This window comes from Humibacter albus DSM 18994 (assembly GCF_000421825.1).
GTDB classification, from domain to species: domain Bacteria; phylum Actinomycetota; class Actinomycetes; order Actinomycetales; family Microbacteriaceae; genus Humibacter; species Humibacter albus.
The window spans coordinates 115,344-344,803 of record NZ_ATXT01000013.1 but is presented as its reverse complement, the minus strand read 5'-3'; the positions used below and the strand labels follow the sequence as shown (position 1 = coordinate 344,803).

The 229,460-nt window shown below is 67.8% G+C and carries 206 protein-coding genes and 3 tRNA genes (1 of these 209 only partly in view); 95 read left to right on the top strand and 114 right to left on the bottom strand.

The window, feature by feature from the left end; translation table 11 throughout:
- The 5 genes from lgt to pdxS all read right to left on the bottom strand — a co-directional run.
- A protein-coding gene (lgt, locus tag H623_RS18230; protein WP_022900098.1) for a prolipoprotein diacylglyceryl transferase crosses the window boundary here: on the bottom strand, positions 1-199 show its 5' end (the start). Its footprint begins 725 nt before the window's first position; only the first 199 of its 924 coding nucleotides appear in the window; the start codon lies at positions 197-199; the stop codon falls past the left edge of the window.
- Positions 200-247: 48 nt separating this feature from the next.
- The gene (locus tag H623_RS0106300; RefSeq protein WP_022900097.1) at positions 248-898 is read right to left on the bottom strand and encodes a TlpA family protein disulfide reductase; all 651 of its coding nucleotides are present in this window, start codon (positions 896-898) and stop codon (positions 248-250) included.
- A gap of 2 nt (positions 899-900) precedes the next feature.
- Entirely contained in the window at positions 901-1,563 is a 663-nt protein-coding gene (locus H623_RS18225) for a M23 family metallopeptidase (RefSeq protein WP_169514896.1), read from the bottom strand.
- Between the two features lie 916 nt (positions 1,564-2,479).
- Positions 2,480-3,169: a pyridoxal 5'-phosphate synthase glutaminase subunit PdxT gene (pdxT, locus tag H623_RS18220; RefSeq protein WP_022900095.1), complete on the bottom strand. Its 690-nt coding sequence runs from the start codon at positions 3,167-3,169 to the stop codon at positions 2,480-2,482.
- Positions 3,166-4,068, bottom strand: coding sequence for a pyridoxal 5'-phosphate synthase lyase subunit PdxS (gene pdxS / locus H623_RS0106285; protein WP_022900094.1), 903 nt, complete (start codon positions 4,066-4,068; stop codon positions 3,166-3,168). Before pdxS ends, pdxT begins: the two co-directional genes overlap by 4 nt.
- 412 nt (positions 4,069-4,480) lie before the next feature.
- On the opposite strand from pdxS, the gene H623_RS0106280 reads away from it, so the two are divergent.
- Together H623_RS0106280 and H623_RS21670 are read left to right on the top strand one after the other, a co-directional pair.
- Positions 4,481-7,162, top strand: coding sequence for an AAA family ATPase (locus H623_RS0106280; RefSeq protein WP_245558919.1), 2,682 nt, complete (start codon positions 4,481-4,483; stop codon positions 7,160-7,162).
- A gap of 92 nt (positions 7,163-7,254) precedes the next feature.
- The gene (locus tag H623_RS21670) at positions 7,255-7,521 is read left to right on the top strand and encodes a hypothetical protein (RefSeq protein ID WP_157560893.1); all 267 of its coding nucleotides are present in this window, start codon (positions 7,255-7,257) and stop codon (positions 7,519-7,521) included.
- Positions 7,522-7,757: 236 nt separating this feature from the next.
- Here H623_RS21670 and H623_RS20915 read toward each other — a convergent pair whose 3' ends face one another.
- From H623_RS20915 to H623_RS0106245, 6 genes are all read right to left on the bottom strand, one after another.
- Positions 7,758-8,180 (bottom strand): PIN-like domain-containing protein, encoded by a 423-nt coding sequence (locus H623_RS20915; protein WP_022900091.1) that lies wholly within the window; start codon positions 8,178-8,180, stop codon positions 7,758-7,760.
- Positions 8,180-9,031 (bottom strand): DUF433 domain-containing protein, encoded by an 852-nt coding sequence (locus H623_RS0106265; RefSeq protein WP_084485684.1) that lies wholly within the window; start codon positions 9,029-9,031, stop codon positions 8,180-8,182. The genes H623_RS20915 and H623_RS0106265 overlap by 1 nt, the downstream gene beginning before the upstream one ends.
- A 217-nt stretch (positions 9,032-9,248) precedes the next feature.
- A complete protein-coding gene (locus H623_RS0106260; protein ID WP_146321943.1) occupies positions 9,249-10,445 on the bottom strand; it encodes a tyrosine-type recombinase/integrase in 1,197 nt (398 codons plus the stop codon).
- A gap of 133 nt (positions 10,446-10,578) precedes the next feature.
- Positions 10,579-10,654: transfer RNA gene (locus H623_RS0106255), tRNA-Arg, on the bottom strand.
- A 228-nt stretch (positions 10,655-10,882) separates the two neighbouring features.
- Positions 10,883-11,335, bottom strand: coding sequence for an HIT family protein (locus H623_RS0106250; protein ID WP_022900088.1), 453 nt, complete (start codon positions 11,333-11,335; stop codon positions 10,883-10,885).
- Between the two features lie 68 nt (positions 11,336-11,403).
- Positions 11,404-12,162 (bottom strand): dienelactone hydrolase family protein, encoded by a 759-nt coding sequence (locus H623_RS0106245; RefSeq protein WP_022900087.1) that lies wholly within the window; start codon positions 12,160-12,162, stop codon positions 11,404-11,406.
- A 206-nt stretch (positions 12,163-12,368) separates the two neighbouring features.
- On the opposite strand from H623_RS0106245, the gene H623_RS0106240 reads away from it, so the two are divergent.
- Together H623_RS0106240 and H623_RS0106235 are read left to right on the top strand one after the other, a co-directional pair.
- A complete protein-coding gene (locus H623_RS0106240; RefSeq protein ID WP_022900086.1) occupies positions 12,369-12,662 on the top strand; it encodes a GNAT family N-acetyltransferase in 294 nt (97 codons plus the stop codon).
- 9 nt (positions 12,663-12,671) lie between these two features.
- The gene (locus H623_RS0106235) at positions 12,672-13,061 is read left to right on the top strand and encodes a VOC family protein (RefSeq protein WP_022900085.1); all 390 of its coding nucleotides are present in this window, start codon (positions 12,672-12,674) and stop codon (positions 13,059-13,061) included.
- 415 nt (positions 13,062-13,476) lie between these two features.
- Here the strand turns inward: H623_RS0106235 and H623_RS0106230 are convergent, their stop codons facing one another.
- Positions 13,477-14,148 (bottom strand): class-II aminoacyl-tRNA synthetase family protein, encoded by a 672-nt coding sequence (locus H623_RS0106230; RefSeq protein WP_033371375.1) that lies wholly within the window; start codon positions 14,146-14,148, stop codon positions 13,477-13,479.
- Positions 14,149-14,396: 248 nt separating this feature from the next.
- Here H623_RS0106230 and H623_RS0106225 point away from each other — a divergent pair, with 248 nt between their 5' ends.
- A complete protein-coding gene (locus tag H623_RS0106225; RefSeq protein ID WP_022900083.1) occupies positions 14,397-15,707 on the top strand; it encodes an acetyl-CoA C-acyltransferase in 1,311 nt (436 codons plus the stop codon).
- 3 nt (positions 15,708-15,710) lie between these two features.
- On the opposite strand, the gene H623_RS0106220 is transcribed toward H623_RS0106225, so the two are convergent.
- Positions 15,711-16,754, bottom strand: coding sequence for a serine hydrolase domain-containing protein (locus H623_RS0106220; RefSeq protein WP_022900082.1), 1,044 nt, complete (start codon positions 16,752-16,754; stop codon positions 15,711-15,713).
- Positions 16,755-16,942: 188 nt separating this feature from the next.
- Between H623_RS0106220 and H623_RS0106215 the strand changes: the two genes are divergently transcribed.
- From H623_RS0106215 to H623_RS22155, 3 genes are read left to right on the top strand one after another with little or no spacing between them, the layout of a single operon-like run.
- Positions 16,943-18,103: a type III polyketide synthase gene (locus H623_RS0106215; protein WP_026939986.1), complete on the top strand. Its 1,161-nt coding sequence runs from the start codon at positions 16,943-16,945 to the stop codon at positions 18,101-18,103.
- The gene (locus tag H623_RS20910; protein WP_211217974.1) at positions 18,100-19,227 is read left to right on the top strand and encodes a methyltransferase domain-containing protein; all 1,128 of its coding nucleotides are present in this window, start codon (positions 18,100-18,102) and stop codon (positions 19,225-19,227) included. The genes H623_RS0106215 and H623_RS20910 overlap by 4 nt, the downstream gene beginning before the upstream one ends.
- A complete protein-coding gene (locus H623_RS22155) occupies positions 19,220-20,698 on the top strand; it encodes an FAD-dependent oxidoreductase (protein WP_022900079.1) in 1,479 nt (492 codons plus the stop codon). The genes H623_RS20910 and H623_RS22155 overlap by 8 nt, the downstream gene beginning before the upstream one ends.
- A 230-nt stretch (positions 20,699-20,928) precedes the next feature.
- Here H623_RS22155 and H623_RS18195 read toward each other — a convergent pair whose 3' ends face one another.
- On the bottom strand, positions 20,929-22,365 hold the full coding sequence (locus tag H623_RS18195) for an NAD(P)/FAD-dependent oxidoreductase (protein WP_022900078.1): 1,437 nt from the start codon (positions 22,363-22,365) through the stop codon (positions 20,929-20,931).
- Between the two features lie 346 nt (positions 22,366-22,711).
- Here H623_RS18195 and H623_RS0106195 point away from each other — a divergent pair, with 346 nt between their 5' ends.
- A complete protein-coding gene (locus H623_RS0106195; protein WP_022900077.1) occupies positions 22,712-23,239 on the top strand; it encodes a methylated-DNA--[protein]-cysteine S-methyltransferase in 528 nt (175 codons plus the stop codon).
- 126 nt (positions 23,240-23,365) lie between these two features.
- On the opposite strand, the gene H623_RS0106190 is transcribed toward H623_RS0106195, so the two are convergent.
- Complete coding sequence (locus H623_RS0106190; RefSeq protein WP_022900076.1) at positions 23,366-23,965, bottom strand: TetR/AcrR family transcriptional regulator; 600 nt, start codon at positions 23,963-23,965, stop codon at positions 23,366-23,368.
- A 112-nt stretch (positions 23,966-24,077) separates the two neighbouring features.
- Between H623_RS0106190 and H623_RS0106185 the strand changes: the two genes are divergently transcribed.
- The gene (locus tag H623_RS0106185; protein ID WP_022900075.1) at positions 24,078-25,097 is read left to right on the top strand and encodes an aldo/keto reductase; all 1,020 of its coding nucleotides are present in this window, start codon (positions 24,078-24,080) and stop codon (positions 25,095-25,097) included.
- A 192-nt stretch (positions 25,098-25,289) separates the two neighbouring features.
- Here the strand turns inward: H623_RS0106185 and H623_RS0106180 are convergent, their stop codons facing one another.
- The 4 genes from H623_RS0106180 to H623_RS0106165 form a co-directional block, all read right to left on the bottom strand.
- On the bottom strand, positions 25,290-26,621 hold the full coding sequence (locus H623_RS0106180) for an LCP family protein (RefSeq protein ID WP_022900074.1): 1,332 nt from the start codon (positions 26,619-26,621) through the stop codon (positions 25,290-25,292).
- Between the two features lie 169 nt (positions 26,622-26,790).
- The gene (locus tag H623_RS0106175; RefSeq protein WP_022900073.1) at positions 26,791-27,216 is read right to left on the bottom strand and encodes a hypothetical protein; all 426 of its coding nucleotides are present in this window, start codon (positions 27,214-27,216) and stop codon (positions 26,791-26,793) included.
- 94 nt (positions 27,217-27,310) lie between these two features.
- Complete coding sequence (locus H623_RS0106170) at positions 27,311-28,402, bottom strand: LacI family DNA-binding transcriptional regulator (protein ID WP_022900072.1); 1,092 nt, start codon at positions 28,400-28,402, stop codon at positions 27,311-27,313.
- Positions 28,403-28,454: 52 nt separating this feature from the next.
- Entirely contained in the window at positions 28,455-29,648 is a 1,194-nt protein-coding gene (locus H623_RS0106165) for a hydroxyacid dehydrogenase (RefSeq protein WP_022900071.1), read from the bottom strand.
- 247 nt (positions 29,649-29,895) lie between these two features.
- Between H623_RS0106165 and H623_RS18190 the strand changes: the two genes are divergently transcribed.
- The 5 genes from H623_RS18190 (at position 29,896) to H623_RS22150 (ending at position 37,329) form a co-directional block, all read left to right on the top strand.
- On the top strand, positions 29,896-31,929 hold the full coding sequence (locus tag H623_RS18190; protein ID WP_022900070.1) for a DUF2264 domain-containing protein: 2,034 nt from the start codon (positions 29,896-29,898) through the stop codon (positions 31,927-31,929).
- Complete coding sequence (locus H623_RS18185) at positions 31,929-33,293, top strand: alpha-L-fucosidase (protein WP_022900069.1); 1,365 nt, start codon at positions 31,929-31,931, stop codon at positions 33,291-33,293. The genes H623_RS18190 and H623_RS18185 overlap by 1 nt, the downstream gene beginning before the upstream one ends.
- Before the next feature lie 76 nt (positions 33,294-33,369).
- Positions 33,370-35,856 (top strand): hypothetical protein, encoded by a 2,487-nt coding sequence (locus tag H623_RS0106150; RefSeq protein ID WP_157560891.1) that lies wholly within the window; start codon positions 33,370-33,372, stop codon positions 35,854-35,856.
- Between the two features lie 81 nt (positions 35,857-35,937).
- A complete protein-coding gene (locus H623_RS20710) occupies positions 35,938-36,864 on the top strand; it encodes a substrate-binding domain-containing protein (RefSeq protein WP_245558917.1) in 927 nt (308 codons plus the stop codon).
- A 93-nt stretch (positions 36,865-36,957) separates the two neighbouring features.
- Entirely contained in the window at positions 36,958-37,329 is a 372-nt protein-coding gene (locus H623_RS22150) for a hypothetical protein (protein ID WP_245558915.1), read from the top strand.
- A 138-nt stretch (positions 37,330-37,467) separates the two neighbouring features.
- On the opposite strand, the gene H623_RS0106140 is transcribed toward H623_RS22150, so the two are convergent.
- The 6 genes from H623_RS0106140 to H623_RS0106115 form a co-directional block, all read right to left on the bottom strand.
- Positions 37,468-38,862, bottom strand: coding sequence for an alpha-L-fucosidase (locus H623_RS0106140; RefSeq protein ID WP_022900067.1), 1,395 nt, complete (start codon positions 38,860-38,862; stop codon positions 37,468-37,470).
- A 74-nt stretch (positions 38,863-38,936) separates the two neighbouring features.
- Positions 38,937-39,971, bottom strand: coding sequence for a Gfo/Idh/MocA family protein (locus tag H623_RS0106135; protein ID WP_022900066.1), 1,035 nt, complete (start codon positions 39,969-39,971; stop codon positions 38,937-38,939).
- Positions 39,968-40,957, bottom strand: a complete 990-nt coding sequence (locus H623_RS0106130) for a Gfo/Idh/MocA family protein (RefSeq protein ID WP_022900065.1) — start codon at positions 40,955-40,957, stop codon at positions 39,968-39,970. The genes H623_RS0106135 and H623_RS0106130 overlap by 4 nt, the downstream gene beginning before the upstream one ends.
- A gap of 43 nt (positions 40,958-41,000) precedes the next feature.
- Entirely contained in the window at positions 41,001-41,897 is an 897-nt protein-coding gene (locus H623_RS0106125; RefSeq protein ID WP_022900064.1) for a carbohydrate ABC transporter permease, read from the bottom strand.
- 1 nt (position 41,898) lies between these two features.
- Positions 41,899-42,909, bottom strand: coding sequence for a carbohydrate ABC transporter permease (locus tag H623_RS18175; RefSeq protein ID WP_022900063.1), 1,011 nt, complete (start codon positions 42,907-42,909; stop codon positions 41,899-41,901).
- Between the two features lie 6 nt (positions 42,910-42,915).
- A complete protein-coding gene (locus H623_RS0106115; protein WP_022900062.1) occupies positions 42,916-44,238 on the bottom strand; it encodes an ABC transporter substrate-binding protein in 1,323 nt (440 codons plus the stop codon).
- Positions 44,239-44,356: 118 nt separating this feature from the next.
- Between H623_RS0106115 and H623_RS0106110 the strand changes: the two genes are divergently transcribed.
- Positions 44,357-45,565, top strand: coding sequence for an ROK family protein (locus H623_RS0106110; RefSeq protein WP_022900061.1), 1,209 nt, complete (start codon positions 44,357-44,359; stop codon positions 45,563-45,565).
- A gap of 123 nt (positions 45,566-45,688) precedes the next feature.
- Here the strand turns inward: H623_RS0106110 and H623_RS20900 are convergent, their stop codons facing one another.
- From H623_RS20900 to H623_RS0106040, 14 genes are all read right to left on the bottom strand, one after another.
- Positions 45,689-49,174, bottom strand: coding sequence for a carbohydrate-binding protein (locus H623_RS20900; protein WP_022900060.1), 3,486 nt, complete (start codon positions 49,172-49,174; stop codon positions 45,689-45,691).
- 152 nt (positions 49,175-49,326) lie between these two features.
- The gene (locus tag H623_RS18165) at positions 49,327-51,258 is read right to left on the bottom strand and encodes an ATP-binding cassette domain-containing protein (RefSeq protein WP_169514895.1); all 1,932 of its coding nucleotides are present in this window, start codon (positions 51,256-51,258) and stop codon (positions 49,327-49,329) included.
- Between the two features lie 21 nt (positions 51,259-51,279).
- Positions 51,280-52,200, bottom strand: coding sequence for an extracellular solute-binding protein (locus H623_RS0106095; protein WP_022900058.1), 921 nt, complete (start codon positions 52,198-52,200; stop codon positions 51,280-51,282).
- Positions 52,201-52,249: 49 nt separating this feature from the next.
- Positions 52,250-52,657, bottom strand: a complete 408-nt coding sequence (locus tag H623_RS0106090) for a TOBE domain-containing protein (RefSeq protein WP_022900057.1) — start codon at positions 52,655-52,657, stop codon at positions 52,250-52,252.
- A gap of 162 nt (positions 52,658-52,819) precedes the next feature.
- Positions 52,820-53,503 carry a sensor domain-containing protein gene (locus H623_RS0106085; RefSeq protein WP_022900056.1) on the bottom strand — a complete coding sequence of 228 codons (684 nt, stop codon included), beginning with the start codon at positions 53,501-53,503 and terminating at the stop codon, positions 52,820-52,822.
- 29 nt (positions 53,504-53,532) lie between these two features.
- Positions 53,533-54,363 (bottom strand): CPBP family intramembrane glutamic endopeptidase, encoded by an 831-nt coding sequence (locus H623_RS0106080; protein WP_022900055.1) that lies wholly within the window; start codon positions 54,361-54,363, stop codon positions 53,533-53,535.
- 91 nt (positions 54,364-54,454) lie between these two features.
- Positions 54,455-55,144: a response regulator gene (locus tag H623_RS0106075; protein ID WP_022900054.1), complete on the bottom strand. Its 690-nt coding sequence runs from the start codon at positions 55,142-55,144 to the stop codon at positions 54,455-54,457.
- Positions 55,137-56,297 carry a sensor histidine kinase gene (locus H623_RS22145; RefSeq protein WP_022900053.1) on the bottom strand — a complete coding sequence of 387 codons (1,161 nt, stop codon included), beginning with the start codon at positions 56,295-56,297 and terminating at the stop codon, positions 55,137-55,139. Before H623_RS22145 ends, H623_RS0106075 begins: the two co-directional genes overlap by 8 nt.
- A 222-nt stretch (positions 56,298-56,519) precedes the next feature.
- Positions 56,520-56,741: a tautomerase family protein gene (locus H623_RS0106065; protein WP_022900052.1), complete on the bottom strand. Its 222-nt coding sequence runs from the start codon at positions 56,739-56,741 to the stop codon at positions 56,520-56,522.
- 50 nt (positions 56,742-56,791) lie between these two features.
- The gene (locus H623_RS0106060) at positions 56,792-57,187 is read right to left on the bottom strand and encodes an SRPBCC family protein (RefSeq protein ID WP_022900051.1); all 396 of its coding nucleotides are present in this window, start codon (positions 57,185-57,187) and stop codon (positions 56,792-56,794) included.
- 77 nt (positions 57,188-57,264) lie between these two features.
- A complete protein-coding gene (gene arfA, locus H623_RS0106055; protein ID WP_026939979.1) occupies positions 57,265-58,764 on the bottom strand; it encodes an arabinosylfuranosidase ArfA in 1,500 nt (499 codons plus the stop codon).
- 132 nt (positions 58,765-58,896) lie between these two features.
- Positions 58,897-59,784: a carbohydrate ABC transporter permease gene (locus H623_RS0106050; RefSeq protein ID WP_022900049.1), complete on the bottom strand. Its 888-nt coding sequence runs from the start codon at positions 59,782-59,784 to the stop codon at positions 58,897-58,899.
- Complete coding sequence (locus H623_RS0106045; RefSeq protein WP_022900048.1) at positions 59,784-60,806, bottom strand: carbohydrate ABC transporter permease; 1,023 nt, start codon at positions 60,804-60,806, stop codon at positions 59,784-59,786. Before H623_RS0106045 ends, H623_RS0106050 begins: the two co-directional genes overlap by 1 nt.
- A gap of 10 nt (positions 60,807-60,816) precedes the next feature.
- The gene (locus tag H623_RS0106040) at positions 60,817-62,106 is read right to left on the bottom strand and encodes an ABC transporter substrate-binding protein (RefSeq protein ID WP_026939978.1); all 1,290 of its coding nucleotides are present in this window, start codon (positions 62,104-62,106) and stop codon (positions 60,817-60,819) included.
- A 157-nt stretch (positions 62,107-62,263) separates the two neighbouring features.
- Between H623_RS0106040 and H623_RS0106035 the strand changes: the two genes are divergently transcribed.
- The gene (locus tag H623_RS0106035) at positions 62,264-63,310 is read left to right on the top strand and encodes a LacI family DNA-binding transcriptional regulator (RefSeq protein WP_026939977.1); all 1,047 of its coding nucleotides are present in this window, start codon (positions 62,264-62,266) and stop codon (positions 63,308-63,310) included.
- Between the two features lie 67 nt (positions 63,311-63,377).
- Here H623_RS0106035 and H623_RS18160 read toward each other — a convergent pair whose 3' ends face one another.
- The 8 genes from H623_RS18160 to H623_RS0105990 all read right to left on the bottom strand — a co-directional run bounded on the left by H623_RS18160 (position 63,378) and on the right by H623_RS0105990 (position 73,631).
- Positions 63,378-65,168, bottom strand: a complete 1,791-nt coding sequence (locus tag H623_RS18160; RefSeq protein ID WP_051143093.1) for an ABC1 kinase family protein — start codon at positions 65,166-65,168, stop codon at positions 63,378-63,380.
- A gap of 3 nt (positions 65,169-65,171) precedes the next feature.
- Entirely contained in the window at positions 65,172-65,738 is a 567-nt protein-coding gene (locus H623_RS0106025) for a PadR family transcriptional regulator (RefSeq protein ID WP_022900044.1), read from the bottom strand.
- Positions 65,739-65,904: 166 nt separating this feature from the next.
- Positions 65,905-67,167, bottom strand: coding sequence for an NAD(P)-binding domain-containing protein (locus H623_RS0106020; protein ID WP_022900043.1), 1,263 nt, complete (start codon positions 67,165-67,167; stop codon positions 65,905-65,907).
- Between the two features lie 17 nt (positions 67,168-67,184).
- On the bottom strand, positions 67,185-67,754 hold the full coding sequence (locus H623_RS0106015) for an OsmC family protein (RefSeq protein ID WP_022900042.1): 570 nt from the start codon (positions 67,752-67,754) through the stop codon (positions 67,185-67,187).
- A 251-nt stretch (positions 67,755-68,005) separates the two neighbouring features.
- Positions 68,006-68,521, bottom strand: coding sequence for a MarR family winged helix-turn-helix transcriptional regulator (locus H623_RS20895; protein ID WP_022900041.1), 516 nt, complete (start codon positions 68,519-68,521; stop codon positions 68,006-68,008).
- A gap of 8 nt (positions 68,522-68,529) precedes the next feature.
- Positions 68,530-71,481: a glycosyl hydrolase gene (locus H623_RS0106000; protein ID WP_022900040.1), complete on the bottom strand. Its 2,952-nt coding sequence runs from the start codon at positions 71,479-71,481 to the stop codon at positions 68,530-68,532.
- A gap of 258 nt (positions 71,482-71,739) precedes the next feature.
- Positions 71,740-72,894 carry a sensor histidine kinase gene (locus H623_RS0105995; protein ID WP_022900039.1) on the bottom strand — a complete coding sequence of 385 codons (1,155 nt, stop codon included), beginning with the start codon at positions 72,892-72,894 and terminating at the stop codon, positions 71,740-71,742.
- Positions 72,891-73,631, bottom strand: a complete 741-nt coding sequence (locus H623_RS0105990) for a response regulator transcription factor (protein ID WP_022900038.1) — start codon at positions 73,629-73,631, stop codon at positions 72,891-72,893. The genes H623_RS0105995 and H623_RS0105990 overlap by 4 nt, the downstream gene beginning before the upstream one ends.
- A gap of 113 nt (positions 73,632-73,744) precedes the next feature.
- Here H623_RS0105990 and H623_RS18150 point away from each other — a divergent pair, with 113 nt between their 5' ends.
- From H623_RS18150 to H623_RS0105975, 3 genes are read left to right on the top strand one after another with little or no spacing between them, the layout of a single operon-like run.
- The gene (locus H623_RS18150; protein WP_022900037.1) at positions 73,745-74,410 is read left to right on the top strand and encodes a glycosyltransferase family 2 protein; all 666 of its coding nucleotides are present in this window, start codon (positions 73,745-73,747) and stop codon (positions 74,408-74,410) included.
- Complete coding sequence (locus H623_RS0105980) at positions 74,407-75,057, top strand: TIGR04282 family arsenosugar biosynthesis glycosyltransferase (protein WP_022900036.1); 651 nt, start codon at positions 74,407-74,409, stop codon at positions 75,055-75,057. Before H623_RS18150 ends, H623_RS0105980 begins: the two co-directional genes overlap by 4 nt.
- Positions 75,054-75,767 carry a class I SAM-dependent methyltransferase gene (locus tag H623_RS0105975; protein WP_084485671.1) on the top strand — a complete coding sequence of 238 codons (714 nt, stop codon included), beginning with the start codon at positions 75,054-75,056 and terminating at the stop codon, positions 75,765-75,767. The genes H623_RS0105980 and H623_RS0105975 overlap by 4 nt, the downstream gene beginning before the upstream one ends.
- On the opposite strand, the gene H623_RS18145 is transcribed toward H623_RS0105975, so the two are convergent.
- The 3 genes from H623_RS18145 to H623_RS22135 are packed head-to-tail and all read right to left on the bottom strand — an operon-like array spanning position 75,706 to position 77,344.
- Positions 75,706-76,170, bottom strand: a complete 465-nt coding sequence (locus H623_RS18145) for a hypothetical protein (protein WP_051143092.1) — start codon at positions 76,168-76,170, stop codon at positions 75,706-75,708. The genes H623_RS0105975 and H623_RS18145 overlap by 62 nt on opposite strands.
- Positions 76,167-76,778, bottom strand: a complete 612-nt coding sequence (locus H623_RS22140) for a molybdopterin-dependent oxidoreductase (protein WP_245558912.1) — start codon at positions 76,776-76,778, stop codon at positions 76,167-76,169. The genes H623_RS18145 and H623_RS22140 overlap by 4 nt, the downstream gene beginning before the upstream one ends.
- Positions 76,775-77,344 (bottom strand): hypothetical protein, encoded by a 570-nt coding sequence (locus H623_RS22135; RefSeq protein ID WP_245558910.1) that lies wholly within the window; start codon positions 77,342-77,344, stop codon positions 76,775-76,777. Before H623_RS22135 ends, H623_RS22140 begins: the two co-directional genes overlap by 4 nt.
- A 163-nt stretch (positions 77,345-77,507) precedes the next feature.
- On the opposite strand from H623_RS22135, the gene H623_RS0105960 reads away from it, so the two are divergent.
- The 3 genes from H623_RS0105960 to H623_RS0105950 are packed head-to-tail and all read left to right on the top strand — an operon-like array spanning position 77,508 to position 80,835.
- Positions 77,508-78,350 (top strand): S-methyl-5'-thioinosine phosphorylase, encoded by an 843-nt coding sequence (locus tag H623_RS0105960; RefSeq protein WP_022900033.1) that lies wholly within the window; start codon positions 77,508-77,510, stop codon positions 78,348-78,350.
- Positions 78,350-79,441 carry an NAD-dependent epimerase/dehydratase family protein gene (locus tag H623_RS0105955; RefSeq protein WP_022900032.1) on the top strand — a complete coding sequence of 364 codons (1,092 nt, stop codon included), beginning with the start codon at positions 78,350-78,352 and terminating at the stop codon, positions 79,439-79,441. Before H623_RS0105960 ends, H623_RS0105955 begins: the two co-directional genes overlap by 1 nt.
- Entirely contained in the window at positions 79,438-80,835 is a 1,398-nt protein-coding gene (locus H623_RS0105950; protein WP_022900031.1) for a hypothetical protein, read from the top strand. The genes H623_RS0105955 and H623_RS0105950 overlap by 4 nt, the downstream gene beginning before the upstream one ends.
- Positions 80,836-80,851: 16 nt before the next feature.
- Here H623_RS0105950 and H623_RS0105945 read toward each other — a convergent pair whose 3' ends face one another.
- A complete protein-coding gene (locus H623_RS0105945; protein WP_026939974.1) occupies positions 80,852-81,487 on the bottom strand; it encodes a TetR/AcrR family transcriptional regulator in 636 nt (211 codons plus the stop codon).
- A gap of 142 nt (positions 81,488-81,629) precedes the next feature.
- On the opposite strand from H623_RS0105945, the gene H623_RS0105940 reads away from it, so the two are divergent.
- Both H623_RS0105940 and H623_RS0105935 read left to right on the top strand, forming a co-directional pair.
- Positions 81,630-82,271 carry a peroxiredoxin-like family protein gene (locus H623_RS0105940; RefSeq protein ID WP_022900029.1) on the top strand — a complete coding sequence of 214 codons (642 nt, stop codon included), beginning with the start codon at positions 81,630-81,632 and terminating at the stop codon, positions 82,269-82,271.
- A gap of 14 nt (positions 82,272-82,285) precedes the next feature.
- Positions 82,286-83,065 (top strand): SDR family NAD(P)-dependent oxidoreductase, encoded by a 780-nt coding sequence (locus H623_RS0105935; RefSeq protein WP_022900028.1) that lies wholly within the window; start codon positions 82,286-82,288, stop codon positions 83,063-83,065.
- A gap of 97 nt (positions 83,066-83,162) precedes the next feature.
- Here the strand turns inward: H623_RS0105935 and H623_RS0105930 are convergent, their stop codons facing one another.
- The 4 genes from H623_RS0105930 to H623_RS0105915 all read right to left on the bottom strand — a co-directional run bounded on the left by H623_RS0105930 (position 83,163) and on the right by H623_RS0105915 (position 85,842).
- Positions 83,163-83,456 (bottom strand): ScoMcrA-related endonuclease, encoded by a 294-nt coding sequence (locus tag H623_RS0105930; RefSeq protein ID WP_022900027.1) that lies wholly within the window; start codon positions 83,454-83,456, stop codon positions 83,163-83,165.
- 64 nt (positions 83,457-83,520) lie between these two features.
- Entirely contained in the window at positions 83,521-84,153 is a 633-nt protein-coding gene (locus H623_RS18135; RefSeq protein ID WP_022900026.1) for a TMEM175 family protein, read from the bottom strand.
- Between the two features lie 163 nt (positions 84,154-84,316).
- Positions 84,317-84,405: transfer RNA gene (locus tag H623_RS0105920), tRNA-Ser, on the bottom strand.
- Positions 84,406-84,543: 138 nt separating this feature from the next.
- Positions 84,544-85,842 (bottom strand): LCP family protein, encoded by a 1,299-nt coding sequence (locus H623_RS0105915; protein WP_022900025.1) that lies wholly within the window; start codon positions 85,840-85,842, stop codon positions 84,544-84,546.
- A 244-nt stretch (positions 85,843-86,086) separates the two neighbouring features.
- Here H623_RS0105915 and H623_RS0105910 point away from each other — a divergent pair, with 244 nt between their 5' ends.
- On the top strand, positions 86,087-86,686 hold the full coding sequence (locus H623_RS0105910; RefSeq protein WP_022900024.1) for a hypothetical protein: 600 nt from the start codon (positions 86,087-86,089) through the stop codon (positions 86,684-86,686).
- 78 nt (positions 86,687-86,764) lie between these two features.
- Here the strand turns inward: H623_RS0105910 and H623_RS18130 are convergent, their stop codons facing one another.
- Positions 86,765-87,436 (bottom strand): TetR/AcrR family transcriptional regulator, encoded by a 672-nt coding sequence (locus tag H623_RS18130; protein WP_022900023.1) that lies wholly within the window; start codon positions 87,434-87,436, stop codon positions 86,765-86,767.
- A gap of 111 nt (positions 87,437-87,547) precedes the next feature.
- Between H623_RS18130 and H623_RS18125 the strand changes: the two genes are divergently transcribed.
- From H623_RS18125 to H623_RS0105855, 9 genes are all read left to right on the top strand, one after another.
- On the top strand, positions 87,548-88,480 hold the full coding sequence (locus tag H623_RS18125; protein WP_051143091.1) for an aldo/keto reductase: 933 nt from the start codon (positions 87,548-87,550) through the stop codon (positions 88,478-88,480).
- A gap of 76 nt (positions 88,481-88,556) precedes the next feature.
- Complete coding sequence (locus tag H623_RS21665; protein ID WP_022900021.1) at positions 88,557-88,715, top strand: hypothetical protein; 159 nt, start codon at positions 88,557-88,559, stop codon at positions 88,713-88,715.
- Positions 88,716-88,870: 155 nt separating this feature from the next.
- Entirely contained in the window at positions 88,871-90,019 is a 1,149-nt protein-coding gene (locus H623_RS18120; RefSeq protein ID WP_022900020.1) for an ABC transporter substrate-binding protein, read from the top strand.
- Positions 90,020-90,062: 43 nt separating this feature from the next.
- On the top strand, positions 90,063-90,923 hold the full coding sequence (locus tag H623_RS18115; RefSeq protein ID WP_022900019.1) for an ABC transporter permease: 861 nt from the start codon (positions 90,063-90,065) through the stop codon (positions 90,921-90,923).
- Complete coding sequence (locus H623_RS0105880) at positions 90,920-91,942, top strand: ABC transporter permease (protein ID WP_022900018.1); 1,023 nt, start codon at positions 90,920-90,922, stop codon at positions 91,940-91,942. Before H623_RS18115 ends, H623_RS0105880 begins: the two co-directional genes overlap by 4 nt.
- A gap of 59 nt (positions 91,943-92,001) precedes the next feature.
- The gene (locus H623_RS0105875) at positions 92,002-93,114 is read left to right on the top strand and encodes an aminotransferase class V-fold PLP-dependent enzyme (RefSeq protein ID WP_022900017.1); all 1,113 of its coding nucleotides are present in this window, start codon (positions 92,002-92,004) and stop codon (positions 93,112-93,114) included.
- A 325-nt stretch (positions 93,115-93,439) separates the two neighbouring features.
- Entirely contained in the window at positions 93,440-94,771 is a 1,332-nt protein-coding gene (locus H623_RS0105865) for an ABC transporter substrate-binding protein (RefSeq protein WP_022900015.1), read from the top strand.
- Between the two features lie 76 nt (positions 94,772-94,847).
- Positions 94,848-95,783 (top strand): carbohydrate ABC transporter permease, encoded by a 936-nt coding sequence (locus H623_RS0105860; RefSeq protein ID WP_022900014.1) that lies wholly within the window; start codon positions 94,848-94,850, stop codon positions 95,781-95,783.
- Positions 95,780-96,688 (top strand): carbohydrate ABC transporter permease, encoded by a 909-nt coding sequence (locus H623_RS0105855; RefSeq protein WP_022900013.1) that lies wholly within the window; start codon positions 95,780-95,782, stop codon positions 96,686-96,688. Before H623_RS0105860 ends, H623_RS0105855 begins: the two co-directional genes overlap by 4 nt.
- 145 nt (positions 96,689-96,833) lie before the next feature.
- Here H623_RS0105855 and H623_RS0105850 read toward each other — a convergent pair whose 3' ends face one another.
- Positions 96,834-97,838 carry a LacI family DNA-binding transcriptional regulator gene (locus H623_RS0105850; protein ID WP_022900012.1) on the bottom strand — a complete coding sequence of 335 codons (1,005 nt, stop codon included), beginning with the start codon at positions 97,836-97,838 and terminating at the stop codon, positions 96,834-96,836.
- Between the two features lie 490 nt (positions 97,839-98,328).
- Between H623_RS0105850 and rhaI the strand changes: the two genes are divergently transcribed.
- The 7 genes from rhaI to H623_RS0105815 all read left to right on the top strand — a co-directional run bounded on the left by rhaI (position 98,329) and on the right by H623_RS0105815 (position 108,256).
- Positions 98,329-99,492, top strand: a complete 1,164-nt coding sequence (gene rhaI / locus H623_RS0105845; protein WP_022900011.1) for an L-rhamnose isomerase — start codon at positions 98,329-98,331, stop codon at positions 99,490-99,492.
- Complete coding sequence (locus H623_RS18110; RefSeq protein WP_022900010.1) at positions 99,489-99,854, top strand: L-rhamnose mutarotase; 366 nt, start codon at positions 99,489-99,491, stop codon at positions 99,852-99,854. The genes rhaI and H623_RS18110 overlap by 4 nt, the downstream gene beginning before the upstream one ends.
- Positions 99,851-101,899, top strand: a complete 2,049-nt coding sequence (locus tag H623_RS0105835) for a bifunctional rhamnulose-1-phosphate aldolase/short-chain dehydrogenase (protein ID WP_022900009.1) — start codon at positions 99,851-99,853, stop codon at positions 101,897-101,899. The genes H623_RS18110 and H623_RS0105835 overlap by 4 nt, the downstream gene beginning before the upstream one ends.
- A 10-nt stretch (positions 101,900-101,909) precedes the next feature.
- Positions 101,910-103,328 carry a rhamnulokinase gene (locus H623_RS0105830; protein ID WP_022900008.1) on the top strand — a complete coding sequence of 473 codons (1,419 nt, stop codon included), beginning with the start codon at positions 101,910-101,912 and terminating at the stop codon, positions 103,326-103,328.
- Positions 103,325-104,110, top strand: coding sequence for a nucleotidyltransferase domain-containing protein (locus H623_RS18105; protein WP_022900007.1), 786 nt, complete (start codon positions 103,325-103,327; stop codon positions 104,108-104,110). Before H623_RS0105830 ends, H623_RS18105 begins: the two co-directional genes overlap by 4 nt.
- A 46-nt stretch (positions 104,111-104,156) precedes the next feature.
- Positions 104,157-106,955: an alpha-L-rhamnosidase gene (locus tag H623_RS0105820; RefSeq protein ID WP_022900006.1), complete on the top strand. Its 2,799-nt coding sequence runs from the start codon at positions 104,157-104,159 to the stop codon at positions 106,953-106,955.
- 77 nt (positions 106,956-107,032) lie between these two features.
- On the top strand, positions 107,033-108,256 hold the full coding sequence (locus tag H623_RS0105815; RefSeq protein WP_022900005.1) for an alpha/beta hydrolase family protein: 1,224 nt from the start codon (positions 107,033-107,035) through the stop codon (positions 108,254-108,256).
- A gap of 10 nt (positions 108,257-108,266) precedes the next feature.
- On the opposite strand, the gene H623_RS18100 is transcribed toward H623_RS0105815, so the two are convergent.
- From H623_RS18100 to H623_RS18095, 5 genes are all read right to left on the bottom strand, one after another.
- A complete protein-coding gene (locus H623_RS18100; protein ID WP_022900004.1) occupies positions 108,267-111,524 on the bottom strand; it encodes a discoidin domain-containing protein in 3,258 nt (1,085 codons plus the stop codon).
- 167 nt (positions 111,525-111,691) lie between these two features.
- Positions 111,692-113,995: an FAD-dependent oxidoreductase gene (locus tag H623_RS0105805; RefSeq protein WP_245558908.1), complete on the bottom strand. Its 2,304-nt coding sequence runs from the start codon at positions 113,993-113,995 to the stop codon at positions 111,692-111,694.
- A 96-nt stretch (positions 113,996-114,091) separates the two neighbouring features.
- The gene (locus tag H623_RS0105800; protein WP_022900002.1) at positions 114,092-115,390 is read right to left on the bottom strand and encodes an extracellular solute-binding protein; all 1,299 of its coding nucleotides are present in this window, start codon (positions 115,388-115,390) and stop codon (positions 114,092-114,094) included.
- A 145-nt stretch (positions 115,391-115,535) separates the two neighbouring features.
- Positions 115,536-116,432, bottom strand: coding sequence for a carbohydrate ABC transporter permease (locus H623_RS0105795; RefSeq protein ID WP_022900001.1), 897 nt, complete (start codon positions 116,430-116,432; stop codon positions 115,536-115,538).
- Positions 116,429-117,430 (bottom strand): carbohydrate ABC transporter permease, encoded by a 1,002-nt coding sequence (locus tag H623_RS18095; protein WP_022900000.1) that lies wholly within the window; start codon positions 117,428-117,430, stop codon positions 116,429-116,431. Before H623_RS18095 ends, H623_RS0105795 begins: the two co-directional genes overlap by 4 nt.
- A 197-nt stretch (positions 117,431-117,627) precedes the next feature.
- Here H623_RS18095 and H623_RS0105785 point away from each other — a divergent pair, with 197 nt between their 5' ends.
- Positions 117,628-118,404: an IclR family transcriptional regulator gene (locus H623_RS0105785; protein ID WP_022899999.1), complete on the top strand. Its 777-nt coding sequence runs from the start codon at positions 117,628-117,630 to the stop codon at positions 118,402-118,404.
- A gap of 140 nt (positions 118,405-118,544) precedes the next feature.
- On the opposite strand, the gene msrA is transcribed toward H623_RS0105785, so the two are convergent.
- Positions 118,545-119,060 (bottom strand): peptide-methionine (S)-S-oxide reductase MsrA, encoded by a 516-nt coding sequence (gene msrA / locus H623_RS0105780; protein WP_022899998.1) that lies wholly within the window; start codon positions 119,058-119,060, stop codon positions 118,545-118,547.
- Between the two features lie 180 nt (positions 119,061-119,240).
- Between msrA and H623_RS18090 the strand changes: the two genes are divergently transcribed.
- The gene (locus tag H623_RS18090) at positions 119,241-119,849 is read left to right on the top strand and encodes a DoxX family protein (protein WP_022899997.1); all 609 of its coding nucleotides are present in this window, start codon (positions 119,241-119,243) and stop codon (positions 119,847-119,849) included.
- Positions 119,850-119,942: 93 nt separating this feature from the next.
- Here H623_RS18090 and H623_RS0105770 read toward each other — a convergent pair whose 3' ends face one another.
- On the bottom strand, positions 119,943-120,404 hold the full coding sequence (locus tag H623_RS0105770; protein WP_022899996.1) for a MarR family winged helix-turn-helix transcriptional regulator: 462 nt from the start codon (positions 120,402-120,404) through the stop codon (positions 119,943-119,945).
- Between the two features lie 61 nt (positions 120,405-120,465).
- On the opposite strand from H623_RS0105770, the gene H623_RS18085 reads away from it, so the two are divergent.
- Entirely contained in the window at positions 120,466-122,034 is a 1,569-nt protein-coding gene (locus H623_RS18085; protein WP_245558906.1) for an MFS transporter, read from the top strand.
- 130 nt (positions 122,035-122,164) lie between these two features.
- On the opposite strand, the gene H623_RS0105760 is transcribed toward H623_RS18085, so the two are convergent.
- Positions 122,165-123,367 (bottom strand): MFS transporter, encoded by a 1,203-nt coding sequence (locus H623_RS0105760; protein ID WP_022899994.1) that lies wholly within the window; start codon positions 123,365-123,367, stop codon positions 122,165-122,167.
- A 282-nt stretch (positions 123,368-123,649) separates the two neighbouring features.
- Here H623_RS0105760 and H623_RS18080 point away from each other — a divergent pair, with 282 nt between their 5' ends.
- The 3 genes from H623_RS18080 to H623_RS18075 all read left to right on the top strand — a co-directional run bounded on the left by H623_RS18080 (position 123,650) and on the right by H623_RS18075 (position 125,766).
- Positions 123,650-124,201 carry a MarR family winged helix-turn-helix transcriptional regulator gene (locus H623_RS18080; protein WP_022899993.1) on the top strand — a complete coding sequence of 184 codons (552 nt, stop codon included), beginning with the start codon at positions 123,650-123,652 and terminating at the stop codon, positions 124,199-124,201.
- 4 nt (positions 124,202-124,205) lie between these two features.
- Entirely contained in the window at positions 124,206-125,006 is an 801-nt protein-coding gene (locus H623_RS0105750) for an SDR family oxidoreductase (protein ID WP_022899992.1), read from the top strand.
- A gap of 67 nt (positions 125,007-125,073) precedes the next feature.
- Positions 125,074-125,766 carry a phosphatase PAP2 family protein gene (locus tag H623_RS18075; RefSeq protein ID WP_022899991.1) on the top strand — a complete coding sequence of 231 codons (693 nt, stop codon included), beginning with the start codon at positions 125,074-125,076 and terminating at the stop codon, positions 125,764-125,766.
- A 20-nt stretch (positions 125,767-125,786) separates the two neighbouring features.
- Here H623_RS18075 and H623_RS0105740 read toward each other — a convergent pair whose 3' ends face one another.
- Complete coding sequence (locus tag H623_RS0105740) at positions 125,787-125,990, bottom strand: hypothetical protein (protein WP_022899990.1); 204 nt, start codon at positions 125,988-125,990, stop codon at positions 125,787-125,789.
- A 443-nt stretch (positions 125,991-126,433) separates the two neighbouring features.
- Here H623_RS0105740 and H623_RS0105735 point away from each other — a divergent pair, with 443 nt between their 5' ends.
- On the top strand, positions 126,434-128,224 hold the full coding sequence (locus tag H623_RS0105735) for a molybdopterin-dependent oxidoreductase (RefSeq protein WP_022899989.1): 1,791 nt from the start codon (positions 126,434-126,436) through the stop codon (positions 128,222-128,224).
- A gap of 218 nt (positions 128,225-128,442) precedes the next feature.
- On the top strand, positions 128,443-128,808 hold the full coding sequence (locus H623_RS0105730; protein WP_022899988.1) for a DUF7882 family protein: 366 nt from the start codon (positions 128,443-128,445) through the stop codon (positions 128,806-128,808).
- Between the two features lie 163 nt (positions 128,809-128,971).
- Here H623_RS0105730 and H623_RS18070 read toward each other — a convergent pair whose 3' ends face one another.
- The 9 genes from H623_RS18070 to H623_RS18055 form a co-directional block, all read right to left on the bottom strand.
- The gene (locus tag H623_RS18070; protein WP_022899987.1) at positions 128,972-130,138 is read right to left on the bottom strand and encodes an enolase C-terminal domain-like protein; all 1,167 of its coding nucleotides are present in this window, start codon (positions 130,136-130,138) and stop codon (positions 128,972-128,974) included.
- A complete protein-coding gene (locus H623_RS0105720; RefSeq protein ID WP_022899986.1) occupies positions 130,131-131,966 on the bottom strand; it encodes a thiamine pyrophosphate-requiring protein in 1,836 nt (611 codons plus the stop codon). The genes H623_RS18070 and H623_RS0105720 overlap by 8 nt, the downstream gene beginning before the upstream one ends.
- 163 nt (positions 131,967-132,129) lie before the next feature.
- Entirely contained in the window at positions 132,130-133,764 is a 1,635-nt protein-coding gene (locus H623_RS18065) for a GMC family oxidoreductase (RefSeq protein WP_022899985.1), read from the bottom strand.
- On the bottom strand, positions 133,761-134,510 hold the full coding sequence (locus H623_RS18060) for a gluconate 2-dehydrogenase subunit 3 family protein (RefSeq protein ID WP_022899984.1): 750 nt from the start codon (positions 134,508-134,510) through the stop codon (positions 133,761-133,763). Before H623_RS18060 ends, H623_RS18065 begins: the two co-directional genes overlap by 4 nt.
- Entirely contained in the window at positions 134,507-134,947 is a 441-nt protein-coding gene (locus tag H623_RS0105705; RefSeq protein ID WP_022899983.1) for a hypothetical protein, read from the bottom strand. The genes H623_RS18060 and H623_RS0105705 overlap by 4 nt, the downstream gene beginning before the upstream one ends.
- Positions 134,948-135,135: 188 nt before the next feature.
- Entirely contained in the window at positions 135,136-135,438 is a 303-nt protein-coding gene (locus H623_RS0105700; protein WP_022899982.1) for a hypothetical protein, read from the bottom strand.
- 123 nt (positions 135,439-135,561) lie between these two features.
- The gene (locus tag H623_RS0105695) at positions 135,562-136,572 is read right to left on the bottom strand and encodes an SDR family oxidoreductase (protein ID WP_022899981.1); all 1,011 of its coding nucleotides are present in this window, start codon (positions 136,570-136,572) and stop codon (positions 135,562-135,564) included.
- Between the two features lie 29 nt (positions 136,573-136,601).
- Positions 136,602-137,051, bottom strand: a complete 450-nt coding sequence (locus H623_RS0105690; RefSeq protein ID WP_022899980.1) for a PPC domain-containing DNA-binding protein — start codon at positions 137,049-137,051, stop codon at positions 136,602-136,604.
- The gene (locus tag H623_RS18055; protein ID WP_022899979.1) at positions 137,051-140,029 is read right to left on the bottom strand and encodes an FAD-binding and (Fe-S)-binding domain-containing protein; all 2,979 of its coding nucleotides are present in this window, start codon (positions 140,027-140,029) and stop codon (positions 137,051-137,053) included. The genes H623_RS0105690 and H623_RS18055 overlap by 1 nt, the downstream gene beginning before the upstream one ends.
- 180 nt (positions 140,030-140,209) lie before the next feature.
- Between H623_RS18055 and H623_RS0105680 the strand changes: the two genes are divergently transcribed.
- Positions 140,210-140,668, top strand: a complete 459-nt coding sequence (locus H623_RS0105680; protein ID WP_022899978.1) for a Dps family protein — start codon at positions 140,210-140,212, stop codon at positions 140,666-140,668.
- Positions 140,669-140,725: 57 nt separating this feature from the next.
- Positions 140,726-141,937 (top strand): NAD(P)/FAD-dependent oxidoreductase, encoded by a 1,212-nt coding sequence (locus tag H623_RS0105675; protein ID WP_022899977.1) that lies wholly within the window; start codon positions 140,726-140,728, stop codon positions 141,935-141,937.
- A 15-nt stretch (positions 141,938-141,952) separates the two neighbouring features.
- Here H623_RS0105675 and H623_RS0105670 read toward each other — a convergent pair whose 3' ends face one another.
- The 6 genes from H623_RS0105670 to H623_RS0105645 form a co-directional block, all read right to left on the bottom strand.
- Positions 141,953-142,912 (bottom strand): carbohydrate ABC transporter permease, encoded by a 960-nt coding sequence (locus H623_RS0105670; RefSeq protein ID WP_022899976.1) that lies wholly within the window; start codon positions 142,910-142,912, stop codon positions 141,953-141,955.
- A complete protein-coding gene (locus H623_RS18050; RefSeq protein WP_022899975.1) occupies positions 142,912-143,916 on the bottom strand; it encodes a carbohydrate ABC transporter permease in 1,005 nt (334 codons plus the stop codon). The genes H623_RS0105670 and H623_RS18050 overlap by 1 nt, the downstream gene beginning before the upstream one ends.
- Positions 143,916-145,295, bottom strand: coding sequence for an ABC transporter substrate-binding protein (locus H623_RS0105660; RefSeq protein ID WP_022899974.1), 1,380 nt, complete (start codon positions 145,293-145,295; stop codon positions 143,916-143,918). The genes H623_RS18050 and H623_RS0105660 overlap by 1 nt, the downstream gene beginning before the upstream one ends.
- Before the next feature lie 231 nt (positions 145,296-145,526).
- The gene (locus tag H623_RS0105655) at positions 145,527-146,009 is read right to left on the bottom strand and encodes a YciE/YciF ferroxidase family protein (RefSeq protein WP_022899973.1); all 483 of its coding nucleotides are present in this window, start codon (positions 146,007-146,009) and stop codon (positions 145,527-145,529) included.
- A 129-nt stretch (positions 146,010-146,138) separates the two neighbouring features.
- On the bottom strand, positions 146,139-146,399 hold the full coding sequence (locus H623_RS0105650) for a hypothetical protein (protein ID WP_022899972.1): 261 nt from the start codon (positions 146,397-146,399) through the stop codon (positions 146,139-146,141).
- 126 nt (positions 146,400-146,525) lie between these two features.
- Entirely contained in the window at positions 146,526-147,149 is a 624-nt protein-coding gene (locus tag H623_RS0105645; RefSeq protein WP_022899971.1) for a flavodoxin family protein, read from the bottom strand.
- Positions 147,150-147,375: 226 nt separating this feature from the next.
- Here H623_RS0105645 and H623_RS18045 point away from each other — a divergent pair, with 226 nt between their 5' ends.
- Complete coding sequence (locus tag H623_RS18045; protein WP_022899970.1) at positions 147,376-148,230, top strand: SDR family oxidoreductase; 855 nt, start codon at positions 147,376-147,378, stop codon at positions 148,228-148,230.
- Positions 148,231-148,640: 410 nt separating this feature from the next.
- Here H623_RS18045 and H623_RS18040 read toward each other — a convergent pair whose 3' ends face one another.
- Complete coding sequence (locus H623_RS18040; RefSeq protein WP_022899969.1) at positions 148,641-150,005, bottom strand: NRAMP family divalent metal transporter; 1,365 nt, start codon at positions 150,003-150,005, stop codon at positions 148,641-148,643.
- A gap of 409 nt (positions 150,006-150,414) precedes the next feature.
- Between H623_RS18040 and H623_RS0105630 the strand changes: the two genes are divergently transcribed.
- From H623_RS0105630 to H623_RS0105620, 3 genes are all read left to right on the top strand, one after another.
- The gene (locus tag H623_RS0105630) at positions 150,415-150,744 is read left to right on the top strand and encodes a hypothetical protein (protein WP_022899968.1); all 330 of its coding nucleotides are present in this window, start codon (positions 150,415-150,417) and stop codon (positions 150,742-150,744) included.
- 79 nt (positions 150,745-150,823) lie between these two features.
- A complete protein-coding gene (ctaD, locus tag H623_RS18035; RefSeq protein ID WP_084485751.1) occupies positions 150,824-152,458 on the top strand; it encodes an aa3-type cytochrome oxidase subunit I in 1,635 nt (544 codons plus the stop codon).
- Between the two features lie 9 nt (positions 152,459-152,467).
- A complete protein-coding gene (locus H623_RS0105620) occupies positions 152,468-152,881 on the top strand; it encodes a cytochrome c oxidase subunit 4 (protein ID WP_022899966.1) in 414 nt (137 codons plus the stop codon).
- 113 nt (positions 152,882-152,994) lie between these two features.
- On the opposite strand, the gene H623_RS0105615 is transcribed toward H623_RS0105620, so the two are convergent.
- Positions 152,995-153,801, bottom strand: coding sequence for a hypothetical protein (locus H623_RS0105615; RefSeq protein WP_157560886.1), 807 nt, complete (start codon positions 153,799-153,801; stop codon positions 152,995-152,997).
- Positions 153,802-153,811: 10 nt separating this feature from the next.
- Complete coding sequence (locus tag H623_RS0105610; RefSeq protein WP_022899964.1) at positions 153,812-154,708, bottom strand: glucose 1-dehydrogenase; 897 nt, start codon at positions 154,706-154,708, stop codon at positions 153,812-153,814.
- A 161-nt stretch (positions 154,709-154,869) separates the two neighbouring features.
- On the opposite strand from H623_RS0105610, the gene H623_RS0105605 reads away from it, so the two are divergent.
- Entirely contained in the window at positions 154,870-155,667 is a 798-nt protein-coding gene (locus tag H623_RS0105605; protein ID WP_022899963.1) for an SDR family NAD(P)-dependent oxidoreductase, read from the top strand.
- A gap of 116 nt (positions 155,668-155,783) precedes the next feature.
- Positions 155,784-155,972, top strand: a complete 189-nt coding sequence (locus tag H623_RS0105600; protein WP_169514894.1) for a DUF2795 domain-containing protein — start codon at positions 155,784-155,786, stop codon at positions 155,970-155,972.
- Here H623_RS0105600 and H623_RS0105595 read toward each other — a convergent pair.
- Together H623_RS0105595 and H623_RS0105590 are read right to left on the bottom strand one after the other, a co-directional pair.
- The gene (locus H623_RS0105595) at positions 155,953-156,240 is read right to left on the bottom strand and encodes a hypothetical protein (RefSeq protein ID WP_033371362.1); all 288 of its coding nucleotides are present in this window, start codon (positions 156,238-156,240) and stop codon (positions 155,953-155,955) included. The genes H623_RS0105600 and H623_RS0105595 overlap by 20 nt on opposite strands.
- Positions 156,241-156,277: 37 nt before the next feature.
- The gene (locus H623_RS0105590) at positions 156,278-156,691 is read right to left on the bottom strand and encodes a CBS domain-containing protein (RefSeq protein ID WP_022899960.1); all 414 of its coding nucleotides are present in this window, start codon (positions 156,689-156,691) and stop codon (positions 156,278-156,280) included.
- Positions 156,692-156,996: 305 nt separating this feature from the next.
- On the opposite strand from H623_RS0105590, the gene H623_RS18030 reads away from it, so the two are divergent.
- The gene (locus H623_RS18030) at positions 156,997-157,812 is read left to right on the top strand and encodes a SigB/SigF/SigG family RNA polymerase sigma factor (protein ID WP_022899959.1); all 816 of its coding nucleotides are present in this window, start codon (positions 156,997-156,999) and stop codon (positions 157,810-157,812) included.
- Here the strand turns inward: H623_RS18030 and H623_RS18025 are convergent, their stop codons facing one another.
- Positions 157,813-158,817 (bottom strand): glycosyltransferase family 9 protein, encoded by a 1,005-nt coding sequence (locus H623_RS18025; RefSeq protein WP_033371359.1) that lies wholly within the window; start codon positions 158,815-158,817, stop codon positions 157,813-157,815.
- Positions 158,818-158,988: 171 nt separating this feature from the next.
- On the opposite strand from H623_RS18025, the gene H623_RS18020 reads away from it, so the two are divergent.
- From H623_RS18020 to H623_RS0105545, 7 genes are read left to right on the top strand one after another with little or no spacing between them, the layout of a single operon-like run.
- A complete protein-coding gene (locus H623_RS18020; RefSeq protein ID WP_211217973.1) occupies positions 158,989-159,594 on the top strand; it encodes an HAD-IIIA family hydrolase in 606 nt (201 codons plus the stop codon).
- Positions 159,591-160,676: a glycosyltransferase family 9 protein gene (locus H623_RS0105570; RefSeq protein ID WP_026939961.1), complete on the top strand. Its 1,086-nt coding sequence runs from the start codon at positions 159,591-159,593 to the stop codon at positions 160,674-160,676. The genes H623_RS18020 and H623_RS0105570 overlap by 4 nt, the downstream gene beginning before the upstream one ends.
- Positions 160,673-161,701: a glycosyltransferase gene (locus H623_RS20700; protein WP_022899957.1), complete on the top strand. Its 1,029-nt coding sequence runs from the start codon at positions 160,673-160,675 to the stop codon at positions 161,699-161,701. Before H623_RS0105570 ends, H623_RS20700 begins: the two co-directional genes overlap by 4 nt.
- 21 nt (positions 161,702-161,722) lie before the next feature.
- Entirely contained in the window at positions 161,723-162,991 is a 1,269-nt protein-coding gene (locus tag H623_RS0105560; RefSeq protein ID WP_026939960.1) for a glycosyltransferase, read from the top strand.
- Entirely contained in the window at positions 162,988-163,599 is a 612-nt protein-coding gene (locus tag H623_RS0105555; RefSeq protein WP_051143088.1) for a D-sedoheptulose-7-phosphate isomerase, read from the top strand. The genes H623_RS0105560 and H623_RS0105555 overlap by 4 nt, the downstream gene beginning before the upstream one ends.
- Positions 163,596-164,585 carry a bifunctional heptose 7-phosphate kinase/heptose 1-phosphate adenyltransferase gene (locus H623_RS18010; RefSeq protein WP_022899956.1) on the top strand — a complete coding sequence of 330 codons (990 nt, stop codon included), beginning with the start codon at positions 163,596-163,598 and terminating at the stop codon, positions 164,583-164,585. The genes H623_RS0105555 and H623_RS18010 overlap by 4 nt, the downstream gene beginning before the upstream one ends.
- Positions 164,582-165,277 (top strand): SDR family oxidoreductase, encoded by a 696-nt coding sequence (locus H623_RS0105545; protein WP_022899955.1) that lies wholly within the window; start codon positions 164,582-164,584, stop codon positions 165,275-165,277. The genes H623_RS18010 and H623_RS0105545 overlap by 4 nt, the downstream gene beginning before the upstream one ends.
- 76 nt (positions 165,278-165,353) lie before the next feature.
- Here the strand turns inward: H623_RS0105545 and H623_RS0105540 are convergent, their stop codons facing one another.
- Positions 165,354-166,478: a glycosyltransferase family 9 protein gene (locus tag H623_RS0105540; protein ID WP_022899954.1), complete on the bottom strand. Its 1,125-nt coding sequence runs from the start codon at positions 166,476-166,478 to the stop codon at positions 165,354-165,356.
- 243 nt (positions 166,479-166,721) lie between these two features.
- Here H623_RS0105540 and H623_RS0105535 point away from each other — a divergent pair, with 243 nt between their 5' ends.
- Genes H623_RS0105535 through H623_RS0105515 form a run of 5 tightly spaced genes read left to right on the top strand, consistent with a single transcriptional unit; the run spans position 166,722 to position 170,964 of the window.
- Positions 166,722-168,134 (top strand): aldehyde dehydrogenase family protein, encoded by a 1,413-nt coding sequence (locus tag H623_RS0105535; protein WP_022899953.1) that lies wholly within the window; start codon positions 166,722-166,724, stop codon positions 168,132-168,134.
- A complete protein-coding gene (gene rfaE2, locus H623_RS0105530) occupies positions 168,131-169,591 on the top strand; it encodes a D-glycero-beta-D-manno-heptose 1-phosphate adenylyltransferase (protein ID WP_022899952.1) in 1,461 nt (486 codons plus the stop codon). Before H623_RS0105535 ends, rfaE2 begins: the two co-directional genes overlap by 4 nt.
- Before the next feature lie 5 nt (positions 169,592-169,596).
- A complete protein-coding gene (locus tag H623_RS18005) occupies positions 169,597-170,616 on the top strand; it encodes a glycosyltransferase family 2 protein (protein ID WP_084485749.1) in 1,020 nt (339 codons plus the stop codon).
- A complete protein-coding gene (locus H623_RS21905; protein ID WP_245558940.1) occupies positions 170,546-170,698 on the top strand; it encodes a DUF2795 domain-containing protein in 153 nt (50 codons plus the stop codon). Before H623_RS18005 ends, H623_RS21905 begins: the two co-directional genes overlap by 71 nt.
- Complete coding sequence (locus H623_RS0105515) at positions 170,695-170,964, top strand: hypothetical protein (protein WP_022899949.1); 270 nt, start codon at positions 170,695-170,697, stop codon at positions 170,962-170,964. The genes H623_RS21905 and H623_RS0105515 overlap by 4 nt, the downstream gene beginning before the upstream one ends.
- Positions 170,965-170,977: 13 nt before the next feature.
- Here the strand turns inward: H623_RS0105515 and H623_RS0105510 are convergent, their stop codons facing one another.
- Both H623_RS0105510 and H623_RS0105505 read right to left on the bottom strand, forming a co-directional pair.
- Positions 170,978-172,225 carry a cytochrome P450 gene (locus tag H623_RS0105510; protein WP_026939957.1) on the bottom strand — a complete coding sequence of 416 codons (1,248 nt, stop codon included), beginning with the start codon at positions 172,223-172,225 and terminating at the stop codon, positions 170,978-170,980.
- Entirely contained in the window at positions 172,222-172,914 is a 693-nt protein-coding gene (locus tag H623_RS0105505; RefSeq protein WP_022899948.1) for a DUF1345 domain-containing protein, read from the bottom strand. Before H623_RS0105505 ends, H623_RS0105510 begins: the two co-directional genes overlap by 4 nt.
- A gap of 180 nt (positions 172,915-173,094) precedes the next feature.
- Here H623_RS0105505 and H623_RS18000 point away from each other — a divergent pair, with 180 nt between their 5' ends.
- On the top strand, positions 173,095-174,480 hold the full coding sequence (locus H623_RS18000) for a sugar porter family MFS transporter (protein WP_022899947.1): 1,386 nt from the start codon (positions 173,095-173,097) through the stop codon (positions 174,478-174,480).
- Positions 174,481-174,493: 13 nt separating this feature from the next.
- On the opposite strand, the gene H623_RS17995 is transcribed toward H623_RS18000, so the two are convergent.
- Entirely contained in the window at positions 174,494-174,901 is a 408-nt protein-coding gene (locus H623_RS17995; protein WP_022899946.1) for a DUF7882 family protein, read from the bottom strand.
- 48 nt (positions 174,902-174,949) lie between these two features.
- The gene (locus H623_RS0105490; RefSeq protein ID WP_022899945.1) at positions 174,950-175,696 is read right to left on the bottom strand and encodes a FadR/GntR family transcriptional regulator; all 747 of its coding nucleotides are present in this window, start codon (positions 175,694-175,696) and stop codon (positions 174,950-174,952) included.
- A 103-nt stretch (positions 175,697-175,799) separates the two neighbouring features.
- On the opposite strand from H623_RS0105490, the gene H623_RS0105485 reads away from it, so the two are divergent.
- From H623_RS0105485 to H623_RS0105450, 8 genes are read left to right on the top strand one after another with little or no spacing between them, the layout of a single operon-like run.
- On the top strand, positions 175,800-177,584 hold the full coding sequence (locus tag H623_RS0105485; protein ID WP_022899944.1) for a dihydroxyacetone kinase family protein: 1,785 nt from the start codon (positions 175,800-175,802) through the stop codon (positions 177,582-177,584).
- Entirely contained in the window at positions 177,577-178,047 is a 471-nt protein-coding gene (locus tag H623_RS0105480; protein ID WP_022899943.1) for a ribose-5-phosphate isomerase, read from the top strand. The genes H623_RS0105485 and H623_RS0105480 overlap by 8 nt, the downstream gene beginning before the upstream one ends.
- Complete coding sequence (locus tag H623_RS0105475) at positions 178,041-178,823, top strand: triose-phosphate isomerase (protein ID WP_022899942.1); 783 nt, start codon at positions 178,041-178,043, stop codon at positions 178,821-178,823. The genes H623_RS0105480 and H623_RS0105475 overlap by 7 nt, the downstream gene beginning before the upstream one ends.
- Positions 178,820-179,614, top strand: a complete 795-nt coding sequence (locus H623_RS0105470) for a sugar phosphate isomerase/epimerase family protein (protein ID WP_022899941.1) — start codon at positions 178,820-178,822, stop codon at positions 179,612-179,614. Before H623_RS0105475 ends, H623_RS0105470 begins: the two co-directional genes overlap by 4 nt.
- Entirely contained in the window at positions 179,611-180,474 is an 864-nt protein-coding gene (locus H623_RS0105465) for a phosphogluconate dehydrogenase C-terminal domain-containing protein (RefSeq protein ID WP_022899940.1), read from the top strand. Before H623_RS0105470 ends, H623_RS0105465 begins: the two co-directional genes overlap by 4 nt.
- Positions 180,475-180,482: 8 nt before the next feature.
- A complete protein-coding gene (locus H623_RS0105460) occupies positions 180,483-181,241 on the top strand; it encodes an SDR family NAD(P)-dependent oxidoreductase (protein WP_022899939.1) in 759 nt (252 codons plus the stop codon).
- Position 181,242: 1 nt separating this feature from the next.
- Positions 181,243-183,069 (top strand): D-apionate lactonase family protein, encoded by a 1,827-nt coding sequence (locus H623_RS17990; protein ID WP_022899938.1) that lies wholly within the window; start codon positions 181,243-181,245, stop codon positions 183,067-183,069.
- Between the two features lie 41 nt (positions 183,070-183,110).
- Positions 183,111-184,901 (top strand): DUF5605 domain-containing protein, encoded by a 1,791-nt coding sequence (locus tag H623_RS0105450; protein ID WP_022899937.1) that lies wholly within the window; start codon positions 183,111-183,113, stop codon positions 184,899-184,901.
- A gap of 39 nt (positions 184,902-184,940) precedes the next feature.
- Here H623_RS0105450 and H623_RS0105445 read toward each other — a convergent pair whose 3' ends face one another.
- Positions 184,941-185,777 carry an NAD-dependent epimerase/dehydratase family protein gene (locus H623_RS0105445; RefSeq protein ID WP_022899936.1) on the bottom strand — a complete coding sequence of 279 codons (837 nt, stop codon included), beginning with the start codon at positions 185,775-185,777 and terminating at the stop codon, positions 184,941-184,943.
- Between the two features lie 53 nt (positions 185,778-185,830).
- On the opposite strand from H623_RS0105445, the gene H623_RS0105440 reads away from it, so the two are divergent.
- Together H623_RS0105440 and H623_RS0105435 are read left to right on the top strand one after the other, a co-directional pair.
- Positions 185,831-188,446: a glycoside hydrolase family 78 protein gene (locus tag H623_RS0105440; protein WP_022899935.1), complete on the top strand. Its 2,616-nt coding sequence runs from the start codon at positions 185,831-185,833 to the stop codon at positions 188,444-188,446.
- Between the two features lie 91 nt (positions 188,447-188,537).
- On the top strand, positions 188,538-189,515 hold the full coding sequence (locus H623_RS0105435) for a sugar-binding transcriptional regulator (protein WP_022899934.1): 978 nt from the start codon (positions 188,538-188,540) through the stop codon (positions 189,513-189,515).
- A 74-nt stretch (positions 189,516-189,589) separates the two neighbouring features.
- Here the strand turns inward: H623_RS0105435 and H623_RS17985 are convergent, their stop codons facing one another.
- The 4 genes from H623_RS17985 to H623_RS0105415 all read right to left on the bottom strand — a co-directional run bounded on the left by H623_RS17985 (position 189,590) and on the right by H623_RS0105415 (position 193,267).
- Positions 189,590-190,240 (bottom strand): aspartate/glutamate racemase family protein, encoded by a 651-nt coding sequence (locus H623_RS17985; RefSeq protein ID WP_022899933.1) that lies wholly within the window; start codon positions 190,238-190,240, stop codon positions 189,590-189,592.
- A gap of 5 nt (positions 190,241-190,245) precedes the next feature.
- Complete coding sequence (locus H623_RS0105425) at positions 190,246-191,130, bottom strand: carbohydrate ABC transporter permease (RefSeq protein WP_022899932.1); 885 nt, start codon at positions 191,128-191,130, stop codon at positions 190,246-190,248.
- 19 nt (positions 191,131-191,149) lie between these two features.
- Entirely contained in the window at positions 191,150-192,031 is an 882-nt protein-coding gene (locus H623_RS0105420) for a carbohydrate ABC transporter permease (RefSeq protein ID WP_022899931.1), read from the bottom strand.
- Between the two features lie 78 nt (positions 192,032-192,109).
- A complete protein-coding gene (locus H623_RS0105415) occupies positions 192,110-193,267 on the bottom strand; it encodes an ABC transporter substrate-binding protein (RefSeq protein ID WP_245558903.1) in 1,158 nt (385 codons plus the stop codon).
- A gap of 473 nt (positions 193,268-193,740) precedes the next feature.
- Between H623_RS0105415 and H623_RS0105410 the strand changes: the two genes are divergently transcribed.
- From H623_RS0105410 to H623_RS17980, 3 genes are read left to right on the top strand one after another with little or no spacing between them, the layout of a single operon-like run.
- Positions 193,741-195,726, top strand: coding sequence for a glycoside hydrolase family 127 protein (locus H623_RS0105410; protein ID WP_022899929.1), 1,986 nt, complete (start codon positions 193,741-193,743; stop codon positions 195,724-195,726).
- A gap of 5 nt (positions 195,727-195,731) precedes the next feature.
- Positions 195,732-196,988 (top strand): RuBisCO large subunit C-terminal-like domain-containing protein, encoded by a 1,257-nt coding sequence (locus H623_RS0105405; protein WP_033371441.1) that lies wholly within the window; start codon positions 195,732-195,734, stop codon positions 196,986-196,988.
- 52 nt (positions 196,989-197,040) lie between these two features.
- Positions 197,041-198,435 (top strand): four-carbon acid sugar kinase family protein, encoded by a 1,395-nt coding sequence (locus tag H623_RS17980; protein ID WP_022899927.1) that lies wholly within the window; start codon positions 197,041-197,043, stop codon positions 198,433-198,435.
- 97 nt (positions 198,436-198,532) lie between these two features.
- On the opposite strand, the gene H623_RS17975 is transcribed toward H623_RS17980, so the two are convergent.
- Positions 198,533-201,553, bottom strand: a complete 3,021-nt coding sequence (locus H623_RS17975) for a glycoside hydrolase family 2 TIM barrel-domain containing protein (protein WP_022899926.1) — start codon at positions 201,551-201,553, stop codon at positions 198,533-198,535.
- Positions 201,550-202,461, bottom strand: coding sequence for an aldo/keto reductase (locus H623_RS0105390; RefSeq protein ID WP_022899925.1), 912 nt, complete (start codon positions 202,459-202,461; stop codon positions 201,550-201,552). Before H623_RS0105390 ends, H623_RS17975 begins: the two co-directional genes overlap by 4 nt.
- Positions 202,462-202,666: 205 nt before the next feature.
- Here H623_RS0105390 and H623_RS0105385 point away from each other — a divergent pair, with 205 nt between their 5' ends.
- Positions 202,667-205,486, top strand: a complete 2,820-nt coding sequence (locus H623_RS0105385) for an FAD-binding and (Fe-S)-binding domain-containing protein (protein WP_022899924.1) — start codon at positions 202,667-202,669, stop codon at positions 205,484-205,486.
- Positions 205,487-205,598: 112 nt separating this feature from the next.
- On the opposite strand, the gene H623_RS0105380 is transcribed toward H623_RS0105385, so the two are convergent.
- Both H623_RS0105380 and H623_RS0105375 read right to left on the bottom strand, forming a co-directional pair.
- On the bottom strand, positions 205,599-206,492 hold the full coding sequence (locus tag H623_RS0105380) for an amidohydrolase family protein (RefSeq protein WP_211217972.1): 894 nt from the start codon (positions 206,490-206,492) through the stop codon (positions 205,599-205,601).
- A 71-nt stretch (positions 206,493-206,563) separates the two neighbouring features.
- A complete protein-coding gene (locus H623_RS0105375; RefSeq protein WP_022899922.1) occupies positions 206,564-207,181 on the bottom strand; it encodes an NAD(P)-dependent oxidoreductase in 618 nt (205 codons plus the stop codon).
- 130 nt (positions 207,182-207,311) lie between these two features.
- Here H623_RS0105375 and H623_RS17970 point away from each other — a divergent pair, with 130 nt between their 5' ends.
- Positions 207,312-207,986, top strand: a complete 675-nt coding sequence (locus tag H623_RS17970) for a TetR/AcrR family transcriptional regulator (RefSeq protein WP_084485655.1) — start codon at positions 207,312-207,314, stop codon at positions 207,984-207,986.
- A 75-nt stretch (positions 207,987-208,061) separates the two neighbouring features.
- On the opposite strand, the gene H623_RS0105365 is transcribed toward H623_RS17970, so the two are convergent.
- Complete coding sequence (locus H623_RS0105365) at positions 208,062-209,036, bottom strand: SDR family NAD(P)-dependent oxidoreductase (RefSeq protein ID WP_022899921.1); 975 nt, start codon at positions 209,034-209,036, stop codon at positions 208,062-208,064.
- Between the two features lie 64 nt (positions 209,037-209,100).
- On the opposite strand from H623_RS0105365, the gene H623_RS0105360 reads away from it, so the two are divergent.
- Complete coding sequence (locus tag H623_RS0105360) at positions 209,101-209,676, top strand: TetR/AcrR family transcriptional regulator (protein ID WP_022899920.1); 576 nt, start codon at positions 209,101-209,103, stop codon at positions 209,674-209,676.
- Positions 209,677-209,792: 116 nt separating this feature from the next.
- Here H623_RS0105360 and H623_RS0105355 read toward each other — a convergent pair whose 3' ends face one another.
- The 5 genes from H623_RS0105355 to H623_RS0105335 all read right to left on the bottom strand — a co-directional run bounded on the left by H623_RS0105355 (position 209,793) and on the right by H623_RS0105335 (position 214,118).
- A complete protein-coding gene (locus H623_RS0105355; RefSeq protein ID WP_022899919.1) occupies positions 209,793-210,668 on the bottom strand; it encodes a glycoside hydrolase family 113 protein in 876 nt (291 codons plus the stop codon).
- A 250-nt stretch (positions 210,669-210,918) separates the two neighbouring features.
- Positions 210,919-211,890: a quinone oxidoreductase family protein gene (locus H623_RS0105350; RefSeq protein WP_026939948.1), complete on the bottom strand. Its 972-nt coding sequence runs from the start codon at positions 211,888-211,890 to the stop codon at positions 210,919-210,921.
- A gap of 127 nt (positions 211,891-212,017) precedes the next feature.
- The gene (locus H623_RS0105345; protein WP_022899918.1) at positions 212,018-213,022 is read right to left on the bottom strand and encodes an amidohydrolase family protein; all 1,005 of its coding nucleotides are present in this window, start codon (positions 213,020-213,022) and stop codon (positions 212,018-212,020) included.
- A 29-nt stretch (positions 213,023-213,051) separates the two neighbouring features.
- A complete protein-coding gene (locus H623_RS0105340) occupies positions 213,052-213,804 on the bottom strand; it encodes an SDR family NAD(P)-dependent oxidoreductase (protein ID WP_022899917.1) in 753 nt (250 codons plus the stop codon).
- Positions 213,801-214,118, bottom strand: a complete 318-nt coding sequence (locus H623_RS0105335; protein WP_022899916.1) for a hypothetical protein — start codon at positions 214,116-214,118, stop codon at positions 213,801-213,803. The genes H623_RS0105340 and H623_RS0105335 overlap by 4 nt, the downstream gene beginning before the upstream one ends.
- A 70-nt stretch (positions 214,119-214,188) precedes the next feature.
- On the opposite strand from H623_RS0105335, the gene H623_RS0105330 reads away from it, so the two are divergent.
- From H623_RS0105330 to H623_RS0105320, 3 genes are all read left to right on the top strand, one after another.
- Complete coding sequence (locus tag H623_RS0105330; RefSeq protein ID WP_022899915.1) at positions 214,189-215,028, top strand: LysR family transcriptional regulator; 840 nt, start codon at positions 214,189-214,191, stop codon at positions 215,026-215,028.
- Positions 215,029-215,034: 6 nt separating this feature from the next.
- Positions 215,035-216,108: a Gfo/Idh/MocA family oxidoreductase gene (locus tag H623_RS0105325; protein WP_026939947.1), complete on the top strand. Its 1,074-nt coding sequence runs from the start codon at positions 215,035-215,037 to the stop codon at positions 216,106-216,108.
- Positions 216,109-216,344: 236 nt separating this feature from the next.
- On the top strand, positions 216,345-217,655 hold the full coding sequence (locus H623_RS0105320) for an MFS transporter (RefSeq protein WP_022899913.1): 1,311 nt from the start codon (positions 216,345-216,347) through the stop codon (positions 217,653-217,655).
- A gap of 256 nt (positions 217,656-217,911) precedes the next feature.
- Here the strand turns inward: H623_RS0105320 and H623_RS0105315 are convergent, their stop codons facing one another.
- The gene (locus tag H623_RS0105315) at positions 217,912-218,481 is read right to left on the bottom strand and encodes a TetR/AcrR family transcriptional regulator (RefSeq protein ID WP_022899912.1); all 570 of its coding nucleotides are present in this window, start codon (positions 218,479-218,481) and stop codon (positions 217,912-217,914) included.
- A gap of 117 nt (positions 218,482-218,598) precedes the next feature.
- Here H623_RS0105315 and H623_RS0105310 point away from each other — a divergent pair, with 117 nt between their 5' ends.
- Positions 218,599-220,017 carry an MFS transporter gene (locus H623_RS0105310; RefSeq protein WP_211217971.1) on the top strand — a complete coding sequence of 473 codons (1,419 nt, stop codon included), beginning with the start codon at positions 218,599-218,601 and terminating at the stop codon, positions 220,015-220,017.
- Between the two features lie 214 nt (positions 220,018-220,231).
- On the opposite strand, the gene H623_RS0105305 is transcribed toward H623_RS0105310, so the two are convergent.
- The 4 genes from H623_RS0105305 to serS all read right to left on the bottom strand — a co-directional run bounded on the left by H623_RS0105305 (position 220,232) and on the right by serS (position 223,630).
- A tRNA-Ser gene (locus tag H623_RS0105305) sits at positions 220,232-220,316 on the bottom strand.
- Positions 220,317-220,421: 105 nt separating this feature from the next.
- On the bottom strand, positions 220,422-221,375 hold the full coding sequence (locus H623_RS20890) for a hypothetical protein (protein ID WP_022899910.1): 954 nt from the start codon (positions 221,373-221,375) through the stop codon (positions 220,422-220,424).
- Positions 221,376-221,531: 156 nt separating this feature from the next.
- Positions 221,532-222,365, bottom strand: a complete 834-nt coding sequence (locus H623_RS0105295; RefSeq protein ID WP_245558900.1) for an HAD family hydrolase — start codon at positions 222,363-222,365, stop codon at positions 221,532-221,534.
- Positions 222,362-223,630, bottom strand: a complete 1,269-nt coding sequence (gene serS / locus H623_RS0105290) for a serine--tRNA ligase (protein WP_022899908.1) — start codon at positions 223,628-223,630, stop codon at positions 222,362-222,364. The genes H623_RS0105295 and serS overlap by 4 nt, the downstream gene beginning before the upstream one ends.
- 465 nt (positions 223,631-224,095) lie before the next feature.
- Here serS and H623_RS0105285 point away from each other — a divergent pair, with 465 nt between their 5' ends.
- Positions 224,096-225,250 (top strand): diacylglycerol/lipid kinase family protein, encoded by a 1,155-nt coding sequence (locus H623_RS0105285; RefSeq protein WP_022899907.1) that lies wholly within the window; start codon positions 224,096-224,098, stop codon positions 225,248-225,250.
- Between the two features lie 7 nt (positions 225,251-225,257).
- On the opposite strand, the gene H623_RS0105280 is transcribed toward H623_RS0105285, so the two are convergent.
- Both H623_RS0105280 and pheA read right to left on the bottom strand, forming a co-directional pair.
- Positions 225,258-225,677 carry a GNAT family N-acetyltransferase gene (locus H623_RS0105280; protein ID WP_022899906.1) on the bottom strand — a complete coding sequence of 140 codons (420 nt, stop codon included), beginning with the start codon at positions 225,675-225,677 and terminating at the stop codon, positions 225,258-225,260.
- Positions 225,678-225,909: 232 nt separating this feature from the next.
- Positions 225,910-226,884 carry a prephenate dehydratase gene (pheA, locus tag H623_RS0105275; protein ID WP_022899905.1) on the bottom strand — a complete coding sequence of 325 codons (975 nt, stop codon included), beginning with the start codon at positions 226,882-226,884 and terminating at the stop codon, positions 225,910-225,912.
- A gap of 230 nt (positions 226,885-227,114) precedes the next feature.
- Here pheA and pgm point away from each other — a divergent pair, with 230 nt between their 5' ends.
- Both pgm and H623_RS17960 read left to right on the top strand, forming a co-directional pair.
- The gene (pgm, locus tag H623_RS0105270) at positions 227,115-228,734 is read left to right on the top strand and encodes a phosphoglucomutase (alpha-D-glucose-1,6-bisphosphate-dependent) (RefSeq protein WP_022899904.1); all 1,620 of its coding nucleotides are present in this window, start codon (positions 227,115-227,117) and stop codon (positions 228,732-228,734) included.
- A 260-nt stretch (positions 228,735-228,994) separates the two neighbouring features.
- Positions 228,995-229,327, top strand: coding sequence for a GIY-YIG nuclease family protein (locus tag H623_RS17960; RefSeq protein WP_051143120.1), 333 nt, complete (start codon positions 228,995-228,997; stop codon positions 229,325-229,327).
- The last annotated feature ends 133 nt before the right edge of the window (positions 229,328-229,460 follow it).

The window sequence follows — 229,460 nt, the reverse complement described above, 5'->3', positions numbered from 1 at the left end:
CCAGCGGCACCGCCCAGATCAGGATGTCGATCACCACACCGCGAGGCGCACCACGGCGATGCAGCCGGGAGGACGTGATCAGCACGGCAGCGATGATCCCCGCCAGAATGCACAATGCATACGTGTGGATCGTCAACGGACCCAGCTGGAACTTCGCCCACGCCGGATCAGGGCTCGGGATGCTGAACGGATGAAACATGAGTCGTCTTTCGTGATGTAGGTGGCAGAAGGAACTGCCGGTGTGTCGCTATTGGCTGGGCTCTTTCAGAACGGTTGTGATCAGAGCCTCGAGTACGGATGCGTCCGGAATCTTGCCGAGCACTCGCGCCGCGACCCGACCATTTCTGTCCAGCACGATCGTCGTGGGGACCGCGTTCGGCGCCACCACCCCACTGAACGCCAATTGCATGGTGCCTCTGTCGACATCGAGCACTGACGGGTAGGTGATGCCGAACTCGGAGGCGAAGGAACGCGCGGTCGCAGCCTGGTCGCGCACATTGACGCCGAGGAAGCGCACACCTTGCGACGAGAACGCGGTGTAGGTCTTCTCGAGGTCGGGTGCTTCGGCGCGGCAGGGCGGGCATCCGGCATACCAGAAGTTCACGACGACGACGCGACCGGTATAGGCGCTCGATGTGATCGGTGTTCCGTCTTCGAGGTCCGCGGAGAAGCGAATCGGCTTGCCCCGATTCTTCACCGTGATCTCGGTGATGGAACCATCGCCTGCGACGTAGTTCTTACTGCTGCCGTCACGGTATTGCTGTGCCAGCGCGTCATTGGTGCACCCGGCGAGTCCAAGGCTCAGCAACAACGCCGTGCTGACGGCGAGAACCACACGAGCCCGGACGCGCGCGCGCAGGCGACCTGCCTGCGCGTCGCGGTCGTTTCGAGCGAACACTCTCAGCCCACCCTTTGCGTGAGCCAGGCGTAGGGGTCGACGAAGGCGCCTTCGACCATGATGCCCAAGTGCAGATGAGGACCGGTGCTGGCGCCGGTGCTCCCGACAAGACCGACCAGCTGGCCGACGGTGACGCTTTCACCGGCTCGCAACGCGAGTGAGCCGAGCTGCATGTGCGCGTACAGACTGCTCACCATCTCTCCACCGATCCGGTGGTCGATGATCGCGCACACGCCCAGAGCACCGGATGGATTGCCCACTTCTCGCACCACACCGTCGGCGATGGCGTAGATCGGAGTACCGGCCCCCGGATTGATGTCGATGCCCTCGTGATATGAGGAACAACCGGCGCATGGGGCAGTCCGGTACCCGAATCCATCGCTGATCGGCGCCGCGACATCCAGCGGCCAGCGGATCGAACCACCGGCGACTTTCGAAACGATGATCCCGCTGCTGCGGTCGGATGCGGAGGGTTTAGGTGCAGCGGCGGACGCGTAGGTGTCGCGCGCGACAGGAGCGGACTCGCCGGAGGCGACTTGAAGGGTTTGTCTCTCGTGAGTTGCGGATGCCACACGATTGACCAAAGGTGCGGTGGAGGACGGCACGGTCGCGTAAGCAGGCAGAGCATACGTGCCGGTCAGCAAGGCGGCAATAAGCAGACTCATCGCCGATGCGGCTTGCCGCCGTCTCACGGCCGACCGATTGTGTGGACGTTTCCGGCTCCCGCGACCGTTGCGACCGCCGAGGCGCTCCGCATCCCGGCGTTCACGCCTCGACGAGTAGTTGTCTGACGGACCCTCCCGGTGAGAACCGTGGGCCCTATGAATAGTCATGTTGGTGTTGGAGCTCCGAACCTTTCGCAGGCATGTCAACAACGACATGTCTGCGGTGCTGTGATCTGTGGTCGATGGTTACGGTGAATCCGTCGACCGACGTGCGAGGAGAGTGCCGTCGGAGGCGTTCGACACGAAATGTCGAGCTACGCGGATCCGCCACCCAAACGGGCACGGCAGCGCCATACAAAGGGACGCGAAGACGCGTTCCCGAGGCGCTGGTCTATGACCAGGAGATCAGGTTCGGCTAATCGAAAGGGATACCAGAGAAGGCGGGCTGAGTGACCGTAACGTGCCCACCGCGCAAAGCATCGCTCGCAGCCGGGACATCATGCCAAGGAGAGGCCCACCACCGAAGGCGAGCAGCGCAAACCCGAAGAGAACGACTACCAGAGCGCAATCTGCGGCCGTGAAAGCGGTGTGTGAATCACAGGCGGAGTCACATTGAGGTGACGGGCTGGTACGGCTGCTTTCGACGCTGCCCATGCTCGGGGAGGCCGAACCTGCATCATGCGCGGACCTGCTGACAGAGACGGGCTGCTGAGCCGCCGCGGCCACCGGATGAGACGAGGCCGACGGCTGATGCTCGCTCACCGTCGACATGGCGAACATGCAGAGGGCAAGGGCGAACATAGCGAAAAGGCTCACGATCGCCAGACGGGCGCGCTTCGACGTGAGCACGATTCGGTGTGCGCGTCGAGTCAGATGCATGTGTCCGGATCCCTGAAGTCGTCGAGGTACGCCAGCATCATACCGGCGGATCTTGTGCCGCTCTCTCCAAGGTCCCGGCTACTCCCGTTCGAACCGTGCGACTCATGCCGGCGCGCACCTTGGCGAGGAAGTACTCGTGGAACCGGTGCTCGCCGGTGAGCTCGGGGTGGAAGCTCGTGGCGATGAGGGCACCCTGCTCGACGGCGACCACACGTCCGTCCTCCAGCGTCGCCAGCGGCGTCACCCGTTCGCAGACCGACTCGACCACCGGGCCTCTGATGAAGGCGGCGTGCACCGGCTCGTTTCCGAGCGCTGGGATCTGCAGATCGGTCTCGAACGACTGGTTCTGCGAGCCGAACGCGTTCCGCCGCACGGTGATGTCGAGCCCGCCGAGCGTCTGCTGGCCGACGATGCCATCGAGGATGCGATCGGCCAGCATGATCAGGCCGGCACACGTGCCGAACACGGGCATCCCCTCCGCGATCCCCTGCCGAAGCGGCTCGAAGAGCCCGAACTCGCGAGCCAGCTTGTCCATCACGCTCGACTCGCCGCCGGGGATCACCAGGCCGTCGATGCGCTCGAGGTCCTCCGGCCTGCGCACCAGGGCGACGCCGGCGCCGAGGGATGCCAGCACGCGGGCATGCTCCCTGAAGTCGCCCTGGAGGGCGAGCACGCCGACGCGGACGGCAGACGCCGACGTGAACGCCGAGTCCTCGCGAAGCGTCACCAGCCGCGCTCGGCGAGCCGGTGCGGTGCTGGGAGGTCGCCGACGTTGATCCCGACCATCGCCTCGCCCAGGCCACGCGATGCGTCGGCGATGATCGACGGATCATCGTAGAACGTGGTTGCCTTGACGATGGCGGCCGCGCGCTTCGCCGGGTCACCTGACTTGAAGATGCCGGAGCCGACGAAGACGCCGTCGGCGCCCAGCTGCATCATCATCGCAGCATCCGCCGGGGTGGCGACGCCGCCCGCGGTGAACAGCACCACCGGGAGCTTGCCGGTCTCGGCGATCTCCGCGACCAGGTCGTACGGGGCCTGGAGCTCCTTCGCCGCCACGTACAGCTCGTCCTTCGTCATCGACTTGAGGGCGTTGATCTCGCCAGTGATCTTGCGGATGTGCTTGGTCGCCTCCGAGACGTCGCCCGTGCCCGCCTCGCCCTTGGACCGGATCATCGCCGCGCCCTCGTTGATGCGTCGAAGGGCCTCGCCCAGGTTCGTGGCTCCGCAGACGAACGGAACCGTGAAGCCCCACTTGTCGATGTGATTCACGTAATCAGCGGGCGAGAGGACCTCGGACTCGTCGATGTAGTCGACGTCCAGCGCCTGGAGCACCTGAGCCTCGACGAAGTGCCCTATGCGGGCCTTGGCCATCACAGGGATCGACACCTCGGCGATGATCGCCTCGATCAGGTCCGGATTGCTCATGCGTGCCACGCCGCCCTGGGCGCGGATATCTGCGGGCACGCGCTCGAGAGCCATCACGGCGACAGCGCCCGCGTCCTCGGCGATGCGCGCCTGCTCCGGCGTGACGACGTCCATGATGACGCCGCCCTTGAGCATCTCCGCCAGTCCGCGCTTGACGCGGGTGGACCCAAACTCACCAGAGACAGAAGCGTTGGTCATGAGGGCAATCGTAGAACGGGAAGTTGAACCGGCGGACATCAGCAGGGGCGAAACCACGCGCACGTACATCACTCACTTCAAGCGCTGGCGGGGGCTACTAGGCACACCCGCATGCGACCCAGCTGTCACAGCCAGCGAGTCGAGCGTGGCCACATGAAGCCTTCGCCGGGACGAAGACAGTTGGGAACGGCAGCAAGCTGGAGACGGCGAGGGACAGCTGAAGGACGGAAAGGGTAGACGGCCTGATGCAATGAATCAGTTCCGAGAGCCAGATGGTCGCAAATCGTAGGTTGAAATCGTTGATGCACGCAGGCACTTTCTGTGAGGTGCGCGCCAAAATCGCCGGTCTCGGCGAAGAGTAGGTGTGAGGGGTGGAATTGCACGGTGGAAGCGGGGCGAGGCTTCGCAGGGGGTGAAGCAGGCGGTCGCGTACGCCTTTGGCGGTGTCTGCGACGCGACCCTAACCGCTAAGGATGCTGACGGGGTGATCGCTGCTGCGGACTATGCGGACGCGGTGATGACCCGGTACATCTGCGAAGACAACGTTATCCGGGACGACCTCCTTACCCGGAAGCAGTTGCGCGCGTGGGTGGACGGGATCGACCCCCTCACTGGGGAACGGCGCGGCCGTGACCTCGAGTCCCCGGTTGCTGACTTGGTCCTTGATGCGACGGTGAATGCGCCGAAGTCGTTCTCCATTGCGGCGCTCCTGGATCCGGAGCTCAATGCAGCGTATGAGGATCTGCAGGACCGGTTACGGGACCGGATCATCCACCTCTGGCAGACCGAACTCAACGCACGAAGGGGTGCCGGCGGCCTGATCCGGGAGGGCCTGGCTCGGGTTGAGGTGGTGGAGCTGAAGCATGAACGGTCCAGGTCGTTGGATCCGCACAAGCACCGCCACCTCTGGCTGAACGTGAAAGTCCAAGGCCGAGACGGTCGGTGGTCGAACCTGGACACCAGGGTGGCGCTGCGGTTCCAGAACGTAGTGAACGCGGAAGGCGACCTCGCCGCCCGCACCGACCCGGCCTGGATCCACGCCCTCGCCGTCAAGGGGTTCACGCTCAACGCGGACGGGGAGATCCAGCAGCTGGCGCATTTGGTGCGGCCGTTGTCGAAGCGGTCCGCGCAGATCGAGACCAACCGGGCAAAGCGGCTGGAGTGGTGGCGGGGTCAGCATCCCGGTGAGGAACCGTCCCGGGATGTACTGAACCAGATCGACCGGTGGGCCTGGGCCGCTGGGCGCCCGAACAAGCCCCGCGACCTCGATGAGGGCAACTGGGCAGGCATCGTTCGGAACGAGATCCACGCGGCCGACCCGAGCGTGACCGCGCGACCAGCGGTGGCCGTCACCCCGGTCACCCTTGCGGACATTGGCCTGGACTTGGTGGCCGCTCGGGCGGTGGTGGATGCGGATGGCCGCTCCACGGGCACGGGTGGCCGGTTCTCCGTGTTTGATGTCCGCGCCGGTATCCTCCGTGCCCTCTCCGCCACCGGACTGGTCACCGAGCGCGACGACCTGACGTCGCTGGTCGACGAGCTGGTGGTCAAGGCTGTGGCCGCGCATACGGTCCGTCTCCTCGAGAAGGATGTCGTGCCTGATCACCTGAAGCATCTCGTGGCCACCGAGACCGTCGTGGCGAAGTACTCGCTGGCCAACAAACTTGAACTCCTCCCGGAGGGAGGTGTTCGCGTGCCGGATGCGGCGATCGTAAAGATCGCCGCGGCAGTTGATCCAGGCCGCAGGTTGGACAACGGGCAGGTGATGGGTGCAGGCGTGATTGCGGGGACGGCGAGGCTTGTGACGGTCATCGGTGCGGCCGGTACGGGGAAGACGACGATGCTGAAGATGGCCGCGGCAGCACTGAAGATGCAGAACCATCGAATGATCGTCGTCGCGCCGACGAAGAAGGCCGCCACCGTCGCCGGCCGCGAGATCGGCAGCGATTCGTCCTCCCTCCACCAGCTTCTGCACGCATACGGGTGGAGGTGGAGTGAAGATGCAAGCGGGCGCATCGTGTGGTCACGTCTCCACATCGGCGAGGTCGATCCCACAACGCAGCGACCGTTCGAGGGAGTTGACGGTGAGCCGTTGCAGTCGGGCGACCGGATCGTGGTCGACGAGGCCGGCATGCTCGATCTCGACGCCGCTAACGCGCTCGTTCAACTCGCCCTCGAAACCGGAGCGGGACTCGCCGCCGTCGGTGATCCCAACCAGGCGCTCCCCGTTGGGCACTCCGGAGCTTTGGATCTTATTCGAGGCAGCAGTTCAGAAATTGTCGAGCTGGCGGATGTCCATCGGTTCAAGGATCCGGAGTGGGGTCGGTTCACGCTCGAGCTGAGGCGTGCTGAGACGGTCGAGGATCGACACAGCCTGGCAACGCGACTCATCGAGACCGGACACGTCCAGCTGGCCAACAACACGACCGCGGTCGAATCGGCGATGACTGATGCGTGGTTCGATGCGACGAACCGGCGAGAAACGATCTCCCTCATCACCGCGACCCACAGCGAGGCCCAGGCCGTCAGCGAGTCGATCCAAGCCCGACGAATCCAAACCGGCGCCCTCTCCACCCAGCGGGTTGCTCTCGGGCAGGCCGGCCAGACACTGCTGGAAGGCGACATCGTTCAGACCCGTCGCAACAACGGCCGCTCAGGAGTCGAGAACCGGCAGAACTGGATCCTCCACCAGATCACCGGCGACGGTCTCGTGTTGACCAGCGTGAACGATTCGACGCAGTTCCGGAAAGTCAGCCACGATTACGCCGCCCACCACATGCACCTGGGATACGCCAGCACCGTCTACGGGGCACAAGGCGAAACCACAGACCGGTCACTCGTTGGCCCCCGCGTCGACGCCGCCGGCCTCTACGTCGGATTGACCCGCGGACGGCTCAGCAACAACATCATCCTCACCGCACCAACGCTGCGCGCCGCTGCAGCCGAGCTGACAGAGATGATGCAACGCGGCAATGTCGAACCCACCATCCAAGCCTCCCGCGACGCCGCCCGCGAAGAACTGAACCGTGCGGCCGCCGCGGCTGCGACCAGGCAACCAGGACCCGTCATAGCTTCGGCAGGGCTGGGCCGCTAAGGCAGGCGATAAGAACGGCAGATCGGCACCGCCACCCGATTCCGCGGCTCAATGTCGCCGGCCCGAGCAACGTACGCAATCAAGGGAATCCCGTGAGCGTTGGCGAGTTCTCCAGCGTCAGGGAAACACCCCCCGGAGTGGAATACGAGGCTGTGCCGACCATCCGACGCCGAGAGCATAACCGCTCGCTGTACAAGCGGAACTTCGATGTTCCCGATCCGGTTCTCGACCAACGCGACGTATCGGGAGCTGTAGAGATCGCAGATTTCCGCTGTTGCACCCTCAGCGACCACCGTGTCCTCCTCCCCGAGATAGACCATCCACTCGCGACAGAACTCAACCGCCGCCGACTGGGATGAACCAACAGGACGTGGCCTTGGGCGCTGTGAAAGATCGGACACACCTCGAGAATCCTCCTGCGCCCAGACAAATCGCTACATCTCCGCCTGATTGGCTGGAGCTGACTCTGACGCACAAGCCGTGGGGCTACCGTTCGCGTTCTCCTAAGTCAGCATCCACGGGTGTTGGCCCGGGCAGGACAGGATGGACGCCTGACTCGAGCAAGCTCGCAGCGGTAGGTCTGCTCCGTCATTAGCTAGAGGCCAGACCGGAGACGCAACGGGCGCACACCGGTGCCGGATAGCGCGAGCGCCCAAGGACCCCGGCCCAACTTGATGACCTCGCGCCGCAACCGTGCTTCGTGGGCGAGGAACAGCTCGAGCTGTTCTCGGGGTCCCAGGTCCCGCTTCGCGCCTATCCACACGGAACAGATTCCGTATTCGACGTACGCCGCGAATTCGGCCGGACGGGTGCGGATGTGCTTGTCACGCGTGATCACGATGAGGCGACGAGCACCAACGATCGGCATCCAGTCCAGATCCGCGGTTCCGAGGGGAACCTCGGGAAGGTCCTCATGCCCGGGGTAGAGCACATCGTCACGGCCACTACGACGAAGGAGCTTGCCAAGGCCCAGGGTGTTCTCGTCGGTGAAGTACACCGGCTCGAACAGGCGAGCCATCAGGCGGCGCGCCCGCTTCCGGCGATCAGCTCGAACCGGATCGCCTCGTCCACCTGATCAACACTGAGGTCATAGAGGTCGGCAAGCTCTTCGCGTGAGGTCCCCGCACGGTAATCCTCGGCCAACGCATCAGTGCGCACGTTCCTGATCGCCGGCTGGCCGAAGGCGTGCGCAGGATCCATCACCACTTCCCGAGTCCGGATACTGGGGATGAGGCGCGCAACGACACCGCCGTCGTACTCGACAGCATCTTTGAACCGCTGTGCCGCGGCGGAGAGCATCACTTGACCATTGCGAACAACCACGAACCGCAGCGGACGGTCGAGACCGGCCTCATCCTGCAGCGCACGCACCAACTCGCGCCCCTCAACATCCAGGAAAGGGCGCGCATGCGCAAGCGGATAACGACCGAACTCGTCACGAAGCCGAACAATCGCAGGACGAAGACGCTGCACCGGTACCAGCTTGTCGCGATACTCGGCAAGAAGCCGCGCCTCGACCATCTCGCCCCACGTCACCGATTCCGTACCGGACGACTCCTCACGCAACACCGGTTCGTAGTAACGGCCCGCACGTTCGTACCCCTCAAGCCACCGCCTCGCGGTACCCGCATGCAGACCAACAAGGCGATCCACATCGGAGTACGAGTAGATCGCTCGATCGAGCAGGGAGACGGCCACATTCGTAATGATCCCACGCTGCACCGACGTCGCCACACGCCACCAGGCGCGTCGCTCCTCGTCAAGCTTCAGCTCTAAGGGGTACCGGCCCCGCTCCACCACGCAAATGCGACGGCCGCACCGGCGGCCGATCATAGCTGCGGCGTCGACTGCGTTCGCTTCGATCACCATTTGCAGACTCCGGCCGTGCCGGCCTCCGCTTAGCAACCGAGACCTCCGCTTACTCCGCCTCCCCCGTGCGCTCTTGATCGCAACCACCGGGACGGCCGCGAAAGCGACCTGGGCGAAGTGATCTCACCAAGCTCGGCGACGCGGAGCACCAACGCGAGACTGAAGGGTGGGTGCGGGCTTCTGACGTGCTCCTGCGAACCGCGCTAGACCGGGCGTGTTAGCCCTGCAGATAGTCGTTCAGTCGGTTCACGCCTTCTGCCGCCTGTTGCGCGAGTTGGTGTGTGTACCGCCGGGAGACATCCTCCGAGGCGTGACCGGAGATGTTCGCGTAGACCACCCACTCGAGCCCGGCATGCTCGGCCATGGTGGTGTACGTATGGCGAAGCCAGTGCATGGTGGCGGGCCGGTCGATTCCCGCTGCGGTGAGCGCACCGCGCAGCGCTCCGTTCATATCAGCATTTGTCAGTGGGCTCCCATCTGGCCGGTGCCATACCAGAGCATGTGGATTGCGGCCCTCGCCCGCGGTGATCCGCCTGCGCAGAATGGCGACGAGTTCGTCTGTGAGTGGGGCGATGCGCGGCTTGTAAGCCTTCGGCCGGACGAGCACCCAGCGTCCCTGCAGCGGGGCTACTTCCAAGTTCGAGGCGATATCGAGCTCCCGCTGTGGGCAGCGGCCGGCGGTCCTTCTGCCGCACGAGGGTTCGCATCCGTGCCGGAACGTGGCTTCAACGAGGGTCCAGGAGACGTGTGCCTTCTTTCCGTCCAGATCGAGGTCCTGGACCCGTAGTCCTCGCAGTTCGCCGTCGCGCGCACCGGAGAGCAATGCCAAAGTCCATCGCGCGTCACCGAGCCTCAGTAGCGCCTGAGCTTCGGCACGCGTGAGCGAGTCGCGATCGACCGGCGCCTGCTTGGGGATGTCGACCGATTCCGCAATGTTGCGGGAGATGAGGCCCTCGTCGACGGCGAAACCGAGCATCGCGGAGAGGGTGCGGTGGGCCGCGGCGACGGTGGCGGGTCCGATTCCGCGCGCGAAGATGGCGGTGTGTAGGCGTCGCACGTCCGATGGCTTCAGGTCTGCGACAACTCGTTTGCCGAGGACCGGCACGATGTTCGTGGACACTTGGGAGCGGTAACCCTGCATGGTCTTCGGCTTCAGCCGCCCTGCCGCGTCGGCAAGCCAGGACTCGGCAAGGTCGGCGACCCGGGTGTGGTGATCGAGCGGGCTGCCGTTCTGCTCGACCTCGTGCATCAGCCGGCGCAGCTTCTGGACGCATTCCTCACGCGTCTTGGCATGCACGTAGACCTGCCGGCGGCGCCCGTCAGACGTGTAGCCGTTGTCGACGACTCCGCGCCACAATCCGCGGCCTTTTAGCTCGTAGAGGCCGCCTTGGCCGTGGTCGCGTCGCTTCGGCACGAGATCAGGCTAAACCTAAGCTCGCGGTAGGTGCACACATTGGTGCACACATGGGCGTGTTATCCCGTGTCGCGCCGTGTCATCCGCGAAGACGAAAAGACCCCGAAATTCCGGGGCTTTTCGCTGTTTTCGTTGGTGCGCCATGAGGGATTCGAACCCCCAACCTTCTGATCCGTAGTCAGATGCTCTATCCGTTGAGCTAATGGCGCATGCTGATCGCCGGGCTGGGCTCGCTGATCAACCTGACGACTATATCAGGCGTGCCGGGTCGTCTCGAAATCGGGCGATGCCGCGTCGCGGCCAGAGGTCACCACCCGTCAGTGTGCGTCGAAAACAGCAGACGGCACCGGAAACAGCAGGATGTCTGCTGCTTCCGGCCCGAGAGCGCGATCCCTGCTGTTCTCGCACACGCAATTCAGACCGCGCAGGTCGGCACGTCAGGCGAGCGCGGCGCGGATGCGGGAGGCGACGGCATCCGCGTCCTCGTCCGACGCATAAGGATGCCGTGGGCCGAGCCAGAAGCGCAGTCCGTCGCCCTTCGACCGCGGGATCACGTGCAGGTGCAGGTGCGGGACCGACTGCGAGACCACGTTGTTGACGATGAGAAGTGAGCCGTCGGCATCCGTCGCGCTCTCGACCGCGCGCACCAGCGCCTGCGACAGCCGGACCCATTCGGCGGCGAGGTCCAAAGGGAGTTCGTCGTAGGTCTGCACGTGCACGACGGGCACCATGAGCACGTGGCCGGGGAACACCGGGTGCGCGTCGAGGAACGCGACGAAATCGTCGTCGCGGTAGACCTCTCGAGCGGATGCCTCGCCCGCCACGATCGCGCAGAACGCGCACTTCTTCGTCGACCCGCGTTCGGTGAACGCCGCCCTGGACTCCGGCATGGGTGTGCTCCGTCCTCACGCGGGGCCTCGCGGGCATGTCCCGCAGACGCCGCCGCTCCGCTGCCCGGTTACGCGAAAATCTCGTCGAAGAAGTCGAGCTGCGCGCGCCAGCTGCGGGCATCCGCCACCGCCCGAAACCGGTCGCCGGGCACGGTGAACGCGTGCGGGGCGCCGCTGTACGTCACGACCTGCCAGTCGACGTTCGGGGCGCCGCGCAACTCGTCCTGGAACGCGTGGATGTCGTCGTCGGTGACCGCGGGATCCGCACCGCCGGTGAGGATGAGCAGCTTGGCGCGAATGGCATCCGCATCGCTCGGCTCGTGCGTGAGCAGCCGGCCGTGGAACGACACGACGCCGCGCACATCCGCCCCGGTGCGGGCGAACTCGAGCGCGGCCGAGCCGCCGAAGCAGTAGCCGATGACCGCGATGCGCGTCTCGTCCACCTGCGGCAGCTCGACCAGCGTGTCGTAGGCGGCCTTCACGCGCGCCCGCAGCAACGGCAGATCGCCGTAATACTGGCCGGCGAGCGCGGAAGCCTGCTCGGGTGACGGGCGCACATCGGCGCCGTAGACATCCGCAGCGAAAGCGACGTAACCAAGCCGGGCCAGCATCTGTGCGCGCAGCTCGACGTTCGGACCAACGCCCAGCCAGTCGTGCACGATGAGGATGCCCGGGCGCGGCTCGGGCGCGGCCGCGTCGTGCGCCACGTATCCCTCGAGTTCGGTGCCGTCGTGGCCGTACGCGATCGGCGCACCCTCGATCCGGGCACCGTCAGGCACCGGGATGCTCGCAAGCAGTTCCTCGTGCGTGGCTGGCAGATCGGTCATCGCTCACTCCTTCGGGTCGAACGAGGATCACGTTACGCGCCGGGCCCTTCGAGTGAGCGAAGCACCACATGCTCCCCGAGCGAGCGGGGCACAGGCGGGAGCGACCCTTCGACTCGCTCCGCTCGCTCAAGGAACACAGCTCGCTCAAGGAGCACAGCTCGCTCAGAGGGCATCGACGGCCGGGGCATCCTGCCTACGCTGGACTCATGGCCGAAGAACTCGCGCACGAGCCGGATGCCCACCGTTACGTGCTGCGCATCGACGACCGCATCGCAAGCGTCGTCGACTACACCGTGCTCGGCGACGCCCTCTCGATGACGCGCACGTTCACGAACCCGACGCTGCGCGGGCGAGGTCTCGCGTCGAAGGTCGTCGAGTTCGCCGTGGACGACGTGGAACAGAACACGAAGTACCAGGTGGTGCCGATGTGCTGGTACGTGGCGCAGTGGTTCGACGAGCACCCCGAGCGGGCGAACCTACTGTCGGCGCGCTCGGCGTAGCCTCGCGGCATGGCCGTCACCAGCATCCTGCTGCTCTCCGTTCCCGTCTCCGATCCCGACCGCGCCCGCGACTTCTACGTCGACACCCTCGGGTTCACCCTCGTGTCGGACACGATGATGGACGGCGATCAGCGCTGGATGCAGGTGGTGCCGCCCGGCGCCGACACCTCGATCACGCTCGTCACCTGGTTCGACACCATGCCGCCCGGCTCGCTGCGCGGCCTCGTGCTCGAGACGGATGATCTCGAAGACGACGTGCATCGCCTCACCAAGGCGGGCGTCGCGTTCGACTCCGGCATCGAACGCGCACCGTGGGGACAGTACGCGCAGTTCAGCGACCCGGACGGCAACGGGCTCATCTTGCAGCAGACAGCGGGGCGGGGCGCGCCGGCCCAGTAGCACCGGATCGAGCCGGAGCACCGAGCAGGGTGGACCCCATCGCGCCGGCTGCGGAACCAACTCAGGCCATGTGCCGCTTCGTGACGCATATATCGATGCGGTGCCACTTTTTCCTGAAATAGTGACAGGTTCAGGCCCTCGATGCCGGACTCGGACCACGGGGTCCGGCTCAGGCGTCCCCAACACTCGCCCAGCCACGCGCTGCCGACCACTCGCCGCCGCTCGCCGACGGCGGGTTGCCGCCAGCCAATCGCCACCACTCGCCGCCGATCGGTTGCCGCCCACTCGCCGCCGATCGGTTGCCGCCACTCGCCGCCGGCCACTCGCCGCCGCTCGCCGCTGGCGGGTTGCCGCTATGCAATCCGCCACCACTCGCCGCCGGCCAATCGCCGCCACGCGACGCCGGCGGGTCCGACTATGTCCGGGCCGCAGTCGCCTGCCGCGACAGCCGCGGAACACCGAACGCGAAGCCGAGCGCCAGGCCGAGCAGCATCGCGACGCCGTGCGCATCACCGGCCACCACGAGCACAACGGCCACCAGTACACCGATGCCGGCGCACACGCGCACGACGAGAGTGTGACCGCGGGACGGGTGGAGGGCATCCCTCGTCCCGATCAGGAGCGCCAGCGCGAAGACGCTGAAGATCAGCCCGTCGTTCGCGAACGAGCTGCCGCCACCGGGCTGCCGCCACGCGAGGGCGAGCAGGTTGAGCACGATCGACGGGACCAGGTAGAGCACGACCGCGCGCCACGGCCCCCAGATCCAGGCGCCGGCGACGAGCGCGAGCAGCACGACGATCAGGTTGAAGATCGCGGCGACGAGGCCGCCGTCCTGCGCCAGCAACGCGGTGAGGATGCGCCACCACTGTCCACCGAGCTCGGCCTGCGGATCGCGGGCGAGGGCATGCGTGATCTGCGGGAACGCCGACTGCAGCAGCGACGGCACTCCGATCACGATGGCGAACACCAGTGCGGGCCACGGGAAGGGTCGGCGCGCGGGGATCATACGCATGCCGACGTTCACGAGCAGCGCCAGCACGATCAGGTGCCCGACGATGCTGATGACGCTCTCGCCGCTGGTGTCCACGCTTTCGAGGATGCCCGTGCCGACGTCCCGCAAGCAAGGTCGCCGCGCGCTCCGCCGCCTCGGTGGTACGGCGTTCGTGGCCGCTCTGCGGGTGGGGTGGCTATTCTCGATGACGACCGTGTGCGTGCTGAGTTACGCGCACGCAACCCTCGGTTCGCGCATCCGTGCTTCGGTTCACGAGACCGTCACCGGGCCGGACCGCACCAGGCGGCGCACAACGCAGCTGCACAACGAAGTGGAGTTCACCGATGTCCAACACACCGCAGCCCAGCCCCCCGCAGCCCAGCACCCCGGGGGCAAGCACACCGGGGGCCGGCGCACCAAGGGCAAGCACCCCGGGGGCCGGCACAGCAGGGGCGGGCACGCCAGGAGCAGGCACGCCCGGCCGTTCCGCGCTCATCGTCGGGTACGCCCGTACCCCGTTCGTGCGTTTCAACGGCAGTTTCGCCACCATCCCCGCGCCTCAGCTCGGGGCGCACGCCATCACCGCGGCACTGCGCAGGGCCGGCATCAGCCCGGACCGCGTCGACATGGTGCAGGGCGGGCAGGTGGTGCAGGCCGGAGCGGGACAGAACCCGGCGCGGCAGGCGGCGGTGGGCGCGGGCATCCCGATGACGGTCCCCGCGATCACGCTGAACGCCGTGTGTCTCTCCGGCACGCTCGCGGTGGCGGCTGCGGCGAAGCTCATCGAAGACGGGGACGCCGACATCGTGGTGGCCGTTGGCCAGGAGTCCATGTCGCTCACGCCGCACGCCTGGGTCGGGTCGCGGGCCGGGCAGAAGTACGGGGCCGTCGAGCTCATCGACACGCTCGACCACGACGGGCTCACGGATGCCTTCGAGCACGTCTCGATGGGAGCATCCACCGAGGAGTACAACGGCAGGCTCGGCATCACGCGCGAGGAGCAGGATGCCTTTGCCGCCACCTCGCACCAGCGCCTCGCCGCCTCGATCGACTTTCTCGCCGGCGAGATCGAGCCGTTCGACGTGCGCGCGCGCAAGGGATCGACGACCTACTCGGTCGACGACGGCCTTCGCGCGGACACCACGGCGGAGTCACTCGCCGGCTTGCGCCCCGCGTTCGCCGGGAGCGGCACGATCACGGCAGGCAACTCCTCGCAGATCACCGATGGCGCCGCGGCCGTCGTGCTCGTAGGCGACGACGTCGACCTCACGGTCGCACCCCTCGCGAAGGTGATATCGACGGCATTCGTGGCCGGACCGGACAACTCGCTGCACGCCCAGCCGTCGAACGCGATCGCGGCAGCGCTGCGCAAGGCGGAGCTGCAGGCATCCGATCTCGCCGCGGTGGAGATCAACGAGGCGTTCGCGGCGGTCGCCGTGCACTCGACCCGGCAGCTCGGCATCGATCCGTCGATCGTGAACGCGCACGGCGGGGCGATCGCGCTCGGGCACCCGATCGGAGCATCGGGCGCCCGCATCGTGGGGCACCTCGCGCGACGGCTGCAGGAGCTGGGAGCGGGCGCGGGGAGCTACGGCGCCGTCGGCATCTGCGGCGGTGGCGGCCAGGGCGCGTCGGTGGTGCTGCAGGCGCTGTAGGAGCTAGGCGGCGAGCGCGTCGCCGACGAGGCGTCGCAGCTCGATGACGCCGCTGTCGGACCAGCGGGTCGGGTGCACCCGGTTGGTGAGCAGCGTCCACGCGCGGCCGGCGTCGAAGTCGATCCAGAGTCCGGTGCCGGTGAAGCCGGTGTGTCCGATGGTGGCCGGGCTGCAGGCATCCCCGCCCGACCAGCCCTCGTACGGGTGCTCCCAGCCGTAGGTGCGCCGCGGCCCGACGGCGGTGCGCATGAGCGCGAGCGCGTCGGGCGATGCGCCCGTGCCGTCGAGCAGCCCGCGTGCGTATCCGAGCACGGATGCCGCGGTGCCGAACAGTCCGGCATGCCCGGCCCCCTGCAGCGCCGCCGCGTTCTCGTCGTGCACGGTGCCCACGAGCATCCGTCGCCGCCACGGGCAGAACTCGGTGGCGGCGGCCTCGTCGGGATCGGCGGACCAGGCGAAGCCCTCGCCGGGATCCAGCTCGCGAATGCGGAGGCCCGACATCCGTTCCAGCACGAACCCGAGCAGCATGTAGTTGAGGTCGGAGTAGACGGGCTCTCCGTGGGGCCAGTCGCGCTGGATCACGAACGCGCGCAGCTGGTCCGGATCGGTGCCGTACGTATACACCGGGAACGTCGCCGGCAGCCCGCTGGCGTGCGTGAGGCAGTCGCGGGGCGTGATACGGCGCTGCCAGGCATGTGGGTCGAACTGCCGCAACTCGGTGAGCACGCTCGTGATCGGTGCGTCGAGGTCGAGGATGCCGCAGCTGGCGGCGTCGAGAATGCGCGGCGTGGTGAAGATCACCTTGGTCAGCGAGGCCAGATCGAACCACGTGTCGGTCGTCATCGAGCGTTCGGCAGGTTCGCGCTGGGCGAGGCCGGTGGCGCGGACGCGCACTCCGGAGGACGCGTCGGACGTCGCGCCGGATGCCGGCGCGGACGGCGTCACGGGGTCAAGCGTCCCGAAGTCGAGCGTGCCGAGCACGGCGCCGGGTATGCGGCCCGAATCGACCCAGTCCTGCACGATCGCGAATGCCCCGTCGAATCCCATGCCGGAAGCCTACGGCCGACCACGACGGCCGGTTCGGAGTTGGAGCCCTGCTCGCAGAACAGCAGTGATCCCGCTCTCGCATCGGGAACAGCAGGTTTTCTGCTGTTCCCGGCGACATCCGCTGTTTTCGCCGCGGCCCGAGCGCGAGTCGCCCCACAGCGTCGTACCCGATGCGTAGGGTGGCCGTCATGGTCGCGCGCATACAGGCGCTGGCGACGGCGGTGCCGCCGACAGTCCTCGAACAGGATTCGGTACGCGACGTGTTCGCGTCACAGCAGGGTCTGAGCCGGCTGGCGCAGAGACTCGTGCCCGCGGCGTTCAACGAGTCGGGCATCCGCACTCGAAGAACCGTGATCGAGGAACTGCGGCTCGACCGCAACAGCGACGACCCGGTGTTCTTCGACGGGTCCACCTGCACGTTGCTCACGCCCGGGACGAAGGTGCGCAACGACCTCTACATCGACGAGGCGACGAGGCTCGTGCTGCAAGCGGCGAAAGACGCTCTGGATGCCTGCGACATCTCCCCCGCGGATGTCACGCACATCGTCACCGTCTCGTGCACCGGCTTCTACGCCCCCGGACCCGACTTCATGCTGGTGCGCGACCTCGGCGTGAGCCCCTCGGCGCAGCGATTCCACCTCGGGTTCATGGGCTGCTACGCGAGCATGCCGGCGCTGAAGCTCGCCAAGACGTTCTGCGACGCCGATCCCGACGCGATCGTGCTCGTCGTCAGCGTGGAGCTGTGCACGCTGCACGTGCGCAGCTCCAGCGACCCGGACCAGATCGTCGCCTCGTCGCTCTTCGCCGACGGCGCCGGAGCCGCGGTGGTGTCGGCGCGCGATGTGGCGCACGGTCCGGCCCTGCAGCTGGATGCCTTCGAAACCATGATCACGCCCGTCGGTGAGCGCGACATGGCGTGGACGATCGGCGACGAGGGGTTCGAGATGATCCTCTCCACCTACGTGCCGCACATCATCGACGAGCACATCACGGGCGCGCTCGAGCCGCTCTTCGCACACGAGCCGGGCGTTCACGAGGAGCCGGAGCGGAGCATCCGGAACTGGGCGATCCACCCGGGCGGACGCAGCATTCTCGACAAGGTCGAGTCGCGCATGCGGCTTCAGCCCGCGCAGCTGCGGGCCTCGCGCGAAGTGCTGCGCGACTACGGGAACATGAGCAGCGCGACGATCCTGTTCGTGCTGCGGAGCATTGTGGACGAGGCGGTCGGGCGCGCCGGCTCCGAGGAGGGCCGCGCTGAAGCAGGGGCGCCGGAGCGGGTATGTGCGATGGCGTTCGGCCCGGGGCTCACCGTGGAGACGGCGCTGATGACGGTGCTGCCGAACGGATGAGCGTACTGCGGGCCATGGACCGGCGCGCGGCCGACCTCGTCGAGGCGATGGATGATCCGGCCTGCGATCCCACGCTGCTCGCCAACACGTACCGCCACTTTCGCACCGTGAACGCCGTCGTCTCCGGATGGCGCGGCACATACCGCCGCGTGCTGCGGCCGGTGCTGCGCGAGTTGCAGAACCGTGAACGCCCCGGCGAGCCGAGGAGCGTCGACGCGGGCCGCGTCCCTGGCGGCGGCAACCTCGACGACATGGCCGTCGGCGAGGCTGGCCGGGAGCGGCCTCTCACACTCCTCGACATCGGCAGCGGCGGCGGGGATCTCGCGATCGCGCTCGCGGGCTGGGCGCTGCGCGACGGCATCCGCCTCGAGGTCACCGGCACCGACCCGGACGAACGGGCGTTCCAGGCTGCGACGGCGCGAATGGCCGCGGCTGCGGCGGCGGCGGCCGCTGCCGAGACGGCGGGTCGCGGCGACCGCGGAGGTCGCGACGACCGCGCGGGTCGCGACGACCGCGCGGGCGACGGCGGCCGCGTGGAGCACAGCGATCACGCGAGGAACGGCGACCGCGCGGCGAACGCAGTGAAGTTCGTCAAGGCATCCACGTCGGAACTTCTGGATTCCGGCGCGCGATACGACGTCGTGGTCTCGAACCACGTGCTGCACCATCTGCGGCACGACACCGGTTCGTCGTCCGCGAGCGCGGCGGCCGTCGTCGGCGACTCAGCCCCGTCGCAGGACGAGCTGCTCGCGCTGCTCGACGACAGCGCCCGACTAGCGCGCCGCCTCGCCGTGCACTCGGACATCACGCGCAACCGCCTGGGCTACGTCGCGTTCTCGATCGGGATGGCTCCGTTCTTCCGCGACTCCTTCATCAGGGCCGACGGACTCATCTCCATCCGCCGCAGCTTCCGCCCCGACGAACTGCGGGAGTTCCTGCCGGAGGGCTGGCGGGTGGAAGAACCGTCGCCGTTCCGGTATCTGCTGGTGCGCGATGTCGACACCGACGATCCGGGTTCGGATGCCGGCGCGAACGGCGCGCAGACTGGCAAGCCGCGGCCGCAGGCGCAAGATCCGCAACCGCACGATCCGCAACCGCACAACGGCGAGACCGCCCGTGCATGACGTCGCGATCGTCGGCGGCGGGCCCGTGGGCGTCGCCACTGCGATCGCGCTGGCGCAGCACGACGTGGACGTGGTGGTGCTGGAGCGACGGACGCGCCCGCTCGAGCATTCCCGAGCCATCGGCATTCATCCGCCGGCTCTGGAGCTCTTCGAGCGCTGGGGATGTCTGCAGCCACTCCTCGAGGCCGGCCTACCGATCCGAATGGGCGAGGTGCGCTGTGGCGGCGCGGTCCTCGGGAGTCTCGTGTTCGAGACGACGGGGGGACGGCATCCGTTCATCCTGTCCGTGCCTCAGCAGATCACGGAGCGGGTGCTGCGGTGTCGGCTCGCAGAGCTGGCGCCGCAAGCGCTCGTCGTGGGGGCCGAGGCGACGGGACTCGAGGCGATCAGGGACGGCAGCGGCATCCTGGTGCGCACGACTCGTGGCGCTGTGAACGCGAGATGGGTGATCGGCGCCGACGGACCTCACGGCCTCACGCGTTCGTGCTTCAGCACGCGCCGCCGTATATACCCCGACCGGTATGTGATGGCGGATGCGCCGGACCACACCGCGCTCAACGGTGCCGTGCTGTTCTTCGAAGCGAACGGAGTGGTCGAGTCGTTCCCGTTGCCCGGTGGCATGCGGCGCTGGGTCATCCACCTGGGTTACGAGTCGGCGGCAGGCAGCACCGACGCGGGCAGCGTCAGTGGCGGCAGCAACGCAGGCGGTGCCAGCGGAGGTGCCAGCGTCGGCGAGGCCGCGGCGAAAACAGCAGAGATCGCACTCTCGCGCTCAGAACAGCAGGAATCTCGCTGTTCTGAGCGACAGTTGCTGTTTTCGGAGCACGCCGACGACGGCGAAGCGCTCGTGGGGCGTGCCACCGACGCGGATGCCTTCGCCCGCCTCGTCGGCGATCGCACCGGGATCGAGCTCGATCCGCGTGAGCTCACGACGCCCAGCCCGTTCGGAGTTCGGCACGCCCGGGCGGGGCCGTGGGACCCGAACGTGCTGAACGGATGCCTCGCCCTCGTCGGCGACGCTGCTCACGAGATCAGCCCGATCGGCGGCCAGGGCATGACACTCGGCTGGCTGAACGCGGCCGATCTGGCCGACGTGCTGGCGGACATCGTGGGCGATTCCGAGGGTGGCGGCGCCGATGGCCCAGGCCGCAGCGCCCAAGGTCCGGGCCGCAGCGGCGGAGGCCCGGGCCGCAGCGCCGACGACCCGAGCCGAGGCGCCAAAGGCCCGGGCCGAGGCGAAGGGGGACGCGGCACTCCCGACGACGCCCTCCGCGCCTGGGCGATCACCGCGGAACGGCGGCAGCGGATCGCGGCGAGGCAGGCATCCTTCAACACGGCCATGGGACGTCCCCGCGGGCCGGTCGCACTGGCGCTGCGCAACCTTCTCGTGCGCGGCATCGCCCTGCCGCCGCTGGAGAAGCGGCTGGCTCGCATCTTCACGATGGCCGCCCCCGCGCGGCTGGGCCGCTAGCTCACCGACTGGCCCGCGCATCCGCTCGCCCCACCGACCGTTCCACCGAGTGCACCCAAATGCTGCGCGCAAGGCGGGTGGACAGAGCCGTTTGGGTGCGCTGGTGAGCGCCGCCCCCGCTGAGTGCACGCAAATGCGGGCCAGCGCGCCCTGTAGAAGGGTCATCCCGGTGCACTCGGAGCCGACCGGGCCGCGGCGCCGGGACACGAGGCGGTGCCAGGGGCACCGCGCTACTTGTGCCCCGAGACCCAGTCGGCGATGCGGGCGATCGCTGACGTGGAGGTGCGGCCGCGGTCCTCGGCCCGATCCGCCATGCCGTACGCCTTGTACAGGCCGTTCACGGCGATGTACCGCAGCGGCTCGATCTCCCAATTGCGCACCCGATGCCCCACCCACGGCAGCGTGGTCAGCTCGGAGTAGCGCTCGAGCACCAGGTCGGCGAGCGTTCGCCCTGCCAGGTTCGTGGCCGTCACCCCGGTGCCGACGTACCCACCGGCCCATGCCAGGCCGGATGCCCGGGCCAGCCCCACCGTCGCCGCCCAGTCCCGCGGCACCCCGAGCACCCCGGACCAGGCATCCGCCACTCGCACGCCGGAGAGCACGGGGAAGAAGCGCACCAGCAGGTCGCGCAGCGAGCGCACCGTCACCCTCGGCGTGCCACCGTCCGGATCGAACCGCGACCCGAAGTGGTATGGCACGCCGCGGCCGCCGAACGCGATGCGGCCGTCCGCCGTGCGCTGCGCGTACATGTAGACGTGGGCGAGATCGCCGAGGGTGTCGCGATTCGCCCAGCCGATGGCATCCCACTGCGCATCGCTCAGCGGCTCGGTCACGATCAGCGACGAGTTCAACGGCACCCACGCGCGGTGCGCCCCGGGCAGTCGCGCCGTGAAGCCCTCGGTCGCGCGCACCACGACGTCGGCGTCCACGTTCCCACGTGCGGTGACGGCACGTGCCGGACGACCGACAGCACGTGGCTCGATCGCGGCGACCGTCGTGTTCTCGTGCAGTTCCACGCCCAGACGCTCGACGACCGAGGCGAGCCCCCGCACGAGCTTCGCCGGCTGGATGCGCGCGCAGTGCGGCTGCCACAGCCCTCCGAGCGTGCCGTCGACGGCGATGCGAGCGGATGCCTGACCCGCATCGAGAAGCTCGGCGTCGACATCCGTCCACCCGGCCTCGCCCTCGGCCCAGTCGTGCAACCGCGCCAGCTGTGCCGGATTGCGTGCCACGTTCAGCTCGCCGCCGAGCGCGATGTCGGCGTCGATGCCCTCGGCTTCGGCGACGCGGATCACCTCGTGCACGCTCGCCGTCATCGCCGACTGCATGGCTTGAGCACCGGCGCGGCCGTGCGAGGCGACGTACTGCTCGCGGCCACCGGTGACGGAGTTCGTCAGCCAGCCGCCGTTGCGTCCTGACGCCCCGTACCCCGCAAAGCGCTGCTCCAGCACCGTGACGCCCAGCGACGGCTGCGCCTTCTTCAGGTAGTACGCGGTCCAGAGGCCGGTGAACCCAGCGCCGACGATGCAGACGTCCGCGGTCGCGTCGCCATCGAGGGACGGCCGCGATGCAGAACCGGCTTCTGCGCCGGCGCCCGGAGAAGCGGGTGCCCCGGCCCCGGGCCCGAGTACCTGCGACAACCAGAACGAGACGGATGCGTGCGCCACAGTCGCCGACTCTAGTCACCGCTCGGCGCGCGAGGCCGTCCGCCCTGTTCAGGTCGCGCAAACTGGTGTTTCGGCCGCGATTTACCAACACTTTTCGCGACTTGAATCGGGCCGGAGGGGCTGGACCGGGTGGCTGAACGGGTGGGTGTCCGAACCGGTGGGAAGGGCTGAACCCGGCGGGCGGGTCCTGAACCGGTGGAGGGGCTGAACCGGCCGGAGGGCCGTGAACCGGCAGAGGGGCTGAACCGCGGATGTCTGAACCATCCGGGCGCGTCGGCGTCGACGACCTCACACCTCGGCCTCGTCGGACGTCTGCAGAATGTAAGACGAGAATGAGGAGCCGCACATGGACATCCGGCATGCCAAGGTCACATCGCCGCGGATCGCCGAGGGCATCGGCGAAGTCACGATCGTCGCCGACGGCGACTTGGTCACCGGCATCTATTTTCCGGGTCACTGGACGAAGCCGGACGCAGCGGCGTTCGGTCCGGAGACCGATGCGGCGTCGGATCCCGTGATCGCCGGCGCAGTAGACCAACTGCGCGACTACCTGCGAGGCGAGCGCGACACACTCGACTTCGCGACGCGCGCCGATGGGAACGACTTCGAGAAGCGGGTGTGGGCGATGCTGCGCGGCATCCCGCGCGGCGAGACGATGACGTACGGTCAGATCGCGGAGCAGCTCGGCGACCGCTCGCTCGCCCGCGTCGTGGGGCGGGCAGTCGGCCATAATCCGCTCTCGATCATCGTGCCGTGCCACCGCGTGGTCGGTGCCGACGGCAGCCTCACCGGCTACGCAGGCGGACTGGAGCGCAAGCGGTTCCTGCTCGAGCTCGAGGGCGCGCTGCAGGATGCCGGCCCCACGCTCTTCTGACGCACGCGCCCGCCTGCACCGCACTGGCAACCCGGTACCCGGCACCCGCGAGACATACCGATTCGGCCGAAACAGACCTCGAGGAAGCATGTCTCGGCCGAATCGGTATGTCTCAGTGCCGTGCGGTCACTCCTCGTTGCGCTGGGATGACACGGTGAGTCCGTCGAGCAAGACATCGGTCATTCGCGGACCCGTTCCGCCTGCGCTTTCCGCTTGATCATCGGCGAGACGACTGAGCGCATGAATGAGGTCCTCAGCGCTCACTCCGCCGCGAATCGTGCCCTCGCGCACGCCGGCATCGAGGATGCGCTGCACTCTCGGTGCAAGCATGCCGAGAAACTGGGTGGGCAGTTGCTGATAAGCAGGATCGCCGGAGTGCAGTGCGCTCGCGAAGCCGCGTTTCGTCGCCACGAACCGTGCGAGGCTCTCCGCCCACCGGCGCAACGCCTCCGGCGGCGCACACTCGGCGGCGAGACGGTCGGCTTCTGCCGCCGTGGCCTCGAGCTCTCGACGGAAGACGGCGATGATCAGGTCGGATCGCTGCGGGTAGTTGCGGTAGATCGTGCCCACCCCCACGCCTGCCCGCGCCGCGATGTCGCGCATCGGCGCGTCGACGCCCGATCGGGCGAACTCCTCCTTCGCAGCTTCGAGGACAGCCTCGGTGTTGCGTACCGCATCGGCACGCTTTCGGCGGGGGGCGCCCCCGGACGCGTCTGCAGCGCTCACGACAATTCCTCCGTGACAAACCGGAAGCACGTTCCGTATACTTGCGGACGAACGTTCCGTTTACGCTCAGCCTACCGCCCGGCACGGGACGAATCGCAATCAAGGGAGAACCATGCTCTATCGCCCGCTCGGCCGCACCGGAATCCAGGTGTCGCCGTTCGCGCTCGGCGCGATGATGTTCAGCTCGTTCGGCAACGGCGACCAGAAGGAGGTGAACGCGATGGTGAGCCGTGCTCTCGAGGCAGGCATCAACTTCATCGACACCGCCGACGCGTACGGCGACTCCGAGGAGATGCTCGGCCGCGCACTCGAGGGACGCCGCGATGATGTGGTGCTCGCCTCCAAGTTCGCACGCCCCATCGGCGACGATCCGAACCATCAGGGCGGATCTCGTCGCTGGATCATGACGGCAGTCGAGAACACGCTCCGCCGGCTTCGGACAGACCATCTCGACCTCTACCAGATGCACCGCCCCGACCCGCAGACAGACATCGAAGAGACGCTCTCCGCGCTCACCGACCTCGTGCGCAGCGGCAAGGTTCGGGCCATCGGCTCATCCGACATGCCCGCCTCGGAGATGGTCGAGGCGCAATGGGCTGCTGAGCGGCGTGGACTCGAACGCTTCCGCACCGAGCAGCCTCACTACTCGCTGCTCGATCGCACGATCGAGCGTGAGGTGCTTCCCGTCGCACAGCGATACGGCATGGGCACCCTGATCTGGAGCCCTCTGGCGAGCGGCATGCTCACCGGACGTATTCGCCGTGGCCAGGAGACCGACCTGCGCCGCACGCGCATGTTCGCTGCCCTTCGCGACAAGCGTCGCGTCGACGCGGTCGAGGAGTTCATCGTTCTCGCCGACGAGGCCGGAATACCGCTCACGCACATGGCGCTCGCCTTCGTCGTCGCGCACCCCGGTGTGACCGCCGCGCTCATCGGCCCACGCACCATGGAGCAACTCGATGATCTGCTCGCGGCTGCGGACGTGCGACTCACCGACGAACTGCTCGACCGGATCGACGCGATCACCGCTCCCGGCACCGGAATCGGCCGGATGGACCAGGAGTACGACACTCCGCCGATCGCATCCGCGACGCTGCGTCGCCGGCCTCTGCTCGAGCGTTCCGCCGCCTGACCGGGAGCCCGAGGCCCGCCGGCCACAGGCCACGTGAGACATACCGTATCGGCCGAGACGTGCCTCCTCGAGGGGTGTTTCGGCCGAAACGGTATGTCTCAGCGCTGCTCTTCCGAGGTGCCCTTCGGCGCTGCTCTTCCCGGGGGTGCCCTTCAGGGCTGCACTAGAGCAGGTTCGCCCTGTGCTCGCCGGTCAGTTGTTCCCCTTCGAGCAGGTCTGCGTGGCCGCCGTCTGGCCCTTGACGTCCTCGGGGAGCGCCACCGCGGTCGACGTAGCGGCAGGCGTCGACCCGCTCGAGGACGTGCCGTCCGTCGAACCGGTGCCGGTCGAATCGGTGCCCGTCGAATTGGTGCTGGAGGCATCCGTCGAGGCGTCGGCTGTGCCGGCCGCGCCCGACGCCTCTGATGCGTCCTCGGCACCGACGCCGGTGCCTCCGGTCAGCTGAATGGGCTGGTCGTTCTGGATGGCATTCATCAGAACGTCCGCAGAGTCGTGGTCGGCGACGACCTTGCCCGGGTAGTCCGAGTCGTCGCCCACGGGGTACTGCACGAACGTGATGTTGCTGTACTTGAGGTCCTTCGCGGCCATCGCGATCTGGTAGAGCGTGGTGACGTTGCTCAGCGAGTCGGACCACTGGATGTGCTGCTGCGCCGCCTTGACGATGCCCCACATCTTCACCGGATTGGTGAGCGTCTGCTTCGTCATCACCGTGCGCACCAGCGCCGAGAGGAAGACCTGCGTGTTACTGATGCGGCCGAGGTCGGACCCGTCGCCCACGCCGTAGCGGGTGCGCAGGAACTCGGCCGCTTGCATGCCCTGCAGCGTGGCCGTGCCGTCGGGCAGATCGAGGTTCGTGTGCTCGTCATGGATGCCGCCCCCGGTGATGCAGACCGGCACGCCTCCGATCGCATTCGACATCGCGACGACACCCTCGAAGTCCACGACGCCGGCGAACGGGATTTTCACCCCCGTCAGCTTCTCGATCGTGAGAACCGTGCACGCCACTCCGCCGTCGGACAGCGTCGTGTTCAACGGCTGGAACGACATCGCACTGTTCCACCCGCCGTCTCCGTCGGGGCACGACGGAATGGGGAGCATCAGGTCACGCGGAAAGCTCACGACCGTGGCGTGCGTGTGATCCTTCGAGAGGTGCACCAGCATGGTGACGTCGTTGAGGCCGGCCCCGGAGCTGTCGTCCGTGGTGCCCCACGCGCCGCCTTGCCCGGTACGAGTGTCGGAGGCGGTGAGCAGGATGTTCACCCCACCTTCCAGCGCTCCGATGTCGGGGACGGTGCCGAGCTTCTCCTCGCCGACGAGGTGCACGGTCGGTTTGACGTCGGAGACGAGGTTCGCGGCAGCGACACCGGCGATGCCCAGCACGCTCACGAGGCCGACGCTGGCGATGGAGGCCACGATCTTGCCGAACGTCTGCCAGGGATGCCGTTGCAGCTTGCCGTGTCGGGCAATCGTGCGCGGACGACGAGAATCGGACGCCTCCCGGCGTGCTCTCCTCGATGCGGTCACCGCACCAACCTACGGGCACCCCGGTGCAGCGACCAAGTCCGGCCGGTGCGCGAGTCGACGTGACCGCGTCATTCGGCGGGACGCAACCCCGGCCCCGCTCAGGCACTCGAAGCGACCGAGGCACTCGAAGCGACGGAGGCATTCGAAGCCACCGAGGCGTTCGAAGCGATCAGCGGTTGCCGCTCTCGGTGACATCCACTGCCACGAGACCGCCGAATCGATAGTGCACCGTCGCGCCGGGGCCCGGCTCCCCCTCGCTCAGCCTGTAGAGCGAGTGCAGCGGGTGCGGCGCCTCCTCCTCGACCGCCGCGCAGATCACGTCGGCGTCGTAGTCCTCGGGGTCGAGCTCCATCACCTGCCCATCGAACTGCCCGCCGTGCAGCACGGCGTGGAATGTCGGCCCGGAGTCCAGGATGTCCGTGAGCTCGCCGCGGAACTCGTCCACCGACAGCGATCGGTTGGCGCCCACCAGCAGCGCGACGCGCTCGATAAGGTCGGTGCACTGCCCGTCGGTCAGCGCGCGGACGGACTCGGCGAGCTCGCTGGCATCCAGCGCCGCGAGCAGCTGCTGGGGTGTCGGCTCGATGTCATCCATGCGCTCACGGTAAGTCGGTATGCCGCTTCGCGTGGATGCCGCGCGGCGGGTCGCGCAGACAGATCGCGTCGCCAGGGGGCCCGGGCCCACAGGCTCAGGCGCGGGGAACCAGGGCCGGCGGCGCGACGGAGTCGCGGATGACGACGTGCGTTCCCACGACCGTCTCGTCTCCGTCGCGCCGGCCGAAGCCGTCGTCGTCGGCGAGCGCGATCCGCACCGCCTCGCGCCCCATCTCTTCCAAAGGCACATGCACCGTCGTCAGCTTCGGCTTCAGCTCGAACGACTGCGGAATGTCGTCGTAGCCGACGAGCGAGACGTCTTCGGGGACGTGCAGGCCGGCATCCGTCATGGCCTGCAACGCTCCCGCCGCCACCAGGTCGTTCGCCGCGAACACAGCCGTGTAGTCGAGATCGAGCGCCAGCACGTCTTTCATGGCGCGATGGCCATAGCTTCGCCCGAACGCTCCTTCGCGGATGAGTTCCTCGTCGGGCTCGATGCCGCGGGACTTCAACGCCCTGCGATAGCCGTCGAGTCGAGAGACCGTGGTGGAGAGCCCGTGCGGCCCGCCCAGATAAAGGATGCGGCGGTGTCCCTGCGCCAGCAGGTGTTCGGTGAGGGCGAAGGCACCGCCCTCGTTGTCGTAGCCGACCATCTTGGTCGGCACATCCGCGCCGAGGGAAGGCCGGCCGCACAGCACCAGCACCGAGCCGATGGTGGCCAGAGCCCGTGCCCGCTCGGCCATCTTGCGGCGGGCGGCGGGCTCGTCATGGGCGCCGCCGACCACGATCACCGCGTCGGCCCTCTGCTCGCGCAACTGATCGATGAGATCGAGCTCCCGCGCCGCATCCCCGTGCGCGGTCGCGACGATGCAGAGCCGCCCGGCAGCCGCAGCCTCCATCTCCACACCACGCGCGACGTAGGAGAAGAACGGGTCGACCATGTCGTTGATGATGATGCCCACCGTGCGGGTGGCGGAGCTCGCGAGCGCCCTAGCGTGGGCGTTGGCGGTGTATCCGAGAGCACTGACCGCCTCGAGCACGCTCTCCTTGGTCGCGCGTGCCACCGGGTAGTCGCCGTTCAGCACGCGCGAGACCGTCGCGGTGGAGACGCCCGCCTGCTCGGCGACGTCCGCGATGGTGGCGGTGCGCCGACCACCGGGCTGTGCCGCGTTCCCGCGCGGGCTCATCGGTCTCCTCCCCTGCCTGCGCGAGCACGACGTGAGCGCCCCGTTTCGCGCATCACGCGATGTGCGCCAAGTCGCTCACGCGCACCTCGTGCTCGAACGGCAGGCCGGTAACCGCTCTGGCCACCTCGTCGACCGCCAGGTCGCCGAGTCGGTGCACCTCGTTGCCGAGCGCGCCGGCGATGTGCGGCGTGACGACCACGTTCGGCAGCGTGTACAGAGGCGACCCCGCGGGAAGCGGCTCGGGGTCCGTGACGTCGAGGTAGGCATCCAGTCGGCCCGAGACGAGTTCGGCGGTCAGCGCATCCGCATCGATCAGCTGCCCTCGCGCCGTATTGATCACCACGGCTCCATCGTGCAGCAAGGCGAGCTCCTCGGCACCGATCATTCCGAGTGTCGACTCGTTCGCGGGCGCGTGCACGCTCAGCACGTCGCTGCGCCGGCACAATTCCGGCAGCGGCACCCGTTCGACACCGAGCCGCAGCGCCTCGATGTCCGACAGGTAAGGATCGCTCACCAGAACACGCACGTCGTACTCCCGCAGCAGTCGAATCACCTCGCGGCCCACCCTCGAGGCGCCGACGAGCCCGGCTGTGACGCCGTTCGTTCCGATCGGATGCATGCCCTCGGTGCTGCGCACGCCGTGCGTCTGACGCAGCCGGGCCGCGAACACGCTGGCGCGCTTGAGACCGAAGACGATGCACGCCACGGTGAACTCGGCCACCGGAATGGCGTTCATCGCCGCGCAGCTGGAGACCCGGATGCCTCGGGAGAAGACCTCGCGGGAGAGGAACGTCTTCACCGTGCCCGCCGCGTGCACGATCGCTCTCAGCCGCGGCGCCGCGTCAATGACGTCGACGTCGATCGGTGGCGCCTCCCACCCTGTGATCATGATCTGCGCCTCTTGCAGGGCGGAGCGCGCATGCTCGTGCGCGAAGTCCGTGACCGGTTGCGGTCCGATCAGCGTCACGGTGCGCTCCAGTCGCGCTCGCGCCGTCGGCGAGAACACATCGGCGAGGGATTCCGGCGTCATGGCCAGAATCGCGGACGGTCGCGTGCTCGTCATCGTCGTCGATGTCTCCTCGTTCTGCATCAGGTCGTTCTGCATCAGGTCGTTCTGCGTCTGGTCGCTTTTGGCGCTCGTACTGCGCCCGGCCGTTCCGCGCCTCGTCGCACTGGCGACCGCTCGGCCCGGCGACTGCTCGTACTGCGCGGCGCTCGGACCCCTCCGTCCAACCGTCGCGTTCATGATAGTAACCGCTTACTAGACAGTGCAACGTTCGGATCACTATCTCCACAGCACGACGTCCCGAGTCATGGACGGCAGGATCCGAGAAATCCTTGTCTCGTGTGCGATTGCATGCGAGCAGGCCCGAGCTGTTGACAAACATCCGACCGCTGGCTACTTTGATCACTCGTAGCAAGCGCTTACCATTGCGAGATCGGAAAGCGCGGAGACAACGGCGTTGAGGAAAGGCGCGGCGCGAGGGCAAGCCATGAGCATCCAGCACGAGGTGGAGCGGGAACGGCACGCGTCTGTCGTCGTTCCAGGAACTGCATCGCTCACTCTTCCGGAGCCCGACCCGACCCTCTCTCCACTCACCGGCTGGACGCGCGAGCACTGGATCGCGGTCGCCGATCACTGGCTCGGCCAGGTGCGCCGCTATTCGAGCCCGCAAGGCGCGATGACGAGGCTGCCGGGGCGCGTGACCGTCGACGGAGTGCGTCGCGAGTGCATGGAGACCGTCTGTCGCTCGTTCCTGCTCGCGGCTCCGCGCATCGCCGGCACCGACGACGCGGCGACGGAGCAGCACCTCGAGTGGTACGTGCGGGCGCTACTGGCCGGCACCGCTCCCGACGGCGCCGAGTCCTGGCCGACCGGCGTGGCCTGCCGCACCCCGCTCTCGGGCGTGACGAACAGCATGGTCGAGGCGGCGAACGTGGCGTTCGGCCTGCACCTCACACGCGAGAAGCTCTGGGACCGGCTGACGCGCGCGGAACAGCGACAACTGGCATCCTGGCTCCTGCACCATGCCCGCCTGGAGGCGTGGCAGAGCAACTGGCAGCTCTTCCCGGCCATGGCGGAAGGCTTCCTGCGCTCGGTCGGCGAAGACGTCAGCGGCACGAACGGCGCCCGCAACGTGGGCCGTGTGGAGTCGTGGTACCTCGGCGACGGCTGGTACACCGACGGCCCGGAGCACGCGATCGACTATTACAACGCGTGGGCGATCCACCCCTACCTCTGGGCCTGGTATCGCATGACGGATGCCCAGAGCACGCCGGAAGGAGCCCGTCACCTCGAGCGACTGGCCGAGTTCGCGGCCTCGTTCGCCCGGTTCATCGCTCCCGATGGCTCGCTTCTGCACGTCGGGCGCTCGCTCACCTATCGCACCGCGGCGCTGGCCGCGCTCTGGTGCGCCGAGCTCTCCGGCGTGAACCCGCTGACGCCCGGCGCCACGCGGCGCCTGGCCTCCGGCGTGCTCGCGCGCTTCACCGAGAAGGGCGTCGGGGTCGACGGCCCGCTGAGCCTCGGCTGGTACTCCCCGTTCGAGCCGATGCGCCAGGACTACAGCGGCTTCGGTTCGCCCTATCTCGCCGGCATCGGCTTCCTCGGTCTGGCGCTGCCGGCCGACGCCGACGTCTGGACCGCGCGCGAGGAGCCGCAGCCCACCGAGACGACGACGTTCACCGACGGGATGCCGTCGGCCGGCTGGATCCTCGCCACTCCCGGTGACGGCGTGGTGCGCCTGGTCAACCACGGCAGCGACCACACCTGGATCCCGGTGGGCGACGATGTGGACGGCGACGACCCGCACTACGCCAAGTTCGCGTACAGCACGCAAACGGCGCCGGGCACGGCGACGGCCTGGACCGACGACGTGGACTCGCACTTCGCCCTGCTCGACGAGAAGGGCGTCGCGAGCCGGCGCAGCGCGTTGCGCGGCAGCCGGGTGGAGGGACAGGTCGCCGGGTCGGTGCACCTCCCGCAACGCGGCCGCCGGCTCCTCGACGGCTGCGCCGTGACCACCGTCTCGTTCGTGCACGGCGCGTTCGAGGTACGGGCGCACCTGGTCGTCTCGCCGCGGCGCTGGGCCGTGCGCGAGGGCGGATTCGCGATAGCGGATGCCCTCCCTCCGTCGCACGGTGCCGGTGCCCACCACGCGTGGGCGCGGGGTGAAGGCGGGATCACGGCGGCGTGCGTCGGCTTGCACGGGTATGGCGAGGCATCCGTCGTCGAGTACCGCGGGGCGAACGCGCTCGGGGAGCACTCCGCGACGCCGGTGCTGCTCGGCGAGTGCGAGCCGGGGTCGAGCGTCTTCGTCGCGCTCCACGTGCTCACCCGCACGGACGCCCCTCAGCTGGGTGGGGCCGGCGAGCCGGCGATCGATGCGTGGCGCGACAGCGTGCAGGTGCGCGTCGACGGCACACGCATCACCGTCACGTGGCGGGGTGACGAGCCGATCGAGTGCGACCTCGACACGTTCGTTCCGTGGGACCACCACACCGGGCCGAAGGCGGCGAACCTCTGATGGGCGGTCTCGAGTACGGGGCGCAGACGCACGAACCCCGTGACGACGCATCCATGCGGTCGTTCCGGCACGATCGATTCGGCCAGTTCATCCACTGGGGGCTGTACGCGCTGCCGGCCGGCAGTTGGGACGGCGTCACGTACGGCTTCGCCGCAGAATTCCTGCCGCAGTCGGCGACCATTCCGCCGGAGCGCTGGGCACGGCTCGGCGACGAGTTCACGGCGCCCGAGTTCGACCCGATGACCTGGGCACGAACCGCACGCGATCTCGGCGCTCGCTACGTCACGATCACGACCAAGCACCACGACGGCTTCTGCCTCTGGCCCAGCGAGTACACGGACTTCACCGTCGCCGCGACGCCGCTGAAGCGCGACGTGATCGGCGACCTCGTGCACGCGTACACCGACGTCGGTCTCGCCGTGCACCTCTACTACTCGGTGCTGGACTGGCACCACCCCGACTGGCGCTACAGCGTCGACACGCCCGCCGACCGGGATGCCTTCACCCGCTACCTGACGTTCGCCTCCGATCAGCTGCGTGAGCTCGCCACCCGCTACCCGGCCGTGCGCGGCTTCTGGTTCGACGGCACGTGGGACGAGTCCGTGAAGGCCAACGGCCGATGGACGTTGGAGACCGAGCGAATGCTCAAGGCGCTCATCCCCGGCGCCATCGTGAACAGCAGGCTGCGCGCCGACGAACACGGCACCCGCCATCGCGGCTCCGAGGGCGCCCTGATGGGCGACTACTTCAGCGGATACGAGCGCCGGCTGCCCGAGCCGTGGGACCGCTCGGTCACCGCCGAGGACTGGGAGGCCTGCATGACCATTCCGCAGAACTCGTGGGGGTACCACGCGGGCGCCGACGTCGCGCGCAGCCACAAGCATCCGCTCGAGCTCGTCGAACAGCTCGTGCACGCCGTGAGTCTGGGCGGCAACCTGCTGCTGAACTTCGGTCCGCGCGGCGACGGCTCTTTCCCGGAGTTCGAGCAGGATGTCGTGGGCACCGTCGGCGCGTGGCTCGCCGCGAACGGCGCGTGCGTCTACGGCTGCGGCGTGGCCGAGGGCTGGGACTATCCGGGCTGGGGGTTCTACACGCGCAACGCCGAGACCGGCGTGGTCTACGCGATCGTCACGCGCATCCCGGTCTCCGGTGCGGTCGTGCTGCAACTGCCGGAGGACATTCGGATCCACCGTCTCACGGCGCTCGACACGGGCGAGGCCGTCCCGTTCGAGCATCGCGGCGACCGCGCCATCCGGATCGGCGTGGACCGCGCCGCATCCGCTCCCCCGGTCTTCGCGATCGAGACGCGGCACCACGAGACCGCCCCGTCGGCCGAGGTCAATCCCGACCTCGCCGACGTCTGACGAACGGCGGCGCGAAGCGGCGCCGCGCCCATCCACGAAGACGCAGTACCGATCAATGAAGAAAGGTCACACGCCCATGCATCTCCCCGACACCCCCTCGTCGGCACGACGACGCCGGCGCGCGGGAACCGCTATCGCCCTCGCCGGGGCGGCCGCTCTGGCCATCGTGCCGGCCACGAGCAGCTTCGCGGCCGACTCCGCGCTCACACCCCCGGCCTACAAATCCGTCTCCACGGTGACGATGCCCGGCGCGATGACGTCGGACATCGCCGGCAGCGCGTTCGTCGGCAAGGACGGCGTGTTCCACTGGAGCACCGGCGACACCCCCTACGCGCCGAACAGCGGCTGGGCCAAGACGTTCACGAACGACGACTTCGGCGCCACGGCGGCAGGCGTCTCCAACGGATCGACGACCTCCGTCACCGCGAACGCGCACTTCGAAGACCCGGGCAGCATCTGTTACAAGGTCGACGAGTCGAGCGTCTTCCCGATCCCGTCGCCGCAGCAGGACGATCACTGCGACGTCATCGGCGTCTGGGTCGAGCCCACGAGCGGCGACTGGTACGCGCTGCTGAACGACGAGTACCAGTTCGATCCGTGGCAGACGAAGGGAGCGGATGCCACGGTCGCCGACAAGGTCAGCACCGGTCTGCACAACGACCGCATCCTGCTCGCCACGTCGAAGGACGAGGGCACCAGCTGGCAGTACCAGGGCCCCGTGCTCACCTCGCACTGGGACGACAACGACGCCAGCGGCAACGGCATCGTCGACGACACGTCGTCACCGGGCACGACGTATCCGTTCGGCGACTCCGGATGCCGCCTCTTCGTCGACTACTCGACGGGGTACTTCTACATCAGCTACAACGTCAAGATCTACAAGAAGCCGTACGCGAGCACGGTGGCCAGCTGGACCGAGATGGCCAGGGCGCCGATAAGCGAGAACATGGCTCCGGGCACCTGGGAGAAGTACTACGACGGTTCGTGGGACCAGCCCGGGCTGGGCGGCATCGACGGCAGCGTCGGCGGCCCCGCAGGAATGGGCATGTCGTACGACCCCGCGACGGATGCCGTCTCCTACTCGGGTACGAACTCCGACGGTGCGAAGGTGAGCGTGCAGGCGTCCTCTGTCGCGAGCGATCACATCCTGAAGTTCCGCGACGCCGACGGCAACCAATACACGGCGAACACCTTCGCCCACACGATCGTCGACGCCTCCGGCGCCAGCGTTCCGGCCGTGGACTACACCGATCCGATCACGGGCGAGAGCGTGAACGTCGTCGCGAAGGACGACGTCTACCAGGACGGCAAGAAGGTGTTCACCGGCGGCATCTACGTCACCTGGACCAGCCCCGACACCGGCCAGCAGACCGTGCAGCAGATCATCACCGGCACCTCGTACTGGGAGGACCCGGACTCCGGGCTGCTCTTCCACCTTCCGCTGGGCAACAACGAGTCCGCGATCAGCTACGACGCCTTCTCCGAGACATACCGCATCGTCGGTTACGACGGCAACGTCTACGACACCGCCGACCTCGGCGACCCCTCGTCGTGGCAGGTCGTCGGCACGCTCCCCGACGGCTCGTACGGCGGATACCTCACCACGCTCGACTCGGGCAGCCTCACCAACCAGAACGTGACGGGGTCGTCATTCCTGACGCTCTCCGACATTCCCGGTGGCGCCGTGACACGGGTGGCGATGACGCCGCACACGGACCAGAAGGTCTACACGGTGCACCGCGATCCCAAGGATGTCGACGGTGCGACCGTGGATGCCTCGACCCCCTACACGATCACGATCGGTGACAAGATGCTCGGCCCCCACGGCACGAGCGACACGTCGACGCAGTGGAAGCTCGTGACGGTGGACGATCCGGACTACGCGTACGGCAGCGGCTTCTACCGGCTGCAGAACGCGGCCGACGGCAGCTACCTGCAGGTCAGCGGGTCCTCCGCCGCCGCGCAGCGCGCCATGGGCGCCACGGCGGCCGACGGCGCAAAGCTGCCCGACGCCGACCCGGCCGGCAACGGTGGCTTCGGCAGCCCCGGCGGCAGTGACGAATGGTACGTGCAGGTCGTGGCACCTCACTCCCCGGCGAACGCGAGCAGTTCGGGAGCGAAGGCGGCGACAGCGACGGAGGCCGCTGCATCCATGAGCTCCACATCACTGGCGGGTTCAACCACCTACCGGCTCGTGAATCGCAACAGCGGCCTGGCGCTGGTGTACGAGGACGGCGCGTTCCGACTGGAGCAGCAGAGCCCCGGGGACGCCTCGCAGTACGTCACGTTCGATACCGACCCGGCGCAGTCCACCGGCGGCGACCAGGGATCCGGAGACCAGGGCGACCAGGGTTCGAGCGACCAGGGATCCGGTTCGCAGGGATCCGGTTCGCAGGGCGGACAAGCCTCCGACCCGGCCGGCACGGGTGCCGACCCCGCCGCCGACGGAGCGGACCTGGCGAGCACCGGATCCGACGTGCTCTGGCCGGCGCTGGGATCGCTCGCGGTGCTGGGCGCCGGGGCGGGCATCCTCGTCGCACGGCGGAAGCGCCGCATGCAGTGACCGCGCGACACCACGAGAAAGAACATTCCGAAACGACAGTTCCCGCTGTGCGGGAACGCCGATGAGAAAGGCAACACAGTCATGGCACATCAGGACAAGCCCACGATCGTGCGGCGCGACTTCTTGCGCGGCGCACTTGCGCTCGGCGTGATGGCACCGGTGGGGATGGCGCTCGCCTCGTGCGCCTCCCCCGCCGATGGCAGCACCGGATCGAACACCACCAGTGCCTCGTCGAAGAACCCGTTCGGCCTGAAGAACGACACCTCCATCGAGGTGTACATGTTCAACGGCGGGTACGGCTACGACTGGGCGACGTACGCCGCAAAGGAGGTCAAGAAGCGGTTCACGGGCATCACGACGACGGTCACTCCCACGACCGACATCGGCAAGGCACTACAGCCGCGCTTCGTGGCGGGCAACCCGCCGGACCTCGTGTGCAACGCGGGCGGCGATCAGATTCCGTTCGTCTCGATTCTGAACGAGCTCGAGACGCTCGACAGCATGTTCGACATCCACAACTACGAGGGCGAGCGCATCGGCGACGCCATCTATCCGGGCGTGAAGAATGCCGGCACCTACAACGACAAGTTCGTCGCCTTCAACTATGTGCTCACCATTTACGGCATCTGGTACTCGGCGAGCCTGTTCGAGAAGGAAGGCTGGGAGCCGCCGAAGACGTGGGACGACACCCTCGCGCTCGGGGCCAAGGCGAAGAAGAAGGACAAGTACCTGTTCACATTCGGCAAGGAGTCGGCCTCGTACTACCAGACGCTGGCCATCAACTCGGCGGTGAAGCAAGGCGGCACCGGCATCATCACGAAGCTGAACAACGGCGACTCGAGCGCCTGGGACGACGACGCCGTGCAGGGCGTCTTCGATGCGCTCGAGAAGGCGGTCAAGAACGGCTACTTCATCCCCGGCGGTTCCGGCACGCAGTTCACCGCAGCGCAGGCCAAGTGGAGCAACGACGAGCAGGCCATCCTGTACCCGTCGGGCAGCTGGATCTAGAACGAGATGAAGAAGGCCACCAAGAGCGGATTCAAGATGACAGCCGCACCGTAGCCGATTCTCGACTCGAGCTCGAAGCTGCCGTACGAGGCCGTGCGCAGTTCGGCGGGCGAGCCGTTCACGGTGCCGCTGAAGGGCAAGAACCCGGCAGGAGCCAAGGAGATTCTGCGGGCGCTGCTGTCGAAGGATGCCGCGGCCAACTTCTCGAAGACGCGCCTGGCTCCGACGGTGGTCAAGGGAAGCGTGCAAGACGGCGGCTACGGTTCGACAGCCCTGCAGTCCGTGACGAAGATGATCGACGACGCCGGAAAGAGCGTCTTCGACTACAACTTCGACGCGAAGTACGGTCTGGGCTCCGACCAGCTCGTCGCCTGGAACGGATTCCTCTCCGGCCAGCTCGACACGAAGGGTCTCACCTCGAAGCTCAAGACGCTGCTCGACAACGCGCAGAAGAGCTCGTCGTAATACACGTCGATGACAGTCAATGAGGGGGGCGGGATACCGCTCCCCTCATGGCGTTGTGAAGACTCGCTCCCTCCGCGCCGACGAGCCCTCACGCTATCGGTGGGCCGTTTCCCGCCTGGTGTTCTCCAACGGCACGGTTCAGTTGGTGAGGAACAGTTCGATGACGGGCACGGCGACGTCCGGTCGTTGTACGGGAAGCGTGAGGGTGAGAGTGCCTTCCGGTTGCCCGCCCTGGGTGAGGTTCTGGGCGGTCGCACCGGGGTCGATGACGCGCGTCTTCAGCTCACTGGCGTCGTTCAGCAGTTGCGCGTACGTGACACTGCCGGCCAGGCCGCGCAGGTGGAGTGTCTGGAACGGCCAGGCGAACAGGTGTGCGTAGAGCCGGTTCCCGCTCTGCGTGTAGCGCACGTCGCGAGGCGGAGTGAAGGTGCTGGGGCCAGCATCGTAGATGGAGCGATCGTGCAGGCGCATCCATTCGCCGAGCCCTGCCAATGCCGCGTTCGCGTTCGGGTCGAACGCGCCGCGCCCGTTGGGGCCGACGTTCAGCAGAAGGTTGCCGTTACTCGAGACGCCGTCGATCAGCATCCTCACGAGCAGGTCGACGCTCTTGTAGTCGTCGTTGTCTCGGTCGTACCCCCAGGAGCCGTTGAGCGTCTGGCACGCCTCCCACCGCACCTGCTGTCCGTCGACCTCCATCGGCCTGTCGGGCTGGTACTGCTCCGGAGTGACGAAATCGCCCGGGATGCCGAGCCTGTCGTTGACGAGGATGCCCGGCTGCAGTTCACGCACCGTCTCCAGCAGTTCCTGTGCGCCCCAGTCGGGCGCCCCCTTGCCGCCCCAGATCGACCCGGTCGCCCCCTCGCCGCCGCCCGCATCACCGCCGCCGCCCTCTCCGCCGTAGGAGAAGTCGAAGAACAGGTAATCGATGCGGCCGTAGTTCGTCAGCAACTCCCGCACCTGCCCGTGCAGATACTCCCGGTAGACGGCCACATCCCTGCCCGCGTTCAACTCGGCCACGTTCGGGTCGTCGCGCAACGGGTGGTGCCCGTCGATCGGGAAATGCGGGTGATGCCAGTCCAGCAGCGAGTGATAGAACCCGACCTTCAGACCCGCCTCCCGCACCGCGGCCACGAACTCGGCCACCACATCCCTACCGAACGGGGTGCGCATCACCGTGTACTCCGTCAACGCCGAGTCCCACAGACAGAACCCGTCATGATGCTTCGTCGTCAACACCACATACCGCATCCCCGCCGCCTTCGCCGCGGCCGCCCACTCATGGGCATCGAACAGATCCGGATCGAAGTGCGCGGCATACCGCTCGTAATCGGCCACCGACATCCGCTCACGACTCATCACCCACTCATGCCGCGCCCCCAACGCATACAGGCCCCAATGCACGAACAACCCCAACCGATCACGCGTGAACCACGCCGTATCAGGGGCGCACGGCGCGTGGCCGAGAACGGCTTCCGACGTCGATCCGGCCAAAGCGGAATCGAGAGAGACCTCGAGGGAGGCATCGAGGGACATGGCAGGCTCCTTCACGCGGACACGCTACGCGACGGCGACGACGACGGCGACGACGGCGACGACGGCCACGCCCGTCACGCGGCGACGGCCCGGAGCCGCACCGGACCTCCGGCGTCGATCGAACGGTAGGCCGCGTCGATGAGCATCACGCCCGCGAGTCCAGCACGACCGTCGGGCTGCGCCGTGCGGTCGTGCTGCGCCACCGCGGCCACGAACGAGTCGATCAGCCGCTGATCCAGTGACAGCCCGTAGCCGTACGTGAGGGCGCCGTGCTCGTTCCAGCCTTCGATGATCGACGCGAACGGCGCGATCTCCGCCACCCCGGACGTGCCGATGACCGTGAGCGTGACTAGGTCGCCCACGTCGGCCGACCCGGCGGGCCGCGACCACGAGCAGTCGACCGCGGCGATGACACCACTCGGGTAGTGGAGCGACACGAGCCCCGCGGTCTCCACGAGCCCCGCGATCTCCACGCCCCCGTCGCGGTTTCCCGGGATGCCGTTCGCGACCGCATAGACGTCGTCGGGCGTCTCCTGCAACAGGTCGGCGAGCAGATCGGCGACGTGTACGACGTGGTCGGTCACGGCGCCGCCGCCGCTCAGCACCTTATCGGTGAACCACGCGCGCACCGTCGGGATGCTCCCGCAGTTGGCAGCCGACACCGAGACGATCTCCCCCAGATCGCCGCGCCGCACTCCGGCGCGCAGCTCCTCGTACGCCGACGAGAAGCGCACCGGCAACGCCGTCATGAGCACGATTCCGGCGCGATCCGCCGCGTCCACGATCGCAGCGGCGTCCTGCACCGTGGTCGCGAGCGGCTTCTCGCATAAGACGTGGACGCCCTCGCGCGCCGCACGAAGCACCAGGTCGTGGTGGCGCACGTTCTCCGCGCACACGACGACGGCGTCGGGATGCCATGCCCAGACATCCTCATACGACTCCAGATAGTCGACGCCGAGCGTCAGCGCGAGGGGCGCACCCCTCAGCTCCGCCGGGCTCTCGGCTCCATCGGGATCGGTGGCGACGAGCTCGGCCTCGGGATGCCGTTGGAGCGCGGCGATGTACTCCAGCGCGTGCGTGTGGGCCAGGGACAGGACGGCGATCTTCATGCCGCGGACACCTCTTCGTGATCGTGGGACAGGTCGATGGCGCGCTCCGAGGCGGCCGATCGCGCGATGGCCTCGGCGATGCGGATGGCCTCCACACCGTCGCGCGCCGTCACGCGCGTGTCGCTGCCGTCGTCGATGGAGCGGACGAAGTCCGCCAGCTCGGCGCGGTACGGGCTCGTCGCGGCGTCGAAAGCGGGAAGGATGTCGTCGGCGGCCGATGGCGGTCCGACATGTGTGTAGGTAGGCTTCGCCGCCGAGTCGGAGCGCAGCGTGCCGCGTGACCCTGACACGTCGAACTGCGTGCGGAACTCGATCGGCGCCGTCGCCCACGTCGCCGTCAACTGCGAGACGGCGCCCGAAGTATGAGTGAGAACCGCCTGCGTGCTCTCGCTGCCCCTGTGCGTACGCGTTCGCGCGAAGACCCGGGTGATGTCGCCGGCGATCCACCGTGCGATGTCGATGTCGTGGATCATCAGGTCGAGCAGCACACCACCCGACTGGGCGGAGTCGAGGTACCATCCGTTCTTCGGGCTCTGGCCCTGACGGGTGAACCGCAGCACTCCGGGCTCTCCGATCGCACCGGCGACCACCGCGTCGCGAAGTGCTGCGTATTCCGGGAAGTAGCGCACCACGTGGGCCGGGAAAAGCGGAACGCCCTTCTCGGCGAATCCGTCCGCGAGCAGCTCCGCCGCGGCGAGCGTGCGGGCCAGCGGTTTTTCGCAGATCGTGGGGATCGAGTGCTCCAGCGCGGCGAAGCCGAGCGACGAGTGCGTCTGCGTCGGGGCGCAGATGTCGATGATGCAGACGGATTCGAAGAGCTCGTCGGCGGTGGTGGCCACACGCCCGCCGCCGTGTCGCTCGACCAGGCGCGGGGCATCGTCGGCGATCGAATGCACGAGCACGTCGAACCCGAGATCCAGCCAGGCGGGAAGATGAGCGTTCGCGATGCCGCCGGCTCCGATCAGGCCGACTGTCTTGTTCTTCAACGGAGGATTCCTTTCAACGATGGGGCGGGGATGCGACGGCCTGTCACTTGCCGATGCCTTCCGTCATCCCGCTGACGACGCGGCGGCCGACCCAGAAGTAGAGCAGCACCATGGGCGCGACGACGATGACGACGCCCGCGAAGAGGCCGCCCCAGTCGGACGTGTACTGCATGTCGGAGTAGAAGTTGAGCAGGGCGACGTTGAGCGTCTGCATCCCCTGATTCGGCACCAGGAGGAGCACGATCATCGTCTCGTTCCAGAGGCCGAGCACGTTGAGCACGGTGACCGTGGTGATGCCGGACTTCGCCAGCGGCACCATGACCGTGCGGAAGGTGCGGAATGCTCCCGCTCCGTCGAGCGCACTCGCCTCCTCGAGCTCCGACGGCAACGAGCGGAAGTACCCGACGAGCACGAAGACGCTGAACGGCAGGCTGAGCGCGACGTAGAAGATCGCCACTGTGATCCGCGGGTCCCAGGCGCCGGTGACCCACTCGATCATGAACCGCGACAGCCCCACGCTGATCAGCACCATCGGCACCGCGAACGCCTGGAACGGCACGCTCATGCCCGCGGAGAACAGCGAGACGATCGGTCCCGCAGAACGCCCTCCGAGCCGGGCGAGCGCGTAGGCCGCCGGCACGCTTAGGAGCATGATCACCGCGACGGACACCACCACCAGCACGACGGTGTTGATGGCGGCGACCCCCAGGCCCGAGGTGGTCAGCGCCGTCCAGAAGTTCCCCCATTCCCACGTCGTGGGCGGGCCGGCCGGGTTCGCGAAGATGTCACGGGATGACTTCACCGAGTTGAAGAAGATCCACACCAGCATCGCGAGGTTGATCGCCACCCACCCCCACAGTGAGACCTTGAGCACGAAGGTCACGAAGGTGCTGAGCGCCGACGAGAGCGAGGGTCGGCCGACTTTCTGAAGAACATCCATGTCACATCTCCAACGGCTCGCGTCGGGAGATCCGCCGTGAGAGCAGGATCAGCACGACGGTGATGATGGTCATGATGACGCCGATGGCGGCGGCCGATCCCATCTGTGGAATCCCGCCCGCCGGTCCGCCGGTCACCCTCAGGTACTGTTCGACCGCGAGGGACCGCGCCTGCAGCGGCGGAGTCCCGGCGGTGCCGGTGAACGCGATGATGATCTCGAACGTCTTGATGCCAGCGATGACCCACAGCACGGCGGCCACCGAGATCATGTCGCGCGTCAGCGGCAGGGTGATGTGGCGGAACTGCTGCAGCAGGTTCGCACCCTCGATCTGCGCCGACTCGTAGAAGCTGGCCGGAATGCCGTCCACAGCCGACATGAGCAGCACGACGTAGAAGCCGGCGGCGCTCCACGTGAGGCCGACCATGATCACCTGAAGGATGTTGTCGGCCGCCAGCCAAGGTCTCTGCAGCCCGTCGAGGCCCAGCAGGCCGAGCACCGTGTTGATGAGCCCGTTGGGGTTGAACAGGAACGACACCGACAGTCCGATGGCGATCGGCGAGATGATGAACGGCACGAAGACCGCGGAGCGGATGAAGCTGTGCCCCTTCGTCGTACGAAGCACGATCATGGCACCGCACGCGATGAGGAAGATCGCGATGCCGACGACCGCGGTCAGGACCAGAGTGTTCCAGAACGAGGAGAGGAACACCGGGCTCGAGAACAGTCCGGTGTAGTTCTTCAGGCCCACCCACCGGAACGTCGTTCCGAGGCCGGCCCACGACGAGAAGCTCAGAGCCATCCCGTAGAGCGCGGGCACGATGAAGAGCACCACGTAGACGATGAGCGCGGGCAGCAGAAGAGGGAGATATATCCGCCGTCTGGCACGGTCGAGTGCGCCCCCGATGCGCCCCCGCCGCGAGGGCCTGGATCGATCCCGAAGGGATGATTCCGGCTCCTCGAGGCCGGCGAGCCGCCCGGCATCGGTCGCGGACGAGTGGCGTGCGATGGTCATATCGCGCTACTTGTTCAGCAGAGCCGCGGTCTGTGCCTTCCCCTGAGCGAGGAAGTCGTCGACCGACAGCGAGCCGCCGATGAGCTTGTCGTCGAGCGGCATGAAGACGTCGTTCCACCACTGGGGCGCGCTGGTGGCGACGCCGTCGAAGTCCAGGCTGATCGTCGTCGTCGTGTCGATGCTCTTCTTGATCCCCTTGAGCGCGACCGGAGCCGGCGAGTCGCTGCGAGCCGGGATGTTGCCGGCGTCGGTGGCGATACGGTCGTCGTACTTCTTCTGCATCGCGAAGGCGAGGAACTCGGCGATCTGCGACTGCTTCTTCGACTTGGCGTTCGCCGCCCAGCCCAGAGCTCCGACGGTCACGACGCTCGACTTTCCGGCCTTCACCGGCGGGAAGGCCATGACGCGCGGCTTCTGGGTCGCGCTCTTGGATGCCGCGGTCTCGCTCGCGAGCCACGTTCCGTTCAGGTTGTACAGGTGCTGGCCGCTGGCCCACGCGTTCTGGGCGTCCGGATACTTCGTGGCCATGTAGTCCGGCTCGAAGAGATCGGCCGCAACGAGCTTCTGGAGTTCGACGGCCGCCTTCCGCACCGCGGGCGCGTCCCACGCCGACGCGCTCGTCGAGAGGCTGGCGAGCGTTCCGGCGCCGCCCGTGGCGAGCATGAGCTGGAAGATCCAGAACGCGTTGTAGGAGTCGACGGTGCCGTCGAGCGCGATCGGCTGCTTTCCGGTGCTCTTCTTGAGGTCCGCCGCGTGCGCGAGGAAATCGTCGAAGGTCGCCGGCGGGTTCGTGGCGAAATCCGAGTCGACGGCGGCGTCGTACCAGAGCCCCTCGGAGAACACGGTGTGCGGCACGAAGCCGTAGCCCTTCTTGTCGGAGATGGCCTTCAGCACGCTCTTCGGCAGAACCTGCTTGATGGTCTTGCCCTCGCCGGGGATCTCGGTGTCGAAGATGGCCGACATGTCGCCGAGCGCACCCGCGGCACGGAATTCGGCCGTGTGGTCGATGGACGAGTCGTAGATGTCCGGACCGCTGCCCGTGGCGATCGCGTTCTTGACCTGCGTCTCTTCGTTGTTGCCGATCCACTGCACGTCGACCTTCTGACCGGTCTTCGCCTCATAGTCCTTGATGATGGTGTTGAACAGCTTCGCCTGCGGAGTGCCGGACGCCCACTTGCCCCAGTACACGAGCGGGGTCTTGGACACGGTGCTGCCGGCACTGGACTGGAGTCTCGTTCCGCAGCCCGAGAGAACGAGGGTGGTGGCGACGGCTCCGCCGGCGAGGAGGAACGAGCGGCGGCTCAATGCCGGGGTTTCGCGCTGGTGCATGGGGGTCCCAATCTTCCGTGTGATCTTCGATGATCCTGAACGGGCGGAGTCGCCCGGTGGGATGGAAGAGATTATATACACAGTTTCTGTTTTAATTCCATCTCGATAGGGTGAACCCATGAACGTCCTCCTCGATCGCGGGCAGACCCTGCTGCACAACGCGGGTGATCAGTCTCGATTGCGTCGGCTGAACACGCTCGCCGTCATCGAAGCGATCCGGGAACAAGCTCTCACGATCCCGGCGACGGCGAAGGTCACCGGCCTCTCGAAGACGTCGACCGACTCCCTCATCGCACAGCTCGTCGAGCTGGGCTGGGTCGTCGCCGTCGATCCGCTCGCACCGGTGGGCGCGGGGCGCCCTGCCACGCGCTACCGATTCAGAGCGGAAGCGGCGGTCGTGCTGGGCGTCGACATCGGCCGCCACACGGTGCGCGCCGAGCTCGCTGACCTGAACGGGGAGGTCTTCGCCTCCGCCGACACCCCGGCAACGGAGCAAGACGGCCCTCTCGACGTGCTGTCCTCCGCGGTGAAGCTGGCGGACCGCCTCCTGAAGAAGGCCAAGCGCGAGCGGTCATCGGTCTGGGCGATCGGTGTCGCGATTCCCGCCGTCGTCTACAACGATGTCATCACCCGCGGCCCCGAGGGTTGGTCCGGCGTCAACGTCAAAGAGGTGCTGGGCGCGCATTTCGATTGCCGGATCGTCGTGGAGAACGACTCCAACATGGCGGCGTTCGCCGAGGCGTGGAGGGGCAGCGCGTCCGACGTCTCGGACCTGGTCTACATCCACTCCGGCAACCGGACCGGGAGCGGGCTCGTCATCAACGGCTCGCTTTTCCGCGGGTCGAACGGGGCCGCCGGTGAGATCGGCGCGATCCACGAAGTGGGCTGGGAGACGGCGCAGAAGCATCTGCACGCGGTCGTTCTCGAGAACGGCACGGTCGTGGACCGCGAATCGGTCTTCGAGGCCGCGAGCAAGGGCAGCGCCTCCGCCCTGGCCGCCGTACGCCGTTTCAGCGAGGATCTGGCCATCGGCGTCGCCGCCCTGGTCATGACAGTGGACCCGGAGATCGTCGTGGTCGGCGGCGGGAACGTGCGGGCGGGCGACGTGTTCCTCGACCCGCTGCGCACCCGCGTGGAGGCATTGTGCATCGCGCGGCCGGCGCCGCCGATCCTGCCGTCGACACTGCGCGAGCGTGCGTCGATCACGGGCGCGGTCGGATACGCCGCGACGACGGTGCAGGAGTTACTCCACGCGGCGGCTGCGAGCGGCACGAGCCTTCCGCAGGCGGACATCCACCCGTCGAGGTGGCCGTCCGCGCAGGGCTGACCACGGCGCAGAACTGACCACGGCGCAGAACAACTCATCGCGGCACCGACACCGTCACGGCACAGACACCAGCGCCCGCCCGTCCGGAGGATGTCTCGAGCGGGCGGGCGCTCTCATCCCCCGTCAGGACATCTTCGGCTGCTGCACGACGAAGGCATCCACGATCGCGATCCGGCCATCGCTCGCGTACGTGTCATCGTTCGTCACGCGGACGGTGTGCGTGCCGGGTGCCAGGTCGCGGATGACGAACACCGGCTGCTGCGCCATCCGGAGCGAGGCGTAGCAGTTCACCGTGCTCTGCTTGACCCCGTCGATCGCGATGTCCACGCTCCCCATGTCGCTGTACTTCTCGGTGAGGAAGGCGATGCCCGTCCCGGTGAACGTGTACTCGGCGTAGTCCCCCGCCACCGTGGAGTAGTGAACGCCGTCATCGAAGTCCCCGAACCCGCGAGGTCCGTCGGTGCCCCAGCTGCCGGAGTACGTGATCCCCGGATCCGTGTCGTCGACGGTGGTCAACGTCACACTGGGATCGGTGACCGTGACCGTGACGCTCGAGGTCAGGCCGTCCAACACCACGGAGAGCGTCGCTGTCCCCCAGCCCTTCGCCGTCACGGTTCCGTCGGCCGCCACCGTCGCGACGGAGGTGTCAGACGACGAGTACGTGACACCGTCGGTCACCGTCTTGTGCGAGCCGTCCATGCTGATGGCCGTCGCCGTCAGCGTTCCCGTGTCACCGACATCCATCGACGTCGGCCCCGAGGCACTGACGGCCTTCAGCACGTCGGTCGTCGCGGTGAGGCCGAACTTCTCGAACAGCACGCCGGTTCCGCTCCTCACGCTCTCTCCGATGAAGCGCAGATTGTGGATGCCTGCCGTCATCTCCACCCAGGTGGAGACATCCTGGAAGTGCCCGTCACCGCCCGTGTCGGGCACGGTGATCGTGGTGGCATCGCCGTCGACATCGAACTGCAGCTGCTGCGCCTCATCGGAGGCGACGCGCAGATCGAGCTTGTAGTACCCGGTGTACGGGAAATCGATGTTCTCGTACCGCAGGTAATCCTGCTGATCGATGCTCCCGATCGCCGTGACCTTCTTGCCGTCATCGTGGGATACGGTGCTGACAACACCGGTGTCGGGACCGTCCCAGCTGTACTCCTTGGCGAGATTCCACTGCATGTTGTAGTCGTCCGCAGCGATGGTCGCGTGGTATTCACCCTGCCGGTCGAATCGCATCCAGTTCCAGACGATGTTCGAGTCCGCCGTGATCCAGACCACCTTGAACGTGTGCGCACCCGCTTCGAGCGGGACGAAGAAGTTCGCCGTCTTCATGGTCTTCACGCCGCCGGTCGGGTCGAGCGACAGCGGGCCGGTGGCATCCTTGCCGTCCACTTCGAGACGGAACGAGAGCGGATCCTCGTTGGTCGTCGAGTAGCGGAACTGCATGAGGTACGTCGCGCTCCGGGCGACCTCGACGCCGCTGTAGCTCAGCCAGTCTCCCGAGTCGATCACGGAGACACCCGGCGTGCCGTCGTCATCCACGTCGTCGAGCGCGTTCAGCCACGTGCCGCTCTGCGCCGTCGCCGACTCTGCCTGGATCGTGAACTCGTCGGGATTCGCGAGGGTGAAGCGCATCCAGTTCATGAAGAACCAGTTGCCGTCGTCGCGCACGATGCGGATCCTGTGTCGGCCCGCGGTCAGCGGGATCTCGCGCTCGATCGTGCTGTACACGTTGTATCCGCCGGTGTCGGGTGTGCCGATCGAACCCGTGGTGTCTTCTCCGTCCACCAGGACGCGGAAGTGATCGCCCTCGGACGCGGAGACGCGGAACTCGGCACGATAGGTGCCGGTCGTCGGCACCGTCACGTTGTCGTATTCGGCCCAGTCACCCGCATTCCCCATATAGAGCGCGCCGAAACCGCCTTCGGCCGGCGGCTCGACGCCGTAGGCGCCCTGCGCCGCCGTGTAATCCTCGTTCTCGACCCGGAACTGAGCCTGCGCCGGTTGCGCTTTCTCGGCCGGCGCGGAAGAGGCCACCGTGACCGGCCCGACCGGGTAGACCTTGCCCTTCCCGTTCGGCATGGCCAGTTCGATGCGCGGTTTCCCGTGTGAGTCGGCCATCGCCACGGCCAACGTGTAATCGCCGGGTCGCAGGTTGCGCGGAAGCGTGAAGGACGATCGCATCTGGTCGGCATCGCCTTTGAACCAGGTGGTCTCATCCACGGAGGAATCGGTCCCGCTCCACACGACGCGACCGCTCTTCGCATCGAGCAGGTACACCTTGAGCGGGTACTTCTTCGGACTGAAGCCTGCGCCGTTGTTCGTCCAGGTCTGCGCGAGATTCAGCTTTCCGCCCGGCTTCACGTGGTCCGTGTAGGTGGCCTTCTGCATGAGGAACCGGTAGCCGGAGTAGCGGGCGAGGGTGGTGAACCATTCCCCGTACGCCTTCTTCATCGCATCCCAGTCGATGAAGCTCGTGTTGTTGATCCCCTGAAGATTCGAGTGATAGGCCTCGATCGCGTTCTTCACCACGAGCCGTGGGTTGTTGATCATGATGCTGCTGTTCCAGCTCGACCCCTCGGAGACCTGGATGTGATCTCGTCGCTCGAGCCGATTGATGTACGAGCTCTCGCCGCTCGTGTCGTACTGCATCCACGGGAAGGCGCTGTTCACGGTGTCCGAACGGAATCCCCAGTTCTTGTTCGCCGCAGCGACGTCGTACCCGTAGGCCGTGAACCGCTTCGCCTGCGTGTCGGCATCCGGGTCGTTCGGGTCGACGTTCGCGCCCGGGTTCTCCATCATCACCATCGTCTTGCGGAAGGCGCTGCTGTAGATGTGCAGGATCTTGTGGAGCGTCGCGGTGCGCGTCGCGTCGTCCGGCCACGGGAAGTTCAGGGCATCGTTCCATCCGGACCATTCCCCGAAGAGCGAGAAGGCGCGCAGGTCGACCCAGGCGACCCCGCGGTTGCCGTCGTAATGCTTCGCGAACGCATGCACGGCCTTCGACAGCGCGTTCAGGTAGATAGGGCTGTAGTAGAGCGGCTGCTTCGAGTAGTACTGCCCGTTGTACTGGGCGAGTCGGTAGGGCGCCTTGTCCACATCGAACAACCACGCCGGCGGGTACTGGTAGGGGAAGACCCCCGAATCGTTCTTTACGTCCGGTGCCTCCGACATCAGCAGTTGCACCTCGGCGGTCTTGCCCTGCTGATTGATCCGCTTCATGAACCTGTCGAACCGATGCCAGGAGAACCTGTTCGGTCCCGGCTCGAAGTCGGACCATGAGATCTGCACGCGCACGATGTCCGCGTCGGCCGGGATTCTTTTGCGCCCGTCGATGAAGGCGGTGATGGCCGGATCCGTCGTGAACGTGTATCCCGTGCTGGTGGATGTCTGCGGGCTGTTGATATCGAACGCGACGCCCGTGTACGGGTTCCCGTGCAACACGTCATGCGTGTCCGTGAACGTGACGGTCCGCTCATGACCGGATGCAGCCGAGGAACTCGAGGACGCTGTTCGCGTCGTATCGTGCCGAACGGGCTCGCCGTCAGCCGGGGTGGTCAGCACCCCCACACCAAGAACGCCGATCACGATGGCCACGATGAGGCCCTTCATCCGATCACTCTCCCTCGAGCACTCGACTGCACCAGATTTATTCAGAATCCGCGTTAATTAATAGCGCATGTTGCGTGCCGATGCAATCGATGATCATGAGGTGAGGCTCCGCTGGAGTGCGCGGGCTCGTGTTCCCGGCGGAGCTCAGCCCCTCAAGAGACGCGGGGCTCGACGTCCGATTCTGCTGCCTGCGTCGCCGCCGCCCACACCATCACCTTCGACGGCGGCAGCTCGAGCCTGCATCCATCGCCCTGCCTCAACTCGGGTGCCCTGGTGCTGCGCACGCGGAGTTCCGGTCCGCCGTCGAGCTCGACCGTCGTCATCGTGAACGTGCCGAGGTCGGCCACGTCCGTGACGGTGGCCGGAACCGTCCCGACGGGGCTGTCCGGGCCGGCGCCGATCATGCGGTCGGCGTCGAGCACGCCGAGTACGCGGTCGCCGCCCATCTCTCGGTCGCCGCCTCCGCTCGCGAGGACGTCCTCGCTCACGACGACATCCTCGGGCCTGATGCACCACTGCACCGGGGCGCCCTCGGGCAGCGCGGTGTGCGGAATCGTGATGCGCACCCCACCCGCCCGCAGCCTCGTCGCGTCGACGATCACCCCGTCTTTCAGGTTGTGGATGCCGAGCAGCCTCGCGACGTGCGGTGTGGACGGCCGGTGGTAGACATCCCGACGCGCTCCGGCCTGCAGCACGGCGCCGTCGTCGATGACGATGATCTCGTCCGCCAGCAGTGCCGCCTCCTCTGGATCGTGCGTGACGAGCACGGTCGAGAGCGCGTCTTCGTGCTGCAGCCGCCGCAGTTCCATGCGCAGTTCCTCGCGCACCGGGGCGTCCAGCGCCGAGAACGGCTCGTCGAGCAGCACCAGATCGGGCGAGCGGCTGAGCGCCTGGGCGAGCGCCACCCGCTGACGCTGACCTCCGGAGAGCTGTTCGGGCATGCGGTTCTCGAGTCCGGTCAGCTGCAGCGTGTCCAACCACCACCGGGCGATGTGCGGGTCGGAGTCGACGCCGAACGTCACCTGCTCCCACACGGTCCGGCGTGGGAACAGCACGCCGCCCTGCGGCACGTACCCGATACGAGGATGCGCGCCGTCGTCCCCGTCGTATCGCACCGCTCCCGCTGAAGACGGCATCACCCCGGCGAGCGCCCGCAGCGTCATCGACTTTCCGGAACCGGATCGGCCGAGAACCGCCAGCCACGGGCTGCGCGCGCGATGCGCCAGCGTCAGGTGGAAGCTGCCGACGTGCATGTCGAGGTCGAACGCCGGCTTCACGGGCGACGTCCGCTGTGGTGGCCGTGGCTCGACGTACGACGGACTGCGGTGCCGACGACGGGGCATCCGCAGATACCCGACGGCCACGCCGGCGGCGGCGATCAGCAGCGCGAGCGCGGTCGGAGCCTGCGTGTTCGGGATGCCGATGCCCGAGAACTGCACATACGTGAAGACCGGCAGCGAGTACGGGTGGTACGCCAGCAGCACCGTGGCGCCGTACTCGCCGAGCGCGCGCAGCCAGGCCATCAGGAGCCCGGCTTTGATGCCTTCGGCCGCCACGGGGACGGCGACCTTCCAGAACCGTGCCAGCGGCGGATGACCGAGGCTGGCTGCCAGCTCGTCCAACGCCGGATCCATGGCCCGGAACGCGCTGCGCGCCGAGATCACGAGGAACGGGCTCGCCACGAAGGTTTGCGCGATCACGATGCCGGTGAGCGTGCCGGTCAGTTTGCCGTCGAAGAGCTGCCCGAGGAACGTGTACGGGCCGACGACGTAGATGAGCACGATGCCGCTCATCACAGGAGGGAGCGCCAGCGGCAGCTGAACCGCGACGCCGACTGCGGCCGCGAACCTCCCTCTCGACCGCGCCAGCACGTAGGCGAGCGGAATCCCGAGCAGCGCGATGATGCAGGTCGAGATCGTGGCGCTGAGAAGCGATGTGCCGAGGGCGCCCCACAGCCCCGGCGCCGTGAAGCCGCGATCCGTGGAGGTCGCCAGCCTGAGAATGAACGCGACGATCGGGATGAAGAGAAAGAGCGCCAAGAGCCCGCCCAGCCATCCGAGCGGGCTGCGCACTCCTCTGTTCATCGCGCGGGCATCCATCTCGTCCTACCGACCGAGCACGTTCTTCAGCGTCTTCGGCACGCCGCTTCCCGAGACCTCGGGCGGTGTCGTCAGGTCGTAGGCGTTCTTCTTCAGGATGCCCTGGCCGCCCTTGCCGAGAAGGTAGGCGACGAAGGCGGCCGCACCCGCGGCATCCGGCGCGTTGTTCACCACGGTGATCGTGTACACCGCCTTGAGCGACTCGCCCTTCAGCGGCACGGTCGGGATGTTCGCCGCCTTCGCCTCGCTGGCGTAGAAGAACCCGGCATCCAGCTGACCCGCCTGCAGCTGTCCGACCATCGACTCCTCCGTCTGGATGTTCGGATTGGATGTCGCCAGCGCGGTCAGCGCCGAATCGCCCTGCTTCGTCCCTTGATCTTTGAGCGCGTGTGCCGCAAGCGCACCCTTCGGGTCGGTCTGCGGGTCTGTGCTGCCGAGCTTGAACCCGGATTCTGTGACCACGTCGTACCAGGGCTTGCTCTTCAGTTGCTTGACGAAGGAGCTGTTCGGGTTGTACCCGATGACCAGTGGTGAGTTCGCGAAGGTCGCGTACCACGAAACCCAGTCGCCGTTGCTCGAGCCCTCGAGGCCGGCGTTGACGGTCGGGCTCGCGCTGATGAACACGTCCGCCTGCTTCACCTTGCCCTTGATGTCGGCGGCGAGTGCCTGGGAGCCGGCCCCATAGCCTTTGAAGGTGTAGCCGGTCGCGTCGTGGAACGCGGGGCTGACCTGGTTCTCCATGAGGCTCACGAGCGACCCGGCGTAGAGCACGTTCACATCGCCGGACCCGTGCGGAATCGACGCGGTCGTCCCTTTCGCCGCCTTCGTCGCCGAGCTCGCCGGTCCAGCCGAGGCCGACGAACTGCACCCCGCGATCGCGAAAGCCACGCCGGCCAGGAGCGCCACCGCGCCGAGGCTGCGCCGCACTCTGCCGTTCCTTCTCACTGCCCGATACATGTTCGCGGCACCCTCAGCCTCACCGCGATCCCGGTGTCTGCAGGACCACGTTCGTCGCTTTCACGGTCGCGACGGTCTCGACACCGACCTCCAACCCGAGCTGATCGGCCGCCTCTGCGCTGATCAGCGAGACGATCCGGAACGGCCCGGCCTGCACGTCGACCTGTGCCATGACCGTGTCCTTCTTCACCGCGGTGACGATTCCCGGGAACCGGTTGCGAGCGGATGTCGGCGAGAGCGGCCGTCCGCTCTCCGGCGCCGAACCCGACCCGAGTTCGAGTGCGAGCGCGGCGAGATCGGCGCCCTCGATCAGTTGCGGTCCGTGGCCATCGACGGCCGGGAGCCGGCCCTGGCTGATCCATCGGCGCACTGAATCGTCGCTCACCGCCAGAAGCCGGGCCGCATCGGAAATCCGAAAACGCGTCACAATTATGAGATTAGCACCGCGGATTTCTCTCCTGGCCCGCACATTCCACGGATTTGCGGAACCACTCGTCAGGCATGCGCGCCAGTGTGAATGCCCTCGCAACGTGCCTTCACCAGCAACCCTGCACTAAGAGGAATCGTGGCGATTTCCCACGAACGAGACTCAGTGTGCGTCGGCTCGACGCTGCGAGTCGCCGAGCATTGTCCGCGCGAGCTGCCACTGAGCCCACAGCAGCCCGCGGGTCACGTATGGCAGCACCGCGAGGAACGCCAGACCGAGCATGACATAGATGATGCCTTCGAGAGCCGGCTGGTCCGCACCCGGCCAGCGGTGGAGAAGCCACTCGAGACCGACGTTGCCGCCGTGCACGCTCGAACGCCAGAACGTCCAGCTCACGCCACCCGCCCCAATACCGATCAGCGTCGTCAGCACGATGAACGAAACGGCCGCAAGCGCGAACTGCGGCAGGACGACGTATCCGACCATCGCCCAATTCCGCGCACTGCCGAGGGTCGAGCGCAACCAGCCTGCGAAGCCTGGGCGACTCGACCGGACGGAGCGCTGAATGCGCGGCAGCCCGACCCATTCGAGCAAACGCAGGTCGGCGGCTCCGGTCGCCAGGGCGACGCACAGGCCGGCCGCGAGTAGGAAGACTCCAACGGGGAAGAGCGGGAGCAGTCCGATGCCGGCAGGCACCAGTGCCAAGCACACCGAGAACCCGATCACAGCGGTGAAGAAGAGGAGGACGATCGCGACGATCTCTTTACCGATGCGCCGCCACCGCGCCCCGTAGCGGCGCCAGGCGCTGAGCTGGTGGGTGGGGAATCCGATGGGTTCTGCAGTCATGGTCTTTTGCCTTCGTGTCGTGGAGAGGTTCAGTCGCTGACGGCCGCACGGGCGCGGCGCCCCGATGCGATCAGCAGGGCGGCTGTCAGCGCGAGGCTGATGACGACGGTGATGACGGATGCCTCCATGCCGAAGGCACCGCCGGTGAGCCATGCCGGGCCGTGCACACTCGTGATCGCCAAGCCCGGGTCGCGATGGCCCGATACGGGGATGCCGATGGCCTGCTCGAGCCCGTTCCAGGTCGCGTGCAGGGCGAAGACGAGCCAGAGGCTGCGGCGCCAGAGGAAGGCAGCGCCGAGCAGCCCGCCGGCCTCGATGGCGATAGCGACGTCGCTCCACAGGGACGCACCGGGGTTCGCCCCGTGCACGAGGCCGAACAGCACCGCGGTGATGCCGAGGGCGATCCACTTGCCGCCGAGCCTCTCGATGGCCTGGAGCGCGAGACCGCGGAACATCAGTTCCTCGGTGACCGCTCCTGCGATGGTGACGGCAATGAGCTCGGGCAGCGCCCGGAGGCCCGCGGCGCCGTCGAACGTGAAGTGGTAGCCGCCGAGCGCTGCGATAGCGCCGACACTGACCGCGAAGAACCCGGCGCCGACGGCCGCACCGATGAGCGCGTCGCGCCCCGCGGTGCGGAGCGCGAGCTCGGGCATCCGCCGCCCGGCTACGAAGCGCATCACGGCCCAATAGACCACGAGCGCGAGAGCCGAGGTGCCGAGCGCGATGGCCGGGCTGGCTCCGGCGAAGACCGAGAAGGCGCCGACGGCGACGATGCCGATAACGAGCCAGACGAGGGGGAAGCGGAAGAAACGGATGGCGCGCGAGGCGGGGGCGGTATCGCGCGGGGCAGTTGTTGTCATGCCTACGACGCTACGAATCGCGCCCGCGCCCCGAATCACGCGCGGGCGGGCAATCGTCATCCCTCTGCAGGGGGATGGCCGAGGCGGCGGATCAGCGCGCGGGCCCGAAGAGCCCGCTGCGGTGGGCGTAGACGACGACCTGCACCCGGTCGCGCAGCTCGAGCTTCAGCAGGATCCGCGACACGTAGGTCTTCACCGTCTCGTGGCTGATGACGAGCGCGGCCGCGATCTCGGCGTTCGAATCGCCGTTCGCCATCGCACGCAACACGTCGAGCTCGCGCGGCGTGAGGGTGGCGAGACGCGGATCAGCCTCGGGTGCGGATGCCGGCAGCAGCCTTTCCGCGAAATGTCCGAGCAGCGCGCGCGTCAGGGTCGGGGCGATCAGTGCGTCACCGGCGGCGACGGTCCGCACGGCCTCGATGAGCTGGGAGGGAGTGGAGTCCTTGAGGAGGAACCCGCTCGCCCCCGCCCGCAGGGCGTCGTAGACGTAATGGTCATAGTCGAACGTCGTCACCACGAGGATGCGTGGGGGATCCTCCACACCCGGACCCGCGAGGGCCTCGGTCGCGGCGATGCCGTCGAGCACGGGCATCCGCACGTCCATCACGACCACATCCGGATGCCGTTCGCGCGCCAGCCGGACCGCCTCGCCGCCATCGGCGGCCTCGCCGACGACCGCGACGCCGGGCTGCGCTCCGAGGATCGTCGTGAAGCCCGCGCGAATCACTGCTTGGTCGTCGGCGATCAAGACGCGGATCGGCTCGGCGGATGACTCAGCCACGTGGATCCTCCTCGAGGGCGATCGAGATGTGCGCAGCCAGCACGAACGCGCCGTCGCCGTCACGACCGGCGTCGAGACGCCCGCCGAGGCGAGCCACGCGTTCGGCGAGGCCGGCCAGGCCGCGACCGGAGCCGGAAACCATGGGCGCGGACTGCCGGGCGACATCCGTGGAGCTCGACGTGACGCGCACCGCGACCGCCTCCGCCGACCACTCGACGTCCACCTCCGTCGGCGTACCGTCGGCGTGCTTGCGCGCGTTGGTGAGCCCCTCCTGCACGATGCGGTAGACCGCGAGGCGAAGCTCGTCCGAACCGGACGGCGTGCCACTCTCGTGCAGCTCGACAAACTGACCCGCCCGTCGGGCGCCCGCAGCGAGGTCATCGAGCGGGCCGATCGCGGGAGCCCTGCTCGTGTCGTCCGCGGCCAGAACGTCGAGTAGTCGGCGGAGATCGGCGAGCGCGCGTCGACCACCGTCGGCGATCGACGCGAACTGCTCGCTGACCTGCACCTGGTCTTCGGGAACGATGAAGCCTGCGGCATCCGCCTGCACGACCATGCCCGTCACGTGATGACTCACGACGTCGTGCAGTTCGCGCGCGAGGCGGGCCCGCTCGTCGGCGACTGCGGCTCGCGAAGCCTCGCCCTCACGTACCTGAGCCGCAGCCGCGCGCAGCCGGACGAAGTCGCCCAGCAACCAGGCCGCAATCAGGACGACGACGAAGGTCGCGAAGTCCCACGCGTGGTCGGGCGAGCCGAGCAGGCTCAGCGCGATCGCGAGCATCACGTAGGCCGCGGCGCTCGCGGCCGCGGTCATCACGCGGGCGCGACGCAAGTGCGCCCCGGCCGAATAGAGGGCGAAGACGATACCGAGCCCCGCGATCGAGGGCGGATAGCCCCTGCACTGGTCGAGTGCGAACGCGAGCCCGATGACAGCGAGGACCGCGCCCGGGCGTGAGCGCCGGGCCGCCAACGGCAAGGACTGCCCGGCGATGAGCAGCAGGTGCAGCCCGTCCGACGGTCGTGTGGGGAGCTCGCCGAGGTTGAGCCCGTACACGCTCAGCGCGGGCACCAGGCCGAACACGCACAGAATCGCCGCGAAGACACCATCCACCGCCCAGTCGGGCAGCGACCGCCACCACCGGACCAGCACCACATCGCCCACCTTAAAGCACTGCCGCGGGTTCACCCGTTGCCGCGTCATCTTCCGTACCAACCGGGCCTACGACCACCGCGGCCCGGCCGCCGGCACCCGGCGTAGTGGGTGAGCGCGCGGGCCCGCGTTGCGCAGCGACAGACGAACTCGAAGTGGGATGTCGAAGCCACCGGCGGCTTCCGAGATGGTTCGAGTCACTCTGGAGGACTCGAAGCCCGGTGCCTACGCGTTGTGCCTGGCGATGACCTCCGCACGAGAAGCGTCTTCACTGGCGAACACGCCGCCGTTGGCGACGCTGTCGGGAGTGATCTCCTGGAAGACGATGCGGACATCCGGACGGCGAGCGCCGAGGATCTCGACGGCGCTGGCGGTGACGGCCTCGGCGAAAGCACGTCGCTGGTCGAGCGTGCGGCCCTTCAGGAGCTCGACGGTGATGTTGGGCATGTTTTCCTCTCGTCAGACGTCTCGTCAGACAGACATCTTGCCGTGATTCCCTACCCTTCGAGCACGTCACGCAACCGAGCGAGGTCCTGTCGCACGAGCTCCGCATCCTGTGCGAAGTCCTCATCGGTGACTCCGGGCCGTCGATACAGGGTGAAGACCACCTCGCTGCCCTCGTCGTTCCGCAGCACACGAAGCGGGTTGTGCACGACGGTGCCGTCGGGCATCCGCACGTCGTGGTCGAGCACGCCGAGCTCCACCGGGCCGACGAATTCCACCTCGACCTCGCCCATCGGAGAGTCGGTCACCCAGCGGTCGCCGTCGCGGCGGATGCCTGTGCTGAGTCCCGCCGCCCACTGCGGCAGGTTGGCCGGGTCGCCCGCGAACGCCGAGACCGCTTCGGCCGAACGTCGAATGGACTGCGAGAGATGAAGCGCGGGCCAGGTCATGGCCTCACGCTATCGAGGGCGACCGACGCCGTATCGCAGACTCCGGCGAGACAGCTCGCGCCACCCACGCGGGGCCTTCAGTCGAGCGCGATCGCCGACCACGACACGGGCGGCAGTTCGATGGTCAGAACGCCCTCGGCGAGAACGGCACTCGCGTTGGCGATCGGTGTCACACGGTTCTGATCGTCGATCGTGTTCTTGGCGTGCACGTCGGAGTCGGAGAGCGTGACGGCCTCGGCGACCCGTGAGCATCCGAGGCTCCGAAGATCGATGGTGACGTGCGTCGGCTCCGTGAGATGACGGTTGACGAGGAAGACCGCCGCGCGCTGCTCGTCGACGGTGGCGACGGCATCCACCAGGGAGGCTTGCCCGTGTTGAGCCGTGTCGTACTCCGGCGCGTGAATGATCGGACGGATGACCTCCCCCGACGCGAGCCGGCTGGTGATCGAGAACGGGTAGAAAGTGGTCTGCCGCCACGCGGGACCTCCCGGCTCGGTCATGATCGGAGCGATCACGTTGACCAGCTGCGCCAGTGACGCCGACGTGACGCGGTCGCTGTGCTTCAGCAGAGTCATCAGCAGGTTGCCGACGACGACCGCGTCCGCCACGGTGTAGACATCCTCGAGCTGACGCGGAGCGTACCGCCATTCGTCGTTGGTCTCTTCAGCCTTCTTGTGCTCCGTGAGGTACCAGACATTCCACTCGTCGAAGGAGACGTTGATCTTCTTGCTCGACCGCTTCTTGTAACCGACGTGGTCGGCCGTGGCGACGACGGTGTCGATGAAGTAGTCCATGTCGATCGCCGAGGCGAGGAACGAACCGAGGTCACCCTCGAGCTCCTGGTAATAGGCATGGCACGAGATGTAGTCGACGTAGTCATAGCTGTGCTCGAGAACGGTGCGCTCCCAGTCGCCGAAAGTGGAGATCGCCGATCCGGAGGAACCGCAGACCACGAGCTCGAGATCCTTGTCGGCCATTTTCATGGCGGCTGCCGTTCGTGCGGCGATCTTGCCGTAGTCCTCAGCCGTCATGAACCCGGTCTGCCAGGAGCCGTCCATCTCGTTGCCGAGGCACCACATGCGCACGTCGTGCGGTTCCCGTGCCCCATTGGCGATGCGCAGGTCCGACAGCGCCGTCCCCCCGGGGTGGTTCGCGTATTCGAGGAGGTCGAGAGCGGGCAGGATGCCACGGGTGGCGACGTTCACGGCGAGCATGAGTTCCGAGTCGGTGAGCTTGAGCCACTTGGCGAACTCGTCGAGGCCGACCTGATTGGTCTCCAACGAATGCCAGGCGAGGTCGCGCCTGACAGGCCGCTTCTCGCGCGGGCCGACGGAATCCTCCCAGCGGAAGCCGGAGACGAAATTGCCGCCGGGGTAGCGGATGGTGGTGCTGCCCAGTTCCTTGACGAGCTCGACGACGTCGAGGCGGAATCCGTCCTCGTTGGCGCTCGGGTGACCGGGCTCGTAGATGCCGTCGTAGACGCAGCGTCCGAGGTGCTCGACGAAGGAGCCGAAGATGCGGCGTCGGAGAGGAGCGATGACGGCTCTCGCGTCGAGCTCGATATGGGCGCTAGGCAAAGCACTGGTCCTTTCATAGGAGATGGTCGTGCGTGATGTGACGGAGTATTTCTTCAGATGCATCACACCTGTGCCCCCGTCGTGACGGCGACAGGGGCACAGGGATGCGCGGGCTGAGCGGCCGAGGCGGCCTCAGCCCTTCACCGCTCCGGTGAGCCCTCCGACGATCCGCTTCTGGAAGATCGCGAAGAAGATCAACGCGGGCAGCATCGCCAGCGAGGTGAAGGCGAGCACTGCCGCCGTGTCGGTGGAGTACTGCGACGAGAACGCCTGAACGCCCAACGGGAGGGTGTAGTTGGCTTGCGAGTTCAGGATGTAGAGCGGCAGCACGTAGTTGTTCCAGCTGCCGATGAACGACAGAATCGCGACCGTCACGACGCCGGGCACCGCCAACGGGATCACCATGCGGAAGAAGAATCCGAGTCGGCTCGCACCGTCGATGGACGCGGCTTCCTCGATCTCGTTCGGGATGGCGCGCAGGAACGGCACGAGAATGATGACCGTCGTCGGCAGGCCGAAAGCGACCTGAGGCACGATCAGTCCGAACAAGCTGTCGACGAGGCCCAGGTCCTTGATCACGAGGTAGAGCGGTGTGATCGCAATCACCATCGGGAACATGAGACCGGCGGCGAACAGCGAATACATCGCCCCCTTGAACTTGAAGTCGTATCGGGCGATGACGAAACTCACCATCACGCCGAGGACGACGACGCCGATCGTGCTCACCAGTGCCACGATGATCGAATTCGCGAACTCTCCCCAGAACGTCGTCGAGGTGAGCACCGCGGCGTAGTTCTTGAACACCCAGGGCGACGGGAAGGCCGCAGGATTCGTGGAGATCTGCGAATTCGTGCGGAAGCCGCCGAGCACGATGTAGACGACGGGCGCGAGGCACACCGCGATCAGCAGGAGCGCGATGAAGTAGGTGACCGGGCTTCCCCATTTCTCGGGCTTGTCACGCTGGCCGCGCGCTTTTGGCTGTTTGGCCGGTCGGACCGGAACAGCGGTGGTCGCGGTCATCAGTGGACTCCTTCGGTGACGGCGCCCTGAAGATCACGGCGCAGGACGAAGCGCTGGTAGATCAACGCGATGATGAGCGAGATGAGGAACATGACGACGGCGACCGCACTGCCGTAGCCATAGTTCCCGGCGTTGCGACCCTGGGCGACCATGTAGATGGCCATGGTCGAGGTGCCCGCGGTTCCGGAGACGTACTGACCCCAGATGATGTAGACGAGGTCGAAGAGCTGCAGCGATCCGATGATGGACAAGAACGCCCAGATGCGGATGGTCGGCCCCAGCAGCGGCAGCGTGATCCTCCGCTGGATCTGCCAATACGAAGCCCCATCCAGTTGCGCCGCCTCGAACAGCTCCTCCGGGATGGACTGCAGCCCGGCGAGCATGAGGATGACCGCGAAACCGACGTACTTCCACGAGATGATCGCCATCAGTGTCCACAGGGCGATGTTCGGATCGGCGAGCCAGTCAGCGGCCATGAACCCGAGTCCGATGTGCTCAAGAAGGTCGTTGACAGCGCCGCTCGTCTGCAGCATGAGGCTGAAGCCGGTTCCGACGATGACCTCGGAGATGATGTACGGCACGAAGATGAGGATGCGGATGAGCGCCCGTCCGCGGATCTTCTGGTTCAGGAGCAGCGCGAGCACGATCGCGAGCGGACCCTGGATGACCAGAGAGAGCACCAAGATCCACAGGTTGTGCCACAGCACCGCCTGGAACGCGGGATCCGTCAGGATCAACTTGTAGTTGTTCAGGCCGACGAAGTCCGTCGGCGGCCCGTACCCCTTCCATCGGAAGAAGCCGTAGAAGGCGGCGAGCACGACCGGGAAGATCACGAACGCCAGGAACATGATGATGGCCGGCCCCGACAAGAGGGTGATCTCCAGCCGCATACGGACGCGCCCGCGGCGACGATGCTTTGTCGCGCGCGCGGCCGGGGACGCGGATGAGACCGCACCCCCGGCTTGAAGCGCGCCCTGCGCCGAACGGCCGGCAGCCGTCTCGGTACCCAGGGTGTTGTTCATCGGATTCCGCTCAGCCCTTGGCGGCAGCGTCGTTGACGGCCTTCACAATGCCCGCGGCATCCGTCTTGCCTGCCATCAGGTTGACGACGGCCGTGTTCAGCGCGTTGCCGACGTTCTGGCCGTACTCGGTGTCGAGGAAGTCGACTGCGTATGCAGCCTTGTTGTACGCCTCCAGTGACGACACGTTGTAGCTCTCAGTGACCACGGACTGTGCCTTCTTGTTCACCGGGATCGTGTCGAACGCCTTCGCGTACGCCTTCTGCTGATCGGCGGTGAGCAGGAATGCCAGGAAGTCCTGGCCTTGCTTCGGGGCGTTCTTCGACAGCGACATGCCGCCGCTCACGTTGCCCATCAGAGCGGTCGGGGCACCCTTCCCACCGGGAACTGCAGGGAACGGGAACCAACCCAGGTCGGGCAGCGGCTTCTGGTCGGGCGTCAGGCCCGCGAGGGTTCCCGGCTCCCAGGCGCCCATGAGCTCCATGGCCGCCTTGTGGTTGGCGAGCAGACCGGCCGACGATCCGGCGCCGGTCTGACCGGGTGTGGTCAGGAAGCCCTTCTGGAACGGCTCGGTCTTCAGTAGCGCAGCGACATCTTCGCCCGCCTTCGTCCAGCAGTGGTCGGTGAACTTGAGGGTCTTCGCAACCTTGCTGATGGTCTCCTGGCTGCACTCGCGAATCGCGAAGTTGTAGTACCAGTGCGCGGCGGGCCAGGCGTCCTTCGCGCCCACGGCGATCGGAGCGACACCGATCGTCTTGAGCTTCGCGACGTCAGCGTCGAGCTGGTCCATGGTGGTCGGCGCTTTGGTGATGCCCGCCTTGGAGAACAGGTCCTTGCTGTAGTAGATGCCCTCCGGCTGCACCGTCATGGGCACCGCGTAGATCTTGCCATCGATCGTGTCGGCGTCGAGCGCGGCGCCGGCGGCCTTCTTCGAGGCCGCGTCGAGGGTGATGGTCTGAAGCTGGCCGGCGTCGACCATGTCCTTCATCTTGCCGCCGCCGCGCTGCATGAAGACGTCGGGTGCCGAGCTGGAGTTCAGCGCCGTCTGCAGCTTGCCGTCGAAGTCTTCGTTCTGGATGCCCTGAAGCTTCACCGTCACGTTCGGGTGCAGCTTGTGGTAGTCCGCCGCGGCATCCTTCCAGTACTGAACGCCGTCGCCGGTCGTGGCGTTCTCCCACACCGTGAGCGTCACCTTGCCGTTGCCGGAACCGTTCGCATTCGACCCGTTACCGGCACACCCGGTCGCGACAAGCGCGAACCCCATGAAGATCGCGGCTGCTGTCGCCGCTCGTCTCTTCCTCATCGTAGAAACTCCTTGACTCATCGACATTGATTGTGGCGTAGTTAGTTTGCGCAATGTAATAGCACTTCAGCGCGCTAGGCGTCATGATGACACCAGAAAGAGCGGATTTGCAACTCATTTAGTTTCGCAAGTTATTGACTTGTTATACGCTTGGCTCATGTCTCCTCGCCCCGCGGGAACCCGGCCAACGTTGTCGCACGTCGCAGAAGCGGCGGGAACAAGCGTTCCCACGGTGTCCAAAGTGCTGCGCGGCGGAACGGATGTCTCGGCCGAGACTCGCGCGCGCGTCATGGATGCCGTGCAGTCAGTGGGCTACAGCCGCAAGGCAGGCGGCAAGATCGAGACCGGTCCCGATGAGCCCGGGTTGTCGGACTTCATCGACCTCGTCGTGACGCACTTCGAGGGCTCGTGGGCGAACCTGGTTCTGGCCGGCGTCGGCCGTGAGGCCGCAGCGGCCGGTCTGGATGTCGTCCTCACGCTGGCCGATGATCCCGACGTGGACTGGGTCTCCAAGGTTCTGCGGCGTCGCACCATGGGAACGGTCGTCGCGCTGGTCGACCCGACCTCCCGGCAGTTCAACACCCTCGCGGCCGCCGGAGTCCCGGTGGTGCTGATCGAGTCGCAGAGCACGCCACCAGTGGGAGCAGCCAAAGTCGGGGTGGCGAACTGGGACGGTGGCCGGCTCGCCGCCGAGCATCTGCTGTCGCTCGGACACCGCCACCTGGGAGTCGTCGCCGGGCACGCGAGGCATATCTACAGCCGCGCCCGCGTGGACGGATTCCGTGCTGCTGCCGACACGTCCGACCTGGGCCGTGCCAAGGTCTCAGTCGCCTACGGCGCCTGGGAGACGGAGCGTGCAGCCGCGGCCACTCACGAACTCCTCGACGCCGACCCCAGGATCACCGGCATCTTCGCCTGCTCGGACCCCATGGCCCTGGGCGTCTACGACGCACTCGCAGCACGGGGGCTGCGCATTCCCGACGATGTCAGTGTCGTCGGCTTCGACGACCTGCCGGAAGCGCACTGGATCAGCCCGACGCTGACGACGATCCGACAACCGACGGTGGAGCTCGGAGCAGCAGCGGTCAAGCTGCTGCTCGATCTCGGCCGGGACGACGACTCGACGGCCAGACTCCAGACCCGCATGGAGTTGACGACCGAACTCGTGTCCAGAGCCTCAAGCGGTCCGGCACCGCACGCCTGAGACGAGGCGCGTCGGCGCCCGGCCCGCTCACCCCGGCTCGCTCGCCCCACCGCTCCACCCGGATCGCTCACCGTCGCCGGTCGGGACCGCCGCCACCCAGCGCGGCGTACCCCAGCGGCACCGCCGAGACGCACATCAACACGATGCCGAGCGGCATCGCCTGCGGCAGCAACAGGATGCCTCCCACCAAGAATCCTGCGAACACGATAGCTCCGACCGCACGACGAACCAGCCGTTCCAGCCGTGCGAGACGCCGATCGATCGCGGGCGTCGCAACGGTGGCCGAGCCCTCGTTGACTCGGGTGATGAGAGCGTCGATACGTCCGGGCAGCCGCATTGCGATCCCGGCGACCGAGAGCGCCTCTTTCACGGTCGACGCGACAACATTGCCGCTCTCCTCGCGCAGCAGCCGCGACGCGTAGGGCTCGATCGCGTCCCACACATTGAAGTCGGGATCCAGAGAACTGCACACACCAGACGTCAGCGACATCGAGCGGATCACCAGCAGAAAGTCCTCAGGCAGCTGAAGCGGAAGCGACCGCACGACGGCGCCGAAGTCCCGACCGAAGTCCCGGAACTCTCGCTGGTCGACCTTGCGCAACTGGGCGAAGCCCATGCCCCCGAACCGATCGAAGAGTTGAGACATCGCCCGTTCGAGCTCGGCGGTGTCGGAGGTGGGCAACAGGATGCCGACATCCTGGATGCTCTCCACGAGTCTTCGCCCGTCTCGCGCCGCCACCGCGATGAGCAGGCGCCGCAGGCCCTCGCGCAGATCATCCGTGACCTCGCCCATCATGCCGAAGTCGACGAACGTGAGCCGCCACGATGGGCCCGAGCCGTCGCCACGGGCGTTGCCAGGATCGCCGGCCGACGACCCGGCGACGGGCGTCACGAAGACGTTCCCCGGGTGCGGGTCGGCGTGGAAGTAGCCGTGACCGAAGAGCTGCTCGAACATCACCTCGGCGAAGACGGATGCCACTTCGGCCGGGTCTATGCCCGCCGCGCGCAGTCCGTCGACATCGTTGATCTTGATGGCCGTGACATCCGACAGCGTCAGCACCCGGCGCGACGTGCGCTCCCACACGACCTCGGGAACCGCGACGCGACGATCGGCGGCGAACATCTCCGCGAACCGCTCGGCGCCGAGCGCCTCGTGCAGATAGTCGATCTCTTGGAGGCTCGTCGTGGCGAACTCGGCGACCAGTGCGCGCGTGTCGACGTGATCCGAGACGATACGCAGATGTCGGAGCCACCCCGCCACGCGCCGCAGCGCGGCGAGATCCACGTCGACGATCGCCTGGATCCCCGGTCGCTGCACCTTCACGACGACCTGCTCGAAACCGCTGTCGGCGGCATCCAGCGCGGCAAGCCGCGCGCGATGCGCTTGCCCGAGGGAGGCAGCGGCCACCGGCGTCTCATCGAACGACGAGAACGCCTGCTCGAGGGGCACTCCCAGCTCCGCTTCGGCCAGGCGGCGAATCTCGCCGAAGGATGCCGGCGGCACCTCATCCTGCAGGCCCGCGAGCTCCCTGGTGATCTCGGGCGGCAGCACGTCGAGCCGGGACGACAAGAACTGGCCGACCTTGATCATGAGGCCGCCCAGTTCGATCGCGAGCGCGTGGAAGCGTTGCGCGATGCGCGTCAGCCGAGCCTCTCGCCCGCGCTCCGTGAGGCGCTCCAGGCCGATGCGCGGCAGCACGATCTCGAACCACCACGTCTGCACCAGATAGCGCAGTGCGAACCGGATGATACGCCGGTACCGAGCGCGAGTCTCTCCGCTTCCGGGTAACGAGTGATCCGCGGGGGCCGGATCGTCTGCAGAAGCCGCAGCTCGAGAGGAATCCGGGGCCGACGGCATCCGTCAGTCCTGAGCGAGGATGGTGTAGAGCTTGCGGCGGGCCTGGTCGAGCACCGTCACCGCTTCATCCACCTGCTCGGGAGTGCCCGTGCGCTTCACCTGCGCTGCCGCCTGCGCCAAGGCGACTCCGGCCTTCGGCAGCGGTCCCATGCCGAGCATGTCGCCGCGACCGGATGCCTCCCACGGCGCGCCCTTGCCGGCTGCGGCTTGCGCTTCGGCCCGGCCCTCCTCGGTCAGCGAGTAGGTCTTGCGGCCCTCGGCCGCTTCGGCGCTGATCAGGCCTTCGTCGGCGAGAAGCTGCAGCGTCGGGTAGACGGATCCCGCGCTCGGCTTCCACGCGCCGCCGCTGCGCCGCTCGATCTCCGCGATGATCTGGTACCCATGCATGGGCTTCTCGGCGAGCAGCGACAAGATAGCCGCGCGCACGTCGCCACGCGACACGCGTGGCGAGACGCGCTGCTCGAACATCGACCGGAGCTGGTCGATCGCCTCGCCCAGGTGCGGACGCTCCCCGCGCCCGCCGTCGAATCCGCGGGCCCGGAACCCGCCGCTCGTGTATGAATCGCTCATGACGCGCCTCCTCGGCTTCGCCGGGCTCGAACGAGCCCCGACGATGCATCACGATATATCGGTGAGCTGGAGTTTGTCTCGGCTTCGATGCGAGCGAGCTTTGTGACCGATCGCGCCTTCGTCGTTCACACTCCGGCCGGCGGCCGCCGACGCTGGCAAAGATGCTCTAAGCGGGAACGCGTGCTGCGCGTGAGTCACCCGCCAGCGTCGCGTCGAGGTGTGCCGCCAGGTCGTCGCTGTCCTGGGCCGCACCATTGATGTAGGTGGAACGCCGGCGCCGCAGAAGGCTGGTTCCCAGCACGTACAGCCCCTTGGCCTCGGTGACTCCTCCGTCGTGTACGACGCGCCCCTTGCGGTCGACGACCGGCACGTCGAGCCACGAGTAGTCCGCTGTGAACCCGGTCGCCCAGATGATGGTGCTGATGCCCTCGGCCACCAGGTCGAGCTTCAGCCGCGGCTGTGCGGGCACCGTCACCGGCTCCGGTCGGTGCGGCGGGATGCCATCGGCCCGGCCGCTCTGCAGCGCCCACTCATCGAATCGGTCGAGCAGCCGCTCCTGTTTGAGGTCGGCGAGCCGGGTGACGTTGGCGAGCCCGCCGGAGAACAGCGCCACGCCGTCGCGGATCATGCCGAGCCGACCGACCACTTCCACCCCGTGGTCCTGCAGGGTGCCCAGATGCAGCTCCCGCCGCTCGGGAGATCCGATCAACTGCGGCGACGGCACGTGGCGAGCGCGCACGATGTCGTCGACCTCGTCGTAGCGTTCGTCGAGCACTCCGGCGTGGTGCATCCACCAGAAGATGTCGTGGCCGCGGTAGGTGCGCGGCATCCGCACGTGCTCGCCCGTCGAGATGACGACCCTGCGCCCGCTGAGCGCGATCTCCTCCGCCAGCTGCACACCACTCGCCGAGGCGCCGACGACGAGCACACCGCCGTCGTCGAGCATGGCCGGCGACCGGTAGTCCAACGGGCTGAGCTGCCGCACCCCGGCGGGGACGCCATCGGCGAGTGCGGGGATGTTCGGCAGCGTGCACGCGCCTGTGGCGGCGACCACGGTCTTCGCGTGCCACTCGCCGGCATCCGTCTGAACCCGATAGCCGCCGTCGATGGCAGACACCCGCTCCACCGCGGTCGAGGAGACGACGGGAGCGCTGGCGATGCGCGCGTAGTCGACTATGTGGTCGACCACCTCGGGCATCGTGAGGTACCCGTCCGGGTCGGTCCCGCTGTACCGCGCACCGGGGAGCTCGGCCTGCCAGTTCGGCGTCAGCAGGCGGAGCGAGTCCCACCGTCCGTGACGCCACGAGTCCGCGATCTGGCCGCGCTCGAGCACGACGTGATCGATTCCGCGTTCGCGGAGCCGATAGCTCATCGCCAGGCCGGAGTGCCCGGCGCCGATCACGACGGTGGTGGTGTGTTTCTGTGCCACTGAGTTCGTGCGCCGCCTCAGCCGACGCTGACGTTGACCGTCGTCGGGTTGGTCAGCGCGTCGAACACCGCGGAACGCTTCTGCGACTGTGCGACGAGCGCGGCGATCTCTTCTTCGGTGGCATCCGCCTTGACGTCGAAGTGCACGTCGATCTCGTTGAAGCCGTTGCGCACGTCGGGGTCACCGCCCAGGATGCCGAGGATGTTGTGCTTGCCCTCGAGCGTGGCGGTCACGGAGTGGAGCTGGATCTTGCGGTTCTGGGCGACGGCGGCGATACCGGCGGTCAGACATCCGGCGAGCGCGGCGAGCACCGTCTCGACAGGAGTCGGCGCCTCGTCGCTGCCGGCGAAGATCGCGGGGTGGTCGCCTTCGAGCACGTAGGCGCTCTTGTGCTGCTGGTCGGTGCCGAGTCCGTCGAAGTGCTCGATCGTCTGCACCGAGTGGGTCCCGCTCTTCCACTCGGAAGTCGCGCGCCACACGAACTCTGCGGCCTCGGGAGCCTCTCGCAGCTGATCGCGGGCAGCCAGCAGCGCGTCGCTGTTGACGCCGTTGTCGACCTCGGCTGCAGGGGTCTCGGTGATCGTCATGTGGTCCTCCTCGGTTCGCGACGCGCGGGGCGTCGCAACGTGGTCATCGGAGGAATGCGTCCGAGTCGCCCGTCTGTCACGACGGGTCGCTCTCGCTGGTCCTCCGCTGTGCGGAAGAATATTCAGGTTCGAGCGCAGACCCTAGTTCGTTACGGAACATGTCGTTCCTGTGAGCGCGCGGCGGCCTTCGATCAGCGCGGCCGGCCACCCTTTCGATCAACCTCGATCAGCGCGGGCGGGCACGTTTCGGATCACCGAGGTCTACGGCGTGACCGCGCGGCCGTGGTGTCCGAGACCAGCCGGGCCAGGAACCTCTTCAGGGCCTCCACGTCGTCGGCACTCCACAGTTCGAGCGCACCGTCGGTGGTCGTCCGGGCGTAGTCCATGATCCGCTCGCCCACCTTGCGGCCGGCGGGCGTGAGCGCCAGCAGCACGCTCCGGTCGTCGGCGGGATCCGGCACTCTCGCGGTCAGCCCGCTCTCGCAGAGCCGGTTCGCGATCTTGCTCATGTTCGGCCGGCCCGTGCCGAGAATGGTGGCGAGCTCGCTCGGTCGCAGTGCGCCGCGGTATCCGAGCTGGTTGACGACGAGGAACATCGCCATGTCGTCCACCGGAAACTCGACTGCGGCCATTACGGTCCGTCGATGCTCGTAGCTGTCGGCCCAGTGCACGAGCGATGACAACGACACCCGCAGGTCGAGCGGATCGGGTGCGAGCACCGGAGAGGTGTCGATCCCCTCCTCGTTCGTGTCGTCCGGCCTCGCCACGTGGATGCCTAACTCGCCGACACGCGCACGAGCCGTACCGGACCAAGAAGGCCGTAGTCGTGCACGTGGGTCTTCTGAAGTCTGCCGGGCGCGCCGCCCAGCTCGGCGAGGATGTCTGGCACGCCGTCATAGTATCCGCGAGCCAGCAGCCGGTTGTTCAGCGAGCTCGAGACTCGCACGACCACCGCGTTGGTTCCCGCCTGGAGCGCGTGCGTGACGTCGACGACCGGCACCGAAGTGTCGAACCCGACCGGCGCGGAGCCGTTCACCGACACGGAGCCGAGGCCGCCGCTGACCGAGCCGAGCTGCAGCTCGTAGCGGGCTCGGGCATCCAACTCGTCGAGCGTGAACGTCGCGGTGTACTCGCCGATCCCGGAGACGTGGGGCCCGACCCCGTCGAGGTCCTTCCACGGAGCAAGCCGCGTACTCGTCGACTCGAGACGCGTGACGGCGGTGAGGGGACGCACCTCGCGCGTCACGTGTCCGACGCTGCGGTCCTCTTCGATGATCTGGAGGTCGCCGGCGTCCCAGCTGTCCACCGCGATCGACCACGTGTCGAGTTCGGCGGTGATCTCGCGCTCCGCGGGATTCGACGCGGGGGCGGCCGCCGCCGACCGATCCAGCGTGAAGAGAGCGGTCTCGCCCGGGGCGAGATCGACCGTGATCACCGTTCTGCCGCCCTCGGCGCGTGCGCCGTGGTGCGGCCGGATCCCGCCCGACCAGGCGTCGATCCGGTAGGCGGTCCCCTCCCCCTCGAGTACCACGTCGACGCGCGTCGGCTCGCCGGTCTCGTAGAGGAAGTGATACAGGTACAGGTGCGTGAGGTCGCCGTCGTCGCGCAGGTGCGACAGCACGTTCTCATTCTTTTGGGCGAACTCCGCCCGGCCGATCACGCCCAGCGCGCGCAGGGCGTCGACCGTCTGTGCCGGGTCGCCGACGCGGGTCACGGATGCCTGACTCAGCAGTTCGTCGATCGTCGCCGCGAGCTCGTCGTCACGTGCGTCGAAGCCCGGCGTGCGGGCACCGGCGGTGCGGTGAACGAACTCCTCCTCGCGGGGAAGGATGGACTTCAGCTCGCGCGTGTTGTCGACGAGCAGCACCTTCAGCCCCCGCTCGGCCCACTTCAGGAGTTGCTTCGCGTCATCCGCATCGAGCGCGCTCTGATAGACGATGAGTGCCTGATAGCCGGGTCCCTCCGGCTGCACGACGTCGCCGTCGAAGGCGACGTCATCACGCCGCAGGAGCGAGCCGTCGAAGAACTCGTACGTCCAGCCGCTGTCTTGCATGCCGAGGTCTTGCCACCAGAAGTTCCGGCGGTCGCGCATCCAGCGCCTGGCGTAGAACTCTTCGTCGGGATGCCTGACGCCGGCATCGTCGAAGAACGCCATCCCGAGCCGGTTCTCGGTGAAGTGATCCGTGCGCAGGATGCCGACGTCGATGCGCGGCCGCCCCTGCCGCAGCACGTACTGGTAGCGACCGAGGGCGTCGCTCCACAGGCGATAGAACTCGGATGCCGGCTGGCGCGTGTCGAAGCGCTCCGAGAACATCGGCCACATGCCCTCGTGACCCGGCCACTCCGTGCCCTCGGCACCTGCCGGGCTCGCCCAGCCGTGCAGCACCGTCTTGGTGATGCCGGCCGCCAGCTGCGTGGCGATGATCTGGTCGTAGAAGCGGTGGTCGAGCACGTGGTTGCGCGTGGTCGCCCCGGTCTCGGAGGAGTACTGCTTGCCGAACAGGTGGGCGGGTCCGGCGAGCAGCCGGTAGGCGTCGATCTGGGCCGCGAACTCGAGCGACTCGTTCTCGATGCCGTCGACCTCCGGACCGGGGCGGGTCAGCTCGAACGGCAGGCCGTAGCTGATCTCCGACCGCAACGAGATGCCGACGGAGTGCAAGAACTCGGCGAACGGCCGCAGCATGTTCTCGATGTAGAGATCGGTGAGCGTGCGCACGTAGTCGAAGCGCACCTTCTCGACGGTGTCCCGCTGCTCCTCGAACGGCTCGTGATGATAGACGGTGCTGGATGCCATGAACGGCGCGTTCCGCGTCAGGAACGGCAGCCACGGAGCGATGTCGTAGCCGCGTCGAGCGCGGAACTCTGCCGCGACTCCCGGCCCCCAGAACATGCCGCCTGCGCCGAAGGTCGCCAGCTCCAGCGAGTCCATATACATCTGGGTGCGCGGGTTCTGCGCGATCTGTTCGCGCAGTTCCGGCGTGAGCACGACGGTGTCCCAGTAGTCGATGACGGCCTCGACGCCGGCGCGCTCGAGGTAATTGACGGTGTAGTTGACGCTGGCCGAGGGCGACGCGGTCTGGCCGGTGCCGTGCATCCAATAGGCGAACAACCGCCATGAGCCGTCTTCGGGCGCGGACCACTCGAGCGACTCGTCATGGACGCGCGCGGTGAGGTCGATGACGGATTCGGTGTCGAGCACGTCTCCGTGGTCGGTCGCGCCGACGACCTTGGCGGCGACGACGGCGACGAGGGTCTGGCCCGTCACGGTGCCTCGCTCTCCGGGCAGGGGCGAGTCTGTCGCCGGTGCGGAGAGGTCGATGCGCTTCAGTGCACCGCTCCGGCGGGCGCCGGCCTCGAGAAGCTCGCTGACGACATCCAATTCCTGTGCGGCCGCGGGATGCTCGGGATCGATGGTCGGCAGGTTCGCGTTCGACCAGTTCGTGCCCGACGTGAAACTGACGGACATGTTGCGCTTGGTCGTCTCCTGCACGACGACGAGGCTGTCGTGCACCCACTCCTCGGATCCCCAGCCGTACACCGAGTGATCGATGCCCTGTTCATCCATGGCCAGGAACTCCATGCCGCCGAAGCCGAGCCGATGGGCCGTGTCGATCTCGTGACGCAGAGTCTCGTCGGTGTGCAGCCCCTCGGCGAGCCACCACCGCAGCTCGGGTCGGTACTCGATCGCGGGGTGGGCGACGTTGCGGGCGAGGTCGTCGAGTGTCACGGCATTCTCCTTTGAAGCGGGACGGGTGGGGTTCCGACGCCACGACGAGCGTCGGCGATACGCATATAGTGTCCTCCGAACACTAGCCTATTTCCTAACAGCACTACGCGGGAAGGGCAGCCGGCCCACCTGCGTCAGCGGTCAGGCCGCTCGCGGCGATCCGGTTGTCGCGCTCGGACGTGACGCAGGGCTCGCCGTCGGGCCCGCCGGTGAGCAGGGCACGGGCCGGCTCGTCTGGGCAGCACGGCCGAGACCGGATCAGCCCTCCACCGACTCGTGGCGCGGAAGACTGACCTCGAATCGGCACCCGTCGTCTTCGTTGCGAACCGAGATCTCACCGCGATGCGCCTCGACAATGCCCTGCGCGATCGCGAGACCAAGTCCGGCCCCGGCGGAGACGCCCCACAGCGTCTCGGGGGTGCGCGAGGTGGATGCCCGCCACCCCGCTTCGAAGACGCGGGCGAGGTCCTCTTCGGGGATGCCGCCACCTCGGTCGGCGACGGACAGCACCACTTGGCGGGAGTCATCCGCGGCGGTCCCGATAGTGACGCTGCTGCCCTTCGGCGCATGCTGAATCGCATTCACCAGGAGGTTGCCGATGACGCGCGAGAGTCCACGATCGTCGCCGAGGACGAGCACGTCGGGGCCGGGTCGCTCGACCAGAGTGATGGAGCGCGAGCTGGCCAGGGGCGTCAGCTCGGCCACCGCGTCGCTCACCAGGTCGTACACGCGCACCGGCTCCAGTGCGAGCCGCAGAGCGCCGGACTGGATCTTCGACAGCTCGAAGAGGTCGTCGACCATGGTCGAGAGATGATCGACCTGCGAGCGCATCTGGCGGTGAAAGCGCAGAGGTTCGGCGGCCAGCCCGTCCTCGAGCGCCTCGGCCATGACGCGGAGTCCCGCGAGCGGGGTACGGAGGTCATGCGAGATCCAGGCGATGAGCTCACGCCGGGATTCATCGATGGCGGCCACCTCGGCCCGCGACTCTTCAAGGCGTCTGCTGGTCTCGGCCAGCTGATCGGCGACCGCCGTGAACTCGGATGCCCAGCCACGGGCATCCGCGGCGTCGAGAGTGTCTCCATCGCTCAGTGCCCGCGCGAGTCCGACGAGCCGCCTGGCGCTCGAGGTGAGCCAGCTGCCGAGAAGCAGCGCGAGCACGAGGGAGATGAGGCCGGCGGCACCGGCGACGTAGAACACCACGGTGAGATCGTGCGCAGACAGATACATCGCGTTCGCGACCGCGATGAAGCCCGCGACGGTGGATGCCACGACGGTGAGCACGATGACTCCGACCTGCAAGAGCAGAGACCGCCGGCGCAGAGCCAGAAGAAGCAACAGACCCATCAGGCTGACGGCCACGGCGCAGCCGAGAGCGATCGCGACGATCGACGCGAGGTCTTCGACGGCGATCACGGTCGTGCCTCCGTGTCGACATCGAAGCGGTAGCCCACGCCCCACACGGTGCGGAGCAGATCGGGCTCCGCGGGATTCCCCTCGACCTTCTCTCGAAGCCTGCGCACCGTGACGGTGACCGTCGAACGGTCGCCGATGTCCCAGCCCCAGACGAGCCGCAGCAGTTCGTCGCGGCTGAAGACCCGGGAAGGATGCTTGATCAGGAACGAGAGCAGATCGAACTCACGGGCGGACAGCTGGAGTGGCTCGCCGTTCTTGCTGACGATGCGCGCGGAGGGTTCGAGGTCAAAAGGCCCGAGGTGCACCGGCGCCTCCGGTGTGAGCGCGTCCAGGCTGCGCCGGAGCACGGACTGGATGCGCAACACCAGTTCGCGCGGCGAGAACGGCTTCGTCAGGTAATCGTCGGCCCCTGACTCCAGCCCCTCGATCCTCGCCTCTTCCGATCTGAGCGCGGTGAGCAAAATGACGGGAACATCGGAGTCCCCACGCAAGCGACGACAGACCTCAGCTCCGTCAATGCCGGGCAGCATCCGATCCAGCACGATGAGGTCGGGCATGCTTCGCCGAACGGCGTCGAGCGCCGCGAAACCGTCGACCGCCTCGTCGACGAGGAATCCGGCCGCGCTCAGGTAGCTGGAAGCGACCTCGAGCACGGTCGGGTCGTCCTCGACGACCAGCACACGACGATCGACGAGATCGTTGTTGCGCGCCGCGACCGAGGCGGGCAGGGAGGACATGCACCCAGGATAGGTTTCGTGCTCGGCCAGGGAACCGTCCGGCCCAGAGTCGTCTTCGGTTCGTAAGGGTTCGGCGGTGCCTCGCCGATGCGGGCATCCCTAGCGTCGAGAGCGTGAATATCCCCACGGTCGATGTCGTGTTGCCGTGCCTCGACGAGGCGCCGGCGCTGCCCACGGTGCTCAGCGCCCTGCCCGATGGCTACCGGGCGATCGTGGTCGACAACGGCTCGACGGACGGGTCGGCGCGCATCGCGGGTCGGCTCGGGGCGACCGTGGTGGTGGAGCCCGTGCGTGGCTTCGGCTCGGCAGCACATGCCGGGCTCCTCGCGTCGTCGGCCGAGATCGTCGCCTTCTGCGATTGCGATGGATCTCTCGACCTGGCTCAGTTACCACGCGTCGTCGAGCCGGTCAGCAGCGGTGACGCGGATCTCGTCGTGGGAAGCAGAGTGGCGGCTCCCGGTTCATGGCCGTGGCATGCCCGGCTCGCGAACCGGGTTCTCGCAGCACGCCTGCGCTCCCGCACGGGCATGGACGTGCATGACCTCGGCCCGATGCGTGCGGCCCGCCGCGACGACCTGCTCTCGCTCGGGTTGAGCGATCGCCGCAGCGGCTATCCGCTCGAGATGGTGCTGGGCGCACACGCTGCCGGATGGCGTGTCGCCGAGGTCGACGTGAGCTATCTGCCGAGAATCGGCAGATCGAAGGTCACGGGAACCGCCCGCGGCTACCTGGGTGCGGTGCACGATATGTCCGAAGTCCTTCGCTCGGTAGCGCGATGACGGCACTGATCGTGATCGCCAAAGAGTGCATCGCGGGCAAGGTGAAGACGCGACTTCATCCGCCGCTGACTCTCGCCGATGCGGCGCGAGTGGCGCAGGCGTCTCTGACCGCGACCTTGACCGCGGTGCGCGTCTTGCCTGCGACCCGGCGAATCCTGTACTTCGACGGCAGCTTCTCCCGGGTGCCCGACGCGGCCGAAGGATACGAGGTCATCCGTCAACCCCGGGGAACGCTCGACGAGCGACTCGCCCACATCTTCGACCTCGTCGACGAACCGGCCGTGCTCATCGGCATGGACACGCCCCAGGTCGAAGCCTCCGACTTCGCCGGTGTGTTCGACGGATGGCCCGACGGAGTCGATGCGTTCTTCGGGCCGGCACTCGATGGAGGATTCTGGGCTCTCGGGTTGCGCTCCCCGCGAGGCTCGCTGGTGCGAGGCATCCCGATGTCGCGATCGGATACCGGTGTTCTTCAGCGAGCACGCCTCGAGCGGTCCGGGCTGGTGGTGCGTGAATTGCGCACGCTCCGTGATCTCGACACGATCGAGGATCTCGAGGCCATCGCCGGCTCGGTGAGCTCGCTGCACGCGGTGAGCTCAGCGCAGAGGCTCGCGATGACGGCGCCGCCGGGGAGAACCCTGCGATGAGCCACCCGCAGCCGATGCCCGAGATGGTGGCCGAGACCACCGACGAGGCGTCCGACTATTTCGGCTCGGACGCGACTGGTCCCTACGATTCGGCCCTTCGCGAAGGCGTTCGGCAGATCTTCCTCTACGACCTCGCATCAGGGGAATTGGTCGACGTCATTCCCGTCTGGCGGTTCAGCTCTCGAGCCGATCGCCACGAGAGAGCACTCCTCGAACGCGGAACGGGGCCGCTGCTCGATCTCGGATGCGGCCCCGCGCGCATGGTGCAGGCATGCATGAGTGCCGGGCGCCCCGCTCTCGGCGTCGATCTCTCCCCCGCCGCGTGCGAGCTCGCCGTCGCCCAGGGCATCCCGGTTCTTCGACGCTCGTTGTTCGATGCGCTACCGGGCGAGGGCCGGTGGGGAACAGTGCTGCTGATCGACGGCAACATCGGGATCGGCGGCGACCCTCAACGCCTCCTGCGCAGAGTCTTCGCCCTCCTGACGCCCGGCGGCACCGTGATCGTCGAGAGCCACGCGGATGCCACCGTCGACGCATCGTTCACCGCCATGCTCTCCGACGCTCGAGGACGCAGCAGCGCGACGTTCCGTTGGGCGAGCGTGGGCGCATACGCGCTCCGGCACCACGCGCGACGCGCCGGCCTGCGACTCACCCGCGAGTGGACTGCCGGCGGACGAACCTTCTGTGAGTACGCACGGCCGACCACGTGACCACGAGCGCGGTCACGACGAGGATGACGCCCCACACCGCCGCAAGTCGCACGGCATAGTCCCCGACCAGAATGGTGGGGTTGACGTGCGGCCGTGCCTGCGCGACGAGTTCGGGAACCACGACCAAGGTCAGCATCGCACCGACTCCGAAGAGGATCCGAACCGACAGCGCGGCACGCGACGGAAGTCCACGGGAGCCGTGGTCGAGCATCCTGTTCACGAGATGGACCGCGGGGGCGAACACGCCGTCGTGCAACAACACGGCAGCGGCGAGCCAGACCACGAGGCCCACGAGAGCCGCAGGCGGCTCGGTGGTGAGCAGGAAGTACACACCGACAGCCGTGAGCGCGGAACCGATCACCGCACAGCTGGCGCGCGCGGCTCTCAGCGTCCGCTGCCTCATCGAATCACCTCGATCGTGCTCAGCCATTTCGTCTGCAGCACGCCGGGGCGTCCGGGGGCGATGATGCGCGCAGGGTATCCGTGATCGAGATCCAGCGGCTCGCCGTTGACCTCGAGAGCCACCAGGGTGCGGGGATCGTGTGCGAACTCCGGGCCCATCGTCGTCGTGCGGTAGTGGCCCTTCGGCTCCAGGCTGGTCAGCCGCACCGCGGCATCGGCCGGCGCCCGCACCGCCGTCAACAGGTCGTGCAGGCGAACGCCGCACCACGAGGCATCCGTGCTCCAGCCCTCCACGCAGGCGATGGGCAACTCGGCGTCTGTCTGTTCGAGACCGAGCAGCTGCTCCCGCGAATACTCGTGAGCCGATGGCCCGTCGATGACCCTGAGTCGCCAGGAAGGATCGAGCGCCGTGGGAGCGACCTTCGCCTGCTCGGCGGTGCGAGTCACCGGCAGGCCCTGCGGTCCGCCGCCGTGCCGACGCGGTGCGAACAGGTTGAGCGAGGAGAGCACCCCGAACGACTGTCCCGCCGTGAGGGCGATCAGCGTGGCGGCCGTAGCGCCGATCCCGATGAGCAGACCACGACGAGTCGTTTTGCCGGAATCGCTCATACCGGCTCCTCGTCGTCGTGACCCCTGCGCCAGTGTCGAGCGATGATCGGAAGCTTGAAGGCGATGTGCAGCGCGATCCCGCCCACGATGAGCCACGCCAATCCGTAGTGGACTCTGCGGAAGGAGAACGGCCACGGATACCACTGGAACGTGTTGATCAGACCGATCACCGGCTCGAGCAGTGCGGAGGAGACGAGAACGGCGATCAGCCCTCGCTCGACCGCATCGCGCCAGGACGCGATCGCCGGCCATCGGAACAGCACGGGATAGATGGTCCACAGTTTGGCCAGCAGCAGGGGAAGCAGTGCGAGCCCGACCGTGATGTGCACCCCTTGGGTGACCTGGTAGAGCCAGGAAGGGCTGGTGGGAAATCGCATGCCGGGAAGCGGGTCCTGCAGCAGATGACTGTAGAGGCCGGTGAGAAAGCAGACGACGAACGCGAGAGCGAGGATCCTCCCGAGCACGACGGCCATGCGCTTCGTTCGTGCCGGCGACCGCAGTGACCGCTGCGCGAGTCTGGATCCGGCGGACAGCCGCTCCGCAACGAGGTCGGTGAAATGGGTCACGACGTCAGTCTTCGCATCGCGACGCGGTGCGGGATGCGGGAATCCTTACCGTCCGCAGACATCCACGGCCCCGCCACGCCTGCTGACCGTCACCGGATCGTAAGCGTTCGGAGGATGCCCGGTCCCGCCCCGTCGCGGAGGGTGAACAGGACGAAAGGACTCCATGCCCCCCTTCCACGACAAGACCTCGCGCTCCCCGGTAGCAGCCGTGGGCATCATCGGGGGCTCGGGCCTCTACTCGCTGCTCGATCGCGCCGAGACGCTCGACGTGTCCACGCCGTACGGTCCAACGTCGTCGCCGATCACGATCGGCGATCTCGGCGGCGTCCCCGTGGCGTTCCTGGCCCGACACGGCACGGCGCACACGCTGCCGCCGCACCGCATCCCGTACCGCGCGAACATCTGGGCCATGGCGTCGCTGGGCGTGAACGCCATCGTCTCGGCATCGGCCGTCGGATCGCTCTCCCCCGACATCCCTCCGGGAACCTTCGTCATTCCCGACCAGCTCATCGACCGCACCTGGGGAAGGGATGACACGTTCTTCGACGGTGCCGACGTGCAGCACCTTCCGTTCTCCGACCCGTACTGCACCCGATTGCGCACGATCGCGACGGGCGCCCTCGAGCAGGCAGGAGAGTCGGTTCGCTCCTCGAGCACGACCGTGGTCGTCCAGGGGCCGCGCTTCTCCACCCGCGCGGAGTCACGGTGGTACCGCACGCTCGGCGCCGACATCGTCAACATGACCCAGTATCCGGAGGTCGCGCTCGCCGCCGAGCTGAACCTCGGGCTGGTCAATCTGTCATACGTCACGGACTCCGACGCCGGCGAGTCCGAAGACGACGCCGTCGACCCCGCCGCGGTGCTCGATCGCATGGCTTCGGCCGGCTCGCGGATCCGAGCTGCGGTCACCACGATCGCCACGGCGATCCCGCACGACTATCGGGCACGGCCGCGCGTGCCCGATGATGCCGTTCGTCGCATTCTCGACGCGGAGGTCGTCGCCTGATGCCGCACGTTCTGGTGACGGGCGGTGCCGGGTTCATCGGATCGCAAGTCGTCGAAGCCGCGGTTGAACGCGGCTGGCCGGTCAGGGTGCTCGATTCGTGGCGCGGGGACGTGCACGCATCATCCGACATCGGGCTCGGCCGTCGTCTCCCGTCGGATGTCGAGGTGGTCCACGCCGACGTTCGCGACGCGTCGGCGGTCTTCGATGCTCTCGACGACATCGACGTGATCAGCCACCACGCCGCGAAGGTCGGTCTCGGTGTCGACTTCGACGACACGACCGACTACGTCGACAGCAACGACCTCGGCACGGCCGTGCTGCTGACGCAGGCTGCGCGACGAGGGATCAGGCGGCTCGTCCTCGCTTCCTCGATGGTGGTCTACGGAGAAGGTCGCTACCGCGACGCCCTTGGCAGCGCCTCCGCTCTTGCACGCTCGCAGACCGACCTGGCGGCCGGACGTTTCGAACCGCTCTCGCCTCGCACCGGCCTACCGATGCAGCCAGAGCCGATCGACGAAGACGCGCCGCTGGACCCGCGCAACGTCTACGCCGCGACCAAGGTCGCCCAGGAAAACCTGGTGCGCGCCTGGGCCAGGGCCGGCGGCGGAGTGGCCGCGATGCTCCGGTACCACAACGTGTACGGTCCGCGGATGCCGGGCGGCACGCCGTACGCAGGAGTCGCCTCGCTGTTCCGGTCCGCGCTCGAGCGGGGCGATGCACCGCAGGTGTTCGAGGACGGCGCGCAGCGCAGGGACTTCGTGCATGTCGCCGATGTCGCGCGGGCGAACCTCGCCGCGATCGAGTGGACCTCCGGCCGGGAGCCCGGCGACGTTCGTGCCTTCAACATCGCCAGCGGCCACCCCCACACGGTCGGGGAGTTCGCCGCCGCCCTGAGTCGCGCGTACGGCGGACCCGATCCGATCGTCACGGGCGAGTTCCGGCTCGGCGATGTCCGCCACATCACGGCATCCGCTCGTCGTGCGAGCCGCGAGCTCGGGTTCACGGCGCAGGTCGATTTCGAGCGGGGCGTGCGCGAGTTCGCCGCCGCCGTGCTGCGGCCCGCGGTCGAACGCCGGTCCGCCGAACGATGACGGCGAGCGGTGCGCCGGCCTCGCACTCTTCGGCGGAGCACGGGCAACGGCACGAGCGAGACGACCTGCCCTCTGTACGATCACGCACCGCCGCGCTCGGACTCGCCGCCGCCGTCGCCGTGATGGCGGCGGGCATCCTCGTGCCTGCGCTCACCGGGTGGAACGTGCACGTCAAGTCGTTCCCGCCCCTTCACGCGCACTGGATGCCCCGTGTCGGCCCCGGCACTGTCCCCGCCCTCGCTCTCGCGACCGCGGCGGTGATCTTCGCCCCGTGGGCCTCGCGTCTGCCGTGGGGCAGGCTTCTCCTTCTGACGTTCGGCTACGGTCTGGCGTGGATGCTCGCCCTCGCCACCGTGGACGGCCTCGTCGGCATCGGTCACATCCTCGACACGGGATACGAGTACCTGAACACCGCGCGCTCCGTGACCGACCCCATCGCCGTGCTGCACGAGTACGTCTCTCGCATCCCGTTGCACAGCCCGGACCACTGGCCGGTGCACATCGCGGGTCATCCGCCCGGTGCACTGTTCTTCTTCGTCGCGCTCGTGCATCTCGGACTGGGAAGTGGACTCGGGGCGGGCTTCTCGGTCATCGCGGTGGCCGGGACGACGGCGGTCGCCGTTCTGATCACCCTGCGCAGGCTGGGCGCGGAAACGGCAGCGCGCCGAGCGGCACCGATCGTCGCGCTGGGTCCTGCAGCGGTGTGGATGGCGGTGTCGGCGGACGCCGTCTTCGCCGCCACCGCCGCCTGGGGTCTGTGCTGTCTGGCCTTCGCGGCGCGCTCCGACCGGCGCGTCGGAGCGATCGCCTGGGCGCTCGGGGCCGGACTTCTGCTCGGGTACTGCGTGATGATGTCCTACGGGCTCCCCGTGCTGGGCATCCTCGCGCTGGCCGTACTCCTGGCAGCCAGGTCATGGCGGCCCCTGCCCTGGGCAGCCGGTTCCGCACTCGTGGTGGTGCTCGCGTTCGCGGCGGGAGGATTCCTGTGGTGGGACGCGTATCCGGTGCTGGTGCGCCGCTACTACGACGGCGTCCAGAAGAATCGCCCGTATTCATACTGGGTGTGGGGGAACCTGGCGGCGCTCGCGTGCAGCGCCGGGCCACTGGCGGGTTCCGCACTGGCGGCCGCAGGCGCGAGAACACGGGATGCCCTCCACAGGCTCACGAGTCAGACCCGGACTGTCGCGCTGCTCGGCCTCGCCGCAGCGGCCTGCGTGCTGGTCGCCGACCTCTCCGGTATGAGCAAGGCGGAAGTGGAGCGCATCTGGCTTCCGTTCGAGCCCTGGATGCTCGTGGGCGCCGCGCTGCTGTCTCCCCGGTGGCGCAGTTGGGGCCTGGTGATCCAGCTGGTGACGGCCCTGCTCGTCCAGCACCTGCTGTTCACCGGCTGGTGACGGTCGCCGCGCCCGCTTACGGGCGCGAGTATTCCTCCGGGCTCCAGGAGCGCAGGAGGGCGATCGCGCCGTCGAGCGCGGTGCGCAGGGCGTGCTCCGACTTGGTGACCTGAGACAGCAGGAGCCCGCCCTCGAGCGAGGCGAGGACGCAGGTCGCCAGGGTCGGGACATCCGCGTCGGCGCGAAGGGCCCCGGCTTCCCTCATCGAGGCGAGGCCATGCTCGAATCCGCGTTGCCAGCGCTCGAATGCGGCGGCGAGACGCACCCTGGAGTCCTCGTCGCGATCCGCGAGCTCGCCCGACAACGAGCCGATCGGGCATCCGCCGACGCAACCGGATGCCGCATACGACGTGACGACCGCCTCGCGCCAAGCATCCCAGGCCGCCCAGGAGTCGAGGGTCATCGTCTGGGGGCCGCCCGCATCGAGCACCTGTGTCGCCTGGTATTCGACGACCGCCGCGACCAGTGCGGCCTTGTCGTCGAAATAGTGGTAGATCTGCGACTTTCCCACGTGCGCCGACTCGGTGACCTCGTCGAGCGTCGTGCCTTCCACTCCGTTGCGGAACATCAGGGCAGCCGCCGAACTCACGATGCGCTCCCTCGTCTCCTGGCCCTTTCTGGTCGGCGGCAGCCGCCATCGGTTCGCGGGCATGACGTCTCCTGCTGACGATGACGCCACGTGCGCCTTCACGGGACTCCTTCGCTTGGGTTGGTTTTGTACTTGCGAGTACATTTTTGGGTTGCTATCACTGTACCAGTCAGTACATTCCATCCATCAGTGAGGACCTCGACCGATGACTGAGACCCCCATCCGCGACGCCGTCGAGACCATGACCGCCGGTAGCGACCGACAGGATGTCTGGGCTCGAGAACAAGCGGAGCAGCACCGATTGCATGTGCACGCCGCGGTCTCACCGGGAGAGACCTTTCCCGATGCGGAACTCCTCACTCCGCTGTCGGAAGCCGTACGGCTTTCCGAGGTGATCGGCGGCCGGACCGCTGTCGTCGTGTTCTATCGCGGCGCGTGGTGCCCGTACTGCAATCTCGCCCTCTCGGCCTATCGGCGTGAACTGAGCCCGATTCTCGTCGAGCGCGATGCGGTTCTGGTGGCGGTGAGCCCGCAGAAGCCCGACGGGTCGTTGACCATGAAGCAGAAGCACGATCTGGACTTCGCCGTGCTCTCCGACCCCGGCAACCGACTCGCGTCACTCCTGGGCATCCTCACCCGTCCCAGCGATGACGCGAGGCACGCTCAGCTCGAGCACGGACTCGACCTCGAGCAGGTCAACGCCGACGGAACCACGACGCTGCCGATGCCCACCACGGCGATCGTCGATCGGATGGGCAACCTGGCCTGGATCGACGTGCACCCGGACTACTCGAGCCGTACGGAGCCGAGCGAAATCGTGGCGGCCATGGACCGCCTCGGCCTGTGAAAGGAAGGGCCAGCATGGATTCGATGGTGAGCGGTCGAACGGCATTGGTGACCGGAGGCGGACGAGGGATCGGCGCGGCCATCGCGGAGCAGTTGGCGATCGCGGGTGCCGCGACGGTGATCATCGTGGCGCGATCGGCGACCGAGCTGGAGCGCACCGCCGCTCGAGTCAGGGCATCGGGTGCCGCCGCCACGACGCTGGCGATCGATCTTGCGAAGCCGTCTGGTGTCGACAAGGTCACCGCCGCGCTCGAGACGGACGCAAGCATCGACATCCTGGTGTCGGCGGCAGCGACCGTCGCCCCTCTCGGGCCGACCGCTTCGCTGGACGCCCGTGAGGTGCGTCGCGCGCTTGAGCTGAACGTGATCGCGCCGATCCTGCTCGCGGGAGCCTTCGTCGGTGGGATGGCGGCTCGCGGTTTCGGTCGGGTGGTCAACGTGTCCAGCGGGATCGCGGAGCATCCGGGCTCCATGGTGGGCGGCACGGTCTACGCGACCTCGAAGTCCGGGCTGGAAGCCCACACGCTCAACCTCGCCGTGGAGCTGCACGGAACGGGCGTGACGGCGAACGTCTACCGACCGGGCACCGTCGACACCGCGATGCAGGAGTGGATCCGGGCACAGGATCCGGACCGCATCGGACGCGGACTCCACGACCGGTTCACGGGCATGCACGATTCCGGACGACTGATCACGGCAACTCGATCGGCGGAAGGACTCATGACACATCTGCTCCACGATGGTGACGCCAGCGGGCAGATCTGGGATGTCGCAGACGACCTGTCAGCGCCGTGACTTCGCCCATCGATGTCACGGCGCATGGCGGCGCGCTGTCAGGCGAGACGTCGGTCATGGTCGGCCGAACGTAGCGTTCGCCGCGGCAGCGCGGATCTCACCGGTGCTTGGGCTCGACGGTGAATCCGAGCGTGGCGAGGATCTTGACGGCTCCGCTCTTGCCGCCCTCGAAATCAGTGGGGCTCAGCCGGGTTCCTGTGGCGAGCTCGTAGGCGGTGCCGAGGATCGCTTTCGGCGGGTACGCGCGACCCGACTGCACCAGTTCATAGGTGGTGGTCGGGGCGTAGCCGTGCGCGGCGAAGAAGGCATCCGGCCCGAGCCTGTCATAGTCCTCGAGCGCAGACTGAACGTGCTCCGCGGTGACTCGATCCCAATCGATGTGCGTGCTCATGCTTGGTGTACTCCCGCCTGTCTCGCCTTCGATCGGTCCACACAGTAGCGCTCGAACCTCGGGTTCATTCGGCGCCCGACGGGTCGTCGCCGCCAGCACCGTGCCCGCGCCGTGCTCTGATGAGCCAGCGCGGGACATCCGGCCGTAAGTGCAGCGCGAGTGCGACGCAGACGATGCCGAACCCGACCCAGGGTTCGAAGAATGCAGCGATCGCCGCAAGCGTGAACAGGGCGAGAGCGGCCAGGGAACGCCGCCGAATGGTGACGTATTCGCGCGGGGTGAAGGCGTCGGAATGCCGGAGGATCTCACGCTCGAAGAGGTTGTACATGCCGTCGGTGACGACGAACAGGATCGCGTAGGTGATCACGGGCAGATGGGCCAACTCCGTGTCTGCCATCCAGCTCGTGGCGAAGGGCAGCAGCGACACAAAGAAGAGATGGCCGAAGTTCAGCCAGATCAGTCTGACGGTCGGAGCCGAGCTGTATCCCATCAGATAGTGATGGTTCATCCAGATGATGGCGACGAACACATAACTGACTGCATAGCTGACGACCGTCGGCCACAGCGAGAAAAGTCCGGCGAGGGTGGGAGAGTCGGGAGGGCGGATCTCCAACGCCATGATCGTGATGATGACGGCGAACACCGCGTCCGTGTATGCGGATAGCCGGCTTGTGGTACTGGGAGCGCGCTTGGCCATAACGTGATTCTGCCGAGTTCACCCGCGACGGCGACGCTCATAGGAGGATCCATGTGGCCGCAACGCTCCTGACGCGGCCGATTGAACGCCCTGCTAGGGGTTCGTCGTGGCTGATCGACGCGCCGAATCGCCGACGATCGGCGCCTGACCAGCAAATGTTCTGCGGAGACGGAGGGATTTGAACCCTCGGTCCCCTTGCGGGGACTCCACCTTAGCAGGGTGGTGCACTCGACCGGACTATGCGACGTCTCCATGTGCGGCCGCCCCTGGCGGACACACGCAGACCATCATAACGGACGCTGGAGGCTCGGCCGAACCGGGCATCCGATGCTCGAAACCCATCGGCCCGGGCCATCCATGGGGTGATGGCAATGCAGCCCCGGGGCAGGGTCAGCCGGCGCCGTTCGAGCAGGTCTGCGTCGCGGCGGTCTGACCGTGCACGTTCTCGCTCAGTTGCACGGGAGTCGAAGTCGGAGCAGGCGTCGAGGTGCTCGTGCCCTTCGACTTCTTCTTGCTGCTCGACGTGCCCTTGCTGCTCGAGGAGGTACTCGCGCCCGACGGCTGCGTCGCCGGCTGGTCGGACGAGGTGACCGAGCCGTCGCCGGTACCGCCGGTGATCTGGATGTACTGATCGTTGATGATCGCGTTGTTGAGCGTCTGGGCGGCATCCTCGTCAGGGACCACTCGGTTCACGTTGTCGGGATCTTCCACGGTCGGGTACTGCACGAACGCGATGTTGCTCCAGCTCAGCCCCTTGAGCGCCATCGCGATCTGGTACAGCGTCGTCACGTTGTTCAGGCTGTCGGAGAGCGAGACGTTCTTGGTCGTCGCCTTCGCCAGGCCCCAGACTTTCGCCGGGTTGGTCAAGGTGTCGTTGCTCATGATCGTGCGCACCAGCGAGGAGAGGAACACCTGCTGGTTGCTGATGCGGGAGAGGTCGGAGCCGTCGCCGACACCGTGCCGGGTGCGCAGGAACTCGGCGGCATTCTGCCCCTCGAGCGTCACGTTGCCGGCGGGCAGGTTGAGGCTCGTGTCAGGGTCGTCGATGCCGTCTCCGCCGATGCACACCTGCACGCCGCCCACGGCGTTCGACATGGCGACGACTCCCTCGAAGGTAATCATCGCCGCGAACGGGATCTTGACGCCCGTCATCTGGGTGACGGTGTCGGCCACGCAGCTCATGCCGCCTTCGGAGAGCGTCGTGTTGAACTGCGCCTGATACTGGGCGTCGTTGTCTCCGCAGGCCGGGATCGGCACCATCAGGTCGCGCGGATAACTGACCACGATCGCGTGCGTGTGGTCGGATGAGAGGTGCAGCAGCATCGTCACGTCGTTGTTGCCCGCGCCCTCGCTATCGTCGAGCGAGCCCCAGGAGTCGCCCTGGCCGCTTCGCGTGTCGGATGCCGCGATCAGGATGTTCACCCCGCCCTTGAGCTCGGCGACATTCGGAACATCCTGGCTGCTTTCACCGCTCAGATGGAACGACTTCTTCGTGTCGCTCACCAGGTTGACGGCGGCCACGCCCGCGATGCCGAGGACGCTCACGACGGACACGGCGACGATGGAGGCGATGACCTTGCCGAAGGTGGCCCAGGGATGCGAGCGAAGGCGGCCATGCCGCGCGATGCCGGCGCGCGACCGCGCAGCACGTGCCGCAGCACGGCTGTGCCGGGTCTCGTGATCGGTCATGTGCGCCTCTCGGAATGCCGCTGATTCGCGGGGCTCGCAGCCGAGCCCGATGTCGAGGCTAAGCGACCCGGCTCAGGGAAACCCGGCAACAGCTGGGTGCAAGCTGAGAACGTTTCCGGTCGCCGTTGCCGTCATGGCGTGACCAGCGGCACGGGACCCGGCGATCGGCGTCCGATCGGGCGGCACCGCATCCTCTGCGGCGGGGCGCGTGCCGGTACCTTTAACCCTGGTAGAGGAGGGGCCGGTGGGCTGGTTCGATCGGTGGCGCACGCGGCGCATCCTCAAGCCGTACAACGATGCCGCCGTCGTGGTGCCGCCGCCGGCGACCGTGGAGCAGTCCGTCTCAGAAGGCCTGATGATCTCCGAGTACGCCGCGAGGCTGCGCCTGAAGAACGCCATCGCCGTCGACGCGGTGATCTCTCCTCGGGTGTATGACGCGCAGGCGTACCTGCCGCTGGCATCCGACACGTTCCGAGAGCTCGCCGACGAATCGCAGGAGGCATCCGACAGGCTCACGGAAGAGCTCGCGCACACCATCGGCCGCATGGGGCGCGCCGAACACGTTCACGACTATCGGCGAGGTGACGAGCCCAACGTGAGGCACCGGCTCATGGTCGCGACGCAGGCGGCCTCGCAGCTTCGGCAGAAGGCCGACGAAGAGGACTACCTTCTCGACCTCATCGAGCAGGCAAGGCAGGAGGCATGGGAAGAGATGAGCACCTCGCTCCTCGATCACGCGCTGCAATACACACCGGATGCCCCGTCGCAGCTCGATCCCATCGACCGCGACATCGAGCTGGCCGGCCTGCGCGCCGAGCTGGAGGCGCTAACAGGGGAAGGCTGAGCCGCGGGGTTCCTGTACCGACTGCACCCGACCGTGCGGCGTGCCGCCGATACAGCGGTGGCGAGCAGCCCCGTAGCGCTACGGTCGCAATCCGTCCATCAGCAGATCCAAGAGCCGTCCCACCCGCTCAGTGTTCTTCGCGTCACCGGTTGCCACGAAGACGCCGACGAGCATGTCGGTCAGGTCGTCGGCCGTCACATCGGACCGAAGAGTGCCGTCCTCCGCTCCCGCCGCCAACAGTTCGGCGACGGTGTCGCGGATGCGCGCGCGGGTATCGCGCATGCTGACCGAACCTGATGCCCACGCCATGCGGAGGGCACTAGGCATGCCTTGCTTCGCGGCGACGAAGCGGGTGTAGCGGTCCATCCAGCGGCGCATCGTTTCGTTGCCAGGGCGCCGCTCGGCCAGCAGAACCGATGCGGCCTCCACCACCTCGTCGAGCTCGCTCGCATACAGCGCCTCGACGAGCGCCTCCCGCGTCGGAAAGTTGCGGTAGAGCGTGCCGATTCCCACGCCGGCCGCCCGAGCGATGGCGTCGAGGGAGACGTCGGCATCGTCGTTCGCCGACGCGAAAGCGTTGCGCGCTGCGCTGAGCAGCAGAGCCCGATTGCGGATGGCATCCGCCCGCGGCTTGCGTGCGCCGGCTCCTCCTTCAGCGGGCGCCGGGGTCCCGTTCGCCCCATCGGCGGGACTGTCACCGATCGCCCGCGCCGTGGTGTTGCGGGCAGGCACAGGAACACTGCTCGACATCCGGAGGATCCTCCGCTATTCTACTCAGTAACCGGAGAGCCCTCCGATTCATCTTCATCTTAGCCCGAGAGTTCGCGGATGGGATGGTTCATCACGAGAACAGGAGTCCCGATGTCACCCACCTCAGATCGCCCGGTGCCCGGCGGCGAGTTCGCGCTGGCCGGCACGACCGTCGCACGCATGGGCTACGGCGCCATGCAACTGGAGAAGCTTTCCGCGCATCCGGATGTCGCGGCATCCGTTCTGCAATCCGCTCTCGACGCCGGAGTGAACCACCTCGACACGGCCGAGTTCTACGGTGCCGGCTTCGTGAACGACGTGATCGGCCGCGTCGTCGACGATCGTGATGATGTGGTGATCGCCACGAAGGTGGGAGCGACCACGGACTCAGACGGTCCGCTCCCGCTGCGAGCGGCGCAACGGCCGGAAGAGCTGCGCGCGAGCGTCGAGGACAACCTGCGGTCGCTGCGGCGCGATCACCTCGACCTGGTGTACCTGCGCCGCCTGGACGTCGGCCCGGGCCTGAGCGCGGAGGGTGACCAGGCGGTGCCGCTCGACGACCAGCTCGACGTGATGACCTCGCTGCGCGACGCGGGCATGATCGGCGCGGTCGGCCTCAGCGCGATCACGACCGACACCCTTCGGCGAGCGCTTCCGGTCGGCATCGCCGCGGTGCAGAACGCGTACAGCCTGGTCGAGCGCTACTTCGAAGACATGCTGCGACTCACCCTCGCCGAGGGAATCGCCTGGGTCCCCTTCTTCCCCCTCGGCGGAGGGTTCCCGCGCTACCCGAAGGTGACGGAGCAGCCCGCCGTGCGTGCGGCGGCCGAGCGGCTCGACGCGTCACCTGCTCAGGTCGGGCTCGCTTGGCTGCTGCAGCGCACGCCGAACACGCTGATCATCCCCGGAACGTCCCACGCGGCCCACCTGGCGGAGAACCTGGCGGCCGTCGACGTCGCCCTCGATCCGACGACGCTCGCTGAGCTCGACGACCTCGTTCCCGTCGGCGGAACGGGGATCGAGTGGATGCCACGGAGCGCCTGACCGCCCGACCAGAAGCACACTCCACGCGGGGAAGCAAGGGGTGTTTACGCCGGAGGCGACCGGTCAGAGTGACGGGATGATTGGTCTCGCCATACTCCTTCTCATCGTCGGCATCGTCCTGCTCCTGCTGGGCATCTTCATCGGAGCAGCGAAGTTCCTGCTCTGGATCGGAATCATCATTCTGATCATCGCTGTGATCGTGGGGATCATCCGGCTCGTGCGGCGAAGCGTGTGAGCGCCTGAGCACCTTCGCATTACGTCCGGTGACCGCGGCCACGCCGACGCCTGGGCGCGGTGATTACCTTTGTTGTGAGGCATCCTCCATTCCCCCGACCGCCGCCGCGATGGCACAACCCGCGCGGCGAGGGGCCCCACAGCAAAGGAACTGTCATGAGCACCGCGCGCCCAGGCGTTGACTCCGCCCTTTCCCGCACCCTGACCGGCTCGGTAAGCCGCCGCACCGTTCTCGGCGCCGCGGCGCTTACGCCGCTCGCCGCGTTCCTGGCCGCCTGCTCGTCGACCGGGTCGGGGGGCTCGGCGACGGCGTCCGCGAAGCTCACGAACCAGCTGAACATCTACAGCTGGCCTGACTACTTCTCCAAGGACGACCTCGCCGCCTACGCCAAGAAGTACGGCGTGACGCCCAAGATCTCCACGTACACCGATACGAACACGCTCTTCACCAAGCTCAACTCCGCGGCCGGCGCGGGCTACGACATCGTCGTCCCCTCGTCGGGCTGGATCAAGCAGATCGCAGGCAAGGGCCTGCTCGAAGAGCTCGACCTCGATCGGCTCGACCTGAAGCATCTTGATCAGTCCCTGCTGAACCGCAACTACGACCCGGGCAACAAGTACTCCATCCCGAAGGACTGGGGTCTGCTCGGCGTGGTCTACGATCCGGATGCCACCGGTGGCGAGATCAAGACCTGGCAGGACTTCTTCGACGCGGGCGCCAAGCCCGGCGTGAGCGGGCGCATCCGCATGACGAGCGCCGCGGAGGAGACCGTCGGACCGGCGCTGTGGATGCAGGGCAAAGACCTGAACACGAAGAAGATCTCCGACATCAAGGGCACCGAGGACTTCCTCGTCGGCTTCGCGAAGCACGTGAAGACGTTCTCCGCCTTCGACGCCAACGCCATGGCGAGCGGCGCCATCGTGATGGCACTCGCGAACCAGGCGTACGCCCGCAACGCCATCCTTCTCAACCCGAAGCTCAAGTGGGTCGTGCCCGGCCCGACGAGCGAGCTGTGGGTGGACAGTTTCTCGATCGCGAAGAACGCTCCCGACCTCGAGCGGAGCTACCAGTTCCTCGAATACCAGTTGACGCCGAAGGTCCAGGTGAATGAAACCGTCTATCTCGGTTACCCGGCGTCGCTGAAGGGACTGAAGAGCAAGCTGCCCTCCGACGTGAAGGAGCGCGACCTCATCTTCGGCGGGCCGGACGTTGACTTCGACAAGTTGACGACGTTCGTCGTCAACCCCGACACGTATCCGACGTTCCAGGAGGTCCAGACCAAGGTGCAGGCGGCCGCCGGCTGAGCGGCATGGCCACGTCGGCGGGCGTGATGGGAGGATGTCAGCCGTGAGACGGAACACCGGCGACCACGTGCTGGCAGCCATCCCGCTCGCCTGGCTCGCAGTGCTGTTTCTCGTGCCGCTCGGATTCACCCTGGTCTACTCGTTCGGCACCGCCGGGTTCGGCACGATCGAGCTCGGCTTCTCACTCGACAACTATGCGCAAGCGCTCGGCCCGCTCTACCTCGAGACGTTCGTGCGCACGGTCGCGTTCGCGGTCGGTTCGAGTGCCCTCTGCCTCGTGTTCGCCTATCCGATCGCGTACGCGATCGCTCGGCGCAGCGGCCGGTTCAAGGTGATCGCGTTCGCGCTCATCCTGGTGCCCTACCTGGCAAGCCTGCTCATCCGCGTGATGTCGTGGCAGATCCTTCTCGCCCAGGGCGGACCGCTGGAGAGGATGCTCCGAGCCACCGGCCTGCTCCATTCGCCTCTGACGATCCTCGACTCGCTGCCCGCCGTCATCGTGGGCACGATCGCGGTATATCTGCCGATCGCCGTGATCGCCCTTACCGTGGTGCTCGACCGCATTCCGTCCGAGGTGATCGAGGCGAGTCAGGATCTCGGGGCATCCGGTGCCGCCACGTTCTGGACGGTGATCGTGCCGCTGAGCCGGCCGGGCATCGCGACGGCCGCCCTGCTGACGGCGGTGCCGATGCTGGGCGAGCTCGTCATTCCGGTGCTGCTCGGCGGCAACAAGGGACTGTTCCTGTCGCAGGCCATCTCGTCGCAGTACGTGCAGTCGCAGAACTATGCGCTCGGATCGGCCATGGTCGTGCTGCTCGTGCTCGCCATCGCCGTCGTCGTCGGGTTGCTGGTTCGGCTGACGCGCGGGTTCGACGCCGCCGGAGCGGAAGGCGAGCGAGGATGACCGCACCCGCCCTCACGCGCACGTCGGGGCATCCGTCGTCCGAGTCCACACTGGATGCCCCACACCGCGGTGCGCCGCACCTCGCCACCGGCATCGCGCTGTGGGCATGGTTCGGCGTGGCCGTGCTGTTCCTGTTCTCGCCGATCGTCACGGCCGTCTGGTACTCGTTCAATGTGGGGGTCGACGGCAAGCAGACCTCTGCGTTCACCGGTTTCACGGGCGACTGGTACGTGCAGGCGTTCACGGATCCGACCATCCGCCAGGCGACCGGCACCAGTCTCGTCGTCGCGTTCTGGGCGGCCGTGATCGCAGTGCTGATCGGCACGATCCTCGGCTTCGAGCTGGCCCGCAACCCGAACCGCATCGTGCGCCGACTGCTGGCCGGGCTGACGTACATTCTGCTGATCGTGCCCGAGACGGTGCTCGGCGTCTCGCTGCTCCTCTTCTATACGGAGACGCACGTGTCGCTCAGCGAGTTCACGCTCATCGCTGCGCTCACGCCGCCGAGCATCTCCGTGGTCGCCTTCGTGATCCGGGCTCGCGTGCTCACGCTCGACGCCGGAGTCGAGGATGCCGCCGCCGACCTCGGCGCATCCCGGCTCGCCACCCTGAGCACTATCGTGCTGCCCCAGCTCGGGCCCGCGATCGGTGCGGCTGCGCTCATCGCCTACACGTTCGCGTTCGACAACGTGGTGATCGCCAACTTTCTGTCGACCCCGACCGTCAACGTGCTCACCGTCTACCTGTACGGCACCCTGCAGTACGGCGCGACGCCCGCCGTGTATGCGACGGCCGTGGTGATCTTCGCGGCGACGATTGTGGTGCTCGCGCTGGCCGCGCTGCTGCTGCGCACGACGCTGCGGCGGGCGGTGCGCGGACGGGATTCGCGTGAACAGCGCGCCCTCGGCCAATCCAATGGTGCGGACGATTCGCCGTTCGCGTCTCAGGACGGCGCCGACCTTCCAGCCGCGCTGGTGCCCGACCGCGCAGGCGAACCCGCCAACCGGCCTGAGTTATGAACCATGCGCACCCGCTCGCCGACGCGACAACGCACCGGCACGCCCCTCCGAGGAACTTGATGATCACCACGCCCGCCCGCTTCGCAGTTCCGGCCTTCCCCGCCGAGAGATACGGCCTGCTCGCAGACCGGCTCGGCGGTGTTCTCGGGTCTCGCGGCGATGTCGTGTTCGTGCAGGGCGAGGCGATCATCGCGCTCGAGGCCCTCGCCGCATCGGTCGGACGGCCGGGGCTGCGCGTGCTCGTACTCGTCACGAGTCCCTACGGCGACGTGTTCGCCCGCTGGCTCGAGGCGACCGGCGCCGAGGTGCGCCGGCTCCGCAGCCATGCAGTGGGGGCCGACGAAGTGGCGGCGATCGAGGCTGACATGCTCGAAGCGGAACTGGCCGAGCATCCGGCGGATGCCGTCTACATCACGCACGGCGAGGCCGCGACCGGCGTGGTGAACCCGCTGCAGGAGCTTGCCGCCGTCGCCCGCGCCCACGGTGCGCTCGTGCTCGTGGATGCCGTCGCCTCCGTCGGCGGCCACTCGCTGCACGCGCACGAGTGGGGCCTCGACGTGGTGGTCGCCGGTGCGCAGAAGTCACTCGACGGACCATCGTCGCTGTCGTTCGTCTCGGTGACGGAGGCGGGCTGGGCGGCGATCGCGCGAGGATCTGCAGCGACGCGAGGCGTGGCATCCGTGCTCTCGTTGCTCGACCTCAAGCGGGGGTGGCTCGACGCGGGCCGCGGCGCGCTGCCGGGAATGCCCGACCCGCTGTCGTTCTGGGCCCTCGACCACGCCGTCGACGCCGTGCTCGCCGAGGGCGTCGACGCCGTCATCGAACGGCACGCGCGGGCTTCTGCTCTCGCTCGATCGGCGCTGCGAGCACTCGGGCCGCATGCCTCCCCCGCCCCGGTCGCCGACGCGCGCGCCTCGCATCTGGTCACCCTCGCCCCGGTGCCGGAGGGCGCCTCGGCCGATGCACTCCTGGATGCCGCCCGCCGGCTCGACGAGACGATCTCACCGGCGCAGGGCGCGGCATCCGGCCGGTTCCTGCGGCTCAACCACACCGGCGCGCGGGCGAACCACGCCGCGGTCGCGACGGGCGTGCTCGCCTACGCCGCCGCGCTCCGCCGCCTCGGCGCAGGGGCGGACGTGGACGCCGCCGCCGACGTACTCGGCGCTGTCTGACGAGAACGCAGGCCTCGACTCGCTGTTCCGCGGCCCTCCCCCGCAGACGCCGACTCTTCTTGAAGAGAGACGCCGTCTTCGGCGAACCGAGGGGCTCTTTCTGCGAAGACAGACGGTCGCCGTGAAACGATTCATGGGCACTCTGCAGGGAAAGCGTTTGCCCACGCCGTGAGTTACATGATCGTGATCGCGTCCGAGGAAAACTCCTTGACCGGCTGCCCCGCTGCACCGTATCGTTCGATGAGTTGAATGGTTTCAATTCCCATTCGAGCAATTCCCGGTGTCGAGCGGAAATGGCCGTCTCGCATTACAAGGAGGTAACGGGATGAAGTTCACCCCTCTGCGGCGCGCCCTGGTGGCGACCGCATCCATCGCCGCGGCCGCCCTCGCGCTCACGGGCTGCAGCGGATTCGGCGGTTCCGGCTCGAACTCGGGCAGCAAGGTGACGATCACCTTCCTGACCCAGAACGACTCGGCCGACCGGGCACAAGGCAAGGCCCTTATCGCCGCGTTCGAGAAGAAGTACCCCGACATCAGCGTCAAGATGGACACTCAGCCGGCGGGAACGCAGGGCGACAACCTGATGAAGACCAAGCTGTCGACGAAGACGATGGACAACGTCTTCCACTACAACTCGGGATCGCTCTTCCAGGCGCTCAATCCGAAGACGTCGATGGTCGACATCAGTGGCGAGTCGTGGGTGAAGGACCTCGACAAGAACTTCAAGGACGTCGTCTCGGTCGGCGACAAGGTCTACGGCGCTCCGCTGGGCACCTCCTCTGCCGGCGGCATCCTCTACAACAAGAAGATCTACAAGCAGCTCGGTCTTTCGATCCCCACCACGTGGGATGAGTTCATCGCCAACAGCAAGAAGATCGCCTCGGCAGATCCCAGCGTGACCCCGATCCTCCAGTCGTTCGGTGACACCTGGACCAGCCAGCTGCTCGTGCTCGGCGACTTCGCCAACATCAACAAGCAGGATCCGGACTGGGCGGACAACTACACGTACAACAAGGGTGACGCCAAGTACGTGAACCAGCCCGCATTCGAGGGATTCCAGCACACAGCGGAGATCACCGCCGACGGACTGGTCAACAAGGACTATGCGTCGATGACCAACGCCCAGGCGATGGATGCTCTCGCATCCGGCAAGGCGGCACAGTATCCGATGCTGACCTCGTCGATGGCGACCGTGCAGCAGGACAACCCGGACGCGGTGAATGACATCGGCGTGTTCGCGATCCCGTCGCCGAACGCGCAGTACACGTCGCTGACGCTCTGGGAGCCGAACGCCCTGTACATCTCCAGCACGACGAAGGACGACAAGCTCGACGCCTCGAAGAAGTTCCTGGCCTTCGCCAACTCCCCTGCAGGATGCGCGGTCCAAGACAAGACGGGCGCCGTCGCCGGGCCTTACGCGACGAGCGCGTGCAAGCTGCCGTCGAGCGCACCGGGATTCACCCAGGACGTGCAGAAGTACATCGATGACGACGCCGCAAGCCCGGCGCTCGAGTTCAAGTCGCCGATCAAGGGACCGAACTTGGAGACCATTCTCGTGGCGGTCGGGTCGGGATCGACATCGGCGGCGACCGGTGCGAAGCAGTACGACCAGGACGTGAAGGCGCAGGCCCAGCAGCTCGGCATCAAGGGCTGGTGAGCCGCACCCACATCTGATGATTCGTCTCGAGTGGGGGTCGGCGATGTCGGCCCCCACTCTTGATCAAGGAGCGCCCATGACCAGTGCCGCAGTGCACATCGAAGGGAAGCCCACGGCGAAGACGCCGCAGGCACCGAAGAAGGACCGACGCCGAGGCATCCGCAGCCCCTACCCCTCCTGGTTCTACATACCAGCCGGGGCGCTGTACCTCATCTTCTTCGCGGTGCCGACGTTCTCGTCGTTCTACTTCGCACTGACGCGATGGACTCTGTTCAGCCAGCAGTTCATCGGGTTCGGCAACTTCGTGCAGTTCTTCCAGACCCCGGCGCTGACGCAGGGGTTCATCAACACGTTCATCTACGGATTCGTCACGTCCGCGGCAAAGGTCATCCTCGGACTGGCACTCGCACTGCTTCTGACGAACCCGATCTTCGGACGCGGATATCTGCGCGCCGTCGTGTTCTTCCCAGTGCTGGTCTCGACAGTCGGCGTCGGCCTGACCTTCAAGGCGTTGCTCGACCCGTTCCACGGCGTCGTCAACCAGGTGCTGGGCTTCTTCCATCTTCCCCAGCCGGGGTGGTACACCGATCCGCATCTCGCCCTGCTGACCGTCGCGGGAGTCGACATCTGGAAGGGCGTCGGAATCGCGACGCTCATCTTCATGGCGGGCATCGTCGCCATTCCGAGCGACTACTTCGAGGCTGCTCGCGTCGACGGGGCAGGGTCGTTCAAGGTGTTCCGCAGCATCACGCTCCCGCTCGTCCGCCCCGCGATGGCGACCGTCATCATCCTCTCGCTCATCGGCGGTCTGCGATCCTTCGACCTGATCTGGGCCATGACCAACGGCGGCCCTGGCTTCTCGAGCGACGTCATCGCATCCGTCATCTACAAGCAGTATCAGGCCGGGTTCTTCGGCCTCTCCACGGCCGGCAACGTCATCCTCTTCCTCGTGGTGACCGCGATCATGGTGCCCGTGCAGTGGTTCCTCAACCGGAAGGAGGCGGACCTGTGACCGTCACCAGAGCGATCACCACCGCAAGCGCGAACCCCGGCGAACGCCGGCGCGGACCGCGCCGTCCGATGACGTTCCGTCGGTTCACACGCAAGTACCTGATCGGCATCATCGCCATTCTCGTGTCGATCATCGTGTTCCTCGTGCCGTTCATCTTCATCTTGCTGCAGGCCGTGAAGGACCCGAAGGAAGCCGGTCTGATGGGGCTCGACTGGCCGACGACGTGGCAGTTCGGTCAGAACTTCTTCGAGGTCATCCAGACGAACAACTACCAGTTGCTCGCGGCCTTCATCAACAGCATCGTGCTGACCGTCGTCAGCGTCGGCATCATGGTCGTCTTCTCGGCGATGGTCGGCTACCTGCTGCACCGCAAGCGTTCGAAGATCAATCCGATCGCGAACTTCCTCGTGCTCGCCGGCCTGATCGTGCCGCCGGCGGTCGTGCCCACCATCTGGGTCTTGCAGGGCCTCGGCATCTTCGACACGCTGACCGGGATGATCCTGATCGAGGCCACCCTCGGGCTCTCGTTCGCCATCCTGCTCTTCAGGGCGTTCGTCGCCACCATTCCGCGGGAGCTGGACGAGGCCGCGATCATCGACGGAGCCGGACCGATGCGCCTGTTCTTCCAGGTCATCCTTCCGTTGCTGAGACCGGTGGTCGTGACGGTGATCGTCGTGCAGGCCGTCGCGGTATTCAACGACTTCACCGGCCCGCTGTACTTCCTGCCGAGCAGCGACAACCCCACCGTGCAGCTGACGCTCTACAACTTCCAGAGTCAGTCGGTGAGCCAGTACAACCTGCTGTTCATGAACATCCTGCTCATCACGATCCCGCCGCTGATCATGTACATCTTCTTCAACCGCCAGATCGTCGCGGGCATGACGAGCGGAGCGGTCAAGGGGTGAGGCCCTCGCGGGCCGCGACGCGTCGACCCTCGTTTCGAAGTCAAAGAATGTTCAGGCGCTCGACGCATTCCGCATTTTTCGACTTCGAAACGGGATGTGGGCGGAGGGATGCGACGCGCGCGGTCCGGCGTCAGCCGGCAACCGGTCAGGAGGCGACGGTGGACTCGCGCACCACGAGTTCGGGCTGGTAGACCACCTGCTGCGGTTCGAAGCCCTCTCCCTGGCTCGCCTCGCCGAGCAACAGATCGACTGCGGTGCTCCCGATCAGGGCAGCGGGCTGTCGCATCGACGTGAGCGGCACCGTGGTGGTCTCGGCGAAGTCGATGTCGTCGTACCCGACGATCGCCAGATCGTCCGGCGGGCGCAGACCCGCCGCCAGCGCCGCCTGCAGGGCGCCGATCGAGACGAGGTCGTTCGCGGCGAACACCGCGTCCGGCCGGTGAGAGGGGTGACGGGCGACCAGCGCCGCCGTCGCCTCGACACCGGCGCGGACCGTGAGTGACGATGTCGGCACGTACTCGAGAGCCACTTCGGCCCGCTCGGATGCCGCGATGCGGGCCCCGGCGAGGCGATCGGCCACCTGCCTGATGGATGTCGGTCCCCCGACGAACGCGATGCGGCGCCGTCCGGTCTCGATCAGGTGTTCGACCGCGGCACGACCACCGGCGATGTCGTCGACGGCGACGGAGGAGAAGCTCCGATCCGGCGCCTCGCGGTCGACGAGCACGACGGGAATGCCGCGATCTCGCGCCCGGTGCAGACGCGGAAGGTCGTCGGAGGCCGGGCTGATCAGCACGCCGTGCACGCGCTGCTCCTCGAACAGGTCGAGATAGCTCGCCTCCCGAACCGACGACTCGTCGCTGTTGCCGAGCAGGATCGAGAACCCGTCGTCGCCGGCGCGCTTCTCGGCCCCACGGGCGACGTCGGTGAAGAACGGGTTGCCGACGTCGAGCACGATGAGCCCGATGCTCCTGCTGCGTCCGGCACGAAGCTGCCGGGCGGCGTCGTTGCGCACGAACCCGAGATCCACGATCGCGGCGTTGACTCTTTCCATGGTGGACGCGGCGACCAGATCGGGCCGGTTGAGCACGTTCGATACCGTCCCGACCGAGACGCCCGCGGCGACGGCGACATCACGCACACTGACCATGCGCACCTCCTGTCGGCGAGGAGCACCACCTTGGCGATGTGGCACCGCGCGACGACTCATTCTCACGACTGAAACGAATCATCTCACGGCCCGGCCGGTGAGAATCGGCGAATGACGCTTCCCGTCCATTCTCGCTTCGCCGATCGGTATCGGGCTGCGGCGCCGGGCCGAACCTGCCTGGAACAAACGGCTCGACGAGCCGCAGGCGGAGCGCTGAGTTGTCTCGGCGAGCGCGACCCGAGACCAGGAACCGCCGCGGCGATTCACTGTCGGGGACGCGGAAAGTGGTACTCGAAGTGCCACGCGAGGTATTGCGCGCTCGGGCAACGTATGAAACGATTCAATAACTCGTGCCGCACGCGGCTCGATCTCGCTCAGCCGGATCAGCCCCGCTCGCCCGGCGCGGGTGTACCAACCTCATGCACCATCTCACGGCTCGCGTCGTGACCGAGGCCCACGGTGTCGTGGGACAGTCAAGAAAGGCAATGGCATGACGATCCCGTCGACCACTCTCGAGCTCCTCGCCAGGCAGGCGATCGAACTGCCCAGCTGGGCGTTCGGAAACTCGGGCACTCGGTTCAAGGTCTTCGGCTCCGCGGGAACGCCCCGCGACCCGTTCGAGAAGATCTCCGACGCCGCGCAGGTGCACAAGAACACCGGCTTGGCGCCCTCGGTCGCACTCCACATCCCGTGGGACAAGGTCTCCTCATACTCCGACCTGAAGCGCCACGCCGAAGACAACGGCGTCAGCCTCGGCACGGTGAACTCGAATACGTTCCAGGACGACGACTACAAGCTGGGCTCGGTGACGCACTCCGATCCGCGCATCCGCCAGAAGGCGATCGATCACCACTTCGAGTGCATCGACATCATGAACGAGATCGGCAGCCGCGACCTGAAGATCTGGTTGGCCGATGGCACCAACTACCCCGGTCAGGACGACATGCGTGCACGGCAGGACCGCCTGCACGACTCGCTCTCGAAGATCTACGAACGGATCGGCGAAGGCCACAGGCTCGTTCTCGAGTACAAGTTCTTCGAGCCCGCGTTCTACCACACCGACGTGCCGGACTGGGGCACCTCCTACGCCCAGGTCAGCGCGCTCGGCGACCGCGCCGTCGTGTGCCTCGACACCGGCCACCACGCCCCCGGCACGAACATCGAGTTCATCGTCATGCAGCTGCTGCGCCTCGGCAAGCTCGGCTCGTTCGACTTCAACTCGCGCTTCTACGCCGACGATGACCTCATCGTGGGTGCCGCCGACCCGTTCCAGCTCTTCCGCATTCTGCTCGAGGTGATCCGCGGAGGCGGCTACGCCAACCCCGACGTCGCCTTCATGCTCGACCAGTGCCACAACATCGAGAAGAAGATCCCCGGCCAGATCCGCTCCGTGCTCAACGTGCAGGAGATGACCGCCCGCGCCCTCCTCGTCGACCGCGACGCCCTCACCGCGGCGCAGAAGGCCGGCGACGTGCTGACCGCGAACCAGATCGTGATGGATGCCTTCTACACGGATGTGCGTTCGGACCTCGCCGACTGGCGGGAGTCTCGCGGGCTCCCCCGCGACCCGATGGCCGCGTACGCGGCATCCGGCTACCAGGAGAAGATCGAGCAGGAGCGCGTCGGCGGCACCCAGGCCGGGTGGGGTGCGTGACCGAGCGGATCTGCTTCACCCTCTCGCTCGACCCGTCGCTGATCGACGAGTACGTGCAGGCGCACCGTGCGGTCTGGCCCGACATGCTCGCAGCGATCGAGCGCAGCGGGCGCCGCAACTACTCGATCTTCATCGACGAGGACGGGACCGTCGTCGGCTACTACGAGACGGACGATGACGAGGCCTCGGCACGCATCCTCTCCCTCGACCCGATCGCGGCGAAGTGGGAGGCGCAGTCCGCCCGCTTCTTCGTCGGTCTCGACGGCAGGCCCGACGAAGGAGCCAGGCAGCTCCGCCCCGTCTTCAACCTCGAACAGCAGCTCCATGAACAGCAGCTCAATGAATTAGGAGAACGATCGTGACCGTCGTGCACGACCTCATCTCGCGCAGCAACCGCCTCGGCGCGAACCCGCGCAACACCAACTACGCGGGCGGCAATACGTCGGCGAAGGGTACCGAGACCGACCCGGTCACCGGTGAGAACGTCGACCTGCTCTGGGTGAAGGGCTCCGGCGGCGACCTCGGGACGCTCACCGAGAAGGGCCTGGCCGTGCTGCGGCTCGACCGCGTGCGCGCGCTGCCGGACGTCTACCCGGGAGTCGAGCGCGAAGACGAGATGGTCGCCGCGTTCGACTACTGCCTGCACGGCAAGGGCGGCGCGGCGCCGTCGATCGACACGGCCATGCACGCGCTGGTGGATGCCGCGCACGTCGACCACCTGCATCCCGATTCCGGCATCGCGTTCGCGACGGCCGCCGACGGCGAGCGCCTCACGAAGGATGCCTTCGGCGACAAGGTCGTGTGGGTTCCGTGGCGTCGTCCCGGCTTCCAGCTGGGGCTGGACATCGCGGCGATCAAGCGCGACAACCCGCTGGCCATCGGCTGCATCCTGGGCGGCCACGGCATCACGGCCTGGGGCGACACGTCCGAGGAAGCCGAGGCCAACTCGCTCTGGATCATCGAGACGGCCGCGAAGTACATCGCCGAGCACGGCCGAGAGGAGCCGTTCGGTGCCGTCATCGACGGCTACCAGCCGCTGCCCGAAGCGGAGCGGCGTGCGAAGGCAGCCGCCCTGGCGCCCGTGCTGCGCGGACTGGCGTCGAGCGACCATCCCGTGGTCGGCCACTTCACCGACAGCGAGGCCGTGCTCGACTTCGCGAGCCGTGCGGAGCATCCTCGCCTCGCGGCGCTCGGCACCAGCTGCCCCGACCATTTCTTGCGCACAAAGGTCAAGCCGCTGGTGCTCGACCTGCCGGCGGATGCCTCGATCGAGGACTCGATCGAACGCCTGCGTTCGCTGCACGAGGAGTATCGCGCCGACTACACGGGCTACTACGAGCGGGGCGCCGCCGCTGCTCGTGCCCGCGGCGAGGAACCGCCCGCGATGCGCGGCGCGGATCCCGCGATCGTGCTCATTCCCGGCGTCGGCATGTTCAGCTACGGCGCCGACAAGCAGACGGCACGTGTGGCCGGTGAGTTTTACGTCAACGCGATCAACGTGATGCGCGGCGCGGAAGCGATCTCGTCGTACGCGCCGATCGACGAAGCCGAGAAGTTCCGCATCGAGTACTGGGCTCTCGAGGAGGCGAAGCTGCAGCGCCGACCCAAGCCGAAGCCGCTCGCGACGCGCATCGCGCTCGTGACGGGCGCGGCGTCCGGCATCGGGCTCGCGACCGCGAAGCGCCTCGCCGCCGAGGGGGCGTGCGTCGTGATCGCCGACCTCGATGAGGCGAAGGCGTCAGCCGCCGCCGCAGAACTCGGCTCGAGCGACGTGGCGGTGGGCGTGCAGGCCGATGTGACCGACGAGCGCCAGGTGCAGGCCGCCGTGGATGCCGCGGTGCTGGCCTTCGGCGGTGTCGACATCGTGGTGAACAACGCCGGTCTCTCGCTGTCGAAGTCGCTGCTGGAAACGACCGTCGCCGACTGGGATCTGCAGCACAACGTGATGGCGAAGGGCTCGTTCCTCGTCTCGCGCGCCGCGGCGAAGGTGATGATCGAGCAGGGCATCGGCGGCGACATCGTCTACATCTCGTCGAAGAACAGCGTCTTCGCCGGGCCGAACAACATCGCCTATTCGGCCACGAAGGCAGACCAGGCCCATCAGGTGCGACTGCTGGCCGCCGAGCTCGGCGAGCACGGCATCAAGGTGAACGGCATCAACCCCGACGGCGTGGTGCGCGGCTCCGGCATCTTCGCCGGCGGCTGGGGTGCCAAGCGGGCCGCCGTCTACGGCGTACCGGAGGAGAAGCTCGGTGAGTACTACGCGCAGCGCACGCTGCTGAAGCGCGAGGTGCTGCCGGAGAACGTCGCCAATGCCGTGTTCGTGCTCTGCACCGGTGACCTCGACCACACGACGGGCCTGCACATCCCGGTGGACGCCGGCGTCGCCGCCGCGTTCCTGCGCTGAGGACGCCCGCATGACGTCCACCACGGTCGCCGCCGTCGACCTCGGCGCCACGAGCGGCAGAGTGATGCTGGGCCGGGTGTCGGATGACGGCATCCGGCTCGAGGAGTCCGCGCGGTTCGAGACCGGCGCCGTGCGACGCGTGGACGGCTGGCACTGGGACTTCGCGCAGATCTTCCGCCACCTCCGCTCCGGCCTGCGCACGGCCGCGCGCACCGAACGCCTCGACGCGGTCGGGGTGGATGCCTGGGCCGTCGACTACGGACTGGTGCGGAACGCGGCGCTTCTCGGCGAACCGTTCCACTACCGCGACGATCGCACGGAGCGTGCCATCGAGTGGGTGCACGATCGCGTTGCCCCCGCCGAGCTCTTCGAGCGGAATGGGCTTCAGTTCCTCCCGTTCAACACGCTGTACCAGCTCGCGGCCGAACGGCTGGGCAGCCGGTTCAGCGCACGGATCGACCGAGCCGAACGCATCCTGCTCATCCCCGACCTGGTCGCAGCCCTGTTGACCGGCGTCGAGGCGAGCGAGCGCACGAACGCGTCCACAACCGGTCTGCTGAACGCGACGACCCTCAACTGGGACGACGATCTCCTCCATCGACTCGACCTGAAACGGGAGCTGTTCGCGCCGCTCGTCGATCCGGGGACCGAGATCGCCCCGCTCGCGGACGCCGGCGGAGCACCACTGTTCACCGTCGGGTCTCACGACACGGCCTCGGCCGTCGTCGGCGTGCCCGCCACCGACCCCGACTTCGCCTACGTCAGCTGTGGCACGTGGGGCCTCGCCGGGCTCGAGCTCGACGCTCCGGTGCTCACCGAGGCGGCTCGCGAGGCGAGGTTCACGAACGAGCTCGGCGTAGACGGCCGTGTGCGCTTTCTGCACAACGTGATGGGGCTCTGGATTCTGAACGAGTGCCTGCGGTGCTGGCGCGCCCAAGACGGGACGGCCGACCTGGGCATGCTGCTCGAACAGGCATCGAACGTGGATGCCTGTGTGCCGCTCTTCAACGTCGACGACCCGTCGTTCCTCCCGCCCGGCGACATGCCCGCCCGCATCGACGAGTGGTTCGCGAGCCGCGGACGGCGTGCGCCGGCAGGGAGGGCGGAGGTGGTCAGATCCATCATCGAGAGCCTCGCCCAGGCGTTCGCGGACACGATCGAGACCGCCGCGGCACTGACGGGCCGTGCTGTCTCGGTGATCCATGTCGTGGGCGGTGGCAGCCGCAATGACCTGCTCTGCCGCTCACTCGCGGACCGCTCCGGACGCCGCGTGCTGGCCGGGCCGTCGGAGGCGACCGCGCTGGGCAACGTGCTCGTGCAGGCGCGGGCGATCGGCGCCGTCACCGGCAGCCTGGACGCGCTCCGCGCCTTCGCCGCGCGATCCTTCGCCCCGCGCACGTTCGAACCCCGCCTGAAGAGCACGCGATGAAGCACCACGAGGCCGCCATCGCTCGCTTCGTCTCGCTCGCCGAGAACGACGCCGACACGGTCGCCGTCGTCGTCGCGGGGTCCGTCGCCCGCGGCGAGGAGCGAGCGGACTCCGACGTCGACCTCTATGTGGTCGTCACCGCGGATGCCTATGCCCGCGCCGCGCAGGCCGACCGCCTCATGTACGTCTCCGATCGCGACGTGGACTACCCGGGCGGATATTTCGACGTCAAGGTCATCACCCGCGGCCTGCTCGACCACGCGGTCGAGCAGGCCGACGATCCGATGCGGGCGAGCTTGAAGGGCGCCCGCATCGTCTTCAGCCGGATCCCCGAGCTCCAAGACCTCGTCGCACGCATCGCGAACAGCACCGACGTCGACTGGGACGCCCGGGTCGCTTCGTTCCTTGCGCAGGCTCGACTGCACGGCGGCTACTTCTTCGAGCAGGGCGTGATGCACGGCGACCCGATGCTCACGGCGCATGCCGCCGTGCATCTCGCCTTCGCCGCAGCGCGGGCCCTGCTGGCCGATGCGCACGTGCTCTTCGCCGGGCCGAAGTACCTGCGCGACGCCGTCGCAGCCCTCCCCGGCATCCCCCGCACGTTCACAGATGACCTGACGGAACTCGTGACCCGTCAGACCACGGATGCCGCGCGTCGCGTGCTCGCCGAGCTCGAGTCGCGTCTCGGTGAGCGCCTCGAGGCGGACGCCACGCTCACGACCTTCATCCGCGACAACGAGCTCGCCTGGTTCACCCGCGTTCCCCCGCCCGAGTATCAATGACGATCCACCACGACAACGCGCTACCCGCAAGACCGAAGGAGTAACAATGCCCACGAACGTCGCATCGCTTCGCGCAGAGCTGCGCATCGACAGCACCGACGTGGCCACCGCCTCACCGCGCATCACCTGGACGACGGAGTCCGACTCGCCGAACTGGCGACAGGCATCCGCCGAACTGGAGCTGGACGGCGCGCAGACGGCCACCATCGCCGGACGCGAGTCGGTGCTCGTCCCCTGGCCGTTCGACCCGATCGCGCCCCGCAGCGAGCACACCCTGCGCGTGCGCACCGCCGGGGAAGACGGCGGCACCTCACCGTGGAGCGAGCCGCTCACCATCGTCGGAGGTTTTCTCCGCGAAGGCGAGTGGACGGCATCCATGGTCGGCCTCGACGCCGAGGGCGAGGCGAAGCCGGCCCTTCTGCGACACGACTTCGAGGTCGCCGGTCCCGTCGCCAAGGCGACCCTGTACGCGACGGCGCACGGCGTCTATCAGGTGCGGCTCAACGGCGAGAAGGTCGACGACCAGATCCTGAAGCCGGGCTGGACCGCCTATCGGTTCCGTCTCATCCACGAGACGACGGACGTCACGGCGCTCGTCCGCAGCGGTGCGAACGCGATCGGCGTCGAACTCGCCGGCGGTTGGTACACGGAGCGGTTCGGCTTCGGCGGCTACGGCCGGCCGTTCTACGGCGAGCGCCCGGCCGCCGCCGCGCAGCTCCTCATCGAGTACGAGGACGGCGCGCAGGAATGGATCGTGACGGATGCCTCCTGGCAGGCCACCGGCGACGGCCCGCTTCGCGCAAGCGGCATCTACTACGGCGAGGACTACGACGCCCGCCGCGAGATCGCCGGCTGGGCCGAGCCCGGATTCGCAGCGGACGGTTGGACACCGGTACGCGTGGACGGCGAGACCTCGCCGACCCCCACTCCTCGGGTGGCGCCCGCCGTGCGCGCGATCCAGGAGCTCCGGGTGGCGGACGTGCTCACCTCGGCCAGCGGCAAGCAGATTCTCGACTTCGGCCAGAACATGGTCGGCCGCGTGCGACTCCGTGTGAGTGGCGGGGCCGGGACGACCGTCACGATCCGGCACGCCGAGGTGCTCGAACACGGCGAGCTCGGCGTGCGGCCGCTGCGGCACGCCCGCGCCACCGACACCTACGTGCTGCGCGGCGACGCCGACGGCGAGACCTGGGAGCCCGAGTTCACGTTCCACGGCTTCCGGTACGTCGAGGTCACCGGGCTGCCCGAGCCCATCGAGCCGGCCGACGTCGTCGGCGTCGTGATCCACAGCGACATGGAGCGCACCGGCTGGTTCGAGAGCTCGCACGAGTTGTTGAACCGCCTGCACGAGAACGTGGTGTGGGGCATGCGCGGCAACTTCCTCTCACTGCCGACCGACTGCCCCCAGCGGGACGAGCGGCTCGGCTGGACAGGCGACATCCAGGTCTTCTCTCCGACCGCCAGCTTCTTGTTCGACACCGACGGATTCCTCACCTCATGGCTCCGCGACCTCGCGGTGGAGCAGAAGGCGGCGAACGGGGTCGTGCCGTTCGTCATTCCGAACGTGCTCGGCGACGCCTCAACACCCGCGGCGGCCTGGGGCGATGCGGCGACGGTGGTGCCGTCGGTGTTGCACGAGCGATTCGGAGACGTGCAGGTCGTCGAGGAGCAGTTCGACAGCATGAAGGCCTGGGCCGACACGCTGATCTCGATCGCCGGCGATCGGCTGCTGTGGGAAGAGGGCTTCCAGTTCGGAGACTGGCTCGATCCGGCTGCCCCGCCCGAGGATCCGGCTGCGGCGCTCACCGACGCCGACGTGGTCGCCTCGGCGCACCTGTACCGCTCGACGAAGCTGGTGGCGGATGCCGCGGCGCTGCTGAATCGCGACGACGTCGCCTCCGAGTACGGCACGCTGGCCGCCCGCATCAAGAAGGCGTTCCTCGCCGAATACGTCACCGAGAACGGCCGCTTCATGTCGGACGCGCAGACCGCGTACGCGATGGGCATCATGTTCGGCCTCTACGAGACGGACGAGCAGCTGTCGACCATGGGCGACCGCCTCGCTCAGCTGGTGCGCGCGAACGGCTACCGGATCGGCACCGGCTTCGTCGGCACTCCGCTCATTGCGGACGCCCTCACCGAGACCGGGCACGTGGACACGGCGGCCCGACTGGTGCTGCAGACCGAGAACCCGTCGTGGCTCTACCCCGTCACGATGGACGCGACGACCGTCTGGGAGCGCTGGGACAGCATGCTCGAAGACGGCACGATCAACCCGGGCGAGATGACGTCGTTCAACCACTACGCGCTGGGCGCCATCGCCGACTGGCTGCACCGCTGCGTCGCCGGGCTGGCGCCCGCCGAGCCGGGCTATCGCCGCCTCTCGGTGCGGCCGCAGCCGTTGGCGGGCCTCGATCATGCGTCCGCCACCTTGGCGACGGCGTACGGTACCGCGCGGGCGGGCTGGCACCGTCAGGGTGACAACGTGGTGGTCGAGGTGACGGTTCCGGCCAACGCCGAGGCCGATGTGGTGCTTCCGGACGGATCGCAGCACAGCGTCGGATCGGGCGCGCACAGCTGGACCTCGGTGGCTCCGGTGCCGGTTCGCGACTTCGCTGCGGTGAGCCGCGAGACGACGCTCGACGTGATCATCGACGACCCCGAGGCGTACGCGGTGGTCAAGGATGCGCTCGCCCGAATCGACACCGAGGCCGCCCACGCCTTCGCCACGAGCACGTGGACGAAGGCGCGCAAGCTGGGCGATAAACTCCGGCACATCCCGCCCGCGCAGAGCGAGGTGGTCATGGCCGCGGTGGCCGAGCTGAACGCCCGCCGGGACCGCTGACGCCCCTCGCACGGGTGGTGGCTTTCGTACCGCCGGCGGTCATACGCTGATGACCGCCGGCGGCGAAGGGGGACTCGATGAGCGCTGCGACGCACACTTTCAGCAAGGGCTTCTCGTCGAACGAGGGTTTCGACTTCGACATCCGGGCGGTGCTCGGCGCCGCGGCGTCGGGCGCCTCCGATCCGGGCGAGGTGCTGGCCGCGGTCGACGGCATCGCTCCGAAGAACGATCGGGCGTGGTTCGAAGCCTGGACACGGCTGGGCGACCGCGTGGCCGGCATCGGGAGCGGATGCCTCGAACGCGGGCACGCGGCGAGCGGAGCGGCGGCGTGGTTGCGGGCATCCACGTACTACGGCGTCGCCGTGAACGCGGCATCGGCGCTCGATTCCGCCGACGAGCTCGCGCACGTGTTCCATCAGCACCGCGAGGCGTGGGACCGCTTCGTCGACGCCACGCCGCTGGCGGAGACCTCACGGGTGTCGATCCCGTACGAAAACACGAGCCTGCCGGGTTATCTCTTCCGGCCGCGCGGGGCATCCGGAGCGCTACCGCTGCTCATCGGCACGAACGGCAGCGACGGGTCGCTCTCCTCGATGTGGGCCACATGCGCGTTCGGCGCCCTGCAGCGCGGATACGCCGTGCTGCTCTACGACGGACCGGGCCAGCAGACGATGCTGTTCGACGCCGGCACGACGTTCCGCCCCGACTGGGAGGCGGTGCTCACGCCGGTGCTCGACTTCGCGCTCGCACTCGACGACACCGACCCGAAGCGGATCGCGGCCTACGGCATCAGCCAGGCCGGTTACTGGGTGACGCGGGCGCTCGGGTTCGAGCACCGGTTCGCGGCCGCGATCGTCGATCCCGGCGTGGTGGATGTCTCCACCTCCTGGTCCGATCATCTGCCGAAGAGCATGCTCGAACTTCTCGACAAGGGCGAGAACGACAAGTTCGACCGGGACATGGCCTTCGGCCTGAAACTGCAGAAGGATGCCGCCAGAACGTGGGCCTTCCGCGCTCGCCCCTACGGGCCGCGCGGCTACGCAGAGACGCTCCACGAGGTGCGGCGTTACAGGATCGACGAGGATGTCGCCGCGCAGATCACGACGCCGCTCCTGATCACCTGGCCCGAGCGCGAGCAGTTCTGGCCCGGCCAGTCGGAGAAGCTCGCCGCACTCACCCCGTCGGTGTCGACGCTCGTGCCGTTCACCGCCGCCGAGGGCGCCGACTTCCACTGCGAGCCGCTGGCGCGAGCGCTCGTCGACCAGCGCATGTTCGACTGGCTCGACGAGCGGCTCGCGTAGCGGGCGACCTTTACTTCACCTGGTCGTAGATCTCGAACTCGAAGATGCGCGCGACGTCGACGTTGTCATGCGAGCACTTCGTGATGTAGAGGCGCACCTGGTCTGCGGAGTGCTCCTCGAGGGCGACGCTCGCCGTGCGCAGAGCGTTGTCCTTCACCGTGCCCACGGTCGTCCAGTCGCCCGAGCCCTCGCGCACCTGTACCTCGAAGTCGACGACGCGCTGCTTCTCGTCGGGGCCGCTGTTCACGCGGACGAGCTTCGGCACCGTCACCCCGCCTCCGAGTGTGACGGCGATGGTCGGGGCCGCGTCGTCCTCCGCGGAGAGCCAGCGGCTGGCGTTGTCTGTCGCGTTCCCATCGACCGCCTTGCTCCCCGGGTATTTGGTCGCATACGTCGAGCTGACGTCGACCTTCTGGTTCAAGGCGAGGTTCGGGCCGGCCGGCTCGTAGATCAGAGGGACCTTCCACTCCACAGGATCGCTCACTCCCGAACCACCGCCCGGAAGTTCCGTCGCGATGCTGACCTCGATCACATTGGGCGTCGTGATCTTCGTGAGGTCGAGTTGCGCAGTGAAGTCATAACCTTCCTGCGCGTCGGTCTGAGTCCATCCCGTGTCACCCTTGACGCGCCACTGCGCCCGCGAGGTGACCGTCGCGAAGTACGACCAGCTCACAGTCGGCGTCAGGTACTCGCCGCTCACCGTCAGCTGGCGCAGCTCCGGACCCTTCGGGTCATCGGCCAGCGTGAAGTCGACCGAGAACACCGTCATCCCCTGCGCGGGCACTGTCGCCGTCCACGCATTGTCGCCCTTCTTCGCCGCAGTGCTCTCCAGCGTGCGCGTGCGCCCCCACGAGGCGATCTTGCCCTGTTCCACCGCACGCGAATCGAGTGTGACCGTGCCACTCAACGCGCGATCCGTCTGGTTGAGTGCCAGCACGTACAACCGCTTGCCCGACACCGCACGAGCCGTCAGCCAGTCGATGTCCGGCTTGTCGATGCTGACGAGCTGCCGAGGCGCCCAGAGCTCCGCCTTCTCGCCGAACACCGTTCCCGCGGCGAACCCGTAGGGCTTGTGCGAGCCGACCTTGGCCGTGCAGAACCCGCCGGGGAACGAGACCTTCCCCTTCGAGCGCAGGTGCGCCTCCTGCACCAGATAGTCGGTGACCCACCCGATGTGCCACCAGCCGTGCCAGGGGAACTGGCTCGCCCCGGTGTTGCCCGTTCTCCAGTAATACGACGGGATGCCGCTGACCGGGTCGACGAAGGCGTCACGTCCGCGCGCTGCCGCTCGCGCCAGGTCGAGGAAGATCTTCTCGTCGGTGAGCTCGTAGAACCTGACGAACGCGCCCGCATGGCTGGTGAGCAGGATCGGGCCGTTCCGGTTGGCGCTCCCGTCGTATCCCGCATGCTCGAAGTTCAGTCCGACCTGGCTCGTCTTCCAGTCCGGCATGTCCGTGCCGTGGAAGTTCTTCGTCTTCGTGGTCGGGATCGGGTGGTCGTAGATGTGGAGGAGGTAGACGTGCGCGGCCTGCACCGCGGCATCCCGGTACTTCTTCTCGTGAGTGATCTCGTAGAGGTCGAGGAGCGACTGTGCCGCGAAGATCACCGCGAAGTCGGTGACGAGGTGCGTGTCGTCGCACACGCCGAGGTAGTTCCCGGTCGCGACCGCGTTCTTCACGAACCAGTCGGCGCCCTTGCGTGCCGCGCGCAGGTACTTGGCGTCGCCGAGGACGCGGTACGCACAGAGGAAGCCGTACCAGGTCGTGCGATAGTCCTTCAGTTCCGGGTACCTGAGCTTCGTCGGGGTGTCTCGCACGTATCCGACGTCGAATCCGCCGTCGGCATGCTGCCACGACAGGAGCTTGTCGGCGGCGAGCCGCAGCCGCTTCTTCAGCTCCGTGTCGTCCTTCGAGAACAGCAGGATGTTGCCCACGTCCGAGAGCGTGTAGAACGTCGTGAAGATGGGAGACACATAGTCGTCGCCGCTCCGGCTCGCCCAGACGATCTCGCTGACGAACGCGTCGTCCTTGAAGTACTCGCCGAGTGCCGCGCCGCCGAAGGGGCCCGAGGAGGTGTCCTGCTGCGCCAGCTTGAAGTTGCGCACGTACGGCAGGCGGTCGTTGACGATGATCGGGTCGTCGGTGAGCTTGGCCATCATCCACATCGCGCCGACGTCGGACGGCTTGCCGCTCTCCGCGCCGAGGGTCAGGCCGTCGAAGTCCCAGGTGTGCCACTTCGAGTCGGGGAGCACGACGAAATCATGCATGCGGTTGATGCGGTGCGACAGCGAGTCCTCGGCCTTGGCGAGGTCGAGATACTTGCCCACGCCGTAGACATCCGTCATCACGTCCGCGGGAATCTGCTCCCAGCTGCCCTCGCGCAGGAGGTAGCGGAAACTCGCCTCCAGAGTGTCCCCAGCCTTCAGGTGCGACCCCTCCTGCCCGAGGACCGGGTAGATGACCGTCGGCGACAGCGCTCCGGAGAGGGCGCGCAGCGACGCGCCCACGTGCCAGGTGCTCAGGGTCGTGGCATCCGACTCCCATGGATCCCGCGCGAGGCTCGGATCCGCCACGGCCGCGATGCTCAGGCCGTCGCGCCCGTTCTGCACGATCGCCGTCAGGCTCGTCGTGGTCACCTCGGTGGTAACCTCCGGAACGATCGGCACGCCGAACTGGTAGTGGTAGGCGAGCTCATCATCCTTCTCGATGGTCGACGCGTTCCAGTACCCCGGAATGACGCCCCACTTCAGGTCGCGGTCCCTGGTGGTGGCCAGCACGGGCGACGGGATGCTGTACCAGCCGTCGGTGGACGCCGTGAACGTCATCGAGACGATCACGTCTCCATTCGACACCCACCACTTCGACGTCAGCGGGCCGAGGTGGGTCTTCGAGGTGAAGGTGACATCGCGCCCTGAGCTGGTGGCCTTCAGCGGAAGGAAGTCGAGGTGGTTCCCGACCGAGACGCGACGCACGGCAGCCGCCGTGGGTGCGTCCCCTTCGGGCGCGTACCAGAGCGAGTGCTCGCCCGAGGGCGATTCCGCCTTGACCCAGCCTTTGTGCCCGCGCCGCTGCAAGGTCTGAAGGCTCCAGCCGTCCCTGCTGCGTCGCCAGGTGAGCCTGGTGGAATGGTCCGACAGATTCACGACGTCATTGCCGCGCTGGTCCGCGAACGCCGTCGACGGAAAGGCGAGGCCGATGCCTGCCGCTCCCGCCGTGATCGCGGAGTATTTCAGGAAGTTGCGTCGTTCGATGGGTCTGCTCTGAGGCATCGTGCTCCCTTTCTTCGTGCCGTCTGTCTTGCCTGATTCGTGGTGTTGCGCTCTGTGGTCCTGCTCGGCGTGGCGGTTCTGCTCGGTGGTGGGGTTCTGGTCGGTGGTGCGGTTCTGGTCGGTGGTCCGGGCTCTCTTCGTCGCCCTGCTTGGCCGATGCTGGAACGTCAGTAGACGCGCAGCGACACGATCCGTGCCTGCCTGGCGCCGTTGGTGGCCAGGATCCGCACCCTCAGGGCGCGTGTCATCGCCGGGTCGATCTCGTGTCGGCGGTGCCGGCGCCGGTTCGCCGTGACAGTCGCGACCTCGCGCCAGCCGTCGTCCCCGAGCACGTCGACGGCGTAGTCCCTGGCGAGCTCGGGGAAGGCGCGGTCGGGGGTGCGGTGATGATGCAGCGTATTGAGCTCGACATCCACGTCGTCGTCGAAGACGAGGTCGATGCTCGACACGGCCTGCTCGTCGTCCCAGTCCAGGCGCAGCCATTCGGGTTCGATGAAGTCACGGGGTGCCGAGACCCAGAGCTGCGGGCCGCCATACGGCCGCTGGTAGCCGCCCACGGCCTTCTGCGGCTCGAACGCGCGCGTCGCCGGTTCCACGCGCACCCTGGCGGTCGTGCCGCGCAGTGGTCGCGCCGGCCAGGCCACGATCGGCTCGGCCTCCTCGATGGCGACGTTCTGATCGCCGTCCGCTCCCGGGGTGTGCGGCAGCACGAGCACGCCCGGAACCTGGGTCCGCCTGGCGTGCACCTGCACGTCGTCGACCGCCTTGAGGACGACGACCAGGTTCTCGGGGCTTTCCGGATGCCACGCCGCCGGGATCTCCACCCACTGCGGCTGGTCATCACCGCCCACCGGCACAGTGAGCTCCCGCTCAAGGTTGAGAGGCACCCAGTTCTGCGGCTTGCCGGTCGTCCAGAACTCGACCTGCAGCGACACGTCTTCCCGGGACGTGACCAGCACCGACAGCGAATCCAGCACCGGGTCCACCGGCACGATCGTCGCCAGGTCCGCGTCGAGCGGAATCGTGACGCATTCGGAGTCGGGGTCCGCAATCGCCGGGTCGATGTCGGCGAGAAAACTCGACGCGCTGACGGATGCGGCGCGCGCCTTGTCCGCCGCGTCCTCGTTCCTGACGCCGAACACCGACGCGTCCTGCTTGAGCAGCAACTGCCGCAGCTCCGCGGCGTGCGATCTCGCCAGCTCGCGGGGACGCACGCCGAGGTCGAGCGCGAGCGCTGCACCGGTTCCGGCCGCCTCTCCGCCGACGCCGCACGTCGCCATCACCCGACTGGATCCCAGCGCAACGTGCGAGGCGGAGATGTCACGGCCTGCGAACAGCAGATTGGCGATGTTGCGGGAGTAGTAGCTGCGGAACGGGATGCCGTAGATGCCGTCGGAGTAGCGCTGATGAGCGCCTGGCTCCTTCGCGTACATGCCCTCGACCGGGTGCAGGTCGATCGACCAGCCGCCGAAACCGACGGCGTCGTCGAAGTCGGTCTGGCCGAGGATGTCGTTCTGGTTCAGCACGTGGTCGCCGAGGAACCGGCGGTACTCCCGCTTGCCCGGCAACGTTCCGACCCATTCCAGGTCGAGGTTCTCGGCGTCGAACCTGCCGGAATTCTTGATGTAGTCCCAGATGCCGAAGATGACCGAGCGCAGCTCGTCCCTGATCCGTTCGTTGTCGCGCACGATGTCGAGCTCGCCGCCCCATTCGATCCACCAGTAGTGCGCGCCGCTGTCTCCGCTGCGGATGACGCGCGAGACCGGGATGGGCGTGTTCGTGATGTCCTTCGTCGATTCCGGAGGCACGAACTCGACCGGATGCCCGGCATCCTTCGTGTAGAAGAGGATCGTCGAGCCGAGGAACTCGCGCAGCGCGGTCTCTGGCGCCCAGCTCTCGTCGTACTCGTCTCGGCCCTCCCGGCCCAGCCGGTACTCCGCGCCGGCGAGGTGGCCGATGAGCCCGTCACCGGTGCAGTCCAGGAAGTACGGGCTGGTGAACGTCGTCTCGATCTCGGAGCCCATCGTCCAGCCGCGGGCACTCAGGATGACACGCTCCCCGTCGCTCTCCCCCATCACGATGTCCCGCACGTCGGTGTTCAGGAACAGGTGGATGTTCGGCTCCGCACGCACGGCATCCAGCACCACCTCGTCCCAGTGAATGGGGTTACCGTCGGGGTTGCGGTACTGGTTCTCGACATAGAGCTCGCCGATCACCCCGGTCTCGCGGGCGAAACGCTGCACGCCGTGCGCGGTGGCGCCGACGACCCAGACCCTCACCTCGGAAGACGAGTTGCCGCCGAGCACCGGGCGGTTGTTGATCAGGGCCACGGACTTGCCGAGCCGCGCCGCGCTGATGGCGGCGCACACGCCCGCCAGGCCTCCGCCGATGATCGTGATGTCGTGCTCTACGCTCTGCTGGTACATGTCTTCCCGGTAGTGGTTTCGTGGTCGGCCGCTGTCGGCGGCCATCGCCGGCGTCTAGCGGCGCGTTCGGGCGCACCGAACGCGGTGCCGCGGCACTCGTGGCGCCGCGACACCCGCTGTTCGGCTGCGAGCTAACGCGTGTCAGGCATCCATGAGCTTCTGCACCGCCTCACCCGCGGCCTTCATGGCATCCTTCGGCGATGCCTTTCCGATCAGGACCGCCTGCACCTGGTCGGCGATCTCGGTCTCCATCTGGCCGTACTGCGGGAACTTCCACAGCGGCTCAGCACTGGCGTTCGCGGTGACCCGCTTCGTGAAATCGCTGACGAACGTGTCGTCGGCCACGGCGCTCGACGCGAGCGCCTTCTTCGTCGTGGGCGGCAGTCCGAGCTTCGAGAAGTAGCTCAGCGTCTGCTTCTCGTCGCTGGTCAGCCACTGTGCGAACTGCGCCGCGGTGTCCGCGCCGTCGCCGTCCACTACCGTGACTAGGTGGCCCCACAACACCTCGACCGGGGTGTCACCGTCGGCCAGCACGGGCCGTGCCATCGACGACATCTTGCTCGCCAGGTCTTTGTCGGGCGAGGACTGCACCACGCCCGCCTTGCCGACCGGCGCGTCGTCGTAGATCGCCGTCTTGCCCTGGGCGAACAGAGTGCGCGCCGCCGCACGGTCCACGTCCGGTGCGATGAGCCCGTCGTCGTACAGCTTCTTGTACCAGGTGACGGCCTTGACGGACTCGTCGTCACCGATCGTGCACTTCTTGCCGTCGATGAGCGGCGAGCCGAACGTCTGCATCCAGACGAGGATGTCCTTCAGCTGTGCCGCCTTCGTCGACGCCGCGTACGGGATCATTCCGCCGCCGAGTCCCTTGAGCGAGCGCAGCTGGTCCTCGAACTCGTCGATGGTCGTCGCCGGCTTCGAGATCTTCGCCTTCTCGAGAATCTCGGTGTTCGTGATCAGTCCGATCGCCGCGATCGTCCAGGGCAACCCGATCTGCTTGCCGTCGACCTGGCCCGCCTTCAGCGCGGCCGAGGTGTACCCGCGACCGGATGCCACGGAGCTCAGGTCCTTGAGCTTGCCGAGCGCCGCGAACCCGGACGCCCACGCCACGTCGAGCTGCGCCGCTCCGGCGAACTGGCCGCCGCGCACCTGCAGCGTCATCTGGTTCAAGTAGTCGTTGTAGTCGTAGCTGGGCGTCTTGATCTTGACGTCCTTCTTCTTGGCGAACGCGTCGATCGCGGCACCGAGAGTCGGCTTCGTCGCCTCCTCCGACATGCCCCAGGAGGCGAACGAGAAGTTCGTCGGGGCGCCCGAGCCGCCTCCGCTCGAGCCTCCGCTGCCGTCGCCGGAGCATCCGGCGAGCGCGCCGGCGAAGGCGACTCCGCCGAGGCCGACCGCGGCGAAGCGGAACATGTCACGTCTGCTGAATTCTGTGGTCATGATTCTCCTTTGAATGGAATGCGAGGGGGAAGGGAGTGTTCTCGGATGGTGCGTCTCGATGTCGCGAGCCGGGGCAACGCGCTCCTCGGTGTCGCGGGTACGGGTGTCGCGGGTGCGGGTGTCGTAAGTCGGGGCATCTGCAGTCCTATCCCTTGACCGCACCGGCGGTGACGCCGCCGACCAAAAAGCGCTGCAGCGCGATGAACGCCACGCTGACCGGAACGGACACCACGAGGGATGCCGCCATCAGGGCGGGCCACGCCGTGCTCGATTCGGTGATGAACATGTTCACGAGCCCTGGCGGCAGCGTCTGCTTCTCGGGGCCGGCGAGCGTGAGGGCGAACATGAAGTCGTTCCAGCCGCGCACGAAGGCGAAGAGACCGGATGCCACCAGGCCCGGAGCCGCGAGCGGCAGTATCACCGAGTGGAACGTACGCCACGGCCCGGCGCCGTCGATCTTGGCCGCCTCGATCAGGTCGTCGGGCAGCGCGTCGAAGAAGCCCTTGAGCATCCACACGCACAGCGGAAGCGTGAACGTGGTGAACGAGAGGATGAGCGCGAGGTAGGTATTAAGCAGGTTGAACTGAGCGAACACGACGTAGAGCGTGACGAGCAGCAGTGCCTGGGGGAACATCTGGCTCGAGAGCACGAAGTACATCAGCGACTTGCGCCCGCGGAAGCGGAACTTCGAGAACGCATAGCCCATGTACATCGAGACCGCGACGGACAGAAGCGTCGTGATCACCGAGACGATCACGCTGTTCTCCAGGTACCGGAAGATCGCGGGCGTGCGGAAGATCTTGAGGTAGTGGTCGAACGTGATCTCGGTGGGGAAGAGCCGCGGCGGATAGCTGAACGCTTGATCGTTCGGGGTGACCGAGGTTACCGCGAGCCAATAGAGAGGAAGGAACGCGAACAGCGCCAGAATCACCAGAGCGATCCACATGCCCCAGCGTGGGCGTCGACGCTTTCCCGTGCGGCCGGGGCGCGGTGGGCTCGTGAGTTCGGCGGCGAAGGCCGTCTCGGTGTCGAGCGCGGTCATCGGGTCTTCTCCTTCTTCACAGCGCGTTCGCTCTTCTCAGCCGTGGCGCTCTTTTCGCCGCGTTCGCTGAACGTCACGTAGACGACGACCAGGATCATGAGCAGAACCATCCAGAGCAGGCCGAGCGCCCCCGCGTGCCCGAGGTCGTAACCCTTGAAGGCTGTGTCGTAGACCTCGGTGGCGAACGTCTGCGTCGTTCCTGCCGGGCCTCCGCCGGTCAGGACGAAGATCGTGTCGAAGTGCTGGAAGTTCCAGATGAACTCGAGCAGCACGACGAGCCCCGCGATCCCGCGCACGTGCGGCCAGGTCACGGTGAAGAAGCGCCTTATCGAGCCGGCGCCGTCCATGGCGGCCGCCTCGTGCAGTTCGACGGGGACGGTTTGGAGTCCGGCCAGGAGCATCACCATCATCCAGGGGAAGGAGTTCCACGACTTGGCGATGATCAGGGCGCCGCGCGCGGCATCCGTGTTGAACAGCCACGCGATCGGGTGGTCGATGAGGTGCAGTTGCTGCAACACCCCGTTCAGCACTCCGTAGTTGCCGTCGAAGATCCACATCCAGAGGAAGGACACGACGACGCCCGGCACCAGCCAGGGGATCAGGAACGCGCCGCGGAGGACGCCCCGGCCGCGGAAGCTCTGGTTCAGCACGAGCGCGAGCGCCATGCCGAGCACGAACGAGAGCACCGTCGACCCGATCGTGAAGATGAGCGTCTGACCGAGGAGGGGCGCGAAGTCGTCGCCGAGGGCATCCAGGATGTTGTCGAACCCGACGAAGGTCATGCCCGGGTAGATCAGGCTCTCTTTGAAGAAAGCCGAGACGAGCGAACGCACCAGCGGGTACAGAACGATGGCGAGGAGCAGCACCAGGCCGGGCAGCAGCAAGAAGAAGATGAAGCTCTTGTCGCTCAGCCGGCTGCCGCGATTGCCGCGATCGCCACTCGAGTCCGCGGTCGGCTGAGGCGGGTGCACCCCGGGCCGAACATCCGTCGTCGTCACTGGGGCTCCTCATACACGCCGTTGTTCGTTGGGGCATCACGCTACCACCAAGCAGGCAATGATTACCACCCAGCGGTACGATCAATTCGTTGAGCGGTATTGGATGCCCTTTCATCGATCAGAGGATGGCGCGGACCGCTAGTGTGAGCGAATAAGCGGCCTCGCCGCGGTCGGAGCTGGGAGAAAGGACGGCGGACGTGGCGGCAGAGATCCACCAGAGCATCCAGCGTGCGGCATCGGTGCTCGACGCGTTGGGGCAGTCGGAGACCGGACAGCTGCGGGCATCCGATATCGGACGCACGATCGGGCTCGGCCCATCGACGACGGCTCGACTCCTCACGACGCTGGAAGAACTGCACTACGTGAAGAAGGAGCCCGACGGCCAGCTCTACTCGATCGGCTCGGCGATCTTCGCGCTGTCGAGCCAGGGGCTGAACCAGAACCCCGTGCACCGCGAGTCGCGTGCAGCGGCTCAGGAACTCGCCCAGAAGGTGGGACTCAGCGTCAACGTGGGCGTTCGTGACGAGACTTCGGTGATGTACCTCTGCCACTTCGAGGGTGCACTGGCCCCGAAGTCGCACACCATGGTGGGCATGCGACAGCCGCTGCACGCGTCAGCACTCGGCAAGTGCCTCCTGCTCGACCTCTCGCAGCAGGAGCGGATCGACCTCCTCGGTGAGGAGCTGCCGCGCTTCACGGCGAACACCATCACCGACCACACCGCGCTCACGAAGGAGCTTGCGAAGTCGGCGGACCGCGGTACTTGCCTCGAGGATCAGGAGCTCGCGCTCGGCCGCGTCTGTGTGGCGGCGCCGATCCGCAACGCGAGCGGCAGGGTGATCGCCGCCATCTCCATCTCGGGCCGGCTCACAGTGATGCGCGACCACGATCTCGAGTCGCTGTCAGAAGAGGCGATCGAGACGGCCGACCGCATCAGCGTCGGTCTCGGCCTCATCTCGGCGATCCCGGCGTAGCGCCGGGGCCGTCAAACATACGAATCGGGCCGAGACGCACCGCGTGGAGCGGCGTCTCGGCCCGATTCGTATGTCTCACGGACGAAGGCGGCGGGGGACGAGCCCGCCCGGGGTCCGCAGGTCAGAAGACAGGTGCAGCGCTACGCGGTCTGCGCCTCGCGGTGCGGCAGCCGCCACTCGGGGCGCACGTAGTGGCAGGTGTACCCGGCCGGGTACTTCTGCAGGTAGTCCTGGTGCTCCTCCTCGGCCTCCCAGAAGTCGCCTGCCGGCTCCACCTCGGTGACGACCTTGCCCGGCCAGAGACCGGAGGCGTCCACGTCGGCGATGGTGTCGCGGGCCACGCGCTCCTGCTCCGGCGAGGTGTAGAAGATCGCCGAACGGTAGCTGCGGCCGATGTCGTTGCCTTGACGGTTCTTCGTCGACGGGTCGTGGATCTGGAAGAAGAACTCCAAGATCTCGCGGTAGCTGATCACGTCGGGGTCGAAGACGATCTCCACGGACTCCGCGTGGTCCCCGTGATGCCGGTACGTGGCATCCGGCGTGTTCGCATCACCGGAGTACCCCGTGCGCGTCGAGATCACACCCGGCTTCTTGCGCAGCAGTTCCTGCGCACCCCAGAAGCATCCGCTCGCCAGAATCGCTCGCTCGGTCGTCATGATCGAAGTCTCCTCACTCGTCGGCCGTCTCATTCTCGGTCGGATGCCTCAGTGACGGCTGCGAGGCATCCGTTCGCCGACGTCGTGAGAGACAACACAGACGCCTCGACGAAAGTTCCCACCCGAAGGGGCGGCAACACGTATAGAACAGAACACGGATAACCGAGTCGAGGGGGTCTCGTGGGCACGTTCATCCTGAGGGTCGTCGTCGGGCTGCTGTTCGTCGGGCACGGGCTGCAGAAGCTGGCCGGTCTGTTCGGCGGCGGGGGCATCGAGCAGACCGAGAAGATGATGGATGCCCTCGACATGCATCCCGTCGGCCTCCAGGCGCGCGCAGCCGGGCTCGCCGAGACTGCCGGAGGTGCCGCCCTCGCACTGGGCGCCGCCACGCCGCTCGCGTCGGCCGGGCTCATCGCCACGATGTTGACGGCGGTGCGCAAGGTTCATGCCAAGAACGGGCTCTGGAACGGGAAGGGCGGCGTCGAGTTCAACCTCGTGATGATCGCGGTGGCGGCCGCTCTCGCGGAGAAGCCGGGACGGGCCTCCGTGGATGGCGCGTTCGGGCGCTCGCGCTGGGGAACGGGGTGGACGGTGTTCGCGCTGCTCGCCGGCGCCGCCGGGTCTGCGCTGGCGATCGCCGCCGGCAAGCGGTTCGCTCCGGCGGGCGGCATCGGCGACACGGCGGGCGCGACATCGACCGTCAGCGACTCGGCCGAGTCGTCGACGAACGATGAGACCGATTCCTCTGACGACTGGGACGATCTCGACGACGAGGAGAGCGACGAGTAGCGCTGCACTGCAGACGCTGACGTCGTCGCCGACGCCGCATCGCCAGAGCGGTACGCGGTCGGCGCTTTCCTCCCCCTGCCGCCGCACGCACACTCACTCCACACGCGGCCATTGTCGACCGCTGCGCTCCTCGATGGTGCGGTTGAGCTTCTGCAGCAGAGTCGCGAATCGCTCCCGATCAGCTCTCGGCCAGTCTTCGACGATGACGGCGAGCGAAGCGCGACTGGCGGCGCGCTCCTCGGCCAACGCCGCCGCGCCCGCCGGAGTCAGCCGGAACTTGCGCGCGATGCCGCCGTCGGACGCGGCGATGCGTTCGGAGTGGCCGCCACGCACCAGCGCCGCGGTCTGGCGATTCAGCGTGGATGCATCGAGTCCCGTCACCGAGACCAGCTCTCCGATGCTCATCGGCCCGCCCACTTCGAGCAGATTGAGCAGCGTGTAGGCGCTCTGGTCGAGTGTGCCGCCCGAGCGGCGTGAGCGCCCGGGCAGCGTCATGAGGTGGCGCCCGAAGAGCATCGTCTCGTATTCGATGACGTCGATCGGGTCGCGCTTCATGACTTCATGCTCGCAAAGAATTCAAAATGTGCATCATGCACATTATATGTATGATGCATATGTGACCCACGCAGACTCCCTCTCGACCGCCACCGATGACATCCCCCGCGTTCCGGTCCGCGATGCTTCCGGTGCCGGTTCGCCGGTTCGCCGCCGCGTCCGTGGCACCGGAACGCCGCCCGTTCCCGGCGCCACGGGCACGGTCGTGGCGGTGCTCGCGATCACCGGCATCGTGGTCTCGCTCGCGCAGACCCTGCTCGTGCCGATCATCGTGGAGCTGCCGAAGATCTTCTCGACGTCCGCATCGAACACCTCGTGGATCATCACGGTCACACTGCTCGTCGGCGCGATCACGACGCCGGTGCTCGGACGGCTGGCCGACATGTACGGCAAGAAGCGTCTGCTGGTGCTGTCGGTCATCCCGTTCATCGTCGGCTCCGCGGTGTGCGCCTTCGCGCCCGACGTGGTGACGATGATCATCGGTCGCGCGCTGCAGGGCTTGGCCACCGGCGCCGTCCCTCTCGGAATCGCCCTGCTCCATGACATCCTTCCCCGCGACAAGGCCGGCGCCGCGATCGCGCTGATGAGTTCGTCGATGGGCATCGGCGGGGCGCTCGGACTGCCGCTCGCCGCCGCAGTGACTCAGTACGCCGACTGGCGGGTGCTGTTCTGGGGAACCGCCGCCGTGGCGGTGCTCGCGCTCGTCGCGATCATGGTGTCGGTGCCGGGCACGACTCCGGCGCGGTCGAGCGAGTCGTTCGACTACGTCGGCACCCTCGGCCTAGCTGTCGGCCTGGTGGCGCTGCTACTCGGCGTCTCGAAAGGCGCCGACTGGGGTTGGGACAGCGCACTCACGCTCGGGATGATGGTGGGCGGCGTGGTCGTACTGCTCGCCTGGGGCTGGTACGAGCTGCGTCGCCGCGGACCCCTCGTCGACCTGCGCACCACCGCGCGCCCGGTCGTCCTGCTGACGAACCTCGCGTCCATCCTGATCGGCTTCGCGATGTATGCGCTGAATCTCATCGTGCCGCAGGCGCTCGAACTGCCGGTCGACCTCGGCTACGGGCTCGGGCAGACGCTGCTCGGCATGGGCTTGTGGATCATGCCGATGGGGCTCGGGATGTTCGCGGTCTCGAAGCTCGGAGCGAACGTCAGCCGCCGCTACGGACCGAAGGTCACGCTCATCGCCTCCGGCGTCGTCATCGCGATCGGCTACGGCGTCGCCGCGGTCGTGCTCGGCACGATCGGCAACCGCACGCCCGGGCCCGCGGACACGTCGCTCATCGCGACCACACTCATCCTGCTCTGCGTCGGCACGACGATCGTCGGCTGCGGCATCGGGCTCGGCCTCGGCGCCATGCCGGCGCTCATCATGGGTGCGGTGCCGGCGAGCGAGAAGGCGTCGGCGAACGGCCTCAACTCGCTGATGCGATCGCTCGGCACCACGATCTCCGCCGCGATCGTCGGCGTCGTTCTCGCCGAGATGGTGCAGAGTCTCGGCGGGTACGACATCCCGACGCTCGGTGGTCTGCTCGTCTCGTTGTGCATCGGATGCGGGGGCGCGCTCCTGGCGGCCGTGCTCGCGGCAGCGATCCCTGGCAAGCCGGAGGCCGGTGCGGGCGGGCACTGACGAACACGCGACTCGCGAGTATCGTCGCCGCTCCTGCCGCCGTGCCACCACGATGCCACCCTGTCCGTCGTCTCGACGCTCCGCCGTCCCGAGAGGCGAGCGAAACCGGGCGCCGGGCAGGACAGCCCGCTCAGACTTTGCGCGGACGCAGCGCCCCAGCCACGACGAACGCCGCAACCATCAGCGCGACCACGATCCACAGCGAGTTCAGCAGTCCGACGTTCTCGGCGAACAGGCCGATGGCGGGCGGACCGGCAAGGTTGGCGAAGTACCCGATGGATGCCACCACGCTGACCCGAGCGGCGGGGTTCGGCCCGCTCTCCGCCGCCGCAGACATCCCGAGCGGGAATCCCATCGAGACACCGACGGCCCAGAGCAGCACTCCGAGCAGCACGAGCCACGGGCTGCCGCCGAGGATGAAGAGCGCCACGCCGATGACCCCGAGCGCAGTCGTGTAACGGATGGTGCGCACACGGCCCAGCCTGTCGACGGCCGGCCCGCCGAAGATGCGGGTGAGCGCCTCCCCCACGGCGAACACCGTGAAGAACAGGGCCGCTACCGTTGCGGTCAGGCCGTGGTCGTTGTGCGCGGCGAGCGTCAACCAGTTGTTGGCGGATCCTTCGCCGAGCTCGACGCCGAGCATGACCACGCCGATCAGCAGCAGGCGCCAGTCGAGCCAGCCGCGCAGCCACTGGAGCACCTTCTGCCAGCGGGTCTGCTCGGCGGGGGCGTCTTCGGCTCGTCTCCCGGGCGCCATCGCCGGGGCGATCACGAACGCGAGCGCTGCGATGAGCACCGCCTCACCGACGAACTGCGCCGCCGGGCTGATGCCGAGGGCAGTGCACGCCGCCCCGATCCCGGCTCCGACGGCTGCTCCGACGGACCACGCTCCGTGCAAAAGCGGCATCAGCGTTCGTCGAGCAGCCCTCTCGATGGCCGAGCCCTCCACGTTGATCAGCACGTCGAGCGTGCCGATGCCGAAGCCCACCACGATGAACGCGACGACGACCAGCGGGATCGACCCGGCTGCGACCGCGACGCCCATCAGCGCCATCGCGGCCGCACTCACCAGGATCGCGCCGCCGATGGCGCGGCGGCTCCGAAGCCAGTGCAGGATCGGCGTGGATGCCACGAGCCCGCAGATCGAGCCCACCGTCACGCAGGCGAGGATCACGCCGATCATCGCGGTGTCGGCGTGCAGATCCGCCTTCACCGCGGGCAGTCGCGGCCCCCAGGAGGCGACGGTGATGCCGCCGATGCCGAAGGCGAGGCAGACGGCGTTGCGCCAGCGCTTCAGTGCGCGGGCGTCCACAGAGACGGCGGTGTCAGACATCGACGGTGAGGCCTTTCGGGCGGGTCGTGGTGCGGTCCGAGTGGTGACGAGCGGCGCGGCCTGCGCAGCGCCTCGACAGTTCGCCTGCTACTTTGCCACAAACCTCGAATCGATTCGAGATCGCGCTCTCATGTTTCTGCTTGTGCACACGCCGAGCGTGAAAAGTGAACGCCCGCACTCGGTGACACGCACGCTCGTCCGTGACACCACGCGGGTCTCGCCCCGTTGCGAACCGTCCGCGTATTAGTTGCCTCTGGCAACGATATGGCGTAAGCTGCCTGCATGACCACACAGCCGGCGACGACCACACAGCCGGTCGCGAAGGGCGCTGTTCAGGCTCCCGAGCTCGAGCTGCTCGCCGCGCTGACGGCCCTCGTCGCGAACTGGGGCTCGGTCGCCACCCAGGAGGAGATCGCGCTCCGCGCAGGCGTGGCCGTGGAGCCCGGCGATGTGCAGCCGCTCTACGCCCTCGGCCGCACCGGTCCGCAACGCTCGAGCACCCTCGCCGACACGCTGCGATTGAGCCGCCCCACCATGAGCAAACAACTGCGACGGCTTGCAGCGGCGGGCCTTATCGACCGCAGCGCCGATGCCGCCGACGGACGGGCATCCATCGTCTCCCTGTCGACCGCGGGCGCCGAGGCGTACCGACGCCTGGTGCGCGAGGGCGTCGTGATGGTGCGCGGCGCGCTTTCCGAGTGGGATGCCGCCGGTGCCGACGCGTTCGCCCGGAACCTGTCGAGGTTCGTCGCAGCGCTCACCGCCGGCGAGACATCCGCGTCGCTGTCGAAGACTCGCGCGGGCGAGAGCACCGCGCAGAAAGAAGAGAGGTAAACACATGGCTCGCACGTATGCCGTCACGGGCTCCGCATCCGGGATCGGCGCGACGACCGCCCGCATCCTCACCGAGCGCGGCGAACGCGTGATCGGCATCGACCTGAAGAACGCCGATGTCGAGGCGGATCTGTCCACGGCGGAGGGCCGGGCGGACGCCGCCGCGCGCGTCATCGAACTGACCGGCGGCACCATCGACGGCGTGATCGCCTGCGCCGGCATCTCGGCACCCATTCCGAAGACCATCTCGGTCAACTACTTCGGTGTGACCGAACTGCTCACCGCCCTCCTTCCGGCGCTGGCGAAGTCGGAGGCGCCGCGCGCCGCCGTCGTGTCGTCGATGGCATCGCTGCAGTCGAATTCGAGCGAGCTCGTCGAGGCCGCCCTCGACGGAGACGAGCAGAAGGCGCTCTCGATCGCGGCGGACCTAGCCGAGCAAGGACCCCAGGTCGGTTACCTGGTCTATCCGTCGTCGAAGCGCGCGCTGTCGCGATGGGTGCGCCGGCAGTCGGTCACGCCCGAGTGGGCGGGTGCGGGCATCCCCCTCAACGCCGTCGCTCCCGGAACTGTGATCACCCCGATGACCGCCGACCTGCTCAGGACCCCTGAGGGCGCCGCCATGGTCGACAAGAACGTGCCGATGCCGCTGAACTCGCACCAGCCGCCGGAGTCGATCGCGAACCTGCTGATCTGGCTGACGGGCATGGAGAACACGCACCTCGCCGGCCAGGTCATCTACGACGACGGCGGTGCGGACGCCTCGCTGCGCGGCGACGACATCTGGTCGTGGAACGACAAGGCCTGAGCGCACTCGCAGCACCCGGTCGCGTGCCGCGAAGCCGCTGGCGGCCTCGAGCCGACAGACTGGCAGGATGCCCTCCCACCGCTTCCGCAGATCGCCGCTCGTCGCCGCTCCGCGCGGCTCGCTCGTGATCGCTCTCGTGCTCTGGGCTGCGACGTTCCTGCTCGGCTTCATCGCGAAGGCGTCGCCCGCCTGGCTCGCCGCGCAGCTGTCCGTCAACCGGGCGGTGAACACCGCGCACGGCTCATTCCTCGACTCCATCGCGCTGGCGCTCGACAATCTGGACTCCGTGCGCGTCGTCGCCGTCTGCCTGGCGATCCTCGGGGTTCTCGTCGGCCTGTTCGTGTCATGGCCGCGCGCCCTCGCGGCGGTGCTGATCGCGGGGGGCGGATGGCTCTTCTGCCTCATCCCGAAGGCGGTCGTCGCCGAGCCTCGACCGCCGTGGGACGCCATCTCATACCACCTCCACGTCACGCACGCGACCCTGAGCTACCCGAGCGGGCACACCGTGTTCGCCGTGACGCTCACCATGGCCGTCGTGCTGGTCTGCACCGGGCTCGTCTCCCGCATCATCGCGGCGGTCGTCGGAGTTCTCTTCGTGGCCACCACCGCGTGGTCGCGCGTCTATGTCGGCGCCCACTACGCCACCGACATCCTCGGCGCAGTGCTCGCCGGAGTCGCCGGCGCCCTCCTCGTCGCATGGCTGTGGAACCTCGTGGTGCGGGCGCTGCTGCGGGGCAGACGGATGCCGACACGGCGTTAGTGCGGCATCCGTCCGTCTTGCTACGCTCCCGCGATCTGCTGCACGAGGCTCACGATCGTGCCGCCCCAGATCAGGGCGGCGACGCCGAGAACGAGTGCGACCGCGATCGCCGCGACCACCAGGCCGCCGAAGAGGATGAGCAGCATACGCACGAGCACCGCTGACGGTGCCTGCTGGCGGGTATCCGGATCGTAGGTGTTCCTGATGAACGACGTGACACTCATGGCGCCCCCGATGCACTCCCGGGCCGTGCCTCGGCCTGAGACACGGCCGACCTCCTGTTGCGGGTGAGCTCCGTCGTTCGCCCGTCGACCAGTCTGCGAGCGCGAGCCGAAGACGCGATCGGAACGGACTGAAGGCGTTCTAAGGGGTTCGTTGCCGTTCTGTGACCAGGAGCCTGTCGTTCTGTGGCCAGGAGCCTGCCGCTCTGCGACCAGGAGCCTCCCGTTCTGTGACCAGAAGCCTGCCGCTCTGCACCGCTCACGCATGCCGCGGAACGCCGATGTCGGATCTCGCAGGCTCGAATCCGTTTTACCGGACTAATATCCGTTTTAACGCGTGAGGAGTTGATCCTGCAGATGAGATTCGTCGCTCACCATCCCTTGGCCACCGGCAGCCCCGCGGCCGCAGCGTTCTCGGCGGCGCGCATCGGGAAAGCCGCGCGGCCATGACCGCTTCTGACCGCCCCGTCCCCGCAGACATCCCCGCACCGGCGAAGGACGAAGTGCCCGACGTGGTGCAGACCTACCGCGACGAACTGACGCGCAAGCAGAAGGACGTCATCGATGACGACTGGGCCGGCGGCATCCCGGCGCAGTACGGCGTGGCACCGCGCATCCGCATCGGGCACACCAAGTGGTTCAACCTGCTCTGGCTGATCCCGATCGCGTTCGTCATTCTCATCGCGGCCATCGCGGTGGCACGGGGGCTTCGCGAGATCCCGGCCGTGCAGGATTTCATGCACACCTACCCCGGCACCTCCGAGCTGCCCTCCTGGGCGCCCGTCGGGTTCCCCGCCTGGGTCGGCTGGCAGCACTTCTTCAACCTCTTCTTGATGATCTTCATCATCCGCTCCGGATGGCAGATCCTCGCCGACCATCCGCGCCTGTACTGGACGAGGCACAGCGGGCCCGGCAAGAACTGGTTCCGCATGCAGAAGCCCATCCCGGCCAATCCGCTCTACACCGCCAAGGAGGACTCGATCTCCCTGCCGTCGGGCGTCGGGCTGCCGGGCCGACGCCACACCATCGGCCTCGCCCGCTGGTGGCACCTCGGGGTGGACACGCTGTGGCTGCTCAACGGGATCGTCTTCTACGTGCTCATCTTCTGCACCGGGCAGTGGGTGCGCCTGGTGCCCCTGCACTGGGACGTCATCTCGAACGCGATCTCGGTGGCGATCCAGTACCTGTCCATGAACTGGCCGCTGGAGACGGGCTGGACGAACTACAACAGCCTGCAGCTGATCGCCTACTTCATCACGGTCTTCATTGCGGCACCACTGGCTCTGATCACCGGGCTCGGGATGTCTCCGGCGCTCTCCACGAGGTTCCATCGCCTGAGCAAGGTGCTGAGCATCCAGGTCGCCCGTTCCCTGCACTTCCTCGTGATGGTCTGGTTCGTGGCTTTCATCGTCGTGCACGTCACGCTCGTGATGGCCACCGGCGCCCTGCGCAACCTCAACCACATGTTCGCCAGTCGCAACGACGACTCCTGGGTCGGGTTCTGGATCTTCGTGCTCGCGATGGTCATCGTGGTCGTCGGCTGGGTTGCGGCGACGCCGGTCACCTACCGGTATCCCCGAGTGATCCAGAAGGTCGGGTACGCCCTGATCGGACCGGCGCAGCGCCTCTTCGAGCACGTCGATGCGGGACCGAAGCAATACGGCCAGGACGACATCTCCCCCTACTTCTGGCACAACGGCCGATACCCCGACAGCGCCGAGTACGTCGCCCTGCGGGAACGCAATTTCGCCGACTATCGTCTGCACGTCGGCGGCCTGGTCGACAACCCGGTCGACCTCGACCTCGTGCAGCTGCGCGAGCTCGCTCACCACTCGCAGATCACGCAGCACTTCTGCATTCAGGGCTGGTCGGGCGTCGCCAAGTGGGGCGGCGTCTCGATGCGCACCATCCTCGACGTCGTGAAGCCCCGCCCGGAAGCGAAGTGGGTGATCTTCTACTCCTTCGGCGAGGGATCCGACGGCGGCATCTACTACGACGCCCAGCCCATCGAGCAGATGTCCTATGAGCTGACGATGCTCGCGTACGACATGAACGACGAACCGCTCTCGTTCGGCCACGGAGCTCCGCTCAGGCTGCGCAACGAGGTGCAACTCGGCTTCAAGATGGTCAAGTGGATCAAGGGCATCGAGTTCGTCGAGCACTTCTCCGAGGTCGGCGGCGGCCAGGGCGGGTACAACAACGACCACGAGTTCTTCGGGTACAGCCAATCGATCTGAGGATGCCACGGCGAGCGCGACGCACGCCGCTCCCGCCGTAGGCTCGGGCGCAAGCACGCGTCCGGGCGTAAGCACCGCCGCACCCGGTTGTCAAGGGGGTCCCTCATATGGGGGGTCCCCTTGTGGCTCTCAGTGCTTCTTCTCTTTGCTTGTTAGCGAGATCGAATCGTGACATTTCGCGAGTCGACCGTGATAGCCGAGGAACGAGGAGCAGAACTATGGGAACGATGATCTATGGACCGCAAGACGTCGAGTTCGAGGACCGCCTCCTGACGCACCTCGAGATCGTCATCGTGAACAAGTTCCGGCGTCGGGAGTCGTTCCTGATGTCGTGGCTCGACGACCTCTCCATCGGCAGCGGCCGGGCATCGATGTGGATGTCCGCCGACGTGCCCGTCTACTTCCGCTACCTGGGTTCACGCATCCCGGCCATCAACCGGGAATGGATCCAGTTGCTGGAGGCGGAGGCGAACGGCTCGCGCGGCCTTGTCGTGCTGGACGAAGACGGATCTCCCGCCCACGCCGGGCGCGCGGGACAACAGCGCCCGGACCGCGACGCTCACCCCATGCGCAAGGTGGCCTGAGCAGGCGCGCGACGGAAGGCGGCCGCGAAACGGAACGTGCACTGCCCCGGTGACTCCGGACGGCGGTTTTCGTGGACCGGATCGCCTCACGATGAACGGCCTCACGGCGACTCCCCCCGTCGTCGTGAGGCCGTTGTCACGAGACCCGTCGCCGTGAGACCCGTCAGCTCTCCCACTCGCTGGTGAGATAGTCCTCGCCGCGGCCGCTGGTGACGAGGCCGTGGCCGGGGCGGGAGGTGTCGGGCACCAGGCATCCGTCGATCAGTTCTGGCACGCCATCGAATAGCAGCGACTCGATGAGCGCGTGGTCATGGAAGTACTCCACATTCACGGCGGGCTCGACGGATGCCGCGAGCGTGGCATGCAGAGCCGGCGCCGTGTGCGCGCTCAGCGGCAGGCCCCGTGCGATGCACTGCTCGGCGGCGTTCCGGAATCCGGTGACGCCGCCGCAGCGCGTCGCATCGGCCTGCAGCACGTCGACCGCTCCGGCCTCCAGCAGCAGCCGGAAGTCGGTGGGCACGTAGCCGTATTCGCCGGCGGCGATCCGCATGCCCGCCGGCGCTCGATCGCGCAGCAGGCGGAGCCCGTCCGTATCGTCGCTGGAGACCGGCTCCTCGAACCAGCTCACCTGGGCGTCCGCGAAGAACCGCTCTGCGAACTCGAGCGCCTGCTTGCGGTCGTACGCGCCGTTCGCGTCCACGAAGAGGTCGATGTCGGCGCCGATCGCGTCGCGCGCCGCGCGCACGCGCGACGGATCCGCCGCGGAATCTGTGCCGACCTTCATCTTCACAGCCCGCAAGCCACGCTCGGCCCAGCCCGCGAACTGCTGCCTCAGCTGCGTGTCGGTGTAGGTCGTGAACCCGCCGCTGCCGTAGGCCATGACTCGATCAGCGGATGCCCCGAGCAGCTCGAGCAGAGAAACGCCCAGCAGTCTCGCCTTCGCGTCGTGCAGCGCGACGTCGAGTGCCGACACCGCGCTCGCCGCGATGCCGCGCCAGCCCATGTTGCGCACCGCGCGCGCCATGGACCAGAAGTGCCGCTGGGTCGCGAACACGCCACCGGCATCCTCGTCGTCGAGCAGCACTCCGGCGAGCACGTCGCGCACCACGCCGAGCGCGGCGGGCGACGTGTAGGCGTAGCCGAGCCCCGTGCATCCGCCCGCCTCGACCTCGACGACGAGCACGCCGGTGGAGTCCCACCGCGCCGTGCCGTCGGACTCCGGCATGGGGTCGCCGTCGTAGGTCGTGGGGACCACGTAGGTACGCGCTCGCACGGCACGCACCGGCGGCCCGTGCATCGCGCGCGAGCCGCCGGACGAGTGATCAGTCATCGCCCTTGTCGTCCCGGCCGAGGTGCAGCGCACCCTTCACCCGCTCGACACCCTCGGTGGCCAGCGCCGCTGCCGAGTCCTTGATCACATTCAGCTCGAACGGATCGCCCTTCAGCAGGGCGAGACCGGTGTTCTTCGCGTACTCCTTCGTGATGTGCGGCGGCAGCGGCGGGATGTTGCGGCTCACCATGGCGTCGATGACGGTGACGCCGTCGAACGCGAGCGCCGTCTCGATGGCACCGGCGGCATCCTCGTCCTTCTCCACCCTGATGCCCTGGAACCCGAGAAGCCGCGCGTAGCCGGCGTAGTCGACGGACTCCACGTCTTGCGCGGTGCGCCAGACCGGGTTGGCGTCTTCGGTGCGCATCTCCCACGAGACCTGACCGAGGTCGTTGTTGTGCAGGATCAGCACGACGAGCTGTTTGTTGCCGAATCGGTGCAGGTACTTCTTCATGGTGATCAGCTCGTTCATGCCGAGCATCTGGAACGCGCCGTCGCCGATGGTGCAGATCACCGGGCGGTCGGGGAAGGCGAACTTCGCCGCCGTGGCGTACGGCATCGCCGCCAGCATGGTGGCCAGGCGGCCGGAGAGGTCGCCGCGCATACCGCGCTTGAAGCGCAGGTGGTGGGCGTACCAGTCGGCCGTGGTGCCCGCGTCGGCAGTCACCACCGCGTTGTCGGGGAGCCGCTTGTTCAGCTCGAAGTAGAACCGTCTCGGGTTGGCGCCGTCGTCGTAGTCGACCATCGCCTCCGCTTCTTCCTCGCGCTCCCAGCCCTGCATCTCATCGACGATCTTGCGCTGCCACGACAGGTCGTCCTTCGGCTCGAGCATCGGCATGAGCGCCTTCAGCGTGGCCTTCACGTCGCCCCACAGGTTGACCTCGGTGGGATAGCGAATGCCCATCTGCTCGGGCTTCAAGTCCACCTGGATGCCCCTGGCCGCGCCGGTCTCGGGCAGGAACTCCCCATACGGATAGTTCGTGCCGAGCATGAGCAGCGTGTCGCACTCGTGCATCTGGTGCAGGCTCGGCAGCGTGCCGAGCAGCCCGACCTGCTGCGTGTGGTACGGCACGTCGCCCGGGATGACGTCCTTGCCGCGCAGCGCCGTGATGATGCCGGCGCCTGTGAGCTCGGCGGCCTTCAGCACTTCGTCGGTGGCGCCCTGCGCGCCGGCACCGACGAGGAACGTGACGCGCTCACCCGCGTTCAGGATGTCCGCGGCCTTGCGCAGCTCCACCTCACTGGGCGTGATGTCGGTGGATGCCGGTTCGCGACTCGCCCGCGCCACCCAGTGCGCGACCGGCGGGGCGACCGCCTTCATCGCCTGCACGTCGTGCGGCAGCACGATCACCGCCGGCTGGCGCCGCGCCAGCGCGGTGCGGAACGCGGTGTCGATGACGGCCTCGGCCTGCGGGGGCGCGACGATGGTCTGCACGTAGCACGCGACATCCTGGAACACCCGCTCCAGATTGCTCTCCTGCTGGGTGAACGTGCCCAGCGAGTCGAGGCCCTGCTGGCCCACGATCGCGACCACCGGCTGGTTGTCCATCTGCGCGTCGTACAGGCCGTTCAGCATGTGGAATCCTCCGGGGCTCGACGTGGCGATGCACACGCCGACCTCACCCGTCCACTTCGCGTGCGCCGTGGCCATCAGGGCGCAGATCTCCTCATGCGTCGGGCGGATGTACTCGATACCGCCCTCCTCGCTCTCGTTCTTGCCGAGCGCGCCGTCGAATGCGCCGATCCCGTCGCCCGGGAATCCGTAGACGCGGTGCACGCCCCAGTCCTTCAGTCGATCGATGAGAACGTCACTGACCGTCTTCGCCATCTCGTCTCCTCCTTCGTCGTCGCGTTCGTCGTGTTGCCGAGTCGGCGTTGCTGCCGGCCCCCGGTATCGAGCCATCCCTTTGTCGTCGAGCCACCCCGCTATTCGCGCGAACAAACGGGCGGCCCGGCAGCAGGCCGCGGGCTCGGCGCAGCGCGCGGCGCGCTCATCGTTGCGCCAACCGGTCGGCCGCGCGGGCGGCGACGGCCATGATCGTCAGCGCGGGATTCGCGCTGCCCTGCGTCGGCAGCACGCTGCCGTCGGTGATGTACAGGTTGGGCACCGCGAAGGTGCGGCAGTCGGCATCCACGACCCCGTGCTGCTCGTCCCGCGCCATGCGGGCACCGCCAACCAGGTGGGCATACCGCTTGATCGTGATCGTCTCGTCGGCACCCGCAGCGGTGAGGAGGCGTTCCATCACCTTCGTCGCGGCATCCACCAGCTGCTTGTCGTTGTCGCACTGGTTGTAGGCGAAGTGCGCGATCGGCAGCCCGTGACGGTCCTTCTCCTCGGCCAGCGTGACCCGGTTCTCGGGCAGCGGGAGGAACTCGCAGAGCGCGCCGAAGCACGCCCAGTGCACGTAGTCGCTCATGTAGTTGCGGAACTCCGCGCCCCAGTGCCCCTGCGCCATGACGTGCTCCGCCCAGGTGATCGGCAGCGGCGAGACGGTCTGGATGGAGAACCCGCGCTTGTACGGCTTGGTCGGGTCGGTCTCGTAGAACTCCTCAGTGCTCACCTCGGGCGGCGGCGCCTTGAACATGCGGATCTCTTCGTCGAACCGGCCGGCCGTCTGAGGAGCGCCCTGCACCATGAGATAGCGGCCGACGAGGTCGAAGTCGTTGCACAGTCCGTCGGGGAAGCGCGGCGAGGTCGAGTTGAGCAGCAGCCGCGGCGTCTCGATCGAGTATCCGGCCACGATGACCACGGATGCCTTCTGGAACCGTTCCCGCCCGTCGCGCACGTAGTGCACGCCCGTCGCGCGGCCCGTGAAGGCATCCATCTCGATCCCCGTGACCATGCAGTCCGGACGCACCTCCGCGCCGTGCGCGAGCGCATCGGGGATGTGGGTGATGAGCGGGGACGCCTTCGCGTTCACCTTGCATCCCTGCAGGCAGAACCCTCGGTAGATGCAGTGCGGGCGGTGGCCGAAGCGGCCGTTCGGGATGGCGACCGGGCCCACCTTCGCCTCGATGCCAGCGCGCTCCGCGCCACGCAGGAACACCTCGCCGTTGCCGCCGACCGGATGCGGCCGGTGCGGGTACCCGTGCGGATCGCCCCACGGCCAGTACTCCCCCGCGACCGGCAGCTCCTCCTCGATCCGCTCGTAGTACGGGCGCAACTCCGGGTAGCTCAACGGCCAGTCGGCACCCACACCGTCGGCCGAGAGGGTGTGGAAGTCGCTCGGATGGAACCGCGGCGTGTAGCCGGCGTAGTGCACCATCGACCCGCCGACGCCGCGGCCCGAGTTGTTCGAGCCGAGCGGCACGGGGTCGCTGCCGCCGATCTCGCGAGGTTCGGTCCAGTAGAGCTGGTGGGATGCCGCCTCGTCGCTCACCCAGTCGTCTTCCGGGTCCCAGAACGGCCCCGCCTCCAGCGCCGCGACCCGCCAGCCATACCTGGCAAGCCGCTGCAGCATGGTCGCACCGCCTGCGCCGGCGCCGACGATGACGGCATCCAACTCGTCCTCGTCGTCGTACCGGCGCATGTTCTGACGGAACGTGGGATCGAGCGCTCCGCGTGGTGTCAACAGCCACGCGGACTCGTTGCGCTCCCGCACCTCGCCGAGCGTCGTCACGCTCACGAGCCGTCTCCGCCCTGCTTCTGGCGGCCGGACTGGCCCGTCGCGCGACGGGTGTCGTGCCCGGCATCCCCCTCGCCCCGGGAGGGGCGAGCCGGATCGTCGTTGGGGCGGGCATCCCTCACCTCGAACGGCTCGCGCTTGTCGACGCCGAGCGCCTTGTAGCCGCGAGGGTACGCAGGGCCGTCGAACCCGATCTCGTTCCACACTGCCGGGTGCGAATAGAACGCCGTGGCGGCGTATCGCGTCCACAGACTCCACACCTGGGCAGGCGGCAGGTCGTGCCAGCGATCATCGGGCCAGGTGCGCACCGCCTCGATGAGCTCGCACTGATCCTCGTGCGTGCACTCGGAGAGATCCTTGCCGAACCTGTCGTGCGCATCCTCGTTCAACGCCTTCAGGGATGCCCGCCACGCCTCCGAGTCGCGCGGCATCGTGTCGTAGTGCCAGCCGTCGGTCTGATTCTCGGCAAGCCGTGCATCCACCATGCGCGACAGGTCGACGGTCTCGTCTCCCGGCGCGGACCGTTGGCCGACGAGGCGGTCGAGCAGGCACTTGGCCGTCGCCTCTTCGAGTTGCGTGAAAAAGCGCACGGCGGGCTGGCCGTGCAAGCGGGCGTGCACTGCAGCCTTCGTCGCGGTGTCCCAGTGCTTCTCGTGATTCATCACGTCGAAGCCCGGGAACCGCCCGCCGCCGTCCTGGGGATCCAGCGGAAGCGCGCGCGAGGACGGCGCGCGCCGCTCGCTCACTTCTCCCTCCGGAGCACTGCCGCGAGCACCCCCATGCCGCCGACCAGGGTGACGAGCAGCGGCGCCATCAGTGGCGGTCCCATCTCCATGTTGTAGCGGAAGTTGCGCCAGCCGCCCGGCTTCTGATGGATGCCTCTGGCGTGCAGCCACAGACCTTGCAGGCCGTTGCCGAGGATGATCAGCGAGGCGACCGGCAGTGCCGTCTTGGCCATGCGGTGGCTCGCGAATCCGGCGAGGCCCGCCGCCAGGCCGACCGGCCCCGTTACGATCGGCGCCCACATCCACGGGTCGCCGAAGCTCGACTTGTCGTGCTCCAGGTAGATCTCCACAGTCATGACGGCGGCCCCCGCCGCGGTCAGCGCGGAAAGCGAACGCTCGAAGCGGCCGTGACGCACGTTGCGCACGAACCGGTCGACGCCGTACACGGTTTCCGCCACCGGATGATCGTGCGCCAGACGCCTGCGCACGACCCGTGACGGAGACGCGCGACGCACTCGAGCACCAACAGGAGAGAGAACAGACTTCAGCAACACGTTCGGCATTCTCGGCACGTCGGACCGACCGCGTCGAGTGGTTGCGCGATCGCACGGGGAGTTGTATCAGAACACTGCCGGGCTCGCCGTCTTCATTCCTCGAAGGCCGGCGCGTGCCAGTCCGCCTCGAGCTCGGCCGCGCGTTGACGGATGTCGGCGAGCGTCACGGGGTCCACGAGTTCGGGGGCGTCGCTGTCGAACGTGGACGTCCAGAGCGGACAGCTGGGGCACAGCACCAGGCGCGCTCGCTGGCGCGTGCCGTCCTCGTCGACGAACGGGATCTCGGCCAGCTCGTATCGTCGCAGCCGCGCCAGACGCAGCCAGAGTTCCAGAACCGCATCCGCCAGAGCGGAGCCGGTCACGAGAGATGTACCTGCAACGTTGATTCGCTTCATGATTCCTCAGAACGCGGGATCTTTCACAGACTGGTGGGGATCATCCGTTCCGGCAACCGGGTTGCGGTTTCGAGAGCGTCGCGTTACAAGACGCCCAGCATCGGATGCCCGTAGGCGCTCTTCTCAGCGTCGAAGGCGCAGCATCGCCGCGACTGCCAGGGCCCCAGCGGCGGCCGCTGCCAGCACCGCTCCCGCACCCGTGGTGCGCGGATGACGTAGCGCCCAGGTCTCCAGCGTGGTCGACACCGCACGGTCGTCGAAGACGCCATGGGCGCCGTGGTCGCCCGGCACCGGCTCGTAGAGGTTCGGTCCGAGCATCTGCGCGTGCACCTGATCCGTCTGCTGGCCGGAGAACCCGCCCGTCGCCGCCTTGCGATCCGCTGCGCGCGGAGCGAGCCGATTGCCCCAGATGGTCGTCACGGTGCTCTCGCCGACCCAGATGCGCCGACGGGGCCTCTCGGCGACGTCCGCCACGATCTGCGCACACACCTCTGGCTGGTAGATGGGTGGCACCGGCTGCGGATGCTCCGGAAGTGCCGTCTTCACCCAGCTGAACTGCATCGTGTTCATCGCCGGCATGTCGACCTGCGACATCGAGATGCCGGCGCCGTCGTGGTCGAGCTCGGCGGCAACCGATTCGGTGAACCCGGTGATGGCGTGCTTCGCCGAGCAATACGCGGCCTGAAGCGGGATGCCGCGGTGCGCGAGCGCGGATCCGACCTGGATGATCGCCCCGCGTCCCCTGCGCCGCATGCGCTTCAGCGCCGCACGTGTGCCGTTCACGAAGCCGAGGAAGTCCACGTCGATCACCCGCTCGAAATCCTCCGGGTCCGTATCGGCGAATTCCGCGAACACGCTCACCATGGCATCGTTCACCCACACCGCGATCGGACCGAGCTCCTTCTCCACGCGGTCGGCAGCGGCCTCCACCTGCTCGCGGTCGCTGACGTCGGTGGGGATGCCCAGGCCGCGAGCACCGACGCGCTCGATATCGCGCACGGCGCCGGCGACTCCGTCTTCTCCGCGAGCCAGGACTGCGACGTCCCAGCCGCGCTCCGCGAGCGCGCGGACGATCGCCCGCCCGAGCCCCGCGCTGCCTCCCGTCACCACGGCGACTCCGTCCGACGTGTGCACGAGCTCGCTCCTCTCGCTTCAGACCTGCGTCATTCCATCCGGATCAGCGGAAGCCCCGATTCCGGGTCCATGCGCTTGCGCAGTCGTTCCTCGGCCTCGGTGAGCATCACCTCGCAGGTGGGGCGCACCGTTGCACGTCGCAGATGGCCGCCGAGCGCCTGGCCGTTCGAGCGTGCGATCACCGCGTGCGCGTGCACTTCGGGCTTGCCGTCGTGGTCGGCCACGTCTCCGACGAGCGACACCAGTTCGACCTGTTCGTCGAGGTCCGCGGAGACGCGGTACTCCTTCGCCTCCCAGTCGAACCACGCCAAGCGCACCGCGGCCAGCGCACCGATCGCCGTGAAGCTCGCGCTGTCGATGCCCTCTTTCTTCACGAAATCGCCGAGCCCGCCGAACAACTCGTCGCCGGTCTCGAAGACGACCGCGAATCGCCGAGGCGTCTCGCCGGCGCCCCCGGGCTGGATCTGCGTGTACTGCATCAGGACTTCCTTCCTTTCAGAGTTGCCATCGCGGCGGTCTGCACCGACCGCGGCACGGTGTCGCGCCGTGTTCGCCGTGGCCGGAACCCGCCGGGCAGAGCGGATGCCAGCACCTCCGCCAGGTGCAGCGCTCGCGGCCCGTCGCCGAGTTGGTCGGCTTGCGTGCGGCAGCTGAACCCGTCGGCGACCACGCGGGTCCCGTCGGCCGCGTGCCGCAGCGTCGGAAGCATCGAGTGGTCCGCGACGGCGACGGAGACCGGCAGGTGGCCGCTCTCGAAGCCGAAGTTGCCGGCCAGCCCACAGCATCCGTCCAGTTCCTGGAACTCGACGCCGGCCTCGCGCAGAATGCTCCGTTCGGCATCGAATCCGAGCACGGCGTGCTGGTGGCAATGCTCCTGCACGATGGCGCGGCCGCCCACTTGCGGCGGCGTCCATCCCTCGGTCGACGCGAGCAGCTCGGCCAGCGTCACCGCGCGATCCTTCAGCGTCTGGATGTTCGGATCGTCTGGCAGCAGTTCGGGTCCGTCCGAGCGGAACACCGCGAGGCAGCTCGGCTCGAGCACGACGAGGCGCTCGCCGGTCGTCAGCTCGGCGGCCAGGTGTGCGGCGGTCGACTTCAACATGGTGGTCGCGGCCGTCAATTGACCCGTGGAGATGAGCGTGAGCCCGCAACAGGATCGCCGGCGAGGGACGCGCACGCGATAACCGGCATCCTCGAGCACGACCGTTGCCGCCTCGAGCACCGAGGGCTGAAAGTTGTCGCCGAACGTGTCGGCGAAGAGCACGACCTCTTCCACACCGTGCGCCGATGCCCGCGCGCTGTCCGTGAAGCGGCGGTGCACGAAGCGCGGAGCGGGCCGATGCGGCTCCATCCCCGCCACGCGTTTGGCCAGCGCGCCAACCCCCGGCGCGTGCGAGATCGCATTGACGATCGGCGGCGCGAGGTGCGCGATGCGCGCCCAGAGCGTCAGCCATCCCATCGAATAGTGTCCGGTGGGGCGCAGCCTGCGCTCGTAGTAGTGCGAGAGGAACTCCGCCTTGTAGGTCGCCATGTCGACATCGACGGGGCAGTCGCTCTTGCAGCCCTTGCACGACAGGCAGAGGTCGAGCGCGTCTTTGACCTCCGGCGAGCGCCACCCCTTGTCGACCGGGGTGTCGCGGTTCGTGCGGTAGGTGCCCTCGATCATCTCGAACAGAAGGCGCGCTCGCCCCCGCGTGGAATGCTCCTCCTCGCCCGTCGCCCGGTACGACGGGCACATCACGCCGTCGCCGTGCGAGCGGCAGTTGCCGACCCCGACGCATCGGAGGGCGGCCGCGGAGAACCTGCCGTCGTCGTGCGGGTAGGAGAAGTGCAGCTGCACGGTCTGCCGCGGGGCGTAGCCCGCTCCGAGACGCAGGCCCTCGGTGCGCGGCTGCGGGTCGACCATCTTGCCGGGGTTCATGCGAGCGCGCGGATCGAACAGGCTCTTGAGCCGTTGGAACGCCTCGACGATCCGCTCGCCGTAGAGCGTCGGCAGCAGGTCCGCGCGGGCCTGCCCGTCGCCGTGCTCACCCGAGAACGACCCGCCGTAATGCACGACCAACTCGGCCGCCTCGTGCGTGAAACGCCGGTACTCGTCCACGCCGGCGGGCCCGCGGTCGAGAGGGAACGGGATGCGCATGTGGAGGCATCCGTGTCCGAAGTGGCCGTAGCGCGCGACCGGCTCGTAGTCGTACCGGCCGAGCAGGTCCCTGAGGTCGCGCAGGTAGTCGCCGAACCGCTCGGGCGGCACCGCGGAGTCCTCCCATCCGGACCACATGTCGGGAAGGCCGGGAACGTTGGTGGCCGCGCCGAGCCCGGCCTCGCGCACGCGAAGCACACCCTCCTGCTGGGCCTCATCGTCGAGACGACGCACATCGGGGCGGATGCCGCGCTGCTCCATCGCGCGGATCATCGCGTCGGCCGTCGCGTCCGCGTCGTCCTTCGTCTCGCCGGGAACCTCGATGATCAGGTATCCGCCGCCGTCGGGCAGGAGGCCCAGCGCGTCGAGATTCTTGCGCTTGGTGCGCTCGAAGTCCACGAGCGTGGCGTCGATGCCCTCGATGGCGAGCGGCCCGAACGGCGCAGCGGCCGGTGCGGCGTCGGCCGCGTCCTCGATCGTCGGGTAGCCGAGCACCACGAACGCGCGCGCCTTCGGCATCTCGACCAGGTCGAGCTCGGCGCGCAGCACCGTGACGAGGGTCGACTCCGATCCCACGAGCAGAGCGGGAACGTCGAACCCGTTCTCCGGGAGCAGTGCGTCGAGATTGAATCCGGAGACCCGGCGCGGGATGCGCGGAAACTTTCGGCGCACCTCGTCGCCGTACTGCGCGATGATCGCGCGCAGCCCGGCGTAGAGGCGGCCTTTCGCGCCGCCCTCGGCGATGACCTTGTCCACGTCGTCGTCGCGACGCACCCACATGCGCTCGCCGCCGTAGGTGAGAATCTCCAGCGCCCGCACGTTGTCGGCGGTCTTCCCGTACTTCTGCGCCGAGGAGCCGCACGAGTTGTTGCCGATCATGCCGCCGAGCGTGCAGTGCGAGTGCGTCGCCGGCTTCGGGCCGAACATCAGGCCCAGCGCCGCCACCTCGCGGTTCAGCTCGTCGAGCACGAGCCCGGTCTCGACCACGGCGGTTCTGGATGCCCGGCTCACCTCGACCAGACCGTCGCAGTACTTCGACCAGTCGATCACGACTCCCTCGTTGCACGCCTGGCCGGCGAGGCTCGTGCCGCCCCCACGGCTGAGCACCGGAACGTCGAAGTCGGAACACGCGCGCACGACCTCGGCACCGGCATCCACGCTGCGCGGCAGCACCACGCCGATGGGCACGTGCCGGTAGTTCGAGGCGTCGGTGGAGTACGCGGCGCGAGCGCCGTCGTCGAAACGGATGTCGGCATCCACGCTCTCGAGCTCGCGCAACAACCCGTGGATGTCGAGGCCGCCGTTCGTGATCGTCATCGCCTTCAGCAAACGGCCGCTCTCGCACCGCGTGCAGGGGTTGTCAGAACAGCCGGAGTGTGTGTACGGCACCTTTCACGGCTTTCGCCTCGGCGCAACCCCTTGGCCGGTGCGCCGCGGCCGGCACAGGCTGGAAAGGTCGTGCGCCGCTCGTGCGCGCGAGTGAGGAAGGCACGAACCATGCAAGCATCAGCGACACTGTCGAAGAACCTCCAGGCCGTACTGGTCGACCTGATCGAGCTGCACATTCAGGGCAAAGAGGCGCACTGGAACCTGGTGGGCAAGAACTTCCGCGACCTGCACCTGCAGCTCGACGAGATCGTGAACTCGGTGCGTCTCTTCGCCGACATCATGGCGGAGCGCATGCGCGCGCTTCACGCGGTGCCCGACGGCCGCACGAAGACCGTCGCCGAGACGACGACCCTGGCTCCCTACCCGGAGGGCGAAGTCGACACGGCGAAGACCGTGAACCTCATCACCGAGCGGCTCGAGGGCATGTCGGGCACCATGCGCGACGTGCACGACCAGGTCGACGAGGAAGACCCGACCACCGCCGACATCCTGCACGGCTTCATCGAGAAGATCGAGCAGTACGCGTGGATGGTCAGTGCGGAGAACCGCAAGCCCAGCACGAAGTGACCACGGCCGAAATGAACACGGCCGAACGGGACGAAGAACGCGGACGAGGGAGATCGGATGCCTGACCGCACGGACTACGACTACCTGATCGTCGGCGGTGGCATGGTCGCGGACAGCGCCGCGCGCGGCATCCGCGAACGCGATGCCGACGGATCGATCGGGATCATCGCGTTGGAAGAGGACCCGCCCGCCACCAGGCCGGCGCTGACGAAGAAGCTGTGGACCGACCCCGAGTTCACGTTCGACAAGGTCTGGCTGAACACCGAGGCAGACACGGGCGCCGTCCGGCACGCCGGGCTGCGCGCGAGCCGAATCGACACGACGGCTCAGACCGTGGGCACCGACAGCGGGGACGTCTTCGGGTACGGCACGCTGCTCATCGCCACCGGCGGTACGCCGCACACGCTGGAGTTGCCGCACGACGAACGTGTCGTGTACTTCCGATCCGTCGAGGACTATCGGCGACTGCGCGGTCTCGCCGGCGAGGGTCGTGAGGTCGCCGTCATCGGCGGCAGCTTCATCGGAACCGAGCTGGCGGCCGCGCTGGTTCAGAACAACACGGCGGTCACCCTCGTCTTTCCCGAAGACGTGCTCGGTGGAGCGGTGTTCCCCGCCGAGCTCGCCGCCCGCTTCCAGAAGCTGTATGAGAACGCCGGCGTCGCGCTTGTTCCCGGCACGACGCTCGAGCGCGGCAGCGCCGGTCCCGTCAGGCTCGAGCTGGAGCTGTCGAACGGAGATCGCCTAGAGACGGATGCCGTCGTCACCGGTCTCGGTATCGAGCCCAACGTCGGCATCGCTCGTGACGCCCACCTCGAGGTGGACGACGGCGTGATCGTCGACGACCGTCTGTGCACCAGCGATCCGCACATCTTCGCCGCGGGCGACATCGCCTCCTATCCGGACGTCATCCTCGGACGACGCCGCATCGAGCACGTCGACAACGCAACGTCGATGGGCACCTGCGTCGGCCGCAACATGGCGGGCGCAGACGAGCCGTACGACCACACGCCGTACTTCTACTCGGCGGTCTTCGGCAACCGCTACGAGGCGGTGGGGACTCTCGATTCCTCGTTGACGACTGTCGAGGAGTGGAACGAACCGCAGACATCCGGGGTCGTCTACTACCTCAACGACGGCAACGTCGTGGGGGTCCTGCTGTGGAACGTGCCCGAACAGCGGGACGCCGCACGGGCCGTTATCGACGCCGACGGGCCGTGGACGCCGGAGAAGCTCCGCGGCCGCATTCCCGTGCCCGCCGGCGATCGCTGACCGGCACGGCGCGCCTCACCCCTTGCGACCCTGCGTGGCGACGCCCTGCACGAAGAACCGCTGCCCGAAGGCGAAAAGAATGAGCATGGGAATCGTCACGAGAAGGCTCGCGACCATCACGTACTGGTAGTCGCCGTGCCCGCCGTTCGTCGGGCTGAACACGGTCATGGCGTAGGAGATGCCGAGCGGAACCGTGAAGCCGGAGGGACTGCCGCCGTTGAGGTAGATCAGGGACCCTTGGAAGTTGTTCCAGCTGGCCTGGAACTCGAAGAGGAACACGATGATGAACGACGGGATCGACAGCGGCATCGCGATGCGCCGGAACAACCCCCAGTAGCTCGCGCCGTCGATCCTGGCCGCCTCGAACAGCTCGCGCGGCAGCCCGAGGAAGAACTGGCGCTGCAGAAAAATGTAGAACGCGGATCCGAAGAGGTTCGCGCCGAACAGCGGAACCCAGGTTCCGACCAGATCGAGGCTGCGCCAGATGAGGTACTGCGGAACCATCGTGACCGCGGTGGGCAGCATCATGGTCGCCAGCACGAACGCGAAGAGCACCCCGCGCCCGGGGAACCGGAAGTATGCGAAGCCGAAGGCGACGATCGAACTCGAGATGGCGACGAAACCGGCGGCCAGCACGGCGATCACGATGCTGATCCCCATCCACGACAGCAGCGGCAATTGCCCCCACACCTCCGCGTAGTTCTGCGGGGAGAAGGTGGCGGGGATGAGCGCGTTGTCGAAGACCTCGTCGCGCGGCTTCAGGCTGGCCGAGAGGAGCCAGACCAGCGGATACAGGAATGCGCAGGTGAAGGCGAGCAGCAGCATCCACAGCACGATCTTGCCGACGATGCGGCCGGGGCTGCGCCGGCGACGCGTGGAGACCGGAGCCGTCGATGCCGCACCCGCGCCGACTTTCGCCGTCGGCTTCAGCGCCGGCGCCGTCACCGCACTCTGCGCCACGTGTTCGACCGCCATCAGTGCTCGCTTTCGTAGTAGACGAACCGATTGCCGACCTTCACCTGAATCAACGTGATCGCCATGATGATCAGAAAGAGCAGCCAGGCCATGGCCGAGGCGAAGCCGAAGTCGAACTGCCGGAACGCCTGCTGGAACAGGTAGACGGCGTAGAAGAGCGACGAGCTCGGGGAGGCGCTCGTCTGGTCGCGCCAGAACAGCAGATAGGCCTGATCGAAGACCTGGAAGGCGGCGATCGTCAACACGATGACGTTGAAGAAGATGGCGCCGGAGATCATCGGAACGGTGATGCGGAAGAACTGCCGCACGGGCCCGGCGCCGTCGAGCGATGCGACCTCGTAGAGGTCGTGCGGAACGTTGTTCAGCGCCGCCAAGAAGATGACCATCGTGCCGCTCACGCCCCACAGCGTCATGATGACGATCGAGGGGATGACCCAGCGCGGGTCGACCAGCCACTGCGGGCCTTGAATGCCGAAGAACCCGAGAAACTCGTTGATCGCGCCGGTGTTGCCGTTCAGCAGCAGCAGGAACACGGATGCCGTCGCCACCACGGGCGTCATCTTCGGCAGGTAGAAGACGGTGCGGAAGAACCCCGAACCACGGCCCACCTTGTTGAGGATGAGCGCCAGCCCGAGTGCCACGATGACCTCCAGCGGCACGGCGAGCACCGCGTAGTACAGGGTGTTGCCGAGCGACTGCGCGATCTTCGGATCCTGGAAGAGCTGCGCGTAGTTGGCGGCGCCGATCGGCGTCGTCGTTCCGGTGGCCAGGTTGTAGTTCGTGAACGAGATCACCAGGCTGTAGATCATCGACCCGGCCGTGAAGACCAGGAATCCGATGATCCACGGGCTGATGAACAGGTACCCGGCGATCGCCTCTTTGCGGCGAAGCGAGGAGCGCCGGTTCCCCGGCGGCTGCTGCGCGGACGTCGACTGTCTGCGCGCTCTTCCTGTTCTTCTCCGCGCCGCCGGCGCTGCGGCATGAAGCGATTCCGCGCGTGACATCACTTGCTCGGTGTGGCGTTCTTGACGGCCTGGCGATAGGCGTTCATGGCGGCGGACTGGGCGTCCTTGAGCGCTGCGGACGGCGACTTAGAGCCGAGCAGCGTCGACTGCAGCGCGTTCTGCAACTCGGTCTGAATCTGCTGGCCCGCCGGCGAGGTCCCGATCGACTTGCCGTTGCCGACCACGTCGTAATAGGTCTCGATCGTCTTGTCGAAGCCCGCGTTGCCGGTCGGCTTCACGTAGGTCTTGTGAATGTACGCGTCGGCCTTCGGAGACCCGGTGAACAATCCCGTGTCGACGGCGCCGGGGGTGGCCTTGAGCGTCTTCGCTCGAGCCGCCCCGGCGGCCTTCCATGCGCCCATGCTGTCGAGGCTGAGTGCCCAGGCACAGGCGGCGTCCTTGTTCTTCGCGGCCGACGGAATGACGAATGCGGTTCCGCTCGTCACCGTGAACGGCTTACCGTCTGAGCTGTAGAACGGCACCGCGCTGATCTGCACCTGCTTGATGTACGGCGTCAGCACGTTGACGTACCACTGGTTGTCGACCTGCGCCCCGACCTGGTCCTTCACGAACTGGTTCTTCTTGCCGAACGTGTCGAACGTGTCGGTGAAGCTCTTGTCGGCCGCGTAGCCTCCCTGAGCGTCATAGATGCGCTTCAGCACCTGCAGACCCTTGACGTTCTTCGAGTCGTTCAGCGTCGGCTTGCCGGAGGAGTCGATGATCTGGCCGCCGTAACCGAGCAGCCACAGTCCCGGCTGGCCGGAAGCGACGGGATCGAACCCCATGGTCACCGGCTTGTCGCCATTGGCGACGTACATCTTCTTGATCGCGGAGATGAGCTGGTCCGGCTTCGACGTGTTGATGTCCGCCGGCGTCACCCCAGCCTTGTCCATGACGCGCGTGTTCAGGATGATCGCCGGCGGCTGATAGAACTGCGGAACGGCCCAGATGTGGCCGTCGTAGCTCACGTCATCCTTGACCGACTGGTAGAACGTGCTCGCGGCGGACACGTGGTGGGCCTGATAGCACTTGTCCAGCGGAGTGATGAGTCCCTGGGCCGCGTAGGTGGCGACGAACTGGGCATCCATCTGCACGACGTCGGGCACATTGCCGCTCGCCACACGCGTCGTGAACTTCTGCGCATCGAACGTCGTCTGGTCCAGGTCGATGCTCACTCCGTGCAGGTGGCTCTTCGCATACGCGAGGCGCGCCTTGCCGACGTCGTCCGCGTTGTCGAACGCCCAGGCCTTGAGCGTTCCCGACGCGTTCTTCGAGAACGACGTCGACCCGCCAGAAGACCCTGAGCTGCATCCGGCGAGCAGACCGGCGGCGAGCAGCGAGATCGATGCCGCGGCGATGAGGCGATGGCGGACGGTCATGATGCGCTCCTTCGTGGAAGTCCGGGTCGGCGAGGCGGCGCCGCGCAGACCGGTTCCACTTCAGGAAAGAGCCCCGGGGAGCAGAAGTGCAGGGGTTGTCAGAAGAAGCGCTTTGTGTGTACCGGGCTGTCTGAGGAGTCCTGCCGCGACCCCTCGACGTCCCCCGGACGCACGAACAGGGTGCCGTGGCCTCCCGGCCCCGGCACCCTGCGTTGTGACCTGTACCCCGAGTCAGGCCGCCGAGAGCGTGCGGAGTTTGTCGTACAGCTCCTTGCTCGTGTGCTCTTCCTGCTCGAGGTTCTCGGTGAGCAACTGGACGACATTCGACAGGCCCAGTGCATCAGCAGTGCAGATCATCGACTGGTAGGCCGCGATCTCAGCGTGCTCCGTCTCGAGCGCCGCGGAGAGCGTCACCATATCCAGCAGCGCCGGTTCCGATTTGCGGATGAGCGAGCTGCCCTCGCGCGCGATTCCCTTCGTCGTCGGGGAAGGCTGGTCCGCGGCGGAGATCTGCAGCTCCTCGAAAATGCGGTCGAGGTTCTGCGACTGCTGTCTGGTCTCGTCGGCGTGATGCCGGTACATCTGCTTGACGTCCTCGCTCTGGGCCGCCTCCTCGAGGTCTCCGAGCATCGACAACGAGTCCCGCTCCATCGAGACCGCGGCGCCCAGCCGGTATTCCAGAAGCTCTCGGGGATTCTCGAAGTGTTCGAACATGCGGTTCTCCTTCAGTAGTGATGTGAAACCAGCAGACGGCAGGCCGGAATCTGCGGTAAGGGGTTGCAAAATGTCCGTCCGGCGGTGGCGCCGGACCCCGGCCGAGCCGCCCGGGCTCAGTCGGCCCGCTCAGTCGGCCGGCCCGCCGGAGACGGTGTCCTCCTCCGTCTCCGGGTCCGTCGACGGCCGCGGCCGGTCCTCGTCGTCGACCTCGTCGGCCCGATCGTTCTGCTCGTCGGTGCTCGGTGTCGCCCCGGCATCGTCGTCCCGCGCCGCCGCTGAAGCGGACTCGGCGCCGGCGTGCGATTCCTCGGCGTCGTCCGGCAACGGTTCGCCCTCCAACGGTTCGGTGCGGATGTCCGGGTCCGGCTGTCCGTTCGTGTCGCTCATGTCTCTCCCGTGTCTCTTCTCTCTGTGCCGTTTCTTTGCGTGTCGTTCCTCTGCGCACCGCTTCGCTCCACCGCTCGTCGAACAGCGTCCGCCCGGTGAGCGGGGGGTCGGCCGTCGGTCCGGGCGTCACCCCACCCGCGAAGGACGCAGTGCGGTCGCCAGGGCGACGGCGTTCGCAGCCGCCGTGGTCAGTGCCGAGACCGTCGCCTTGGGCGGCTCTGGCAGGTCCTTGTAGTCGACCTTGTGCATCGCCTCGCCGTTCCAGTACGTGCTCGCCTGCGACGGCACCGCGAGGCCGACATCGTTCAGCGCCTGCAGCACGTCGGCGATGATCTTGTGCGCGCCGTCCTCATTCCCCACCACGCCGACGACCGCCGCGCGGTTCGCGATCAGAGGCGTGCCCTGCTCGTTCGTCTGCGAGAGCTCGCCGTCGAGGCGTTCCAGCACCCGCTGCGTCACGCTCGACGGATGCCCCATCCACGTCGGCGAGACGATCCCGAGAATGTCGGCGGCCATGATCCGTTCGCGTAGCCCCGGCCACTCGTCACCTGACCCCATGTCGACGTCCACCCCCGGCCGCACGTCGAAGTCGACGACGCGCACGACGTCGGTGTCGACTCCGTGGCCTGTGAAGGCATCCGCGAACTGCTGGGCCATCAGCATGCTGCTCGACTGCGCGGGCGAGGGTTTGAGCGTTCCGACCAGAATGCAGGCGTGCAGTCCTGGACTCGCGGAACCGGAATCCGTCATCGTGTCCTCCTTCGACGCGTGACACTCAACGCCGGGGCGCGCCGACCGACCAGCCGTTGCCAGGCGTGACGGTCGGGGGGATACTGGCCGACCGCGCGCGGGCGTTCCGCCGGCGATGGGCCCGTCGGCAGTCGTCGATGTCGTCGCCATGGCAACCCCTTCACGCGGGAAGCCGGCGCTGCTGACATAGGCGTGCTGACATCCACGGATCTGGAGGAGGGCACCGATGAATGACAGGGAGCGTACGGAGAGCGATCGCGATGTGCCCGGTTCGGAATTCGAGCCCCGCGCCGCCGTCGTGACCGGATCCGACTCGGGCATCGGCAGGGCGACCGCCGTCGCTCTGGCCGAGGCGGGCATGGATGTCGGCATCACCTATCACTCCGACGCCGACGGAGCCGAGGAAACGGCCCGCCTCGTGCGCGAGTGCGGCCGTTCGGCCACGGTGAGCCGGCTGGACACGACGTCCGCACCGGAGTGCGCGGACGTCGTGGACGACCTGGCCGAACGTCTGGGAGGCCTCGACGTCTTCGTGAACAATGCGGCGATCAACGGCGGCCCCGGCTTCTTCGACACCGACTGGAACGCCTGGCGCCAGACCGTGCTCGCGGATCTTGACGGCGCTTTCGTGTGTCTGCAACGCGCAGCGCGTCGCATGGTGGACGCCGACCGCGGCGGACGGCTGATCGCGGTGACGAGCGTGCACGAGCACCAACCCCTCGTGGGGTTCGCCGCCTACGACGCGGCGAAGCACGGGCTCGGCGGCCTCATGAAGACCATCGCCCTCGAGCTCGGCGAGTACGGCATCACGAGCAATTCCGTCGCACCCGGCGAGATCTCGACGCCCATGAACGATGCGACGGATGTGGATCCCCGCGACACGCATCGCGCAGGCATCCCGCTCGGACGCCCGGGCGACGCTCGGGAGGTCGCGGCCGTGATCGCGTTCCTCGCCTCCCCGGCGGCGTCGTACGTGACGGGCGCATCCTGGGTGGTCGACGGCGGGATGCTGCAAATGGGGACGCAAGCGGCCCCCGCGATCCACGAGGACGATTGGCGCAGGGTCAAGGCGCGGTCCTGAGCGCATCGCGGCGCGAGCGCGTCGCGTCCCCAGCACGTGCGACACCGCCAAGGCAACCCCTGGGCGGGGTTCTCTCCGTGGGATTGGCTGAGAGCATGGAAAATGCATCCGACGCCGCTGGGCAACCGGCTGGTGCTGCGGAAGACCTGAAACCGTGCACGCACCTCACGCTCCGGCTGATCGACGAGGATCAGTGGTGCGCGCTCGATCCGCGTTTTCCGCACGACGACGCCCGCTGTCTGGTCGGCTTTGTGGAGCGGCTCGGAGCGATGTTCCACGCGATCAGACTCGACTCGTCGCCGATCGAATCGTTCGAGGAGCGTGACCTCGACACGATCGTGCACGACCTCGAGGATGCGACGCACCACCACCGCGCGTCGTGGGCGGCACGCGCCGCCGCCGCACTCCACTCACTGTCCGAAGAGTGTGTACCAGATGCCGTAGGCGCCGCCGACGCACATCACGACGGTGGCGATCCAGCCGACGGTCTGCGCGAGCCACCGATTGCGATACTCATGCATGATGCTGCGATCGCGGCCGACCAGCATCATCACGATCAGGAACGGTCCGGCGGCGATGCCGTTCACGAGGGCTGACAGGACCAGGAGCTGGATCGGGTTCGACACGAACACCGAGAGCACCGTTCCGGCGACGATGCCGACGGTCAGCAGCACATAGAAGACGGGTGCCTTCTTGGGGCTCCTGTCCAGACCCCAGTCCTTGTCGAGGAGGGCCGCGAGGCCCGCGGATCCGGATCCCGCCAGCACCGGCACTGCCAGGACGCCCGATCCGATGAACCCCACGGCGAAGAGCACGCCTGCCAGCGGACCGGCGATGGGCTCCAGCGCCTTCGCCGCCTCCGCTGCGCTGCTGACCGTCTTGCCGTGTGCGCCGAGCGTCGCGCTCGTGGCAGCGATGATCGCGAACATGATCACGACGCTGAACACCATGCCGGTGAAGACGTCGACGCGTCCCCCACGCAGGCGACGGTGCGCTCCCGCACGGGTTCGGTCGGTGAGCGCAGGCGCCTGGTCTCCGCCCTTGTCCTCGTCGCGAAGCTCCTCGACGCGCTGCGCGGTCTGCCAGAAGAACATGTACGGACTGATCGTCGTGCCGAACACGGCGACCGCAAGGCCCAGATACGCCGGCGTGAACCGGAACTGGAGCCCGACGAGCCCCGCCAACAAGTCGCCCCAGTTCACCTTCGCCACGAAGAGCACGCCCACGTAGACGAGCAGTGCGAGGCACAGCCACTTGAAGATGCGGCGGATCCAGTCGAAGGATCCGAAGATGAGGGCGACGGCGATGCCTGCGCCGACGACGGCGGACCACAGCGGTGCCGGCCCGGCGTGGATCAACTGCATCCCCTGACCGATGGCCATGAGATCGGCGGAGAGGTTGAGGCAGTTCGCAATGAGGAGTGCCACGGTGAGCACGCCGATCACGATGCGAGCGCGCCTCTCGAATTTGCGCCGGATCAGCCTGCCGAAGCTGTCCCCGGTGGCGAGCGCCATGCGGTCGCACATCTCCTGCACGCCCATCATCAACGGGAGTGTGATGGGAACCGTCCACAGCAGGCCGTTGCCGTAGGTCGCGCCGGCTTGCGCATACGTCGCGATACCGGAGGGGTCGTCATCGGCGGCTCCGGTCACGAGCCCAGGACCGAGCACGCCGAAGAAGCGTTTGACCGGATTCCGACGTTGGTGACCCTTCTGAGGCGCGGACTGCTCTCCATCCCCCGATGAGCGCCGTCCCTCGTGAGTCGTCGTCGGCATCGCTTCCTCCTCGTAACCGGTGTTCTCACCGTGGACGCACCGCGGCTCCGTCGTAACCGGTGTTCTCACCGTGGACGTACCGCCGCTCCGAGAAGAGGGGTTGACATGCGCGCACTCGGACCGTGGCCCGGCGCGCGCATACGTCATCTGCGAGGAAACGCGGTCAGCGACGAAACGCGGCCTGTCAACGAAGGCGGTCGGTGACGAAAGGGATGCCTGTCAACCCCTGTGGCGTTGCGCACGCTCTCCGTAGAACGGGGGACATATCGCGTCCGCGTGAAGAGAAGCCCTCGGAACGGAAGGCCCGCGGGACGGAAGAGAAGGACCGGAAGAGAAACTGCGCGACTCGTTGCTCGCCCATCATCGTGGGCGCACCACCCCTCGCACCACCCGTACGGGAAGAGATCTGATGACCGACTCCGGAATGACCAAACCCACCCGTGGAATCGCCTTGCTGGTGGTGGGCATCATCCTGACGGTGATCGGCCTGGCGATCATGATCACCCTGGGGTGGGGAACGCCGGGCAAGAACACGGCGTTGAACCACGTTATCTGGGAGTCCTCGGTCTGGATCGGTTCGGCGGCCTTCGTCGGTGTCGGCATCCTGCTCATCGTGATCGCCATTGTTCGTCGCCGCAGCAGGGCGTCGCGGATGCGAGACGGATCGCTCCCCGGCGAGCCAGGCTCAGAGCAAGTCTCCGGACACGATCCGCACGACACGGGCCAGCACCGGCACTAGGCGTCGCACTGTGGCAGTCACGGAGGAGATCGGCACCGATCCACGCGAGCGCGCGCAGCTCGAACGAACCCGGCGTTCGATGCAGCACAAGGGCAATCTGTTCGTCGCGTGGATCACCACGACGGATCACAAGACTGTCGGATACCTGTACCTGATCACGTCGTTCGTCTCGTTCCTCTTCGCCGGGGTGCTCGCCCTGGTGATGCGCGCCCAACTGTTCGCTCCGGGGCTTCAGGTCGTGCAATCCCGTGAGCAGTACAACGAACTGTTCACGATGCACGGCACGATCATGCTGCTGCTGTTCGCGACGCCGCTCTTCGCAGGCTTCGCGAACGTGATCATGCCGCTGCAGCTCGGTGCTCCCGACGTCGCGTTCCCCCGGCTCAACGCGCTGGCGTATTGGATGTACGCGTTCGGCGATGTGATGGTCGTCTGGGGATTCCTCACGCCGCAGGGTGCTGCGTCGTTCGGCTGGTTCGCCTACACGCCGCTCTCCACCTCGACCTTCACGCCGGGGTACGGCGGCAATCTCTGGGTGTTCGGGCTGCTCCTGGCCGGCTTCGGAACGATCCTCGGCTCGGTGAACTTCATCACCACGATCATCACGCTGCGTGCTCCCGGCATGACGATGTTCCGCCTCCCGATCTTCACGTGGAACGTGCTGATCACCTCGATCATGGTGCTCATGGCGTTCCCGCTGCTGGCGGCGGCGCTCTTCGCGCTCGGCGCGCAGCGGATGCTCGGCTCGCCCGTCTTCACCGCCGCCGACGGCGGACCCATTCTCTGGCAGCACCTGTTCTGGTTCTTCGGGCACCCCGAGGTCTACATCATCACGCTGCCGTTCTTCGGCATCGTGACCGAGATCTTCCCCGTCTTCAGCCGCAAGCCGGTCTTCGGATACAAGGCGCTCATCTACGCCACGATCGCGATCGCCGCTCTGTCGATGACGGTCTGGGCGCACCACATGTTCGCCACCGGGATGGTTCTGCTCCCGTTCTTCTCGCTGATGTCGATGTTCATCGCGGTCCCGACGGGGGTGAAGATCTTCAACTGGATCGGCACCATGTGGCGCGGCTCCCTGACCTTCGAGACGCCGCTTCTGTGGTCGATCGGATTCCTCGTGACGTTCACGTTCGGAGGGCTCACGGGCGTCATCCTGGCCTCGCCGCCGCTCGACTTCCACGTGACGGACACGTATTTCGTGGTGGCGCACTTTCACTACGTGACGTTCGGCACGGTGGTCTTCGCCATGTTCGGCGGCTTCTACTTCTGGTGGCCCAAGTTCACCGGCCGAATGTTGAACGAACGCCTTGGCAAGTGGCATTTCTGGCTTCTGTTCATCGGCTTCCAGACCACGTTCCTCATCCAGCACTGGCTCGGAGTCGACGGGATGCCACGCCGGTACGCCACCTATCTGCCCCAGGACGGCTTCACCTGGATGAACCAGGTCTCGACCATCGGCGCCGGCCTTCTGGCGGTGTCGATGATTCCGTTCTTCCTCAACGTGTACGTGACCTCGAGGAGTGCCCCCACGGTCACGGTCGATGATCCGTGGGGATTCGGCAGATCGTTGGAATGGGCGACGAGCTGTCCGCCTCCGAGGCACAACTTCACGATGATCCCCCGGGTGCGCAGCGAGTCCCCCGCCTTCGACTTACACCATCCTGAGGTGGCCACCGCCGCCCGCCGATCCATGCCGACCGCCAAGGGATGAGGAGAGCCGATGCGAGCGAACGCCGTGCTGTTCTGGGTGCTGTGCGCCTTCTTCGTCGTCGAGACGGTGCTTTACGCGGCCTGGGGCTGGTGGAGCCGGGCCAACGTGGAGTGGACCGGAACGGTGGCCATGGCGCTCTGTGCGGTGCTGTCGGCCCTCGTCGCGTTCTACCTCATGCATGCGGCACGGCAGCTGCCGCGATTGCCGCAAGATCATCGCGAGGCGGAACCTGACGCCGATGACGGCGAGGTCGGCCAGTTCAGTCCGCACAGCTGGTGGCCCGTTCTGCTCGGCGCATCGGGTTTCTTGCTCTTCTTCGGCCTCGCCACCGAGATCTGGATCAGCTTCATCGGTGCCGCGGTGGGCGTCGTCTGCCTCGTGGGGTGGGTCTTCGAGTACTACCGCGGGCACTTCGCCCGGTGATCGCGCCCGGGCTCGAGGGTCAGCCGTGACGGTAAAGCCGCGAAGGCCAGCCCTGACGTTCAGCCGTGACGGTAAAGCCGCGAAGGCCAGCCCTGACGTTTCAGTCGCGACGGTCAGCGCTCGGGCGCGCCCGGCGAGTGGTCGCGCTCGAGGTAGCGGACGATCCTCGCCCAGTGCGTGGCGATGGGCACCGCCGCGTCGGTCACGGCCACGCGCGCCTGCGCCAGATGCCGCGCGTAGGCACGGGCGGAGCGCTTGCCCTTCTTCGTGTCGCGGGCCAGAATCAGCGACGGCGCGCGGATGGCGTCCAGGCTCTCGTTGAGCACGCGCTGCTTGACGGCGGCCCGATCGGCATCCAGCCCGGCCTCTCCCTGCGTGCGCGCGGCCGCGAGCATCCTCTCGACCCGCGAGGAGAGGCCGGGTACCTCGTCGTGTGCAGCGGGCGGCAGGATGCGCTCCACGCGCCACACGTCGTCGTCGCGCAGGTCTCGCGCGGCCTCGCGCAGCGTCATGGGCTCGACGAACACGGCGGCCGCGAGCACGTCGCCGACCGCTGCAGCCATGGCCGCAGCGAACACGCAGCCCTCGCGCCAGCCGAGCACCGCGAGGTCACGATAAGCCGAGTGACCGATCGACTCCGCATCCGTGCGGCACTGCGCCAGGAACTCGCCGGCGTCGGCGGCCCAGCGCTGCGGTGATGCCTGCGGCGGAATGAGCCAGGCCTCCGACGCGGCGTACCCCGGCCGATCGAGCGAGATGAAGCTCAGCGTCGATCGCTGCGTGATGCGCGGGTCCGGATCGAACCCGCCCGCCCCCGGGCTCGGATGGCAGAACAGCACCCACCGCGACGAGGCGGCGTCGCCGAGCACCGTCACCCCGATCCGTTCGCCGCTCGCGACTTGAACTTGGCGCTCCGTCATCGACGTGTCCCTACGGCGTCGGCATCCCGCCGGTGACCGCCAACGTGGCACCGACGACATAGCTCGACTCCGGCGAGGCGAGAAAGACATAAGCCGGCGCGAGTTCCGCCGGCTGGCCTGCTCTGCCCAGCGCCGTCTGCGAGCCGAAGTCGGGCAGCTTCTTCGGCGGCTGCCCCATGCTCGGCTGAAGCGGCGTCCAGATCGGCCCCGGTGCGACGGCGTTCGCCCGGATTCCCCGCGGAGCCAGCTGCGCGGCGATCGCTTTCGTGAAGGCGTTGATCGCGGCCTTCGTCGTGGCGTAGTCGACGAGCACGTCCGACGGCAGGTACGCCTGCACCGACGTGGTGTTGATGATCGTCGACCCGGGGGGCATGTGCGGAACAGCAGCCTTGGTGAGGTGGAACATCGCGTAGATGTTCGTCTTCATGGTGCGGTCGAACTGGTCGTCGGGCAGCTCGGCGATGTCTTTGCAGAAGACCTGCTTGCCCGCGTTGTTGACCAGGATGTCCACACCTCCGAAATCCTCGACGGCTCGCGCTATCACATCGGTGCAGAACGCCGGATCGACGAGGTCGCCCGGCAGCGTGAGCACCTTGCGTCCGGCGTCCCGGATCTGATCGGCGACGTGCTGGGCATCCTCCTCCTCTTCCGGCGTGTAGACGATGGCCACGTCGGCGCCCTCACGGGCGAACGCGATCGCCACGGCGGCTCCGATTCCGGAGTCGCCGCCGGTCACGATCGCTTTGCGTCCCACCAGCCGATTCGTCCCCACGTAGCTCGCCTCGCCGTGGTCGGCGGGCGGGCGAAGGTCCGCGTCGCTCCCCGGCTCCGGCACCTCCTCGGGCGGCGGCGAGACCTTGGGGTACCGGGTGACCGGGTTGTCGAAGATGTATTGCGTATCAACCATGTCACCGACGCAACGCCGGTGCCCGCGCGCCCACAAGGGGTTGCGCCGGCCGCGTTGCGTTGTGCAGATGCCCGGGCGGGCACGAAGCTCGACGCACAACACACAACGCGCTGCAGCGCAACGGCTGGCGTCCGTCGCTGAGCCATCGTTGTCTGAAACGCATGGAACTGGGAATCAGGGGAAAGAGAGCACTCATCACCGGCGCCGACTCCGGCATCGGCTGGTCCACCGCCAAGGCGCTCCTGGCCGAGGGCGCGACCGTGGTCATCACCGACCTCGATCAGGAGCGCCTCGACGAGGCGGCCCGCCGCCTGGCGGGCCCGAGCGGCAGCGTGCACGCGTTCGCCGCCGACGTCACCGACACGAGTTCGCTCGCACGACTGCACGAGCAGACGGCGGACGCCGTCGGACCCGTCGACATCGTCGTGCACGCCGCCGGTGTCACCGGGGCGCAGGGCTCTTTCGACGAGATCGACGATCAGGGCTGGCGCGAGACGATCGAGACCGATCTGCTCGGTGCCGTGCGAGTGGCCCGCGAGTTCCTGCCCGACCTTCGCCGCGGCTGGGGGCGCCTCGTCTTCCTCTGCTCGGAGGATGCCGTGCAGCCGTACGCGAACGAGCTGCCGTACTGCGCAGCCAAGGCCGGTGTCCTCGCCCTGTCGAAGGGCCTGTCGAGGGCGTACGCCACAGAGGGCCTCCTGGTGAACGCGGTGTCGCCCGCCTTCATCCACACGCCCATGACCGACGCGATGATGCAGCATCGCGCCGAGAAGCTCGGAACGAGCATCGAGGATGCCATCGCGTCGTTCCTGCGCGAGGAGCGGCCGTTCCTGGAACTGAACCGACGCGGAGAACCCGACGAGGTGGCATCCGTCATCGCGTTCCTCTGCTCCGATGCGGCGTCGTTCGTCGTGGGCTCGAACTACCGAGTCGACGGCGGGTCGGTCGCCACGATCTGACCGCTGGGCCGCTGTCGGACGGCACTCGCACAGCGTCTCGCACGGTGTCAACCGCTCGTTGCTTCTGACTCGCTCATCGCAGAATCAACGCCATGGTGTTGATGGAGGAGCCGACGATGTCCGAGATGGATTCACTGCTGGTGGAGATGGAGTATCCCGCGACGAGAGACGACCTCCTGCGCGAGGCCCGTCGCCGTGGCTGCGCCGAGGCCGCCCAGCGGTTCGGCGCCCTGCCCGATCGGTCGTTCCAGGGCGCGACGGATGTACACGAGGCTCTGCAGCCGTTCAGGCCAGGTGCGCGATGATCACGATGAGCCAGATGATGGTCCACACCGGAATCGCGGCGAAGAAGCACGCGATCACGACGAGCCGCGGCGGCTGCGGCAGAAAGATGCGCACGAGCACGATCCCCACGTAGAGCACCGCGACGACCACGGCGCCGAGAACCGCGAGGGTAACGCTGTTCCGCAACTGCAATAGCAGCACCGCCGCGCAGATCGCCCCGAGGATCGCGCCGGTGATCAACCAGACGCGACCCGACGAGGTGCGTAGGGCAGGTTGGTTTCGCACCATCGTCGGATCGCGCCGGGCGTTTTCTCGAGCCATCACGTCACGACATCGAGACCGCGGCGACGGTGCGGCCCGTGTCCTCCGACGTCGCGGCGAGCGCGACATCCGCCTGGCTGAGGATGCCTGCGAAGGCGCCGCCGTCGAAAACCAGTACTCGACGCACCTGGTTCTCCTGCATCTCTTCGAGCGCGTCCTCGATGTCGTCCTGGGCGGCGACCGAGACGAGGTCTCCGACGAAGCCCTCCGCCGTGGTCGTCGTGGGGTCCCCTCCGGTCGCGATGCAGCTGACGACGATGTCCCGATCGGTGACGATACCGACCGGATTGCCCTGGTCGTCGCAGATCGGCACCGCGCCCACGCTCAGATCGGCCATGACACGGGCCGCCTTCTCGAGCGTGTCGGACTCCGCAATGCAGGCGACATCGCTGCTCATGATTTCGCTGACGGTGGTCATGGTCTCCACTTCCTCGCGGGCCGGGTCGGCCGAGAGTGTGTTGCGATTCGTCAGCGATGTTGCGCGCGGCGGTTCTCGAGGTGCAGGGGTTGACAGCTCCGTGCCTGCTCGGATTGCGCGACGGGCGTTCGAACCGCTGAGCGCGCCCGTGCCACTCGGGACGCGTACTGCTACTCCTGCTTCTTCTCCTTGGCAACCACTTCTTTCCACACCTGCTCGGTGTTTGCGTCGAACTGCCGGTACTTCCGGCTCCCCCATCGGCGTGGCACACGCGTGATGCCACGCAGAACGAAATGAGAAAAGCCATGCCGCCTCGACGTTCCAGCCGAACAGTCCTTCCGCAGCTGACCGCGGCGAGCGATGTCATCCGTCCTCGCCCGAGTGAGCGATTCCGGCGCATGCATCGGCAGGACTCCGACCGCCTCAAAGAGACTCGCCGGTCACTCGTGCTCGATCACCTCTCGCTCGCCGACGCGATCGCGCACCGGTACCTCGGCCGACGGCAGGATGCCGACGACCTCCGCCAGGTCGCCTACGTCGGGCTGGTCAAGGCGGTGGCCCGCTTCGACCCGGAACGCACGGAGGAGTTCGCATCGTTCGCCGTGCCCACGATCGCCGGGGAGATCAAACGCCACTTCCGCGACGACTCGTGGTTCGTGCGGCCGCCCCGTTCGTTGCAGGAGCTTCGATCGGCGGTCGCGAAAGAATCGCCGCGCCTGGCGCAGCAGCTGGGGAGAGAGCCCACCTCGGCGGAGCTGGCCGGCTGCCTCGGCCAGAGCGAGAGACGCGTGGAGGAAGCGGTCGATTGCGGCGGCGCCATGCATCCGGTGTCTCTGGATGCGCCGCTCGCGACCGAGGGCGAGCGCGGCACCTTCGCCGACATGCTGCCGTCGTCGGACGGCACGCTCGAGCAGGCCGAACGCGTGCAGGCATTGCGTGCGGCGTGCCGTGCACTCGCGCCGCGCGAGCGCCTCATCATCTTCCGCCGGTTCTACGAAGAGCGCACGCAGTCGGAGATCGCCCGCGAGATCGGCGTCACGCAGATGCAGGTCTCCCGGCTCCTCGTCTCCACGCTGGCGCGACTGCGGGAGTTGCTGCGCGAACAGCCGGTCGCCGCGTGATCATCGGGTGGCCGAACGCGACGGCACCGACATCGCGATGCTTTCGGATGCCGCCAGCAGGCCCCGCGACGCATCCAGCACGTCATGTGCGGTAACGGCCAGCAGCGCCGGATCCGGCGCGTCGGCGAAGGCGTCTCCGTGGCGGAGCGCGGCGTCGGTGAGCGCGATGTGCGGGCCCGGAGGGGGACCCCACTCTTCGACGGGGGCCGGCCCGAAGACGATCACCGACGGACGTCGGTACGCGGATGCCAGGTGCGCGACCCCCGTGTCTGCGCTGATCACGAGCCGGGCCGCGGAGACGAGCGCCGCGAGCTCGTCCAGGCCGAGCGCACCGGCGTACAGCGCGGAGGACGGCAGTCCGGCCTGCTCCACGACGCCCATCGCGCGTCCACGATCCGCCTCGCTCCCCGTCACCACGACCCGTTCTCCCTCTCCGGCGAGCGTGGCGGCGACCTCGGCGAAGCGCTCGACAGGCCACTGCCGCGAACCGTAGAACGCGCCGACGTGCACGACCACGGCGCCGGCGAGAGGCGGGGACGTTCGGGGGGTGAGGATCGCGACATCGTTCTCACGGGCATCCGCCCCGAACGCGTTGACCAGTCGCACCCAGCGCCGGCGCTCCTGGATGCCGTCGAGCCAGCACGGTTCCCGGGGATCGGAGCGGTGTTCTGCGGCGTGCTGGATCACGAGGCGGGCGTCGAGCGCCGAGATCCGCGCGCGGCTCTCCGGCCCGTTGCCGTGCAGGTTCGCGGCGATGTCGACGACTCCGGCGTCGATCGAGAGCGGCTCGTCGAGCCCGCTGGTGGGAAGAAGACCTCCGAGCCCGGGGACGAGCCGCGCGATCGGATCGAGCCAGGCCGGGGCGGCGAGCAGCAGCTCGTGATCGCCGAACGTGCGCGCCAACCCTTTCAGAGCGGGAACGGCGACGAGGAGATCGCCGAGCTTGAGGGCGCGGAGTGCCAGAAGCAGCGGCCTGTCGTGCGTCATGGATGGCTCGGGACTCATGGCTCCACTCTGTGGCGGCGCCATGCACGACGACACCGCTTGCCAAATCGGCGAGGGGATGGCACCGACCTCGCTGGGAGGCGGGCACTCGGATCGAGGATGAATCGAACGGTTCGAGAAGAAGTGGTGAGAACGCGTTTGCATCCCGTGCGGGGCGGGCACTACTTCTCCATGACTGAATTCGCGTCCGCTCTCGGAGGCGCCGGCAGGGGAACCGGCCCGGGTGCCGGCCCGCGTGCCGTGCTCTTCGACCGGGACGGCACGCTGGTGGCCGACATGCCGTACAACACCGACCCCGGTCGGGTGACGCCCCTGCCGACCGTTGTCGCCACCGTGCGGATGCTCCGCGAGGCGGGAGTGCCCGTCGGCGTCGTGACGAATCAGTCGGGAGTCGGTCGCGGGCTCATCACACCCGAGCAGCTGCGGGCGGTCGACGACGCGATCGACCGCGAGATCGGACCCTTCGACGTGTGGGCACTATGCCCGCACCGGCCCGACGCCGGGTGCATGTGCCGCAAGCCGCGACCGGGCCTCATCTTCGCCGCGGCCGCCGCTCTGGGAGTCGCGGCATGCGACACGGTCGTGATCGGCGACATCGGTGCCGACATGGATGCCGCTGCCGCGGCGGGCGCGGCGTCCGTGCTCGTGCCCACGCCGGTCACGCGCGAGGAGGAGATCGCGACGGCGCCGCGGGTGGCATGCGATCTCGCCGACGCCGTGCACCAGGCTTTCACCGGCACCCGCCTGCCGGCCATCCCGACGGGAGTGGCGCCATGAGCCGCGGCGCACCGAACCGTGTTCTCGTCGCCCGGCTCGACAGCATGGGCGACGTGCTGCTGGCCGGGCCGGCGGTGCGGGCCATCGCGCACGGCGGTACCGAGGTGACGATGCTCTGCTCTCCGGGTGGCGCCGCCGCGGCCCGCCTTCTGCCCGGCGTCGATCGGCTGCTGATCTGGGACTGCCCGTGGATCACTCCGGATGACCCGCCGCTGACGAACGAGACCGTCCGCTGGCTGGTGCGCACCATCGCGAAGGAGCAGTTCGACCGTGCCGTCATCCTGACGTCGTTCCACCAGTCGCCGCTGCCGCTCGCGATGCTTCTGCGCCTCGCCGGCGTTCCGTTCATCGGCGGCGCCTCGATCGACCACGCGGGCAGCCTGCTCGACGTTCGCCTCTGCCCCGGCGACGATCTGCCGGAGGAGATCCCCGAGCCGGAACGCGCGCTGCGCATCGCGGCGGCGTGCGGGTATCCGCTGCCCGGCTCCGACGACGGACGCCTTGCCGTGACGCACACGATCAAGCCCAGCGACCTTGGGCAGCCGTACGTCGTGCTGCATCCGGGCGCCTCCGCTCCCGCCCGGCAGTGGACCCCCGGTGGATATGCCGGCGTCGCGGACGGTCTGGCCGCTCTGGGGATCGACGTCGTGGTCACGGGCAACGCCGCCGAGCGCGCGCTGACACACGTCGTGGCCCGTCGCGGCGCGACCGACCTGGGCGGACGGCTCTCGCTGGCGCGGCTGGCCGGCGTGCTCGCCGGCGCCGAGGTGCTCGTCAGCGGCAACACCGGACCGGCCCACCTCGCCGCGGCGGTGGGGACCCCAGTCGTCAGTCTGTTCTCGCCGGTCGTTCCCGCTGTGAAGTGGCAGCCGTTCGGCGTGCCGCACGTGGTGCTGGGCGACCAGGACGCCGCGTGTGCGGGAACGCGGGCCCGCGTGTGTCCGCTGCCCGGGCATCCATGCTTGGCCAACGTCTCACCGGCCGAGGTGATCGACGCGTGCTTGAGGCTCTCGCCCGGGTTGCGTGCCGCCCTTCCCGCGGATCGGCAGGCGCCTCCTGTGCTCAGGGCGGTGGAGACATGAAGATTCTGATCTGGCATGTGCACGGCGGGTGGATGGACTCGTTCGTGAGGGGACCGCACGAGTACCTGCTTCCCACGACCGCGGAACGCGACGGCTGGGGCCTTGGCCGCGGCGGGCGCTCCTGGCCGGCGAACGCGCGCGAGGTCTCACCGGGTGCCCTGCGCGACGAGCAGCCCGATGTCGTGATTCTGCAACGCCCGGAGGAGATCGCCGAGACCGAAAGGATGTTGAGAAGCGTGCCGGGCCGAGACCTGCCCGCGCTCTTCCTCGAGCACAACACACCGCGCGAGCACGCCGCGACCAGCCTGCATCCCCTGGCCTCGCAGCGCGATATTCCGATCGTGCACGTGACCCACTTCAATGAGCTGTTCTGGGACAACGGCGAGGCGCCGACCACGGTGATCGAACACGGCATCGTCGACCCCGGGCTGCGCTACACGGGCGAGCTCGAGGCGCTCGCCGCCGTGATCAATGAGCCGGTGCGGCGGGCTCGTGTCACCGGCACGGACCTGCTGTCGTCGTTCACCCGCACCGCCGATGTGCACGTCTTCGGCATGGGCACCGACGAGCTTCCGAGCGCTGTCGACGACCCGGGTGTCGTCCCCTGCGGCGACCTGCCGACCGAGAAGCTGCATGCGCAGCTGGCGCGGAGACGCGCGTACCTGCATCCGGTGCGGTGGACGTCGCTCGGCCTCTCGCTGCTGGAGGCCATGTTCCTCGGGATGCCCGTGCTGGCCCTCGCGACCACTGAAGCGGTGCGCGCCGTGCCGCCGGGCACCGGCGTCGTCTCGACCGACCTCGACGAACTGAGAGCGGCCGCCGCCCGCCTCATCGCTGACCCGGACCACGCACGGGAGCTCGGGCTCGCCGCACGCGATCACGTCATGCAGGCCTACTCGCTGCCTGCCTTCCTGAGCCGGTGGGACACCGTGCTCGAGGACGCCGTCGCCGACTGGCGATCGCGACACCGCGCGCGTCGGCCGAGGCCCACGCCGACCGCCGCACCCGCGGCACACGCCATCTGAAGCAACGAAAGGAGCCCCATCGTGAGAATCGCCATGGTTTCCGAACACGCCAGTCCCCTGGCGGCCGTCGGGAGCGTCGATGCCGGCGGACAGAACGTGCACGTCGCGGCACTCAGCACCGCGCTCGCCGCGCAGGGTCACGACGTGACCGTCTACACGCGACGCGACGCGGCCGCCCTTCCGCACCGGGTCGCGTTCGGTGCCGGGGTCGAGGTCGTCAACGTCGACGCGGGGCCCGCCATGCGCGTGCCGAAAGACGAACTGCTGCCCTACATCCCACAGCTCGCCGACGGCATCGCCGATGACTGGGCTCGCAGAGGTGTCCCCGACGTCGTGCACAGCCATTTCTGGATGTCGGGACTCGCTGCCCTCGGCGCGGTCGAGAGCATGCCGCTCGCGCACGTTCCGACGGTGCACACGTTCCACGCCCTCGGCGTCGTCAAGCGCCGGTTCCAGGGCGCGGCCGACACCTCGCCGATCGCGCGACAGTGGCTCGAACCGCACGTAGGGAGCCGGGTGGCCGCCATCGTGGCCACCTCCCAGGACGAGGTCCGCGAGCTGAGCGACCAGGGGATCGCCGAGGGCAAGGTGCACGTGGTCCCGTGCGGAGTCGACCCCGCCGCCTTCAGCGCGCGAGGCGGCAGCGCTGCTCGCAGCGCTCGGTACCGGCTCTTGAGCGTGGGGCGCCTGGTGCCGCGCAAGGGCGTCGACATCGTGATCGACGCGCTCGCGCGGCTGGATCGCGACGGCATGGATGCCGAGCTCGTCGTTCTGGGCAGCTCGGGAGGTGCGGCCGAGACTGCCGGCGCTCTGGACGACCCGGAGATCTCACGGTTGGCCGACAGCGCCGCGGCGGCGGGCGTCGCCGATCGCGTTCGTTTCACCGGTCAGATCGATCAGGCGGCCCTGCCGCGGTGGTATCGCTCGGCCGACGCCGTCGTGTGCACCCCGTGGTACGAGCCGTTCGGCATCGTTCCGCTCGAGGCCATGGCGTGCGGAGTGCCGGTCGTGGCGGCCGCCGTCGGCGGCCTGCAAGACACCGTGGTCGACGGGGTGACAGGGCTTCTGGTCCCGCCTTTCGACGCGGATGCGACGGCGGCGGCACTCACGAAGGTGCTCACGGACACCGCGTTGAGCGCGGAACTCTCCCGTGCCGGCCGAGCGAGAGTGCGGGAGAACTACACCTGGACACGCGTCGCCCGCGACACGGCACGCGTCTACGAGCAGCTGGTGGATGCCGGCGCACCCGCTTCGGTCGCCGAACCCGCCTGGGGAGGTGCATCACGATGACGAGCATCGAGACGCCGACGCGGCAGGTGCCGAGCCTGGCGAGCGACCACATCGACACGCTGGGACCGTCGCTGACCGCACTCCGCCGACAGGCCGCGCACCTCGGTGAGTGGGGCGAACTGCTCGCCGGCCGACTGCACGGGGGCGCTCGGCTCCTGGTCGCCGGCAACGGGGGCTCCGCCGCCGAGGCGCAACACCTCACGGCCGAACTCGTCGGCCGGTTCCAGGATGATCGACCCGCCTTCTCCGCGCTGGCCCTGAGTGCCGAGACCTCCAGCCTCACCGCCATCGGGAACGACTACGGCTTCGACGAGGTCTTCGCACGCCAGGTGCGGGCGCACGCCCGCCCCGGCGACATCGTGCTGCTGCTCTCGACCAGCGGCGCGAGCGAGAACCTCATCTCGGCGGCGGCGGCCGCGCACTGGTGCGGCGCCCTCGTGTGGGCCATGACGGGCCCGCTGCCCAACCCGCTCGCAGCTGCCGTCGACGACGTGATCACCGTCGACGGGGCATCCGCGCACGTGCAGGAGTGCGAACTGGTGGCAATCCACGCTCTGTGCCGCGTCTTCGACTCCGCCATCGATCGGCTCTGGGGCACGGCGCCGTGAGAGTCACCGTCGTCGGCGACACGCTGCTCGACGTGGACGTGATCGGCACGGCGGAGCGCCTGCTCGCCGACGCGCCCGCACCGATCATCGATGTGCACACCGTGATCAGGCGGGCGGGCGGGGCGGGGCTCGTCGCGTCGATGCTGCTGGCCGACGGCCACGACGTCGAGCTCGTCACGACGCTCGGTGGTGATGCGGCAGCGGAACGCGTGCGCGGGTGCCTGCGAGACGTCACGCTGATCACGTCGCCTTCTCCCTCCCCCACTCCCGTGAAGACCCGCCTGATCGCGACCGGGCATCCCGTCGCGCGCATCGACGAGGGCTGCGGCGAAGCCGCGCCTCCCGTCTCGACGCCGGAGATGCTGCACGCGATCAGCGCCGCGGACGCGATCATCGTGGCCGACTACGGTCGCGGGCTCGCCGATGATGCGGCGGTGCGCCGGGAGATCGGCCGGCGCGGCGGCGACGTTCCCGTGGTCTGGGACCCGCATCCGCGCGGCGGCCGCCCCGTACTCGGAGTGGCCGTGGCCACGCCGAACGTCGTGGAGGCCGCCCGAGCGGCCGGCATCGGCGACCGCGGTGACGCGGCAGCGGCGAGCGCCGCGCGGCTGCTCCGCGATGAATGGGCGTGCGCTGTCGCCGTGACCATGGGCGAGGCCGGGGTCATCGTCGCCGACGTCTCGAGCGAGCAACCCGCTCTTCACCGGGTGACCCCGGTGAAGAGCGTCGATCCCTGTGGCGCCGGCGACCGGTTCTCGTCCGCCTTGACCGTCGCCCTGGCATCCGGTCGGCCGCTTCGAGAGGCCGTCACCGCGGCCGCGGAAGCCGCTACGCGCTTCCTCGCCGCCGGCGGGGTGGGCTCGCTCGCCGAGGGCCGAACCGGCCGGCCTTCCATCGCCGACGAGGGATTCACAGCCACCGCACCAACCGACACGTCGGAATGGGCGGCCGAATTGATCGCAATGGAGAGGAGCACGATCCGATGACAGGAAGAAGGATCATCGTCACCGGTGGCGCGTCCGGGCTCGGACGCGCCGTTGCCGAGATGCTGCGGGAGAACGGAGACGAGCCGATCGTGTTCGACCGGGCGAATGCATCCGCCCCGAACGACGCCGAGGGCGATCGCCGGGAGAACGTGGATGTCACGGACCGGGAGGCCGTGGAACGCGCCGTTGCCCGAGCGAACGAGGGCGGAGATGTCGATGGCGTGATCACTGCTGCCGGCATCGACCGGTGCGGCTACCTGAGCGAGGTGCCGGCCGAGGAGTGGGAGCGCGTCATCGACGTGAACCTGCTCGGCACCGTCGGCGTCGTTCGCGCCGCGCTTCCCGCGCTGGAGCGCAGCCACGGGCACGTCATCACGGTGGCGTCGACCCTCGCGTTGCGCGTCGCGGAAGGAGCCACCGCGTACTGCGCCGCCAAGTTCGGCGTTCTCGGCTTCTCGCGGGCGCTCGCGGCCGAGACGCGCGGAAGGGTCGGCGTCACGACGCTCATTCCGGGCGGGATGGATACGCACTTCTTCGACGACCGTCCGGACTCCTACAAGCCACCGGCGGATGCCAAGCTGAACCGGCCGGATGACGTCGCCCGGGCCGTACTCTTCGCGCTCGACCAGCCTCAGGGATGCGAGGTGCGGGAACTCGTCGTGTGCCAGGAGTACGAGGAATCCTGGCCCTGAGACGAGGCGGACTCCGCCCTGACCTGAGGGCGTCCGCAGACGCTGGTCGCTCGGCCTGAGCCATCGGGCCGAGCGATCAGCGCCCCGCGAGAAGGTCGAGCGCGCTCTCCAGCACGCCCCTCCAGGGCACGTCCGCCACGAACGACACGTCGTGCTCGCAGCGCGGCGCGCTCTGGGTGCAGTCGACGTCGCATACGGGGCAGCGCGTCGTCCAGCCCAGGTGCACGCGATGCCGCTCACGGGTGAGCGGTCCGGCATTGATGAGGTTGCCGATCCAGAAGACACCGACCGTCGCCGTGCCCATGGCCTGCGCCAGGTGGCGCGGCCCGCTGTCGTTCGCGACGACGACGTCGGCGTCGGCGAGCAGGTCGAGGAGCTCGCGGAGGCCGAGAAGCCCGGCGACGGAGGTGATCCTCCCGGTGCCCTGCTCCTTTCGCGCCCTCCGCACGATCTCGTCGCACAGGCGGCGCTCGCCCGCGTCGCCCACGAGCACCACCGTGCACCCGGCGCGGCTCAGCCCTCCTGCCACGCGTGCGAAATCGCCGACCGGCCAACGGCGCCGAGGGTCGGTCGCGCCGGGATGCACGACAGCCAACACCTCGTCGCGTTCGCGGCAGGGCCGCGCAGGGACGGCATCCTCGCCGCTGCCCTGCGCACGCTCCAGCACCGGTTCCAGACCCGACGCGGCAGGCCGGGCGCCGGCCAGCGCGACCACCTCGAGCCCGCGGGCGAACTCGTTCTGGTAGTAGACGTACGGGATCGTGCGTTCGAGACCCACGGCATCCGGTGTTCGCGTGCCGATGGTGTGGCGCGCATCGAGCCGGAGAAGGAAGGGGTTCGAGTGCAGCCCGCCGCCGTGCAGCTGAATGGCGAGGTCGAAACGGCGCGCTCGCATGTCGGCGAAGAACGATTCGGTCGCGCGCTCGTCGACGGCTCCGGGCCGCACCCCTTCGTGCGGGGGAACGACGACGACCTCATCGGGCGGACCAGGACGGCCTCGCAGCAGCTCCGCGTGCGTCGGCGCGCCCAGCAGGGTGATCTCGCTTTGCGGGTACGTCTCGTGCAACGCGTGCAGAGCGGGCAGCGCGAAGACGAGGTCGCCGAGACCGCCTCCGCGAAGAACGGCGATGCGCTCGACATGCGGGAACGGCAGCCTCTCCCGCACGCCCGCGATGCTGTCTCCTGGCGCGTCGATCGGCATCTCGGGCAGCTCCTTCCGGCTCAGCGCGCGTCGTTGTGTCTCGCGCGCACGGTCTCGCGACCTTGCCTGTTCCTGTTCCCTGCGGGGCGAGCGCGGAAACGGATGCGCTCCCACGGGATTTCTGCGGTCAGTCGCGTGTAGCCGCGCCCGCGACTGGGTACGGGCAACAGGAGCCGGCGCTGCGACGGAACGCGAAAAGCGAGAACAACGCGGCGTAGACGACGAGGCGAGAGGAGGCCGAACATGGCAGAACCGATGCTCTGGGTCGCAGAGCCCGAGGTGAGCGGCGAGATCAGGATCGTGGACCCGCACGACGGTGCCCCGCTTCGCCCGGTACCAGTCACGAACGTCGCCCAGGTCGACGAGGCCGTCGCGAGGGCCATGGCGACGAAGAGGTCGTGGCATGACGTGCCGATCGCCGAACGTGCAGCTCTCGTGCAGCGCGTCGCCCGAGTGTTGCGCGATCGCGCGCGAGACATCGCGGAGCTGAACCATCGCGAGACCGGCCGCCCGACGCCCGAGGCACTCGCCGGCGTCATGGCCGGCATCGACACGCTGGAGCAGTACGCGCAACAGGCTCCGGTGCATCGAGGCGTGAGCCTCAACGGCCCGTCGAGTTCGCTGGACCTCGGCCGGCGGGAGCCGCGCGGGGTCGTCGTGGCCGTCACACCGTGGAACGATCCCGTCGCAGTCGCCTGTGGTCTGCTCGGTGCCGCCCTCGTGATGGGGAACACCGTGCTGCACAAGCCGAGCGAAAGGTGCCCCGCCACCGGCGCGATGCTGGGCCGCGCCTTCGCCGATGTGCTTCCCGATGGCGTCTTCCACACCGTGATCGGCGGGCCGCAGGTGGGCGCCGACCTGGTCGGGTGCGCCGGGGTGGATGTCGTCGCGCACGTCGGATCCACCGCCACCGGTCGCGAGATCGCCGGCATCGTCGCCGAGAACGGCGTGCACTTCATCCGCGAGAACGGCGGGAACGACGCCCTCATCATCGACGACGACGTCGACGCGGAATGGGCCGCCGAACAGGCGGCCGTCGGGGGGTTCACGAACTCCGGCCAGCTGTGCACCTCGGTCGAGCGCGTCTACGTGTGCGAACGGCTCGCCGACGCCTTCCTCTCCGGTCTCGTCGCGCGCGCGAACGCGCTCAACGCACCGCACGAGAGTGCGCCGGTCTCGCTCGCTCCGCTCGTGGACGAACGGCTGCGGGAAGTCGTGCACGAGCACGTGGAAGACGCGCTGGAGCGCGGAGCCCGTGCGCTGACCGGCGGGACCATCCCGTCGGGAGCCGGCACGTACTATCCCGCGACGGTGCTCGTCGCGTGCACGAACGACATGGAGGTGATGCGAGAGGAGACCTTCGGCCCCGTCGTACCCGTGCAGGTCTGCGCGAGCTTCGAGGATGCGCTGGGCGCGGCATCCGCTGACCGTTACGGGCTCGCGTGCACCGTGCTCACGCACTCGCTTCCGCACGCGCTGGCCGCCGTGGACCGCATGAACGTGGGCACCGTGAAGGTGAACGGCGTCTTCGGCGGCGCCCCCGGCGGCTCCGCGCAGCCCCGCGGCTTCAGCGGCGACGGGTTCGGCTACGGTCCCGAACTGCTCGACGAGATGAGCCACGTGAAGGTCGTGCACTTGGAAGGGGACCTGCGGTGAGCGAGGCGGCAGCGCGGGTGGTGCGCGGCATCGGCGAGCGCAAGCCGACGATCGCGGTGTTCGGAGATCTTCTGCTCGACGTCTGGTCGTACGGCGAGGCGAGCAGGCTCGCCAGGGAAGCTCCGGCACCCGTGGTCGAGGTGCGCACGCGGCGGGAGGCACCCGGGGGCGCCGCCAACGCGGCGGTGAACCTGGCCGCGCTCGGCGCACGCACCGTCTGCTTCGGCATCGTGGGAACGGACCGTGCGGGGCAGACCTTGCTGCGCTGCCTGAAGGACGCCGGTGTCGGCACGCAGGGAATCGTCGAGAGTGACGCCGTGCCGACACCGGTCAAACACCGTGTGGTCTGCGGTGAGCAGGTTCTGCTGCGACTCGACGACGCGCCCACTCCCGCGCCCGCGGACGCCGTCGACCGGCTGATCGAGAGAGCCGACGGGATCGAGGCCGACGCCGTGCTGATCGGCGACTACGGCTCGTCCACCATGGCCATCGCGGCGGAACGCCTTCGTCCCGCCGCGCCACTCGTGGTCGTGGACGCGCACGACGCGACGCGATGGCGTGGCATCCGGCCCGACATCGTCACGCCCAACGCCTCGGAGGCCGCCGCCGCGCTCGGGATCGACCCGCTGGACGGCGACGCCGACGACCGTGCCGCGGTATTCACTCAACGCTCGACCGACCTGCTGGAGCGCACGGGGGCGAGCTCGCTCATCGTGACGCTGGACCACGACGGCGCGCTCCTTCTGGGACCGCAGCGGCCGGGCCCGCAGGGGCACCGCACGCACGCGCACCGCGTCGCGGAGAAGAACGCGAGCGGGGCGGGCGACACGTTCGTGGCCGTTCTGACCGCCGCCCGGGCGTCGGGCGCCTCGCTCCCCGACGCGATGGACGCCGCCCAGGTCGCTGCGGACATCGTGGTGCACCGGCCCGGAACCGCGGTGTGCTCCCTCGACGACCTCGTGGCACGCGTCGACGGGGTCCACGGCACGACGCTCTCGGCGGGCGAGCTGCAGCAGCGCGTGCAGCAGCACCGCGCACGGGGAGACCGCGTCGTCTTCACGAACGGATGCTTCGACGTGCTTCACCGCGGACACACCACGTATCTGCGCCAGGCCAAGGACCTCGGCGACGTGCTCATCGTCGCCGTGAACGACGACGAGACCGTACGCAGGCTGAAGGGCCCCGACCGACCCGTCAACTCGTCCCGTGACCGGGCGGACGTGCTTGCGGCGCTGGAGTGCGTCGATTACGTGACAGTGTTCACCGACCCGACGCCGATCGGACTGATCGGCGCGTTGCGTCCCGACGTCTATGTGAAGGGCGGCGATTACACGGCGGAGATGCTCGAGGAGGCGGCCGCAGTGGAGGCCTACGGCGGCGAGATCGTGCTCACCGACTATGTTCCCGACCACTCCACCTCCGGGATCGTGGAGCGCATCCGGACTGGTGTGGCATGAACACGATGAGCCGGCGCACCGCCGCCGACTGGGCGAAGCCCGCCGCGACGCCCGCCGCACGCGTGGATGTGCTCATTCCGACCCGTGATCGCCCCTCTGCTCTCGCCGTCACCCTGGCCGGCCTGGCGGGGCAGGACGACCCCGCGTTCGACGTCGTGGTGAGCGACCAGTCCGATGCGCCCGTGGCCGAAGACCCGAGCGTCGCCGCCATGCTGCGCGTGCTGCGGGCACAGGGTCGCCGCGCCCGCGTGCTCCGGCACGTCCCGCCGCGCGGCATGGCCGAGCAGCGGCAGTTCCTGCTCGAGCAGGCCGGTCACGACCAGGTGCTGTACCTCGACGACGACGTCTGGCTCGAGCCCGGGAGCATGCAGCGCATGGGTGTCGCACTCGACCGCCTCGACTGCGGCTTCGTCGGAATGGCCGTGCAGGGCCTGTCCTACCTCGGCGACCACCGACCAGACGAGGAATCGGTCTACGAGCCGTGGCTCGGCGAGGTGAAGCCGGAACGCCTGGACAGCCAGTCCACGGCGTTCGACCGGCATCGCCTGCACAACGCCGCGAACCTCGCCCACCTCGCCGCCGGTCAGGGCCTGGATGCCGGCGAATGGCGCGCCTACAAGGTCGCGTGGGTCGGCGGTTGCGTGCTCTACCGCCGCTCCTCACTGCTCGCCGTCGGCGGCTTCACCTTCTGGCGCGACCTCCCCGCCGTGCACGTCGGAGAGGACGTGCTGGCGCAGTGGCGTGTGATGGAGCGCTTCGGTGGCGCAGGCATCCTGCCCAGCGGTGCTGTGCATCTCGAGCTGCCCACGACGCTGCCCGACCGCGAGGTGGAGGCGGCTGCCGTCGCCCGCGACCAACCGGAGACAAGAGAGCCCAGCCGGCTGAAGGCCGGCCCCATGAAGAAAGGAATGGAAGATGAACGACACCCCGAATCCGATCCAGGTGCAGAAGTTCCTGGGCCGTATCGACTATCCGGCGTCCAAGGACGAGATCGTGTCACGCGCGCAGGAGTCGGGAGCCGATGACAACGTGCTCGACGCGCTGCGAGGCATCCCGGACCGCGACTACGACGGCCCGACCGCGGTGAGCGAGGCCGTGGCGGGGTGACCGACTACACCGCGCAGTTCGCCGACGGGCCGCTCGCGGGTCGAGCGGAGTCCCGTCGGCTGGTCGACGGCCGCGTCGAAGACGACCTGCACCTGCCGGTGTCCACACCGCTGGGAGCCTCGGTGGTCACCTACCACCTGGCGCAGTCGCGGCAGACGCACGACGGATGGTTCGCTCGCTACCGGTTCGACAGCGGGGCGAGCGAGCCCACCGCCGAGGAGAGTTGCCGGCCGAACTGGGGTGCCGAGGGGATCAGAGCCCACTGACGGCATCCGGCGGTCAGGCCGTCTTCACGTCGGTGATGAGCACGCCGTCGGCGACCTTCGCCGGCATCTTCCGCAGGCTGATCCGCAGGTCTTGCGGCGGCATCGAGTAGTCGAGGCGCACAAGCCGACGAAGAGTGTGCTCGATCAGGTCCTGCGTGGCCGGCTCCCCCGGACAGCGGTGGCCGTCGGCGTATTCCCCGCCGCCCTGCGCCACCAGGGCGTTGCGATCGGAGAGCGGATGCCGGAAGCGGCCGGGATCGAACCGGCGCGGGCTCGGCCACAGCCGTGGATCGTGGTCGGTGCCGTAGAGATCGAGCACCATGCGGTCGCCGGCCTCGAACTCAGCGCCGTTCCAGGTGAGCCGCCGGGTCGCGCGGCCGGCGATGAGCGGGAAGAAGGGGTAGAACCGACGGACCTCCTGCGCGAAGCCGGGCAGGTCTTCGTCGTGGTTGCGGCGGAACGCATCGGCGTGCTCCGGATGCCGGTACAACGCCACGGCGGCGAACTCGAGAAAGCGGGCGACGGCCACGATCGGACGCAGGAGGTTCAGCAACTCGACGGCGGCGATGGTGTGCGGCAAGCGGATGCCCTCGCCATCCTCGTGGGCCGCGATCCGCGCCAGCGGGCTCGCCTCCGCTGCTGTGACGGCGCCCGAGCGCACGCGTTCGACCACTCCGACGGCCCAATCCTCGACGCGACGACGCCGCGACCGCTCACCCCAGTTGACGGGTCCGAAGGAGGCAGCATGGTCGACCATGCCGGCCAGCGAGTCGCGGAGCTCGGGGAACCGGGGCAACCACAGGTCGTCGGGGATGCCCGACCACCGAAGCGCGGCCAGCGCCAGCAGGTGCACGAACTCGTCGTGCAACACGACGGGCGCCTCGGCGCGCGCCCAGCGCACGCTCGCGCGCTCCCACTCCTCGTCGAACGTCGCGAGCAGGCGCTCGCGCCCCTGAACGCCCATTGTCTCCACGAACAGCCGCTTGCGCGTGCGATGGGCGTCGCCCTCCAGCGTCTGCACACTCCCCTCGTCCTGAAGCAGGTGGGAGACGGATGCCGGAATCGCGCCGACTCGTGCGAACCGGCCGTTCTCGTAGAAGAAGCGCGCGGCATGCGCGCCGCGAGCGACGACGGTCGGATGTCCGAGCAGGCGGGTGCGGAAGGCATCCGTGTGCAGCCGCTCGAAGCGTCTGATGCCGAAGAGGTACCCGTCTTGGACGAGGCCGAGTGCGCCGTCCACTGCGGAGATCGTGGGGATCATGACGTCGACAACCCCGCGACCAGGTTCACCGTCGTCGCCAGGATGACGGAGCCGAACAGGTAGGAGAGCAGCATGTGCCGAATGATCGCGGAGCGGATCTCGCGCGACGACACGTTGGTGTCGGACACCTGAAACGTCATCCCGATGGTGAACGCGAGATAGGCGAAGTCGAGGTAGTGCGGCGATTCCTCCATGTTGAAGTCGACGCCGCCGTCGGGCTTCGTATAGTACAACCGCGCATAGCGCAGCGTGAAGAGAGTGTGGATCAGCAGCCACGACAGTCCAACGCTCACGACCGCCAGCGCCGGCGACAGCGTCTTGATCAGCGGATTCCCGTCGTGGGCGCCGATCAGGCCGATGGCGATGGCCCCGAGACTCGCGATGCTCGCGACGATCAGCAGCACGTCCGCCGAGGCCCGCGACGGATCCTCCCGCGTCGCATGCCGGCGAGTGCCCTCGTCGTCGAGGCGGCGCACCGACAGCCAGATCCAGAGCACGTAGACGATGCACGCGACGTCCCAGCCCAGCACGGGGGCGTCGGCCTGCGCATCCAGGAGTGCCGCAACGACACCGACGAGCACGGCGACGGCGAGCATGACGAGGAGCCGCAGGTGTGACCGGTAGTCGAGCCAACTCTTCGTACGTCTGCCGCTCGAGGGCATGTCGATCTCCTCCTGATAGATCTCCATTCTCGTCACCGTGGCCGTTCCGCGGCGCTTCGTGGAGGGGTTGACACCGTTTCCGCCCTCCCGGGAGCGGTTTCCACCCTCCCGGGAGCGGTTTCCACCCTCTCGCGGGCGCGCGGGAGCGATCCACCGGCGACCGTCAAGCCCTAGAACGCATCCGTCCACCGGCGTTGTCTGCGGAGCATGGCCGGATTCATTTCAGACGTACGCGCCAGCGCGAACGGGCTCTTGATCAGGGCAGCCGTGATCGCCGCGATCGGCGGGCTCCTCTTCGGATACGACACCGGGGTCATCTCGGGTGCGCTCCTCTTCATCAAGAAGGACCTGCACGCCAACTCCACCGAGCAGGAGTGGATCGTCTCCGTTCTGCTGCTCGGGGCCATCATCGGAGCGCTCATCTCCGGCTTCCTCGCCGACAAGATCAGTCGCAAGTGGACGAAGGTCGGCTCGGGATGCGTGTACTTCTTCGCTGCTATCGGCTGCGCGCTCTCGGTCTCGGTCCCCATGCTCATCGGCTTCCGGCTGGTGCTCGGCATCGCGGTGGGCACCGCGTCGTTCGTCTCCCCGCTGTACATCTCCGAGGTGGCGCCGCCGCGCGTGCGTGGCGGCCTCGTGTCCTTCAACCAGCTCGCCGTCACCACCGGCATCCTCATCGCCTACCTGGTGAACTTCGCGTTCCAGGATGTTCCCGGCACCTGGCGCTGGATGCTCGGCATCGCTGCCCTGCCGGGCGCCGCGCTCGCCACCGGGATGCTCACCGTTCCGCACACACCGCGCTGGCTCGCCCAGGTCGGCCGCGAGGACGACGCACGCAAGGTCCTGGTCGAACTGCGGGAGAGCGATGAGGAGGCGGATGTCGACGCCGAGCTGGACGACATCCGCAAGGCGAACGAGAACGAAGCCGGCAGCAAGGTCAAAGACCTGTTCTCACCGAAGATCCGACCCCTGATCGTCATCGGCCTCGCCCTCGCGGTGGCGCAGCAGTTCGTCGGGGTCAACACGGTTATCTACTACGCGCCGACGATCCTGTCGGACACCGGACTCAATACGAGCAGCTCGCTCGCTCAGACCGTCTCGGTCGGCATCACGAACGTGGTCTTCACGATCGTCGCCGTGATGCTGCTCGACAAGGTGGGGCGGCGCACTCTGCTCCTCATCGGCACCGTGGGCCTGACCGTCGCCCTGGCCGTGCTCGGCGTCTACTTCACGGTTCCGGCGTTGCAGCACTCCGCCGGCTATGTTGCCCTCATCGGCCTGCTCCTCTTCATGGCGTCGTTCGCAATCGGACTCGGACCCGTCTTCTGGCTGATGATCTCCGAAATCTTCCCGAGCGGCGTGAGAAGCAAGGCCATGTCGGTGTCGACCATGACGAACTGGGCGGCGAACTTCATCGTCGCCGGAACGTTCCTCACGCTGAACGGCCTGATCACCAGGCAGGGGACGTTCTTCCTCTACACCGCCATCGGTGTCGCCGCGTTCCTGTTCTTCCTGTTCCGGGTGCCGGAGACGAAGGGCCGCTCGCTCGAACAGATCCAAACCGAACTCGTGCATGACGACGCGAAGGGGTGACGCCGCGTCACCGTCATCCCTGGGTGGGCAGCGGGCTGGTGACGGTGTTCACCACTTTCTGCATCTGCGAGTTCGCCTTCGGATCCGTCGGCTCGGTCGCGGCGATCGCTTCCGCATCGCTCTCACTCATCACGATCATCCCGCGCGTGCCGTGCGAGGAACGCGCCAACGCGTCCAACCATCTCCTGTTCAAGGGCGGCGGTTTCGACTCTGAGTAGAGGAACTGGAGCGGAATCGCGGCACTGATCCAAATGCTGACCCTGCCGCTGCCTTCCTCGGCAGGTACCAGCCAGCTCAGCAGGAAGCTCTCTTGCATCCGGAGTTTGCTGGTGATGGCGATTTTCAGATGCGCGAGGGTGCGGTCATCGAACGCATACTGCGTAGCGTTGTCGTACACGAGATAGCCCACGTCAATGATCATGACACGTGGGGTTGACCCTGGCTTTTCGGATGTTGCGGTGCCAGGGCGTCACTCGAAAACGCCGGACTCCGTACCGGAGATGCGTGCCGACGCCGTCGCCATGTGCACGGCCATCGCCGACGCCGCCGCATCGGAGTCGCAGGCTCGCACCGCCGCGCTGATCGCCTCGTGCTGAGCGAATGCTGTCTCGGCGGCATCGGCCGATTGCACCGCCCGGTCCGCGTAGACCTGCAGCAGGGAACGCACCACGTTCAAGAGGTCGGAGAGCAGTTCGTTGCCGCTGATGGATGCCAGCGCGTCGTGGAACTCGCTGTCCGCCTTCGCGAAGACCCGCAGGTTTCCGAGCGAGTCGCGCATGCGTTCGAGCGCGCGATCCAGGCGCGACTGCCCGGCGCTGTCGTCGCGCAGCGCAGCGAGGCGCGCGATGTAGATCTCGAGCCCGGAACGGATCTCCAGAAGCTCCTGCGTGTTCCGCTGACCGATGAGCAGCCCCCAGCGCAGCGTCTGCGGTAGAAGCTCGCTCGCCGTTCCGCGCAGGTAGGTGCCCGAGCCGGGACGCACGTCGACGATTCCGAGGATTTCCAACGCGGCGAGCGCCTCGCGCACCGCCGACCGGCCCACCTCGAGAGTGGCGGCCAACTGGCGCTCGGGCGGCAGCCGGGTGCCCGGCTCCAGGTCGCCGCTCGTGAACAGGTCGAGCAGGCGCCGCGCCACTTCCGAGACCGGCGTTCCGCTCGGCAGTGCGCCGAGCGCCGCGCTGATGTCGACCGAACGGTCCTCCGGATACGCGGGCATGCAGACAACCTACCGCGAACTTTCTGGACTTGAAATTGGTCAACCGGTTTGTCAAACTCTCCGTGACGGATGTCGACGTCACATTGAATCGAAAGAGCACGGAATGACCCGACTGTGGAACGATCCCGCAGACTTCGCCGACGAGGCGACAGCGGGATTCGTGGCGGCCAACGGCCGCCACGTGCGCGCCGTCGCCGGCGGCGTGGTGCGCAACTCGGCCTCTCCCACCGGCGAGGTCGCCGTGGTCATCGGCGGCGGGTCCGGACACTATCCGGCGTTCGCCGGACTCGTCGGCACGGGCCTCGCCCACGGCGCGGCGATGGGCAACCTGTTCGCCTCTCCCTCCACTCAGCAGGTCCTCTCGGTGGCGAAGGCCGCCGAGAACGGAGGCGGGGTGCTCCTCACCTACGGCAACTACGCCGGCGACGTGCTCAATTTCGGCGCGGCGCAGGAGCAGCTTCGAACCCAGGGCATCCGATGCGAGACCGTGACCGTCACCGACGACGTGATGAGCGCGCCGCGCGGGTCGGAGCACCAGCGCCGCGGGATCGCCGGCGACCTCGTCGTCTTCCGCATCGCGGCAGCGGCAGCCGGGACCGGTCACGACCTGGATGTCGTCGCTCACCTCGCGCGGCGTGCCAACGCGCGGACGCGCTCCGTCGGTGTCGCCTTCTCGGGCTGCGCGCTGCCCGGCGCCGACACCCCACTGTTCGACGTGCCTGAGGGCCGCATGGCGGTCGGGCTCGGTATTCATGGCGAGCCGGGCATCGCCGAGGCGCCCATGCCCTCGGCCGACGAGCTCGCCGGGCTGCTCGTCACGCATCTCCTGCAGGAGCTTCCGGATGCCGTCGGGCGCGGATCGACCGTCGTCCCGATCCTGAACGGCCTCGGCTCCCTGAAATACGAGGAGCTCTTCGTCGTCTACCGTCGCATCGACGAGTTGCTCCGGGAAGCCGGGTTCGGGATCGACGATCCACACGTGGGCGAGTACTGCACGAGCTTCGACATGGCCGGCTGCTCGCTGACGCTCTTCTGGCCGGACGACGAGCTGGCACGACTCTGGGACAGCCCCGCCGACGCGCCCGCCTATCGCAAGGGCGCGAGCATCCGAGCGGCGGCCGCGCCGGCTTCCGTCGCACCGACCGCCGACGACCAGCCCGAGGAGCAGCCCGCGACCACGGTCGCGGCGACGACGACCACCGAGCCTGCCATCGCGGACGAGTTGTCGAGGGCGGCGGCCGTCACCGTGCGCGCCGCACTCGACGCGATCGCGACCACGGTGGACGCCCATGTCGACGAGCTCGGCCGGCTCGACGCCATCGCCGGTGACGGCGACCACGGCATCGGCATGCAACGGGGGGCGCACGCTGCGCTCGCAGCGGGGGCTGCGAGCGCAGCGTCGGGCGCAGGCGCGGGCACCGTGCTGGAGCAGGCTGCCGACGCTTGGTCGGACAAGGCCGGAGGCACCTCGGGAGCGCTGTGGGGCGTCATGCTCGCGCGCCTCGCCGTGGCGCTGGGCGACACGAGACTCCCCTGCCCCCGTGACGTCGCCGCCGGCGTCGCCGCCGCAACCGCCGGCGTCATGTCGTACGGCAAGGCCGCGCTCGGCGACAAGACGATGGTGGACGCCCTCGAGCCGTTCAGCGCAGAACTGACGAGCGCCGTCGACGAAGGCCACACACTGGCAGCCGCGTGGCGGTCCGCCGCCGAGGTCGCGACCACCGCCGCGGCGTCGACCGCTGACCTGCTTCCGCGCAAGGGCCGAGCCCGGCCGCACGGCGAGAAGAGCCTCGGCGTTCCCGATCCGGGTGCGCACTCGTTCGCACTGATCGTCAGCGCCGTCGCGGGGGTGCTGGAGTCATCCGATGAAGGGAATCACCATGGCTGAACCGCTTCGGATCGTCATCGGGAGCGATGATGCCGGATTCGACTACAAGGAGATCCTCAAAGCGGATCTCGAAGCGAACCCGGGCGTGACGTCCGTCGTCGACGTGGGGGTGAAAGCCGACGGGCACACCCCGTACCCACGGGTGGCGATCGAGGCCGCCGAGCGGGTCGCGCGCGGCGAGGCGGATCGCGCCCTCTTGTTGTGCGGCACGGGGCTCGGCGTTGCGATCGCGGCCAACAAGGTCCCCGGCATCCGCGCCGTCACGGCACACGACAGCTTCTCGGTGGAGCGCGGCGTGCTCTCCAACAACGCGCAGGTGCTCACCATGGGCCAGCGCGTGATCGGCATCGAGCTCGCGCGACGACTCGTGCGGGAGTGGCTCGACTACCGCTTCGATCCGGGCTCGGCGTCCGCGGCCAAGGTCGCGGTGATCGGCGAATACGAGACGACGGGATCGTGCTGAGACCGCTCGTCACCCTTGGCGTCAGCCTGAAGATGTATTTCGGGCACGAGGAGGCGACCGCGTGGTTCGCCCGGGTCGCCGACGCCGTGCACGAGCATGAGGCGATCGCCTCCGGCGCCGTGCGCCTGATCGTCATCCCAACGTATCTGCAGGTTCTTCCCGCAGTCGAGGCGTTCGCCGGCACGCCCGTCCTCGTGGGCGCCCAAGACGTCGCTGCGACCGACTCCGGTGCCTTCACGGGCGAGGTGTCAGCCGCAGAACTCGCCGAGGTCGGCGTCTCCGTCGTCGAGATCGGGCACGCGGAACGTCGCCGGATGTTCGCCGAGACCGACGGGGTCGTCGCGGGGAAGACATCCGCCGCGCTGAGAAACGGACTCACGCCGCTGCTCTGCGTGGGCGAGACCGACGAGGTCGGCACCGACGAAGCGATGCGGCAGTCGGTGGGCCAGCTGGCCGCGGCGCTCGCAAATGCGCCGGACGGCCCGATGATCGTCGCCTACGAGCCGGTGTGGGCGATCGGCACGGCGTCGCCGGCTCCGCTCGCGCACATCACGGCGGTGTGCAGCGGCCTCCGGGGTGCTCTCGACATGTTGAGCGAGCGACAGGGATCCGCCGTCATCTACGGCGGTTCGGCCGGTCCTGGCCTCCTGACCGGACTCGGCGATGCGGTCGACGGGCTCTTCCTCGGAAGGTTCGCACACGACGTGGAGGCGCTGGTGCAGGTGATCGATGAGGCGGACGCAGTCGTCCGTGAACGCACGGGGGCGCGCGCGTGATCGGCCTCGGAACGTACGCCTTCTTCTGGCAGCACTCCGACCGTGCGACGAGCCCACTCTCGCTGATCGGCGCGTTCGAGGCGACCAAAGAGCTTGGCGTCGACCTCTTCCAGATCTGCGACTACGGCCCGCTCGAGACGATGAGCGATGGCGCCGTCGCCGACGCTGCACGGGCGGCGCGCGAGCTCGGTCTCACGGTGCAGCTCGGCACCAAGGGCCTGGAGCCCGAGCGACTCGGGCGATACCTGGATCTCGCCGAAGCATTCGACGCACGCCTCGTGCGCGGCATGCCGTACAACGACGTGTTCCGGCCCGCGCTGCCCGGAGCAGCAGACATCCTGCGCGCCTGGATGCCGCGCTACGAGGCAAGCGGCGTCGCCTTCGCCCTGGAAACCTATGAGCAGCTGGCCACGAGCGACCTTCTCGCCCTGATCGGACATGTCGCAAGCCCCGCGCTGGGGGTGTGCCTCGACCCCGCCAATGTGGTCGCGCGTCTCGAGCTGCCGCACGACTGCGTCGAGGCGACCGCGCCGCACGTGACGAACATTCACGTCAAGGACTTCGCGTTCGCCCGTCAGCCCGGATGGGTGGGCTTCACCTACGGCGGTGCCGAGCTCGGCACCGGCCTCCACGACTACCCGCATCTGCTGCGCACCGTGCGCCCGCGCGAACGAGGGATCGACGAAATCGTCGAGCATTGGCTCTCCTGGCAGGGCGATGCCGACACGACGATCCGGACCGAACGGGACTGGACTCGTGCCAGCCTCGACTATCTGAGGAGCACACCATGACCACCATCACCGACAGCCTGACCGTCGCCGTCATCGGCGCCGGCGGCAAGATGGGCATGCGGGTTTCGAACAACCTGGCCGCCACCGATCACCGGGTGGCCTACGTCGAGAACTCGCCGGCCGGCCGGCAGCGCACCCTCGACGCGGGTCGTGAGCTGACGGATGCCCGCGCGGCCGTCTCCGACGCCGACATCGTCGTGTTCGCCGTCCCTGACCTGGCGCTGCAGGCCGTCACGGCCGAGCTGGTGCCGCAGATGAAGCCAGGCTCGATCGCGCTGACACTCGACCCCGCCGCCGCTTACGCCGGACTGCTGACCGACCGCGACGACGTCATCCGGGCGGTCGCCCACCCGTGCCACCCGTCGATCTTCCTGCGGCGTACCACACCGGAGGAGTACGCGGACACGTTCGGCGGCATCGCCGCGCCGCAGGACTCCATCGCCGCCATCGAGTCGGATGACCCTCAGAAGAAAGCGATCCTGGATGCCACGGTGCGCGCCATCTACGCGCCGGTCATTGACGTGCACTACGTCACGATCAAGCAGCTCGCCCAGCTCGAGCCGACGCTCGTCGAAACTGTCGCGTGCATGATCGGCGCGCTGCTGAACGAGGCGCTGTCGGAGGCCGTGAACACCATGGGCGTGCCGGAGGATGCCGCCAGGAGCATCCTCTACGGCCACACGCAGGTCGCACTGGCCAACGGACTTCGCGGCGACAACCCGTTCAGCGATGCCTGCCACATCGCGATGGAGTACGGACGCGAGAGCATCGTCAAGGACGACTGGAAGAAGATCTTCCGCGACGACGAATTGGACAAGAACCTGGCCAGGATGCTGCACCTCGACAGCATCGAGCGCTGAGCACCGACATGACGACACTCGACGGCAAGACCGCGCTGGTCACTGGCTCCGCCACGGGCATCGGCTACGCGGTCGCCTCGCGCTTCGCCGCGGAGGGTGCCAGGGTCATCATCGCGGACCGCGACGCAGATGCCGCACGAGCGGCCGCCACGGCGATCGGTGCCGACCGGGCTCGGGCGGAGATGATGGACATCTCCGACGAGGCGTCCGTCGCCGCCGCCTTCGCCTCGGCCGAGACCGACGGCTGGACGCCCGACGTCGTCGTGGCGAACGCGGGCGTGCAGCTCTTCGGCCAGGACGCCAAGGCCGCGGACCTCGACCTCGACGTCTGGCGACGCACCGTGGACATCAATCTCACCGGCACCTTCCTCACGGTCAAGCACGCGGTGCGCTCGATGGTGCCGCGCGGCGGCGGGTCGATCATCCTGACCGGCAGCCCGACCGGGCTGAACGGGGAAGGCGCCGACTTCACCGCGTACAGCGCGACCAAGGCGGGCATCCACGGCCTCGCCAGAACCGTCGCGGCGGCGTACGCGAAGGACAACGTGCGCGTGAACACCGTCGTGCCCGCCTACACCGAGACGTCGCTGGTCACCACGATCACCACCGACCCGGAGGCGCGCGCCGCCATCATCGGACGCATCCCGCTCGGCCGCGCAGGGTCGCCGCGCGACGTCGAAGGCATCATGGTGTTCCTGGCCTCCGACGACGGCGCGTTCGCCACTGGATCCCTCTTCGCCGTCGACGGCGGGATGACGACGATCTGAGATGAGCTGGCACGAGCAGTCGACGACGTGGCGCAGCGGCGCCTGGTCGCTCGAGCTACGCGACGACGAGCTCGCCGAGGTGCGCTTCGACGGCGGTCGAGTGCTGCGCAGCATCCGGGCAGTCGCACGCGACCGCGACTGGAATACGCCCACACTCGCGGTCGACGGCGTGGAGCGCGCGGGCGCCGCGCTGACCCTCGCCGTGCACACCGAGGGCTACGGTGCTCGGTTGCACGGCACCGTGCGGGCCGAGGCATCCGGATCGCGTCTCGTCGTCTCCCTCGACCTCGTCTCCGACACCGAGTACTGGACCAACCGTGTCGGACTCGTCGCGCTGCACCGGCCGCAGACCGCCGGACGCCTGCTGCGGGTGCGGCACAGCGACGGAACGTCGGAGACGACGGCGTTCCCCGTCGCGATCAGCCCGCACCAGCCGGTGCTCGACATCGCCGGGCTGTCGTGGAGCGACGACGGTATCGAGACCGACGTGCGGTTCGCCGGCGACGTGTTCGAGATGGAAGACCAGCGCAACTGGACCGATGCCTCGTACAAGACGTACAACCGGCCGCTCGCCCTGCCGTTCCCGTATCGCCTCGCGGCGGGGGAACGCGTGCGCCAGCGAGTGGAGTTGCTGGCCGTCGCCGACGGCTCCCGCCGAGCGCGCGGCGAGGACACGACGATCGTGCTCGCGGTCGACGGCACGTTCCCCGACATCGCCGTCGGCGCGGCGACCGCACCCACACCTGCTCAGGCGCCTCCGCCTCAGCCGGTCGGCTCCGCGGTGCTGGTCGAGCTCGACCTGGCATCCGCGAACTGGCCCGCCGCTCTCGAGCGTGCCGCCGTCGCGGGCCTCCCACTCGACGTGCGCATCGTGCTCACCGACGGCCCCGACACGGACGCCGCCGACACGGACGCGCCCGATGCAGACGCGCCCGAGGGGATCGCCGTGGATGCGCAGCCCCGCGACGCACTGGCCGATGCCGTCACGGCGCTACGCCGCCACAGCGTGGCCAGGGTCACGGCGTTCCAGCCGTCCGGCGACGCGCGTCACGTGTCGGACGAGGCCGCGATCGCGCGGCTGCGCGACGCCATGGCGAGCGCGGGAGTGCCCGTGCCCGTCGTCGGCGGCGCCCGCTCGCACTTCACCGAGCTGAACCGCGAGCGCCACCGGCTTCCCACCGACCTCGACGGCATCGTGTTCAGCGTCACGCCCCTCTTCCACTCCCTGCGCACCGAGCAGCTGATCGAGTCCCTCGCCATGCAGCGCCTCGTCGCGCGGCAGGCCGTCGCCGAGTCGAACGGCACGCCCGTGCACATCGGCCCGATCACGCTGCGGCCGCACTTCAACGACGTGGCCACCACGCCTCCTCCCCGTCCGGTCGGCGACGACCTCGCCGAGGGGTACGGGCCCGAGCTTCTCGACCTCACCGATCCGCGGCAGGATGCCCGCGAGCTGGCCGCCTGGACCATCGCGAGCGCCGCCGCCCTGGCCGTCCCGGGCGTCGCCACCCTGACGTACTTCGAGGAGTGGGGTGCTCGCGGCATACGCACGGCATTCGGCGAGGAGCGTCCGGTGGCCGCCGCACTGCGGATGCTCGCTTCGCTGTCGGGCGCGCCTCTGCAGACGGGAGACAGTCCCGACGGCCTCGTCTGGGCCGTCGGCGGGGAGCAGACAGTGCTCGTCGCCAATCTCGACCGCCGCGAGCGGACCGTGGAGGTATGGACGACGAACGGCTGGTCCACGGTCACCGTGCCCGCCGGCGGCTGGTCGGTGCTCCCGTCGGCGCCGGGCACCACTGCCATGCCGGGCGCGGCCACCGATGCGTAGGGCGGTCTGCAGGAAGCACGCCCTGATCAGAGGAGATCACGATGTTCGACCGCCGTTCCACCCTGGGCGACGCACTCGCCGACGCCGATGCGCGAGCCGTTCTCGAGCGGCACCTGCCCGACGTCACGGACTCGCCTGCCAGCGCGCGCTTTCTCGGCGAGAAGCTCGGGGTGTTCATCGCTCTTGTGCCGACGCTCGACCCGGCGTCGCGCGAGTCGCTGTGGCGAGAGCTCGCGGAGGTCGGACCGCCGGTGACGCGTGCTCCGTACCCGCAGGCTGTCGCGCCGAACCCTGACTACGAGGGCGATGACATCCGCTCGGGCTCGGCGCGGCTCGTCGGACCCGTCCCCGTGCCGATGTGGGACGTGATCGAGGTGCGCCTTCAGGGGCCGTCACACGGCAACCCGTTCCTCGATGTCGACCTGCACGCGGTGTTCACCCGCCCGGATGGGTCGGAGGCACGCGTCGGCGGGTTCTACGACGGCGACGGCGTCTACCTCGTGCGCGCGCTCGCCGACGCGGAGGGCGACTGGGCTTTCGTCATCCGCTCCACCGCACGCTCGCTCGACGGCGTCGCCGGGACGGCGAGCGTCACTGGTCCGAGCGAGGGCTTCCACGGACCGGTGCGCGTCGACGGGTTCCACTTCCGTCACGCCGACGGCACCAGGCACCGACCCCTCGGCACAACGGCGTACGCCTGGACGCACCAGCCGGATGAGCTGCAGGAACAGACGCTCCGCACGCTCGCCGATGCACCGTTCCGCAAGATCCGCATGTGCGTCTTCCCCAAGTCGTATCTCTACAACTCCAACGAGCCGGCCGACTTCCCGTTCCCGGGCTCGCTCGAGACGGGATTCGACCTCGAGCGGTTCGACACCGGCCACTTCCGGCGTCTCGAGCGGCGCATCCGGCAGCTGGCCGAGCTGAATGTGCAGGCCGACCTGATCCTCTTCCATCCATACGACCGGTGGGGCTTCTCCGAGCTCGGTCCCGGGGTCGACGATCGCTACCTGCGGTACGTCGTGCGACGGCTGTCCGCCTTCGCCAACGTCTGGTGGTCGATGGCGAACGAGTACGACCTGATGTGGGCGAAGGACGAGACGGACTGGGAGCATCTGGCCGGCATCGTGTCATCCGAGGATGCCTTCGACCACCTGCTCTCCATCCATAACTGCCGCGAGCCGTACGACTACTCCCGCCCGTGGATCACGCACGTAAGCATCCAGCGCATGGACACCTACCGAACCGCGGAGAACACCGACGACTGGCGCGAACGCTGGGGCAAGCCGATCATCATCGACGAGTGCGCCTACGAGGGCGATATCGACCAGGGCTGGGGCAACATCACCGCGGAGGAGCTGGTGCGTCGCTTCTGGGAGGGCGCGGTGCGCGGAGGCTACGTGGGCCACGGCGAGACGTATCTGCCCGATCGCCTCGGCGGCTCGACGAGCCTTGCGGCGGTCGCCGGGTCCGACCTCGAGGTGCTGTGGTGGGCGAAGGGCGGGGTGCTGCACGGCGCGTCACCCGACCGCATCGCGTTCCTCGAGTCCGTCCTCGCCGAGACGCCCGAGGGCGTACTGGAGCCGCTGGCGCTCGACTGGGATGTCCCGTGGGGCGGAGCGGACGGCATCCGTATCGGCTACTTCGGCTTCAACCGCCCGCGCTTCCGCAACCTGACGCTGCCGGAGGGCGACTGGGAGATCCACGTGATCGACACCTGGGGCATGACGGTCGAGCGCGTGCCGGGCATCCATCGCGGCAACGTGCGCGTCGACCTGCCTGGTCGGCAGCACATGGCGGTGAGGCTGCGCCGGACCGGCAGCGCCGGTTGAGCCCGTCGATCAGCGGAGGACGCCCGCGGACGGCCAGGCTCAGCCCCGAGGCCGCCAGTCGTGTTCAGCCGCGAAGCCGAGCGCTCTGATCTTGCGGGTCGACATCAGCGACTCGAACTCGCCTAGGTCGTCTGCCACGGGGGTGTCCGGGAACCACCGAGCGGCGAGCTCGCGGGACGGCACGGCGCATCCCGAATCAGGCGCGGCGACGTTGTAGATCGCGAATCCCGGCCGCGCCTTCTCGAGTGCCAGCGCCACCGCAGCGGCGCCGTCGCGGGCGTCGATCCACGATCCGATCAGGTCGCGCCTGTAGCCGGGCTCCGCCGCCCGCTCGAACGTCGCATACTCGTCCTCGGCGACCACGTTGGTGAAGCGCAGGGCCGTGATGGAGACGTCCTGGCCCCAGCGCACCATCTGTGCGGCGATCGCCTCTTCGGCCACCTTGCCGAGCCCGTAGGTGTTGTTCGCGCTCGTGAAGCTCTCGTCGAGGGGAAGGAAGGGCGGGGCCTCGTCGAACGGGAACCCCATGGCCGTGATACTGGATGCCGTCACGATGCGTGCGATCCCCGCGCGGTGCGCGGCGAAGAGCACGTCGAAGGTGACGGTCACGTTGTTCCGGAACGTCTCCGCGTCGGGAACGACGCCGTTCACCGGGATAGCCGCGAGGTGCACCAGCGCATCGAGGCCGCCATGGCGAGCCGTCACCGAGAGCATCGCGTCGAGCGTCTGGCCGTAATCGGTGAGGTCGACCCTCGTGAAGTGCGAGTCGACCGCGCCCGCGAGGTCGAATCCGATGACGTTGTGACCGTCGGCGCGCAGCCGGGCCACGGTCGCCCTGCCGAGTTTTCCCTGGCTTCCCGTGACGCCGATGATCATGCGATCACAATATGCATATTCATTCTGGGGCGCAAGAACATTAGGATTGACGTATGAGCCTCATCGTCGGCACCCCGCGAATCGAGCATCATCGTCGACCGTTCGGCATCGGCGAGCGCGCTCCCCGCATCTCATGGTCCGTGCAGACGGCACCTACGGGTTGGAGACAGACCACGTACCGCCTCGAGATCACGCGGAACGACGGTGCTCCGCACACGTTCGTCGTGGCATCCGCCGACCAGGTGCTCGTTCCGTGGCCGGATGCCGACCTCGCCTCGCGCGAATCGGCCGCGGTCACGGTCTCGGTGCGCGGCGCCGACGGCGAGTGGTCCGCCGCCTCCGAGCCCGTCGTGCTCGAGGCCGGGTTGCTCGAGCCGTCCGACTGGGTCGCGCGACCTGTCGGCGCGTACTGGAACGAGGATCCAGAGTCGGATGACCGTCGCCCCTCGCTCGTACGTCGCACGTTCTTCGCGACCGAGCGCCCGGTGAAGGCGCGGCTGTACGCGTCCGCTCACGGGTTGTACGAGGCGGAGCTGAACGGTGCGCGAGTGGGAGACGACGCCCTGTCGCCCGGCTGGACCGTGTACCGCGACCGTCTGCGCTACTACACCTATGACGTCTCCGGCCTCGTCGTCGAGGGTGCGAACGCGATCGGCGCCTGGCTGGGCGACGGCTGGTATCGCGGCAGGCTGGGCTGGCGGGGCGGATTCCGGAACGTCTTCGGGAACGATCTGTCGTTCCTCGGCCAGCTGGAGCTGACGTACGCGGACGGCCGCCGCGAGACCATCGCGACGGACGCATCGTGGCGCGCGGCGCCGAGCCCGATCATCCGAACCGGAATCTACGACGGCGAGGACTACGACGCACGCGAGGAACAGCGGGGATGGTCGGAGCCCGGCTTCGACGACAGCACGTGGCAGGGCGTCGCCGAGCGGCATCGGTCGGCCGAGACGCTGGTGGCGCCGACGGGGCCGCCGGTGCGCTGCACCCAGGAGGTGCTGCCGATCGCCGTGCTCACGGGAGCGTCGGGGTCGCGCATCCTCGACTTCGGCCAGAATCTCGTGGGCCACGTGCGCATCACGGTGCGCGGCGAGCGCGGAACGACGGTGTCGCTGCGCACGGCCGAGGTCCTGCAGGACGGTGAGCTCTACACGCGCCCGCTCCGGGGTGCGCGCTCGACCGACAGCTACACGCTCGCCGGCAGCGAAGGCGGAGAGACCTGGGAGCCCCGATTCACGTTCCACGGTTTTCGCTACGTCGAGGTCATCGGCTGGCCTGGCGACCTCGACGCTGCCGCGACGGCCGGCGACGTGGTCGCCCGGGTCCATCACACCGATCTCGAGCGCACCGGCTGGTTCGAGAGCTCCGATCCGCTCCTGAACCGGCTGCACGAGAACGTGGTGTGGGGCATGCGCGGGAACTTCGTCGACATTCCCACGGATTGTCCGCAGCGCGACGAGCGCGTCGGCTGGACGGGTGACATCCAGGTCTTCGGTCCCACCGCCTCCTACCTCTTCGATGTCTCGGGGATGCTGTCGGGCTGGCTGCGCGACGTCTCCGTCGAGCAGCTGCCCGACGGCACGGTCCCCTGGTATGTTCCGGTGATTCCCGCCCACCACATGTGGACGCCGATCCGGCCGGGGGCCGCCTGGGGCGACGTGGCGACGCTGCTGCCGTGGACGCTCTACGAGCGGTTCGGCGACCTCGGGATTCTCCGAGACCAGTTCGAGAGCGCGCGCGCCTGGGTGGACCTGATGGACCGCCGTGCCGGCGACTCGCACCTCTGGAATACCGACTTCCAGCTCGGCGACTGGCTGGATCCCGCCGCGCCACCGCAGGATCCCGCCGATGCCCGCACCGATCGCCACCTGGTCGCCACCGCGTACTTCGCGCGGTCGGCCGCGGTGGTCGCCGGCATGGCGGAGCTGCTCGGCGACGACGATCTCTCCTTGCGCTACTCGGCGCTGGCTCGGGATGTCGCCTCCGCGTTCGCCACGGAATACCTTCGCCCCGACGGCACGGCCGCGAGCGATGCGCAGACCGCGTATGCGCTCGCGCTCCGGTTCGACCTGATCCCGGACGACGCCCGGAGGGCTGTCGCCGGCGACCGGCTTGCCGAGCTCGTGCGCGAGTCGGGCAACCACATCGCGACAGGGTTCGTCGGTACGCCGCTCGTGGCGGACGCCCTCACCGAGACCGGCCATCTCGACGCGGCGTACGACCTGCTCCTCGAGCGCGGTTGCCCCTCGTGGCTCTACCAGATCGACATGGGAGCGACGACGGTCTGGGAGCGCTGGGACTCGCTGCTTCCCGATGGCAGCGTCAACCCGGGCACGATGACCTCGTTCAACCATTACGCGCTCGGTGCGATCGCGGACTGGATGCACCGCACCGTGGCGGGCCTGGCGCCGGCGGCGCCCGGCTACCGTCAGGTGCGGTTCGCCCCGCGACCCGGCGGCGGCCTCACGTCGGCCTCCGCACGCCATCTCTCACCGTACGGCGAGATCGCGATCGCGTGGCGGCTGAACGACCAGACATTCGAGGTCGACGTGACCGTGCCGGTCGGTGTGGAAGCGATTCTCGACCTGGCGGAACACGATCCGGAACCGCTGGCGCCTGGGGAACACCACAGGTCCGTCGCGAGGCCCGCCGACACGATCACCGAGTAGACGTATCCTTCCGCCGACGCACGGAATATCGTTGCGATGGCGAATCGCGATCCAACGCCCGTGGTCGATGACACCACCGATCGGAGCACACATGTCCACCACACACAACAGCCGTCAGCATGACGGACAGGTGCGCCTGCTCACGAAGGTGGCACGCATGTACCATGAGCGCGGCGTTCGTCAGGCGGACATCGCTCAGGCGCTGAACATCTCGCAGGCGAAGGTATCCCGACTTCTGAAACGCGCCGCGAACGTCGGCATCGTGCGCACCACGGTCACCGTCGCCCCCGGCGTCTACTCGGAGCTCGAGGAGGCGCTCGAGGAGCGCTACGGTCTCGCCGAGGCTGTCGTCGTGGATTGCGACCCCGAGGCGGACGACGCCGAACGGATCGGCGCGATCGGAGCGGGCGCCGCGGCCTATCTCGAAGCGACGCTGAGCGGCGCGGACCGCATCGGCGTCTCGTCGTGGAGCCAGACCCTGCTGGCGATGACGGATCGGATGCGCCCGTTCACGACCCGCGGTGCGACCGAGGTCGTGCAGCTGCTCGGCGGAATCGGCTCGCCCGACGTGCAGAACCACTCCCACCGGCTGCTGGCCGAACTCGCGCGCATCCTCGGCGCCGAGGCCGTCTACGTGCAGGCCCCGGGCATCGTGGCAGGGCCGGAGATCCGTGACAGCCTGCTCGCCGATCCCTCCATGCAGGAGGTGTCCCGCCACTGGCGCGAACTCACCATGGCCGTCATGGGGATCGGCAGCATCGAGCCGTCCGACATCCTCGCCGTGAGCGGCAACGCCTTCGCCACGCCCGACCGCGAACGGCTCATCGCCGACGGCGCGGTGGGCGACATCTGCCACCGCATCTTCCGCTCCGACGGAACGGCCGTCACGGGCCCCGCCGACGATCGCATCATCGCGATCCCGGTCGACGACCTCCGCCGCGTCCCCCGCCGGGTCGGAATCGCCGGCGGCCGACGCAAGCATGAGGCCATCCGGGGCGCGCTCGCGGGCAACTGGGTCAACACGCTGGTCACCGACCTGCAGACCGCCGAGGCTCTCGCAGAGTCCTGACGCCGAGGATGCCCGCGGCCTGGCCGCCGACACATCACCTTCAGGTCCGGCCCTCGGTCACCCGACGGAGTCGATCACAGGGCGTCGACGGCCTCCCGCAGGCGACGGATGCCCGGAACCAGGCTCGTGAGCACCGGCACGTCCACCCGGGCGGCCTCGGCCGCGCTGGCCATGGATGCCTGCGCCAGCACGATCACGTCCGCGTCGGCAGCCACGCGTTCGATCGCCGCCGCCACCAGTCGGTCGTGCCTCCCCCGATCGCCGTGCGACACGGCCTCGAACGCACCCTCGATCACCTCACTGGCGACGACGGGATCCACACCGGCGAGCGCCGCACGCTCCTGGATCAACCGCGTCGTCGGCGCACACGTCGTCGGCAGGGTCGCGAGCACGACGATGCGTTCTCCCCGTGCGACGGCCTCGTCCGCCATCGCCTCGTCGATGCGGAGCACCGGGATGCCCAACTCCTTCGACACCGGATCCGCCAGCTCCGAGATGGATGAGCAGGTCAGCATCACGACATCCGCGCCGGCCGTCTCGGCCGCGCCGACGAGGTCGGCGACTCGGACCGGCACCGAGGAAGCGGTGCCCTCGTCGCCGAGATCCGCCACGATGCGATCGTCCAGATAGTTGATCGCCGTCACATCGGGAAGGTACTCCCGCGCGAGCTCCATCACCGGCTGGATGACCACGGCACCGGTGTGCAGAAACGCCACTCTCGTCATGATCCCTATCCCTTCAGCGAACCGGCCGCGAGGCCGGACATGATCTTCTTGTTCAGGAATACGAACACGATCAGCAGCGCGACGATGTTGATGCTCACCGCCGCGAACAGCGGCCCGTACTGCGTGGAACCATACTGGTCGTTCAGGCTGAGAAGACCGACTTGGATCGTCGCCAACGAGGGATCGGTCGTGAACGTGAGTGCCACGAGCAAGTCGTTCCACACGCTGAAGAATTCGACCAGCGCGATCGTCAGTATCGCATTGCGCATGAGCGGCAGACCGATCGTGAAAAACGATCTCAGTGCGCCGGCGCCGTCCATCGTCGAGGCCTCGAAGACCTCTCGTGGCACGGAGCGGAAGTAGGCCGCCATCAGAAACGTCGCCAACGGCAGCCCGTCGACGGTGTACGTGATGATCATCGGCCACAGGCTGTCGGTGATGCCGATCTTGAAATAGAAGGTGAAGAGCGGCACGAGGATCATCTGGCCCGGCACCATGATTCCGGCGAGAATCAACAGCAGGACCGAGTTGCGGCCTCGCCAGATCATCACTTCCAGCGCATACCCTGCCGCTACCCCGAACAGCACGATCAGGCAGACCGCCGGAATCGTGACGAGGATGCTGTTGCGGTAGTTCACCGCCACGTTGCCGCGAGTGAGCGCATCGATGTAGTTGCTGAGATCCCAGTGCTGCGGCAGAGACCAGGTCGGGTTGGAGAGGAACTCGGTCTGCGTCTTGAACGAGCCCATGATCATCCAGAACTGCGGATAGAGAACGACGATCAGCAGGACTGCGACGATGATCCATACCGGGATGCGGCGGACGATCCGGAGCGCGCGACGCGACCGGGCCCTTCCCGACGGGGTCGACGTGAGGATCGGTTCGGCCATCGTTTTCATCGTGGTCATCTCAGGCCTCGGCTTTCCGGCTCGACGATCGGAAGATCGCGAGGGTGAAGAGCAGACAGAGGATCGTCAGCATCAACGCGATCGTGCTCGCGTAGCCATAGTCGGAGTAGTTGAACGCGGTCTGGAACATGTACAGCGTGAGCGGCGTGGTCGACGTGCCCGGCCCCCCGTTGTTCAGCGCCAGCAGACTGTCGAACACCTTGAGGGTGGAGTTGAAACTGAAGATGATCGACGAGATAAGGATCGGCATCGACAGCGGCACCACGATGTGCCGCACGAGGCGCAGACCATTCGCTCCGTCCAGCCGCGCCGACTCGATCACCTCGTCCGGGATGTCGAGAAGTCCCGTGTACAGGAGCACGGCATAGAAGCCCATCGAGCTCCAGTACGTCATGACGAGAGCCACGGCCATCGTGCCCACACTCGAGGCCAGGAACTCGACGCTCTTGCCGCCGAAGAGGTTGATGATGTCGTTGATCGGACCCTGGTTCTGGCCGACCGAGACGAGGTTGCGGAACAACAGCGCGACCGCCACGGTCGGCAGCACCATCGGGAAGAAGACTGCCGTGCGAATGAACGCGGAGCCCTTGCGCAGCACGAACACATAGAGGAGCGCGAGCAGGTACCCGAGGATGATCTGCCCCCCGGTCGCGAGCAGCGCGAAGATGATGCTGACCCACAGGGACTGGATGGCGATCGGATCAGTGAAGAACCGACCGAAGTTGGCGAATCCGGTGAAGGTGAAGCCGCTCAACGAGTTGCCGTCGAAGAACGAGAGGCCCAGCGACCACATCACCGGGACGATCTTCAGGAGCACGTAGATGACCAGGGTCGGCCCCAGAAGGATCAGTATCGTCTTGCGATCACCGAAGACACGTTTCATGAAGATCCTCCTCACACCAACCGGCTCGGATCTTCACCGGAAAGATCCGAGCCGCCTGGCGCCGAGTTCGTAGCAGGTTTACTTGTTGGCGTCGATGCCGGCCTGCAGCTGCGACATGTACGTCTTGGGCGTCATCTGTCCGGTGGTGAGCAGTGAGACGTTCGACTGAGCGAGCGACGTGGACTTCGCATCCATCAGCGCCTCGAACCAGAGCACGGTCTGCTTGATGTCGGAGACCTTCTTCTGCACCATCTTCGTCGGCCCGTCCACGTTGGTCACGGTCTTGTTGATCTTGAAGCCCGACACCACGCCATCCTTCTTAAGCGCCAGCGCACCGTAGTTGTTCGCGATGCACTTCAGCCACTGGCCGACCTTGGGTCCGTAGTCCTTCGGGTTCATCGCCATCGCCGCTCCCGCGTTCGCGGGCCACTGGTCGATACTGCCCTTGCCGCCGGCAACGGCCGGGAACGGCATCAAGCCCACGTTGTCGGAGCCGATGATGTCCTGCGACTTGTCGTTGATGTTGCTCAGCAGCCAGGAGCCGTCGTACATCATCGCGGCCTTGCCCGTGAGGAAGGCGTTCGTCGCGGTTGCGGCGTCGGTGGAGACGAAGCCCTGACCGAAGTAACCGTCCTGCGCCATCTGCTGGACGGCGGCGGCGGCCTTGACGTACTTGGCGTCCGTCAGCTTCGCCTTGCCGTCCTGGACGTCCTTCATCGCGTCCGGTCCCATGCTCCGGAAGATGTAGTCACCGATGAGACGAGTGACCGGCCATGCATCCTTGCCGTCTGTGGCGAACGGCGTGTAGCCGGCATCCTTGATCTTGCCCGCGTCGGCCATCAACTCATCGAACGTGGTCGGCTCCGACAGCCCGAGCTTGTCGAAGATCTTCTTGTTGAACCAGATCCCCTCGATGTTGTACTGGTAGGGCAGCGAGACCATCTGTCCGTAGACCGAGGTGACGGTCGACGCGGCGCCGGGAAGGATGTCGTCCCACACGCCGAGCTTCTTAAGTTCCTTCTCGTAGTTGAGCACCAAGCCGTTCTTGCCGAGGTCGCCGCTCGGAGTCACCATCGCTGTTCCAGCGATGAAGTGCACGGGCAATGCGTTCTGGCTGGCGAGAAGCGTGACCTTCTGCACGACATCCGCCTGAGCGACGGTCTGGCTCTTCAGCGGCAGTGCCTTGTTCTCAGCGGAGCACGCGCCGGAGGCCAGCTCCTTGAGCTCGGCCGTCAAAGTCGGATTCTCATTGGCGGTCAGCACAGTGAAGGCCTTCGGGTCCTTCCCAGATGCTGCGTTGCCAGACGACGCTCCCGAGCCACTGGAGCACGCGGCGAGAGTGACGGCCGTCACTGCGGCCAGGGACACCGCCACAAGAGTTCGGCGGCTTCGGCGGGTGATCATGACGTCCTCCTTGACGATGTGGATGCGGGGGCATGCGGAACCTACGGGAGTGAGACTAGGCGTCAACGCGAGGTGTGTCAACAATCAGCCCTGAAATTCTATGCATCCACGCACGCTTTGATACGTTCCATCTGCAAATTCATGCATGGTTGCGAATTTTTTCACCGACTCTTAGCCTGAGTCCACGGGCCCGCGAACCGCCGCGCCGAACAGGTGGAGCGCGCTCGGAGCACTGCGAAAAGAGGCTGCCCTCCCACCCGGCACGCAAGCCTGAGGGAAGATGACGGCACACGCGAGAGGAACACATGTCGACGACGACCGCGCCTACCAGCGAGCCGCTTCGACCCCTTCATGCCGACCAGGTTCGTTGGGGCCGAGGATTCTGGCACGACGTGCAAGAGCGCACGTTCGAGTCCACGGTGCCGACCATGTGGGAGTCGCTGAGCGACCCGGCGGTCAGCCCGGGCCTGCAGAACTTCCGCATCGCGGCCGGCCTTCAGGCGGGCGAGCACCAGGGGCCGCCGTTCATGGACGGCGATCTCTACAAGTGGCTCGAGGCCGCGATCTCACAGCTGGAGGTCGCGTCCCAGCCGTGGCTGACCGAGACTGTGGAAGAACTCGTGCAACTGATCGCCTCGGTGCAGCGCGATGACGGCTACATTCACACGCCGACCCTGATCTCCGCGCAAGCACACGGCGACGTGGTCGAGCTGTCCGACCGGTTCGCGTTCGAGACGTACAACCTCGGCCACCTCATCACTACCGGTGTGCGCCACTTCGAGGTGACGGGCAGTACCACTCTCCTCGACGTGGCCCGCAAGGCGGCCGGCTTCCTCGAAGGCCTGGCAAGAGACAAGCCGCTCGAACTCGCAAAGAGCGCGATCTGCCCGTCGCACTACATGGCCGTCATGGATCTGTACCGCGTGACGCGCGAGACGCGGTATCTCCGTCTCGCCGAGGCGTTCGTGCGCGTGCGCGACGACTTCGACGGCGGCGACGACAACCAGGATCGTCTTCCGGTTCGCGAGCAGACGGTCGCGGCCGGCCACGCCGTACGCGCGAACTACCTCTACGCCGGACTCGCCGATCTCGCCACGGAGAATGACGACCACGAGTTGCGCGCTGTGCTGGAAGGACTGTGGAACGACGTCGTCGACACGAAGCTCTACCTCACCGGAGGATGCGGCGCCCTCTACGACGGCGCATCGCCCGACGGCGACCCGTGGCAGTCCGAGATCAGCCGGGTGCACCAGGCCTACGGCCGGGCGTATCAGTTGCCGAACACCACGGCGCACAGCGAGTCCTGTGCGAACATCGGAATGATCCTGTGGAGCGAGCGGATGCTGTCGCTCACAGGCGACGCCCGATACACCGATGTCATCGAGACCATCGCCTACAACTCACTCCTGGCCGGGATCGACCTCAGCGGAACCGAGTACTTCTACACGAACCCGCTCCGGCAGGTGAGGGATCTCCCCTACCCGCTCCGTCGCCCCGGCGATACAGCGCTGGACCCCGTCCCGGTGCCGCCGCCGTCCGACGAACGGCTCCGGGAGCGCTACTTGAGCTGCTTCTGCTGCCCGCCGAACACGGCACGAACGCTCGCTCGGTTCCACGAGCGCGCGGCATCCGTCGCCGACGGAGAGCTGTACGTGCATCTCTACGGCGGAAGTGACATCCGGGTCTCCGACGGCGCTCGATCGCTCGCGCTCCGCGAAGACACCGAGTACCCGTGGGGCGAGGTCGTGCGGTTCACCGTCGAGGAGGCCGTCGAAGACGGGATGCCGGTCAGGCTCCGCGTTCCGGGGTGGACGCGCGGCGCATCCCTTCTCGTGAACGACGAGACGATGGATGCCCCGGCGCCGGGCGCGTACGTGCGGATCGATCGCGCGTGGCGCACGGGCGACACGATCACTCTGACGCTTCCGATGTCCTCGCGCGTCGTGCGCGCGAACCGGCTTGCCGAAGAGGTGACGAACCAGGTCGCGGTACAGCGCGGCCCCGTCGTCTACTGCCTGGAGAGCAGCGACCTGCCCGACGGCCTTCCGCTGGAGCGCGTCGCCCTCCGCCGCGGAACCACGCTGACCCCGCAGGCCGGGGAGGTCGACGGACACGCGATGCAGGTCATCCCCGTCACGCTGGCGGTGCTGCCGGCCGGTGGCACCGACACGCTCTACGAAGACCTCTCCGACGACGCGCTCGACACCGTCGACACCCGGTTGGTGCCGTACTTCGCGTGGGGCAATCGGGGTGCGTCGGAGATGTCCGTGTGGCTCCCCCTGGTGTGGTGACGGCGATGAGCGACCGATCCGTCACGGCGACGTACATCATCGAGACCTCTGTTCCGCTCCGGAAGGCGGCCGAAGTGCTCGCCGGGGAGCAGTCCACCGGCACCTTCGTGCGCGTCGAGCGCGAGACGGACGACGTGCGGGCGCGCTTCGCCGCCCAAGTCGCCTCGCTGGAGGAGATTCCCCTCACGGGCGCCTCACCACTGCCCGGTGCCGTCGGAGACCCGGACGCGAGGCGGCGAGCACGCGTGCGGATACGCTTTCCGCTCGACAATTTCGGACCGTCGATCCCGAACCTCCTCGCCGCCGTCGCCGGCAACCTGTTCGAGGTCAAGGAGCTCGCTGCCGTCAAACTCATCGACCTCGATCTGCCTGCGGAGTTCGCCGCACGGTATGCCGGACCGCAATTCGGTGTCGAGGGCACGCGGCGTCTCGCAGGCCGTCCTTCGGGCGTGCTCTTGGGCACGATCATCAAGCCGAGCATCGGGCTGTCCCCCGCAGAGATCGCCGAGGTCGTCGACGAGCTCGCCTCCGCGGGCATCGACTTCATCAAGGACGACGAGTTGCAGGGCAACGGCAAGGGCGCCCCGCTGGTCGAACGCGTGAAGGCGGTGATGCCGGTGCTGGAACGCCACGCGGACCGCACCGGCGTCAAGCCGATGTACGCCTTCAACATCACCGACGACATCGACCGTCTCGAGGCGAACCACGACCTGGTGGTGAACGCCGGCGGCACGTGCGTCATGGCGTGCATCAACATGATCGGCCTGGCCGGTCTCGACTACCTGCGCCGACGCTCCTCCGTTCCGATCCACGGGCATCGGGCGATGTTCGGCGCGATCAGCCGCTCGGAGCAAGTCGGGATAGGGTTCCGGGCGTGGCAGAAGCTCGTCCGCCTGTGCGGCGCCGACCATCTGCACACGAACGGGATCAGCAACAAGTTCTACGAGACGGATGCCCAAGTGCTCGACTCCATCGCCGCCGTGCGTGAGCCGCTGCTCGGCTTGACCTCCACCGTTCCGGTGCTGTCGTCGGGGCAGTGGGCCGGACTCGCGCATGCGACGCTCGACGCGGTCGGCACGACCGACCTGCTCGTGCTCGCGGGCGGAGGCATCCACGGGCATCCGGACGGCGCGGCGGCCGGAGTCGCCAGCATGCGAGAGGCCTGGGCGTCCGCCGCACGCGGAGAGGATGCGCTCACCGCGGTGCAGAACTCGGAGCCTTTGCGTCGTGCCACCGAGCTGTTCGGGCCGGTGCGTGTCTAGTCCGGGCACAGCGGAGTCGGAGGCGAGGTCCGAGATCCCACACAGCCGGGTCGTGCAGCCTGCACCGGCGCGGCCGCGGGTCGCGTTCTATGGTGACGACTTCACCGGCAGCGTCGACGCCCTGCTCCAGTTCTCCCGTCGTGGCTGGAAGGCGCGTTTGTTTGTCGGCGTGCCCTCACTCTCCCTTCTCGAAGAGGCGGCAGCCGGCAGCGACGCGGTCGGCATCGCCGGCATCGCCCGCTCGTTACGGACCGAGGAACTCGATGACGAGCTGGCACCCGTCTTCGAGACGCTCACCACACTGCGCCCGCATGTACTGCAATACAAGGCGTGCTCCACAGCCGACTCGTCGCAGACCGTCGGCAGCCTCGGCCGTGTGATCGAGCTCGGCCTGCGCGCGGTGCAGGGCGCGCACGCGCCCGTACCCGTTCTCTTCGCGCAGCCCGACTTCGGCCGGTACACCGTGTTCGGTCACCACTTCGCGGCTGAGAACGGCACCGTGTATCGACTCGACAGGCAGCCGACGATGTCGACGCATCCGTCGACTCCGATGGACGAGTCGGATCTCGCGCTGCACCTGGGCAGGCAGACGACACTGCCCGTGACGAGCATCCCGTTCACCGAATATTCGTCGGCGGCGGCGATCGCCGACCGAATCCGCGAATCGAATGGCGCAGCGGTTGTCCTCGACGCGTTTAGCGACGACCAACTGACGATGATCGGCGAGGCAGTCCTCTCGCTTCCCGAACCGCTCTTCGCGCTGGGATCGGGCGGGCTCAGCCACGCCATCGCAGCGGCGGCTCCCGGCGACGGCGAACCATTGCCCGAGTCGACTGACCGCAGCGGGCCGATCCTCGTGCTCTCGGGGAGCCGCTCGGCACAGACCCGGCGCCAGATTCAGGCCGCAGCCGATGCCGGCTGGCTCGTGCTGCCTCTGCCGACGAGGCCAGATCCGGCGGTGGTCGCCGAGGTCATGGCCTCACTCGAGGCGGGGCGCAGCGTCGTGCTGGCCTCCGACGGGCTCAGTGTCGCGGCACAGGGCGCGACAGTGCGAAGTGCGACAGCGCCCGGCGGCGCAGCGACCAACGAGGCTGCCGCGGCGGAGCCCGCGCCCGACGACGCGGTCACGCTGGAGGGCATCGCGGCGCGCGCCGCGGAGTTGGCGTCGGCTTCAGCTCGCACCGGGACATCCCGTCGCATCGTGGTCTGCGGCGGCGACACCTCGAGCCGGGTCACGAGGCTGCTCGGCGTCGACTCGCTCTCGATCGCCGCGAACCCGTGGGAGAACGTCGTGGTGCTGAACGCGCACTCCAGCGACCCCGATATCGACGGACTCGAACTCGTGCTCAAAGGCGGCCAGGTCGGCGATGTCGACTTCCTGCTCCGGCTACGGGCGCTGGGTGAGGGGACGTGGACGTCCACGACGCCGAGAGCCCCGCAGGAGTGACGCCCCGCTGAGGATCGCGGCCGAGCGACCGAACACTATTCGGTCAGACACTATTTCAGGTCATACCGCGCCACATCGACATATCCGACGCCTGACCTCAGATGCCCTGAAATAGTGACGGGATCCGGGCATCGGGCACCCCGATGCCCGCGGTCGCCCGAAGCCGCACGCTCCACTGTGTCCGCTCCCGCCGGATGCGGTAACGCTCAGGCAGCGCAGGTCCCACGGACGCCGAACCGAGCCCCTGTTGTCCGTGGTCGACGTTGAGCCACACACGACCGCTGTCCCGCAGCTCGTACGGCTTGACGGCCCGTTGCAAGTCGAGCGAGGTCCAGCGCCGCGCGGTGAAGTCGAAGAGCGGCAGGCCGTCCACGTGAACGTCCGGAAGCCCCGCGCCGCGCAGCACGAGTTCCCGTGTCTGCACATGGTTGCCGTTCTCCTGCGGTACCGGATACGGCACTTGCAACTCGTCGATATCAGCGCTGTAGCGCCCGATGGGTGCTCCCTCGAAGGAGTCCGCATAGGTCTCGCCGGGCCCGCGCCCGTACCACTCGACTCTCTCGTACCCGCCCGGAAGCGAGAACAGCAACCCCAGCCGGGGAACCCAAATGTCCCTGTGCTTGTACGGGGTGTCGCTCCACGGTCCGACGAAGGATGCCTCGACCGCCAGCGCGAGCCCGTCACCGTCCGCCGTCCACAGCATCGACCACTCGACACCGTGCGGATGCGACGCAGGAGCGGTGCGACCTCGGGCGAGCAGCCAGCCATCGCCGTGCTCGACGGCGTCCGTGCGATGCAGCATGCGATCGATCCCCGTGTCGTGCCAGACCGAGGCGATGTCATTGAGGTCGCCCTGCCCGCGGTCGTTCTCGGTCGGGGCGCGGTGCAGATCGAGCCACGGGCCGTCGAGGTCCAGGCCACTCCAGCGGCGCAGGCGACCGGTGCGTGCGTCGAAAACGGCGTCGCCCACGCGCAGCTCGGCTCCGGTGGTCAGCCGGTGCGGCGGGAGAGCCGACGCGGCGGCCGGGACCGGGGGCCACCGTGGCATCCGCGGGTCCGTCGCGGGGAGCACGCGCTGCGCCCAGGCGACGACGTGCCCCGGCTCGGCCCACAACGCGTGGGAGGAACCTGCGGCGAGCGCAGCCATCACCGTGACCACGGTCTCGAGTTCGGCATCCGCCTCCACCTGCGGCAGCGGCACGTGCGCGCTCGAGCCCGGCGCGAGCGCTGGCACGACGAGATCGCCCTCGTCGGTGAGAACGCCCTCGCGCTCGACGCGCCAGCGGAAGGCGAGGTCCGACGTGTCGGCACAGTGCCGGGCGTTCTCGACGATCACAGCGTCCGCGATCTCGATCCGCACCGGCTCGTATGCCTTCGCGAGCTGGGTGAGCGCCGGCGTGGGCGTACGTTCGCTGAAGACGAGGCCGTGCAGGCTGAAGCGTCCGCCGCACGGCTCGTGGTCGACATCCTCGCCGTGCATGATGAAGGGGATGCCGTCGGCCGTCATCGCGGTGAACCCGTGGTCGATCCACTCCCACACGAAGCCGCCGCAGAGGCGATCGTGGGCGGCGATGATGTTCCAGTAGTCCGACAGCGACCCGGGGCCGTTGCCCATGGCGTGCGCGTACTCGATGAGCAGGAACGGCAGGGACCGCCGCCGCGCGTCGTCTTCGGAGCCGACGCCGTCGGGTGCGTCCTCGTCGCGGCGGCCGATGCGCTCGAGGTCGTCGAGCGACGGGTACATCACAGCGTAGAAGTCGGAGTTGCGATACGTGGGATCGCGCTCGTAGAGCAGCGGCCTGCTCGGGTCTCGCTCGCGCACCCACTGCTCGAGCACGTCGAAGGACTCCCCCGAGCCGCTTTCGTTCGCCAGCGACCAGACCACGATGCTCGGATGGTTCTTGTCCCGTTCCACCATGCGCTGCACCCGGTCGAGCAATGCTCCCCGCCACCGAGGATCGGCAGGCGGGTTCGCCTCCGGCGCCGTGAACACGAAGCCGTGAGTCTCGATGTCGCACTCCTCGACGACCCAGAGCCCGTATTCGTCGCAGAGTCGGAGGAACTCCGGGTGCGGCGGGTAGTGGCTGGTGCGCACGGCGTCGATGTTCGCGCGCTTCATCATGACGATGTCGCGGATCATCGTGTCACGATCGAGCGTTCTGCCGGTCTTGGGATGATGCTCGTGGCGGTTCACGCCGCGGAACTTCACGGGCGCGCCGTTGACGACGAAGACGCCGTCCCTGATCTCGACGCGACGGAATCCGATCGCGAGCGGGACGCGCTCGCCGTCCGTCCGCAGCTCGCCGCGATAGAGGCGCGGCACCTCCGCGCTCCACGGCTCGACCGGCACTGTCACGCTCTCGCCCGTGGCCATGCGGATGCCCAGCTCGGGGAGGTCGACGACCGCCGGCGCCGAAGCATCCACTCGCAGCGTGCCGAGTCCGGTCTGCGGGTCGTAGTCGGCTTGCACGAAGTGATCGTCGATCGCGCCCACCGGTCGTTCGATAAGCTCGACGTCGCGGAAGATGCCGGGGAGCCACCACATGTCCTGGTCCTCGAGATACGTGCCCGCCGACCATCGGTGCACTCGCACCGCGAGCACGTTGGGCCCGGGGCGCAGCCGGACGTCGAACTCGAACGGCAACCGACTTCCGGTGGACCAGCCGAGCTCCTGCCCGTTCAGCCACACCTTGGCGCACGAGTCGACGCCCTGGAATCGCAGCACGGCCCCGTGCCAGTCCTGCGGCGCCTCGAACACCAGGCGGTAGTCCCCCGTCGGGTTCTCGGTGCTCACCTGCGGCGGATCGAGCGGGATCGGGAACGCCGTGTTCGTGTAGAGCGGCCCTTCCGCCGTGCCGCGCATCGACCGAGCCGGCCCTCCCGCGAGCGGGGTGAAAGACTCCAGCACCCAGTGCGACGGAACGCGCAGGCGATCCCACCCCGAGTCGTCGAAGTCGTCCCGCGTGAAGCCCGAGCCGGTCCCCGCGGCCGTCGCTGAGAGCCGAAAGCGCCACTCGCCGTTGAGGCTGAGCGTCGCCGCGGCGGTGGGCGCATCCGCCCGCGGCGCACGGCGACCCCGGCCGGGATCCATGCTCTCGACGTACTCTTCCACGCTCACTCGTCCTCGTCCTCGTCCGTACTCGGTGCCGGCCCGCACGCGTCGATGGATGCCCAGAGCCGATCCGGTATCTCCGTCGCGGTCAGTTCCTCGAGTTCGCGGAGGCGCTGCGCCGACGAAATGCCGACGACTGTGGAGTCCACCAGCGGGGAACGCATCGAGAAGTGCAGAGCGGCCGCGCGGAGCGAGACGCCGAGCTCGGAACAGGCGCGCTCCACTCCGGCGACCCAGTCGACGAGTGTGGTGGAGGCTGGACGGTAGGCGTATGTCGCGCCGCTGCGCGCGCCCGTGGCGAGGATCCCGCCGCCGAAAGGTGCGGCGTTGAACGTCGTCATCCCTCGTCGTCGCGCTTCCTCGAGCAGGGGGACCGCGCTGCGATCGACGAGCGTGTACCTGTTGTGCGTGAGCAGTGCGTCGAACACACCCGTCTGCACGTACGACCGCATCAACGGAATCGGACCGGCGGCGATGCCGATCGCGGCGACCGCTCCGGAGTCGCGGAGTTCGAGCATCCCCTCGATCGCACCGCCCGGCGCCAGCGCCTCAGAGACCGTGATCGTGTACGGGTCGTGCAGGTGAAGGATGCCGACGCCGTCCACCCCCAGCCTCGCCATGCTCTCGTCGAACGAGCGAAGCACGCGATCGCGATCCAGCACGCCCGTCTCGGGATCGCTGTCGACCTTCGTCATGATGTGCGCGGTCGCGGCGTCGCCGAGCTCGGCTCGCGCACGGCCGAGGATCTCCTCCGACCTCCCTGCGGCGTACGCGTTCGACGTGTCGACGAGCGCGAACGGGCCGCCCAGCACCGCCTTGGCCGTTGCCACCTCTTCGGCCGGGCCGCGGTCCGTCCGGCCGCCCAGGGACGAGGTGCCGACGGTGACGGCACCAAAGGAGATTCGATCGTTCATGGACGTCGTCGTACCCCTCATCGGTAGGTGTGTATATCCATTCTATAATGAATGTCGTTTCAGTCCGGCGATGCGCGCACGTGCGAAGCGGAGCACGGCATCGCCAGACGGACTCGCCCGCGGCGAGCGGCGGCATCCTGTGACACGATTCGCATGACGCCTCTCGCCGGGCCGCGACCGTTCACCACCGGACTAAGGAGTGCCCATGCCCACCACCGCACCGTCGCCTCTCATCGGCGCGCGTCTGGGCCAAGGCATCGCCGATCGTCTGGAATCGCTCGCGCCCGGCAGCCTGCGCACCCGTGCGACCGACCGGCTGGCACTGGCGCACGACGCTTCCCACTACCTGATGACGCCCACCGGCGTCGTACGTGTGCGCGATACGGACCACCTGGCGGGGATCCTCCGTCTCGCGCACAAGGAGAAGCTGCCGGTCTCGTTCCGGTCCGGTGGCACGAGCCTGTCGGGGCAGGCCTCCACCGACGGCCTGCTGCTCGACACACGCCGCCACTTCCGCCGCATCGAGCTCCTCGACGATGGCGACGCCGTGCGCGTACAGCCTGGCGCGACGGTGCGCCAGGTGAACGCGCGGCTGCTGCGGCACGGACGCAAGCTCGGGCCCGATCCCGCGAGCGAGGTGGCCTGCACCTTGGGCGGCGTCATCGCCGACAACTCCAGCGGCATGGCCTGCGGCACGCGATTCAACACCTACAACACGATCCGCTCGGCCGTGCTCGTTCTCGCCGACGGCTCCGTGCTCGACACGGCAGCGCCGGATGCCGATGAGCAGCTCCACGCGATCCATCCAGAGCTCTGGGAGGGGCTGGTGCAGCTCCGCGACCGCGTGCGCGGCGACGCCGATTCCGTGCAGACGATCCGCCGGCAGTACTCGATCAAGAACACGATGGGCTACGGCCTGAACTCGTTCGTGGACCATGATCGCCCCGTCGACATCTTGTTGCACCTCGTCGTCGGGTCCGAGGGCACCCTCGCGTTCGTCGCCGACGCCGTGCTCGACACACTCCCCGTGAAGACGCATGCCGCGACGGGCATGCTCTACTTCCCCACCCTGCGCGATGCCACCGGCGCGCTCCCCGCGCTGGTCGCGTCCGGACTCGCCACGATCGAGCTGCTCGATGCCACCTCGCTCCGCGTGGCCCAGCGTGAACCCGGCGCGGACCAGGAGCTGCTCTCGCTCGACGTCCACGAGCACGCGGCCCTGCTCGTGGAGTACCAGGAGTCGACGGCCGACGAGCTGCAGGCGCGTCTGGAGAACTGGGATGCCCTGTGCGCGGGGCTGACGCTCGACCATTCGTCGCCGCTCACGCAGGATCCTGCTCGCCGGGCGGCGCTGTGGCACATCCGCAAAGACCTCTACGCCACGGTGGCCGGAAACCGGCCCTCCGGCACGACCGCGCTGCTCGAGGATGTCGCGGTGCCGGTCGAGCGCCTCCGCGAGGCGTGCGAGGGTCTGATCGCCCTGTTCGACAAGCACGGCTACGAAGACAGCGTCATCTTCGGGCACGCGAAGGACGGCAACATCCACTTCATGGTGACCGAGCGCTTCGACGACCCCGACGCGCGCGGCCGCACTGCGGCGTTCACCGAGGACATGGTCGATCTCGTGCTGGCGCACGACGGCACGCTGAAGGCCGAACACGGCACGGGTCGCATCATGGCGCCGTATGTGCGCCGGCAGTTCGGCGATGAGCTCTACGAGGTGATGCGGGAGGTGAAGCGTCTCGCCGATCCGCACAACATCCTCGGACGCGGCGTGCTGATGAACGAAGACCCCGACGGCCCGCTGTCGAACCTGAAGCTGACACCCACTGTCGAAGAAGAAGTCGACCGCTGCGTGGAGTGCGGCTACTGCGAGCCGGTCTGCCCGAGCAAGGACATCACCCTCACGCCCCGACAGCGCATCGTGCTGCGGCGCGAGACCGAGCGAGCACGACAGGCGGGCGATACCGAACTCGTTAACATACTCGAGAAGGAATACGACTACGACGGCGTGCAAACCTGCGCCGTCGACGGCATGTGTCAGACCACCTGCCCGGTGCAGATCAACACCGGAGACCTCGTGCGTCGCCTGCGCGCCGAGCGACAGGGCACGCTGAGCCAGGCGGGCTGGAGGGCCGCAGCCAGCGCGTGGGGTACCACGAGCACGGCGGGCGGCGTCGCGCTGAGCGCCGCCCATCTGGCACCGCCGGCCGCCACGCTGGCGACCAAAGCAGCACGCACCGTGCTGGGCTCCGACACCGTTCCCCTGTACTCGGCGGACCTGCCCGGCGGAGGCAAGCGGCGTGCGGTCATCCATTCGCCGGAGCCGGTCGCGGTCTACTTCTCGAGCTGCACGACCACCATGTTCGGCGGTGTCGACGGCAGCGTCTCCGAGTCGTTCCTCCGGCTGTGCGAGCGGGCGGGCATCCCGGTCTCGACACCTGACGACATCCCGTCTCTGTGCTGTGGAACACCGTGGAAGTCGAAGGGCCTCACGGACGGCTACGAGGTCATGAAGAAGAAGGTCGTCGCCTCCCTGCTGCGCGCGTCCGACGGCGGACGCCTGCCCGTGGTGTGCGACGCGTCGTCGTGCACGGAAGGACTGCGCATCCTCGTTGATGCCGCGGCCGACGGCGGGCTTCGCATCGTGGATGCCGTGGCCTTCGTCGACGAGAACGTGCTGCCTCTCCTGCCCGAGATCGATCGCATTCCTTCCCTGACACTGCATCCGACATGCTCGTCGACGCACCTCGGCATCAACCCGGCGCTGCAGCGCGTCGCCGAGGCCGCCGCCGAGATCGTCGTGGTTCCCAACGACTGGGGTTGCTGCGCCTTCGCCGGAGACCGAGGGATGCTGCATCCCGAGCTGACGGCGTCGGCGACGGCAGCGGAGGCCCGCGAGGTCGCCGACGCGGCATCCGCCGCGCACGCCTCTCTCAACCGCACCTGCGAGCTCGGCATGACCCGCGCGACCGGGCAGGACTACCGGCACATCCTGCAGGTGCTCGACGACGCGCTGGGGTGAAGAGGCCGTGTCAGGCGACGAATCGGTGCGCGGATCCCGGAAGGCGAGCTCAAGCGCCCTCTCTCGACGTCCGACCGGCGCCTCAAGCTCGGTCGCCGCCGAGATCTCGTGATCAGAGTCGGAGCAACGCGCGAGCATTTCCGAACGCGACACGGTCCTTGACTTCGTCCGATAAGTCCGCCCGCTCGAGCGCGCCCACAGCGTCTGACGTGCGCTCGTACGGGTAGTCGCCCGCGAAGAGCACACTGTCGGCACCCATGACATCGACGAGCGCCTCGATCACCGACGCCGCAAGTATTCCGCTCGTGGTGACGAGAACGTTCCGTCCGAAGTACTCGGAGGGGCGCCGGCGTAGCGGAGAGGGAGTGACGATGGTGGCGTAGCGCGAGTCGAACCGCGAAAGCTGGAACGGAAGGAACTCCCCACCATGCCCGAGAACCATGCGCGCGCCCGGGTGGCGATCGAACACCCCTGACAGGATGATCCGGAGAGCGTGCCCACCGGTCGTGGCCTGCCAACTCCACAGTGCACCGTCCATCTCCGGGTGCCCTTCGAGCAGTCGCCACCGGTCAGCGGGCGGCATGCCGGGGTGCAGATAGAGCGGCACGCCGAGGTCTTCCAGTGCCGACCAGACACCGTCGAATTCCGGCTCGTCGAGGTACCGGCCCTGAATGTGGTCATTCACCAAGGCGCCGACGAGACCGAGTTCCCGCACGGCTCGGCGGAGCTCGGCGACGGCGGCCTCCGGGTCCTGCAGCGGAAGCGCCGCGAAGGCCGCGAACCTGCCGGGATGCCCGTGGACGATCGAGGCGAGTGCATCGTTGACGTATCGAGCGTTTTCGACCGCCCGCGTGGCATCCGGTTCCGCTTCGATGCCCGGCACCGTGAGCGACAGGACCTGGACGGCGATGTTGTGCGCATCCATTTCGGCGAGCCGGAGCGTGTCGATGTCGGGCAAGCGCTCCGTCATGTCTGCCGCGAACCCGGGTTCGATGTTTTTCGGCATCAGGAATGGCGAGCGCCGGGCATCGAGTCCGGAGAATGAGACAGCCTCCTCGAGTGCAATGTATGAGCGCATCAGCGAGCCACCATAGGGACGAGAATCTCGCCGGGACGTGCGGGACGGTCGGCCTCGTCGAGCATGAGAGCAGCAAGAGTCGCACGCGAGACATGCGGTGGCAGCACCGGCTTTCGGAACGAACCGAGCGGAACGTTGCTGCGCGCGGCTCGGACCCCGCCGACCCTGAGGTCCGGCGCGTGGAACACCGTTGCACCAGCGCGGAGTGCGATCTCGTCGGCACGCGCCTTCTCGACCAGCTCCGCGCCGACGAACAGCTTCATGATGAGCTGGTACATCCCGCCGCCGGCGCCGGACGACACCCCGGACCCGAGAGCTCCGAGCCAGAGCACGCGGACGTTCTGCCGCGTGAGCGCCTCGGCACCAGCGACGAGGGCTCCCGGCCCGTCGCCCTTGCTGATACCGAGTGCTGAGACGACCACATCGACGTCCCGCAGGCCGGGGAACGAATCGGGACGACTCACGTCTGCCCGACGAATCTCGACCCGGTCATCCGCCGTCTGCCTGTAGGCGTCAGGGTCTCGAACGAGAGCGATGACCGAGTGGCCGCGAACGAGAGCCTGATCGACGATGAGACGACCGACCTTGCCGGTTGCTCCGAGGACTGCGATGCGCATGGACTGCCTTTCACTGAACAGGTGTTGGGCATTTATGTGAACACTTGTTGGCGACTCTTGTCAAGTCGGATAGATCTCGCGTCCGATACGGCTGGCCACTAAAGTGAACGACTGTTGGCAGGAGAGAGTCATGACGGAGAGCACAACGAGCAGCCCTCAGCGGCGGCGCAATCCTCGTGGACAGGGAACAGTGCTTCGCGACCAACTCGTCGAGGCGGCCGCTCGGCTTCTCGCGACCATGGACCGGCCGGAGACCCTTACACTGCGCAGGCTGGCTCGCGAGGTCGGCGTCGCTCCCGCGAGCATCTACAGCCATTTTCCCGATCTGGACTCACTGGTTACGCACGTGCTGCAGCTGCGTTTCGCCGAACTCGCCAGTGCGATGCGCCGGGCCGCTGAGGACGCACCGGATGCACTCCACGACCTCGTGGCACGATGCGGCGCGTATGTTCGGTGGGGCGTCCAACATCCCGGTGAGTACCGGACGATCGTCGGCGGCGGCATGCCGGCGGCAGTCGCCCCGTTGTCGATGACCGGCGTCGGCGAGGAACTCCTGGGCACCGTGTCGAATTCACTCGCCGCTGTCGCTCCGGCCGGCCCCGCACGCGAATGGTTCGCTGCCATCATGCTGTGGACGGCACTGCACGGCGTCGTCAGTCTCTATAACGAACATGGCGCGATCCGCTGGCCGCCACTGGACGACCTCATCATCGATGTTCTTCGCCTTCATACAGGACGCAGCGCGGCCGAGCTCGGCGCCGCACTCGAGCCGATCGACCCCCCAAGGGACCGAGGATCGATCTGAGGCCGAATCGAGCGTCTTCTCGACCGACGCCGCACTTCGGTCGCACCCCGCTTCGGGACCGCCGAACGCGTTCCGTCAGTCGAAGACCAGCCGGCGTGACACCTTCCAGAGTCGCTCGGCGGCTTCCGGGTCCAGGGCCCATTCTTTGACGCCGTGCGGATGATCCGCGAGGGTGGCGTCATCGGGAACCATGTACGCCTCTTGCGCGTCATCCAGATAGTGGCCACCGGTGTGAGCGAACTCCGGTCGTACCGCGGCGACAATGGTCGTGGCCGCGCCTTGCTCGACGGTCTTGTATGCGAACACCCCCGCCGCCTCCGCCGCGTCGAGCGAGGCTTTCTGCCGCGGGCTGAAGTTGCGCTGCAGCCCCGTGGCCACGCCCCCGGGATTGACCGTGTTCGCCACGATTCCATCCGATGCCCAGCGGCGGGTCGCCTCGACGGAGAGCAGGGAATTCGCGGTCTTCGCCTGCGCGTACGCGATCTGCGGGTCATACCTCCGCCGCTCGAACTGGAGATCCTCGAAGTCGATCCCCGCGCGCATGTGCGCGGTCGAGCTGAGCGACACGATGCGCGCGCCGCCGCGCTCCGAAGCACCGGCCGCAAGCGCCCTACGGAGGCCGGTCGCGAGGGCGAAGTGACCGAGATGGTTCGTCGCGAACTGCAGTTCCAGTCCGTCTCGATTCCGTTCGAGTCCACGGGTGATCACTCCGGCATTGTTGACGAGCAGATGCAGTGTTCCCTCCCACTCATCGACGAATCGAGCCACCGACGATCGGTCTGCGAGATCGAGGAGCGCCACCCGCGGCGGAGCCTGGGCTCCGGCCCGCGTCAGCTCGTCCACCGCAGCGAGTCCGGCGGATTCGTTCCGCACCGCCATCGTCACCTCGGCGCCCGAAAGCGCGAGAGCACGAGCGGTCTCCTTGCCCAGGCCCGAGGATGCGCCGGTGACGACGACACGCACGCCGCGGAGATCGACACCGCGAAGGACATCGTCGGTGGTGTCCGCAGCCGTGAAGGGTGTGGTGATCAGGCTCCGCAGAGTAGTCATGACGACAACTATACGTACTTGTCTTGCTATGTACAGTTCATCTAGACCTCGATAGACTGACCGCATGGCTGGACGACCGCGGCGGGATGAGAGCGAGTACAGCCGACGTGACGCGGTTCTCGAATCGGCGATGGAGACGTTCTCCCGAATCGGATACCGGAAGACGTCGATGGAGGATGTCGCGCGAGCCGCTCACATTTCGCGTCCCGGCCTCTACTTCCTCTTCGATTCCAAGCCCGTGCTCTTCCGCGAAGCCGTCTCGCGGGCACTCGATCGCGACCTGGCGTGCATCGCGCTGATCCTCGCGGACGAGGATCAGCCTCCGAACGCCCGGTTGGTCGCAGCCTTCGATCGGTGGGCCGGCTCCTATATCGGACCGCTCACACACGGCGAGGCTGACGGCGGCTTCGATCCGGCTCTGCTCGGCTCACTGCTGGACACCGCGCCGAGGCGATTCGAAGAGCTGGTCACAGCGGCGGTAGAGGCAGCGCATCCCGGTGACGCTGTCGAACGTACACGGACGCTCATCAGCGCTTCCATCGGCATCAAATATCAGACGAATACGCGAGAGCGCTATAACGAGCGGCTCGCCGTTGCGGTGGATCTCCTCGTCGGAGGCGGCTCCGTCGAGCACTCCTGACCGTCCGGTCGACGATATCCCCCGGCACTCGAGCCTGGAACGCGCATCCCGGTGACACAGCGCGATCATCAATAGGAGGAGAACAACGCCTTCTGCGCGATGGCCGACGTCGGGCGTCAGCCTGCGGCCCGAGCTCCGTACGCCGTCGCGATCGCGTGGAAGACCTTCTTCGGGCTGAGCGTTCCATCCTCCAGAACGGCTTGCGCTCCGTAGGAGGCGACGTCGAGGTCACGCTCCTCCTCCTGCGGTCGGTGTGGTAGCTCCCATCCGGCGTAGGTGAACCAGAACGCGGAGTCGAGCTCTTCCTGCTCGAATGCTTCGAGCACTTCAGTGAAGTACTGCGCCTGCTCCTCTTCGTCACGCACGGTTCCGCGACGAACGCGGGAATGGTCGCCGGACTCGTCCAGCACCAGCCAGCCTTCACCTCCGGCTGCCGCTGCGCCCCGGTACGTGCAGCAGCCGAACTCAGTCGCCGCTATGGGCTTGCCATGGACTCGAAGCGATCGCAGCTCTTCGCGGAAGTGTGACGCGTTCTCCGCCGTGCGATACGCGTCGACGCCGATGATGTCGAACGGAGCCCAGTCGATGAACTCCCAGGGACCTGATGCGTAAGAGATCCGACCGGCGAACTCGGCACGTACAGCTGCAACGGTCGCGCCGAGGGATGCGTTGAGGTTGCCCAGGAGCGCACCGAACGTGGCAGGGTCACCGCTGTCGGCCAGGTTCTTCAGCGTCTCCAGCCGGCTCGACAAGTCGTCGCCGGCAAGGAAGCCTCGATTGAACAGGCTGACCTCGCAACCGGCGACGAACACCACTTCGGCATCCTTCGTCGCCTTCCGCAGTTGCTCTGCTCGCCTCGCGCTGTCGACGAGGTGATCGTGCAGCGCATCGGGCTCCAGTTCGCACGGAAAGGGCGAGTACCAGACATCCAGACCCGCTTCCGACGCCGCGCGCGCTGCAAGGTTCACGCGATCGGGGATGCTTCCGGTCACCCGGATCGCGTCGCAATGCAGTTCGTTCTTGATGATCGCGATGTCCCTGCGTGCGTCGGCCTCCTCGAAGGCAAGGCGGGACAGCTCGCCCGAGGGGTCGAAGCCAGTGTCGTAGGTGATGCCATGACGTCGGATGGTGTGCCTCCTGTGGTGTGTTGGTTTGCTGCGCGCCGATGGGCCGGGCTGCGTCGGTGGCGGATATCGATGGTGCCGCTTAAGGCGTGGGTACGAGTGCCGCGCGGTCTACGGTCTACGGCGCGAGAACGACGCGCCCGGCCACTGATCGCGACTCCAGCCGACGATGCGCCTCAGCCGCTTCTGCGAGAGGCAGAACCTCGACCGGCAGGCGCGCATCCTCGTTCGACAGGACATCGAGCGCTCGGGCGGCGAGGCCCGGGATGCGTTCCGGCTCGGCAGCCAGAAGACCTGCGATGTTCAAGCCGACCACACCCGCGTTGCCGATCCAGAGGTCATTGGTGCCGATGAGCAACTGTTCGGCGCCGGAAGCGTTGCCGACGACTACCATGCGACCGAGCGGTCGAAGAAGACTAAGGGCTCGCTCCCTGATAGGGCCGCCTACCGGATCGATGATGACCTGGAACCGGGCATTGCTGCCGGCCACCTGATCGGCGGTGAGCACCTCGTCGAACCCACGTGCTTGAGCAGCAGGAACGCTGGTGGCACTGCCGACGACGCCGATCACCGAGCCCGCGCCGAGCGACTGCGCAACCATCGGAAAGGCGCCGCCGAGCCCACCGCTGGCACCGAGGACGAGCGCATCGTCACCAGGCTGCATCCGCGCGGCATCCTCGAGCACCGCAATCGCGGTGACGACGTTGGGCACGTTCGCTACTGCGATGTCGGAGGGCACCGTAGCGCCCGGGATTCCATCCAGTGGGATGACCAGGCTGGCGGGCACCTTCGCGACCTGCGCGTAGCCACCCGTGCCGGGGTTGCTCAGCGTGACGACGCGTTGCCCCGGCGTGAGACCAGTGACGCTGTCTCCGAGTTCACGCACGCGGCCCGCCACCTCGATGCCGGGCACGAACGGTGCAGTGAGAAGACCGTTCAGGCCGTCTCGGCGAAAGAGCACATCAATGCGCCCGACGGCCGCCGCCTCGACATCGATGGTCACCTCCCCGTGAGCCGGCCGCGGCGTCTCAACCTCCGTCAAGCTCAAGACGTCCGGACCACCGAACTCGGTGACGACGATTGCACGCATGCTGGGTTCATCCTTTCGAGGTCCCGTCGAGTCTGCCAGGGACGGGGCGCCAACTCTGAAGGCAACGTGGGCGAGACCGCGAGCCCTGTCACTGACGTCACCGGTTCATGACCGCCCGCGGCGACGATCAGCGCAGGTTGAAGACACGTTCCGCGGTGCCATGACTGACCTTGACGCGTTGGGCATCCGTCAGAGGCGCCGTGCGGAGAAAGCCGATGGCGCGGGCGGAATCTTCGTAGGGCGCGTCGATGGCGAACATGATGTTGTCCTCGCCGACCGCATCCAAAGCGAGGTCGAGCACCGCCGGATCGCCCATCCCACTGGTGGTGATCGCGAAATTGCGGCGAAAGTATTCACTCGGCGTCAATTCCAGCCTCGGCATCTCGCCCGCTGCCCCCGGGACGCGAGTAGCGAACGCGTGCCGGTTGTCGACGCGCTTCAGCCAATACGGGATCCCTTCACCTAGATGCCCGAGGACGATCGTCAGTCCCGGATGCCGATCGAACACTCCGCTGAAGATGAGCCGCATGGCGTGCAACCCGGCTTCGGCCTGATATCCCCAGATCGCCCCTTGGAGTCCGTGGGCATCGTAGGGCCCGAGCACACCGGGGAACCTCGGGTGCAGATAGATCGGAGCCACGTGCGCCTCGGCGGCGGCGAGGATGGGCTCGAACTGCGGCTCATCGAGGTAGTGGCCTCGAGTGTGCGAGTTGATCATGACCCCGTTCAATCCGAGTGGCCCCATGAGCCGTTCGAGTTCCTCCGCGGCCGCGGCGGGAGCTTGCGTCGGGAGAGTTCCGAGCGCACCGAATCGGGTCGGATTCCGACCGACGATCTCGGCGAGCTCGTCGTTCACGCTCTTGGCGAGGTGTGCGGCGTCCGCTGCGGTGTAGGGCTGAACGCCGGGCGGGTTGATGCTGAGCACCGCCATCGTCTGACCAATGGCATCCATCGAAGCAAGCCGGCCCTCGATGTCTGTCAGTGCTGTACGCAACGGATCTCGACCTTCCACCGTGCGGGTGAGGCCGACCTCAATACGCTCCTCGATGACCGCTTCGAGCCGATGCGCGCTCGTGAGATACGTTTCGGTCGCAACGTGTTCCTCGACGGCGATGATCCGGGACGTGGTCATTGTTCTCCCTTGCGTGGATTCGACGGTGTTCATGCCTGACGCCCGCCATCTACGGATACCGTCGTGCCGGTGATGTACGAGGCATCGGCCGAGCAAAGCCAGATCGCCACGGCGGCGACCTCCTCGGGTGTCGCCAAGCGCCCGAGCGGCGTGATCGCCTCCTGTCGAGCGGCCATGTCAGTGTCGCCTGCGACGCGGTCGAACATGGCAGTACGGGTGATCGCCGGCGCCACCGCATTCACACGGATGCCGCGCCGTGCGTAGTCGACGGCCGCAACCTTGGTCAGCCCGACTACGCCGTGCTTGCTGGCGACGTAGGCCGGCGCCTGCGGGATTGCTCGGAGGCCGCCGTTGGACGCGATGTTGACGATCGCGCCTCCGCCTGCTCGAAGCAGTTCGGGGATCTCGTGCTTAAGCGAGAGGAACGTGCCGGTGAGGTTGACCCGTAGCACGTGCTCCCACGATTGGGCCGACATCTCGGCCAGGTCTTCCCCCGTGGACGGTATTCCTGCGTTGTTGACGGCGACGTCTAGACGCTCGAAGGCTTTCGCCACTGCCGCCACCGCTATCGCTACTGACTGCTCGTCTGCGACGTCCACGTGAACACCGATGGCGTTGCCGCCGGATTCTCTGATGGCGGCGGCGGTCTGCTCGGCCGCAGCCTGATCGAGATCCAGAACGGCAACGTCCGCATCGAGACGGGCAAGACCGCACGCGATGGCGCGGCCGATCCCGCGCCCGGCGCCCGTGACCAGAGCTGCCTTTCCGGCGAAGCCGCTCATGCCATCGCCTCGTGGTTGACCCAGGCCACCTCGTAGGGGTGGAGAGCCTGCCATTTATGGATCACCTCACCGGCTCGTGGGGCGGCGAAAAGTGCCGCGAGGTCCGCTTCATCGTTGACACCGAGCTGCAACACAACTGTGGCGATGAAGGCCGGAATCGCGTCTTCGCCGGCGATCGGGATGTGCCGCTGGGCCTGGAACGTGCGGACGACGCCGGTGTCCGTCATCGCCTCTCCGATATCGGAGATGTATCGATCGAGATCCTCGTCCGCGATCGGATCCGCGAACGAGACGAGCATTGTGTGATTGATCATGAACCCATCCCACTGCTGAGACGATGCGTTCGTCCAATACAGGTCGCGCCACGATCGATATCCTGAGGGAATGGAAGCGTTGGAGGTCCGAGAATTGCGCTACTTCGTGGCGGTCGCCGAACAGTTGCATTTCGGTCGCGCGGCGGCCCTGCTTCGCATCGCACAGCCGGCACTGTCCAAAACGATCCAGCGCGTAGAAGAACGCCTTGGAGTGGATCTGTTCGTTCGCACGAGCCGCAGCGTGGCGCTCACCACGGCGGGTGAAATGCTCCTCGAACACGGCCGGCATGCCTTGAATGCCATGGATGCGGCGGTTCGCAAGGCCCGCCAGGGGAGCGAATACGACAGCCTCCGGCTCGTAATCAAGCCCGGCGGCGACGCGGGACTCCTGTCAGGAATCCTGGCCGCCTATGCCGAGCAGCCGCAAGCCAGGCGGGTCGAAGTCGTATTCTCGGGAGGAACCGACCGGAGCCGGATGCTCCGAGATGGGCAGGCGGACATCGGGCTCCTCTATGCCCCGTTCGACGACCTCACCGGGCTCGCCACGAGAACGCTGCACGTCGAGGACCGCGTCGCGATCCTTCCGGAGAGCCATCGACTGGCAGGACGCGCCCATTTGCACCTGGGCGATCTCTCCGATGAGACACTCCCGCGTTGGGTCGGCGTTCCGGCCGCTCACGCTGCAGGGCCCGAGATCACGGACGTCGCCCAATTGATCCCTCTGGTGCGAATCGGCCGCGTGGTGGCGGTCCTCCCCCGCTCGCTCGTGGCGCCGGCCCCGCCCGGGATCGCCTGCGTTCCAATCGAGGATGCGGGCCCCAGCCGCATCGTCCTGGCCTGGAAGGCACATGACCACCGGAACACTGTCGCCGCATTCATTGCTGCAGCATCAAGCTGCACAGGACAATGACTGATGATGACGACTCCCATTCGCTTTGCCGTGATCGGTACCGGATACCGTGCTCGGCTGTTCTTCGCCGTCGCCGCGGCACTTGATGACGTCTTCGAGGTCTCGGCCGTGTTGCCGCACCACCCGCTGAACGAACGAGATCGACGATCGATCGCGGTGCCCGTGGTGCGAGATCTCGACGAGTTGCTGGCATCCGGGCCCTCCTTCGTGTTGACAGCGGTCGGTCACGACGCCACGCCGCAGCTGCTTCGCGAGCTGGTGGACCGCGACACCCGGGTGCTCGCCGAGACGCCGCCCGCGCCGGATGCCGGCTCGTTGCGAGCGCTGTGGAACGACGTCGGATCGTCCCGGCTCGTGCAGGTGGCGGAGCAGTACCCACGGCATCCGATGACCGCCGCGCGGGCGAGCGCGGTCGGTGCCGGCCTGATCGGAACCCCGACATCCGCTCTGGTGTCGATGACCCAGACGTACCACGCCGTGGCGATCATCCGTACCCTCCTCGGCATGGGACGGGTGGGCGCCGTAGTCGACGCTCGAACGCACACCGCACCACTCGTGTCGCCGTTCAGCCGGGCAGGATGGACGGGGGACGGCCAGGAGCATCCCACCCGAACGACGGTGGCGACGATCGACTTCGGGGATGCCATCGGTCGCTACGACTTCACCGACGGGCAGACCCGAAACCCGCTCCGCGCCAGCCAGGTCGTCGTGCGCGGCAGTCGTGGCGAGATCGTGGACGACTCGCTCACCCGGCTCGTCGACGACACGACGGTCGTCACCTCGGCGTTCGAGCGACGTCAGCTCGGACTGCACCGTGACTTCGAGATCCCGACACTCGATCAGATCTCCTACGAGGGCTCCGTGCTGTACCGCAATCCGTATCCGCTGGCGCGGCTCTCCGACGAGGAGCTGGCGATGGCCGAGCTGCTGCGTGACACGGGTCGATGGGCGGTCGGAGACGGGCCGGAACCCTACCCGCTCGCCGAGGCCGCACACGACCAGCTGCTCGGTCTCGCCATCACGCGTGCCGCCACGACAGGTGAGACCGTGCGAGTGGGTCGGGAGGCGTGGTCGGAGTAGGACGCGTTGCCTCGCGCGTCGTCGACATGTCTTCGCTCGTCATATCTTCGCTCGTCAGCACGGCCGCGTACTCCGACTTGTGCGGCTTCGCAACCGCTTCAGGCCGACTGCTCGCGGTGCTTGCGTAAGCCGAGTCGGAGTGCTGCGCCCGGGCATCCACTCGCCGCGCGACCGCCACACGGACCGGTGTGGATCTGGAAACGACTGGCACTCCACGTCAGGAGGTGGATTGAGCCGTGACATCGAACCGAGGCTCCAGCGCGCTGACCGGAGAGGCGGCATCCTTCACCACCTCGCAGCGGTGGCGGCGGTTGATACCGGTCATCTTCGTCACCTACAGCTTCGCCTACCTCGATCGGGGCAACTATTCGATCGGAGCGGCGGGCGGCCTCCAGCACGACCTGCAGATGACCAGCTTCCAGGCTGGTCTGCTGGGCGGACTGTTCTTTCTCGGATACTTCTTCTTTCAGGTTCCGGCGGCAGCTTTCGCCGAGAAGCGCAGCGCGAAACGGTTGCTCTTCTGGTCGCTCATCCTCTGGGGACTGTTCGCCGCGGCTCAGGGCGTCGTGCCCACCTACGGTCTGCTGCTGATCGTTCGGTTCTTGCTCGGCGTCGTCGAGGCGACGGTCATCCCCTCCTTGCTGGTGTTCGTGATGCACTGGTTCAGCGACGCGGAGCGTGGCCGAGCCAACTCGTTCATGATCCTCGGACACCCCGTCACCCTGTTATGGATGTCTGTGCTCTCGGGTTACATCATCCAGCTGACCAACTGGCGTTGGATGTTCATCATCGAAGGTCTGCCTGCGATCGTCTGGGCCTTCGTCTTTCGTTTCCTCGTCGATGACCGGCCATCCGACGCCCGATGGCTGGGGACGCGCGAAAGCGACCTCTTGCAACAACGCCTCGACGGCGAGCGGCAAGGCGACACGCCGGCAGGGCAATTCGCCGCGCTCAAGGCTCCCCGAGTCATCCTTTTGGCGGTGCAGTACGGCCTGTGGAGCGTCGGTGTCTACGGGGTCGTGTTCTGGTTGCCGTCGATCATCAAGTCGCTGTCCGGCTCCGCCATCGGGATCACCGGCGTGCTCACCGCGATTCCGTATGCCTTCGCCACCGTGCTGATGATCGTCGCGTCGTGGATCTCCGACCGCACGCACCAGCGACGATGGCTCGTGCTCGGATGCCTTCTGGCCGGAGCCGTCGTGTTCTACTTCTCGTTCCGAGTAGGGCTCGGGAACTTTCTTCCGGCGTTCATACTCTTGATCGTCGCCACCGGGCTCCTTTATGCGCCGTACGGCCCCTACTTCGCGCTCATCCCCGAAGTCGTGCCGCGGAACATCGCCGGCACCGGCATGGGTGCGATCAACGCCATCGGGGGCCTCGGAGGCTTCGTCGGACCCGTCATCGTCGGATGGCTCGGCGGCGGCACGAAGTCGGACGCCGCATTCCTCTTTCTGGGAGCGTGTCTCGCGGTCTCGGGGTTGCTGCTGTTGTTCGTGCGACCGCGTGGCAAGGCGAGCCGTGTCGAATCGAGTGAAGGGGCGGGATGAGCCGCGAGGGCGGCTAGTAGAGGCATGGACCACCGCGAAGCTGCCCCACGGGGAGACCGCCTGCTCGACCGAGGCCATTCGATCCTCCTGCGCATGATTCACCCCAAGGCGTCCAGACTGCGACAGGGCCTGGGTACATCCGGATTCCGACGCTTCGAGGCGGGCTGCACCCGCTGGAGCGCGGCCAGCGACAGAGAGCGGGTCAAGGTCCACTGAGTCGCAGCAGTTGCCGATCTGCGAGTGGATCGGTGCGCGGTCAGTCGCTGGGGGCTATGCCGATTGTGCGCAGGAAGCGCGGAGCGTGCTGGGCGACGAGCGCCGGTGCGCGACCACGTGCACTGAGAGCGACGTAGACGATCGGCCCCACGAGTAGCGCGAGGGTGGCCTCATCGAGTTCGGGTACTACGTCCTCCAGCGCGCGGCGCGCGCTGTCGCCGATCACGTCGGTCTCGGCCAGGAGCGTGGCGACCGCCTTGTCGTGCTGCGCCTCGCCCAGCAGTGCGCGATACGCCGCTCCGGCGGCGGAGCAGGTGAGGAAACGCGCGAGCGCCTCGAGGTAGGACCGAACGTCCGTCGCCGCAACGCCGGTCTTCGCGATTGCGAGTTCTTGAGCTGCGTCCGCCGCGCTGGCCTCGAACAGGATCTCGGCTTTGGTCGCCCACCAACGGTACACGGTCATGCGCGAGACCCCGGCGCGCTCTGCGATGTTCTTCATCGTCATCTCGCCGTAACCGATCTCCAGTAGGAGGTCGTCAACCGCGTGCAGGACGGCAAGGCGCGCTTGCTCGCTTCTCGGACGCCCTGCCGGGACTCGTTCTTCCACCATGCGTCCAGCATAACTGGACACTAAGTATCGTAATCTTCTATATTTCGATACATGATGACTCGAAATATGGAAATGGCGGCGCCTAGCCTCCAACGCGAGCGACTGGTGTTGGCATGCATGTGCGCCTGCACCGCCCTAGTGGTCGGGTTCGTGGCGGCGATCAACCTCGCCGTTCCAAAGCTCGCGGCGAGCGCACTGCGCCCGAGTTCGGCCGACTTGCTGTGGATCGTCGACGCCTACGTGATCGTTTTCGCCTGCCTGGTCATTCCATGCGGAGCTGTGGGAGATCGACTCGGTCGAAAGGGCGCCCTCCTTGCCGGTGTGGGCATGCTCGCCGGTGGGGCCGCCATCTCCGCGCTTGCACCCGGCGTGACCATCATGCTTGGCGGGCGGGCTCTGTCAGGGCTCGGTGCCGCGCTCGTGCTGCCCAACTGCGTCGCCGTTCTCATCCACGCCACTGCGCCGCAGCGTCGCACGGCCGCCCTTGCCACGTGGGCGGCGGCCTCCGGAATCGGTGGCGTCCTGGGCAACGTCGGCGGCGGAGCGCTCCTCGCCGTCGGCAGCTGGCAACTCCTTTTCTGGGCCGTCGCGGGGCTCGCCGTCGTCTGCGCCACATGGGCGCTCTTCGCGGTTCCCCGGATGGCCAGGCACCAACGCTCCCTCGATCTTGGGGGTGCCGTCGTGTTCGTCGGGATGATCGTGGCACTTCTCGCCGGGATCATCGAGGGCCCGGAGCAGGGATGGGACAGCCCGATCGTCATCGGCACGTTCGCGCTGAGCGTGATCCTTGGCACTATCTGGGCGGTTGTCGAGCTGCGGTCGCGCGAGCCGATGCTCGACCCGCGGCTCTTTCTCGATCTGACGCTCTCGAGCGCGAGCCTCGGCATGCTCGTCGCCTTCTTCGGCAACTTCGGCCTCTTTTACGTCAACGCGTCGCTGCTGCAGTATGGTCGTGGCTTCTCGGTGCTCGGGGCGGGACTGGGCATCCTGCCGCTGACGCTCCCGTTGGTATTCGGGACGCGCTATGTCCCTGGTCTCGTGAAGCGGTTCGGGATGCCGGCCACGCTCTCGGTGGCGTTCCTCGCGACCGCGATCGGGCTGTTCGGGCTGTCTCTTTCTAGCGGCGCGCCCTACGCTGTCTACGCCATCTTCCTGGTGGTGGTTGGAATTGGGATCATGCTTGCCGGCCCCTGTCTGACAGCCGAGATCGCACAAGCGCTGCCACCCGAGCGCGCGGGAATCGCGGGGGGACTGCAGTCGGCCACCCGCGAGTTGGGCAGCGCACTCGGCGTCGCCGTGATCGGCACCGTTCTGGCTGCGGGGTTTGCCGACCGGCTCCCTGCTCTGGGCGCGACAGGTCCGGCGCCGCACACCGTCGCTCAGGCCCTGGCCATGGCTCCAGCGCGACACGATGAGATCGTGCGCGCCTTCGTCACCAGCGCCGACACCGCGCTCCAAGTCGCCAGCGCAATCACGCTCCTCGCCGGGATCGTAGTCGTCGTCGGCGCCGCACACGCGACGCGGGGCCGCCGTTGATAGCTGACCAACGTGCGTATCGCAGACGATCCCTGCAAGCACCTCAACGTAGGGTGAGGCGCCCTGGCTGAACCGGCTGCTCCGGTTCAGCGTCTCAGGCTTCTCTTATGGCGAGGCGATATCCCAGATGGGCCCGCGATCTCCGGGACCCCGATCGTCAGGGTCAGGGTCAGGGTTCGTCGAGTGCCTCGAGGAGGATCCGAGCAAACTCAAGCGGAGGGCGTGGGATTCGAACCCACGAGACATTTCTGCCCACTGGTTTTCAAGACCAGCTCCATCGGCCGCTCGGACAGCCCTCCAGCGGCCGATTCTACCGGGAGCCGCGCACCAACTTGAATGCTCTGACGGAACGGGTCCGAAGCACGGTGTGCAGACATCCGCTCGCCGCATCCGCCAAAGGCGAGCTACCAGTCCTCGGCCGGTGCCGCGACGACCGGCACGTCGACGCCGTGCCAGATCGCCCCGTAGTTGTAGTGGCCGCCGGCCCAGGGCGAGTTGATGATCGCCTGCACGCTGACCGACACGGCCGCGTTCGAATCGAACGCCGCCGCGATGCCGGAGAAGATGTCGCGCCGCAGCTGCACGGCGACGTAGTGCGCCGCGGTCGTCAGGCTGTCGTAGCTGCCGAACCCGGAGCCACCGCCCGAACCGAGACCGTTGTTCAGTGGGTTGTTGCGGAGCCACCAGCTGCTCGGGTCGTTCTCGGAGTCCATCCATTGCAGCATCACGGTGAGGTTGTTCGCCGTCACCGGGAAACCGCCGTCTTGGAGCACGAGCGCGGCCCAGTCGGCGTTGGTGGTGCCGCCGACCGTGATGGCCGACGATCCGTCAGGGCGTGTGAACCCCGCCGAATCGAACTTCTGCGTCTCGACCTTTCCTTCGCTGACCGAGGCGGAGACGTGCAATGACTGCGTGTGCAACGACGCGGTCTGCGCGATCAACTGGTTCGAGTAGATCACTGCGGTCGGCGTCGTCGCGGCGTTGGCGGGCATCGCGACCATCGCGCTTCCCGCGAGGAACACCGAGGCCGCGGCCGCGATCGTGATGCGCCCGGGGCTACGCCACCGCTTGACGTGCCTCCGCTTCGGACGAACGGATGCCGATGCCGCCGTTCCCGCGAGCGGCGCAGCCGCCGAGGCCGCCGCCCGCGGGGACTCTGTGCGCCCGGGCAGCGGTGTCGCCGATGCCTGTGATGAGTCGCCCGCCATATCGGCGTATTGCGAGGATCGCTCGGCGCCCTGAGACCGGGCCCACGCACCCGGCGAGGCGGCCGCCGCACCGTGCTTGCCTCGCGCCGAGGCGCGCTGCTGCGCGGCCTCCGCCTCGCGGGCGGCGCGTCGGGTGGGATAGTCGGTCATGTGTTCAGGGGCGCGGCATCCGTCGATCACCGCAGGGGTTGGGGGCGCGGCCCGGGTTCGGGCCTCTGGAGACGTGGATCTGGATGCCAGACCTCAGCACGAGCATCCAAGCATCGAGGGTAACAAATCGGTTACGAGGCATCCAGAGGAGCCGGCCTATACCGCCCGGCGGCCGGCCACCTCGTTCAGCACGTCCGCCAGTCCGTCGTCGGTGACGGTCCCCGTGACCTCGCCCGCGGCATCCTTCACGGCATCCGGTGCCTGGCCCATGGCGACGGCGCGGCCGCCGCCGGAACGCGCCAGCTCGAACATCTCCACGTCGTTGCGTCCGTCGCCGACGGCGAGCAGATTCTGCGTCGGAAGGCCGAGCCACGACCGCACCCGCTCCAGCGCCGACCCCTTCGACACGCCTTGCGGCGAGATGTCGAGCCAGGCGGCCCAACCGACCGAGTACGTGACCTGGTGCAGACCCATGCTCTCGACGATCTCGAGGAACTCCTGGGTGTCGTGCGACGGCGAGATCACCACCACTCGGCTGGCGGGAACCAGCCCCAGCTCCTCGAACGACACGGGATCGTCGTCGCCGAGACGCCACCCGGAGTCGTCCATGCCCTCGGTGTAGTGCCTGCTGCCGTCGGCGTCCTCCACCATGAAGCTGCCCTGGGGCAGGAACGGACGCACCTTCTCCAACACGGGCCGCGCATCGAACGTCTCCACGAACGCGCGCGTGTACTCGCCCTTCTTGCGCTGCATGATGACGGCGCCGTTCGAGCACACGACGAACCGCGGCCGCATCCCGAACAGGGGCAGCAGGTCGGCGGCGGTCTCCCAACTGCGACCGGTGGCCAGCGTGACCTCGTGACCGGCCTCGATGACGCGTGCGACGGCATCCTTGACCGCGTCGCCGATCGTCTCGTCCTCGCGCATCAGCGTGCCGTCGACGTCGAGGGCGATCAGCAGACGATCGGATGCCGCCACTCGGCGACTCACTTGACGACCGGCTGCAGCACCTCGAGTCCGCCGAGGTAGGGCCGGAGCACCTCGGGGACGGTCACGGATCCGTCGGCGCGCTGGTGGGTCTCGAGCAGCGCGACGAGCCAGCGCGTGGTGGCCAGCGTGCCGTTCAGCGTGGCGACCGGCGTGGTCTTGCCGTTCTCGGTGCGGTAGCGCGTCTGCAGGCGGCGGGCCTGGAACGTGGTGCAGTTCGAGGTGGAGGTGAGCTCGCGATAGCGGCCCTGGGTCGGCACCCAGGCCTCCACGTCGTACTTGCGCGCGGCGCTGGACCCGAGGTCGCCGGCAGCGGTGTCGATCACGCGGTACGCCAGGCCGAGCGACTGCAGCATCTGCTCCTGCAACGCGAGGAGGCGCAGGTGCTCGGTCTCGGCATCCTCGGGGCGTGTGTAGACGAACATCTCGAGCTTGTTGAACTGGTGCACCCTGATGATGCCGCGCGTGTCCTTGCCACCGCTGCCGGCCTCGCGCCGGAAGCAGGTGGACCAGCCGGCGTAGCGCAGTGGGCCGGGCTCGAGGTCGAGGATCTCATCGGAGTGGTACCCGGCGAGCGCTACCTCGCTGGTGCCGGTGAGGTAGAGGTCGTCGGTGCCGAGGTGGTAGATCTCGTCGGCGTGGGCGCCGAGGAATCCGGTGCCCTGCATGATCTCGGGCTTTACCAGCGTGGGCGTGATGAGCGGCGTGAAGCCGTTCTCGAGCGCCACGGCGAGCGCGTAGTTCATCAGCCCGATCTCGAGCCGGGCGCCGACGCCCTTCAGAAAGTAGAAGCGGGCACCGCTCACCTTGGCGCCGCGGGCCATGTCGATGGCGTCGAGCCTCTCTCCGAGCTCGAGGTGATCGAGCGGCTCGAAGTCGAAGCTCGGAATCCGGCCCACCTCGCGCAGCGTGACGAAGTCGTCCTCCCCGCCGGCAGGGACGCCCTCGATGATGACATTGCCGATGCTGCGCACAGCCGTCTCGAACCGCTCTTCGGCAGCGGATGCCTGCGCCTGCGCCTGCTTGACCTTCGCCGCAAGCTGCTGCACCTGCGCGACGAGCTCCTTCTTCTCCTCCTGGGGAGCGGATGCCACGCGCTTGCCGAAGGCGTTCTGCTCGGCGCGCAGGGACTCGAACTCGGTGATCGCCGCACGACGCTCGGAGTCCGCGTTCAGCGCGTCGTCGACGAGATCGGGAGAGTCCCCGCGAGCCTCCTGCGAACGCCTGATGAGGTCGGGGTTTTCGCGCAGAAGGACGGGATCGATCACCGCTCAAGTCTATGGGCGATTGAGGGGTGGTCTGCGGGAGCTCGCTCGCGCAGACCACGCCGATTGAGCACCTGAGCGGCAATGCCGCGATATGGGCGATTGAGGGGTGGTCTGCGGGAGCCCGCTCGCGCAGACCACGACCTTCCGTCACTATTTCAGGCCATGTCAGACCAGATCGATATATACGACGCCTGATTCGCCTCAGCCTGATTTAGTTGCGCGAACCACGCTGCGCGGACCCCTGCTGCGCGGATCCCCGCTGCGGCGAACCTTGTTGCGGCGAACTCCGCTGCGCGGAGCCGCGCCGCGAACCCCGGTCTCGCGTCCCGGGCCGGCGGTTTCCGTTGTTCCTGGTACTTCAGTTCGAATTCCTGGCACTTCAGTTCGAAACGGGAAGGTGTGCTCTTCTGCCGTTGCGGCGGGCGCCCCTCCCGCTTCCCGGGCGACGGTCGGTAGCGTGGGCCCGTGACCGATTCGATCGAGCCGGCAGGCGACGCACCACGTCGCTTGGTCGCCGTCGTCTACAACCCCCTCAAGGCGGAATCGCGCGAGTTGCGTGTGGCGGTGGAGGCGGCAGTCGCAGCTGTCAATGCGTCGACGAGCGGCTCCGCCGGAGCGCCTACCGCCGTGGTCGAGGACGCCGGGAGCGCCACGGCCCAAGCCGGTCTCGCCGGATCCCCCATCGCCGAGTCGCTGACCGCCGAGTCGCTCACCACGGAGCCGCTCACCGCCGAGGCCGCCCCCTGGGACTCCCCCCTCTGGCTGGAGACCACGGTCGACGACGCCGGCCACGGCCTCGCCCGCCGGGCCGTCGAAGACGGCGCCGATCTCGTGCTGGCGGCCGGCGGTGACGGGACGATCCGCGCAGTGGCAGCCGGGCTGCGCGGCAGCGGAGTTCCGCTCGGCATCATCCCGCTCGGCACGGGCAACCTGCTCGCGCGCAATCTCGGGCTCCCACTGACGGACCTGCCGGCATCCGTTCGTACCGCCTTCTCGGGTGTCGACAAGCAGATCGATGTGGGAGTGGCGGAGCTCACCCGCGAGAACGGGGCATCCAGCGAGCACGTGTTCCTCGTGATGGCGGGCCTCGGCATCGATGCTGCCATGATCGCGAACACCAGCCCGCAGCTGAAGAAGCGCGTCGGGTGGCTCGCCTACATCGACGGTGGGCTGCGCTCGATCGGCACGAAGAAGCTGCACATCCACTACACGTTGCCGGGGCATCCGCCGCACTCGGCGCATGTGAGCACGATCCTCGCCGGCAACTGCGGCGTGCTGCCCGGAAACATGGAACTCATGCCGGATGCCTCGCTCGACGACGGCGAGCTCGACATCGCGCTGCTGCAGCCGCGCACGGTGTTCGGCTGGCTGCTCATCTGGCGCAAGGTCACCTGGGAGAACCGCGTGCTGCGGCGCAGCGCGTTCGGGCGGCGGATCATCCGGTACACGAATTCCGATAAGGCGACCACGCTGACCTACCTGCGCGGGCCCTCCGTGCGGGTCGAGCTCGACCACGTCGAACAGGTCGAGCTCGACGGCGACGGCTTCGGGGAGGTCGCTGCCGCGCACTTCTGGGCGGATGCCGGCGCCCTCGTCGTGCGCGTGCCGCACCCCGCGTAGGCGCGGGTCAGGCCCCCGCGCGGGCCATCAACTTGGAGGGGTCGTCGAGCGGTCCGAACCCGAACCTGGCGTACAGGCCGTGGGCGTCACCGGTGGCGAGCAGGATGCGTTTGAGCCCGAACGGCTCGAGATCGGCGACCACACCGTCGATCAACCCGACGCCGAGCCCCTTGCCGCGCTCCGCCGGATCGACGAACACGTCGCACAGCCAGGCGAAGGTGGCGCCGTCGGTCACAACCCTGGCGTACGCGACCTGGGCCCCCGTCTCCGCGTCGAACACGCCATAGTTGCGCGAGCCGTCGATCGCCGTCTCCTGCGTCGCACGCGGACGGCCCGTCGCCCAGTACGACTCCGTGCTCAGCCAGCGGTGCACGAGCTCACGGTCGATGTCGGCGGTGCGGGACGAGAAGCGGAAGCGCGCATCCATTGCTCCAGGGTATGGGGTGCGCCGGCCGTGCAGTCCACCACCGGCCCGCTTCCGGTTCGGGCGGAAGCCGGCTCAGGGCTCCGACTCCGACGGCGCCCGCCCGGCCACTCCGACATCAACGGAACCGTCCGTTCACGCGCCGGCGGGTTTCTCGGGGTCGGCTGCGCCCGAGCAACACTGGTGCAGACGACAGCGCCAACCCGCGCGCCAACGCGCTCAGTTCCGGGCGGCCCTACGCCTCCGGTTCGCCGCCGATCAGGCCGCGCAGCCAGTCGCGCGCCTCGATGAACACGTCGTCGGCGTAGCGGGCGTCGAAGTCCACCGGCACGCGGTCGGCACGGGGATACGAGCCCAGAAACAGGATGTTCGGGCTGAACCTGAACAAGCCGAGCAGGGCATCCGCCACGCGTTCGTCGTGCACGTGCCCATCCGCATCGATGATGAATCGGTACCGCCCGAACTCGTCGCCGATCGGCCGGGACTCGATGAGGCTCAGGTTCACGCCGCGGGTTGAGAACTGCTCCAGCATCTCGACGAGCGTGCCTGCCCGCTCCGCGGGCAGCTCGATGATGAGGCTCGTCTTGTCGGCACCCGTGGGCGCCGGGATGCTCCGAGTGCGGCTCACGAGCGCGAACCGCGTGACCGCATTCGGGTTGTCGATGATGTTCTCTGCCAGCACCGTCAGGTCGTAGTGGCCGACGATCGTGGGCGGAGCGATGGCGGCGTCGGCCGGGCTGAGCGGGCGACCGGAGGCATCCGTCTGCAGCAGATCAGTGGCCGCGGTGACGTTGCTCGAGGCCGGCACGTAGTCGTGCGAAGGCAGCTGCGCGCCGAGCCATGCCGTGCACTGCGCATACGCGACCGGATGCCCCGTCACCGTCTTCACATCGGCCAGCGTCGTTCCCGGCCTCGCCACCAGCACGAAGCCCACCGGCACCAGGTACTCGCCCACGATGCGCAGCCCGGGCATAATCGCGAGCGCGTCCTGCGTGGCTGAGACGCCGCCCTCGATCGAGTTCTCAATGGCGATCATGGCGGCGACGCTGCGGCCGCTCACGACGTCGTCGAGCGCTTCACCGACGTTGTTGACGGGCCGCCACGTCTTGCCCCGTGCCTGCGGCACCTGCGCGAGCGCGGCCTCGGTGAACGTGCCGGACGGCCCCAGAAAGCTGTAGGTCTCTTCGGTCTGGGTGCTGGCATCCGACATGCCGAAATCCTAGTGGCGGCCGACGCCCGCCCACGCGCGAGTTACCGCCTCCGCCTGGGAAGCGCTTCTGCTCGTCACACATACCCATTCGGCCGAGACATACCGCCACGAAGGCTGTCTCGGCCGATTCGGTATGTCTCGACGGCGAAGGCGCGGCCCGAGCCGTGCGGCACACGACAAGGCGCGTCCCGGGGCAGACGCAGGGGCGCGCTGGTGCGAGACTGGAGCGCATGTCGGATCGCGCAGGCACGCCAGCCACCCCCGAAGACCTGATCGACGTGGAGGCCCTGGTGCGGGCCTACTACGACCTGCATCCGGAGCCTGACGTGCCGGAACAGCGCGTCGTCTTCGGCACCAGCGGCCACCGCGGGAGCGCGTTCGACGCCGCCTTCAACGACGACCACATCGCGGCGGTCACGCAGGCGATCGTCGAATACCGCCAGGGCCAGGGCACCACGGGCCCGCTGTTCATCGGCGCTGACACGCACGCGCTGAGCATGCCGGCTCAGACCACGGCGCTCGAGGTACTCGTCGCGAACGGCGTCGACGTGCTGATGGATGAGTACGACGACTTCACGCCGACGCCCGCCGTCAGCCACGCCATCATCAAGTACAACCGTGAGCATCCGGGCGGGCCGCAGGCCGACGGCATCGTCGTCACTCCGAGCCACAACCCGCCGCGCGACGGCGGCTTCAAGTACAACCCGCCGCACGGCGGTCCGGCCGACTCGGATGCCACGGGCTGGATCGCGAATCGCGCCAACGAGATCATCGGGAACGGGCTGCGCGACGTGAACCGAGCCGAGCCGAGCGGCGTCGGCACGTACGACTTCCGCGGCAACTACGTCGACGACCTACGCAACATCATCGACGTGGATGCCATCAAGCGCGCGGGCGTGCGCATCGGCGCGGATCCGCTGGGTGGCGCGAGCGCGCACTACTGGGCGCTGATCGGCGAGACGTACGGCCTCGACCTCACGGTGGTGAACCCGACGATCGATCCGCAGTGGGGCTTCATGACGCTCGACTGGGACGGCAAGATCCGTATGGATCCGTCGTCACCGTCGGCCATGGCATCCGTTCTGAAGCACAAGGACGACTTCGATGTGCTCACCGGCAACGACGCCGACTCCGACCGGCACGGCATCGTGACGCCCGATGGCGGCCTGATGAACCCGAACCACTACCTGGCCGTCGCCATCCAGTACCTCTACACGCACCGACCCCAGTGGCGGGAGGATGCCGCCGTCGGCAAGACCCTCGTCTCCTCGTCGATCATCGATCGCGTTGCGGAGTCACTGGGCCGCCGCCTGTGGGAGGTGCCGGTCGGATTCAAGTGGTTCGTGCCCGGCCTCGTCGACGGCTCCGTCGGCTTCGGCGGCGAGGAGAGCGCAGGAGCTTCGTTCCTCCGCCTCGACGGCACGGCATGGACGACCGACAAAGATGGCATCCTGCTCGCCCTGCTGGCCAGCGAGATCATCGCCGTCAGCGGCAAGAGCCCATCGCAGCTCTACGCCGAGCTCACCGAACAGTTCGGTGACCCGGTGTATCAGCGAGTGGATGCCGCGGCCTCCAAAGAGCAGAAGGCTCGCCTCGGCAAGCTCGACGGCGACTCCATCGAAGCCACGGAGCTCGCCGGCCAGCGCATCACCGCGAAGCTGTCGAAGGCGCCGGGCAACGACGCACCCATCGGCGGTGTCAAGGTCGTGACCGACAGCGCCTGGTTCGCGGCCCGCCCCAGCGGCACGGAGGACGTGTACAAGATCTACGCCGAGTCGTTCCTCGGCCCGGACCACCTGAAGCAGGTGCAGTCCGAGGCGAAGAAGATCGTCGACGCCGCCCTGCGCTAGTGCTCCCTGCTCCCTGCTCCCTGAGCGAGCGAAGCGAGTCGAAGGGCCGCTACAGTCCTGCTCCCTGCTCCCTGCTCCCTGCTCCCTGAGCGAGCGAAGCGAGTCGAAGGGCACGCCGCCCGGAAGCACCACCCCTGAGCGAGCGAAACGAGTCGAAGGGCCGCCGCCAACTCTCCGTCCACACGGTCCGGGTGACAACCACTCCACATTCGCCCAGGAACACCAGGAGGCGCTGCACTTCGGCCGTGGATGCTATCGGCATGCCTTTCGTCTACATTCTCGAATGCTCGGATGGGACCTACTACACGGGAAGCACGACCGACCTTGAACGGAGGCTTCTCGAGCATGAGCTCGGCGGCAGCGCCTACACGCGCGAAAGGCTGCCGGTGCGACTCGTGTGGTCCGAGGAGACCGGACATATCGCCGACGCCTATTCACTTGAGCGGCGGCTGCACGGTTGGTCGCACACCAAGAAGGAGGCGCTGGTGGCGGGTCGTATCGCCGACCTCGCCGGTTGGTCTCGTCGACAGCGGGCAGCCGCCGGAACGATGGCGCAGGCAGCCGAGCGCGATGACTCCGAATCCGCGCCGTGAGAGGGGGCCGCTACTGCGCCCCGAGCGAGCGCGAATGCAGCCCTGCTCCCTGAGCGAGCGCGAGACACCCCTGCTCCCTGAGCGAGCGAAGCGAGTCGAAGGGGCCCGTTCCGCGGCGACGCTACGGCGTGAA

Bases quoted from the DNA above. Each gene is read 5' to 3' on its own strand.
- H623_RS0105675 (WP_022899977.1), top strand. From the start codon at position 140,726: ATGCCTGACCGCACGGACTACGACTACCTGATCGTCGGCGGTGGCATG.
- H623_RS0105955 (WP_022900032.1), top strand. From the start codon at position 78,350: ATGCCGCACGTTCTGGTGACGGGCGGTGCCGGGTTCATCGGATCGCAA.
- H623_RS0105830 (WP_022900008.1), top strand. From the start codon at position 101,910: ATGACGTCCACCACGGTCGCCGCCGTCGACCTCGGCGCCACGAGCGGC.
- H623_RS0105540 (WP_022899954.1), bottom strand. From the start codon at position 166,478: ATGCCGATCGACGCGCCAGGAGACAGCATCGCGGGCGTGCGGGAGAGG.
- H623_RS17960 (WP_051143120.1), top strand. From the start codon at position 228,995: ATGCCTTTCGTCTACATTCTCGAATGCTCGGATGGGACCTACTACACG.
- H623_RS0105490 (WP_022899945.1), bottom strand. From the start codon at position 175,696: ATGCCCGCGTATCCGGAGGACCGTTCGGTCGACATCAGCGCGGCGCTC.
- H623_RS0105555 (WP_051143088.1), top strand. From the start codon at position 162,988: ATGACGAGCATCGAGACGCCGACGCGGCAGGTGCCGAGCCTGGCGAGC.
- H623_RS0105405 (WP_033371441.1), top strand. From the start codon at position 195,732: ATGAGCGACCGATCCGTCACGGCGACGTACATCATCGAGACCTCTGTT.
- H623_RS0105435 (WP_022899934.1), top strand. From the start codon at position 188,538: ATGTCCACCACACACAACAGCCGTCAGCATGACGGACAGGTGCGCCTG.
- H623_RS18025 (WP_033371359.1), bottom strand. From the start codon at position 158,817: ATGAGTCCCGAGCCATCCATGACGCACGACAGGCCGCTGCTTCTGGCA.
- H623_RS0105670 (WP_022899976.1), bottom strand. From the start codon at position 142,912: ATGGCGGTCGAACACGTGGCGCAGAGTGCGGTGACGGCGCCGGCGCTG.
- H623_RS18070 (WP_022899987.1), bottom strand. From the start codon at position 130,138: ATGACTGATCACTCGTCCGGCGGCTCGCGCGCGATGCACGGGCCGCCG.
- H623_RS0106085 (WP_022900056.1), bottom strand. From the start codon at position 53,503: ATGACTGCAGAACCCATCGGATTCCCCACCCACCAGCTCAGCGCCTGG.
- H623_RS0105620 (WP_022899966.1), top strand. From the start codon at position 152,468: ATGCGAGCGAACGCCGTGCTGTTCTGGGTGCTGTGCGCCTTCTTCGTC.
- H623_RS20900 (WP_022900060.1), bottom strand. From the start codon at position 49,174: ATGAAGGGCCTCATCGTGGCCATCGTGATCGGCGTTCTTGGTGTGGGG.
- H623_RS0105425 (WP_022899932.1), bottom strand. From the start codon at position 191,130: ATGGCCGAACCGATCCTCACGTCGACCCCGTCGGGAAGGGCCCGGTCG.
- H623_RS20915 (WP_022900091.1), bottom strand. From the start codon at position 8,180: ATGGCTCGCCTGTTCGAGCCGGTGTACTTCACCGACGAGAACACCCTG.
- H623_RS18005 (WP_084485749.1), top strand. From the start codon at position 169,597: ATGAGCCGGCGCACCGCCGCCGACTGGGCGAAGCCCGCCGCGACGCCC.
- H623_RS0105815 (WP_022900005.1), top strand. From the start codon at position 107,033: ATGAGCGCTGCGACGCACACTTTCAGCAAGGGCTTCTCGTCGAACGAG.
- H623_RS18105 (WP_022900007.1), top strand. From the start codon at position 103,325: ATGAAGCACCACGAGGCCGCCATCGCTCGCTTCGTCTCGCTCGCCGAG.
- H623_RS0105440 (WP_022899935.1), top strand. From the start codon at position 185,831: ATGAGCCTCATCGTCGGCACCCCGCGAATCGAGCATCATCGTCGACCG.
- H623_RS0105800 (WP_022900002.1), bottom strand. From the start codon at position 115,390: ATGACCACAGAATTCAGCAGACGTGACATGTTCCGCTTCGCCGCGGTC.
- H623_RS0105380 (WP_211217972.1), bottom strand. From the start codon at position 206,492: ATGCCGAAAAACATCGAACCCGGGTTCGCGGCAGACATGACGGAGCGC.
- H623_RS18125 (WP_051143091.1), top strand. From the start codon at position 87,548: ATGTCACCCACCTCAGATCGCCCGGTGCCCGGCGGCGAGTTCGCGCTG.
- H623_RS18225 (WP_169514896.1), bottom strand. From the start codon at position 1,563: ATGAGTCTGCTTATTGCCGCCTTGCTGACCGGCACGTATGCTCTGCCT.
- H623_RS0105760 (WP_022899994.1), bottom strand. From the start codon at position 123,367: ATGTCTGACACCGCCGTCTCTGTGGACGCCCGCGCACTGAAGCGCTGG.
- H623_RS0106170 (WP_022900072.1), bottom strand. From the start codon at position 28,402: ATGAGCCCGCGCGGGAACGCGGCACAGCCCGGTGGTCGGCGCACCGCC.
- H623_RS0105645 (WP_022899971.1), bottom strand. From the start codon at position 147,149: ATGACGGATTCCGGTTCCGCGAGTCCAGGACTGCACGCCTGCATTCTG.
- H623_RS0105505 (WP_022899948.1), bottom strand. From the start codon at position 172,914: ATGGAGATCTATCAGGAGGAGATCGACATGCCCTCGAGCGGCAGACGT.
- H623_RS0106240 (WP_022900086.1), top strand. From the start codon at position 12,369: ATGGCCGAAGAACTCGCGCACGAGCCGGATGCCCACCGTTACGTGCTG.
- H623_RS18175 (WP_022900063.1), bottom strand. From the start codon at position 42,909: ATGACCATCGCACGCCACTCGTCCGCGACCGATGCCGGGCGGCTCGCC.
- H623_RS0105880 (WP_022900018.1), top strand. From the start codon at position 90,920: ATGACCGCACCCGCCCTCACGCGCACGTCGGGGCATCCGTCGTCCGAG.
- H623_RS0106225 (WP_022900083.1), top strand. From the start codon at position 14,397: ATGTCCAACACACCGCAGCCCAGCCCCCCGCAGCCCAGCACCCCGGGG.
- H623_RS0105315 (WP_022899912.1), bottom strand. From the start codon at position 218,481: ATGGTGGAAGAACGAGTCCCGGCAGGGCGTCCGAGAAGCGAGCAAGCG.
- H623_RS0105590 (WP_022899960.1), bottom strand. From the start codon at position 156,691: ATGACCACCGTCAGCGAAATCATGAGCAGCGATGTCGCCTGCATTGCG.
- H623_RS0105595 (WP_033371362.1), bottom strand. From the start codon at position 156,240: ATGGTGCGAAACCAACCTGCCCTACGCACCTCGTCGGGTCGCGTCTGG.
- H623_RS0105605 (WP_022899963.1), top strand. From the start codon at position 154,870: ATGGAACTGGGAATCAGGGGAAAGAGAGCACTCATCACCGGCGCCGAC.
- H623_RS0105700 (WP_022899982.1), bottom strand. From the start codon at position 135,438: ATGAAGCGAATCAACGTTGCAGGTACATCTCTCGTGACCGGCTCCGCT.
- H623_RS20700 (WP_022899957.1), top strand. From the start codon at position 160,673: ATGAAGATTCTGATCTGGCATGTGCACGGCGGGTGGATGGACTCGTTC.
- H623_RS0105340 (WP_022899917.1), bottom strand. From the start codon at position 213,804: ATGAGCGGCTTCGCCGGAAAGGCAGCTCTGGTCACGGGCGCCGGGCGC.
- H623_RS0105950 (WP_022900031.1), top strand. From the start codon at position 79,438: ATGACGGCGAGCGGTGCGCCGGCCTCGCACTCTTCGGCGGAGCACGGG.
- H623_RS0105465 (WP_022899940.1), top strand. From the start codon at position 179,611: ATGACCACCATCACCGACAGCCTGACCGTCGCCGTCATCGGCGCCGGC.
- H623_RS20890 (WP_022899910.1), bottom strand. From the start codon at position 221,375: ATGACCGACTATCCCACCCGACGCGCCGCCCGCGAGGCGGAGGCCGCG.
- H623_RS18000 (WP_022899947.1), top strand. From the start codon at position 173,095: ATGGCCGGATTCATTTCAGACGTACGCGCCAGCGCGAACGGGCTCTTG.
- H623_RS0106185 (WP_022900075.1), top strand. From the start codon at position 24,078: ATGCTCTATCGCCCGCTCGGCCGCACCGGAATCCAGGTGTCGCCGTTC.
- H623_RS0105485 (WP_022899944.1), top strand. From the start codon at position 175,800: ATGACCCGACTGTGGAACGATCCCGCAGACTTCGCCGACGAGGCGACA.
- H623_RS0105510 (WP_026939957.1), bottom strand. From the start codon at position 172,225: ATGATCCCCACGATCTCCGCAGTGGACGGCGCACTCGGCCTCGTCCAA.
- H623_RS0105480 (WP_022899943.1), top strand. From the start codon at position 177,577: ATGGCTGAACCGCTTCGGATCGTCATCGGGAGCGATGATGCCGGATTC.
- H623_RS18020 (WP_211217973.1), top strand. From the start codon at position 158,989: ATGACTGAATTCGCGTCCGCTCTCGGAGGCGCCGGCAGGGGAACCGGC.
- H623_RS0105630 (WP_022899968.1), top strand. From the start codon at position 150,415: ATGACCGACTCCGGAATGACCAAACCCACCCGTGGAATCGCCTTGCTG.
- H623_RS0105280 (WP_022899906.1), bottom strand. From the start codon at position 225,677: ATGGATGCGCGCTTCCGCTTCTCGTCCCGCACCGCCGACATCGACCGT.
- H623_RS0106235 (WP_022900085.1), top strand. From the start codon at position 12,672: ATGGCCGTCACCAGCATCCTGCTGCTCTCCGTTCCCGTCTCCGATCCC.
- H623_RS0105445 (WP_022899936.1), bottom strand. From the start codon at position 185,777: ATGATCATCGGCGTCACGGGAAGCCAGGGAAAACTCGGCAGGGCGACC.
- H623_RS17995 (WP_022899946.1), bottom strand. From the start codon at position 174,901: ATGATCATTGACGTGGGCTATCTCGTGTACGACAACGCTACGCAGTAT.
- H623_RS0105660 (WP_022899974.1), bottom strand. From the start codon at position 145,295: ATGACCGTCCGCCATCGCCTCATCGCCGCGGCATCGATCTCGCTGCTC.
- H623_RS18160 (WP_051143093.1), bottom strand. From the start codon at position 65,168: ATGCCGTCGGCCCCGGATTCCTCTCGAGCTGCGGCTTCTGCAGACGAT.
- H623_RS0105330 (WP_022899915.1), top strand. From the start codon at position 214,189: ATGGAAGCGTTGGAGGTCCGAGAATTGCGCTACTTCGTGGCGGTCGCC.
- H623_RS0105820 (WP_022900006.1), top strand. From the start codon at position 104,157: ATGCCCACGAACGTCGCATCGCTTCGCGCAGAGCTGCGCATCGACAGC.
- H623_RS0106025 (WP_022900044.1), bottom strand. From the start codon at position 65,738: ATGAGCGATTCATACACGAGCGGCGGGTTCCGGGCCCGCGGATTCGAC.
- H623_RS0105750 (WP_022899992.1), top strand. From the start codon at position 124,206: ATGGCTCGCACGTATGCCGTCACGGGCTCCGCATCCGGGATCGGCGCG.
- H623_RS0105960 (WP_022900033.1), top strand. From the start codon at position 77,508: ATGCCCCCCTTCCACGACAAGACCTCGCGCTCCCCGGTAGCAGCCGTG.
- H623_RS0105720 (WP_022899986.1), bottom strand. From the start codon at position 131,966: ATGGCGAAGACGGTCAGTGACGTTCTCATCGATCGACTGAAGGACTGG.
- H623_RS0106175 (WP_022900073.1), bottom strand. From the start codon at position 27,216: ATGGATGACATCGAGCCGACACCCCAGCAGCTGCTCGCGGCGCTGGAT.
- H623_RS21665 (WP_022900021.1), top strand. From the start codon at position 88,557: ATGATTGGTCTCGCCATACTCCTTCTCATCGTCGGCATCGTCCTGCTC.
- H623_RS18075 (WP_022899991.1), top strand. From the start codon at position 125,074: ATGCCCTCCCACCGCTTCCGCAGATCGCCGCTCGTCGCCGCTCCGCGC.
- H623_RS0105410 (WP_022899929.1), top strand. From the start codon at position 193,741: ATGTCGACGACGACCGCGCCTACCAGCGAGCCGCTTCGACCCCTTCAT.
- H623_RS0105975 (WP_084485671.1), top strand. From the start codon at position 75,054: ATGAGCCACCCGCAGCCGATGCCCGAGATGGTGGCCGAGACCACCGAC.
- H623_RS0106110 (WP_022900061.1), top strand. From the start codon at position 44,357: ATGAACGTCCTCCTCGATCGCGGGCAGACCCTGCTGCACAACGCGGGT.
- rhaI (WP_022900011.1), top strand. From the start codon at position 98,329: ATGACGATCCCGTCGACCACTCTCGAGCTCCTCGCCAGGCAGGCGATC.
- H623_RS18135 (WP_022900026.1), bottom strand. From the start codon at position 84,153: ATGGCCAAGCGCGCTCCCAGTACCACAAGCCGGCTATCCGCATACACG.
- H623_RS18080 (WP_022899993.1), top strand. From the start codon at position 123,650: ATGACCACACAGCCGGCGACGACCACACAGCCGGTCGCGAAGGGCGCT.
- H623_RS0105655 (WP_022899973.1), bottom strand. From the start codon at position 146,009: ATGTTCGAACACTTCGAGAATCCCCGAGAGCTTCTGGAATACCGGCTG.
- H623_RS0105460 (WP_022899939.1), top strand. From the start codon at position 180,483: ATGACGACACTCGACGGCAAGACCGCGCTGGTCACTGGCTCCGCCACG.
- H623_RS0105850 (WP_022900012.1), bottom strand. From the start codon at position 97,838: ATGGTCAGTGTGCGTGATGTCGCCGTCGCCGCGGGCGTCTCGGTCGGG.
- H623_RS0106080 (WP_022900055.1), bottom strand. From the start codon at position 54,363: ATGACAACAACTGCCCCGCGCGATACCGCCCCCGCCTCGCGCGCCATC.
- H623_RS18100 (WP_022900004.1), bottom strand. From the start codon at position 111,524: ATGCCTCAGAGCAGACCCATCGAACGACGCAACTTCCTGAAATACTCC.
- H623_RS0105365 (WP_022899921.1), bottom strand. From the start codon at position 209,036: ATGACTACTCTGCGGAGCCTGATCACCACACCCTTCACGGCTGCGGAC.
- H623_RS0106140 (WP_022900067.1), bottom strand. From the start codon at position 38,862: ATGTCCCTCGATGCCTCCCTCGAGGTCTCTCTCGATTCCGCTTTGGCC.
- H623_RS0105915 (WP_022900025.1), bottom strand. From the start codon at position 85,842: ATGACCGATCACGAGACCCGGCACAGCCGTGCTGCGGCACGTGCTGCG.
- H623_RS0105990 (WP_022900038.1), bottom strand. From the start codon at position 73,631: ATGTCCTCCCTGCCCGCCTCGGTCGCGGCGCGCAACAACGATCTCGTC.
- H623_RS18045 (WP_022899970.1), top strand. From the start codon at position 147,376: ATGAATGACAGGGAGCGTACGGAGAGCGATCGCGATGTGCCCGGTTCG.
- H623_RS0105865 (WP_022900015.1), top strand. From the start codon at position 93,440: ATGAAGTTCACCCCTCTGCGGCGCGCCCTGGTGGCGACCGCATCCATC.
- H623_RS0105940 (WP_022900029.1), top strand. From the start codon at position 81,630: ATGACTGAGACCCCCATCCGCGACGCCGTCGAGACCATGACCGCCGGT.
- H623_RS0105545 (WP_022899955.1), top strand. From the start codon at position 164,582: ATGACAGGAAGAAGGATCATCGTCACCGGTGGCGCGTCCGGGCTCGGA.
- H623_RS0106150 (WP_157560891.1), top strand. From the start codon at position 33,370: ATGCATCTCCCCGACACCCCCTCGTCGGCACGACGACGCCGGCGCGCG.
- H623_RS0105450 (WP_022899937.1), top strand. From the start codon at position 183,111: ATGTTCGACCGCCGTTCCACCCTGGGCGACGCACTCGCCGACGCCGAT.
- H623_RS0105570 (WP_026939961.1), top strand. From the start codon at position 159,591: ATGAGCCGCGGCGCACCGAACCGTGTTCTCGTCGCCCGGCTCGACAGC.
- H623_RS0105770 (WP_022899996.1), bottom strand. From the start codon at position 120,404: ATGAAGCGCGACCCGATCGACGTCATCGAATACGAGACGATGCTCTTC.
- H623_RS0105310 (WP_211217971.1), top strand. From the start codon at position 218,599: ATGTGCGCCTGCACCGCCCTAGTGGTCGGGTTCGTGGCGGCGATCAAC.
- H623_RS0105795 (WP_022900001.1), bottom strand. From the start codon at position 116,432: ATGACCGCGCTCGACACCGAGACGGCCTTCGCCGCCGAACTCACGAGC.
- H623_RS17970 (WP_084485655.1), top strand. From the start codon at position 207,312: ATGACGGAGAGCACAACGAGCAGCCCTCAGCGGCGGCGCAATCCTCGT.
- H623_RS18120 (WP_022900020.1), top strand. From the start codon at position 88,871: ATGAGCACCGCGCGCCCAGGCGTTGACTCCGCCCTTTCCCGCACCCTG.
- H623_RS0106250 (WP_022900088.1), bottom strand. From the start codon at position 11,335: ATGCCGGAGTCCAGGGCGGCGTTCACCGAACGCGGGTCGACGAAGAAG.
- H623_RS0106045 (WP_022900048.1), bottom strand. From the start codon at position 60,806: ATGAACAACACCCTGGGTACCGAGACGGCTGCCGGCCGTTCGGCGCAG.
- H623_RS0106035 (WP_026939977.1), top strand. From the start codon at position 62,264: ATGTCTCCTCGCCCCGCGGGAACCCGGCCAACGTTGTCGCACGTCGCA.
- H623_RS17990 (WP_022899938.1), top strand. From the start codon at position 181,243: ATGAGCTGGCACGAGCAGTCGACGACGTGGCGCAGCGGCGCCTGGTCG.
- H623_RS0105735 (WP_022899989.1), top strand. From the start codon at position 126,434: ATGACCGCTTCTGACCGCCCCGTCCCCGCAGACATCCCCGCACCGGCG.
- H623_RS18165 (WP_169514895.1), bottom strand. From the start codon at position 51,258: ATGAACAGAGGAGTGCGCAGCCCGCTCGGATGGCTGGGCGGGCTCTTG.
- H623_RS0105860 (WP_022900014.1), top strand. From the start codon at position 94,848: ATGACCAGTGCCGCAGTGCACATCGAAGGGAAGCCCACGGCGAAGACG.
- H623_RS0106220 (WP_022900082.1), bottom strand. From the start codon at position 16,754: ATGGGATTCGACGGGGCATTCGCGATCGTGCAGGACTGGGTCGATTCG.
- H623_RS18040 (WP_022899969.1), bottom strand. From the start codon at position 150,005: ATGCCGACGACGACTCACGAGGGACGGCGCTCATCGGGGGATGGAGAG.
- H623_RS0105935 (WP_022900028.1), top strand. From the start codon at position 82,286: ATGGATTCGATGGTGAGCGGTCGAACGGCATTGGTGACCGGAGGCGGA.
- H623_RS0105600 (WP_169514894.1), top strand. From the start codon at position 155,784: ATGTCCGAGATGGATTCACTGCTGGTGGAGATGGAGTATCCCGCGACG.
- H623_RS18185 (WP_022900069.1), top strand. From the start codon at position 31,929: ATGGGCGGTCTCGAGTACGGGGCGCAGACGCACGAACCCCGTGACGAC.
- pdxS (WP_022900094.1), bottom strand. From the start codon at position 4,068: ATGACCAACGCTTCTGTCTCTGGTGAGTTTGGGTCCACCCGCGTCAAG.
- H623_RS0106195 (WP_022900077.1), top strand. From the start codon at position 22,712: ATGGACATCCGGCATGCCAAGGTCACATCGCCGCGGATCGCCGAGGGC.
- H623_RS0105535 (WP_022899953.1), top strand. From the start codon at position 166,722: ATGGCAGAACCGATGCTCTGGGTCGCAGAGCCCGAGGTGAGCGGCGAG.
- H623_RS0106060 (WP_022900051.1), bottom strand. From the start codon at position 57,187: ATGACCTGGCCCGCGCTTCATCTCTCGCAGTCCATTCGACGTTCGGCC.
- H623_RS18130 (WP_022900023.1), bottom strand. From the start codon at position 87,436: ATGTCGAGCAGTGTTCCTGTGCCTGCCCGCAACACCACGGCGCGGGCG.
- H623_RS0105390 (WP_022899925.1), bottom strand. From the start codon at position 202,461: ATGAACGATCGAATCTCCTTTGGTGCCGTCACCGTCGGCACCTCGTCC.
- H623_RS0105945 (WP_026939974.1), bottom strand. From the start codon at position 81,487: ATGCCCGCGAACCGATGGCGGCTGCCGCCGACCAGAAAGGGCCAGGAG.
- H623_RS0105740 (WP_022899990.1), bottom strand. From the start codon at position 125,990: ATGAGTGTCACGTCGTTCATCAGGAACACCTACGATCCGGATACCCGC.
- H623_RS18190 (WP_022900070.1), top strand. From the start codon at position 29,896: ATGAGCATCCAGCACGAGGTGGAGCGGGAACGGCACGCGTCTGTCGTC.
- H623_RS0106215 (WP_026939986.1), top strand. From the start codon at position 16,943: ATGGTCGCGCGCATACAGGCGCTGGCGACGGCGGTGCCGCCGACAGTC.
- H623_RS0106050 (WP_022900049.1), bottom strand. From the start codon at position 59,784: ATGACCGCGACCACCGCTGTTCCGGTCCGACCGGCCAAACAGCCAAAA.
- H623_RS0106125 (WP_022900064.1), bottom strand. From the start codon at position 41,897: ATGGATGTTCTTCAGAAAGTCGGCCGACCCTCGCTCTCGTCGGCGCTC.
- H623_RS0105420 (WP_022899931.1), bottom strand. From the start codon at position 192,031: ATGAAACGTGTCTTCGGTGATCGCAAGACGATACTGATCCTTCTGGGG.
- H623_RS0105805 (WP_245558908.1), bottom strand. From the start codon at position 113,995: ATGGCCGCCGACAGCGGCCGACCACGAAACCACTACCGGGAAGACATG.
- H623_RS0105375 (WP_022899922.1), bottom strand. From the start codon at position 207,181: ATGCGCATCGCAGTCCTCGGAGCAACCGGCAAGGTCGGTCGTCTCATC.
- H623_RS0105610 (WP_022899964.1), bottom strand. From the start codon at position 154,708: ATGGTTGATACGCAATACATCTTCGACAACCCGGTCACCCGGTACCCC.
- H623_RS20910 (WP_211217974.1), top strand. From the start codon at position 18,100: ATGAGCGTACTGCGGGCCATGGACCGGCGCGCGGCCGACCTCGTCGAG.
- pgm (WP_022899904.1), top strand. From the start codon at position 227,115: ATGTCGGATCGCGCAGGCACGCCAGCCACCCCCGAAGACCTGATCGAC.
- H623_RS0106040 (WP_026939978.1), bottom strand. From the start codon at position 62,106: ATGAGGAAGAGACGAGCGGCGACAGCAGCCGCGATCTTCATGGGGTTC.
- H623_RS0106165 (WP_022900071.1), bottom strand. From the start codon at position 29,648: ATGAACGCGACGGTTGGACGGAGGGGTCCGAGCGCCGCGCAGTACGAG.
- H623_RS0105350 (WP_026939948.1), bottom strand. From the start codon at position 211,890: ATGCGTGCAATCGTCGTCACCGAGTTCGGTGGTCCGGACGTCTTGAGC.
- H623_RS0105325 (WP_026939947.1), top strand. From the start codon at position 215,035: ATGACGACTCCCATTCGCTTTGCCGTGATCGGTACCGGATACCGTGCT.
- H623_RS0105385 (WP_022899924.1), top strand. From the start codon at position 202,667: ATGCCCACCACCGCACCGTCGCCTCTCATCGGCGCGCGTCTGGGCCAA.
- H623_RS22140 (WP_245558912.1), bottom strand. From the start codon at position 76,778: ATGAGCGATTCCGGCAAAACGACTCGTCGTGGTCTGCTCATCGGGATC.
- H623_RS18050 (WP_022899975.1), bottom strand. From the start codon at position 143,916: ATGTCACGCGCGGAATCGCTTCATGCCGCAGCGCCGGCGGCGCGGAGA.
- H623_RS18145 (WP_051143092.1), bottom strand. From the start codon at position 76,170: ATGAGGCAGCGGACGCTGAGAGCCGCGCGCGCCAGCTGTGCGGTGATC.
- H623_RS0105875 (WP_022900017.1), top strand. From the start codon at position 92,002: ATGATCACCACGCCCGCCCGCTTCGCAGTTCCGGCCTTCCCCGCCGAG.
- ctaD (WP_084485751.1), top strand. From the start codon at position 150,824: ATGCAGCACAAGGGCAATCTGTTCGTCGCGTGGATCACCACGACGGAT.
- H623_RS20710 (WP_245558917.1), top strand. From the start codon at position 35,938: ATGGCACATCAGGACAAGCCCACGATCGTGCGGCGCGACTTCTTGCGC.
- H623_RS0105615 (WP_157560886.1), bottom strand. From the start codon at position 153,801: ATGACGGAGCGCCAAGTTCAAGTCGCGAGCGGCGAACGGATCGGGGTG.
- H623_RS0105980 (WP_022900036.1), top strand. From the start codon at position 74,407: ATGACGGCACTGATCGTGATCGCCAAAGAGTGCATCGCGGGCAAGGTG.
- H623_RS0105360 (WP_022899920.1), top strand. From the start codon at position 209,101: ATGGCTGGACGACCGCGGCGGGATGAGAGCGAGTACAGCCGACGTGAC.
- H623_RS0105930 (WP_022900027.1), bottom strand. From the start codon at position 83,456: ATGAGCACGCACATCGATTGGGATCGAGTCACCGCGGAGCACGTTCAG.
- H623_RS0105680 (WP_022899978.1), top strand. From the start codon at position 140,210: ATGCAAGCATCAGCGACACTGTCGAAGAACCTCCAGGCCGTACTGGTC.
- H623_RS0105690 (WP_022899980.1), bottom strand. From the start codon at position 137,051: ATGCAGTACACGCAGATCCAGCCCGGGGGCGCCGGCGAGACGCCTCGG.
- H623_RS0106015 (WP_022900042.1), bottom strand. From the start codon at position 67,754: ATGACGATCACCGAGACCCCTGCAGCCGAGGTCGACAACGGCGTCAAC.
- H623_RS0105650 (WP_022899972.1), bottom strand. From the start codon at position 146,399: ATGAGCGACACGAACGGACAGCCGGACCCGGACATCCGCACCGAACCG.
- H623_RS0106065 (WP_022900052.1), bottom strand. From the start codon at position 56,741: ATGCCCAACATCACCGTCGAGCTCCTGAAGGGCCGCACGCTCGACCAG.
- H623_RS18030 (WP_022899959.1), top strand. From the start codon at position 156,997: ATGCCGCCTCGACGTTCCAGCCGAACAGTCCTTCCGCAGCTGACCGCG.
- H623_RS0106135 (WP_022900066.1), bottom strand. From the start codon at position 39,971: ATGAAGATCGCCGTCCTGTCCCTGGCCCACACGCACGCGCTGGAGTAC.
- pheA (WP_022899905.1), bottom strand. From the start codon at position 226,884: ATGTCGGATGCCAGCACCCAGACCGAAGAGACCTACAGCTTTCTGGGG.
- H623_RS0105335 (WP_022899916.1), bottom strand. From the start codon at position 214,118: ATGATCAATCACACAATGCTCGTCTCGTTCGCGGATCCGATCGCGGAC.
- H623_RS0105730 (WP_022899988.1), top strand. From the start codon at position 128,443: ATGGGAACGATGATCTATGGACCGCAAGACGTCGAGTTCGAGGACCGC.
- H623_RS17985 (WP_022899933.1), bottom strand. From the start codon at position 190,240: ATGACGAGAGTGGCGTTTCTGCACACCGGTGCCGTGGTCATCCAGCCG.
- H623_RS0106245 (WP_022900087.1), bottom strand. From the start codon at position 12,162: ATGACCGATCTGCCAGCCACGCACGAGGAACTGCTTGCGAGCATCCCG.
- H623_RS0106115 (WP_022900062.1), bottom strand. From the start codon at position 44,238: ATGCACCAGCGCGAAACCCCGGCATTGAGCCGCCGCTCGTTCCTCCTC.
- H623_RS0105345 (WP_022899918.1), bottom strand. From the start codon at position 213,022: ATGACCACGTCCCGGATCATCGCCGTCGAGGAACACGTTGCGACCGAA.
- H623_RS18055 (WP_022899979.1), bottom strand. From the start codon at position 140,029: ATGACGATCACGAACGGCGGCCTCGACATCCACGGGTTGTTGCGCGAG.
- msrA (WP_022899998.1), bottom strand. From the start codon at position 119,060: ATGACGACCGAGCGAGCGATTCTGGCGAGCGGATGCTTCTGGGGTGCG.
- H623_RS0106265 (WP_084485684.1), bottom strand. From the start codon at position 9,031: ATGGTGATCGAAGCGAACGCAGTCGACGCCGCAGCTATGATCGGCCGC.